Annotated in this window: 216 protein-coding genes, 1 tRNA gene and 1 pseudogene (2 of these 218 cut by a window edge); 108 read left to right on the top strand and 110 right to left on the bottom strand. The window is 71.1% G+C overall.

Going from position 1 to position 223916, the window contains the following annotated elements; all coding sequences use genetic code 11:
• The 6 genes from ABL310_RS12965 to ABL310_RS12940 all read right to left on the bottom strand — a co-directional run.
• A protein-coding gene (locus tag ABL310_RS12965) for a transporter substrate-binding domain-containing protein (protein WP_349367430.1) crosses the window boundary here: on the bottom strand, positions 1–809 show its 5' portion. The gene continues 49 nt to the left of window position 1, outside the view; the window shows 809 of its 858 coding nt (coding positions 1–809); the start codon lies at positions 807–809; its stop codon lies off the left edge, out of view.
• A gap of 216 nt (positions 810–1025) precedes the next feature.
• The gene (locus tag ABL310_RS12960) at positions 1026–1871 is read right to left on the bottom strand and encodes a lysine/arginine/ornithine ABC transporter substrate-binding protein (protein WP_349367429.1); all 846 of its coding nucleotides are present in this window, start codon (positions 1869–1871) and stop codon (positions 1026–1028) included.
• Positions 1872–1969: 98 nt separating this feature from the next.
• Positions 1970–3013 (bottom strand): agmatinase, encoded by a 1044-nt coding sequence (speB, locus tag ABL310_RS12955; RefSeq protein WP_349367428.1) that lies wholly within the window; start codon positions 3011–3013, stop codon positions 1970–1972.
• Positions 3014–3271: 258 nt separating this feature from the next.
• Positions 3272–3970, bottom strand: coding sequence for a fumarylacetoacetate hydrolase family protein (locus ABL310_RS12950; protein WP_349367427.1), 699 nt, complete (start codon positions 3968–3970; stop codon positions 3272–3274).
• Positions 3971–4059: 89 nt separating this feature from the next.
• A complete protein-coding gene (locus ABL310_RS12945; RefSeq protein WP_349367426.1) occupies positions 4060–4497 on the bottom strand; it encodes a YqaA family protein in 438 nt (145 codons plus the stop codon).
• A gap of 78 nt (positions 4498–4575) precedes the next feature.
• Positions 4576–6342, bottom strand: coding sequence for a class I poly(R)-hydroxyalkanoic acid synthase (locus ABL310_RS12940; protein ID WP_349372055.1), 1767 nt, complete (start codon positions 6340–6342; stop codon positions 4576–4578).
• A gap of 199 nt (positions 6343–6541) precedes the next feature.
• Here ABL310_RS12940 and ABL310_RS12935 point away from each other — a divergent pair, with 199 nt between their 5' ends.
• Complete coding sequence (locus ABL310_RS12935; RefSeq protein WP_349367425.1) at positions 6542–6940, top strand: hypothetical protein; 399 nt, start codon at positions 6542–6544, stop codon at positions 6938–6940.
• A 119-nt stretch (positions 6941–7059) separates the two neighbouring features.
• Complete coding sequence (locus tag ABL310_RS12930; protein WP_349367424.1) at positions 7060–8280, top strand: LL-diaminopimelate aminotransferase; 1221 nt, start codon at positions 7060–7062, stop codon at positions 8278–8280.
• 5 nt (positions 8281–8285) lie between these two features.
• On the opposite strand, the gene ABL310_RS12925 is transcribed toward ABL310_RS12930, so the two are convergent.
• Entirely contained in the window at positions 8286–9278 is a 993-nt protein-coding gene (locus ABL310_RS12925) for a lipid kinase (RefSeq protein WP_349367423.1), read from the bottom strand.
• 234 nt (positions 9279–9512) lie between these two features.
• On the opposite strand from ABL310_RS12925, the gene ABL310_RS12920 reads away from it, so the two are divergent.
• Positions 9513–9731 (top strand): hypothetical protein, encoded by a 219-nt coding sequence (locus tag ABL310_RS12920; RefSeq protein WP_349367422.1) that lies wholly within the window; start codon positions 9513–9515, stop codon positions 9729–9731.
• A gap of 4 nt (positions 9732–9735) precedes the next feature.
• On the opposite strand, the gene ABL310_RS12915 is transcribed toward ABL310_RS12920, so the two are convergent.
• Positions 9736–10047, bottom strand: a complete 312-nt coding sequence (locus ABL310_RS12915) for a cytochrome c (protein ID WP_349367421.1) — start codon at positions 10045–10047, stop codon at positions 9736–9738.
• A 132-nt stretch (positions 10048–10179) separates the two neighbouring features.
• Here ABL310_RS12915 and ABL310_RS12910 point away from each other — a divergent pair, with 132 nt between their 5' ends.
• The 3 genes from ABL310_RS12910 (at position 10180) to ABL310_RS12900 (ending at position 12675) form a co-directional block, all read left to right on the top strand.
• A complete protein-coding gene (locus ABL310_RS12910; RefSeq protein WP_349367420.1) occupies positions 10180–10662 on the top strand; it encodes a response regulator in 483 nt (160 codons plus the stop codon).
• Positions 10663–10792: 130 nt separating this feature from the next.
• Positions 10793–11932, top strand: a complete 1140-nt coding sequence (locus ABL310_RS12905; RefSeq protein WP_349367419.1) for a Ppx/GppA phosphatase family protein — start codon at positions 10793–10795, stop codon at positions 11930–11932.
• A gap of 50 nt (positions 11933–11982) precedes the next feature.
• Positions 11983–12675 (top strand): RlmE family RNA methyltransferase, encoded by a 693-nt coding sequence (locus tag ABL310_RS12900; protein WP_349372054.1) that lies wholly within the window; start codon positions 11983–11985, stop codon positions 12673–12675.
• 238 nt (positions 12676–12913) lie between these two features.
• Here the strand turns inward: ABL310_RS12900 and rimO are convergent, their stop codons facing one another.
• Positions 12914–14233 (bottom strand): 30S ribosomal protein S12 methylthiotransferase RimO, encoded by a 1320-nt coding sequence (rimO, locus tag ABL310_RS12895; RefSeq protein WP_349367418.1) that lies wholly within the window; start codon positions 14231–14233, stop codon positions 12914–12916.
• Between the two features lie 173 nt (positions 14234–14406).
• Between rimO and ABL310_RS12890 the strand changes: the two genes are divergently transcribed.
• Positions 14407–15606 carry a hypothetical protein gene (locus ABL310_RS12890; protein ID WP_349367417.1) on the top strand — a complete coding sequence of 400 codons (1200 nt, stop codon included), beginning with the start codon at positions 14407–14409 and terminating at the stop codon, positions 15604–15606.
• 4 nt (positions 15607–15610) lie between these two features.
• Here the strand turns inward: ABL310_RS12890 and ABL310_RS12885 are convergent, their stop codons facing one another.
• Positions 15611–16756, bottom strand: coding sequence for an FUSC family protein (locus ABL310_RS12885; RefSeq protein WP_349367416.1), 1146 nt, complete (start codon positions 16754–16756; stop codon positions 15611–15613).
• 185 nt (positions 16757–16941) lie between these two features.
• Between ABL310_RS12885 and ABL310_RS12880 the strand changes: the two genes are divergently transcribed.
• On the top strand, positions 16942–19527 hold the full coding sequence (locus ABL310_RS12880; RefSeq protein WP_349367415.1) for an HWE histidine kinase domain-containing protein: 2586 nt from the start codon (positions 16942–16944) through the stop codon (positions 19525–19527).
• A 50-nt stretch (positions 19528–19577) separates the two neighbouring features.
• Entirely contained in the window at positions 19578–20141 is a 564-nt protein-coding gene (gene msrB / locus ABL310_RS12875; RefSeq protein ID WP_349367414.1) for a peptide-methionine (R)-S-oxide reductase MsrB, read from the top strand.
• A gap of 26 nt (positions 20142–20167) precedes the next feature.
• Here msrB and ABL310_RS12870 read toward each other — a convergent pair whose 3' ends face one another.
• Both ABL310_RS12870 and meaB read right to left on the bottom strand, forming a co-directional pair.
• Positions 20168–21208 (bottom strand): DUF2336 domain-containing protein, encoded by a 1041-nt coding sequence (locus tag ABL310_RS12870; RefSeq protein WP_349367413.1) that lies wholly within the window; start codon positions 21206–21208, stop codon positions 20168–20170.
• A gap of 94 nt (positions 21209–21302) precedes the next feature.
• Positions 21303–22283, bottom strand: coding sequence for a methylmalonyl Co-A mutase-associated GTPase MeaB (gene meaB, locus ABL310_RS12865; RefSeq protein ID WP_349367412.1), 981 nt, complete (start codon positions 22281–22283; stop codon positions 21303–21305).
• Positions 22284–22503: 220 nt separating this feature from the next.
• Between meaB and ABL310_RS12860 the strand changes: the two genes are divergently transcribed.
• The 4 genes from ABL310_RS12860 to purU (ABL310_RS12845) all read left to right on the top strand — a co-directional run bounded on the left by ABL310_RS12860 (position 22504) and on the right by purU (ABL310_RS12845) (position 25270).
• Positions 22504–22947, top strand: a complete 444-nt coding sequence (locus tag ABL310_RS12860) for a hypothetical protein (RefSeq protein ID WP_349367411.1) — start codon at positions 22504–22506, stop codon at positions 22945–22947.
• Positions 22948–23024: 77 nt separating this feature from the next.
• Entirely contained in the window at positions 23025–24008 is a 984-nt protein-coding gene (locus ABL310_RS12855) for an alpha/beta hydrolase (protein ID WP_349367410.1), read from the top strand.
• A 102-nt stretch (positions 24009–24110) separates the two neighbouring features.
• A complete protein-coding gene (locus tag ABL310_RS12850; protein WP_349367409.1) occupies positions 24111–24311 on the top strand; it encodes a hypothetical protein in 201 nt (66 codons plus the stop codon).
• Between the two features lie 95 nt (positions 24312–24406).
• Positions 24407–25270 carry a formyltetrahydrofolate deformylase gene (purU, locus tag ABL310_RS12845; RefSeq protein WP_349367408.1) on the top strand — a complete coding sequence of 288 codons (864 nt, stop codon included), beginning with the start codon at positions 24407–24409 and terminating at the stop codon, positions 25268–25270.
• Between the two features lie 15 nt (positions 25271–25285).
• Here purU (ABL310_RS12845) and ABL310_RS12840 read toward each other — a convergent pair.
• Positions 25286–25468 (bottom strand): annotated as a pseudogene (locus tag ABL310_RS12840) (sorbitol dehydrogenase); the annotation flags it as partial.
• A 139-nt stretch (positions 25469–25607) separates the two neighbouring features.
• On the opposite strand from ABL310_RS12840, the gene ABL310_RS12835 reads away from it, so the two are divergent.
• The 4 genes from ABL310_RS12835 (at position 25608) to ABL310_RS12820 (ending at position 28924) form a co-directional block, all read left to right on the top strand.
• Complete coding sequence (locus ABL310_RS12835; protein ID WP_349367407.1) at positions 25608–27461, top strand: hypothetical protein; 1854 nt, start codon at positions 25608–25610, stop codon at positions 27459–27461.
• 128 nt (positions 27462–27589) lie between these two features.
• Positions 27590–28393 (top strand): hypothetical protein, encoded by an 804-nt coding sequence (locus ABL310_RS12830; protein WP_349367406.1) that lies wholly within the window; start codon positions 27590–27592, stop codon positions 28391–28393.
• A gap of 149 nt (positions 28394–28542) precedes the next feature.
• Positions 28543–28618: transfer RNA gene (locus ABL310_RS12825), tRNA-Lys, on the top strand.
• 75 nt (positions 28619–28693) lie between these two features.
• Positions 28694–28924 (top strand): hypothetical protein, encoded by a 231-nt coding sequence (locus ABL310_RS12820; protein WP_349367405.1) that lies wholly within the window; start codon positions 28694–28696, stop codon positions 28922–28924.
• 63 nt (positions 28925–28987) lie between these two features.
• Here the strand turns inward: ABL310_RS12820 and ABL310_RS12815 are convergent, their stop codons facing one another.
• From ABL310_RS12815 to ABL310_RS12800, 4 genes are read right to left on the bottom strand one after another with little or no spacing between them, the layout of a single operon-like run.
• Positions 28988–30640, bottom strand: a complete 1653-nt coding sequence (locus ABL310_RS12815; RefSeq protein ID WP_349367404.1) for an acyl-CoA synthetase — start codon at positions 30638–30640, stop codon at positions 28988–28990.
• A gap of 4 nt (positions 30641–30644) precedes the next feature.
• Entirely contained in the window at positions 30645–31445 is an 801-nt protein-coding gene (locus tag ABL310_RS12810) for an enoyl-CoA hydratase (RefSeq protein ID WP_349367403.1), read from the bottom strand.
• The gene (locus ABL310_RS12805; RefSeq protein ID WP_349367402.1) at positions 31417–31917 is read right to left on the bottom strand and encodes an OsmC family protein; all 501 of its coding nucleotides are present in this window, start codon (positions 31915–31917) and stop codon (positions 31417–31419) included. The genes ABL310_RS12810 and ABL310_RS12805 overlap by 29 nt, the downstream gene beginning before the upstream one ends.
• A gap of 31 nt (positions 31918–31948) precedes the next feature.
• A complete protein-coding gene (locus tag ABL310_RS12800; RefSeq protein ID WP_349367401.1) occupies positions 31949–33091 on the bottom strand; it encodes a glycine cleavage T C-terminal barrel domain-containing protein in 1143 nt (380 codons plus the stop codon).
• Positions 33092–33488: 397 nt separating this feature from the next.
• Between ABL310_RS12800 and ABL310_RS12795 the strand changes: the two genes are divergently transcribed.
• Entirely contained in the window at positions 33489–34463 is a 975-nt protein-coding gene (locus tag ABL310_RS12795) for an alpha/beta hydrolase (protein WP_349367400.1), read from the top strand.
• 147 nt (positions 34464–34610) lie between these two features.
• Here ABL310_RS12795 and ABL310_RS12790 read toward each other — a convergent pair whose 3' ends face one another.
• The 6 genes from ABL310_RS12790 to ABL310_RS12765 all read right to left on the bottom strand — a co-directional run bounded on the left by ABL310_RS12790 (position 34611) and on the right by ABL310_RS12765 (position 39584).
• Complete coding sequence (locus ABL310_RS12790; protein ID WP_349367399.1) at positions 34611–34775, bottom strand: hypothetical protein; 165 nt, start codon at positions 34773–34775, stop codon at positions 34611–34613.
• A gap of 300 nt (positions 34776–35075) precedes the next feature.
• Positions 35076–35960, bottom strand: coding sequence for a formyltetrahydrofolate deformylase (gene purU, locus ABL310_RS12785; RefSeq protein WP_349367398.1), 885 nt, complete (start codon positions 35958–35960; stop codon positions 35076–35078).
• Positions 35961–35977: 17 nt separating this feature from the next.
• The gene (folD, locus tag ABL310_RS12780; RefSeq protein WP_349367397.1) at positions 35978–36934 is read right to left on the bottom strand and encodes a bifunctional methylenetetrahydrofolate dehydrogenase/methenyltetrahydrofolate cyclohydrolase FolD; all 957 of its coding nucleotides are present in this window, start codon (positions 36932–36934) and stop codon (positions 35978–35980) included.
• 144 nt (positions 36935–37078) lie between these two features.
• Positions 37079–38122, bottom strand: a complete 1044-nt coding sequence (locus ABL310_RS12775) for a methylenetetrahydrofolate reductase (RefSeq protein ID WP_349367396.1) — start codon at positions 38120–38122, stop codon at positions 37079–37081.
• Positions 38123–38268: 146 nt separating this feature from the next.
• Positions 38269–38775 carry an Lrp/AsnC family transcriptional regulator gene (locus ABL310_RS12770; RefSeq protein WP_349367395.1) on the bottom strand — a complete coding sequence of 169 codons (507 nt, stop codon included), beginning with the start codon at positions 38773–38775 and terminating at the stop codon, positions 38269–38271.
• A 197-nt stretch (positions 38776–38972) separates the two neighbouring features.
• Positions 38973–39584 carry a TetR/AcrR family transcriptional regulator gene (locus ABL310_RS12765; RefSeq protein WP_349367394.1) on the bottom strand — a complete coding sequence of 204 codons (612 nt, stop codon included), beginning with the start codon at positions 39582–39584 and terminating at the stop codon, positions 38973–38975.
• Between the two features lie 171 nt (positions 39585–39755).
• Between ABL310_RS12765 and ABL310_RS12760 the strand changes: the two genes are divergently transcribed.
• From ABL310_RS12760 to ABL310_RS12715, 10 genes are all read left to right on the top strand, one after another.
• Positions 39756–40589 carry a xanthine dehydrogenase family protein subunit M gene (locus tag ABL310_RS12760; protein ID WP_349367393.1) on the top strand — a complete coding sequence of 278 codons (834 nt, stop codon included), beginning with the start codon at positions 39756–39758 and terminating at the stop codon, positions 40587–40589.
• Positions 40586–41086 carry a (2Fe-2S)-binding protein gene (locus ABL310_RS12755; RefSeq protein WP_349367392.1) on the top strand — a complete coding sequence of 167 codons (501 nt, stop codon included), beginning with the start codon at positions 40586–40588 and terminating at the stop codon, positions 41084–41086. Before ABL310_RS12760 ends, ABL310_RS12755 begins: the two co-directional genes overlap by 4 nt.
• Positions 41083–43464: a xanthine dehydrogenase family protein molybdopterin-binding subunit gene (locus ABL310_RS12750; protein WP_349367391.1), complete on the top strand. Its 2382-nt coding sequence runs from the start codon at positions 41083–41085 to the stop codon at positions 43462–43464. Before ABL310_RS12755 ends, ABL310_RS12750 begins: the two co-directional genes overlap by 4 nt.
• A gap of 46 nt (positions 43465–43510) precedes the next feature.
• Entirely contained in the window at positions 43511–44566 is a 1056-nt protein-coding gene (locus ABL310_RS12745; protein WP_349367390.1) for a C4-dicarboxylate TRAP transporter substrate-binding protein, read from the top strand.
• An 86-nt stretch (positions 44567–44652) separates the two neighbouring features.
• A complete protein-coding gene (locus ABL310_RS12740) occupies positions 44653–45222 on the top strand; it encodes a TRAP transporter small permease (RefSeq protein WP_349367389.1) in 570 nt (189 codons plus the stop codon).
• On the top strand, positions 45219–46547 hold the full coding sequence (locus ABL310_RS12735; RefSeq protein ID WP_349367388.1) for a TRAP transporter large permease: 1329 nt from the start codon (positions 45219–45221) through the stop codon (positions 46545–46547). Before ABL310_RS12740 ends, ABL310_RS12735 begins: the two co-directional genes overlap by 4 nt.
• 367 nt (positions 46548–46914) lie before the next feature.
• Positions 46915–47088, top strand: coding sequence for a hypothetical protein (locus ABL310_RS12730; RefSeq protein WP_349367387.1), 174 nt, complete (start codon positions 46915–46917; stop codon positions 47086–47088).
• A 181-nt stretch (positions 47089–47269) separates the two neighbouring features.
• Positions 47270–49351: a hypothetical protein gene (locus tag ABL310_RS12725; protein ID WP_349367386.1), complete on the top strand. Its 2082-nt coding sequence runs from the start codon at positions 47270–47272 to the stop codon at positions 49349–49351.
• A gap of 5 nt (positions 49352–49356) precedes the next feature.
• A complete protein-coding gene (locus ABL310_RS12720; protein ID WP_349367385.1) occupies positions 49357–49944 on the top strand; it encodes an NAD(P)H-dependent oxidoreductase in 588 nt (195 codons plus the stop codon).
• Positions 49941–51170, top strand: coding sequence for an MFS transporter (locus ABL310_RS12715; protein WP_349367384.1), 1230 nt, complete (start codon positions 49941–49943; stop codon positions 51168–51170). The genes ABL310_RS12720 and ABL310_RS12715 overlap by 4 nt, the downstream gene beginning before the upstream one ends.
• Positions 51171–51410: 240 nt before the next feature.
• On the opposite strand, the gene ABL310_RS12710 is transcribed toward ABL310_RS12715, so the two are convergent.
• The 8 genes from ABL310_RS12710 to asnB form a co-directional block, all read right to left on the bottom strand.
• Positions 51411–51905 carry a hypothetical protein gene (locus ABL310_RS12710; protein ID WP_349367383.1) on the bottom strand — a complete coding sequence of 165 codons (495 nt, stop codon included), beginning with the start codon at positions 51903–51905 and terminating at the stop codon, positions 51411–51413.
• Entirely contained in the window at positions 51905–53782 is a 1878-nt protein-coding gene (locus ABL310_RS12705; protein WP_349367382.1) for a glycoside hydrolase family 15 protein, read from the bottom strand. Before ABL310_RS12705 ends, ABL310_RS12710 begins: the two co-directional genes overlap by 1 nt.
• A gap of 64 nt (positions 53783–53846) precedes the next feature.
• Positions 53847–54971 (bottom strand): hypothetical protein, encoded by a 1125-nt coding sequence (locus tag ABL310_RS12700; RefSeq protein ID WP_349367381.1) that lies wholly within the window; start codon positions 54969–54971, stop codon positions 53847–53849.
• Positions 54968–55702: a HemK family protein methyltransferase gene (locus ABL310_RS12695; protein ID WP_349367380.1), complete on the bottom strand. Its 735-nt coding sequence runs from the start codon at positions 55700–55702 to the stop codon at positions 54968–54970. Before ABL310_RS12695 ends, ABL310_RS12700 begins: the two co-directional genes overlap by 4 nt.
• Before the next feature lie 11 nt (positions 55703–55713).
• Positions 55714–56715, bottom strand: a complete 1002-nt coding sequence (nadE, locus tag ABL310_RS12690) for an NAD(+) synthase (protein ID WP_349367379.1) — start codon at positions 56713–56715, stop codon at positions 55714–55716.
• A 28-nt stretch (positions 56716–56743) separates the two neighbouring features.
• Positions 56744–58285, bottom strand: a complete 1542-nt coding sequence (locus tag ABL310_RS12685; RefSeq protein WP_349367378.1) for an AMP-binding protein — start codon at positions 58283–58285, stop codon at positions 56744–56746.
• Positions 58286–58308: 23 nt separating this feature from the next.
• The gene (locus ABL310_RS12680; RefSeq protein ID WP_349367377.1) at positions 58309–58569 is read right to left on the bottom strand and encodes an acyl carrier protein; all 261 of its coding nucleotides are present in this window, start codon (positions 58567–58569) and stop codon (positions 58309–58311) included.
• Between the two features lie 33 nt (positions 58570–58602).
• Positions 58603–60561: an asparagine synthase (glutamine-hydrolyzing) gene (gene asnB / locus ABL310_RS12675; protein WP_349367376.1), complete on the bottom strand. Its 1959-nt coding sequence runs from the start codon at positions 60559–60561 to the stop codon at positions 58603–58605.
• A 340-nt stretch (positions 60562–60901) separates the two neighbouring features.
• Here asnB and ABL310_RS12670 point away from each other — a divergent pair, with 340 nt between their 5' ends.
• Entirely contained in the window at positions 60902–62221 is a 1320-nt protein-coding gene (locus tag ABL310_RS12670; protein WP_349367375.1) for a lipopolysaccharide biosynthesis protein, read from the top strand.
• A 4-nt stretch (positions 62222–62225) separates the two neighbouring features.
• Here ABL310_RS12670 and ABL310_RS12665 read toward each other — a convergent pair whose 3' ends face one another.
• From ABL310_RS12665 to ABL310_RS12615, 11 genes are all read right to left on the bottom strand, one after another.
• On the bottom strand, positions 62226–62426 hold the full coding sequence (locus ABL310_RS12665; RefSeq protein WP_349367374.1) for a DUF2892 domain-containing protein: 201 nt from the start codon (positions 62424–62426) through the stop codon (positions 62226–62228).
• Positions 62427–62630: 204 nt separating this feature from the next.
• Complete coding sequence (locus tag ABL310_RS12660; protein WP_349367373.1) at positions 62631–63065, bottom strand: BLUF domain-containing protein; 435 nt, start codon at positions 63063–63065, stop codon at positions 62631–62633.
• A gap of 22 nt (positions 63066–63087) precedes the next feature.
• On the bottom strand, positions 63088–64767 hold the full coding sequence (locus tag ABL310_RS12655; protein ID WP_349367372.1) for a methyl-accepting chemotaxis protein: 1680 nt from the start codon (positions 64765–64767) through the stop codon (positions 63088–63090).
• A gap of 63 nt (positions 64768–64830) precedes the next feature.
• On the bottom strand, positions 64831–65580 hold the full coding sequence (locus ABL310_RS12650) for a Crp/Fnr family transcriptional regulator (protein ID WP_349367371.1): 750 nt from the start codon (positions 65578–65580) through the stop codon (positions 64831–64833).
• Between the two features lie 307 nt (positions 65581–65887).
• Positions 65888–66700, bottom strand: coding sequence for a hypothetical protein (locus tag ABL310_RS12645; protein ID WP_349367370.1), 813 nt, complete (start codon positions 66698–66700; stop codon positions 65888–65890).
• A 9-nt stretch (positions 66701–66709) separates the two neighbouring features.
• The gene (locus ABL310_RS12640; RefSeq protein WP_349367369.1) at positions 66710–67402 is read right to left on the bottom strand and encodes a DUF2848 domain-containing protein; all 693 of its coding nucleotides are present in this window, start codon (positions 67400–67402) and stop codon (positions 66710–66712) included.
• An 11-nt stretch (positions 67403–67413) separates the two neighbouring features.
• The gene (locus ABL310_RS12635) at positions 67414–68709 is read right to left on the bottom strand and encodes a TRAP transporter large permease (RefSeq protein ID WP_349367368.1); all 1296 of its coding nucleotides are present in this window, start codon (positions 68707–68709) and stop codon (positions 67414–67416) included.
• Positions 68706–69284 carry a TRAP transporter small permease gene (locus tag ABL310_RS12630; RefSeq protein ID WP_349367367.1) on the bottom strand — a complete coding sequence of 193 codons (579 nt, stop codon included), beginning with the start codon at positions 69282–69284 and terminating at the stop codon, positions 68706–68708. Before ABL310_RS12630 ends, ABL310_RS12635 begins: the two co-directional genes overlap by 4 nt.
• Before the next feature lie 160 nt (positions 69285–69444).
• A complete protein-coding gene (locus ABL310_RS12625; protein ID WP_349367366.1) occupies positions 69445–70506 on the bottom strand; it encodes a TRAP transporter substrate-binding protein in 1062 nt (353 codons plus the stop codon).
• 59 nt (positions 70507–70565) lie between these two features.
• A complete protein-coding gene (locus ABL310_RS12620) occupies positions 70566–71354 on the bottom strand; it encodes a putative hydro-lyase (RefSeq protein ID WP_349367365.1) in 789 nt (262 codons plus the stop codon).
• A 113-nt stretch (positions 71355–71467) separates the two neighbouring features.
• Complete coding sequence (locus tag ABL310_RS12615; RefSeq protein WP_349367364.1) at positions 71468–72364, bottom strand: LysR family transcriptional regulator; 897 nt, start codon at positions 72362–72364, stop codon at positions 71468–71470.
• Positions 72365–72521: 157 nt separating this feature from the next.
• Between ABL310_RS12615 and ABL310_RS12610 the strand changes: the two genes are divergently transcribed.
• Complete coding sequence (locus ABL310_RS12610) at positions 72522–73769, top strand: Coenzyme F420 hydrogenase/dehydrogenase, beta subunit C-terminal domain (protein WP_349367363.1); 1248 nt, start codon at positions 72522–72524, stop codon at positions 73767–73769.
• Between the two features lie 91 nt (positions 73770–73860).
• Complete coding sequence (gene ppc, locus ABL310_RS12605) at positions 73861–76656, top strand: phosphoenolpyruvate carboxylase (RefSeq protein WP_349367362.1); 2796 nt, start codon at positions 73861–73863, stop codon at positions 76654–76656.
• Between the two features lie 18 nt (positions 76657–76674).
• Here ppc and xth read toward each other — a convergent pair whose 3' ends face one another.
• Complete coding sequence (gene xth, locus ABL310_RS12600; RefSeq protein WP_349367361.1) at positions 76675–77460, bottom strand: exodeoxyribonuclease III; 786 nt, start codon at positions 77458–77460, stop codon at positions 76675–76677.
• 83 nt (positions 77461–77543) lie between these two features.
• Positions 77544–78674 (bottom strand): MFS transporter, encoded by a 1131-nt coding sequence (locus ABL310_RS12595; RefSeq protein WP_349367360.1) that lies wholly within the window; start codon positions 78672–78674, stop codon positions 77544–77546.
• Positions 78675–78877: 203 nt separating this feature from the next.
• Here ABL310_RS12595 and ABL310_RS12590 point away from each other — a divergent pair, with 203 nt between their 5' ends.
• The gene (locus ABL310_RS12590; RefSeq protein WP_349367359.1) at positions 78878–79663 is read left to right on the top strand and encodes a hypothetical protein; all 786 of its coding nucleotides are present in this window, start codon (positions 78878–78880) and stop codon (positions 79661–79663) included.
• Between the two features lie 21 nt (positions 79664–79684).
• On the opposite strand, the gene ABL310_RS12585 is transcribed toward ABL310_RS12590, so the two are convergent.
• The 4 genes from ABL310_RS12585 to ABL310_RS12570 all read right to left on the bottom strand — a co-directional run bounded on the left by ABL310_RS12585 (position 79685) and on the right by ABL310_RS12570 (position 82739).
• Positions 79685–80179 carry a DUF4411 family protein gene (locus ABL310_RS12585; protein ID WP_349367358.1) on the bottom strand — a complete coding sequence of 165 codons (495 nt, stop codon included), beginning with the start codon at positions 80177–80179 and terminating at the stop codon, positions 79685–79687.
• Positions 80176–81336: an XRE family transcriptional regulator gene (locus ABL310_RS12580; RefSeq protein WP_349367357.1), complete on the bottom strand. Its 1161-nt coding sequence runs from the start codon at positions 81334–81336 to the stop codon at positions 80176–80178. The genes ABL310_RS12585 and ABL310_RS12580 overlap by 4 nt, the downstream gene beginning before the upstream one ends.
• Before the next feature lie 66 nt (positions 81337–81402).
• A complete protein-coding gene (locus tag ABL310_RS12575; RefSeq protein ID WP_349367356.1) occupies positions 81403–81930 on the bottom strand; it encodes a CoA-binding protein in 528 nt (175 codons plus the stop codon).
• Entirely contained in the window at positions 81927–82739 is an 813-nt protein-coding gene (locus tag ABL310_RS12570) for an enoyl-CoA hydratase (protein ID WP_349367355.1), read from the bottom strand. Before ABL310_RS12570 ends, ABL310_RS12575 begins: the two co-directional genes overlap by 4 nt.
• Before the next feature lie 106 nt (positions 82740–82845).
• Here ABL310_RS12570 and ABL310_RS12565 point away from each other — a divergent pair, with 106 nt between their 5' ends.
• Positions 82846–83298: a PaaI family thioesterase gene (locus ABL310_RS12565; RefSeq protein ID WP_374730327.1), complete on the top strand. Its 453-nt coding sequence runs from the start codon at positions 82846–82848 to the stop codon at positions 83296–83298.
• Positions 83299–83370: 72 nt separating this feature from the next.
• Here the strand turns inward: ABL310_RS12565 and rplI are convergent, their stop codons facing one another.
• From rplI to ABL310_RS12535, 6 genes are all read right to left on the bottom strand, one after another.
• A complete protein-coding gene (rplI, locus tag ABL310_RS12560) occupies positions 83371–83976 on the bottom strand; it encodes a 50S ribosomal protein L9 (RefSeq protein WP_349367354.1) in 606 nt (201 codons plus the stop codon).
• A gap of 5 nt (positions 83977–83981) precedes the next feature.
• On the bottom strand, positions 83982–84965 hold the full coding sequence (locus ABL310_RS12555; RefSeq protein ID WP_349367353.1) for a DUF2232 domain-containing protein: 984 nt from the start codon (positions 84963–84965) through the stop codon (positions 83982–83984).
• A 123-nt stretch (positions 84966–85088) separates the two neighbouring features.
• Positions 85089–85334: a 30S ribosomal protein S18 gene (rpsR, locus tag ABL310_RS12550; protein WP_349367352.1), complete on the bottom strand. Its 246-nt coding sequence runs from the start codon at positions 85332–85334 to the stop codon at positions 85089–85091.
• A gap of 2 nt (positions 85335–85336) precedes the next feature.
• On the bottom strand, positions 85337–85798 hold the full coding sequence (gene rpsF / locus ABL310_RS12545) for a 30S ribosomal protein S6 (RefSeq protein WP_349367351.1): 462 nt from the start codon (positions 85796–85798) through the stop codon (positions 85337–85339).
• Positions 85799–86072: 274 nt separating this feature from the next.
• Positions 86073–86603, bottom strand: a complete 531-nt coding sequence (locus ABL310_RS12540) for a hypothetical protein (protein ID WP_349367350.1) — start codon at positions 86601–86603, stop codon at positions 86073–86075.
• Positions 86590–86790 carry a hypothetical protein gene (locus ABL310_RS12535; protein ID WP_349367349.1) on the bottom strand — a complete coding sequence of 67 codons (201 nt, stop codon included), beginning with the start codon at positions 86788–86790 and terminating at the stop codon, positions 86590–86592. The genes ABL310_RS12540 and ABL310_RS12535 overlap by 14 nt, the downstream gene beginning before the upstream one ends.
• Positions 86791–87102: 312 nt before the next feature.
• Between ABL310_RS12535 and acpS the strand changes: the two genes are divergently transcribed.
• The 5 genes from acpS (at position 87103) to recO (ending at position 90846) form a co-directional block, all read left to right on the top strand.
• Positions 87103–87561 carry a holo-ACP synthase gene (gene acpS, locus ABL310_RS12530; RefSeq protein ID WP_349367348.1) on the top strand — a complete coding sequence of 153 codons (459 nt, stop codon included), beginning with the start codon at positions 87103–87105 and terminating at the stop codon, positions 87559–87561.
• A 103-nt stretch (positions 87562–87664) separates the two neighbouring features.
• On the top strand, positions 87665–88429 hold the full coding sequence (gene lepB, locus ABL310_RS12525; RefSeq protein ID WP_349372052.1) for a signal peptidase I: 765 nt from the start codon (positions 87665–87667) through the stop codon (positions 88427–88429).
• A 30-nt stretch (positions 88430–88459) separates the two neighbouring features.
• Positions 88460–89158, top strand: coding sequence for a ribonuclease III (gene rnc, locus ABL310_RS12520; RefSeq protein WP_349367347.1), 699 nt, complete (start codon positions 88460–88462; stop codon positions 89156–89158).
• Entirely contained in the window at positions 89145–90104 is a 960-nt protein-coding gene (era, locus tag ABL310_RS12515; RefSeq protein WP_349367346.1) for a GTPase Era, read from the top strand. Before rnc ends, era begins: the two co-directional genes overlap by 14 nt.
• A 13-nt stretch (positions 90105–90117) precedes the next feature.
• Entirely contained in the window at positions 90118–90846 is a 729-nt protein-coding gene (gene recO, locus ABL310_RS12510; protein WP_349367345.1) for a DNA repair protein RecO, read from the top strand.
• Positions 90847–90855: 9 nt separating this feature from the next.
• On the opposite strand, the gene ABL310_RS12505 is transcribed toward recO, so the two are convergent.
• Positions 90856–91128: a hypothetical protein gene (locus ABL310_RS12505; RefSeq protein ID WP_349367344.1), complete on the bottom strand. Its 273-nt coding sequence runs from the start codon at positions 91126–91128 to the stop codon at positions 90856–90858.
• A gap of 81 nt (positions 91129–91209) precedes the next feature.
• Here ABL310_RS12505 and ABL310_RS12500 point away from each other — a divergent pair, with 81 nt between their 5' ends.
• Positions 91210–91554, top strand: coding sequence for an antibiotic biosynthesis monooxygenase (locus ABL310_RS12500; protein WP_349367343.1), 345 nt, complete (start codon positions 91210–91212; stop codon positions 91552–91554).
• A 12-nt stretch (positions 91555–91566) separates the two neighbouring features.
• Here the strand turns inward: ABL310_RS12500 and ABL310_RS12495 are convergent, their stop codons facing one another.
• Complete coding sequence (locus tag ABL310_RS12495; RefSeq protein ID WP_349367342.1) at positions 91567–92727, bottom strand: acyl-CoA dehydrogenase family protein; 1161 nt, start codon at positions 92725–92727, stop codon at positions 91567–91569.
• A gap of 226 nt (positions 92728–92953) precedes the next feature.
• Between ABL310_RS12495 and ABL310_RS12490 the strand changes: the two genes are divergently transcribed.
• From ABL310_RS12490 to ABL310_RS12450, 9 genes are all read left to right on the top strand, one after another.
• Positions 92954–93211, top strand: a complete 258-nt coding sequence (locus ABL310_RS12490; protein ID WP_349367341.1) for a hypothetical protein — start codon at positions 92954–92956, stop codon at positions 93209–93211.
• A gap of 296 nt (positions 93212–93507) precedes the next feature.
• Positions 93508–93765: a DUF4212 domain-containing protein gene (locus ABL310_RS12485; RefSeq protein ID WP_349372051.1), complete on the top strand. Its 258-nt coding sequence runs from the start codon at positions 93508–93510 to the stop codon at positions 93763–93765.
• Positions 93766–93772: 7 nt separating this feature from the next.
• The gene (locus tag ABL310_RS12480) at positions 93773–95548 is read left to right on the top strand and encodes a sodium:solute symporter family protein (RefSeq protein ID WP_349367340.1); all 1776 of its coding nucleotides are present in this window, start codon (positions 93773–93775) and stop codon (positions 95546–95548) included.
• A gap of 145 nt (positions 95549–95693) precedes the next feature.
• Positions 95694–97580 (top strand): putative nucleotidyltransferase substrate binding domain-containing protein, encoded by a 1887-nt coding sequence (locus ABL310_RS12475; RefSeq protein WP_349367339.1) that lies wholly within the window; start codon positions 95694–95696, stop codon positions 97578–97580.
• A gap of 28 nt (positions 97581–97608) precedes the next feature.
• On the top strand, positions 97609–98139 hold the full coding sequence (locus tag ABL310_RS12470) for a hypothetical protein (RefSeq protein WP_349367338.1): 531 nt from the start codon (positions 97609–97611) through the stop codon (positions 98137–98139).
• 73 nt (positions 98140–98212) lie between these two features.
• Positions 98213–98581, top strand: a complete 369-nt coding sequence (locus ABL310_RS12465) for a response regulator (protein ID WP_349367337.1) — start codon at positions 98213–98215, stop codon at positions 98579–98581.
• 268 nt (positions 98582–98849) lie between these two features.
• On the top strand, positions 98850–100997 hold the full coding sequence (locus ABL310_RS12460; protein ID WP_349367336.1) for an exonuclease domain-containing protein: 2148 nt from the start codon (positions 98850–98852) through the stop codon (positions 100995–100997).
• Positions 100998–101122: 125 nt separating this feature from the next.
• A complete protein-coding gene (locus ABL310_RS12455) occupies positions 101123–101515 on the top strand; it encodes a hypothetical protein (protein ID WP_349367335.1) in 393 nt (130 codons plus the stop codon).
• A 342-nt stretch (positions 101516–101857) separates the two neighbouring features.
• Positions 101858–103066, top strand: coding sequence for an IS256 family transposase (locus tag ABL310_RS12450; protein WP_349367334.1), 1209 nt, complete (start codon positions 101858–101860; stop codon positions 103064–103066).
• Between the two features lie 719 nt (positions 103067–103785).
• Here the strand turns inward: ABL310_RS12450 and ABL310_RS12445 are convergent.
• The 3 genes from ABL310_RS12445 to ABL310_RS12435 all read right to left on the bottom strand — a co-directional run bounded on the left by ABL310_RS12445 (position 103786) and on the right by ABL310_RS12435 (position 109639).
• The gene (locus ABL310_RS12445) at positions 103786–105579 is read right to left on the bottom strand and encodes an ABC transporter ATP-binding protein (protein WP_349367333.1); all 1794 of its coding nucleotides are present in this window, start codon (positions 105577–105579) and stop codon (positions 103786–103788) included.
• A gap of 250 nt (positions 105580–105829) precedes the next feature.
• Complete coding sequence (locus ABL310_RS12440) at positions 105830–108259, bottom strand: penicillin-binding protein 1A (RefSeq protein ID WP_349367332.1); 2430 nt, start codon at positions 108257–108259, stop codon at positions 105830–105832.
• Positions 108260–108394: 135 nt separating this feature from the next.
• Positions 108395–109639, bottom strand: coding sequence for an N-acetylmuramoyl-L-alanine amidase (locus tag ABL310_RS12435; RefSeq protein WP_349367331.1), 1245 nt, complete (start codon positions 109637–109639; stop codon positions 108395–108397).
• Positions 109640–110305: 666 nt separating this feature from the next.
• Between ABL310_RS12435 and ABL310_RS12430 the strand changes: the two genes are divergently transcribed.
• Entirely contained in the window at positions 110306–112996 is a 2691-nt protein-coding gene (locus ABL310_RS12430) for a ribonuclease E/G (RefSeq protein WP_349367330.1), read from the top strand.
• 78 nt (positions 112997–113074) lie between these two features.
• Here ABL310_RS12430 and ABL310_RS12425 read toward each other — a convergent pair whose 3' ends face one another.
• The gene (locus tag ABL310_RS12425) at positions 113075–113515 is read right to left on the bottom strand and encodes a helix-turn-helix domain-containing protein (protein ID WP_349367329.1); all 441 of its coding nucleotides are present in this window, start codon (positions 113513–113515) and stop codon (positions 113075–113077) included.
• Positions 113516–113609: 94 nt separating this feature from the next.
• Here ABL310_RS12425 and ABL310_RS12420 point away from each other — a divergent pair, with 94 nt between their 5' ends.
• On the top strand, positions 113610–115709 hold the full coding sequence (locus ABL310_RS12420; RefSeq protein ID WP_349367328.1) for a heavy metal translocating P-type ATPase: 2100 nt from the start codon (positions 113610–113612) through the stop codon (positions 115707–115709).
• Between the two features lie 15 nt (positions 115710–115724).
• Here the strand turns inward: ABL310_RS12420 and ABL310_RS12415 are convergent, their stop codons facing one another.
• Positions 115725–116549: a LysR family transcriptional regulator gene (locus ABL310_RS12415; RefSeq protein WP_349367327.1), complete on the bottom strand. Its 825-nt coding sequence runs from the start codon at positions 116547–116549 to the stop codon at positions 115725–115727.
• 119 nt (positions 116550–116668) lie between these two features.
• On the opposite strand from ABL310_RS12415, the gene ABL310_RS12410 reads away from it, so the two are divergent.
• Positions 116669–117691, top strand: coding sequence for an aldo/keto reductase (locus ABL310_RS12410; protein WP_374730408.1), 1023 nt, complete (start codon positions 116669–116671; stop codon positions 117689–117691).
• Between the two features lie 10 nt (positions 117692–117701).
• Here ABL310_RS12410 and ABL310_RS12405 read toward each other — a convergent pair whose 3' ends face one another.
• The gene (locus ABL310_RS12405) at positions 117702–118520 is read right to left on the bottom strand and encodes an SDR family oxidoreductase (protein WP_349371981.1); all 819 of its coding nucleotides are present in this window, start codon (positions 118518–118520) and stop codon (positions 117702–117704) included.
• 78 nt (positions 118521–118598) lie between these two features.
• Positions 118599–119882 carry a hypothetical protein gene (locus ABL310_RS12400; RefSeq protein WP_349371980.1) on the bottom strand — a complete coding sequence of 428 codons (1284 nt, stop codon included), beginning with the start codon at positions 119880–119882 and terminating at the stop codon, positions 118599–118601.
• 89 nt (positions 119883–119971) lie between these two features.
• Between ABL310_RS12400 and ABL310_RS12395 the strand changes: the two genes are divergently transcribed.
• Positions 119972–120232 (top strand): hypothetical protein, encoded by a 261-nt coding sequence (locus tag ABL310_RS12395; protein ID WP_349371979.1) that lies wholly within the window; start codon positions 119972–119974, stop codon positions 120230–120232.
• Positions 120233–120239: 7 nt separating this feature from the next.
• On the opposite strand, the gene ABL310_RS12390 is transcribed toward ABL310_RS12395, so the two are convergent.
• Positions 120240–120533: a DUF6455 family protein gene (locus ABL310_RS12390; RefSeq protein WP_349371978.1), complete on the bottom strand. Its 294-nt coding sequence runs from the start codon at positions 120531–120533 to the stop codon at positions 120240–120242.
• Between the two features lie 170 nt (positions 120534–120703).
• Between ABL310_RS12390 and ABL310_RS12385 the strand changes: the two genes are divergently transcribed.
• The 3 genes from ABL310_RS12385 (at position 120704) to prfB (ending at position 124913) form a co-directional block, all read left to right on the top strand.
• The gene (locus ABL310_RS12385; protein WP_349371977.1) at positions 120704–121201 is read left to right on the top strand and encodes a hypothetical protein; all 498 of its coding nucleotides are present in this window, start codon (positions 120704–120706) and stop codon (positions 121199–121201) included.
• Between the two features lie 81 nt (positions 121202–121282).
• Entirely contained in the window at positions 121283–123661 is a 2379-nt protein-coding gene (locus ABL310_RS12380; protein WP_349371976.1) for a UvrD-helicase domain-containing protein, read from the top strand.
• Positions 123662–123784: 123 nt separating this feature from the next.
• A protein-coding gene (gene prfB, locus ABL310_RS12375) for a peptide chain release factor 2 (protein ID WP_349371975.1) occupies positions 123785–124913 on the top strand; the annotation gives its coding sequence in 2 pieces (ribosomal slippage) (positions 123785–123853 and positions 123855–124913; 1128 coding nt in all).
• Positions 124914–124964: 51 nt separating this feature from the next.
• Here prfB and ABL310_RS12370 read toward each other — a convergent pair.
• The 10 genes from ABL310_RS12370 to glpD all read right to left on the bottom strand — a co-directional run bounded on the left by ABL310_RS12370 (position 124965) and on the right by glpD (position 134771).
• Positions 124965–126116: an iron-containing alcohol dehydrogenase gene (locus ABL310_RS12370; RefSeq protein ID WP_349371974.1), complete on the bottom strand. Its 1152-nt coding sequence runs from the start codon at positions 126114–126116 to the stop codon at positions 124965–124967.
• 21 nt (positions 126117–126137) lie between these two features.
• On the bottom strand, positions 126138–126812 hold the full coding sequence (locus ABL310_RS12365) for a nucleotidyl transferase AbiEii/AbiGii toxin family protein (protein ID WP_349371973.1): 675 nt from the start codon (positions 126810–126812) through the stop codon (positions 126138–126140).
• Positions 126787–127089, bottom strand: a complete 303-nt coding sequence (locus ABL310_RS12360; protein ID WP_349371972.1) for a hypothetical protein — start codon at positions 127087–127089, stop codon at positions 126787–126789. The genes ABL310_RS12365 and ABL310_RS12360 overlap by 26 nt, the downstream gene beginning before the upstream one ends.
• Before the next feature lie 127 nt (positions 127090–127216).
• Entirely contained in the window at positions 127217–128929 is a 1713-nt protein-coding gene (locus ABL310_RS12355; protein WP_349371971.1) for an ABC transporter substrate-binding protein, read from the bottom strand.
• 77 nt (positions 128930–129006) lie between these two features.
• Positions 129007–129279, bottom strand: coding sequence for a DUF2160 domain-containing protein (locus tag ABL310_RS12350; RefSeq protein WP_349371970.1), 273 nt, complete (start codon positions 129277–129279; stop codon positions 129007–129009).
• A 12-nt stretch (positions 129280–129291) separates the two neighbouring features.
• Positions 129292–130068, bottom strand: coding sequence for a carbohydrate ABC transporter permease (locus tag ABL310_RS12345; RefSeq protein ID WP_349372050.1), 777 nt, complete (start codon positions 130066–130068; stop codon positions 129292–129294).
• A 92-nt stretch (positions 130069–130160) separates the two neighbouring features.
• Positions 130161–131033 (bottom strand): sugar ABC transporter permease, encoded by an 873-nt coding sequence (locus ABL310_RS12340; RefSeq protein WP_349371969.1) that lies wholly within the window; start codon positions 131031–131033, stop codon positions 130161–130163.
• Positions 131033–132127, bottom strand: coding sequence for an ABC transporter ATP-binding protein (locus ABL310_RS12335; protein ID WP_349371968.1), 1095 nt, complete (start codon positions 132125–132127; stop codon positions 131033–131035). Before ABL310_RS12335 ends, ABL310_RS12340 begins: the two co-directional genes overlap by 1 nt.
• A gap of 11 nt (positions 132128–132138) precedes the next feature.
• Complete coding sequence (locus ABL310_RS12330; protein ID WP_349371967.1) at positions 132139–133227, bottom strand: ABC transporter ATP-binding protein; 1089 nt, start codon at positions 133225–133227, stop codon at positions 132139–132141.
• Positions 133228–133238: 11 nt separating this feature from the next.
• Entirely contained in the window at positions 133239–134771 is a 1533-nt protein-coding gene (glpD, locus tag ABL310_RS12325) for a glycerol-3-phosphate dehydrogenase (RefSeq protein ID WP_349371966.1), read from the bottom strand.
• Between the two features lie 251 nt (positions 134772–135022).
• Here glpD and ABL310_RS12320 point away from each other — a divergent pair, with 251 nt between their 5' ends.
• On the top strand, positions 135023–135805 hold the full coding sequence (locus ABL310_RS12320) for a DeoR/GlpR family DNA-binding transcription regulator (RefSeq protein ID WP_349371965.1): 783 nt from the start codon (positions 135023–135025) through the stop codon (positions 135803–135805).
• 60 nt (positions 135806–135865) lie between these two features.
• Here ABL310_RS12320 and ABL310_RS12315 read toward each other — a convergent pair whose 3' ends face one another.
• Positions 135866–136759 (bottom strand): ABC transporter permease, encoded by an 894-nt coding sequence (locus ABL310_RS12315; protein ID WP_349371964.1) that lies wholly within the window; start codon positions 136757–136759, stop codon positions 135866–135868.
• Between the two features lie 254 nt (positions 136760–137013).
• Here ABL310_RS12315 and ABL310_RS12310 point away from each other — a divergent pair, with 254 nt between their 5' ends.
• Positions 137014–138219, top strand: a complete 1206-nt coding sequence (locus ABL310_RS12310; protein WP_349371963.1) for an IS110 family transposase — start codon at positions 137014–137016, stop codon at positions 138217–138219.
• 26 nt (positions 138220–138245) lie between these two features.
• Here the strand turns inward: ABL310_RS12310 and ABL310_RS12305 are convergent, their stop codons facing one another.
• The 5 genes from ABL310_RS12305 to ABL310_RS12285 all read right to left on the bottom strand — a co-directional run bounded on the left by ABL310_RS12305 (position 138246) and on the right by ABL310_RS12285 (position 143627).
• Positions 138246–139187, bottom strand: coding sequence for an ABC transporter permease (locus ABL310_RS12305; protein WP_349371962.1), 942 nt, complete (start codon positions 139185–139187; stop codon positions 138246–138248).
• A gap of 69 nt (positions 139188–139256) precedes the next feature.
• On the bottom strand, positions 139257–140774 hold the full coding sequence (locus ABL310_RS12300; RefSeq protein ID WP_349371961.1) for an ABC transporter substrate-binding protein: 1518 nt from the start codon (positions 140772–140774) through the stop codon (positions 139257–139259).
• Positions 140771–141916: a dipeptide ABC transporter ATP-binding protein gene (locus tag ABL310_RS12295; RefSeq protein ID WP_349371960.1), complete on the bottom strand. Its 1146-nt coding sequence runs from the start codon at positions 141914–141916 to the stop codon at positions 140771–140773. Before ABL310_RS12295 ends, ABL310_RS12300 begins: the two co-directional genes overlap by 4 nt.
• A complete protein-coding gene (locus ABL310_RS12290; protein ID WP_349371959.1) occupies positions 141913–142902 on the bottom strand; it encodes an ABC transporter ATP-binding protein in 990 nt (329 codons plus the stop codon). Before ABL310_RS12290 ends, ABL310_RS12295 begins: the two co-directional genes overlap by 4 nt.
• Entirely contained in the window at positions 142899–143627 is a 729-nt protein-coding gene (locus ABL310_RS12285) for a DUF1028 domain-containing protein (protein WP_349371958.1), read from the bottom strand. The genes ABL310_RS12290 and ABL310_RS12285 overlap by 4 nt, the downstream gene beginning before the upstream one ends.
• A gap of 266 nt (positions 143628–143893) precedes the next feature.
• Between ABL310_RS12285 and ABL310_RS12280 the strand changes: the two genes are divergently transcribed.
• Together ABL310_RS12280 and ABL310_RS12275 are read left to right on the top strand one after the other, a co-directional pair.
• Positions 143894–144592, top strand: a complete 699-nt coding sequence (locus tag ABL310_RS12280) for an FCD domain-containing protein (RefSeq protein WP_349371957.1) — start codon at positions 143894–143896, stop codon at positions 144590–144592.
• 143 nt (positions 144593–144735) lie between these two features.
• The gene (locus ABL310_RS12275) at positions 144736–145491 is read left to right on the top strand and encodes an N-formylglutamate amidohydrolase (RefSeq protein ID WP_349372049.1); all 756 of its coding nucleotides are present in this window, start codon (positions 144736–144738) and stop codon (positions 145489–145491) included.
• A 7-nt stretch (positions 145492–145498) separates the two neighbouring features.
• Here the strand turns inward: ABL310_RS12275 and ABL310_RS12270 are convergent, their stop codons facing one another.
• Positions 145499–146389 carry a helix-turn-helix transcriptional regulator gene (locus ABL310_RS12270; protein WP_349371956.1) on the bottom strand — a complete coding sequence of 297 codons (891 nt, stop codon included), beginning with the start codon at positions 146387–146389 and terminating at the stop codon, positions 145499–145501.
• A gap of 163 nt (positions 146390–146552) precedes the next feature.
• On the opposite strand from ABL310_RS12270, the gene ABL310_RS12265 reads away from it, so the two are divergent.
• The 7 genes from ABL310_RS12265 to ABL310_RS12235 all read left to right on the top strand — a co-directional run bounded on the left by ABL310_RS12265 (position 146553) and on the right by ABL310_RS12235 (position 154583).
• Positions 146553–147326, top strand: coding sequence for an SDR family oxidoreductase (locus ABL310_RS12265; protein WP_349371955.1), 774 nt, complete (start codon positions 146553–146555; stop codon positions 147324–147326).
• Between the two features lie 45 nt (positions 147327–147371).
• Positions 147372–148421 carry a TRAP transporter substrate-binding protein gene (locus ABL310_RS12260; RefSeq protein WP_349371954.1) on the top strand — a complete coding sequence of 350 codons (1050 nt, stop codon included), beginning with the start codon at positions 147372–147374 and terminating at the stop codon, positions 148419–148421.
• Positions 148422–148605: 184 nt separating this feature from the next.
• Positions 148606–149262, top strand: coding sequence for a TRAP transporter small permease subunit (locus ABL310_RS12255; RefSeq protein WP_349371953.1), 657 nt, complete (start codon positions 148606–148608; stop codon positions 149260–149262).
• On the top strand, positions 149259–150581 hold the full coding sequence (locus ABL310_RS12250; RefSeq protein WP_349371952.1) for a TRAP transporter large permease subunit: 1323 nt from the start codon (positions 149259–149261) through the stop codon (positions 150579–150581). The genes ABL310_RS12255 and ABL310_RS12250 overlap by 4 nt, the downstream gene beginning before the upstream one ends.
• Positions 150582–150610: 29 nt before the next feature.
• Entirely contained in the window at positions 150611–151978 is a 1368-nt protein-coding gene (locus ABL310_RS12245; RefSeq protein ID WP_349371951.1) for a glutamine synthetase family protein, read from the top strand.
• A gap of 8 nt (positions 151979–151986) precedes the next feature.
• A complete protein-coding gene (locus ABL310_RS12240; RefSeq protein ID WP_349371950.1) occupies positions 151987–153378 on the top strand; it encodes an aldehyde dehydrogenase family protein in 1392 nt (463 codons plus the stop codon).
• Between the two features lie 41 nt (positions 153379–153419).
• Positions 153420–154583 (top strand): iron-containing alcohol dehydrogenase, encoded by a 1164-nt coding sequence (locus ABL310_RS12235; protein WP_349371949.1) that lies wholly within the window; start codon positions 153420–153422, stop codon positions 154581–154583.
• 17 nt (positions 154584–154600) lie between these two features.
• Here ABL310_RS12235 and ABL310_RS12230 read toward each other — a convergent pair whose 3' ends face one another.
• Entirely contained in the window at positions 154601–154975 is a 375-nt protein-coding gene (locus tag ABL310_RS12230) for a response regulator (RefSeq protein ID WP_349371948.1), read from the bottom strand.
• 184 nt (positions 154976–155159) lie between these two features.
• Between ABL310_RS12230 and ABL310_RS12225 the strand changes: the two genes are divergently transcribed.
• Both ABL310_RS12225 and ABL310_RS12220 read left to right on the top strand, forming a co-directional pair.
• On the top strand, positions 155160–155408 hold the full coding sequence (locus tag ABL310_RS12225) for a hypothetical protein (protein WP_349371947.1): 249 nt from the start codon (positions 155160–155162) through the stop codon (positions 155406–155408).
• Between the two features lie 72 nt (positions 155409–155480).
• Positions 155481–155639, top strand: a complete 159-nt coding sequence (locus ABL310_RS12220) for a hypothetical protein (RefSeq protein ID WP_349371946.1) — start codon at positions 155481–155483, stop codon at positions 155637–155639.
• Between the two features lie 7 nt (positions 155640–155646).
• Here ABL310_RS12220 and ABL310_RS12215 read toward each other — a convergent pair whose 3' ends face one another.
• Both ABL310_RS12215 and ABL310_RS12210 read right to left on the bottom strand, forming a co-directional pair.
• The gene (locus tag ABL310_RS12215; RefSeq protein WP_349371945.1) at positions 155647–155904 is read right to left on the bottom strand and encodes a hypothetical protein; all 258 of its coding nucleotides are present in this window, start codon (positions 155902–155904) and stop codon (positions 155647–155649) included.
• Positions 155905–156007: 103 nt separating this feature from the next.
• Positions 156008–156943: a nucleoside hydrolase gene (locus tag ABL310_RS12210; protein WP_349371944.1), complete on the bottom strand. Its 936-nt coding sequence runs from the start codon at positions 156941–156943 to the stop codon at positions 156008–156010.
• Between the two features lie 173 nt (positions 156944–157116).
• On the opposite strand from ABL310_RS12210, the gene ABL310_RS12205 reads away from it, so the two are divergent.
• Positions 157117–157494: a response regulator gene (locus ABL310_RS12205; protein WP_349371943.1), complete on the top strand. Its 378-nt coding sequence runs from the start codon at positions 157117–157119 to the stop codon at positions 157492–157494.
• Positions 157495–157500: 6 nt separating this feature from the next.
• Here the strand turns inward: ABL310_RS12205 and ABL310_RS12200 are convergent, their stop codons facing one another.
• A complete protein-coding gene (locus ABL310_RS12200; protein WP_349371942.1) occupies positions 157501–157908 on the bottom strand; it encodes a DUF4112 domain-containing protein in 408 nt (135 codons plus the stop codon).
• A gap of 302 nt (positions 157909–158210) precedes the next feature.
• Here ABL310_RS12200 and ABL310_RS12195 point away from each other — a divergent pair, with 302 nt between their 5' ends.
• A complete protein-coding gene (locus ABL310_RS12195; protein WP_349371941.1) occupies positions 158211–158603 on the top strand; it encodes a hypothetical protein in 393 nt (130 codons plus the stop codon).
• A gap of 100 nt (positions 158604–158703) precedes the next feature.
• A complete protein-coding gene (locus tag ABL310_RS12190) occupies positions 158704–158898 on the top strand; it encodes a hypothetical protein (RefSeq protein WP_349371940.1) in 195 nt (64 codons plus the stop codon).
• 70 nt (positions 158899–158968) lie between these two features.
• Here ABL310_RS12190 and ABL310_RS12185 read toward each other — a convergent pair whose 3' ends face one another.
• From ABL310_RS12185 to ABL310_RS12170, 4 genes are all read right to left on the bottom strand, one after another.
• Positions 158969–159640 (bottom strand): 3-oxoacid CoA-transferase subunit B, encoded by a 672-nt coding sequence (locus ABL310_RS12185; RefSeq protein ID WP_349371939.1) that lies wholly within the window; start codon positions 159638–159640, stop codon positions 158969–158971.
• Between the two features lie 12 nt (positions 159641–159652).
• On the bottom strand, positions 159653–160357 hold the full coding sequence (locus ABL310_RS12180; protein ID WP_349371938.1) for a CoA transferase subunit A: 705 nt from the start codon (positions 160355–160357) through the stop codon (positions 159653–159655).
• A gap of 212 nt (positions 160358–160569) precedes the next feature.
• The gene (locus ABL310_RS12175; RefSeq protein ID WP_349371937.1) at positions 160570–161340 is read right to left on the bottom strand and encodes an ion transporter; all 771 of its coding nucleotides are present in this window, start codon (positions 161338–161340) and stop codon (positions 160570–160572) included.
• A gap of 86 nt (positions 161341–161426) precedes the next feature.
• Complete coding sequence (locus tag ABL310_RS12170; protein ID WP_349371936.1) at positions 161427–161669, bottom strand: DUF1127 domain-containing protein; 243 nt, start codon at positions 161667–161669, stop codon at positions 161427–161429.
• An 81-nt stretch (positions 161670–161750) separates the two neighbouring features.
• Here ABL310_RS12170 and soxR point away from each other — a divergent pair, with 81 nt between their 5' ends.
• The 3 genes from soxR to ABL310_RS12155 all read left to right on the top strand — a co-directional run bounded on the left by soxR (position 161751) and on the right by ABL310_RS12155 (position 165787).
• On the top strand, positions 161751–162218 hold the full coding sequence (gene soxR, locus ABL310_RS12165; protein ID WP_374730391.1) for a redox-sensitive transcriptional activator SoxR: 468 nt from the start codon (positions 161751–161753) through the stop codon (positions 162216–162218).
• Positions 162219–162865: 647 nt separating this feature from the next.
• Entirely contained in the window at positions 162866–165106 is a 2241-nt protein-coding gene (gene parC / locus ABL310_RS12160; RefSeq protein ID WP_349371934.1) for a DNA topoisomerase IV subunit A, read from the top strand.
• A 180-nt stretch (positions 165107–165286) separates the two neighbouring features.
• Positions 165287–165787, top strand: coding sequence for a BLUF domain-containing protein (locus ABL310_RS12155; RefSeq protein WP_349371933.1), 501 nt, complete (start codon positions 165287–165289; stop codon positions 165785–165787).
• Positions 165788–166002: 215 nt separating this feature from the next.
• Here the strand turns inward: ABL310_RS12155 and ABL310_RS12150 are convergent, their stop codons facing one another.
• Positions 166003–166287, bottom strand: a complete 285-nt coding sequence (locus ABL310_RS12150) for a GIY-YIG nuclease family protein (protein ID WP_349371932.1) — start codon at positions 166285–166287, stop codon at positions 166003–166005.
• A 540-nt stretch (positions 166288–166827) separates the two neighbouring features.
• Here ABL310_RS12150 and ABL310_RS12145 point away from each other — a divergent pair.
• Positions 166828–167892: an IS110 family transposase gene (locus ABL310_RS12145; RefSeq protein ID WP_349370788.1), complete on the top strand. Its 1065-nt coding sequence runs from the start codon at positions 166828–166830 to the stop codon at positions 167890–167892.
• Positions 167893–168994: 1102 nt separating this feature from the next.
• Here ABL310_RS12145 and ABL310_RS12140 read toward each other — a convergent pair.
• A complete protein-coding gene (locus ABL310_RS12140; protein ID WP_349371931.1) occupies positions 168995–169708 on the bottom strand; it encodes an SDR family NAD(P)-dependent oxidoreductase in 714 nt (237 codons plus the stop codon).
• A gap of 249 nt (positions 169709–169957) precedes the next feature.
• Here ABL310_RS12140 and ABL310_RS12135 point away from each other — a divergent pair, with 249 nt between their 5' ends.
• Positions 169958–170245, top strand: coding sequence for a hypothetical protein (locus ABL310_RS12135; protein WP_349371930.1), 288 nt, complete (start codon positions 169958–169960; stop codon positions 170243–170245).
• Positions 170246–170258: 13 nt separating this feature from the next.
• Here ABL310_RS12135 and ABL310_RS12130 read toward each other — a convergent pair whose 3' ends face one another.
• From ABL310_RS12130 to pcaD, 6 genes are all read right to left on the bottom strand, one after another.
• The gene (locus ABL310_RS12130; RefSeq protein WP_349371929.1) at positions 170259–171155 is read right to left on the bottom strand and encodes a sugar kinase; all 897 of its coding nucleotides are present in this window, start codon (positions 171153–171155) and stop codon (positions 170259–170261) included.
• 237 nt (positions 171156–171392) lie between these two features.
• Positions 171393–171731 (bottom strand): hypothetical protein, encoded by a 339-nt coding sequence (locus tag ABL310_RS12125; RefSeq protein WP_349371928.1) that lies wholly within the window; start codon positions 171729–171731, stop codon positions 171393–171395.
• 329 nt (positions 171732–172060) lie between these two features.
• Entirely contained in the window at positions 172061–172420 is a 360-nt protein-coding gene (locus ABL310_RS12120; protein ID WP_349371927.1) for an AzlD domain-containing protein, read from the bottom strand.
• Positions 172417–173166, bottom strand: a complete 750-nt coding sequence (locus ABL310_RS12115) for an AzlC family ABC transporter permease (protein WP_349371926.1) — start codon at positions 173164–173166, stop codon at positions 172417–172419. Before ABL310_RS12115 ends, ABL310_RS12120 begins: the two co-directional genes overlap by 4 nt.
• Positions 173159–173953 carry a glycosyltransferase family 2 protein gene (locus tag ABL310_RS12110; RefSeq protein ID WP_349371925.1) on the bottom strand — a complete coding sequence of 265 codons (795 nt, stop codon included), beginning with the start codon at positions 173951–173953 and terminating at the stop codon, positions 173159–173161. Before ABL310_RS12110 ends, ABL310_RS12115 begins: the two co-directional genes overlap by 8 nt.
• 83 nt (positions 173954–174036) lie before the next feature.
• Positions 174037–174819 carry a 3-oxoadipate enol-lactonase gene (gene pcaD, locus ABL310_RS12105; RefSeq protein ID WP_349371924.1) on the bottom strand — a complete coding sequence of 261 codons (783 nt, stop codon included), beginning with the start codon at positions 174817–174819 and terminating at the stop codon, positions 174037–174039.
• A 119-nt stretch (positions 174820–174938) separates the two neighbouring features.
• Here pcaD and ABL310_RS12100 point away from each other — a divergent pair, with 119 nt between their 5' ends.
• The 13 genes from ABL310_RS12100 to glgA all read left to right on the top strand — a co-directional run bounded on the left by ABL310_RS12100 (position 174939) and on the right by glgA (position 190014).
• Positions 174939–175436 (top strand): GNAT family N-acetyltransferase, encoded by a 498-nt coding sequence (locus ABL310_RS12100; protein ID WP_349371923.1) that lies wholly within the window; start codon positions 174939–174941, stop codon positions 175434–175436.
• Between the two features lie 221 nt (positions 175437–175657).
• Entirely contained in the window at positions 175658–176152 is a 495-nt protein-coding gene (locus tag ABL310_RS12095) for a (2Fe-2S)-binding protein (protein WP_349371922.1), read from the top strand.
• A gap of 136 nt (positions 176153–176288) precedes the next feature.
• Positions 176289–178652 carry a xanthine dehydrogenase family protein molybdopterin-binding subunit gene (locus ABL310_RS12090; RefSeq protein ID WP_349371921.1) on the top strand — a complete coding sequence of 788 codons (2364 nt, stop codon included), beginning with the start codon at positions 176289–176291 and terminating at the stop codon, positions 178650–178652.
• Positions 178653–178720: 68 nt separating this feature from the next.
• A complete protein-coding gene (locus ABL310_RS12085) occupies positions 178721–179524 on the top strand; it encodes a xanthine dehydrogenase family protein subunit M (RefSeq protein ID WP_349371920.1) in 804 nt (267 codons plus the stop codon).
• A 278-nt stretch (positions 179525–179802) separates the two neighbouring features.
• A complete protein-coding gene (locus tag ABL310_RS12080; protein WP_349371919.1) occupies positions 179803–180711 on the top strand; it encodes a MoxR family ATPase in 909 nt (302 codons plus the stop codon).
• Positions 180712–181078: 367 nt separating this feature from the next.
• Positions 181079–182296 carry a VWA domain-containing protein gene (locus tag ABL310_RS12075; protein ID WP_349371918.1) on the top strand — a complete coding sequence of 406 codons (1218 nt, stop codon included), beginning with the start codon at positions 181079–181081 and terminating at the stop codon, positions 182294–182296.
• 17 nt (positions 182297–182313) lie between these two features.
• Entirely contained in the window at positions 182314–182655 is a 342-nt protein-coding gene (locus ABL310_RS12070) for an XdhC family protein (RefSeq protein ID WP_349371917.1), read from the top strand.
• A 385-nt stretch (positions 182656–183040) separates the two neighbouring features.
• Positions 183041–183733, top strand: coding sequence for an XdhC family protein (locus ABL310_RS12065; RefSeq protein ID WP_349371916.1), 693 nt, complete (start codon positions 183041–183043; stop codon positions 183731–183733).
• A complete protein-coding gene (locus ABL310_RS12060) occupies positions 183730–184767 on the top strand; it encodes a molybdopterin-binding protein (RefSeq protein ID WP_349371915.1) in 1038 nt (345 codons plus the stop codon). The genes ABL310_RS12065 and ABL310_RS12060 overlap by 4 nt, the downstream gene beginning before the upstream one ends.
• Entirely contained in the window at positions 184764–185378 is a 615-nt protein-coding gene (locus ABL310_RS12055; protein ID WP_349371914.1) for a nucleotidyltransferase family protein, read from the top strand. The genes ABL310_RS12060 and ABL310_RS12055 overlap by 4 nt, the downstream gene beginning before the upstream one ends.
• Positions 185379–185630: 252 nt before the next feature.
• Entirely contained in the window at positions 185631–185969 is a 339-nt protein-coding gene (locus tag ABL310_RS12050) for a DUF3140 domain-containing protein (protein ID WP_349371913.1), read from the top strand.
• A 91-nt stretch (positions 185970–186060) separates the two neighbouring features.
• Positions 186061–188019 (top strand): heavy metal translocating P-type ATPase, encoded by a 1959-nt coding sequence (locus tag ABL310_RS12045; RefSeq protein ID WP_349371912.1) that lies wholly within the window; start codon positions 186061–186063, stop codon positions 188017–188019.
• A gap of 480 nt (positions 188020–188499) precedes the next feature.
• Positions 188500–190014, top strand: a complete 1515-nt coding sequence (gene glgA, locus ABL310_RS12040) for a glycogen synthase GlgA (protein WP_349371911.1) — start codon at positions 188500–188502, stop codon at positions 190012–190014.
• Positions 190015–190021: 7 nt separating this feature from the next.
• On the opposite strand, the gene ABL310_RS12035 is transcribed toward glgA, so the two are convergent.
• Complete coding sequence (locus tag ABL310_RS12035) at positions 190022–190207, bottom strand: helix-turn-helix domain-containing protein (RefSeq protein ID WP_349371910.1); 186 nt, start codon at positions 190205–190207, stop codon at positions 190022–190024.
• A gap of 102 nt (positions 190208–190309) precedes the next feature.
• On the opposite strand from ABL310_RS12035, the gene ABL310_RS12030 reads away from it, so the two are divergent.
• The 5 genes from ABL310_RS12030 (at position 190310) to ABL310_RS12010 (ending at position 195666) form a co-directional block, all read left to right on the top strand.
• Complete coding sequence (locus ABL310_RS12030; RefSeq protein ID WP_349371909.1) at positions 190310–191014, top strand: glutathione binding-like protein; 705 nt, start codon at positions 190310–190312, stop codon at positions 191012–191014.
• Positions 191015–191027: 13 nt separating this feature from the next.
• The gene (locus ABL310_RS12025) at positions 191028–191735 is read left to right on the top strand and encodes a glutathione S-transferase family protein (protein ID WP_374730390.1); all 708 of its coding nucleotides are present in this window, start codon (positions 191028–191030) and stop codon (positions 191733–191735) included.
• A 505-nt stretch (positions 191736–192240) separates the two neighbouring features.
• On the top strand, positions 192241–194682 hold the full coding sequence (locus ABL310_RS12020) for a glycogen/starch/alpha-glucan phosphorylase (RefSeq protein ID WP_349372047.1): 2442 nt from the start codon (positions 192241–192243) through the stop codon (positions 194680–194682).
• A 104-nt stretch (positions 194683–194786) separates the two neighbouring features.
• Positions 194787–195158, top strand: a complete 372-nt coding sequence (locus tag ABL310_RS12015) for a response regulator (protein ID WP_349371908.1) — start codon at positions 194787–194789, stop codon at positions 195156–195158.
• A gap of 25 nt (positions 195159–195183) precedes the next feature.
• The gene (locus tag ABL310_RS12010) at positions 195184–195666 is read left to right on the top strand and encodes an NUDIX domain-containing protein (protein WP_349371907.1); all 483 of its coding nucleotides are present in this window, start codon (positions 195184–195186) and stop codon (positions 195664–195666) included.
• Between the two features lie 18 nt (positions 195667–195684).
• Here ABL310_RS12010 and ABL310_RS12005 read toward each other — a convergent pair whose 3' ends face one another.
• Positions 195685–197910 (bottom strand): PAS domain-containing protein, encoded by a 2226-nt coding sequence (locus tag ABL310_RS12005; protein WP_349371906.1) that lies wholly within the window; start codon positions 197908–197910, stop codon positions 195685–195687.
• A 313-nt stretch (positions 197911–198223) separates the two neighbouring features.
• Between ABL310_RS12005 and ABL310_RS12000 the strand changes: the two genes are divergently transcribed.
• Complete coding sequence (locus ABL310_RS12000; RefSeq protein ID WP_349371905.1) at positions 198224–198739, top strand: N-acetyltransferase; 516 nt, start codon at positions 198224–198226, stop codon at positions 198737–198739.
• A gap of 5 nt (positions 198740–198744) precedes the next feature.
• On the opposite strand, the gene ABL310_RS11995 is transcribed toward ABL310_RS12000, so the two are convergent.
• Complete coding sequence (locus tag ABL310_RS11995; RefSeq protein ID WP_349371904.1) at positions 198745–199716, bottom strand: magnesium transporter CorA family protein; 972 nt, start codon at positions 199714–199716, stop codon at positions 198745–198747.
• A 227-nt stretch (positions 199717–199943) separates the two neighbouring features.
• Here ABL310_RS11995 and ABL310_RS11990 point away from each other — a divergent pair, with 227 nt between their 5' ends.
• Together ABL310_RS11990 and ABL310_RS11985 are read left to right on the top strand one after the other, a co-directional pair.
• Positions 199944–200861 carry a pirin family protein gene (locus ABL310_RS11990; RefSeq protein WP_349371903.1) on the top strand — a complete coding sequence of 306 codons (918 nt, stop codon included), beginning with the start codon at positions 199944–199946 and terminating at the stop codon, positions 200859–200861.
• 509 nt (positions 200862–201370) lie between these two features.
• Positions 201371–202411, top strand: coding sequence for an AI-2E family transporter (locus ABL310_RS11985; protein ID WP_349371902.1), 1041 nt, complete (start codon positions 201371–201373; stop codon positions 202409–202411).
• Between the two features lie 3 nt (positions 202412–202414).
• On the opposite strand, the gene ABL310_RS11980 is transcribed toward ABL310_RS11985, so the two are convergent.
• Together ABL310_RS11980 and bcp are read right to left on the bottom strand one after the other, a co-directional pair.
• Positions 202415–203797 (bottom strand): M23 family metallopeptidase, encoded by a 1383-nt coding sequence (locus ABL310_RS11980; protein WP_349371901.1) that lies wholly within the window; start codon positions 203795–203797, stop codon positions 202415–202417.
• Between the two features lie 76 nt (positions 203798–203873).
• Positions 203874–204338 carry a thioredoxin-dependent thiol peroxidase gene (gene bcp, locus ABL310_RS11975; RefSeq protein ID WP_349371900.1) on the bottom strand — a complete coding sequence of 155 codons (465 nt, stop codon included), beginning with the start codon at positions 204336–204338 and terminating at the stop codon, positions 203874–203876.
• A gap of 249 nt (positions 204339–204587) precedes the next feature.
• Between bcp and ABL310_RS11970 the strand changes: the two genes are divergently transcribed.
• The gene (locus ABL310_RS11970) at positions 204588–207971 is read left to right on the top strand and encodes an AsmA-like C-terminal domain-containing protein (RefSeq protein ID WP_349371899.1); all 3384 of its coding nucleotides are present in this window, start codon (positions 204588–204590) and stop codon (positions 207969–207971) included.
• 31 nt (positions 207972–208002) lie between these two features.
• Here the strand turns inward: ABL310_RS11970 and tyrS are convergent, their stop codons facing one another.
• A complete protein-coding gene (gene tyrS, locus ABL310_RS11965) occupies positions 208003–209274 on the bottom strand; it encodes a tyrosine--tRNA ligase (RefSeq protein ID WP_349371898.1) in 1272 nt (423 codons plus the stop codon).
• 155 nt (positions 209275–209429) lie between these two features.
• Positions 209430–210176, bottom strand: a complete 747-nt coding sequence (locus tag ABL310_RS11960) for an alpha/beta hydrolase (RefSeq protein ID WP_349371897.1) — start codon at positions 210174–210176, stop codon at positions 209430–209432.
• 315 nt (positions 210177–210491) lie between these two features.
• Here ABL310_RS11960 and ABL310_RS11955 point away from each other — a divergent pair, with 315 nt between their 5' ends.
• From ABL310_RS11955 to ABL310_RS11910, 10 genes are all read left to right on the top strand, one after another.
• A complete protein-coding gene (locus ABL310_RS11955; protein WP_349371896.1) occupies positions 210492–211658 on the top strand; it encodes a cysteine desulfurase family protein in 1167 nt (388 codons plus the stop codon).
• A 60-nt stretch (positions 211659–211718) separates the two neighbouring features.
• Positions 211719–213191: a Fe-S cluster assembly protein SufB gene (sufB, locus tag ABL310_RS11950; RefSeq protein ID WP_349371895.1), complete on the top strand. Its 1473-nt coding sequence runs from the start codon at positions 211719–211721 to the stop codon at positions 213189–213191.
• 112 nt (positions 213192–213303) lie between these two features.
• Complete coding sequence (gene sufC, locus ABL310_RS11945; RefSeq protein ID WP_349371894.1) at positions 213304–214056, top strand: Fe-S cluster assembly ATPase SufC; 753 nt, start codon at positions 213304–213306, stop codon at positions 214054–214056.
• Positions 214056–215360, top strand: a complete 1305-nt coding sequence (gene sufD / locus ABL310_RS11940; protein WP_349371893.1) for a Fe-S cluster assembly protein SufD — start codon at positions 214056–214058, stop codon at positions 215358–215360. The genes sufC and sufD overlap by 1 nt, the downstream gene beginning before the upstream one ends.
• 67 nt (positions 215361–215427) lie before the next feature.
• The gene (locus ABL310_RS11935) at positions 215428–216681 is read left to right on the top strand and encodes a cysteine desulfurase (RefSeq protein ID WP_349371892.1); all 1254 of its coding nucleotides are present in this window, start codon (positions 215428–215430) and stop codon (positions 216679–216681) included.
• 21 nt (positions 216682–216702) lie between these two features.
• The gene (locus ABL310_RS11930) at positions 216703–217104 is read left to right on the top strand and encodes an SUF system Fe-S cluster assembly protein (RefSeq protein WP_349371891.1); all 402 of its coding nucleotides are present in this window, start codon (positions 216703–216705) and stop codon (positions 217102–217104) included.
• 105 nt (positions 217105–217209) lie between these two features.
• Positions 217210–217539, top strand: coding sequence for a hypothetical protein (locus tag ABL310_RS11925; protein ID WP_349371890.1), 330 nt, complete (start codon positions 217210–217212; stop codon positions 217537–217539).
• Positions 217540–217548: 9 nt separating this feature from the next.
• Positions 217549–217860: a type II toxin-antitoxin system RelE/ParE family toxin gene (locus tag ABL310_RS11920; protein WP_349371889.1), complete on the top strand. Its 312-nt coding sequence runs from the start codon at positions 217549–217551 to the stop codon at positions 217858–217860.
• Positions 217861–217995: 135 nt separating this feature from the next.
• Positions 217996–218370 (top strand): Fe-S cluster assembly scaffold SufA, encoded by a 375-nt coding sequence (sufA, locus tag ABL310_RS11915; protein WP_349371888.1) that lies wholly within the window; start codon positions 217996–217998, stop codon positions 218368–218370.
• 16 nt (positions 218371–218386) lie between these two features.
• Positions 218387–218746 carry a TfoX/Sxy family protein gene (locus ABL310_RS11910; protein WP_349371887.1) on the top strand — a complete coding sequence of 120 codons (360 nt, stop codon included), beginning with the start codon at positions 218387–218389 and terminating at the stop codon, positions 218744–218746.
• A 15-nt stretch (positions 218747–218761) separates the two neighbouring features.
• Here the strand turns inward: ABL310_RS11910 and ABL310_RS11905 are convergent, their stop codons facing one another.
• From ABL310_RS11905 to ABL310_RS11880, 6 genes are all read right to left on the bottom strand, one after another.
• A complete protein-coding gene (locus ABL310_RS11905) occupies positions 218762–219838 on the bottom strand; it encodes a GGDEF domain-containing protein (protein ID WP_349371886.1) in 1077 nt (358 codons plus the stop codon).
• Positions 219839–219950: 112 nt separating this feature from the next.
• Complete coding sequence (locus ABL310_RS11900; protein WP_349371885.1) at positions 219951–221372, bottom strand: DEAD/DEAH box helicase; 1422 nt, start codon at positions 221370–221372, stop codon at positions 219951–219953.
• 264 nt (positions 221373–221636) lie between these two features.
• Positions 221637–221861, bottom strand: coding sequence for a hypothetical protein (locus ABL310_RS11895; protein WP_349371884.1), 225 nt, complete (start codon positions 221859–221861; stop codon positions 221637–221639).
• Between the two features lie 94 nt (positions 221862–221955).
• A complete protein-coding gene (locus ABL310_RS11890) occupies positions 221956–222315 on the bottom strand; it encodes a hypothetical protein (protein WP_349371883.1) in 360 nt (119 codons plus the stop codon).
• Between the two features lie 156 nt (positions 222316–222471).
• Entirely contained in the window at positions 222472–223743 is a 1272-nt protein-coding gene (locus ABL310_RS11885) for an AMP-binding protein (RefSeq protein ID WP_349371882.1), read from the bottom strand.
• Between the two features lie 44 nt (positions 223744–223787).
• A protein-coding gene (locus ABL310_RS11880) for an extracellular solute-binding protein (RefSeq protein WP_349371881.1) crosses the window boundary here: on the bottom strand, positions 223788–223916 show its final stretch. The gene runs 1695 nt beyond the window's last position; only the last 129 of its 1824 coding nucleotides appear in the window; its start codon lies beyond the right edge, outside the window; the stop codon is at positions 223788–223790.

Below are 223916 nucleotides of genomic sequence, written 5' to 3'. Positions count from 1 at the left end.
GAGACGGTGCCGTCGTCCAGCGCCTCCTGGATCGCCTCGGAGAACATGTCGCGCAGGTCGGTGTTCTCCTTGCGCAAGCCGACCGCGACGCCGCGGCCGAGCACGCCGCCGGAGAGGCCCGTGCCGACGATCTTCATCTCGGTGAATTCGGGCTTCTGCATCGTCGCGGTGAGCGCCGAATGCGCGGCGAAGACGCCGTCGAGCCGGCCCGCCGTGAGGTCGAGATCGTGCTGCTCGGTGGTGCCGTACTCGCGGATCTCGATGACGTCGCCGAGATATTGCTGCAGGAAGTTGGAGTTCGTGGTCGAGCCCTGCACGCCGATGACCTTGCCCTCCAGGATCGGCGTCCAGGCCTCGACGAGGGCCGCGACCTTCTCGGGATCGGTGTCGAGGGAGAGCGGCTCCTCGCTCGTCTCCAGCTCGACGAGCGGCGAATCCGCCATGGCGCCGAAGCCGTGGGGCGTGCCGGCGTAGGAGCGCGAGAAGTCGATCACCTCGAGCCGCTGGTCGGTGATGTTCATGCCGGCCATGATGGCGTCGTACTTTCCGGCCTGGAGCGCCGGGATGATGCCGGCCCAGTCCTGCACCACGATCTCGCACTCGACCTCCATGCGCGCGCACAGCTCGTTGGCGAGATCGATCTCGAAGCCGGCGAGGGTGCCGTCGGGATTCGAGAAGTTCCAGGGCGCGTAGGCGCCCTCGGTCGCGATGCGGACCTTGTCCCACTGCGCCGCCGCGGGGGCGCTCGCGAGACCGAGCGCCAGGGCGGCGCCGACGAGCCCGAGGCTCAGGGCCTTCAACCTCGACATGTGTTCGTTCCCCTCTGGAGGGATCCGCTTCCCGCGGATCGTCGATGCGAACGCTTGGTGCGTCCGTTGCTGCTTAACTAACAGGCAGGCCTCGGAGGCTGGCAAGCATTTCTTTTGCGCGCTTCGCGCAGCGGAATGCCCAAAGACCAGGCTTTAAGACCGAAAGTGGCGGGACCGGCGGCCCCGCCACGCGTTCGCTCGGCGGCTTCCGCCGGCTCACATGGCCGGGGTCAGGTCGACGCCGAACCACTTCTCCGAGAGCTCCTTGATGGTGCCGTCGGCGGCCGCCGCGGCGATCGCCTCGTTGAACTTGGCGCGCAGCTCCTCGTCGTCCTGGCGGATGCCGACGCCGACGCCGCGGCCGAGCAGGCCGCCGGTGAAGCCCGGGCCGACGATCTGGAACTCGCCCTGGAACTCGGGCTTCTGCATCGTCGCCTCGAGCGTCGGCGCGTCGGCCAGCACCGCGTCGATGCGGCCGGCCTGCAGGTCGAGATCGTGCTGCTCGGTGGTGCCGTACTCGCGGATCTCGGCGATGTCGGCGAAGTACTCGCGGGCGAAGTTGGCGTGGGTGGTCGAGCCCTGGACGCCGATCGTCTTGCCCTCGAGGGCCGGCTTGATCTGCTCGAGCGCGTCCATGGCGGCCGCCTCGTTGGTGTTCATGTTGAACTTCTCGCCCGTGAGCGGAATGTCGACGAGGTCGGACGCGTTCGGGACGAGGAGGCCGTTGGCCGAGAGCGTGTAGGCGTCCGAGAAGGAGATCACCTGCTCGCGCTCCTCGGTGATCGACATGCCGGCCATGATGGCGTCGTAGCGCCCGGCGGTGAGGCCGGGAATGATGCCGTTCCAGTCCTGCGCGATGATCTCGCAATCGGCTTCCATGCGCTCGCACAGGTCGCGGGCGAGCTCGATCTCGAAGCCGTCGAGCGTGCCGTCCGGATTCGAGAAGTTCCACGGGGCGTAGGCGCCCTCGGTGGCGATGGTGACCTTCTCCTGGGCCGACGCCGCGCCGAGCGCGAGGAGCGAGGCCGCGACGGCGAGGCCGATCGTCTTCGAAATGGTCATTTGCACATCCTTGGTTTCTTATGCGGGCGCCCCGGGCGGGGCGCCGCGGGCCCCTCGGCCCGCTCAGGGCGCAAATGAAGCCGCTCACGCGCGCCGGGTCAACGGCGCAGGGAGGGCGCGCGGCTCATCAGGGCCAGAATTTCGAGCAGCATCTGCCCGGCGACGTGCGCGGTGTTGGTGGTGGCGTCGTATTGCGGCGCGACCTCGACCACGTCCCCGCCGACGATGTCGAGGCCCGCGCACCCCCGCATCAGCGCGAGCACCTCGCGCGGCGTGAGCCCGCCGACCTCCGGCGTGCCGGTGCCCGGCGCGAAGGCGGGGTCGATCGAATCGATGTCGAAGGAGAGATAGGTCGGCCCCTCGCCGACGATCGCGCGCGCCTTCTCGACGATGGCCGGGATGCCGAGCGCGTCCACCTCCTCGGCGTGGATCATCGTCATGCCGCTCTCGGTGGAGAACTCCCAGAGCCAGTCGGCCGAGCCGCGGATGCCGATCTGGATCGTGCGCTCGGGGTCGAGCACGCCGTCGAGAACCGCCTGCCGGAACGGGCCGCCATGGTGGAACTTCGCGCCCTCGTACTCGCCGGACGTGTCGGCGTGGGCGTCGATGTGGATCATGCCCACCGGCCGCTCGGCGCCGACCGCCTTCAGGATCGGCAGCGAGACGGAATGGTCGCCGCCCACCGACAGCGGGCGCACGCCGGCCGCGACGATGCGGCGGTAGAAGGCCTCGATGTCGGCGTGGCAGCGCTCGAGCGAGAAGCGGCTCTGGAAGGGCACGTCGCCGATGTCCGCGACCCGCAGCTCGTAGGTGGGCAGCGCCTTCAGGACGTGCTCGTAGGGCCCGATCCGCTCGATGGCGCGCACGGCCCGCGGGCCGAAGCGCGTGCCCGTGCGGTTCGTCACGCCGAGATCCATCGGCACGCCGACGAGGGCCACGTCGAGATCGGCGAAGCCGGTCTCGGCGGCGTCGGGCCGGTAGGGCGCGTCGAGCAGGGTCGGCACGCCGGCGAAGGGCCAGCGGCGCGTCTCGCCGTCCCGGAACTGCGTGTCGGCGATGGCCTTGAAGGCGGGGTCGAAGATGTCCCCGCCCTTGGCGGTCGCGTAGCGGGCGCGCAGGGCGGCGAGCTTGTCGGGGTTCATGGGCGGGCTCCGATGCGTTTTCGGCATCGAAGCACGGCGCCGGGGCGGGGGGAAGCGACACCCGTGTCATCCCCGGCCGGAGCCGGCGAAGCCGGCGCAGGGGAAGGGGACCCAGCGCAGGAATGTGCGCCGCAGGCGCTCCTTCGGCCGCCGACGAGGCGGCTGGTCGCCGCTCGATGCCGCGGCTTCGTCGCGAAGAGTCGTGCTGGGTTCCCTTCCCCTCCGGTCGCTACGCGACCTCCGGCCGGGAGTGACGTCTCACACCACCGTCAGCGCGATCGCGCCCAGCCCCGCGATGCGCGCGCGCATGGTCTCGCCGCGCTGCACGGCCCCGACGCCGTCCGGCGTGCCGGTGAAGATCACGTCGCCGGGGAAGAGCTCGTTGTAGCGCGAGAGATGGGAGACCTGCTCGGCCACCGACCAGATCATGTCGGCGAGGTCCGCTTTCTGGCGCACGGCGCCGTCGACCTCCAGCACGATCTCGCCCGACGCGAGATGCCCGACCTGGCTCGCGGGGTGGAGCGGGCCGACGGGGCCTGAGAGGTCCGCGCCCTTGGCGAGCGCCCAGGGCCGGCGCAGGGCCTTCGCCTCGTCCTGGAGGTCGCGCCGGGTCATGTCGATGCCCACCGCGTAGCCGAAGACGAGGTCGAGCGCGTCTTCCACCGCGACGTCCCGCCCGCCGCGGGAGAGGGCGGCGACGAGCTCGATCTCGAAATGGTAGTTCCCCGTCATCGGCGGGTAGGGATGCTCGGCGAGCGCGTCCGCCGGCACCGGCTGGAGCGCGTCCGCCGGCTTCATGAAGAAGAAGGGCGGCTCGCGCGTCGGGTCCCCGCCCATCTCGCGGGCATGGGCCGCGTAGTTGCGCCCGACGCAATAGACCCGGCGCACCGGGAAGAGCGCGCTCGTCCCCGCCACGGGGATCGCGGGGGTCTCGGGGGCGGGGAAGACGAAGGTCATCGGGGCGCCTCTCGCATGCGGATGGTGCCGGGTTTAGCCCAGCCGGCGAGCCCGCGCCATGCGCATCGGCGCGCAAGCGCGCGCCGCCCTCAGAACACCCCCGCCGCGATCCCGCCCACGACGAGGTAGCGCGCGCCCTTGGCGAGCGTGACCAGCGGCAGGAAGACCAGGATCGGCGTGCGCATCGCGCCCGCCACCACGGTGAGCGGGTCGCCGACGATGGGCGTCCACGACAGCAGCAGCGAGAAGACGCCCCAGCGCCGGTAGGCGGCCTCGGTCTTCATCCAGCGCGCGGGCGAGACGGGGAAGCGCGGGTGCTCGCGGAAGCGCTGGAGGAAGCGGCCGACGCCCCAGTTCACCGTCGAGCCCACGACGTTCGCCACGGTGGCGACCGCGATCGCCGACCACAGCACCGCCTCGTCCAGCGCGAGAAGCGCGACGAGCGCGGCCTCCGACGTGCCGGGCAGCAGCGTCGCGGAGGTGAAGGCGGACACGGCGAGGGCGGCGAGCGTGGCGAGGTCGCTCAAGGCGGGCTCCGGGACGGGCGGGACGCGCCTCACATGGCCCGTCGGCTGGCGGATGGCAAGCCGACGCCCGCCCGCCCCTCAGCTCTTCTCCAGCACGTAGGTCCCCGGCGCGTCGCCGAGCGGCTCGAGCTCGCCGTCGCCGGGCGTGCGCGCCGGCACGCGCTCGGGGGCCTGCTTCTCGATCCAGGAGAACCAGTAGGGCCACCAGGTGCCGGGATGCTCCGTCGCCTCCGCGATCCAGTCCTCGAGCTCGCCCTCCGGCTTCGGGCCGGTCCAGTACTGGTATTTCGGCTTCGAGGGCGGGTTGACGACGCCGGCGATGTGGCCGGAGCCCGCCATCACGTAGTCGACCGGCCCGCCGAAGGCGGAGGAGCCGAGGAAGACGGACTTGGCCGGGGCGATGTGGTCCTCGCGGGTGGCGAGATTGAAGATCGGGATCTTCACCTTCTTCAGGTCGATCTTCTTGCCGCCGAGCGTGACCTTGCCCTGGCTGAGATTGTTCTCGAGGTAGCAGTTGCGCAGGTAGAAGGAATGGTTCGCCGCGGGCATGCGCGTCGAATCCGAGTTCCAGTACAGGAGGTCGAAGGGGAAGGGCGCCTGGCCCTTGAGGTAGACGTTGACGATGTAGGGCCAGATCAGGTCGTTGGGGCGCAGCATGTTGAAGGCGGACGCCATGCGCGAGCCCTCGAGGTAGCCGCGCTGCTTCATCGTCTCCTCGATGGCCTTGATGCCCACCTCGTCGGCGAAGACCTTCAGGTCGCCGGCATGGGTGAAGTCGACCTGGGTCGTGAACAGCGTCGCGCTGTCGATCCGGTCGTCCTTCGTGGCGGCCATGTAGCCGAGCGTGGTCGAGAGCAGCGTCCCGCCGACGCAATAGCCCACCGCCGAGACCTTCTTCTCGCCGGTGGCCTGCTCGATGGCCTCGAGCGCGGCGAAGACGCCCTCGCGCATGTAGTGCTCGAAGCTCTTCTCGGCGAGCCGCGCGTCGGGGTTCACCCAGGAGATGCAGAACACCGTCAGGCCCTGGCCGACGGCCCAGCGAATGAAGCTCTTGTTCTCGTTGAGATCGAGAATGTAGTACTTGTTGATCCACGGCGGCACGATCAGCAGCGGGCGCTTCAGCACCGTCTCGGTCGTGGGCGTGTACTGCAACAGCTCGATCAGGTCGTTGCGGAAGATCACCTTGCCCGGCGTGGTCGCGAGGTTCACGCCCACCTTGAAGCGCGCCGGGTCGGACTGGCGGATCTTCAGCTCGCCGCCGCCGGCCTCGATGTCCTCCGCCAGCATCTGCATGCCGCGCACGAGGTTCGCGCCCGATTCGCGCAGCGTCTCGCGGATCAGCTCGGGGTTGGTGGTGAGGAAATTGGAAGGCGCCAGCGCGCTCGACATCTGGCGCACGTAGAAGCGCGCCTTCTGACGGGTGGCGTCGTCGATGCCTTCCGCCTCCTCCACCATGCTCTCCGCCCAGCGCGAGGTGGCGAGATAGGCCTGCTTGAGGAAGTCGAAATAGGCGTTCTCGTTCCACTCCGGGTCGGCGAAGCGGGAATCCTTCGGTTCCGGCGCCGCGGCGGGCGGGACGTTCTCGCCGTGCATCCGGCGCAGCGAGCTCGACCAGACGTCGAAGAACGAGCGGCCGAGCCGCGCCTGCGCCTCGATGGCGCGCTGCGGGTCGATCAGCCAGCGCTCGGTGACGTGGACGAGCGTCTTCACCATGTCCGACATCTCGTCGGCCATGCCGGTCTTCGCCCGCCGCTCCTCGATGGGCTTGAGGTAGGCGGCGGTGGCCTTGCCGTACTCTTCCACGAACCGAGCCATGTTGCGCGACATGGCCTCGAAATCGGGCATGGCGTCGGGCCTGGGCTGGTCGGTCGGCGTGGTGCGCGGTCCCTCGGACCTTCTGTTGTCGCTCACGAACGCTCCCCCTTCCGGACGGCGCCGCAGGCCTGCCGACCATCGCCGTCCTTTCGACACTTTACGCGGCGCGATATGATGTCCGCTAGACCGGAAGACGCCCGATGCGGGGCGCGCGCCACGCGGAGACGACATGACAGCGAACTCGCGCAGTTTTGTGACGGCCATCGCCGCCGCTCTCGCGCTCGTGACGGCGGGCTGCGCCGGGGATCTGAACCCCGTGCGCGACGTCTTCGTCGCGACCGGCGCGGGGGCGACGCCGACGCCGGCGCCGGATTTCGTCGAGCAGAGCAGGGCCGCGGCGCCGACGGGCTACGTCCCGGTCGCGCGCCTGCCCGAGCGCGAGACGCCGGCCAAGACGCCCGAGGAGATCGCCGCTCTCGAGGCCGAGCTCGTCGCGACGCGGGACGACGCCGAGGCGAGGGCCGCGCGCCTGCGCCGCCTCGCCATCGGGCCTGCGCCCGAGCCCGTGACCGTGCCCCCGCCCGTTCCGATCGAGGGCGAGGTCGCGCCGCCGCCGCTGCCGCGCTGAGCGCCCGCGGGCGCGACGCGGCGTCGCCCGCAACTCTTTGCTTAATGCCCCGTGAACTCGCCCGTGCTACACGCACCCAGATCCGTCCCCTCGGACGCCGGCCCCCTTGGACGAACGCCATGACCGACTTCCACCGCATCAAGCGCCTGCCGACCTACGTCTTCGAGCACGTGAACCGGATCAAGGCCGCCGCGCGCGCCGAGGGCACGGACATCATCGATCTCGGCATGGGCAACCCGGACCTGCCGGCCCCGGCGCACATCGTCGCCAAGCTCGCCGAGACCGCGGGCAAGCCGCGCACCGACCGCTATTCCGCCTCCAAGGGCATCGCCGGCCTGCGCCGCGCCCAGGCCGGCTATTACGGCCGCCGCTTCGGCGTCAAGCTCGACCCGGACAAGCAGGTCGTGGTGACGCTCGGCTCCAAGGAAGGCTTCGCCAACATGGCGCAGGCGATCACGGCGCCGGGCGACGTGGTGCTGGTGCCGAACCCGAGCTACCCGCTGCACGCCTTCGGCTTCCTGATGGCCGGCGGAACCATCCGCTCGGTGCCCGCCGAGACCGGCCCGGGCTTCTTCCAGGCGCTGGAGCGTGCGGTGATCCATTCGATCCCCAAGCCCATCGCGCTGGTGGTCTGCTATCCGTCCAATCCGACCGGGTATACCGCCGACCTCGATTTCTACGCCGACGTGATCGCCTTCGCCAAGAAGCACGAGCTGATCGTGCTCTCGGATCTCGCCTATGCCGAGATCTATTTCGACGGCAACCCGCCGCCCTCGATCCTTCAGGTCCCAGGCGCGGTCGACGTCGCGGTCGAGTTCACCTCGGTGTCGAAGACCTTCTCGATGGCGGGCTGGCGCATCGGCTTCGCGGTGGGCAACGAGCGGCTCCTCGCGGCGCTCGCCCGGGTGAAGTCCTATCTCGATTACGGCGCCTTCACCCCCGTTCAGGTCGCCGCGACGGCGGCGCTGAACGGCCCGGAGGACTGCATCGCCGAGACGCGCGCCATCTACCGGCGCCGCCGCGACGCCCTCGTCGAGAGCTTCGGCAAGGCCGGCTGGCCGATCCCGGCGCCGAGCGCCTCGATGTTCGCCTGGGTGCCGATCCCCGAGCGCTATCGCCATCTGGGCTCGCTCGAGTTCTCGAAGCTCCTCGTCGAGAAGGCCGAGGTCGCGGTCGCTCCCGGCGTCGGCTTCGGCGAGCACGGCGACGATTACGTCCGCATCGCCCTCGTCGAGAACGAGCAGCGCATCCGCCAGGCCGCACGCAACATCCGCCGCTTCTTCGAGACCGACGGGACGGGCCACAACGTCGTGCCGTTGGCGCGCGCAGGCGGGCGCTGAGGGGGTCAGCGGGCCGCGTCCGTCGCTCCCTGCAGGCCCGGGCCGCCCGATTCCGGTGCGAACACCGTCACGGCGCCGGGCAGCACGCGGAAGAGCGCCGGCGTCTTGGTGATCAGCTCGCCGTCGGCGTCGACCGAGCGGGGGCGGCGCGTGCGCACGGTGAAGGCCTTGGCCGCGCGGGTGCGCACGTCGTCGAAGACGCCGTGACGTCCCACGCGGAAGGCGCGCGCGAGGAGCAGCAGCTCCCACGGGCGGCGCATCTCGAGCGAGTAGAGCCGCAGCAGCGCGTCGTCGATCACGGCCTCCTCGTCCACCGCGATGCCGCCGCCGTAGAAGCGCCCGTTGCCCACCGCGATCTGGAAGGTCTTGACCCGGGCGCTCTCCCCGGCGCTCTCGATCGTCGCACGGAAGGGCCGCGCCCGGGCCATCACCTGCGCGGCGGCGTAGGCGTAGCCGAGCCGGCCGAAGCGGCGCTTCACCTCGCGCGTGAGCGTTCTGGCGAGCTCGGCCGAAAGCCCGATCGAGGCGACGTTGAAGAAGGGACGCCCGTTCACCTCGCCGCAATCGATCCGGCGCGTGCGCCCGGCCAGGATCAGGTCCGCCGCGGCCTCTAGGTCCTCCGGTATGCCCAGCGTGCGGGCGAGGTCGTTGGCGGTGCCGAGCGGCAGGATTCCGAGCGGCAGCCCGCTCTCGATCAGCCCGCGCGCGGCGGCGTTGAGGGTGCCGTCGCCGCCGCCGATGATGACCATGTCCACCTCGTCCCGATAGGCCGCGATGACGCCGGAGAGAAGCTCCGGGTCGCGGCAATCCTCGAGCACGATCTCCAGATCCTCGTAGGCCTGCAGCCGGCCGACGGCGCTCTCCATCAGGTCCGGCGCGCGGCGGCTGTTGGCGTTGATCATCAGGAGCGCGCGCTTGGCGACCCCGCGCGCGGGCGGGGGAGGGGGCGCCTCGGCCGGGCGCGTCGCCTCGTTCCGTTCTCCGGGCTCGCCGCTCATGCCCGCCTTCGCCCCCCTCGTCCGACCGTGAACCGCAGCCGGAGGCGAACCGACGAAGACGGCGATGGTTCCGCTTCGCGAGATCCGCCGCCGCGCTTCCCCGAGGGTCGGTCAAATACGAATCGGGGAACCGGCGGATGGTCGGTACGTTAACGAAGCGGTAATATTTCGTGATCAGCCCCGCGCAAGCCCGCGCGGATGGACTCTGGTCCCGAGGACAGCGAGGAGCGCCCCGTGCCAGCTTTCGACCCCGCCTCGCACGAGAATTCCGAGGACCTTCGCGTCCTGCGGGACGCGCTCGGCCCGGCGCGCCGGGAGCCCCTCCACGCGGGAGCGATGCGCGCCGCCCTCGGCGAGAGCAAGGCGCGCCGTCTCGCGCTCGAGACCGCGCGCCTGCGCATCGCCGTCGCGCGCCGCGTCGCCCGGCAGCGGGCCCACGCCGCGGGCAGCTGAGCCCTCACTCGGCCAGGCCGTCGATATAGGCCGTGAGATCCGCGATCTCCTCGCGGGTGAGCGCCATGTCCGGCATCACCGGATGGGGATCGGTCAGGAAGGCTTCCAGCGTCTCGCCGGTCAGGTCCCCGCGCGCGGCGATGGCCTGGAAGCTCGGCACGCCGTCCATCGCCCGTTCCTGCTCCGGCGAGACCAGATGGCACGACGCGCACCAGCGCTGGGCGATCGCCTGTCCCTCGGCCGGATCAGCGGCTCGCGCGCCGGCGGCCGCGACGAGCGCCATGGCGAAGGTGATGATGAGGGTCCGGATACGCATGCTCGCCTCCTCGAATCGCGCGACCGCCCGGCAGCTGCAGATCGCACGCACGGCCGGGTTCGGGTTCAACGTTAGCGAAGCGGAAAAGGTTGTCGCCCCAAAATCCGCGCGAACCCGGATGCGCCAGGCAGCATGATCGCGACGCCCACCTTCCCCGACCTCGCCGCCCTCGTCGTCGACGAGAGCCTCTACGTGCGCCGTATCCTGCGCGACATGCTCACCCGCGTGGGCATCAAGCGCGTGCTGGAGGCGCCCGACGGGGCGGAGGCGCTGGGCGTCCTCTCCGAATCGAAGCCGGATCTCGTCATCCTCGACTGGGACCTCGCCATCCTCTCCGGCGAGGAGTTCATCCGCCTCACCCGCACGCCGACGACCTCGCCTGCGCCCACCGTGCCGATCATCGTGATGATGTCGAAGCCGCGCCGTTACGTCGTGGACCGCGCGGTGTCGCTCGGCGTCAACGAGATCATCGCCAAGCCCTTCTCGCCGAAGGTGCTGTGGTCGCGGCTCGACGAGGTGATCAACCGCCCGCGACCCTATCTCCAGGTGAAGAGCCTGCTGCGCCCGGTCGCGCGGACCGCGCCCCAGCAGCTCGTGCAGAAGCCGGCGGCCTGAGCCCTCCGCAGCGTCCACTGGCGGGATCGTGACGAATACGCCCTTGGCACGGCGGGGGGCGGGTGCTTACATTCGAAACAAGTAGCCTGGCGAACCCTTCGGGATGACGCCGCAAACGGAAGATGGACCCTTGCTGGTCAACGTCGGAGATCTGCCCAAGGTCAAGGACGTGGTCGCCGATGACGCGCCGCGTGCCCTGGCCGCCGCCCCGGCGACGGGACACGGCCTTTCGGGACCACCCGCTCACGCCGTTCGCGCGGGGCCTCGTCGCGGCCCGGTCTCGGACGGCGCCGCCTACGCCGCGCTCGATCTCGGCACCAACAATTGCCGCCTGCTCATCGCCGAGCCTTCCCGGCACGGCTTTCGCGTGGTGGACGCCTTCTCGCGAATCGTCCGGCTGGGCGAGGGCCTCGCGGCGAGCGAGCAGCTCAACGCGCTGGCCATCGAGCGCACGATCGAGGCGCTGCGGGTCTGCCGCGACAAGATGCGGGTCAAGGGCGTGCGTCGGGCGCGGCTGATCGCCACGGAGGCCTGCCGCGCGGCGCGCAACGGCACGCATTTCGTCGAGCGGGTGCAGGACGAGATCGGCCTCGACCTCGAGATCGTGGATCGGCGCACCGAAGCCTATCTCGCAGTCACCGGCTGCGCGGCGCTCGCCGACCCGCAGGCCCATTCGGTGGTGATCTTCGACATCGGCGGCGGCTCGACCGAGATCGCCTGGCTCGACGGGCGCGCCAAGAGCCCGATGGCGGATCCGTGCAAGCGCATCCGCGCCTGGGATTCGCTGCCCGTCGGCGTCGTCACCGTGGCCGAGCGCCATGGCGGCGTCACGGTCACCCGCGAGAGCTTCGAGGACATGGTGGAGGAGGTCTCGACCCTGCTCCAGCCCTTCCAGCTCGCCGCCAGCGCCGCCTCGACGGCGCCGGGCTTCCACCTGCTCGGCACGTCCGGCACGGTGACGACGCTGGGCGGCATCTTCCTCGACCTGCCGCGCTACGACCGCCGGCGCGTCGACGGCCTCTGGATGGCGGACACCGAGATCGACCACGTCATCGACCAGCTGATCGAGCTGAACTATTCCGAGCGGGCGACGCATCCCTGCATCGGGCGCGACCGGGCGGACCTCGTGCTCGCCGGCTGCGCCATCCTGGAGGCGATCCGCCGCGCCTTCCCCTCGCCCCGCCTGCGCATCGCCGATCGCGGCCTGCGCGAGGGCATCCTGATGAACCTGATGCGCGAGGACGGCGTCTGGCGCCGCCGCCGGCGCTGAGCCGAGACCGTTTCGTGAGCGACAAGAAGAAGCCCGGCGCCACGCGCGCCATGAAGGTTCGCGTGAAGTCCGCGCGCGGGCGCACGACCTCGTCGCAGCGCTGGCTCGAGCGCCAGCTGAACGACCCCTACGTCGTCCGCGCCAAGGCCGAGGGCATGCGCTCGCGGGCCGCCTACAAGCTCCTCGAGATCGACGAGAAGTACAAGTTCCTGAAGCCCGGCCAGCGTATCGTCGATCTCGGCGCGGCGCCGGGCGGCTGGTCGCAGGTCGCGGCGCGCAAGATCGGGCTCGAGCGCTCGGAGCGCGCCACCATCGTCGGCATCGACATCCTGCCCATCGAGCCGATGCCGGGCGCGAGCTTCATCCAGCTGGACTTCCTCGCCGAGGACGCGCCGGAGCGCCTCAAGGCGCTGCTGGGCGGCGAGGCGGACGTGGTGATGTCCGACATGGCGGCCAACGCCACCGGCCACAAGAAGACCGACCACCTGCGCATCATGGGCCTCGCCGAGGCCGGCGTGGAGTTCGCCCGCGAGGTGCTGGCGCCGGGCGGGACCTTCCTGTGCAAGGTGCTGCGCGGCGGCACCGAGCACACGCTGCTCGCCGACCTGAAGCGCGACTTCGCCCAGGTCCGCCACGTCAAGCCGGGGGCGAGCCGGGCGGATTCGGCGGAGCTGTTCGTGCTGGCGACGGGCTTCCGCGGGCGGAGCGAGGAGGCGGGCGAGGGGGGGCTGATCTCGGATTGAGGTGTCATCCCGGATGCCGAAGGCAGTCCGGGACCCAGAACCGCCGACATTCGTCGAGCGGCACATGCGCCGCGTCCCGCTGCCGGTGGCGTCGGCAAAAGGGCCGCCGTCGCCAAGGGCGCGGGACGCGCGCGCTTCGCGCACGCTGACCATTCGTCGAGGGTCTGGGTCCCGGACTTGCTTCGCAATCCGGGATGACATTCCCTGTCATCACCGAAATGGTCGGACGATCGCGCCCTCACGCCAGCACGCCGTGCAGGTCGTAGGCGTCGGCGCGCCGCACCGCCACCTGCACCACGTCGCCGGGCTCGATCGACTTCGCGCGGGTCTTGACGAAGACGTTGCCGTCGATCTCCGGCGCGTCCCATTGCGAGCGGCCGACGGCGACGGTCGGGCCGATCTCGTCGAGGATGACCGGGATCGTACGGCCCACCTTGCGGGCGAGGATGCGCTCGGAGATCGCGGCCTGGGCCTGCATGAAGCGGTGCCAGCGCTCCTCCTTGACCTCCTCCGGCACGGCGCCCTCGATGGCGTTCGCCGGCGCGCCGGCGACGGGCTCGTACTTGAAGCAGCCGACGCGCTCGAGCTCGGCCTCCTCCATCCAGTCGAGCAGGTGCTGGAAGTCCTCCTCGGTCTCGCCGGGGAAGCCGACGATGAACGTCGAGCGGATGGCGAGGTCCGGGCAGACGCCGCGCCAGGCCTTGATGCGGTCGAGCGTCTTCTCGACGTTGCCGGGCCGCTTCATGGCGCGCAGCACCTTCGGCGAGGCGTGCTGGAAGGGGATGTCGAGATAGGGCAGCACCTTGCCCTCCGCCATCAGCGGGATGACCTCGTCGACATGCGGGTAGGGGTAGACGTAGTGCAGCCTCACCCAGGCGCCGAGCGTGCCGAGCTCGCGGGCGAGGTCGAGAAAGCGGGTGCGCACCTCCCGGTCCTTCCAGGTCGAGGGCGCGTATTTCACGTCGACGCCGTAGGCGGAGGTGTCCTGCGAGATCACGAGCAGCTCGCGCACGCCCGCCTTCACCAGCCGCTCCGCCTCGCGCAGCACGTCGCCGGCCGGGCGGGAAACGAGGTCGCCGCGCAGCTTGGGGATGATGCAGAAGGAGCAACGGTTGTTGCAGCCCTCCGAGATCTTCAGGTAGGCGTAGTGCCGCGGCGTCAGCTTCACGCCCTGCGGCGGCACCAGATCCATGAACGGGTCGTGCGCCGGCGGCGCCGCCGCGTTCACCGCGCCGAGCACGCTCTCGTAGGCCTGCGGCCCGGTGATGGCGAGCACGTCCGGGAACTGCTCGCGGATCTGCTCGGGCTCGGCGCCCATGCAGCCGGTGACGATCACCTTGCCGTTCTCGGCCATGGCCTCGCCGATGGCGTCGAGCGATTCCGCCTTGGCGCTGTCGAGGAAGCCGCAGGTGTTGACGATGACGAGGTCGGCGCCCTGGTGCTCCCGGGAGAGCTGGTAGCCCTGCGCGCGCAGCTGCGTGATGATGCGCTCCGAATCCACCAGCGCCTTCGGGCAGCCGAGGGAGACGAAGGAGATCGTGCGCGCGGTCGAGGTCATCGGGATGCGGGTCCTGGCGAGATGGTCCGCGACCCGCGCGGCGCGGGACGAGGAGGGCGGGGCGTTGTCGGGACCGGGGTCACATAAGCGAGAACGGCCGCACGCGCCAGAGGCGCCGTGACAGCCGCCCCCGCGACATGCTACCCGCCGTGCGGACGTGGAGGCGGCGAGGCGTGAGCGGACCGGTCGAGACCTTGGGCGTGCGCCGCCGCGCCGCCTTCTACCTTCCCGGCTACGACCCGCGTCGACCGGCGGTGTATCACGCCCATCTGACGGGAGAGCTCGCCAAGGCCGCCGGCTTGCGCGGCTTCTCGGCGCAGGCCGGCGCGCTGGAGGAAGAGGACGGCCCGCTTCCCGGCTTCGACGTCGCCGCGGCGGGCGAGGGGTGGGAGGCGCACACCCGCGTCACGCTTCTTCGCTGGGACGACGTCGCGCGGCCCGTCTTCCGGGAAAACGTCCTGCCCCGCGCGCCGCGCCTTCTCGGCGTCGGGCTGGACCTGCTGCGGCGGGGCGTGCTCGCCCGCGTCGCGCGCTTCGACAAGCAGTTCGCCGCCTTCGTCGCCTATCCCTACGTGGCGACGCTCGCCCTCCTCGCCCTCCTCCTCCTCGCGGGGCTCGGAGCGGGTGCGCTCGCGGCGTCTCTCGCAGGCAGCGTCCTCGCGGGGCTGCTCGCCGGGCTCGCGGCGGCCGCCCTCGCCGGATGGCTCGCGCTGCGGCTCGAGCGCCCGCTCTACCTGCGCTACCTGCTGGAGGATTGGCTGTTCTCCTTCGCCCACGAGCGCGGCAAGACCGATCTCCTCGCCGACCGGCTGGACGTCTTCGCGGATGCGCTCGTGGCGGCGGCGCGCGATCCGGAGATCGACGAGATCCTGATCGTCGGCCATTCCTCCGGCGCCTTCCTCGCGCCCGAGACCCTGGCGCGGGCGCTCGCCCGCGATCCCGACCTCGGGCGGCGCGGCCCGGTCGTCTCGCTCCTCACCGTCGGCACCGTGGCGCCCTTGATGCTCGCGGACGAGCAGGCCTTCCGCTATCGCGAGGCCCTCGCGCGCCTCGCCGACGAGCCCGAGATCGTCTGGCACGAGGTCCAGAGCCGGCACGACGCCATGAACGCCTGTCCCGTCGATCCCGCGGCCGTTTCCGGCCTCTTCGCGATGCGCCCTCGCTGGCCGAAGCTGATGCGGCTCGCCATGACCCAGCTCGCGCGGCCGGGTCAGCTCGGCTTCTTCCGCGAGCGGCTGTTCTTCTTCCGCATTCATTTCCGCTTCATCGCCGCCAACGAGCGCGCGCATTGGTACGATTTCTACGGCGCGCTGACCGGCCCGCTCACCCTCGCCGCGCGGCATGCGGCCGTGCCGGACATGCGCGACGGCTGAGGTCTCACTGCGCCGGCTCGCGCTCGGCGGCGGCGGGGCGCTCGCCGTCGTCCCGCATGCGGCTCATGCCGCGGTCCATGCGCCGCTCGAGCTCCTCGCGGCCGGGCCCGATCAGGTCGTCGATCTCGCGGAGGTTCTGGCGCAGCTCGTCGACGCCGAAGCGCAGGGCGGCGACGGCCCGCTCGCGCTCCGGGTCCTGCGTGAGCGTCGTCTCGGGAACCGCCCGCCGCAGGGCGTCCTCGGTCTCGCGCAGGCAGTCCCCGACCGCGTCCATCCGCGGCGGCGCGCCTGCGCGCCCTTCCATGTAGGCGACGAGATCGCGGAGGTACTCGGCCGTGTTCCGCCGCACGCCGTCGAGGAGCGGCTCGGCGCTCGCCATGTCCGCCTCGCTCAGCGCGGAGCGGCGCTCCTCCGCCGCGCGGTCGAGGGCGACGGAACCGTGCCAAAGGCGCTCGATGGCGATCAGCCCGTCCCCGAGAGAGTGGGAGGACGTCAGCTTCTTCTTGAAGCGCGCGTCGCCGACCACCTCGCGGGCGGTCTGGATGTGGCGGCTGAAATCCTGGTCGATGCGCCGCGTGTCCTCCGCGTCCTCGCCGGAGAGCCCGCCCAGCGAGGCCTCGATCAGCCGCCGGCAATCGTCGAGCGCGTAGGCGATGTTGCGCATGCCGCGGGCGCGGGCGGTTTCGGGCCAGACGACGAAGGACGCGACCGCGGCGCCGACGGAGCCGATCAGGATCGCGAGGGCGCGCTCGAGCGCCTTCATCACCTCGGCGTCGGCGTTGAGCGCCACGATGGCGGCCGCGACCGCGATGTAGTTGAGGCTCGGCCATTGGCTGGACATCAAGTTGGCGACGACGCAGGCCGTCACCAGGGCCGCGAGGACCGGCCAGGATCCCGGCAGCCAGGCGAACAGGAGCACGGTCGCGAGGCCCAGAGCCGTGCCGATCAAAGCCGCGACGACCCTGTAGACGGCGACGGAAAGGGTCGAGTCCGAGCTCAGCTGGATCGAGAACAGCGCCGAGATGATCGCCCAGGACAGGTGATCGAGCGCGTACCAGCGCATCACGAAATAGACGAGCGTCACGGCGGCCGCGGTCTGCAGGCCGACGCGGCTGAGGTCGCGAAGCTGCTTCTTGTCGACGTCGAACACGGGAGAACCTCCGGCGCTGACAACGCGCGGGGGCGGAAGTCGTTCGCCGTCGTCCGCGCGGGTGACGCAACGCTCATGGAGTTGCGCCGCAATGGGATTTTCGTTGCGTTGTGTCTTGGGTTAGGGTTCGACGGCGTTCGCCGGAGCGGGCCCGCGGTCCTTCCTGCGGCGCAGCGGAGGTCGATTTGAGTAGCACCACCGAGCAGACGCCGACGTTCGGCGAAGCCGACCTGACGAATTGCGACCGCGAACCGATTCACGTCCCCGGCTCGGTTCAGCCGCACGGGCTCCTTCTGGCGCTCGACCCGCCGACGCTCGCCGTCGCCCAGGCCGGCGGGGACGGGCCCGGGCTCGTGGGGTTCGAGAACGCCGCGCTTCTCGGCAGGAGGCTCGACGAGATCCTCGGCGCCGGCGCCGCCGCCCAGGTCCTCGCTCATCTCGCGGAGGCGGCCGATACGAGCCGTCCGGCTCTCGCCCTCCACGCCGCGGGCGTCGGCGGGGCGCCCCTCGATCTCGCCGTCCATCGCAGCCGCGGCGTCCCGATCGTCGAGATCGAGCCCCGCGGCGAGACGACCGCCGATCCGCTCACGGTGGTTCAGGGCGTCGTCGGGCGCCTGCAGGACACCCCCACGATCGACGCCTTTCTCGGCGCGCTCGCCCGCGAGGTGCGGGCCGTCACCGGCTATGCCCGGGTGATGATCTACCGCTTCGCCCCCGACGACAGCGGCGAGGTGGTGGCTGAGGAGCGCAAGGAGACGCTCGAGCCTTATCTGGGCCTGCACTATCCGGCGACCGACATTCCCAAGCAGGCGCGGGCGCTCTACCTGCGCAGCTGGATCCGCGTCATCGCGGACGCGCGCTACGCCCCGGCGCCGCTCGAGCCCACGCTCCACCCCGGGACGGGCGAGCCCCTCGACATGTCCTTCGCGCTGCTGCGCTCGGTGTCGCCGCTGCACCTCGAATACCTGGCGAACATGGGGGTGGCGGCCTCGATGTCGCTGTCGCTCGTGGTCGATGGGCGGCTCTGGGGCCTCGTCGCCTGTCACCACGACGCGCCCAAGCGTCTTGCGCAGGGGCAGCGCGCGGCCTGCGAGCTCCTCGCGCAGATGATCTCGCTGCAGCTCGGCGAAAAGCTGGCCCGGGCGGAATCGGGCGAGCGGCTGCGCGCCAGCGCGGTGCATGCGCGCCTCGTCGAAGCCTTGTCGCGCGAGAAGGACCTGGCGGCCGCCCTCGTACGCGGCGCGCCGACGCTCCTCGACTACGTCGCCGCCGACGGGGCCGCCCTGTGCGTCGGCGGGCGGGTCTTCACCCTGGGCCGCACGCCGCCGCAGCCGGCGATCGAGGCCCTGTGCCGATGGCTCGGCGAGACGCTGCCGGACGGCGTCTTCTCCACCGACCGTCTGCCCGCGCTCTATCCGCCGGCCGGCGCCTTCGCCGAGACGGCGAGCGGCATCCTCGCTCTGTCCGTGTCGCGGACGCCGCGGGACTACGTGCTCTGGTTCCGCCCCGAGATCGTCCGCACCGTCACCTGGGCCGGCGATCCCTCGAAGCCCGTCCAGGTCTCGTCGGACGGCGAGCGCCGCCTTTCGCCGCGCACGTCGTTCGCCGCGTGGGCCGAGACGGTGCGCGGCTGCGCGCGGCCGTGGTCGTCCGACGAGATCGAGGCGGCGCAGACGCTGCGCGCCTCGATCCTGGAGGTCGTCCTGCGCCGCATCGACGAGATCGCGCGCGAGCGCGAGGCGGCCCGCGCACGCCAGGACGTGCTCATCGCCGAGCTCGATCACCGCGTGAAGAACACGCTCGCGACGATCCAGTCGCTGGTGAAGTATTCCGCGGCGAGCGCGGCGAGTCTCGAGGCGTTCACCCGCACGGTCCAGATGCGCCTGCACGCCATGGCGCGCACGCACGACCTCCTGACGCGGGCGCGCTGGGAGGGCGCCGATCTCGCGCAGATCGTCGAGACCGAGAGCGCGCCCTACGGCGGGCGCAACCGCGTTCGGCTCGACGGGCCGCCCGCCGTGCTCAAGCCGAAGACCGCGTTGTCGCTCTCCCTGGCGATGCACGAGCTGGCGACGAACGCTGCGAAATACGGCGCCCTCTCCGTCTCGGAGGGCTGGGTGGACGTGTCGTGGGGCGTGAAGCCGGACTGCGAGCGGCTCGTCCTCGTCTGGAAGGAGCGCGGCGGCCCGCGGGTCGAGCCCCCGCCCCGGCGCGGCTTCGGGCGCACGCTGCTCGAACGCAGCGTCGCCTACGAGATCGACGGGCGGGTCACCCTCGATTTCGCGCCCGAAGGCCTGACCTGCACGGCCGAGATCCCTGTCGAGCAGCTGGTGCGCGAGCCCGACGACCGCGACGCGCCGGACGCCGCATCGCCGTCCGCGGGCGAGGCGGCCCGCGCGGCGATCGCGGGCCGGCGGGTTCTCGTCGTCGAGGATCAGGCCCTGATCGCCATGGAGGTCCAGGACGAGCTCGAGGCCGCCGGCCTCAGCGTCGTCGGACCCGTCGGACGCCTCGACAAGGCGCTCGCCGCGGCCGAGAACGAGGCGGTCGACGCGGCGCTGATCGACGTCGATCTCGACGGCGAGCGCTCCTGGCCCGTCGCGGATCTCCTGGCGCGTCGGGGCGTGCCGTTCGCGTTCACTACGGGGTTCCAGGCGCAGATCGTGTTCCCGCCGCGCTTCGTGGCGGCGACGGTTCTCGCCAAGCCGTACGGCGACGGCGCGCTCGTGCGGCTCGTCGGCGAGCTGCTGGCGGCGCGCCCGGATGCGTGAGCGCGCCGCAGGACGCTTGCCGCGGGCGTGCGGCTCGCCATATGCGACGGATGACGGAGCCTATCAGCCTGAACCGCCGCCTGTTCCTGGGCGGCGTCGCGGCCGTGGCCCTCGCCGGATGCGGCGAGGGCGTCGGCCAGACCGTGCGTGAAGCGCGCGCCGAGACCGGCGCGCCGGACGAGGGAGACATCACCGTGAGCGTCGCCGAGAAGGAAGCCTGGAAGCTGAGCGAAGCCGAGTGGCGCGAGCGCCTGACGCCCGAGCAGTTCCACGTCCTGCGCAAGGAAGGCACCGAGCGCGCCGGCACGAGCCCGCTCGACAAGACCTACGCGCCCGGCACCTATCACTGCGCCGGCTGCGATCTGCCGCTCTTCACCGCGGACATGAAGTTCGATTCCGGCACCGGCTGGCCGTCCTTCTACGACACGATCGACGGCGCGGTGGAGACGAAGCGCGACTTCAAGCTGATCCTGCCGCGCACGGAATATCATTGCGCCCGCTGCGGCGGCCACCAGGGCCACGTCTTCAACGACGGCCCGCCGCCGACCGGCCTGCGCTACTGCAACAACGGCGTCGCCCTGCGCTTCCAGCCGGCGGAGCGCGCCGAAGGCTGAGCCGCGCGCCTCGGGGCGCGCCGCGGTCAGCCGACCTTGGCGCGCACCTTGAGGAAGCGCATGGCGCGTTCCGACATCTCGGCGGGCAGCGCCTGGTAGTTCGCGACCTCCGCGTCGATCTTTCCCTCGGGCAGGTTCAGGCGCTTGGCGCGCAGATCCAGCACCTTGCGGAAGGCTTCCGGCCCGACCCCGAGGGCCCGGCACGCCACGGCGATGCCCGACGCCTCCGGCTGGAGCAGGGCGCGCAGCGCCTGGGCATTGGGGATCTCCGAGAAGGTGGAGATGATCTGCGCGAGGTCGAAGGCACGATCGTCGCGGGCGAGGATCGCGACGACGTCGTCGATGGTGCGCCGGCCGTCCTTCAGGTCGGCGATGAGGAGCTTGAGCTCGAGCCGGCGCTCGCGCGCCTCGCGCACCACGCGTTTGGGCGCCTCGCCGGAGATGAGCTCCACAGTGTGGCCGTGCTCCGTGCGAGAGGCGGCCTGGGCGGCGATCTGCATGACGCGGCGCGCCTGCGAGACCGGGAGGCTTTCGCGCCGGTCGTCGAGATTGCGCCGCACGGCCGCGTCGTTGCCACCGCGCTGGACGAGCCTGTCGAAGCCCTGATCGGAGAAGGCGGCGCCCTCGTTGCCCGAGACCGTCCGCAGAACCTGCTTGTCGCCGCGATCGACCAGGATGTCGGTGACGTTCTCCGACAGCGTGGCGCGCTCCGCGATGGCGAGGAGGTGCTGCTGGGAATGCGTCACCGCGATCGCCGCGAGGTCCGCGTCGGTGAGGACCGGCGAGAGCTTCAGGACGAGCTTGGCGACCTCGGCGTCGGGATCGCTCGCGAGCGTGGTCGCGACCTTGCGGGGGAGGGCGGGCTCGGCGGCGACGCGATCCGCGTAGTCCTTCCGGTCCGGCGTCTCCATCTTCTCGAGCGAGCGGGTGGCGATGTCGGAGAAGTGGTCCTGCGCCTCGTCGCTCGGCTCCGAATCGTGCAGGAACAGATCGGTGACGGCGTTCAGCAGGCGACGTCGTCCCTCCGACGTCGCATCCGCCGATAGGCGCGCCAGCTCGTCAAGCATGCCACGGTTCTCCCCGTCTCCTCGTGCCCCTCGGTCTAGCCGAGATTGCTGAGGAGGCGGTTAACCGCGCCGTCGAAAGGCGACGCTTCGGCGCTCACAGGCCGAGCGTCGTCGCGACCTCCTCGGCGGCGGCGGTCGGCGAGGTCTCTCCCGCGGCGACGCCGGCCTCCAGCCGCGCGAGGAGCGCGCGCGTCTGCGCGTCCCGGGTGAGGCGGGCGCGCAGGCGCTCCTCGATCATGGCCCACATCCACTTGACGTCCTGCGCGCGTCGGCGCTCCGCCAGGAGGCCCTTCGCCTCGTGCCGCGCCCGATGATCGAGCACCTTCGCCCACAGATCGTCGAGGCCCGCGCCCGTCAGCCCCGAGACCGTGATCACCGGGGGCGTCCAGAGGCTCGACGCGGGGGCGAGGATGGAGAGGGCGGTGCGGTATTCCGAGGCGGCGGCGCGGGCGCGCGCGGCGTTGTCGCCCTCGGCCTTGTTGACGGCGATCATGTCCGCGAGCTCGAGCACGCCCTTCTTGATGCCCTGGAGCTCGTCGCCCGCGCCGGGCAGCATCAGCACGAGGAAGAAGTCGGTGAGATCCGAGACCGCCGTCTCCGACTGGCCGACGCCGACCGTCTCGACGAGCAAAACGTCGAATCCCGCCGCCTCGCAGAGCAGCATGGTCTCGCGCGTCTTCGCGGCGACGCCGCCGAGCGTGCCGGAGGACGGGGAGGGGCGGATGAAGGCGTTCGGGTCGACGGCGAGGCGCGCCATCCGGGTCTTGTCGCCCAGGATCGAGCCGCCGGTGCGCGTCGAGCTCGGGTCGACGGCGAGGACGGCGAGGCGGTGCCCGCGGGCGGTGAGCATGGAGCCGAGCTGGTCGATCAGCGTCGACTTGCCGACCCCCGGCACGCCGGTGACGCCGATGCGCACCGCCCCTCCGGTGCGCGGCAGCACCGAGTCGAGGAGCGTCCGCGCCGCCGCCCGGCGATCCTCCCGCTTCGATTCGACGAGCGTGATGGCGCGGGCGAGCGCGGCGCGGTCGCCGGCGAGAAGCTTTCGCTCGAGCGCTGCGACGTCTGGTGCGGACATGACGGGCGCCTCCCTCGGCCCCCGGAGCGGGGCCGGCCGCGCCTCATAGCGCGTCGCGGCGGCGCGCGCGACCCGTCGCGCCGTGGCGGCGGCGCCGCCGGATGCCGGGTCGACGCCGAAGGCGGACCGGACTAGCCTTCGCCTTCGGGGCGACGCGCGCACGTGCGACGCCTCGTCCATGGTCCGGTCGCGTCTCGATGCGGGAAGAGCATCTTCGGAGATGAAGAACGATCGACTGAGCGTGTTCGGCGTCGTGCCCGAACGACAGGTCGCGCCGGCGCCGTCCGGCGAGCGGCAGGCTCCCGCGCGGGCGGCTCGGCCGACGATCGCCGCCGGCTATGCGCGCCGCGCGCCGGCGACCCTGGCGCTCGTGGATGCCGCGTATCGCAGCGGCTTTCCGGCGCAGGGCGATGCCGTGGCCGTGCGCGCCCCCAATCGCGAGATCTTCGCCCGCCTGCTCCACGTCCGCGAGGTCGGCGCCGAGGACGCGCGCAACGGCGCCGAGGCGCGTCTCGCGCTCCTGCGCGACGCCTTCGACGCGGATCGTCGCTTTCCCAGCGCTCGTCCCGTTCTCGACGCCGTCGAGATCGAAGCCTGGACGTGGTGGCACGAGGTCTCGACCGCGCCGGCGCGGGTCGCATCGCGCCCGCGGCCGCAGCGCTGACCGCCGGGCCGTCGCATCATCGCCACGATCGCGGCGCAGGAGAGGCGCTCCGCCCGCCCTCCCGACGCCTGTGCGCCATGATCCTCTCTCTCGGCCGTCTCGCCCCGCGCTTCGGCGCGCTCGCCCTCGCCGCGAGCCTCGCCGCCTGCAACTTCGCCGGCGCGAGCGCGCCCGCCGATCCGGGCGCGGCGACGCGTCCGCTCCTCGTCGCGACGACCCGCGCGCCCGCCGCCGATCCGGGCGCCGCGCCCTTCTTCGGGAGCGAGCGCGGGGCGGGCCTGGCCTTCGCCCAGGCGACCCTCGCGCCCCCTGAAACGACCCTGTTCGCCAGCCTCTCTCCCTTCGACGCCGATTGGCGGGTGGTCGGGGTCGGGCCGGTGGTCGGGGCCGAGCCGGCCGAGGCCTTCGCCCGCGCGGCGGTCGGGCGCGACGTGATGCTCTACGTTCACGGCTATCGCGAGACGTTCGAGACAGCGGCCTCCGGCGCGGCGGAGCTCGCCGACGGCGTCGGCTTCCGCGGCGCGACCGGGCTGTTCACCTGGCCGTCCGGCGGCGCGACGTTCGATTACGGCTACGATCGCGAGAGCGCGCTCTGGTCCCGCGACGCGCTCGAGGACCTGATCCTCACCCTCGCCCAGAGCGAGAGCGGCGGGCGCGTGCACATCGTCGCGCATTCCATGGGGTCGCTCCTCACGCTCGAGACCCTGCGCTTCGTGCGCGCCAGCGGGGGCGACGCCGCGATGGCGCGCATCGGTGCGGTGGTGCTCGCCTCGCCGGACGTCGACATCGACCTGTTCGCGCAGGGCGTCGAGCGGCTCGGGGTCGATGCACGCAAGATCACCGTGATCACCGCGCAGAACGACCGGGCGCTGGCGCTGTCCCGCCGCCTCGCCGGCGGCGTCGTGCGCGCCGGGGCGGCCGAACGCGAGCGGCTGACCGCGCTCGGCGTGACGGTGGCCGACGCCTCGGAATTCGGCGGCGGCGTGCTCAATCACGACCTCTTCCTGCGCGATCCGGACGTCCGCGCCGTGGTGACGCGCGCCATCGAGCGGGCGCGCTGAACGCGTCACCCGATCCTGGGAAGGACCCGGCCCCCCCAGCGCCGCTTCGGCGAACCGCGGGCGCGCGCCGACGTTGGCCCCTGGACAGCCAGGGAGACCCTCATGACCGACGACAAGCGCACCTCGAAGGGCGATCCGGAGACCACCCGTCCGCTCGCCCCGGGAGACGAGGCGGCACCGGGCACGCCCGGCGTCGGCGAGAACGTCTGCCCGGACTGCAAGGGCACGGGCCGTCTCGAAGGTCGCGCTTGCCCGACCTGCGGCGGAACGGGCAAGGTACAGGAGGGTATCGGCGGCGCATAATCCCGGGTTGCTATCCGGCCGATCCTGCGCTAGAGGACGCGCGCCCTCTTCCAGCGCGCCCTTCGAGCGCTCCCTCGCAGCCGGATGCACACGCGATGACCGAGCCCGCCATCGTCCTCACCCTGTCCTGCCGCAACCGTCCCGGCATCGTCGCCGCGGTCTCGACCCATCTCTTCGAGAACGCGTGCAACATCCTGGACGCGCAGCAATACGACGACACGCAGACGGGCAATTTCTTCATGCGCGTCGTGTTCAACCGGCTCGACGAGGCGGCGCCGCTCGAGGGGCTGCGCGAGGCCTTCGCGCCCCTGGCCGAGCGCTTCGCCATGTCCTGGTCGATGCGCGGAACCGACGCGCGCCCGCGCGTCATGGTTCTCGTCTCGAAGTTCGACCATTGCCTCGCGGATCTGCTCTATCGCTGGCGTACGGGCGAGCTCGCCATGGACCTCGCGGCGATCGTGTCGAACCATCCGCGCGAGACCTTCGCCCATCTGGATTTCGGCGGGGCGCCGTTCCATCACCTGCCGGTGACGAAGGAGACCAAGCTCGAGCAGGAGGGGGCGCTCTGGAAGCTGATCCAGGAGGTCGCACCGGATCTCGTCGTGCTCGCGCGCTACATGCAGGTGCTCTCCGACGGGCTCTCCGCGAAGCTGACCGGGCGGTGCATCAACATCCACCACTCCTTCCTGCCGGGCTTCAAGGGCGCCAAGCCCTATCACCAGGCCCACGCCCGGGGCGTGAAGCTGATCGGCGCCACCGCGCACTACGTGACGTCCGATCTCGACGAGGGCCCGATCATCGAGCAGGACGTCGAGCGCATCTCCCATCGCGACACGCCCGACGACCTGGTGCGCAAGGGCCGCGACATCGAGCGCCGCGTGCTCGCCCGCGCCGTGCGCCTGCACGTCGAGGACCGAGTGATCCTCAACGGCGCGAAGACGGTGGTCTTCACGGATTGACGCCGCGGGGCGCTCTCACTGCTCCAGCCTCTCCGGGAAGGGCGTGATCGTCGACTTGACGGTGCGCATCGCCATGGCGTCGTCGACGGCCCGGCGCACGCCCGCCTCGTCGAACGGATAGATCGTCTGCATCTCCGCCCAGGGATAGCGGTCGCGGGCGACGTCGAGCATCTTCACGCCGAGCGCGAGGTCGCCGCCAAGACGGCATGGGCGCGGAACATCGCGCACGCGTGACATCGGAGCGGCAAATTTTTGCCCGCTCGTCCTGTCAAAACACGGCTCCGACGCTATGATCGCGCCGCGCCGCGGAACGGGCGCGCGCAACAGGGGGAATGAGATGACCGAACGCAAGAGCAGCACCGCCCGTCGGCTCACGCTGATGGCCGGCGTCGCAGCCGCCGTGCTCGCCGTCGGGGACGCCGGCTTCGGGCCGACCCGCATCGCGCTGCCCGCCAACGGCGAGGGCGGCGTCCGCGTCGAGGCGGTGCGGCTGGAGAGCGGCCTGTTCGCGGCGGCCTTCGCGCAGAGCGAGATCACGCTCGAGAACGTCACGATCGATGCGGGGCCGAGCGTCTACCGGCTGCCGAGCCTCACCTTCTCCGGCGCGAACCTGTCTCGCGACGAGCTTCTCGGCGTGCTGCGCGGCAAGGGCGGCGGCGCCTGGCACGAGTCGCTCGCGCGCATCTCCGCGGATTCGATCACCGCGCCCGAGCTCGTGGTCGAGCAGACGATGGACGGGGCCGACGGCACGATCACCTATCTCGACATCGCCGCCGAGGGCGTGGAGAACGGCCGGATCGCCTCTCTCGTCGTCGGCAGCGCCGAGATCGCGGCCGAGGCCGACGACCAGGACGTCGACGGGACGGTCGGGGAGATGCGCGTCACCGATTTCGACCTGCCCTTCGCCGTGCGCTGGTACGTCGACGCCGCGCCCGAGGGCGGGGACAACCCGTTCAGGACCGTCTACGACAGCTTCTCGGTCTCCGACATGGCGTTCGGCGACGCGGAGGCGACGGTGCGCATCGCCTCGATCAGCGGCGACGGCGTCTCCGCGCGTCTCATGCAGACGCCTTTCGCCGAGCTGATGCCGGAGATGCAGGCCATGTCCGAGGGCGACGAGCCGACGGACGCGGAGACGCGCCGCATCATGGGCATGATGGCCGACATGCTCGGCGCCATGGAGCTCGGCTCCATCGCCATGGAGGACATCACCTTCACCATCACCGAGCTCGGCGACGAGCCGGCCTTCGGCATCGCGCGGATCGCGATCGGCGAGGCCGAGGGCGGCCTGCGCATGGACGAGGTCTTCGTGGACACGCCGGAAGCGCAGGTCGCGATCGCCGCGATCACCTCCTCCGGCTTCGACACGACGCCGATGATCGAGGGCTTCCGCAAGATCGCCGAGAACCCCGATCTCGAGATGGACGCCGCGACCGCCCGCGCCCTGATGCCGACGATCGGCACCTGGCGGCTCGAGGGGCTCGACGCAGCTGTCACCCCCGAGGGCGAGAGCGAGCCGATCGCGGTGGCGCTCGGCGCCTTCGAGATGACCGCCGACGAGCCGGTGAACGGAACCCCGAGCAACATCCGCGTCGGCTTCGACAACCTCGCCTTCGCCATTCCGAAGAAGAGCGAGGAGGACGCGGCGGTGCAGCTCCTCGCGCTGGGCTACGGCGATCTCGACCTGTCGGGCGTCTTCGCCGCGCGCTGGAACCAGGAGACCGAGGAGGTCGTGATCGAGGAGGTCTCGATCTCGGGCGTCGAGATGGGCCGCTTCGCCCTCTCGGGCGCCTTCGGCGGTATCGGCCCCGAGGCGTTCGCTGGCGACGAGACCGCGATGATGATGGCCTGGCTCGGCGCCACCGCGAAGAGCATGCAGATCAGCGTCTCCGACGAGGGGTTCGCCGAGCGCGTCCTCGCCTTCCAGGCGGACGAGCAGGGCGTGCCGGCCGAGGATCTGCGGGCGCAGGCCGCGATGATGTCGCGCGCCATGCTCCCCGCCATGCTCGGCGGCACGGCCGAGGCGCGGGCGCTCGGCGATGCGCTCGCCGCCTTCGTCGAGGCGCCCGGCGAGCTCGACGTGAAGGTCACCTCCACCGATCCGGCCGGCATCCCGGTGATGGAGTTCACCGCCGTCGAGAACCCGATGGAGTTCCTGCCGCGGATCTCCATCGAGGCCGAGTCGCGCTGAGGCGCTCTCCCTCCGTGGCATGGAAGGGCGCGCCTTCGGGTGCGCCCTTGTCGTATCCGGCTCCCGATTTCGCGAATCCTCGGGACCGGGCGCGGGCCGTCGAGCGTTGATCCGCGAAGGAGACGCTCATGGACGCGACCGAGAGCACCGATCCCCGCGACCATCTGATCGAGCCCGACGCGCTCGGCCTGACCGAGGAGGCCCGCGCCGCCTTCGCCCGTCGGGCCGGGCGACAGCGCGCGCGCCTCGACGGTCGCGCCTGCATCCCCTTCCTCGCGGGGCTCGATCGCCTCGGGCTGATGGAGCCCGGCGCGCCCGATCTCGCGGCGATCGACGCGCAGCTCGACGCCGCCTGCGGCTGGCGGCTCGCGCCGGTGCGCGGGCCGCTGCCCGAGACGGTTCGGCTCGCGCTCCTCGCCGCCCGCGCGCTGCCCGTCGGCCCGCCGGGGGCGGGCGCGGGCGAGATCGGCTTCTTCCACGCCCTGTTCGGCCACGCGCCGCTGCTGCTCGAGCGCGCCTATGCCGACTTCCTGGAGGAGTACGGCCGCACCGGCCTCGAGGCCGCGCGCCACGGCACCCAGCATCGCCTCGCCCGCGTGTGGACCTATGCCGTCGAGGGCGGGCTCGCCGAGACCGAGCAGGGCCTGCGTCTCGTCGGGGCGCGGCTTCTGTGCTCGCAGGACGAGTGCGTCACCGCCCTGGAGAGCCCGACCGCCCACCGCATCCGCTTCGATCTCGCCCGGCTGATGCGCACGCGCCAGTCGGAAGCCGGCGCCACGCCGCTCTACGTCGTGCTGGACGCGCCCGACGCCTGGCCGCGCCTCGACGCCGGAATGCTCGCGCCGCTCTGGCGCGCCCTCGACCGCGAGCCGGACATCGAGGCGGGGAGCCTCGTGCCGGAGGACCGCGTTCTCTCCCGCGCCGCCGGGTGAGCGCCGCGCCCGCGGCCGTTCCTTCAAGGGTCTCTTCCGTTTCGGAAAACAGCCCCCATTTTTTTCACGTGAGGGCTGGACACGGCACCCGGCATTGGGTATCGAAGCGCCCTCACGACGGGGCGGCCACCGCCGCCTCCGACTGGACCGGGCGCATAGCTCAGTTGGTAGAGCAGCTGACTCTTAATCAGCGGGTCCTAGGTTCGAGCCCTAGTGCGCCCACCACCGGTTTCAAGAAGGCCCGCCGATCCGCAAAGGATCGGCGGGCCTTCGTTTTGGTGCGGCCAGGGAGACGAACGGATGAGTGCCGATACGATCGCGGCGGTGACGGAGGATATCTACACGTCGCTCGAGCACGACAACGAGGACATCGATCACCACATCGCCCGGCTCAAGCAGGCGCTTGCCGCCGCCGGGGCCGAGAAGGCCAGGTTCGATGCGAGCCGGCTTCCTCAGAACAACCGCGCCGGCCGCAAGACGATGCAATCCTACTTCAGGCAGCGCGGCGTGAAGGTCGTGTTCGAGGCGTGAGCGCCCGCGCCGCGCGGGCCGGTCGGCCTCGCGCGCCGGGGGGCGCCCGGACCGGGACGGGGCTCACGAGAGCGGGGCGGGCTCGCGCGCCAGGTCCCGTGCCCGCTCGCGCAGGGCGAGCTTCTGGATCTTGCCCGTCGACGTTCGCGGAACCGGCGTGAAGACGAACCGCGCGGGGACCTTGTAGGGCGCGAGGTGCTGGCGGCACCAGGCGCGCAGCGACTCGGCGTCGGCGTGCCCGCCGGGCGCGAGCTCGACGAAGGCGCAGGGGGTCTCCCCCCATTTCTCGTGGGGCATGGCGACGACGGCGGCGACCGCGACGGCGGGGTGGCGGTAGAGGGCCTCCTCGACCTCGATCGAGGAGATGTTCTCCCCGCCCGAGATGATGATGTCCTTGGCGCGGTCCTTGAGCTGGATGTAGCCGTCGGGGTGCACGACCCCGAGGTCGCCGGAATGGAACCAGCCCCCCGCGAAGGCCTCCCGCGTCGCCTTCGGGTTCCGGAAGTATCCCTTCATCACGACGTTGCCGCGGAACATCACCTCGCCCATGGTCTCGCCGTCGCGCGGCACGGGGCGCATCGTCTCGGGATCGAGGACGTCGAGCTGCTCGAGCGGCAGGTAGCGCACGCCCTGGCGCGCCTTCAGCGTGGCCTGCTCGGCCGGCGGCAGCGCCGACCAGTCTTCGTGCCAGTCGTTGACGACGGCGGGGCCGTAGGTCTCGGTGAGCCCGTAGAGATGGGTGACCTCGAAGCCGGCGGTCTTCATGTCCGCCAGGAGGGATTCCGGCGGGGGCGCGGCGGCGGTGAAGACCTGCACCGTCCGATCGAGATCGCGCTTCACGCCATCGGGCGCCGAGATCATCAGCGACATCACGATGGGCGCGCCGCACAGATGCGTGACGCCTTCCTCCGCGAGCGCGTTCCAGATCGGCTCCGCCCGCACCTGACGCAGGCAGACATGCGTTCCGGCGATGGCGGACATCGTCCAGGGAAAGCACCAGCCATTGCAGTGGAACATCGGCAGGGTCCAGAGATAGACCGCATGCTTGCGCATCGACGTCGTCAGCGCGTTCCCCTGCGCCAGAAGGTAGGCGCCCCGGTGATGGTAGACGACGCCCTTCGGGTCGCCGGTCGTGCCGGACGTGTAGTTGATCGCGATGGCGTCCCATTCGTCGCGCGGCATCAGCCAGGCGAAGTCCGGATCGCCCCCGGCGAGGAACGCCTCGTAGTCCGTCGCCGCGCCCGTCTCGCCCGGGCCGGCGAATTCCGGGTCGTCGGACACGACGAGGAGGGGCGTCACCGTGGCGAGCGCGAGCGCCTGGCGCATCAGCGGCAGGAGCTCGCGGTCGACGATCACGACCCTGGCGAGGGCATGGTCGAGCTGGAAGGCGATGGCGGCCGCGTCCAGCCGGGTGTTGATCGCATGCAGGACCGCGCCGCACATCGGCACGCCGTAATGGCACTCGAGCATCGCGGGCGTATTCGGCAACAGCGCCGAGACGGTGTCGCCTCGGCCGACGCCGTTGCGGGCGAGGGCGGAGGCGAGCCGCCGCGAGCGCGCGTAGAACTCGCCGTAGGTCCGCCGCAGCGCGCCGTGCACGATCGCGACGTGATCGGGGAAGACGCTGGCAGCCCGCTCCAGGAAGGTCAGCGGCGTGAGCGGCTGGAAGTTCGCCGGGTTGCGGTCGAGGTCGGTGTCATAGGGATTGCCGGCCATGGCCTCACCGATCCTGCCACTGGGGCGCGCGCTTCTCGACGAACGCGCCGATACCTTCCTCGGCGTCGCGGGCGAGCATGTTCTCGACCATGATCCCCGCCGCGTAGTCGTAGGCCTCGGCGAGGGGCATCTCGCGCTGCGCGTAGAAGGCGCGCTTGCCCGTGGCGAGCGTCATGCTGGACTTCGACGCGATCTTGCGGGCGAGCTCCAGGGTCGCGTCCCGCAAGGCCTCGGGCGCCACGACCCGGTTGACGAGCCCGATCTCGGCGGCGCGCGCGGCGGCCACCATGTCGCCGGTGAGCAGCATCTCCATCGCGTGTTTGCTGCCGACGTTGCGCGAGAGGGCGACCATCGGCGTCGAGCAGAACAGACCGATATGGACGCCCGGCGTGGAGAACCGCGCCGTCTCGGCGGCGATGGCGAGATCGCAGCTGGCGACCAGCTGGCAGCCCGCGGCGGTCGCGACGCCCGCCACCTCGGCGATCACGGGCTTCGGGCAGGTCACGATCGCCTGCATGACGCCGGAGCAGGCCGTCATCACCTGCGCGAAATAGGCGCGGCCCCGATCCGGGGCCGAGCGGCCCGCGGTCAGCTCCTTCAGGTCGTGCCCGGCGCAGAAGGCCGGACCGGCCGCGGCGAGGACGACGACCCGCACGGCGGGGTCGGCTCCTGCGTCGGCGAGGGCGTCGCCGAGCTGCGCCAGCATCGCCTCGGAGAGGGCGTTGCGCCGTTTCTCGTCGTTGAGGGTCAGGCGCAGGACGCCGTCGCCGTCCAGCTCACGCAGCAGGATGGTGCTCTCGTGCACGGGCGTTCTCCCCGGCGTCCGCCGGCAGGATGTTGATCTCGACGCTGTCGGCGAGCGTGTTGGCGATGAAGCAATAGCGATGCGCGCGATGCTGCATCTCCGCGAGCTTCTGCGCGTCGATCGTGAAGCCCGTGTCGAAGCGCACGATCGGGTGGAGATCGATGCGGGTGACCGACATCTGCCCCTTGGCGTTCTTGCCGAGATGCGCGACGGCGTGGTCGTGATAGCTCGCGATCGGCCACTTCGCCTTCGCGGCCAGCGCGAGGAAGGTCATCATGTGGCAGCTCGACAGCGCCGACGCCAAGGCCTGCTCGGGGTTGGTGCTGGCGGGATCGCCGCCCCAATCGGGGGCGGCGTCCACCTCGAGCTCGTGGCGCGCATTGAACTGGACGACGTGGGCGTTCGAGTACTTGCCCGGCGAAAGCTCGGGCTCCTCGCGCTGCCAATGCAGCCGGATCGACAGATCGGACATGTCCGGAGGTCCTCGTCTGGGAGGGCGAAGGTCAGGCGGCGGCGAGCGTCTTCTTGGGATCGTAGAAGGGGCGCTCGACGATCCGGGCGCGGGTCCTGCCGGTCGGGACGATCACCTCGACCTCGGCGCCGATATGCGCGAAGTCCGTCGAGACCATCGCGAGCGCGATGTTCTGCTCGAGCCGGGGCGAGTACACGGCCGAGGTGACCTTGCCGATGGCGGCGCCGTTCTTCTCGATGGCCCAGAAGCGGGTGTTGGGGCCTTTGAGCCGGGGACCGTCGATGATCAGGCCCACCTGCCGGCGGCGCACGCCCTCTTCCTTGATGCGCCGCAGCGCGGCCTTGCCGATGAAGTCGGCCTCCATATCGAGGTTCACGAGGCGATCGAGCCCCAGCTCGAAGGGGTTCGTGTTGATGTCCGCATCGGCATGGTAGGACAGCATGCCGCCTTCGATGCGGCGGATCGAGGAGGTGTGGCCGGGCTTCAGGCCGAACGGCCGCCCCGCCGCCATGATCGTCTCCCAGAGCTCGTCGCCGCGCGTCTCGTCCTGCAGGTAGAGCTCGTAGCCGAGCTCGCTCGACCAGCCGGTGCGCGAGACGATGAGCGGAATGCCGTTGAGCTCGACCTCGCGGAGCCAGTAATAGCGCAGGTCCATGATCCCGTCGCCGAACAGCGCCCGCATCACCTCGCCGGACTTCGGCCCCTGCAGTTGCAGGGGAGACACGTCGGGCTCGCGGATCGTGACGTCCAGGCCGGAATGCACGGCGACGCCCTGCGCCCAGAACAGGACGTCGCTGTCGGCGAGCGAGATCCAGAAATGGTTCTCCGCCAGGCGCAGCAGGACCGGATCGTTGAGGATGCCGCCCTCCGCATTGGTGATCAGGACGTACTTGCACTGCCCGACCGCCATCTTCGACAGGTCACGCGGGGTCAGCGTCTGCACGAACTTCGCCGCGTCCGGGCCGGTGATCTCGACCTGGCGCTCGACGGCGACGTCGCACAGGATCGCGTCGTTCACGAGATTCCAGAAGTTCTGCTCGGGATCGCCGAAGTCCCGCGGAATGTACATGTGATTGTAGACGGAGAAGCCCTTCGCGCCCCACCTGACGGTCGCGTCGAAGAAGGGGGACTTGCGAATCTGCGTACCGAACCCGAAATCGCCCGACTGATCCATGGCGCTCACCCTCCCGAGCCGTAGCCGGACCGACCCTCGATCCCGTGCTCCGTGACGGCATTTGGCCCGACTCCATGCCGGGCTGCGGACTGAAAACAGCCCCCGCGACAGACCGAACGGTCCGATCTGCGGCCGGTTTCGGACCGTTCGGTCGCAGCCTCGCGCGGGCTCGCAGCCGCCGGGGCGCAGACGCGAAAACGCCCGAAGCCTGGCGCCTACGCATCTCGCACCCGAGCACATGTAAGGGGTCCTCGCCGCGGCGACGTGCGCCTGCCTAGCACGGTCGGCGTCGCCCTCATCGCCGATCCCGGGTCCCGGTTGCGATGTGAGGCGACGCCCACCATCTCGCCTCGGCGAGGCGGGCGCCGGTCCGTCGACGAGGGAGAACGAACCCGACATGTCGACAAGAGGATTTCTTTTGTGGATCGCGGCGGCGATCCCGCTGGTCCTGATCGCTGGCGCGGCCTTCGTGGTCGGCAGCGCCTACCTGGATCACAGGCGGGCGATCGAGCGCGAGAAGGTCGCCTATCCCGCACCGGGCGAGCTCGTCGCGGTGGGGCCGCCGGGCGCGCGCGAGGGTCTGCTGCACGTCTATGCCGAGGGCGTGGGGAACCCGACCCTGGTGTTCCTGTCGGGCCTGGGAACGAGCTCGCCCTATTACGACTTCAGGACGCTCTTCGAGCGGCTCTCCGACCATTACCGGATCGCGGTGGTCGAGCGTGCCGGCTACGGCTGGAGCGAGGTGAGCGCGCGCAGCCGAGACCTCGCCACCGTGCTGGAGGAGACGCGCACGGCCTTGCGGCGCGCTGGGGAGAGCCCGCCCTACGTGCTGTTTCCGCATTCGATGGCGGGCCTCGAGGCCCTGCTCTGGGCCGAGCGGCATTCCGAGGAGGTCGAGGCGATCATCGGGCTCGACCCGCTCGTGCCCGGATACGAGCCGGACGCCGAGGAGGGCCCCGCCCTGTCGCGCCTGGAGACGCTGCTGGCGCGCACCGGACTGATGCGCTCGGGGCCCGACGTCTTCGACCGAAACTTTCCGGCCATGGTCGAGGGGCGGCTCGATCCGTGCGAGGCCGCGGCGGCCGAGACGATCTTCATGCGCCGCACGCACACCCAGGACATGTGGGACGAGGTGCGCGCCCTCGAGGAGAACCTCGCCCTCGTCCGCGCTCTGGGCCCGCCGGACGTCCCCGTTCACGCCTTCGTATCGGGGCAGGGGACCGAGGCCTGGATCGACGGCGTCGTCTCGTTCGCGACCGCGAGCGGGGGCGAGGCCGTCGTGCTCGACGCGGGCCATTACGTCCATCTGGCCGAGCCTGTGCTGATCGCCGAGAAGAGCAGGGAGCTGATCGAGGCGAGCAGCGCGCGCTGAGCCCGGCAGTCGCCGGCTGCTCATGAAGGGAAACAAACGAAAACTCAGTTAGTCACCTTGCTGCTGCAATCCTCGTCACGACCGAACCATCCGGGCGATGCGCGAGACGTCGGTCGGGAACAGCGGGCGTTCGCCGGCGATTCTCGATTACGAGCCCACCTCGCCGACAGCGCGAACGGCGATAAGCGGCGCAGCGAAAACGCATACCGCGCCGTCGGGTTCGAACCGCAGCTCGGCGCGCGCCTGCACCTCGAAAGCGAGCACGCTCTCGGTCAGGCGCGTGCCGAAGCCGCGCGTCGACGGCGCCACCACGTGGGGAACGCCGCGCTCCTCCCGGCACGGGCGCAGGCACTCTTCGTCGTCCTCCGCCGAGACGCTCTAAGCCCCCGAGACGCGCCCGTCCTCGACCGAGAGGGCGCCGTACTTCGCCGCATTGGTCGCCGGCTCGTGCAGCGCCAGCGAGAGCGCGACCGCCGCGCGGGGCTCCGGCGAGACGCCGGAGCCCTTCTGGTGGCTCTGTGTCCTCAGACGTGGAATGCGTGGGCCTGGGGCTTCGGGCGCTGTTCGATAGGCCGTCGCGGCGGGTCGGAAGGCTTGGCTCGGAGCGGCGCTCTACCCCATCCGCTCCGAGGCGTAGGAGCCCGGCGAGGCCGGGAAGACCACCGTCGTGTCGCCGTTGAGGAACACACGGTGATGGATGTGGGCGTGGACCGCGCGGGCCAGCACCTGGCTCTCGACGTCGCGCCCGAGCGACACGTAGTCGTCGGCCGACTGGGCATGCGTGATGCGCACGATGTCCTGCTCGATGATCGGCCCTTCGTCCAGGTCGGCCGTGACGTAGTGCGAGGTGGCCCCGATCAGCTTCACGCCCCGCTCGCGGGCCTGCTTGTAGGGATTCGCGCCCTTGAAGCTCGGCAGGAACGAGTGGTGGATGTTGATGATCCGGCCGGACATCGTCCGGCACATCTCGTCGCTGAGGATCTGCATGTAGCGCGCGAGCACGATCAGCTCCGCCCCGGTCTCCTCCACCACGGCCATGATCGCCGCCTCGGCCTGGGGCTTGTTCTCCTTGGTGACCTTGATGCGGTGGAAGGGGATGTCGTGGTTCACCACGAGCTTCTGGTAGTCGTTGTGGTTGGAGATCACCGCGACGATGTCGATCGGCAGCGCCCCGATCCGCCAGCGGTAGAGCAGGTCGTTGAGGCAATGGCCGAAGCGCGAGACCATGATGATCACCTTCATCTTCTCGGCCTCGTCGTGGAAGTCGAAGAGCATGCCGAAAGGCTCGGCCACCTTCGTGAACCCGTCGCGGAGCGCCGCCAGCCCCACGCCCTCCTCGCTGGTGAAGCTCACGCGCGCGAAGAAGCGGCCGCTCTCCACGTCGTCGAACTGGGCGGCGTCGGTGATGTTGCAGCCGCGCTCGGCGAGATAGGTGGCGATGGCGGCGACGATGCCGCGGGTCGACTCGCATTTCACGGTGAGAACGAACTTGTTCATCTCTCGTGACGTCCTTTTCAATCGAGCTTCAGAGGGGCGTCGGGGATGCCGAGCTGGTGGCGGCATGCGGACAGCGTGTTGGCGAGAAGGCAGGCGATGGTCATCGGCCCGACCCCGCCGGGCACCGGGGTGATCGCGCCGGCGACCCGGCGGACGTTGGCGAAATCGACGTCGCCCACGATCTTGGTCGCGACGCTGCCGTCCTCCCGCAGGCCCTTCTCGGGCGCGGGCACGCGGCTGATGCCGACGTCGATCACCGTCGCGCCGGGCTTGATCCAGTCGGCCTTCACCAGGCCCGGCACGCCGGCGGCGACGACGACGATGTCGGCGAGCCGCGCGAGCTGCGGGATGTTGGTCGAGGACTTGTGCGCGATCATCACCGTGCAATCGGCGTTGAGCAGGAGGCGCGCCATCGGCTTTCCGACGATGTTCGAATGCCCGATGACGAGCGCGGTCTTGCCCGCGAGATCGGGGTGGCGACGGCGGATCATCATCATGCAGCCGAGCGGCGTGCACGGCGCGATCGCGGTCTGCCCGGTGCCGACCATGCCGACGTTCGAGATGTGGAAGCCGTCCACGTCCTTCAGCGGGTCGATGGCGTTGATCACGAGCGTGGCGTCGAGATGCTTCGGCAGCGGCAGCTGCACGAGGATGCCGTGCACCTCCGGATCCGCATTCAGCCTCCGGATCAGGCCGAGCAGCTCCTCCCGCGTGGTCTCCTCGGACAGCCGGAACTCCAGCGAGCGCATGCCCGCCTCGATCGCCTGCTTGCCCTTGGAGCGCACGTAGATCTCCGAGGCCGGATCGCTGCCGACGAGCACCACGGCGAGCCCGGGGGTGACGCCGTACGCGGCCTTCACCTGCGCGACCTCGCCGCGAATCTCGCGACGCAGGTCGTCGGCATGGGCCTTGCCGTCGATGAGACGCGCCAGCGGGAGTTCCTCGACTTCGGTCATGACCGCTTCCTCTGCCATGTCTGAATTCTCCTCCGGAGCGGCCGACCGCGAGAGCCTGACCGAGGACGTTCCTCGACACGCCGGCGAACCGTATCCGCCTGCGCGATCGGGCGAGGGTCCGAAAAGCGGCGTAAGCTGTCGGTGAAGCGCCATCGCGCGCCGCTAGGCGGGCCGCGGCGCGGCGTGCGTGCGCGCGAAGTCCAGCGTCTCGGCGATCCCGCCGAAGGGGAAGAAATGCACCTGCCGGACGAGGCTGCCCGGGTTCTCTCGCTTGTGGACCATAAGGTCGTGCAGCATCTCGGTCGGCTCGTAGGGCAGAAGCAGGTTCGAGATGTCCGCCGCGCGCCGTTGCAGGACGCGGACCGAGGGGCCGACGCCGCAGGAGAGCGCGAACTTGATCATGGTCTGCAGCTTGGCGGGCCCGGCGATGCCGAGATGGATCGGCAGGTCGATGCCCTCGCGCTGCAGGCGCTCCGCCCAGGCGGTCACCGGCGCGACGTCGAAGGCGAACTGGGTGACGATCGCCATCTCCGCGTCGGTGCGCTCGCGGAAGGCCTGCTTCCAGCGCAGCGCCATCATCAGGTTCTCGTCCGACCCGTCCGCGTCGATGTCCCTGTTGCCCTCCGGGTGCCCGGCGACGTGCAGGCGCGTGAAGCCGTGCTTGTCGAAAAGGCCGGTCTCGAGGAGCTGCATGGACGAGTGGAAGGCGCCCCGCGGCTGGTCGAGGCCGCCCGCCAGGACCAGCGCCTGCGTCGCGCCGGCGTCCCGGTAGCGCAGCAGCCAGTCCTCGAGCATCGCCCGGTTCGTCAGCGAGCGCGCCGGAACATGGGGCATGGCGGCGAGGCCGGCGCGGGAGATTCGCGCGGCGGCGGCGACCATGTCCCCGATGTCCGTGCCGTCGATGTGGGCGACGTAGACGCGCGTTCCCGCAGGCACGCGCGCCTCGAAGTCCGTGCAGCGGGCCAGGGTGCGCGGCATCACCTCCATGGAGAACCCGGACAGCATCGAGGCCAGATCCGCCGATGCGGGCATCGCCGTCGCGGCGCTCGACTTCCTGGTGAAGAAGCCGCGGATCCGGTCGATCGCCGACCGCTCACGCGCGGGGATCGTCCGTCCGAACGATCGGGGGGACGTCGTCGCGGCCGCGCCGACGTCGAGAGAGCCGCGGAGCGGCGAGCCGAACCCGAAATCGCGAGGCTGCATCATGACCGTGACCCTCCCGCAGCAACGGCCGCACCAGCCGCGACCCGTTGCGACGAGGAGGGAATTTGGCCGCTAATCGGCCCTTCGCCGGACTGAAAACGCGCGGCGGACGGACCGAACGGACCGTTGTCGGGCCAGGCGCGGACCGTTCAGTCTGCGCCCGCCGACTTGCCCGTCCTGGCGGTCAGCCAGGCGAGATTGGGCTGCGTGGACTTGACCTCGCGCGTGACGATGTAGGTCATGTAGCGCTGGATTCCGAGCTCGGCCGACAGGAGCTGGTCCATCAGCTCCTGGAACGCGGCGAGGCTCGGGGTGAAGACCTTCAGGACGTAATCCATGCCGCCGCCGGTCGCGACGCATTCGACGACCCCGTCCAGCTTGCGGATCTGCGTCTCGAAGCGATCGAAATCGGCCTTGCGATGATGCGTCAGCGCGACGGTGACGATCACCCGCGTGAAGTCACCGACGCGGTCGAGCGCGAGGTCGGCATGGTATCCGCGAATGAAACCGCCCGCCTTTAACCTGTTCAGGCGCGCCAGGCACGGCGTCGGCGACAGGTTGACGATCTCCGCGAGCTTGGTCTTGCTCAGCTGGCCGTGTTTCTGAAGTGCGCCGAGGATCCGGATGTCGGTCGCATCGAGGCCGAACTTGCTCATTTACTCGAGACCCGATCCCGGTTCATTGTCGACATCGACTTGCGGATATCCGACGCCGAGCCGGTTGCCGGCATACGGCTCGCGCCGCCGAGATGATTGTCGCGGCGCAATACGAGCGCAAGGGCTTTTTTGCGCGCGAGACGGCGTCGTCCCTGCCCGGTGCACCATCGATCGCGGCCGCTGGCCGGCGCACGCCGTCAGGGAGAGGCGGCCTCGATCCCGAAGCCGAGCAGGAAGCGGTCGATCGCCCGCGTGATCGCATGCGCCGGGTCGGCGGGGCAGGGCATCCGGTAGATGTGCTGCCGGATGCCGATATAGACGATGCCGCCGTGCAGGTTCCAGAGATCCTCCATGCTCGGCGCCGTGTCGCCGCGCGCCTCGTGCGCGATCTCCGCGAGGAGCGGGCGGAGGATCACCTCGCCGAGGTGCCGGAGATAGCGCCGGTTCAGCTCCGCCCCGGCCAGGCCCGAGAACATGAAGATGCGCATCCACTCGTGCTGGAAGATCAGCTGGCTGTACTCGTTGTAGAACGCCAGCAGGCGCGCGCGCAGCGGCACCGAGCGGTCGGTGAGCCGCCTCGGCCAATCCGGCGAGAGCCGGTCGAGATAGACGGTCTCGTACACCGCCTCGACCAGCTCGTCCTTCGTCGCGAAATAGTTGAACAGCAGCGGCTGCGTGATCCCGAGGCGCTTGGCCAGGTCACGCGTGTTCCCCTCGATCCCGACCTCGGCGAAGAACGCCACCGCGCCGTCGACGATCTGCCGACGCCGCTCTTCCGCGGGCAGCCGGCGCCTGCGGGAACGCTCCATTCGTCCGCCCCCGACGGCGTCGACACGCTGACCAGACGTCATACCCGATTGCCCTCCCTGGAAACATTCTACTTGCAAAGCCGCGAAATCCATACATCATCCGGATAACGGGATTGAGCAAACGCTCAATTAGCCGCCCGCGGAGACGGGGACGCACAGGGAGGAGAGGCGATGAAGGCTGCTGTGGGCGGCTATGCCCGCGCGCGCGACCTGCGGCACGCGCTGGAGCTTCTGTCGAGCGCCGACGGCGCGGGCCGCGTGCTCGCCGGCGGGCAGAGCCTCGTCGCGGCGCTCAACATGCGGCTGACGACGGGCGACGTTCTCGTGGACATCGCGTCCCTCGACGAATGCCGCGGCGTCGTCGACGAGGGCGAGACGCTGCGCATCGGCGCGCTCACCCGGCACGCCGAGATCGGCCGCGATCCGCTGATCCGGACGCACGCGCCGCTCCTCGCCGACGCCGTCGGCCACATCGCGCACGCGGCGATCCGCAATCGCGGCACCATCGGCGGCGCGATCGCGCACGCCGACCCCGCCGCGGAGTTTCCGGCCTGCGCACTGGCGCTCGGGGCGGTGATGCACGTCGAAGGGCTCGGCGGCCGTCGCTCCATCCCTGCCGAGGCGTTCTTCCGCGACACGTTCGAGACGGCCCTCGCGGACGGCGAGATCCTCACGGAGATCTCCGTGCCCAAGGCCGCGGCCGGCGAGGCGCAGGCGATCGAGGAGGTCGCCCGCCGCTCCGGCGACTACGCGCTCGCGGGCCTGTGCCTCGTGCGCCGCGAGGGTCGCCACCGCATCGCGCTGTTCTCCGTAGGCCCGAAGCCGACGCTGGCCGCGGGCGCCATGGCCGCCCTCGACGGCGGCGACGTCGAGGCGGCGGTCGCGGCGCTGACGGACGAGATCGACCCGCCGTCGGACACGCAGGCGAGCGGCGCCTATCGCCGGCATCTGGCGGGCGTGCTGCTGCGCCGCGTCGTCGCGCGCATCGAGGGAGAGGCCCGATGAACGAGATCGTCCGCGACAGGATCGACGTCGCGCTCACGGTGAACGGAGAGCCCGTCGAGGCGCGCGTGCCGGCCGGCCAGCACCTGATCGACTTCCTGCGGCTCGAGCTCGGCCTGACCGGCGCGCATGCGAGCTGCGAGCACGGGGTGTGCGGCGCCTGCACGGTCCGCGTGAACGGCGACGCGGTGCGCGGCTGCCTGATGCTCGCCGCCCAGGCCGACGGCGCGGAGGTCTGGACCGTCGAGGGTCTCACCGACACGGGCGAGATCGCCGACCTGCAGGAGGCCTTCGTCGCCCGCAACGCGCTGCAATGCGGCTTCTGCACGCCCGGCATGCTGGTCGCGGCGCAGGAGCTCCTCGCCCGCGAGGACGCGCCCTCCCGCGCGGAGATCCGCGAGCATCTGTCCGGAAACTACTGCCGCTGCACGGGCTACGAGGCCATCGTCGACGCGGTAGAGACGGTCGCGACGGCGCGCGCCGGAAAGGGGGGAGCATGACCATTCAGTTCGGCAATCCCGACCGGCCGAATTCCTACATCGGCAAGACCGTGCCGCGCCCGAACGCGCCGCGGCTCGCGCAGGGGCGGGGGCGCTTCGTCGACGACGTGGTCCTGCCGCGCATGGCGCACGTGGCCTTCGTGCGCTCGCCCTACGCGCATGCCCGCATCGGCGGGATCGACGCCGCCGCGGCGAAGGCCGCGAAGGGCGTGCTGCGGGTCTTCACCGGCGCCGACATCGCGGAGGTCTGCACGCCCTGGGTCGCGGTGCTCGCGCATCTCAAGGGGCTGAAATCGCCCCCGCAGCACCCGCTCGCGATCGAGCGCGCCACCTGGGTCGGCGAGCCCGTGGCCGCGGTCGTCGCGACGAGCCGGGCCGCGGCGGAGGAGGCGGCCGCGCTCGTCGAGGTCGCCTACGAGGCGCTGCCCGTCGTCACCGACATGATGAGCGCCCTCGACGAGACGACGCCCGTCATCCATCCCGATCTCGGCGACAACCTCGCCTTCCGCCGGCTGCACGAGGAGGGCGACGTCGAGGGCGCCTTCGCCGGCGCCCACAAGGTGGTTTCCGCGCGATTTCGCACGGCGCGCCATACCGGCGTGACGCTGGAGCCGCGCTCGATCCTGGTCGACTGGAATCCGGCCGAGGGCCAGATGGTCGCCTGGCACGCGACGCAGGCGCCGCACATGATGCAGACCGTGTTCGCCAAGCACCTCGACGTGCCCGAGAGCCGCGTGCGCGTGATCTGCGCCGACGTCGGCGGCTCCTACGGCATCAAGGTGCACGTCTACCCGGACGAGGTCGCGACGGCGGCCATCGCCAAGATCATGGGGCGGCCGGTGAAGTTCGTCGCCGACCGGCTGGAGAGCTTCACCACCGACATCCACGCCCGCGACCACGTCATCGACGCCCGTCTCGCCGTGGACGAGACGGGAAAGATCCTCGCCATGGACGTGGACGACTGGACGGCCATCGGGCCCTATTCGGTCTACCCGCGGACCTCGGCGATCGAGGGCAACCAGGTGGTCAACCTCTGCGGCGGCCCCTACGATTTCGCGAGCTACCGGGCGCGGACGACGGTCGTCTTCCAGAACAAGACGCCCACCTGCCAGTACCGCGCCGTCGGCCACCCGATCGCCGTGGCGATCACGGAAGGCCTCGTCGACATGGCCGCCGCCGAGCTCGGGCTCGACCCGATCGAGATCCGCCGGCGCAACCTCTACGCCGACGACGCCTATCCGGTGACCTCGCCGGCGAAGATGCGCTTCGAGGGCCTGTCCCATCACGCCTCGCTGAACAAGCTGCTCGAGCTGATGGACTACGACGCGCTGCGGGCGGATCAGGCGCAGGCCCGCAAGCGCGGCGTCCACCGCGGCATCGGCATCGCGAGCTTCATCGAGCTGACCAATCCCTCGCCGTTCATGTACGGCATCGGCGGCGCGCGCATCTCGGCGCAGGACGGCTGCACCGTGCGCATGGACCCCGACGGCTCCGTCGTCGCCCTCTCCGGGGTCACCGAGCAGGGGCAGGGGACGGAGGCGATGCTCGCCCAGATCGTCGCGGAGGGCGTCGGCGTGAGCGCGGACAAGGTGCGCGTCGTCACCGGCGACACGCAGGTGACGCCTTATGGCGGGGGCACCTGGGCCTCCCGCGGCGCCGGCATCGGCGGCGAGGCGGCGCTGCAGGCGGCGCGGGCCTTGCGCGACGCGATCCTCGAGGTCGCCGCCGCCATGCTGCAGAGCGAGCCGGGCCGCCTCGACATCCGCGCCGGCGCGGTCGTCGATCCCGAGACGGGCGAGGAGCGCCTCTCGCTCGAGGAGCTCGGCCGCATCGTCTACTTCCGTGGCGACACGCTGCCGAAGGGCCTGCCGCGCGAGCTCGTGCAGACCCGCCACTTTATCACCTCGGACTACCCCTTCGCCTTCACCAACGGCGTGCAGGCCTCCTACCTCGAGGTCGACGTCGAGACCGGGGTGGTGACGCTCCTGAAGCATTGGTGCGTCGAGGATTGCGGGCGCATCATCAACCCGCAGCTCGTCGACGAGCAGATCCGCGGCGGCATCGTCCAGGGGCTCGGCGGGGCGCTCTACGAGGAGATCCACTACGACGAGGAGGGCCAGCTGCTGAACGGGTCGATGGCCGACTACCTCGTGCCGATGGCGGCCGAGATGCCGGACATGGTCGTCGGCCACGTGGAGACGCCCACCAAGGAGAGCCTGCTCGGCGCCAAGGGCGCGGGCGAGGCGGGGACCGCGGGCGCGCCCGCGGCCGTGATGAACGCCGTCAACGACGCCCTGCGCCCCCTGGGCGCGCAGATCACCGAAATGCCGTTCACGCCCGAGCGCATCCTGCGCGCGCTCGGGACGATCGAGAGCTGACAGCGAACGAGGTCCCGGCACGAGGACCGCAAACGGGAGGAGAACCATGAAGATCGTCACCATCGCCGGCGCCACGGCCCTGGCCCTGACGGCCGCCGGCGCGGCCTCCGCGCAAGAGCGCATCACCGTGAACATCGGCTCGTCGCACCCGGAGAACAACATCTGGGTCTACGCGATGAAGAACACCTTCCAGCCGGAGGTGAACCGCATCCTCGGCGAGGCGGGCGCGTACGAGATCGTCTGGGTCGAGAGCTACGGCGGCACGCTCTACAAGTTCACCGACACCCGCGAGGCGGTGATGGACGGGATCGTGGACGTCGGCATGGTCGGCACGGTCTGGGAGGGCGCGAACATGCCGCTCCAGAACGTGACCTACTTCACGCCGTTCGCGACCGAGGATCACCGGATGATCATCGAGATCTTCGACGATCTCTCGGAGAACCTGCCCGAGCTGAAGGACGCCTGGGCGCAGAACGGCATGGTGCACCTGTCCTCGCTCATCACCGACAGCTACGACATCTACGCCACCTTCCCCGTCACCGCGCTGGCCGATCTGCAGAACCGCAAGCTGAACGCGCCGGGCACCTCGGCCAACTGGCTGCAGGGCACGGGGGCGACGCCCGTCGACGGGGCGCTGACCACCTACTACACCAACATCCAGACCGGCGTGACCGAGGGCACGCTGTCCTTCGCGTCCGGCATCCTGCCGACCCGGGTCTACGAGGTGGCGCCGGAGCTCACCCGCGTCGGCATCGGCTCGATGTATTTCGGCGGGATCGCGGCCAACAAGGACTTCTTCGACGGCCTCCCCGAGCCGGTGCAGGAGGCCTTCCGCGAGGCGGCGAAGGCGACCTCCGCGGCGCACGGCGACTACGTCGCCGATCTCGCGGCGCGCGCCCTCGACGAGATGCAGGCCGCGGGCCTGACCATCCACGAGCTGCCCGAGGAGGAGAAGGCGGCGTGGGTGAACGGCCTGCCCAACATCATCGAGCCTTGGCTCGAGCAGACGGGCGAGTCCGGCCGCGTGGTGCTGAAGGCCTATTTCGACGCCCTGCGCGAGCGCGGCGCCGAGCCGCTCCGCAACTGGGACGAGGGTCTCTGATCGGCGCGAGGCCGATCGACGTCGAGCGTACGACCAGCCCGCCCGGGTCCGCCCGGGCGGGCGCCGCGCGAAGGGGGATCGAGGGCGTGAGCAGCAGCGACGAGAGCACGACAGAGGCCGAGGACGCGTACGTGCCGCGCCTGTCGGAGGCGCCCGTCGGCGCGGTGCTGGGCACGCTGGCCGCGATCCTGTCCTCCATCGGCACCGCCTGGATCGGCGCGCTCATGCTGCTGATCATGGCCGACGTGATCGGCCGCAACTTTCTCGACGCGCCGATCACCGGCGTGTCGGAGATCGCCGCGCGCTCGGTCGTCGCCATCGTCTTCCTGCAGGTCTCGGCCGCGATCCTGCAGCGGCGCCTCACCCGCGCGGACTTCCTCCTGCGCCGTCTCGAAGGCGCCTCGCCGCGGACGCTCGCCCTGTTCGAGGCGGCGTTCGCGCTCGTCGGGGCCGTGGTCTTCGCCCTGATCGTCTGGGCCTCCTGGCCGAAGCTCGCCTCCGCCTGGGCGACCGCGGAATTCTTCGGCGTGCAGGGCGTGTTCACCGTTCCCACCTGGCCCTTCCGGCTCATCACGGTCGCCGGCTCCGCCCTGGCCTCGCTCGCCGCGCTTTACGTCTTGCAGGACGAGCTGCGCAAGCTCGGAGGCCGGGCATGACCACCCTGACCATCGGCTTCGCCCTGATCGGCCTGCTGATCGTGCTCGTGCTGCTCGGCATGCAGATCGCCTACGCGCTGTTCGCGGTGGCGTTCGCCGGGATCTGGATCATCCGCGACAATCTGGGCCTCGCCTTCCGCATGCTGGAGCTGACGGCCTACAGCGGCATCGCCGACTACCTGTTCGCGACGATCCCGCTGTTCGTGCTGATGGGCCTCCTGGTGAGCGTCTCCAATGTCGGCCGCGACACGTTCGAGGTGGCGGAGGAGCTGCTGCGACGGCTCGTCGGCGGGCTCGGCGTCGCGACGGTGGCCGCGAACACGGTCTTCGCCGCGGTGACCGGCGTGTCGATCGCCTCGGCCGCCGTGTTCACGCGCGTCGCCGTGCCGGAGATGACGCGCCACGGCTACCGCGCCTCGTTCTCGGCGGGCACGGTGGCCGGCTCCTCCGTGCTCGGCATGCTGATCCCGCCGAGCCTGCTCCTGATCATCTACGGGGTTCTGGCGGAGGTCTCGATCGGCGGCATGTTCATCGCCGGGATCATTCCCGGGCTGATGCTGGCGGGCGGCTTCGTGGCGATGCTGATGGTCACCGCCGTCCTGTTTCCGGGCTTCGTCATGACCGATCCCGCGGCGAGCCGCGAGCGGCGCCGCGATACGGGCGCGAAGCCCATGCCGCTCTCGGTGATGCTCGCCAAGCTCGCGCCGATCGTGGTGCTCGTCGTGCTCGTGCTGGGCGGCCTCTATACCGGCTACTTCACCCCCACCGAGGCGGGCGGCGTCGGCGCCTTCGGCGCGCTCGTCGTGGCGCTGGGGCGGCGCTCGCTCGATCGCCACAAGCTCTGGCAGGTGATGAAGCAGACGGGCGTGATCTCCGTCTCGATCCTGCTCCTGCTGATCGCCGCGAGCTTCTACTCGCGCATGCTCTCCATCGCGGGGCTGCCCAACGCGATCGCCGATCTCGTGACGCAGTCGGGCTTCGGGCCGTACGGGTTCCTGTTCTTCTACGCGCTGATCATCCTGCTGATGGGGATGATCCTCGACAGCACGTCGATCCTGCTCATCATGGTCCCCATCGCCGCGCCGATCGCGCTCGGCATGGGCTTCGACCTGAGCCATTTCGGGATCGTCACGGTGATCGCGGTCGAGATCGGGCTCCTGACCCCGCCCTTCGGCATCTCGGTGTTCACCGTCCACAGCACGCTGAACGATCCGAACGTCTCCATCGAGCAGGTCTTCTACGCGACCTTGCCCTTCATCGGCGTGATGCTTCTCGTGCTCGTCCTCGTCGCGCTGTTCCCGATCACGGCGACGCTGTTCCTCTGAGCGCGATCGGCGCGATCGGGTTCGTCGGCGGCGCCGCTCGTCGCGCGCTGCGACGTTCTGCCGCGCAAAGTTGTATGCTCGCCATCTCCGATCAACAGAATCTGAGCCGACGACACACGGACTGATCGTGATCGGCGATTCGGCCCGTTCCTCGGCGCCGATCGGCCCGTGAAACGGCGAGATCGGTCCTCCGCACTCCGATTTCGGCGCCGAACCCGATTTCCCATCGCCAGCGTGTGGGTTGCATTTCCCCGTTCCGTCGACTTGACCATGTGGGTAGTTGCACGTAGCCTTTCATGCGTTGTACCGGGCGGTCCCGTACCGCCCTTGCGTACCAAATCCCGCAACCTCGAAAGGAGATACGCAAATGACCCAGGCTCTGGTGAAGGTCGACAACACCGTCAAGGCCGCCCGTCTGAAGGCGTCGGTCTCGCTCCTCAACATGTTCGCCGAGCGCTACCTCGGCCTCGAGACCCCGACCTCGAGCAAGATGGCGCTCGAGATCTCGGCGGCCTGGAACTGCCGTCCGGTCGTCGAGTGATCGGGGGCCTGCGCCTCGCGGCGCGGGCGTCTCGGCAGGATCTGCGCCGCGGAGCAGATCCTGCTTGAATTACCATAAATTGCATCACAGCGGCCGCCGGCCGGAGCGCGCCTGCTTCCCTGGATTGCGGAAGCCCGCCCTCGGCAGAGCCGGAGCGCCGCCACGACGGGGAGCCCAGATCATGTCCAACATCGTCAGATTCCCCGGGCGGGAGTCGCGCGCCGACAAGCTCAACGCCGTGTTCGAGTCCTACCGCACGGCCGTCGCGAGCCGTATTTACGTCCAGGTCACCGAGACCGGCCGGCTCGATCGCGACGCGCTGCGTGCGCAGGCGGAGCTCGCCGAGACGGCCGCGTTCCGCAGGCTCGCCTGCGGCCCCGAAGCGTTCAGCGTGATGCACGATCTGCGCGCCTTCTATCGCGAGGCGCTCGGGGCGGCGGAGCTGGACCTCGTCCTCGCCGACATCCGTGCGAGCCGCGCCTATTCCGATCACATCGTCTCCAAGGCGGCCGACTTCGTGCGCACGCGGGAGATCTTCTTCGCCCGCGAGGCGCAGTTCCCGCCGAGCACCATCCGGCGGCCGGAGAAGAACATCTATTTCGCCACGACCTTCAACATGGTCATGACGCGCTTCTTCGTGGAGTGCCACAAGCGCCTCCTGGAGAAGACCGGCGCGGCGCCGATCTTCGTCGTGGAGAACCTGCAGGACTGCGATCGCTGCTCGCTGCGCATCCTGCAGAACATGCACCTCTTCCTGAAGCCGTTCGGCTTCGTCTTCGCCTTCGCCTTCAAGAGCGCCGCGGGAGCGATCGCGCCCGATCCGGCGGACGGCTACGCCCGGCGCTTCGTCGCCGCGCGGCGCGGCTGCTTCCGCAAGCTGCTGAACGTGGCGCTCGCCTCCGGCAACATGGCGACCTTCGTCGACACGGACACCCTGCTGGACGACATCGACTTCGCGTCCGGCTACGCGGCGATGCACGCGTCGATGGCCGCCGATCCGGGGCTCTCGCTCGACGACTTCATGAACCTCGTCTACCGCAACCGCTACGAGGAATTCTATGTCCGCAAGGCGCTGCTCGACGCGGCGCCCTCGCTGGACCGCCAGGAGGCGATGGAGGTCGAGAAGCTGCTTCTGCTGGTCGACTCCTACAACTACCTCTTCGACGACGCGCTCGCCGTGGCCGAGGCGGCCGTGGAGGCGGGCGACGGCTTCGCGCAGTGCTACTTCCTGCTGATGAAGGGCCTCGTTCTGCTGAAGAAGCGCAACGACAAGCAGGCGGCGCTCGCCACGCTGGAGCAGGGCCTCGCCGTCGCGGAGGCGCTGCCGCGCTCGCTCGAGGCCGCGACCGAGAAGGCCTTCCTCGGCAACGCCGTCAACTTCGTGCGCCTGATCGAGACCATGGCCACCAAGAAGGGCGACGAGCGCACGGACGCGATCGAGGCGATCCTCGTCGACGAGCACCGGATCCTGCACGAGATCTGCGAGGCCTTCATCTCCGCGCGGGAGGCGGACCTCGCCGACCAGCGGCGGCAGATGAACGTGCTCTTCATCATCACGACCGTGGTGGAGAACATCTCCAAGCTCAACGGCCTGATCGGCGCCTACGAGGACACGATCGAGCTCTACCGCAGCTACGAGCACATCCTCGACACCGTCGGCGAGCGCATGCGCGGCGAGGCGTACAAGCGCTCCTTCACGATCTCCTACAGCCACGCCCTGTTCCACAACCGGATCATGGTGGCGAAGTGCTTCGCGAACCTGAAGCAGCTCGATCAGGCCTACGAGATCACCAAGGACGTCGTGGCGCGCGGCGACGAGTACGACGTCACCGGCGACTATCGCGGCTTCGCGCTCAACGCCCACGCGGTCAACGCCGCGCGGCTCGGCAAGACCGAGGAGGTGGTGGACGCCCTCGTCGACATGGCGCGCATCTACGTCGACTACAACGAGCCCTACCTGATCAAGTCCGCGATCAACGGGCTGCGCGACTTCATCGCGGAGAACGATCGCAAGAGCTTCGACTACCTGAAGTCCATCGGGATCATCGAGGACAGCTTCCGCCGACACGAGGAATCCACCTTCCTCGTCAGCTCGCCGGTGGACCTCGAGAATCCGCTGATCGGCGGCATGGAGCAGTTCGTGTTCGGGCGGCGGTCGGAGGGCGAGCTGCGCTCGTATCTCGACCACCCGAACCGCAACCTGAACGCCGCCTTCAAGTCCTACGGTCTCTGGCGGCAGATCTACGCCAAGCAGGCGACGTGACCGGCATGAACGTGCACGCATCCCGGCACGTGCGGGCGCGCGCGCCCGCCGACGGCGAGACGCAGGCGACGAGCGCGCGAGACCGCGCGCTCGTCGTCTGCGCACATCCGGACCTCGCCGCCTCCGGCTTCAGCCGGCCTTTTCTCGAGGCTCTCGACGAGTCGTGCTTCGCCAAGAAGGCGCTCGCCGAGACCTACCCTGATTGGCGCTTCGACGTCGCGCGCGAGCAGGCGGACCTCGTCGCGGCGGCGGAGATCGTGCTGCTCTTCCCCGTCTTCTGGTATTCGCCGCCGGCTCTCCTGCAGAAATGGCTCGAGGACGTGCTGGTCGATTCCGACGGCTTCGAGCAGCGCGCCTCGCTCGCCGGCAAGCCCGCGCGGATGATCGTCTCCACGGGAGGCTCCGCGGACGAGTACGGCCCCGCGGGCAAGAACGGCCACAGCGTCGAGGACTTCCTGCGGTCGCTGGAGACGACCCTGCGGTACGTCGGCTGCGTTGTGGGCCCGAGCGAGGTGCACCACGCCGCCTGGCGCTATTCCGAGGAGGAGGTGCGCGCGCTCGCCGGGCGCTTCGCGGCGGAGAGGCGCCGATGAGCTATCTGCGCCTCGCCGTCCCGGACATCGCGAGCCCCACCGTCCGCACGAGCGTCTTCCTCGCGTTCCTGTTCCTGTCGCTGATCGGCACGTCCTTCGTCACCAACTCGTTCAAGTTCGCGGCCTTCGAGATCACGCAATCGAAGTCCGTCGTGTCTCTGATCGGGTCGGTATCGGCGGTGGCCTTCATCGTGCTCGGGCTGTTCGCCGGCGTGATCGTCGACGCGATCTCCCGAAAGTTCTTCGTCCAGTTCCAGCTCATCGCGGTCGCGGCGATGTCGTTCGTGTTCTTCGCCTTCTTCGAGGCGGGCTACGTGAGCATCCTGTGGCTGTTCGCCTTCATCATCGCCCACGAGATCATCGCCGCCTTCGCCAACGCGGCGAAGCACAGCGTCTTCTTCGACCTGTGCGGCTCGGACCAGATCGCGCGCTGGGTGAGCCGGCGCGGCATCGTGATGATCGCCGCCTCGATGTCGGCGTCGCTGCTGCTGACCTTCTTCGTCAGCGACGAGGCGTTCCTGTTCGCCATCTACGCCGTGATCCTGCTGATGGCGCTCGCGGTCTTTCGCGTCATCGGCTACCAGGACCAGAACAAGGCGCAGCGCTTCTCCTCGGTGCGGGAGGCCGTGGGCTTCGTGCTGGTGCGGCTGAAGGACTTCGTGCGCGTGTGCCGCGGCAACAGGGCGCTGATGTTCCTGTTCCTGTTCTCCTTCTTGAAGACGGTGTTCATCTTCTGGCCGATGGCGAGCGGCGCGTTGTTCAAGTTCGGCATCGAGGACGACGCGACGCGGCGCGTGTACCTGATCGCGGCCGTGATCATGGACGTCATCAGCATGGCCTCGCTCTACGCGCTCGGCCGCAAGAAGAGCTACACGAACGCCTCGTTCGTCGCCGGCGCGGCGATCAGCGGGCTCGGCATCTTCCTGTTCTCGCTGGCGGACACGACCGTGCTCGCCGTGCTCACGCTGGCGATCATGTATGTCGGGCTCGCCGTCTCGCAGGTCTCGTCGACCTACATCCTGCGCATGGAGCTGCCGGAGGATCATCGCACGCAGGGGCTCGGCTTCGCCGTCGTGCCCTACTACTTCGCCGACATCGTCTCGGGCATCGTGTTCGCCTTCCTGGTGGTCTACGTCAGCGTCGACGATCTCCTGTTCTGGACCGGCGCGCTGCTGACCGTGCTCGCCACCGCGCTCTTCGTGCCGCTCGCCCGTGCGAAGGCCTGAACGCCCCCGGCGCGCGACGAAAGCGCGCCGGGGGCGACGCCCGCCATGCTCGTGCGTTGACCTCGCGACGCGAACGACGCGAGAGGGAGGCGCGCGATGGACGGCTTCTACTTGTGGGCCCTGGCGATCCTGGTCATCCTGGCCGTCGCGGGCGGGGTCACGTTCTTCACCTGGAAGGCGCGCGCCCGCCGCCGCTGACGGCGTTGGGCCGAAACGCGCCCGCGATGGCGAGCGGCGGCGTCACCCGAGGCCGTAGCCGAAGCCGAGGATCGCGCCGTAGACGGCCTGGCCGACCATCGTGATCAGCGGGGTGCGCGTGCCGTAGTTCAGCCCCGCGAGCCCGGGCGGCTCGAGCCGGCGGGTGCGGGTGAGGCCCGTGCGCGCCGTCGCCATGCGCGGATGGATCTCGGCGAGGAGCGGCAGGAAGACGACGAGCAGCCACGCCCCGTGCAGCACGCCGACCGCCGCGCCGAGCCAGATCCCGGCGCGCCCGATCGCCTCGAAGAACCAGGCGTAGAGGAAGGCGAAGACCCAGCCGCCCAGCATGTAGAGCCCGAAGCCGACGAGGCTCGCGAGCCGGCTCGTGTCCGTCACCGCCGTGCCGAACAGGAAGGGCAGGCTCATGCGCGACCAGTGCAGGCGCCGCGATCCCTCCAGGATCGCCGACATCGCCACCGTGGCGACGAGGCCCCAGACGAGGAAGCGTTCGAGATCGATGGCGGTCAGCGCCGGCATCATCGCCCCTCCCGTTCCGCGCCCGTCGCCCGCGCGCGCTCGATCCACAGGGCCGCGTTGACGAGGCCCGCATGCACGAAGGCCTGCGGGAAGTTGCCCCGCGCCTCGCCGGTGGCGGCGTCGGTCTCCTCGGCGAACAGGCCGAGATCGTTGGCGTGGCCCAGCATCGCCTCGAACTGCCGCTCCGCCCGCGCCGCCTCGCCGCGGCGGGCGAGATACTCGATCTCCCAGAAGGCGCAGATGCAGAAGGTCGCCTCGTCCTGCGCCGGGCTGTCGAAGCGCGCGTCGTAGCGGCGCATCAGCGGGCCCGCGCCGAGCTCCCGGCGCAGGCGCTCGTGGGTGCGCGACAGGCGCGGCTCGCGCGGCGCGTGGAAGTGCGTGCGCGCCATGACCAGCAGGCTCGCATCGAGCGCCGGCGCGTCCATCAGGCCGGAATAGGCCTGCATGTCGGGGTCGAAGGCCTGCGTCTCGATGGCGTTACGGATCTCGGCGCGGGTGGCGGCGGCCCGCTCGCGGTCGATGGCGAGGACGCCCCTGTCCGCGAGCGCGATCAGCCGGTCGAGGGCGGTCCAGCACATCAGCGCCGAATGGGTGTGGCGTCGCCGCGGCCCGCGCACCTCCCAGATCCCGTCGTCGGGCTCGCGCCATTGCCGGCAAACGACTTCCGCGAAGCCGGCGAGGTATGAGCAGGCGTCCGTGTCCAGGGTCCCGCCGCGCTCGACGAAGTCGAAGGCCGCCATCACCACGGTGCCGTAGACGTCGAGCTGGACCTGCCCGCGCGCGGCGTTGCCGACGCGCACCGGCCGCGAGCCGCGATAGCCCTCGAGATGGTCGAGCGTGCGCTCGCCGAGGTCGAGGCGGCCGTAGACGTCGTAGACCGGCTTCAGCGCGGGGGCGGAGAGGCGGGTCGTGTGCAGAAGCCAGTCGATGAAGCGCGTCGCCTCCTCCTGGTAGCCGAGATCGCTGAAGGCGCGCAGGACGAGGGCGGCGTCCCGCAGCCAGCAATAGCGGTAGTCCCAGTTCAGGGCGCCGCCGATCGCCTCCGGCAGGCCGGCCGTCGCCGCCGCGAGGAGCGCGCCGGAGGGCGCGAAGGTGAGGAGCTCGAGCGTGATCGCGGCGCGCACCACCGCCTCGCGATGGCGGCCGCGATAGGCGCAGCGCCCGCTCCAGCCGCGCCAATAGGCGCAGGTCCGCGCGAGCGTCGCGTCCGCCTCCTCCACCGGCGCGAGCACGCCCGGGTCGTCGCCCGAGAAGGTCAGCGAGAAGGCCCGCCGCTCGCCGGCCTGGAGGCGCAGGCGCCCCGTGCGCGCGCCCACCTCGCCGGGAGCGAGGGGAAAGTCCGTCACCAGATGCGCGGCGCCCTCGCCGGTGACGCAGGAGAGGGCGACCCCGCTCCGATCGCCGATCGCGGCGGACGCACCGGCGTAGTCCGGTCGAGGGGCGAAGATCGCGGCGACCTCGGGCGCGCCCTCCGTCGCCTCGACGATGCGCACGAGCTCGCGCAGCGGCTCCAGCGCGACGTTCTCGCGGATCGCCATGAAGTCGAGCAGCCGCACGACGCCGTCGTCGGTGGTGAAGACGGTCTCCAGCACGGCCGTCCCGGGCAGGTAGCGCCGCACGATCCGCCGCGCCGGCGCGACCGGGCCGACGCGGAAGCGCCCGCCGCGGCGGCGGTCGAGCAGGGCGGCGAACAGCGAGGGGCTGTGGAAGTCGGGCCAGCAGAGCCAGTCGATCGAGCCGTCGCGCCCGACGAGCGCGCAGCTGCGCCCGTCGCCGACGAGCCCGTAGGCGCCGATCGGCGGGTAGTCCGCGCGCTCCGGGGAGAGGGCGGCGCGCGCGGCCGCCTCCGCCTCCGTCCTGTCGTCGATCGCCGTCATCCGCCCCGCGTCCCCTCGCCCCCGCGGTGGGACAATGCGGAGCCCGGGCGGGCGGTTGCTCCCGTCAGCCGGCGAGGTCGTCGCCGATGAGGCGCGTCCAGCTCTCGCCGGCGAAGCCGTTGACGAAGGCGCGCCCGGCGAGGAACGGCTCGATCAGGGCTTGGTCGCGCGCATGCACCAGCGTAGAGGCCCGGTGCGCGTAGGCGCAGCCGCGGGTGAGCACGGCCTCGAGGATCGCCGGCTGCGAGCGCCCGCGCAGGCCCGCGAGGCCCTCCTCCGCCGCGCTGGCGAAGAGGCGGTCGATGACGTCCTGCATGCGGCCGGGCGCGGCGGCGATCTGGAGCACGTGCCCGATCCCGCCGGGCTCCGCGTGACGGACGTAGAGCCCGATCGGCATGGCGCCACGGCGTACCAGCCGGCGGGTCATCGCCCCGTAGCGCGCCTTGGAGCGCGCGTCCTCGATCATGCGGTCGAGATCCATCTCGGACCAGGCCGGGCGGGCGGCGGCTTGCGCGGTGAAGCGCTCCAGCAGCGCCGCGAAGGCCGCGTCGTCGACGATCTCCTCCTCCGTGCAGGCGCTCGCGGCGAGAGCCGGCATGGCGCGGCGGGCCAGCGCGTCGAGGGGCACGGCGAGGCCGCGAAGCCGGCGCAGGGCGGGCCGTTTCGCCGCCGCGACGGCATGTGCGAAGGCGACCGGCCGGAAGACGCGGATCCATTCCAGGCTGTAGGCGGGCAGCACCGTCCCGCGCAGGCGCCGCCACATCCCCTCCGAGATCGCGTTCGCCGTCTCGCTGAGCGACAGATCCTGCGGGCCGTTGAGGAAGGTGCGCAGCAGCTTCGCGCCGGCGAGCGGGTCGCGCGTGGCGTCGGCGACCATCAGCGCGCCGCAGAAGGCGGCGCGACGCATCGCGCCGTCCACCACGAACGGCATCGCGATCACGCCGACGAAGCCGTCGACCGAGCCGGCCTCGGTGCGGTGGACGAGGGAGGCGATCTCCGGCTCGGCCTCGAGCGGCTCGACGAAGAGCCGCTCGATATAGGCTTCGAGCGCGCCGTCGCCCGACCCGTCCGCGCGGCCGAAGGTCTTGCGGAAGAGCGCCGCGACGGCCGGCACGTCCTCCCGGGCGATCGGGCTTATGTCGCTCGCGCCCGCCGGCGCCTTCGCGTCGTCGTGGACGAGACGGATCATACGGCGTCTCCCTCGCGTCGACGGGCCCGGGCGACGCGCGGCGCGCCGGTCTCGTCGGCGACGAGCCGGATGTCGTCGTAGGCGGCCGCGCGCTCGAGCAGGCGGGTCACCTGGCGCTCCTGGCCGTGGCCGAACTCGAAGGCGAGGACGCCGCCGGGCGCGAGGAACGGGATCGCCTCCCGCGCCAGCCGCTGCAGGATCGAGATGCCGTAGGGGCCGCCGTCGAAGGCCTCGCGCGGCTCGCGCTCCACGAGATGCGCGCGGTCGCCGGCGAGCCGGCCCGTCGAGATGTAGGGCGGGTTGCAGACGACGAGGTCGACCCGGCCCTCCAGCCAGCGCCCGGCGAGGGGCGCGAACAGATCCCCGCGCAGCACCTCGACGCGATCCGCGACGCCGAGCCGCTCGGCATTGGCCCGGGCCGCGGAAACCGCGCCGGCCGTCAGGTCGCAGGCGGCGACCCGGGCCCGCGGCGCGTGGTGGGCGAGCGCGATGGCGACGTTGCCCGAGCCGCAGCACATGTCGACGACGCGCACCGTCCCTGCGCGCGCCTCGATGGCGGCGAGCGCCGTGCGGGCGAGGAGCTCGGTCTCGGCGCGCGGCGCGAGCACGTCGGCCTGGGGCGGGAAGGGCAGGCCCATGAACAGGGCCGTTCCGGGCGCATGCGAGGCGGACGGCGTGCGATCGGCGACGGCGGCATTCATGGCGAGGGCGTTCATGGCGGGCGCGTTCATGGCGGCTCTCCTCAGGTTCGGACGAGAGGCTCGACCGTGATGGGGGGCGCGAGCAGAACGGACGCCACCTTGCGCTTGCCGGCGATGTCCCGCCACACGGCCTCGACCTGCGCGACGGTGATCTGCGCCGCCGCCGCGACCTGCTCCGCCGGCACCCGGGCGTCGAGTGCGTAGAGGCACAGGTCCATCGTCGCCGTGTCGGCGGCGAAGTAGAATTCCTCCTGGCTCTGCGGCATGGACCACGTGTCCGTGGTCGGCGGACGCGAGCGGATCTCGTCCGGCACCCCGAGATAGGCGGCGAGCTGGTAGACCTGGGTCTTGTAGAGATGCGCGATCGGCTTCACGTCGGCGGCGCCGTCGCCGTTCTTGACGAAGAAGCCGAGCTCGTATTCGAGCCGGTTCGGCGTGCCGGCCACCGCGTAGTTCAGCCGGTCGGCGTGGTAGTACTCCAGCTGCTTGCGGGTGCGCTGCTTCATGTTCGCCGCCGCGATGATCGCCTGGTAGGGGGCGAGCGGCAGCCGGTGGCGGCTCTCGACGCCCTCGGGAGACCGCACGACCAGCGAGGACAGGTTGTAGCCCCGCGCCCGGAAGTCCGGGTCGAGCACGACCTTGCAGCCCCAGCCCGGGCCGAACGCCGGCACGATCTCGCGGATCGCGGCGTCGCGCCGCGCGTAGCAGCCGGCGGCGTCGAGCATCGGCGCGATGTCCTCGACCACCGTCTCGATCCCGAAGCGCTCCGCCACCAGGCGCCCGAGGCGCAGGCTCTCGGGATCCGAGTCGCGCTCGGGCATCAGCACGCCGAGCACCCGGTCCGCGCCGAGCGCGGCGACCGCGAGGCCCGCCGTGACGGAGGAGTCGATCCCGCCCGAGAGGCCGAGCACGATGCCGCGCTTCTTCAGCCGCCGGCGCACCTGCCCCGTGAGCGAGCCGGCGATGCGGGCGATCTCGTAGGCGGGATCGAGCGCGAGCGCGTCGCGCGTGAAGGGCGGGACGGCGTAGCTGTCGGGGCGCATGACGGCCTCCTCTCTCTCGGTTTCGGGCTCACTCGGCGGCGATCAGCGTCGCGGCCTCGCGGCGGCTGATCTTGCCGGTGGTGGTCTTGGGCAGCTCGGCGACGAAAGTGACCTCGCTCGGGACCATGAAATCCTCGAGGTGCCTGGCGCAGTGGCGGACGACGGCGCGCGCGTCGAGCGCGACGCCGGGCTCGAGCGCGACGAGCGCCTTCAGCGCCTGGCCGAGCACCGGGTGCGGCACGCCGATCACGGTCGCCTCGCGCACGCCGTCGAGCATGTAGAGGACGCTCTCGACCTCCTTCGGCGCGACCTTCTCGCCGCGGGTCTTGATGATGTCGTCCTTGCGCGCGACGAAGTAGAGGAACCCGTCGGCGTCGGTGCGGAAGAGGTCGCCCGTGTAGAGCACCTTTTCCCAGGGGAAGGGGCCGGGGCGCAGGGCGGCGTTCGTGGCCTCCTCGTTGCGCCAATAGCCCTTCATCACGTGCGGGCCGCGGATGACGAGCTCTCCGACCTCGCCCGGCGCCACGGGCCGCCCCGCGTCGTCGACGACGAACGCCTCCGTGCCCGGGATCGCGACGCCGACGGAGCCGGGGCGCCGCGTCAGCTCCTCGGGCGGCAGCCAGGTGCAGCGCTTGCACTCGGTGAGCCCGTACATCGAGTAGATCCGCGTCGTCGGCAGGAGCGCCTGCAGCCGCTCGATATGCGCAGGCGGCAGCGCGGCCGCCGTGTTCGAGACGTAGCGCAGGCCGGGCAGCGAGCCGGGCTCGAGGTCGCGCATGGCGAGGAGCAGCGCCGCCATGGTCGGCACCAGGGGGAAGCCGGTGACCTTCTCCTCGCGCACGCGGTTCAGCACCGCCTGCGGGAAGGCGAAGCCCTTCTCCAGCACCAGCGTCGCGCCCACCATCACCGACATCAGCACCTGGTAGAGGCCGTAGTCGAAGGAGATCGGCAGCGCGCAGAGGATGACGTCGTCGGGCGTGTTCTCGAGATAGGTCGTGATCGAGGACGCGGCGGCGTGCACCGTCTGGTGCGTCATCATCACGCCCTTGGGCCGTCCCGTGGAGCCCGACGTGTAGACCAGCATTGCGAGGTCGAGGACGATGCCCGGGGAGGGCAGGGGCGCCCGCTCGGCCGCCGAAGCGGCCTCGTAGGCGAGGGCGCCCGGGATCTCCGCCGCGCCGCCGTCGGCGACGATCACGCAGGCCACCGAAGGCGCGCCTTCCAGGGCCGCCCGGGCGGTCGCGGCGAGCTTCCTCTGCGTGACGAGCGCCGTCGGCTCGCAATCGGCGAGGATCAGGGCGAGCTTGTCGGACTTGGTCGAGGCGTTGATCACGCTGAAGCACGCGCCCGCCTTGGCCGCGGCGTAGAGCGCGACCACCGCCTCGCGGCAATTGTCGGCGAAGACGACGACGCGGTCGCCGCGGGAGACGCCGCCCGCGACGAGGGAAGCCGCGAGGCGCGCCGCCTCGTCCTCCAGCGCGGCGTAGCTCGTCCGCACGCCCCCGGCGACCAGCGCCGTCTTGTCCGGGAAGCGCCGGGCGCTCTCCTCGAGATGCCGCTCGATCCGCATCGTCGTCCCTCCGATCCCGGGGTTCACGCCGCCGCGGCGGCCTGCTGCTTGCGCGCCACGAAGGCGACGAGCGCCGCGACGCTGTCGAGGTTCTCCGGCACGATCTCGGCGTCGGCGACGGAGAGCCCGAGGCGGTCCTCGAGGAAGGCGACCAGCTCGAGCACGCCGGTCGAGTCGATCAGGCCCTGCTCGAGCAGCGAGGCCTCGGCATCGAGGCCGCTCGCGTCGTCGGTGAAGAGGAAGTTCTCGGCGATGAAGCCGCGGATCTGCGTCTCGATGGTCATGGTGTCAGCCTCTCGGGGTCGGGTTGGAGAAGTTCAGGCGCCGAGCGCCGCATCGGGGCGGCCGCGCGCGCCGGCGAGGAAGTGCTGGTGGAACAGCTGCGTCGACAGCACGCCGACGAGCGCCATGTTGTCCTTGAAGCCCATCGCCCCGCCCGCCTCGCATTTGGAGACGAGCTTGCCGACGGCTCCCTGATGGAACAGGCCCGTCTCGGCGAGCGCCGCGGGCGAGAGCCGCTCGCGGACGAAAGCGGGTTGCTCCGCGCCGAAGAAGGCGGCGCTGTCGGGCGCGCGGTAGGGCTGCTTCGGGCGGTCGCCGATCGCGGCCGGCACGCGGTGGCCGAGCGCCGCGCGCAGGATGTGCTTCTCGCGCAGCCCCTTGAGCTTCAGCCGCGCCGGGATCCGCGCCGCCGCGTCGACGACGCGCGGGTCGAGGAAGGGGAAGCGCCCCTCCACGGCATGCGCCATCGACACCCGGTCGCCCTGGGCGGAGAGGATGTAGCCGGGCAGCAGATGCGCGGTCTCGAGATACTGCGCCTGCGCGAGCGGGTGCCAGCCGTGGAAGGCCTCGGGCAGGCTCTCGCGCAGGGCCTGCAGCGGGTCGTAATCGCCCACGAGCCGCTTCAGCTCCGGCGAGAAGAAGCCTTGCGTGCGCGCCGTCGTGGTGAAGCGCGGCAGATGCGAGAACAGCGGGTCTCCGGCGCGGTCGAGCGCCATGCCGAAGAAGGCGTTCAGATAGGCCGGGCTCTGCGCCTGCAGCGCCGGAAGGTACGGGTAGAGCCGGCGGAAGAGGAGCGGGCGCAGGCGCGACTCGGGGCGGCGCGCGCAAAAGGAGCGGATCTTCGCTTCCTTGAAGATGTCGTAGCCCCCGAAGAGCTCGTCCGCGCCCTCGCCGGTGAGGACGACCTTGTAGCCGCTCTCGCGCACGTGCCGGGCGAGCTTGTAGAGAGGCGCCGGCGCCGTGCGCAGGATCGGCCGCTCGGCGGCGCGGACCACCTCGGAAAAGTCGGCGGCGATATCCGCGCCCCGGCAGAGGGTCGCGTCGTGCGCCGTGCCGAGCGCCCCGACCATGGCCTCCTGGAAGGCGCTCTCGTCGAACTCGGCGCTCTCGAACGTCACCGAGAAGGTGCGCAGCCGCTCGGCCACCTCGTCGGCCGCGAGGGACGAGACGATGGAGGAATCGAGCCCGCCGGAGAGGTAGGCCCCCACCGGCACGTCGGCGCGCAGGCGCAGCCGGGTCGCGTCGGCGAGGAGGGCGGCGACCTCCTCCGCGATCGCGCCTTCGCTGCGGCGGGCGGCGGCGTCTTCCTCCAGGGTCGGGTAGGACGGCGCCCACCAGCGCGAGACGCGCACGCTGTCCGGCGTCGCAACCAGCATGTGGCCGGGCGGCAATTCGTTCACGTCGGCGAAGAGGGTGCGCGGCGCGAGCGGCAGCCACAGCGTGAACACGTCGGCGAGCCCGAGCGGGTCGAGCCGGCCCGACGCCGCGCCGCAGGCGAGGAGGGCCTTGATCTCGGAGGCGAAGCTCAGGCCGTCGCGGCCGCGAACCCAGTAGAGCGGGCGCACGCCCATGCGATCGCGGGCCATGAGCAGGGTTCGGCTGCGCCCGTCCTGGATGGCGAAGGCGAAATCGCCGTTGAGCTCCGCGAGGCAATCCGCGCCCTTCTCGAGATAGAGGCGCAGGATCACCTCGGTGTCCGAGCGGGTGCGGAAGCGGTGGCCGCGGGCTTCGAGGTCGCGGCGCAGCTCCTCGTGGTTGAAGATCTCGCCGTTGAAGCTGATCGCGACGTCCGCCGCCTCGTCGACCAGCGGCTGGGCGCCACCGGCGATGTCGACGATCGACAGACGGACGTGGCCGAGCGCGCCGTTTCCGGCCACGCGCACGCCGCGCCCGTCCGGGCCGCGATGGGCGATGGCGTCGAGCATGCGCGCGACGGCGTCGCGCGCCGCGTCGGCGTTAACCAGTCTTCCGAAGTATCCGGCGATCCCGCACATGACGTCAGCCTCCCGTCGGCAACGTCGCCCCGAAACGAGACAGGTGCAAGAGCTTGACCGCAAAGGATTTATTAAAGTTTTCGCTTTGGTGAACAACGATCGATACAATTTTACTCAAATCCCTCGCATCGGAGAATTCGCAAGCCGGATCAGGCTCTTGAGCCGCGCCCTCGATCGGCGATCCGCGATCTCGAATTGTCGAGGCGGATTGTTGGCCTGGATTTCCCGCGTCCCATGGCTGAAAGGAACGTCAGGAGCTGCCCGAGAGCTTTACGCGGGCTTTACTCGGCAGGAGGTTCTGTCGAGGCTCCTGCCGCCAGAGAGCGCGCGAGATCCGCCCGTGCCGAGCCGTATCGAACGCCTGTTCGCGTCCTCCGTGACCGTCACCGCCGTCCGCCTCGTGGGGGCCGGTGCGGGCTTCCTCGCGCAGCTCGTGATGGCGAAGAATCTCGGCGCGACGGCGCTCGGCCTGTTCTATGCGGTGACGAGCCTGATCACCGTGCTCGCCATGCTCGCGATCCAGGGCTACCCGGCGGTGACGACCCGCTTCGTCGCCCGCTACCGGGAGCGGCCTTCGCTCACGGCGGCCTTCGTGCGCGCCGCGGCGCGGCATGCCGCCCTCGGCACGGCCGTCGCGGCCGCCGGGCTCGCCGGGGTGGCGCTCGCCTGGCCGTTCGAGAGCGGCGAGATCCGCGCCGGCCTGCTGATCGGCGCCGCCTGCCTGCCGTTCCTGGCCATGCTGGGCCATTCGGCGGCGGTCGCCGCCGCGAACCGACGCTTCGACATCGCCTACGTTCCGGAATCGCTGGCGCGGCCCGTGCTCTTCCTCGCGGGTGTCGTCGCGCTCGCGGCGCTCGGCGCTCCCGCGAGCGGGCCGCTGGTCATCGGGCTGTTCGCGGCGGTGACGGCCGGCGTCGCGCTGGTGCAGACCGCGCTCGCGTCGCGGCTCGTGCCGCGCGTCCCGTCGGCGCCGGTTCGCCCCCGGCTGTCCCGTCGCTGGAGGCGCGAAGCCTGGGGAGCGGCCATCGTGGCGCTCTTCGTGGGCGCCTTCGCCGACGTCGCGATCGTTCTCGCCGCGCCGCTGATGGCGAAGGCGGACACCGCCGTATTCGGCTTGTGCCTGAAGCTGTCCTTCCTGGTCGGCTTCCTCGTGCAGGCCGCCCACCACGTCGCCTCGCCCGATCTCGCCGACGCTCGCCGCGCGGGCGACGCCGCCCGGCTCGGCTCGGCCATGCGCAAGGCGGTGATCCTGCCCGTCGCGGCGACGCTCGCGGCGACGCTCGGCGCGCTCGCGCTGGGAGGGCCGGTGCTCGGGCTGTTCGGGCCGGAATTCGGGGCAGGGGCGGGGGTGCTCGTCCTGCTGCTGGCCGCGCAGGCCGTGCGGGCGATCGCGGGCCCGAGCGTCACGATGCTGACGCTGACGGGGGCGCAGGCGCAGAATGCGGCCTTGTGCGTGATGGCGCTCGCGGTGCTCGCCGCGGCGAGCCTCCTGCTCGTCCCGACCTACGCCGCGCTCGGCGCCGCCGGCGCGGTCTTTCTCGCGACGCTCGCCTGGCAGATCGGGGTCGCAATGGTGCTGCGTCGGCGCGGCGAGCCGGGGACGGATCTCCTCACGCTCGCGCGCGAGGCCGCCCGCCGCCGCGCCGCCGCCGCGGCCTGATCGATCAGAACGCCGTCCCGGGCCTGACGCCGAGCCTGCGGAACAGGGCCGCGGCGGGGCAGAAGCCGGTGATCGAGGACTGGATCAGGTTCACGCCCACAAAGGCGGTGAGCCAGACGAAATGCACCGACACGGTCAGCGTCAGCACGAGCGAGACGAGAACCATGAAGCCGGCGAAACCGAGAACGAGCCTGTCGAGGGTCATGTGAGCCTCCCTTTCCTGTGAACATTAGAATAAGCTAATAGAGAGGAGAGGCAAGAGCCGCCGGGGTCCGTGCGATCACGGAGGAGCGCGGACGAAAAAAGGCGCGGCCCACGAGGGAGCCGCGCCGAGTTCGGGTCTCGACCCTTTGGAGGCCGATGCCGTCGATATGGGAACTGGTCGCGCGCTTTGCGAGCGCGGCCGTCGTCAATCGAGAAGATAGGCCCTGGCGAGGCAGGCGTCCGACACCAGCCGCGTCATGGCGTCGGCGTCGAGAGCGCGCGGATCGAAGGGAGGCCGCAGGTCGTGGCGGGCGAGCAGCTCCTCGACCGCGTCCTCGTCGTCGAGGAGCGAGAGCCAGACCTCGGGCAGGGTTCGCTCGGCGACGGGCGCGAGCTGCACCAGCGTCACCGCCTCGTGGCGGGGATCGTCGAGCAGCCGCAGGAAGAGATCGCCGATCGCGACCGAGTCTCCCTCCAGCGCCTGCATGAACACGCCGCGGTACAGGACCAGGCCGCCGGTGATCCCGGCCGTTCTGTTGCGGTTCCGGCTCGCCTCGACGATCGCCGCCAGCTCCGCGGCATCCACGCCCTCGGCGATGCGGCTGTGATAGACGAGGCGAGTCGGCACGGTGCTCGTCACGAGGCGCACTCTCGGCTGGGGCTCAGGCGGCCTTGATCTCGGTGAGGAAGGTCTGCACCTCGCTCGCGAGCGCGTCCGTGTCGCGCGCCAGCGCGTCCGCCGCGGACAGGACCTGCGCGGCGGCGGCCCCGGTCTGGCTGGCGGCGCCCTGGACGTCGCCGATGTTGCCGGTCACCTCCTCGGTGCCGCGGGCGGCTTCCGACACGTTGCGGGCGATCTCGCGGGTCGCGGATTGCTGCTCCTCCACCGCCGAGGCGATGGCGGTCGCGATGTCGCTGACCTCGGAGATCGTCGTGCCGATGCCCTGGATGGCGGCTACCGCGTCCTTGGTCGAGCCCTGGATCCGGGAGATCTGGGCCGCGATCTCCTCTGTGGCGCGAGAGGTCTGCTCGGCGAGATTCTTCACCTCCGCGGCGACCACCGCGAAGCCCTTGCCGGCCTCGCCCGCACGCGCCGCCTCGATCGTGGCGTTGAGCGCGAGGAGGTTCGTCTGCCCCGCGATCTGCGAGATCAGCTCGACGACGTCGCCGATCCGGCTCGCGCTCTCGTCGAGAGCCTCGACCGTGGCGTTGGTCTCGGAGGCCCGGGCGACGGCGGTCCTGGCGATCTCGGCCGAATGGGTCACCTGCGCGCCGATCTCCTTGGCGGAGGCGGCGAGCTCCTCGGTGGCGACGGCGACGGTCTGGACGTTGGCGGAGGTCTGCTCGGCGGACGCTGCGACGGCGGCGGTCCGGGAGGTCGCCTCCTCGGCCGTCGAGGACATGGCGCGGGCGGTCTTCTCCATCTCGCCGGCCGCGGCTGAGAGGGTCTCGACGAGAGCCTTCGTCTTGCCCTCGAAGCCGCGCATCAGCGCATCGAGCGTCTCGGCACGGCGCTCCTTGGCCGCCTGCTCCGCCTGCTCGGCCGCGGCGAGGCGCTCGCGCTCGAGGGCGCTCTCCTTGAACACGCCGACGGCGCGCGCCATGGCGCCGATCTCGTCGCCGCGCCCGGCGCTCGGCACCTCGACGGAGAGGTCGCCCTCGGCGAGACGCGCCATGGTCCCGGTCATCGCGCGCACGGGACCGGCCACCTGAACGCGCACGAGCACGAACGCGATCACGGCCGCCAGGATCGCGCCGATGGCGACGACGGCGAGCGTCGTCAGCCGGCTCTGCTCGAAGGCCGATTGCGAGCTTTCGGCGGCTGTGCCGAGATTGCGGCGCTGCGTCATGACGACCTCTTCCAGCACCTCGTCGATGCGCTCGAAGAGGGGAACGGCCACCATCTCGAGCGTCGCCTGGGCGGCCTCGGGGCCGCTGGCGAGCGCGATCGAGGCCACCTGCGCTAGGGTCTCCGCGTACATCTGCTGGCTCGAGACGATCTCGCTCGTCTGCGGCCCGGGGCGCAGCGTCGCGAGGCTGGCGAGGCGACGCTGCGCTTCCGCCAGCTCGGCGCCTTGCAGCTCGGTCAGCCGCGTCCGCTCGGCCTCGCTCGAGGCCCACATGATCTCGTACGCGGCGAGCTGCGAACGAGTCATGTTCTCGGAGACGCGCGCCGCGAGATAGAGCGTTTCCGCATCGTCCTCGACCACCTGCTGCGTGGTGGCGTTCAGGGCCCCGAGCTGAAGAACGGCGAAGAGGCCGATCGCGGCCGTGAGAACCACGAACAACGCGATCGGGATCATCAGCTTGATCGAGATCGACAACCGAGCGAAACGCGACATTGCTTATGCTTCCCCTTAGGCAGGATTTGCTAAAAGGGATAGCGAGCAGAGCCTAATTCGCCTTTAACGGCTTGCGACGTTTCCGATTTTCGGCTGGACCGGCGCGGGCGCGTCGAGCGGGAGCAGCGATTCGAGATCCGCGCGAATCACCGCCCGGCACTCGCAGGCTCGTGCCTCCAGCCCCTGCGGATTCTCGATCCACACGCGGCCGTGACGGTAGCCGATCAAACCCTCCGCCCGCAGCGTCCGGGCGGCGGCGGTGACGCTGGTGCGGCGCACGCCGAGGGTCTCGGCCAGGGCTTCCTGCGTCAGCGCGAAGCGACGCGCGTCGGACGCGTCGCAGCAGGCGAGGAGACGCCGCGCGAAACGCTGCTCGAGCCCGTGCTTGGCATTGCAGGCCACGAGCTGCAGGAGCTTGCCGATCGTCGCCGCATTCGCCCGCAGCACCATCTCCCGCAGCATCGGGCTCTCGAGCATCGCGGCCTGCATGTCCGCGAGCGGCAGGGCGAAGCCGTGGCCCTCGACGCTCACGCGCGCCTGACGCAGCGTATGCGGTGCGCCCGTGCCGCCCATCAGGCCGATCGCGCCCTCGGGACCGATCGTCAGGCTCTCGACGGACGATCCGTCCTCCATCACGGTCACGTACGAGACGAGGCCGCTTTCCAGGAAGACGACGCGGGCGATCGGCTGATCGGGCTCGAGCACGACGTCCCCGATCTCGAACGTCACCGGCTGCAGCCTTCGCTCGAGACGTTCGAGATCCGCATCCGGCAGGAAGGCGAGACAACGATTTTTGTAGTGCCGGCGCGTCATGACATCCCCTCTTCCGCTCTGTGACGGGTTTTTCGTATCGTGATAGACCCTCGCCGGCTATGACGCAAATGCTTGAGCGTAAAGCGAAACCTAACTTTACGTAACTTGTGCTTCGCGCATTGCTCGCTTGTACATCCGTCGGACGGATTACCTGGCGACGCCGTCCCCACCGACGCGCGCCTCGCGAGCCGCCGACCTCTGATTCCAGCGAACCGGACGCAAGAATACGCGCTTCTCTTCCGTTCTGCAACCGAAAGCGCGTCATCGGGCTTCGAATGCACGTGGCCGCGGGAGGCGGGCGGGCGCCTCAGCGCCGCGGCCGCTCGTCGGCGGGCGGGGCCCGCGCCCGGCTCGCGCGAAACAGGACGGCCGTCGTCGCCATGGCGCCGGCGAGGCCCGTCGCCGTGGCGATTCCCGCTCCCAGCGGCAGCGCCAGCACGGCGATCGCGAGGCAGAAGGCCGCGAGGCTCCCGGTTCCGATCGCGACGGCGCCGAGCGTCGCGATCGCCGTCGGCGCGCCGTGACGCCGGTGGATGGTCGCGGCGATCACCGTCATGCCGACGGGATAGGCCATGGCGAGACCCGCGAGGGCGGGGCCCAGCCACGAGGAAGCGGCCGTCACCGCGCCGACGAGCGCGCCGGCGAGCGTTCCGCGCATGAGGAGGAGGGCGGGCCCGTCCCGGCCGCGGACCGGGGTCTCGACCAGCGCGAGGCGCCGGTGCGCGGCGTGCGAAAGCGCCGTCGCGGCGAGGAACGCGAGCAGCGCTCCGACGGCGCCGGCCTCGACCTGCGTGAACACGGCGGCGCAGGCGAGCCAGGCGAGCACCGCGCCCGCGAGCGCCGCGGCCACGCCGACGCCCGCTCGCGCGACGCCCGAATAGGCGAGCATGAAGGCCTGCGTCGCGGTCAGCGAGAGCAGCGCATAGGTCGCGGCCTCGGCGACATAGGCGTCCGGCTCCGTCGCCGCGAGCACGACGAACCCCGGGCCGAGCACGATCGGCAGCCCGGCGAGCACGCCGCCGCGGCGCGCGCCGAGCCGGCCGACGGCGAGCGTGATCGCGATCACGATCCCCGCCGTCGCGGCGGCGCGGACGAGAAAGACGCCGAGGTCGAGGCCCACCGGCGGGCCTCAGGCCACGACGGGCAGGGCGCGCGTGGCGTAGCCGTGGGTGAGGCGCCGCTCGCCGTCGGCGATCTCGAGGCGCATGGCGTGGGCCGGGCGCACGCCGCCGGACAGGACGGGCAGCGTGCCGCAGAGCATCGCCGTTCCCGGAGGCAGCCGGCCGTTCTCCGCGAGCGGGCAGCCGGCGATCAGCTCGGCGAGCGGGCGGATCGCGGCGAGCGAGCCCGCCTGATAGGGCGTCCAGTCCCGGCCGTCGCCCTCCTGGACGAAGGAGGTGAGGGTCAGCCCGTCGAGGCGATCCGCCACCGCGTCGAGCGGCCAGGCGGTGCGCCCGATCGGCTTGGCGCAGACCTGCTTGGAGAGCGCCACCGAGGTCGCCTCCAGCGCCCGGTCGGTGTGGTCCGAGCCGACGGTGAGCCACGGCCGCCCCTCGGCGTCGGCGATCACCACGGGCTCGACCTCGCCCGAGGTGGCCTCGCCCACCACCTCGATCGCCTCCTCCTGGGTGAGGAGGGCGGCGGCGACGCGGTAGTAGAGCGGCGCCGTCGAGGGCGGGGGCACGCCGATCTCCGCGAGCTCCGCGATGTGGTGGTCGACGGCGGCGCGGTCGCGCGCGGTCCAGCCGGCCACGACGGCGCGGGTGACGGTGATCTCGACGAGCCCGTTCTCGGGCGTGGCGAAGGCGAGCGTGGCGCTCATTCGGGACACTCTCACAGGTTCGGGAGGAACAGGGCGATCGACGGGAACAGGATCAGCACGCCCACCATGGCGAGCATGGCCAGCACGTAGGGCACGGCGCCGATCATCACGTCGGAGAAGCGCCCGCCGGGGTTGGACCCGTGCACGACGTAGAGGTTGAGCCCCACCGGCGGCGTGATCAGCGCCATCTCGACGAGCACGATCAGAAGGATGCCGAACCAGATCTTGGCGTCCCCCGGCGACATGCCGAAGTCGAGCCCCGCGACGATCGGCACGACGATGGGGATCGTCGCGATCATCAGCGCCATCGTCTCGATGAAGAAGCCGAGCACGATGTAGAGGGCGACGATGACGAAGAGCGTGCCGTAGGGCCCGAGCCCCAGCCCCTCGAGCATCGCCGTGAGCTCCCGCCCCAGCCCGGCGGCGCCGAGCGTGTAGTTGAGGAAGTAGGCGCCGACGATGACGAACATCACCATGGCCGTGATCTTCACGGTGCCCAGCAGCGCCTCGATCAGAACGGCGAGGGTGAGCGTCCGGTTCGCCGCCGCGATGGCGAGCGCCATGGCGACGCCGATGGCGGCGCTCTCGGTGGGCGTCGCCCAGCCACGGTAGATCGAGCCGATGACGACGGCGAAGAGCGCGACGAGCGGCAGGAGATGGCGCAGCCCGCGCACGCGCTCGCCCCAGGAGGCGTGCCGGCTCGGGCCGCCGAGCTCGGGGCGCACTCGGCATAGCACGGCCGTGATCAGCATGAAGACCGCCGCCATGGCGAGGCCGGGGACGAGGCCCGCGAGGAACAGCTTGGGGATCGAGCTCTCGGTGAGGAAGCCGTAGACGATCAGGTTGATCGAGGGCGGGATCATGATGCCGAGCGTGCCGCCCGCGGCGATGGCGCCGGCGAAGAGCCGCTGGTCGTAGCCGAGCGCCCGCGCCTGCGGCATCGCCACGGTCGCGACCGTCGCCGCGGTGGCGACGGAGGAGCCCGACGTCGCCGAGAACATGGTCGCGGTCCCGATATTGGCGTGGATCAGCCCGCCGGGCAGCCAGGAGAACCAGGCGTCGAGCGCCTTGTAGGTGCGCTCCGCGATCCCCGCCCGCACCAGGATCTCGCCGAGCAGCACGAAGAAGGGGATCGCGATCAGGAGAAAGGAATCGGAGGCGGAATAGACCACCTGGCCGAGGCCGCGCATCAGCGGAAAGGCGGAGAAGAACCAGTCCACCCCGAAGCCGAGGAGGAACAGCACCACGCCGACGGGAAGCGAGAGGGCGAGCAGCGCCAGCAGCGCGGAGGCGACCGAGACGATCACGGCGTGTCTCCTCCGGCTTCCGCCGCGACGCCGGCGGCGCGCTCGGCTTCGCGGAAGCGTCCCGTGGCGACGAGGGCGGCGGTGGCGAGCGTCAGGAGCGCCGCGACCAGCGTGAGCCAGGCCCAGCCCGAGAGCCAGATCGATTGCGGGATCCACAGCGGCGTCTCGAGCGGCGTGTTCGCCCGCGAGCCGCGCGACAGCGTGGTCTCCAGCACGCGCCAGCCATAGGCTGTGACGGTCCCCGCCACCGCCGTGAGCCCGGCGAGCGCCACGAGATCGAAGATCGAGCGCCCCGGGAGCGGGAGGCGCCCCGTCAGCACGTCGATGCGCACGTGCGCGCGCTCGACGAGCGCGTAGGAGAAGCCCCAGGCCGCGATCCCGGCCATGACGTAGCCGGAGATCTCGTCCGCCCCGCCGATGCCGTGGCCGGCGGCCTGGCGCATGACGATCTCGGCGAGGATCAGCGCCATCGCGACGAGCAGCACGAGCCCGCAGACGATGGCGATGCCCCGGTTGATCCGCGCCAGCACAGCGACGAGGCGCAGCGGCCAGGGCGGGGGGGAGGCGTCCGGCATGGGGGTGTCCTCGTTATCGGGCGAAGCCGCCACCTCCCCGCAGGGGAGGTCGACGGCCGCAGGCCGGCGGGTGGGGCGCGCAGCACCTGCGGTCCCCTCCGGCCCGCGCTCCGCGCGGTCCACCTCCCCTGCGGGGAGATGCCGGCGCCGATGCTGCCGCTCAGTTCAGCGGGATCTCCACGCCGGTCGCGGCGCCGACGCTCTCGTTCCAGCGCGTGGCCCATTCGTCGCCGGCGCGCTCGGCCCAGTCGGGGAGCACCGTCTCCTGCAGCACCGCGAGCGCGGTCTGCCGGTCCTCCTCGCTCGCCTCGACCAGCGTCATCGCCGCCTCGGTCTCCACCGCGCATTCGCCGCCGGTGAGGCAGGCGACGTCGCGCTCGAGCGCGCCCTGCGCGTCGGCCCAGGCCGGGCCCTCGAAATGCTCCGAGATCTGCGCCGTCAGGAACTCCTGCGTCGCCGGCGAGAGGCTTTCCCAGCGCTCCAGGTTCATGGCGGTGACGACCGGGTCCCAGCCGCCGAGCGGCAGCGTCATCAGGTAGTCGGCGCTCTCCCACCAGCCGGCGGAGAGCCCCGAGCCCGCGCCGGTGATGGCGCAGTCGACGATGCCGCGCTCGAGCGCGCCCGGCACCTCCGAGAAGGCGAGGTTGATGCCCTCGGCGCCCAGCGCCTCGAGGAACTGCGTCGTCATGCGGCCCGAGCCGCGGACCTTGCGGCCCTCGAGATCGGCGAGCGAGGAGAGCTCGTCGTTGCAGAAGACGACCTGCGGCGGATAGGGGGCGATGGCCAGGAGCTTCGCGCCGAAGCGCTCGCGCATGATGTCCTCGACCATCGGCCGCGCGGCGTCCACCGCCTCGCGCGCCGCGGCGGCGTCGGTCGCGATGAGCGGCACGTCCAGGCCCTCGAGCTCCGGCGCGTCGGCGACCGTGTAGTCCGCCACCGTCATGCCGACGTCGAAGACGCCCTCGGAGAGGAGCCGGAACACGTCGCCGCCCGACGAGCCGAGCTGGTTGAAGGTCGTCATCTCGACCGTGATCGCGCCGTCGGAGGCCTCCGGCAGGTGCTCGGTCCAGAACGGCTCCTCGAACTTCTGGTAGAGCGGCAGGCTCGACCAGGAGCCGACGACCGACAGCGTGACCTCGTCGATCTCCTGCGCCTGGACGGCGGAGGCCGCCACGAGAAGGCTCGCGCCGGCGAGCAGGCTGCGCTTCATCATCGCGTGCATGGTTTTCGTCTCCCCTCTTGTTTCGCGCTCTCCCGAGCGCGTCTCGAAAGCGGTCGGCGTCACAGGCCGATGCCGGCCCCCTCCGCCGGACGGTCGGTGACGAGCATGTGTCCCGGCTCGTGGGTGATCGCGAGATCGGGCCGGGCCCCGCGGATCGCGACCTGGGGCGTGACCCCGCAGGCCCAGAACACGGGGACGTCCCCCGGCGCCATGACCGGCGGATCCCCGAACTCGGGATCGGCGAGATCGCGGATGCCGATCGCCGCCGGGTCGCCGAAATGGACCGGCGCGCCGTGGGCCAGCGGCTGACGCTCGGAGAGCACGACGGCGCGGATCGCGTCCGCCGGCGCGAAGGCGCGCATGGACACCACCATCGGTCCGCCGAAGGGGCCGGCGCGGTGCGTCTCGAGATTGGTCACGTACATCGGCACGTTCCGCCCGGCCGCGATGTGCCGCACCGGGATGCGCGCCCGCGCCAGGCTCTCCTCGAACGAGAACGAGCAGCCGAGCACGAAGGTCACGAGGTCCTCGCGCCACAGCGCGCGCAGATCGCCGACCCGCTCCGGCTCGCCGCCGTTGCGGAAGACGCGGTAGCCCGGCACGTCGGTGCGGATGTCGAGGTCCTCGGCGAGCGCGGGCAGGCGCGGGTCGCCGGGCTCGGAGACGCCGAGCAGCGGGCAGGGCTTCGGGTTCTTGGCGCAGAAGGCGAGGAAATCCGCGGCGAAGGCCTGAGGCAGGATGGCGAGGTTGCCCTGCAGGAAGCCGGGCGCGTGGCCGGTCGTGGGTCGCCGGAAGGCGCCGGCGCGGACCTGCCGGCGCAGCTCGTCGGGGCTCTCGATCCGGTCCATCGCGGCTCTCCCCTGATCGGCCCGCGGGCGGGCCTCACGATGGGGAAAGTGTTCCACCGCCTCCAAATCGCGTCAATCGATCAAAAACTGATCATGACGATCTCTTCAGTCGATCACGCGGGCTGCTCCGCGATCGCCTCCCGCGCCGCCTCGACCAAGGCCGCCATGGCCGCGCGGTCCTGCCGGGCCAGATGCGCGACGGCGAAGGCGAGGTCCGACATGTGCGCGGCCTCCGTCGTCTCGACCCGCCGCAGCGCGCCCCGCGCGAGATCCCCCGCCGCCATCGGCGCGGGCAGGAGGCCGATGCCGAACCCGTCCCGGGCGAGGTGCAGCGTCGTCGACAGCGAGGCGCAGGCGTGCAGCAGCGGCGGCGGCAGCCCGTCGAGCGGCAGGCGCCGCTCGAGCTCGGCATAGGGCAGCGTGCCCCGCGAGAAGGTGATGATCGGATGCGCGGCGAGCGCCGCCGGATCGAGCGGTCCCGCCGGCAGGGCGAGCGAGGGCGCCGCGAACCAGTCGAGCCGGCAGGTGTAGAGCGGCGTCGCGATCGCCTCGGCCGGCGTCAGCGCCGCCATCATCACCGCGACGTCGATCTCGTCGTCGAGGAGCTTCGCCGCGAGCACGGGCGAGGTCTCGACCGAGAGCTCGATGCGGCTCCTCGGCAGCACGTCGCGCACGCGCGTCAGCATGCCCGCGAGCCAGGTGTGCACGATGGTCTCGGCGACCCCGATCCGCAGCGTGCCGACGAAGCCCGCCTGCGGGGCGAAGCCCTCGGCGATCGTGTCCCGCAGCACGACGAGCCGCGCCGCCTGCTCGAGGAAGGCGCGCCCCTGCGCCGTGAGCCGCGCGCCCCGGCGCTTGCGGTCGAAGATCGTGATCCCGAGCCGCTCCTCCAGCCCCGACACCCGCGCCGACACGGCCGACTGCGTCAGGTTCAGCCGCCCCGCCGCCGCGCGGAACCCCCCGCAGCGCACCACCTCCCGCACCACCTCGGCGTCGCGGATGTCGAACATGGCCGATCGCCCTCCCGGTCGAGGTCATCTCACGGCGCGGGCGGAGGGGGAAGGGCGCGCCCCACCGTCCATCCGCAATCCTGCGAAGCGGACGCCCGCGCACCGCTCCGCTAGCCTCTCCCCGAACGGATCGCACGGCGCGGCCGGGGAGGGGCGTTTGGACGGAACGGCGAACACCGCCGCGCGGCTTTCGGCGCCGGATCTCGCGCCCGCGCCGCATCGCGACCTGTGCACCGATTGCGGCGTCTCGCGCATGGCGGATCCGAAGCGGTGCGGGCGCGCCTGCCAGTTCATCGCGCCGGACTATCCGCGGCTCGAGCGGCAGGTCCACGGCCGCGCCCGCGATCCCGGGAAGCCCGACGAGCTGCATTTCGGCCCCTTCCGCCGCATGGTCCGCGCCGCCTTGAGGGCGCCGCGGGAGGGCGCGCAATGGACCGGGATCACCACGCGCCTCGCCGAGCGGCTGCTCGAGACGAAGGCGGTGGAGGCCGTGCTCACCATGGCGCCCGACCCCGCCGACCGCTGGCGGCCGGTGCCCGTCCTCGTCACCGACCCCGCGCAGCTCGCCCAGTGCCGGGGCATGCGCATGGGCTACGCGCCGCTGCTGGCGCTGCTCGAGCCCGCCCGCGCGCAGGGGATCACCCGCCTCGCCGTCGTCGGCATTCCCTGCCAGGTCTACGCGCTGCGGGCGCTCGAGGCCGAGCTCGGCTTCGAGCGGCTCTACGTCATCGGCACGCCCTGCTCGGACAACACCACGACCGAGCGCTTCCACGAGTTCCTGGCGCTCCTCGACGCGCGGCCGGAGACCATCTCCTATCTCGAGTTCCGCGCCGACTACCGCGTCGAGATCCGCCACGACGACGGGCGGGTGCGCACCGTGCCGTTCCTGAAGCTGCCGATCTCGAAGCTGCCGAGCGACTTCTTCCCGCTCACCTGCCGCACCTGCGTCGACTACACGAACGTGCTCGCCGACGTGACGGTAGGCTACATGGGCGGGCAGGGGAAGCAATGGCTGATCGTGCGCAACGCCCGCGGCGAGGAGCTGGTGTCGCTGCTCGGCGAGGAGGTCGCGCTCGAGGCCTGCGGCACCGCCGGCAAGCGGCGGGCGGCGGTGGCCGGCTTCGCCGCGAACGTCGCCCGCGCCGCCGGCGGCCTCCCGCTGCGGTCGATGCCGAACTGGGTGCGCCCCCTCGTCGCCTGGCTCCAGCCCCGCATCGGCCCCCGCGGCCTCGAATTCGCCCGCGCCCGCGTCGAGATGAAGGCGGTGGAGACCGTCCTCCACCTGCGCCGCGCGCGCGGCCGGCGCATGCGGGCGATGATTCCCGATCACGTCTGGCGGCTGGTGGCGCCCTACGGGATCACGCCGGGGGAGGGAGAGCGCGACGGCGGCGAGACGCAACCCTGACCCATTATCGCATTCGATCTCACTCCCGTCTTGCGTGCGGCGCAAAAATGGTCACCCTGGGCGCCGAAAGTCGAAGCCGCGGGGAGAGGTCATGGCCGACGACGCGAAGGGAATCGGGACCGGGCTCGCCATCGGCGCGGTCGATCGCGCGGAAGAGAAGGATCGGCCGCTGTGGGAAGACATCCGCCTGCTCGGGCGGGTGCTCGGCGACACCGTGCGCGCCCAGGAAGGCGAGGCGACGTTCGAGCTCGTCGAGCGCATCCGCCAGACGAGCCTGCGCTTCCATCGCGACGAGGATGCCGCCGCGCGCGGGGAGCTGCAGACGACGCTCGACGCGCTCTCGCGCGAGTCGAGCCTGCAGATCATCCGCGCCTTCTCCTATTTCTCCCACCTCGCCAACATCGCCGAGGACCAACATCGCCAGCGGCGCTCGCGGGCGCATGCGCAGGCGCTCTCCGAGCCGCGCGAGGGCACGCTCGCCCGCACCATCGCGCTGTGCAAGGAGGCCGGGATCGGGCGCGGCGACCTCGAGCGCTTCTTCGCCGAGGCCGAGATCTCGCCGGTTCTCACCGCGCATCCGACCGAGGTGCGCCGCAAGTCGACGATCGACCGCGAGATGGAGGTCGCCCGCCTGCTCAAGGAGCGCGACAATCCCGCGCTCACCCCGGACGAGCGCGCCGACCTCGACGAGGACATGCGCCGCGCCGTGCTGACGCTCTGGCAGACCGCCATCCTGCGCAGCACCCGGCTGCGCGTCGTCGACGAGGTGATCAACGCGCTCTCCTATTACGACGACACGTTTCTCGGCGAGCTGCCCCGCCTCTACGCCGGGCTCGAGGACGCGCTGAAGCGGGAGGGGCTCGGCGAGTCCGAGCTGCCGGCCTTCCTGCGCATGGGCTCCTGGATCGGTGGCGACCGTGACGGCAACCCCTTCGTCACCGCGGAGGTGCTGCGCGAGGCCCTCCACCTGCAGAGCCGCAAGGCGCTCTCGCATCACATCGACGCGCTGGAGGCGCTGAGCGCGGAGCTGCCGCTGGACGAACGGCTCGTCGGCGTCTCCGACGAGGTGCGGGCGCTCGCCGACGCGTCGCCCGAGCGCTCGGCCTTTCGCCAGAACGAGCCCTACCGCCGGGCGCTGGCGCATGTCCACGCGCGGCTGTGCGCCACGGCGCGGGCGCTCGGCCACCCGGATCTGTGCCGCACGCCGGCGGCCGAGGCGGCCGAGCCCTATGCATCGGTCGACGCCTTCGGCGCCGATCTCGACGCGATCAAGCGCTCGCTCGAGGCGAACGGCTCGGGCGCGCTCGCCCGGGGGCGGCTGCGCATGCTGCGCCGCGCGGTCTCGGTCTTCGGCTTCCATCTCGCCACGATCGACCTGCGCCAGAACTCGGACGTGCACGAGCGCACCATCGCCGAGCTCTTCGCGGTGGCGCGGCCCGAGATCGATTATCTCGCGCTCTCGGAGGCCGATCGCGTCGCGCTTCTCGTCGAGGAGCTGAAGACGCCGCGCCCGCTCTTCTCGCCGCACGTGACCTATTCGGAGAAGACCGCCGGCGAGCTCGCCATCGTGCGCGAGGCGGCGGCGGCGCGCGCCCGCTACGGCGAGGCGGCCCTGCGCCACTACGTGATCTCGAAGGCGGATTCGGTCTCCGACGTGCTCGAGGTCGCCGTCCTCCTCAAGGAGGCGGGCCTGCTGCGCCCGGTCGAGGGCGTGCTCGACCTCGACATCGTGCCGCTGTTCGAGACGATCGGCGACCTGCAGGCCTCCGCCCGGATCATGGCGGAGCTGTTCTCGGTCTTCGAGTACCGGGCTTTGCTCGAGACCCGCGGGCGCACCCAGGAGGTGATGCTCGGCTATTCGGATTCGAACAAGGACGGCGGCTTCCTCACCTCGAACTGGGAGCTCTACAAGGCCGAGATCGCCCTCGTGCGGGTCTTCCGCGAGACCGGCCTGCGGCTGCGCCTGTTCCACGGCCGCGGCGGCACGGTCGGCCGTGGCGGCGGGCCCTCCTACCAGGCGATCCTCGCCCAGCCCGGCGGCGCCGTGCAGGGCTCGATCCGCATCACCGAGCAGGGCGAGGTGATCGCCGCGAAATACGCGACGCCCGAGCTCGGGCGGCGCAACCTCGAGATCATCGCCTCCGCCACGATGGAGGCGAGCCTGCTCCACGGCGACGACCCGGCCCCGCGCGACGCCTACCTCAAGGTGATGGAGGACCTCTCCGCCCGCGCCTTCGGCGCCTATCGGGCCCTCGTCTACGAGACCCCGGGCTTCCAGGACTATTTCTGGGAATCCACCGTCATCGGCGAGATCGCCAACCTCAACATCGGCTCGCGGCCGGCCTCGCGGACGAACTCGCGGGCGATCGAGGACCTGCGCGCCATCCCCTGGGTGTTCGGCTGGGCCCAGTCGCGCCTGATGCTGCCGGGCTGGTACGGCTTCGGCGCGGCGGTGGAGGGCTTCCTCGCGGAGGACCCGCAGCGGATGGAGACGCTCCAGGCCATGCACCGGGAATGGCCGTTCTTCCAGGCGCTTCTCTCCAACATGGACATGGTGCTCGCCAAGTCGAACATCGCGATCGCCTCGCGCTACGCCTCGCTCGTGTCCGACCAGGAGCTCGCCCGGCGCATCTTCCCCATGCTGCGCGAGGAATGGCGCCGCTCCATCGACCTGCTGCTGGCCATCACCGGCCAGAAGACGCTGCTCGAGACGAACCCGCTGCTGGCGCGCTCGATCCGCAACCGCTTTCCCTATCTCGACCCGCTCAACCACCTGCAGGTCGAGCTCCTGCGCCGCCACCGCGCCGGCGACGAGGAGCGCCGCGTCAGGCAGGGCATCCACATGACGATCAACGGCGTGGCGGCGGGCCTGCGGAACTCGGGGTGAGGGGAGAGGCCGTGCTCCTCAGAGGTCGAGCCGCGCCGTGATCGGCACGTGGTCGGAGGGCTTCTCCTTCGCACGCTCGCTCTTGTGGATGGTCACGCCCGCGAGCCGGTCGGCGGCCTGGGGGGAGAGCAGCAGGTGGTCGATGCGGATGCCCTTGTTCCGCTGCCAGGCGCCCGCCTGATAGTCCCAGAACGTGTAGCGACCATCCACGTCGTCGCAGGCGCGCAGCGCGTCGGTGAGGCCGAGCGCCAGGAGCTGGCGGAACTTCGCGCGGGTCTGCGGCAGGAACAGCGCGTCGCCCTCCCAGGCGGCCGGATCGGCGGCGTCGCGCGGCTCGGGGATGACGTTGTAGTCCCCGGCGAGCACGAGCGGCTCCTCGAGCGCCAGGAGCTCCCTGGCATGGGCGGTCAGCCGGTCCATGAAGGCGAGCTTGTAGGGGTATTTCGGCCCGTCCACGGGATTGCCGTTCGGCAGGTAGATCGAGGCGACGCGCACGACCCCGCCGCCCTCCGTCGAGACCACGCCCTCGATGTAGCGGGCCTGGCTGTCCTCGTCGTCGCCGGGGAGGCCCTTGCGGACGTCCTCGAGCGGGCGCTTCGAGAGGATCGCGACGCCATTGAAGCCCTTCTGCCCGAGCGCCGCGACGTTGTAGCCGGCGCCCTCGATCTCGGCGACCGGCAGGTTCTCCTCCGTCGTCTTCAGCTCCTGCAGGCACAGCACGTCCGGCGCCTCGTCCTTCAGGAAGGCGAGGAGGTGGTCGAGCCGCTGGCGGATCGAGTTGACGTTCCAGCTGGTGACGCGCATCGGGGCCTCGGGAAGCGGAGCTGCGGGCGGGCGTCGTTTCTTCGGCCAGGCGCGCGCCGATGGCAAGAGGGGCGCGTCCCGCGTCAGCGCGCGGCGAGGCGTCCCGACGCCACGGCCGCGACGAGCCCGAAGGCCGCGAAGCCGCCGAAGGCGAGCGTGTAGCCGGCGGCGTCGATGGTCCAGCCCGCGAGCGGCGAGCCCAGCGCCTGCCCGATGGTCGTCGCGGAGAGCGGCAGGACCGGGCCGAGAGCCGGCCGCTCCGACATCGTCCGGACGCCGCGGACCAGGTAGAAGCCGGTAAGGGTCATGTAGGCGGCGCCGAAGCCCGCAGCGGAGACCAGCGCGAGGCCGAAATCGCCGGGCGCCGCGGCGGCGAGGCCGAGCGAGCCGCCCATCAGGGCGAGCGCCAGCGCATGCGTCCGGCCCGGGCCGAACCGGTCGATCAGGTCGCCGGCGCCGCCGCCCGAGAGGCCCGCGAGCCCGATCGCGAGCCACATCCAGGCGCTGTCCCGGTCCGTCAGGCCGCCTTCGTTGACCACGAGGTCCGGGGCGAACACCCAATAGATGCTGCTGACGAGGCCCATGGCGCCGGCCAGCGCGGCGAGCCGCGCGACCCGCCGCCATTGCGCGCCGCTCGGCCAGGGCGGCGCGCCGCGCCCGCCGAGCGCGGCGCCTCCCTCCCGGCCGCGCGGCAGGAAGACCAGCGCCGCGACGGCGCCCAGGACGGCGACGACCGCGAAGGCCAGGTAGGCCGAGCGCCAGGCGCCGAGGAGCCAGATCATCGCCGGCGTGCCGAGCGCGACGCCGAGGCTCGTGCCGGCATTGTGCACGGCGTTCACCCGGCCGCGCAGCTGCGGGCGCACGGCCAGCCGCACGGCCCGGGCCAGGACCGGCGACGACAGGCCGGTGCTGATTCCGCACACGGCGACGCCGATCCCGAGCACGAGCACGCCCGGCGCGGTGGCGATGGCGACGAGGCCGGCCGCCGCGAGGCCGACGGCGAGCCCGCCGGCGAGCCGCGTCCCGAGCCTGCGGGCGACCGCCGGCCCGATCAGCACGGCGCCGAGGAAGCTCACGAAGGGCAAAGCGCCGACGACCCCAGCGGCGGTCGCGCCGAGACCGAGGTCGCTGCGGATCGCCGGCAGGAACAGCCCGAAGACGAACCGCGCGAGGCCGTAGGTGACGGCGAGCAGGAAGGCGCCGAGAACGGCCATTCCGAGAGAGGATCGAGTGCGCAACGCGGGTACGCCTTCGGTGCTCGAGAGGACTGTCGGATCATGACGGCGCGCGCACGTCGAGGCTGCCGCGCGGCTCTGCCTGCACGCCCATTGCGCGGCGCAGCGAGCCTGCTACTTTCGTCGCAGGCGATCGCCCCGAAAGCGACGCCCCGAGAGAACCACGCCCCGGAGAACGCCTCATGGACGAGACCGGCTGGTGCGCCCCGATCGACCTCTATTGCGAGCGCGCCGGTATCGGCTTCTGGGCCGAACCGGTCAACGCGATCTCGAACGGCGCGTTCCTGGTCGCGGCTGCGATCGCCTTCGCGCTGTGGCGGGGGGGCGGCGGCCGCGACGGCTTCGCGCTCTTCCTGATCGGAATCGTCGCGGCGACAGGCGTCGGCTCGTTCCTGTTCCACACCTACGCGAACCGTTGGTCGCTGCTCGCCGACGTCATCCCGATCACGATCTTCATCTATTCCTTCTTCCTGCTGGCCATGCACCGCTTCTTCCGGCTGGGCTGGATCGCGGCCGGGCTCCTCACGCTCGCCTTCTTCGGGGCGAGCGCGGTCTTCCCCGCCGGCTGGACGGGGGTGTTCGGCGAGGGGGCGGACGTCAACGGCTCGGTCGGCTACTTCCCGGCGGCTCTGGCGCTGATTCTCGTCGGCGGGCTGCTCGTCCTGAAGGCGCGCCGCGCCGAGACCGTGCTGATGAACCGCAAGAACCAGGCCTGGGGCGAAGACGACGAGCACGCCCGCGCCCGCGCCTTCCTCGACAAGGTCGTCGCGCCCCACGAGGCCGGCACGGCGCTCCTCGTCGCGGCGGCCGTCTTCGCCACGTCCCTCGTCTTCCGCTCCATCGACGTCGCGATCTGCGGCTGGCTGCCGATGGGCACGCACTTCCTGTGGCACGTACTGAACGCGGTGGTTTTGTTCGTGCTGGTGCGCGCGGCGATCCGGGGGAGGGCGGTTCGCGCCGCCGCATAGCCCCGCGGAATGGGCGTACGGTCAGGCCGCGAGCGCCAGCGAGGCCTTCAGCGCGCGCATGGCGTCGAACGTGTTCAGCGTGGCGACCCCGAAGTGCGCGCAGACGTTCGGGAGCGGAACGCGCTTCTTCGCGCCGGGCGCCGCGACCTCGTGAGTGACGATCGTGCAGCCGGCGATCATCGCCTTGGCGACCAGCCAAGGGTCCGCACCGGACAGGAAACGGGCCTGCGCCTGCGGCGTGTACGGACCGGATGCGACGTGTGCGGCGACCGCCTGGAAGGCGACCTGAGTCGCGGTATCGTCCACGGGGAGAAACCAAGGCTCCGCCGCGCGGTCCTTCACCCATTCCGCGAGCAGGTCCGCGCCGCTCGCTATCTCGTCACGGACGAGAGCGACGCTCGCCGCGTCGGCTCCGGTGACGATGTCCATCCACGCCCAGAAGCCGGGACAGATGTCGAAGGCATAGTACCGATTGCTCGCCTCGATGAAGACGTTGGCGTCGAGGAGGTACTTCATCGAGGCGAAGCCCTCCGGAAATGCTCCACGATGGTCCTGGGCTTCGTGTTGAGGAGCGCGCCCGCGTCCCGCAGCAGCGTGTCGCCGCTCATCGCGCGCCGAACCACCTCTTCGGTGAAACGCCGCCCGAACCGCACGGGCAAGGTCGCGTGAAAATTCCCGCCGCCGACGCCGTTCTTGGGCAGCGCGGCCCAACGTGCCCGCTCTTGCTCGTAGATGCTCTCGAACGCCGCGCGCTCGATCAGGTCGAGATCGAGCGCCTTCTTGGCGGCGACGATCCTGCTCACCTTCCAGGATGTCGCGAGCGCGTCGACGTTGGCCGAGGCGGATCGCCTGTCCGACCATTCGCCGACGACGATCCGCGACGGCAGGAGAAACTCGGCGGCGACCTGGTTGCAGAAGCTCTCGACGTCGCCGCGGGGCCGGGTCAGCCCGGAAACGACGTCGGAGATGCCCGTGCTGCCGAGCCAGATATGGGCGAGCTCGTGCGCGAAGGTGAAGATCTGCGCCGCCGTCGCATCGTTTCCGTTGACGAAGACGAGCGGCGCGATCGGATCGGCGATCGCGAACCCCCGGAATGCAGCGACGGCGAGCGTTCGTCGCGTGCTGTTGCCGACGACGCCGCTCTTCATTACCCAGATGCGCGCGGTCTCCGCTGCGCCGACGGCGTCGCGCAGCCATTCCTGCTGCCCCTTGGTCCGCCTCGCATGGTCCGGCATCAGGCCCAGCACCGAGCGCATGTCGTCAGCGACGGCGGAGGGAGCGTCGGACGTGCCGAAGCGCCCGACGAAGCCGAGCGGTTCGTCTCCCTCCTCGATCAGGATCTGCTTGTACCAGTCGTGCTTGAACAGAACGTCCCGGATGAGGTCGAGCGTATTGGCGTCGAAGCGCGGGGTGTCGCGCTCTCCCGAGAGCCGGCGGAAATCGGGCAGGCGAGGCTCCGCGGGCGGCTCCGTGAGAAACAGGAAACCGAATGGAACGTGCAGAGCCGATGCGAGCGCCTGCGCCTGGCGAAAGGTGGGCTTCGCGTCCCCGCGCTCCCACGCCGCCAGGTCGTCCGGGCTCTTGCTCAGCCGTTCCGCCACCGCTTCGATGCTCACGCCCGCACGCTCCCGAGCCCACCGAAGCATGGTGCCGTTGATCAGCGCTGCTGGCATGGCTCGTTCCGATCGACTCGGGCGTGTATAGCCGAACGTTGGACGACGCACAAGGGTACGATCGCGCTAGCGCCCCGGCCCGATCGTCAGCTTCTGGACGCCTCCCGCGGCGCGGGTGGGCTTCTTGGCGGAGAGGACGCGCGAGTTGACGCCCTGCCACGAGATCTCGCCGGAGAGCCGGCCGAACTCGATCTTCGGGCAGCGGTTCATCACCACCTGCACGCCCGCGGCCTCGGCTCGGGCCGCGGCCTCGTCGTTGCGCACCGAGAGCTGCATCCAGATCGTCTTCGGCTTGGGCTCCAGCGCCAGCGCCTCGTCGACGATCGGGCCGGCGGCCTCCGAATTGCGGAAGATCTCGACCATGTCGACCGGGCGATCGAGGTCCTCGAGCGAGGCGTAGACCTGCTGGCCCAGGATCTCGCCGCCGGCCTGGCCGGGGTTGATCGGGATCACCTCGAAGCCGCGCCCGAGGAGATACTTCATGACGATCCAGCTCGGGCGCGCCGGGTTGTTCGAGGCGCCCACGAGGGCGATGGACTTCGTGCTGGTGAGGATGGCGCGGATCGTCGCGTCGGGATAGCTGTCGTGGCTCATCGGTCTTCCCAGGTGGGCGCGCGCTTCTCGATGAAGGCGCCGATGCCTTCCTCGGCGTCGCGCGCCATCATGTTCTCGGCCATCACGCGGGCCGCGTAGTCGTAGGCCTCGGCGAGGCCCATCTCGGCCTGCGCGTAGAAGGCGCGCTTGCCGGTCTTGATCGTCAGGCTCGAGCGGGCGGCGACGGAGCGGGCGAGCGCGAGCGCCTCGTCCCTGGCGGCGCCCGCCGGGACGACGCGGTTGACGAGGCCCATTCGATGCGCCTCGGCAGCCGGGACCGCCTCGCCCGTGAGCAGCATCTCCATGGCGTGCTTGCGCGACAGGTTGCGCGAGAGCGCCACCATCGGCGTCGAGCAGAACAGCCCGATCTGCACGCCCGGCGTCGCGAAGCGCGCGTTCTCGCCCGCCACCGCGAGGTCGCAGGTGGCGACGAGCTGGCAGCCGGCGGCGGTGGCGACGCCCTCGACGGCGGCGATCACCGGCTGGGGCAGGGCGACGATCGCCTGCATCATCGCCGAGCAGCGCCCCATCAGGTCCTCGAAATAGGCCCGGCCCCGGTCCGCGTCGGCGCGGCGCGCGGTCATCTCCTTGAGGTCGTGCCCGGCGCAGAAGGCGGGTCCCTCCGCCGCGAGCACCACGCAGCGCACCGAGGCGTCGGCGGCGATGGCGTCCAGCGTCTCGTGCAGGAGGGCGATGGTGCGGTCGGACAGCGCGTTGCGGGCGCGCGGATTGTCGAGGGTGAGAACGGCGACCCCGTCCGCGTCGGCGCGGGTCAACGGCGGGGCGTCGATGCCGGTATGGGCGTTCATGAGGTCCTCCCGGCGCGGCGCCGCGCTTGATCTCGGCGTCGGCGCACGTTCAGATGGCTTCGCGCGGGCGCGAGAACCCGCATGCGGCGTGAGGGGAGACTGCCCGATGAGCGAGCGATCGGCAATGCGCGAGGACGCACGGCTGCCCGTGATGACCCGCGAGGAGGTCGAGGCGTTCCTCGAGCGGGAGTTTCCCGAGATCTATCTCGACGGCAGGATCTGGCACGTCGAGGCCGTCGGTCCGATGACGGCGCGCATGCGGCTCGACTTCCACCCGCGCCACATCCGCCCGGGCGGCACCCTGTCGGGGCCCTCGATGATGACGCTCGCCGACCTCGCGCTCTACGTGGCGGTGCTCGCGAATGTCGGCCCGGTCGCGCTGGCGGTGACGACGAGCCTCACCTTCAACTTCCTGCGCAAGCCGCCCCAGTCGGCGCTCGTCGCCGACACGCGGCTCCTCAAGCTCGGGCGCCGGCTCGCCGTGGGCGAGGTGACGATCCACTCCGACACGCGGCCCGAGCCCGTCTGCCACGCCACGGGGACCTACGCGCTGCCGTGAGCCCGTACCGCGGCGGATGCGAAAAGGGCGGCCCGAAGGCCGCCCCCACAGCGCGTCGCGGACGCGGGAGGATCACGCCTCCTCGCCGGTCTGCTGCTCTTCCTCGGCGCCGGCGCCGCGCTCGGGACGCTCGAACTCCTCCAGCGCCGCGCCGACCTCGAGGCCGAGCTCGTCGAGGTCGAGCTCCTCGCGGGTGAAGACGTCCTCGCCGCGCGCCTGGCGCTCCGCCTCGTCGGCCGAGCGGGCGACGTTGACGGTGACGGTCGACTCGACCTCGGGATGGAGGAGGATCGCGACCTTGTGCAGGCCGAGCGTCTTGATCGGCTGCGACAGCTGGATCTGCTGGCGCTCGACCGAGAAGCCGGCCTCCGTCACGATCTCGGCGAGGTCGCGGGTCGAGACCGAGCCGTAGAGCACGCCCGACTCGCCGGCCGAGCGGATCAGCACGAAGGTCTGCCCGTCGAGCTTGGCGTGGACCTCCTCGGCTTCCTTGCGGCGCTCGAGGTTGCGGGCCTCGAGCTGGGCGCGCTGGTTCTCGAAGCGCTCCTTGTTGGCGTTGGTGGCGCGCAGCGCCTTGCCGAGCGGGAGCAGGTAGTTGCGGGCGTAGCCGTCGCGCACGCGCACGGTCTGGCCCATCTGGCCGAGCTTGGGAACGCGCTCGAGCAGGATGACTTCCATCGGTTTCACTCCTCGGGAGGTTTTCTGGTGATCGTCGGAGGACGGTTGGCGAAGAATCGGCCGCGCAGGCCGAAGGCGGTGTCGGCGATGCCGATGATCGACAGGGCGACGAAGACGAGGAACTGGCTGAGCAGCAGCAGCGTGTAGGTGCCGAACAGGAGCAGGAAGCGCCCGGAGCGGCCGCGGCTCACGTCGTGCACGAAGGCGAGGCCCGAGAGGCCGAAGGCCATGAACAGGGCCGCCGAGAGCGCCGTGGCGAAGGCGCCGACGAAACCCGAGGTCAACACCGCGACGACGAGCGCCGCCGCGAGCACCAGCGCGGCCTCGCGCGGCATCGTCGTCGCCGGGATGAACGGCCAGGGCCGCGCCAGCCGGCCGGAGATCGCCACGATGCGCGCGCCGAGCCAGAGATAGACGACGTAGACGAGGACGAAGCCCGCCGCGGCGACCACCGGCAGGAGCACGGTGAACTGCTCGATCGCCTGCTGGGCCGGCACGTCGCCGATGTTCGGGATCGGGGCCGTCGCCGGCGTTCCGGTCTGCGCGCGGATGGCGAGCTCGGCCACCTGCAGCGCCGTCTCGCGATAGGTCGCGTAGTCGAAATGCGGCAGAGCGATCGCGGCGAGGAAGGTGAGGGAGGCGACGCCGGCGATCCAGGCGAGGAGGCGCCCGAGCGGGTACCATTCCATCTTGCCGTCCGGCGTCTGCCGGCCCAGCAGCGACAGGTAGGCGAGCCACCAGGCGGGCAGCGCGCTGGCGAAGGCGAAGCCGAGGCCCGCCACCGGATCGACGGCGACGGCGAGCGCCACGCCGCCGACGAGCGCGCCGACGAGGCCGGCGCGATGGTCCCAGCCGAGGGCTGCGACGAGGATCGGGATCGGGGAGAGCAGGTAGAGGACGAACGCGATCGTGCTCCCCTGCGTGACCACCGCAGTCAGGAGGGCGGAGACGAGGCCCGCGCCGATGCCGATCGCTATGAAGTTCGTCACGTTCGCTGTCCCGTCGCGTGTCGCGAGGTTAGAGGCGGCGCGAGGACCCGCCACCGGGCCCGGCCGCCCCAACGCGCCCGGCGCGTACGCCGGGCGGAGGGTGCTGTCGCCTCGAGGAGGCGCTTACTGGATCACGAAGGGCAGAAGGCCCAGGATGCGCGCGCGCTTGATCGCCTGGGCGAGCTCGCGCTGCTTCTTGGCCGACACCGCCGTAATGCGGGAAGGCACGATCTTGCCGCGCTCGGAAATGTAGCGCGAGAGCAGCTTGACGTCCTTGTAGTCGATCTTCGGCGCATTGGCGCCCGAGAACGGGCACGTCTTGCGACGACGGAAGAAGGGGCGACGGCCCCCGGAAGCACCACCGGCCATGATCAGCCCTCCTCGCTCTGGTCTTCGTCGCGACGACGGCGCTCGCCGCGATCGCCACGATCACCGCGGTCGCCGCGGTCCCCGCGATCGCCACGGTCCCCGCGCTCGCCGCCGCGGCGGTCCTCGCGACGGTCGTCGCGATCGCGCTTCTGCATCATGGCGGAGGGCTCGGGATCGAGCGCCTCGACCTTGATGGTCATGAAGCGCAGGACGTCCTCGGAGAGGCGCATCTGACGCTCCATCTCCGCCAGCGCCGGGTGCGGGGCGTCGATGTTGAGGAGGGTGAAGTGGGCCTTGCGGCTCTTCTTGATGCGGTAGGCGAGCGTCTTGAGCCCCCAGGACTCGACCTTCTCGACCTTGCCGCCATTGCCTTCGATGATCCCCTTGAAGGTCTCGACCATCGATTCGACCTGCTGGCTCGTCACGTCGGGACGCGCCAGGAAGACGTGCTCGTACAACGCCATTCGCTTGTGGCCTTTCTCTCTTCGTCTCGCGCGTCCGATCGGCGCCAAGCCCCTCGAGCCTGCCAAGGCCCAAAGCGTTTGTTCGAAGGCGGAGACACGGGACGACGGGACCGAAGCCCCTGCCGCCGGCGCACCTGGGCGCGAGCGACCGTCCGTTCAGCCCCCGGCCGGAGCGAACGCGAGGCCGCGGACATACGCGATGCCGGGGCGGATGGCAAGGCCCTCCGCGCCACGGAGATGTCGCGGTTCCGGTGTCGAAGGTTCGTCGTCGGGCTCAGGCGGAGATCTTTTGCTGTCGTGCGGTCGCGCGCAGGCGTTCCCGAAGCGAAACGTCGTCCAGATCGAGATGCTCGTTGGCAGATCGAATGATCGCCGCCTCGATGACTTGCTCTTCTCGCAATGTCCCTCGTCGGTGCATCCAAGCAGCCACAGCCTCCCACTCGTAGAGCGGACTCTCCGATGTGACTCGAACCGCCGGGGCCGGGAAGCCCGCGCCCCGCTGCTCCTTCGCGTAAAGGCTTACCGCCGCTCGCGAAAGCTTCGTGCGGTGCGCGATCTCGGAGAGGCTCACCAACGGATCCGGCTCGACCCGGTCGGCGACTGCGCCCGCACGCCGCACGTCGGCTATCGCCGACGCGATCGCCTCGTCCAGAGAAACCGCCTCGCGCGCGAAGTCGATGATGACGTGGCCTCTCTGGAACGAGATCGTCGCGTCGTCGCAGCCGGCGTCGTAGAAGCGGCTCTCGAAATCCTCGGCCTTCGGATCCGGGCCGGATGCGATGATGCTGAACTCAAACGTCTTCATCGTCGGCCTCCTGCCTGTGGGGACAGCGGTTCACCGCCCGGACGATCTGGCGCGCGTGATTGTCGGCGTTTTTGGGGGTTCCATTCACGCCGACTTGGCAGCCGTCGCGATCGGCTTTCGCGCAATAGAGCCGGCCCCAGTGCCCCTGCTTGCGAAAGCTCCAGCCCTGCGATTCCGCATACGCCACGGCGTCTTCGACCTCCTTGTTGGGATGTCGCGGCCTAGCCATTACGCCACCACATTCCGCGGCAGCTGTCAACAGATGTCAACACAGATCGTTCCCCCTCGCTCCGGCGCGGTGAAGCGTCGCCGAACGCTCGCTCCGCAATGTTCCACAAAGGCCCGGGTTTGCAATTGCACCGCTCTACAGGCCTCGGCGCACGCGCCTCGGGACCTGTTCGAGAAGGCGTTCGACAGCCACGCGCACCGGAGCGCGCGCGCCCCGCTCGCCTCGGCAGGCGGGCTCGGATTAGGATGGGCGAAAAGGAAGCACTGCTCCATGATCATCGGCATCGGCTCCGACCTGTGCGACATCCGCCGCATCGAGAAGACCCTCGCGCGCTTCGGCGAGCGCTTCACGCACCGTGTCTACACCGAGGGCGAGCGGCGGCGCTCGGAACGGCGGGCGGCGCGGGCGCCGTCCTATGCGCGGCGCTTCGCGGCGAAGGAGGCCTGCGCCAAGGCGCTCGGTACGGGGCTCCGGCGCGGCGTGTTCTGGCGCGACATGGAGGTGGTGAACCTCCCCTCCGGCCAGCCCACCATGCGGCTGACGAACGGCGCCGCCGCCCGGCTCGCGGCGATCACGCCGCCGGGGCACGAGGCGATCGTGCATGTCAGCCTCACCGACGACCCGCCGCCGGCGCAGGCCTTCGTCACCATCGAGGCGCGCCCCATCGCCGCGCGCTGGGCGTTCTCGGCGCGCTCCGTCACGATTGCGGCGCGTTCGCCTTTCAGATAGACCCGCGATGGGGCATGCGGCATCCCGCGCGCGACACGCGCGGGGCCCCGAGAGGACCAGGGACTTGAGCAACGACGTCAACGACGACGCGCGGGCCGCAGGCATGAAGGGCAGTGCGGTGAAGGCGAAGCAGAAGAGCGAGGGCGGCATCCTCGAGACCGTCAAGGTCATCGTCCAGGCGCTGCTCATCGCGCTCGTGGTGCGCACGCTGCTGTTCCAGCCCTTCAACATTCCCTCGGGCTCGCTCGTGCCGACGCTGCTCGTCGGCGACTACCTGTTCGTCTCGAAATACAGCTACGGCTATTCGCGCTATTCGATCCCCTTCGGCCCGCCGGTGATGGACGGGCGCGTCTGGGGCTCCGAGCCGCAGCGCGGCGACATCGCCGTGTTCAAGCTGCCGGCGGACAACGCCACCGACTACATCAAGCGCGTCGTCGGCCTGCCGGGCGACCGGGTGCAGATGATCGACGGGCGTCTCTACATCAACGGCGAGATGGTCGTGCGCGAGGAGGCCGAGCCCTTCGTCACGACGGACCCGTTCGGCCGCACCGTCTCGGTGCCGCGCTTCCTGGAGACGCTGCCCGACGGCACGCAGCACCACATCATCGAGCGCGACGGCGATCGCGGCTTCTGGGACAACACCGAGGTCTACACGGTGCCCGAGGGCCATTACTTCATGATGGGCGACAACCGCGACAACTCGACCGATTCGCGGGACCTCTCGTCGGTGGGCTACGTGCCCTACGAGAACTTCGTCGGCCGCGCCGAGATCATCTTCTTCTCCATCGACGAGGACGCCTCCGCCTGGCGCCTGTGGGAGTGGCCCTGGACGGTGCGCTGGGAGCGCATCCTCGACCAGATCCGCTGACCGGCCGCGATGGGCGCCGACCGCAAGAGCATGGATCCGCTCGCACCGCTGGAGGCGCGCGTCGGCCACGCCTTCGCGAATCGCGACCTCCTCGTCGAGGCGCTCACGCACATGAGCGCCTCCAAGGAGGGCAAGGGCGCGCACTACCAGCGGCTCGAGTTCCTCGGCGACCGGGCGCTCGGCATCGTCGTCGCCTCGCTCCTGTTCGAGACCTACCCCGAGGCGAACGAGGGCGAGCTCTCGAAGCGCTTCTCCGAGATCGTGCGCAAGGAGACCTGCGCCGAGGTCGCCCAGGGCTGGGACGTCGCGCCGCACATCGTCTTCGGTCACGGCATCGGCCGCACCGCGGCGCGGGCGAACCGCTCGATCCTGGGCGACGTCTGCGAGGCCATCATCGGGGCGGTCTACGTCGACGGCGGCCACGAGGCGGCGCGGCGCGTGGTGGAGGCCGGCTTCGGCGACATGATCCGCGCGACGCGCGCCGTCCCGCGCGACCCCAAGACCGTGCTGCAGGAACATCTCCAGGGCCGCGGGGAGGCGCCGCCGCGCTACGCGCTCCTCGACCGGACGGGGCCCGAGCACGCGCCGCTGTTCAAGGTCGGCGTCGTGATCGCGGGAATGGAGACGATCGCGGGGGAGGGGCCGAGCAAGCGCGCGGCCGAACAGGACGGCGCGCGGGCCGTTCTGGTGCATCTGGGCTTGTGGAAGGACGCCGATGGCGGAGCATGAGGACGAGACCCCCGCAGGTGCGGGCGAGGAGACGGGCGAGGTGGGCGCGGGGCCGACGACGGCGGGCTTCGTCGCGCTGATCGGCGCGCCCAACGCCGGCAAGTCGACGCTGCTCAACCAGCTCGTCGGCACCAAGGTGTCGATCGTCTCGCGCAAGGTGCAGACGACGCGTGCGCTGGTGCGCGGCATCGCCATCCAGGGCCGCGCGCAGATCGTCTTCGTCGACACGCCGGGCATCTTCAAGCCCAAGCGCCGGCTCGACCGGGCGATGGTCACCTCGGCCTGGGGCGGCGCCGCGGACGCGGACGCCGTGTGCCTGCTCGTCGACGCGCGCAAGGGCATCGACGACGAGGTCGAGGCCATCGTCGCGAAGCTCGCCGAGGTGCGCCGGCCGAAGATCCTCGTCCTCAACAAGATCGACGTGATCGAGCGCACGAAGCTGCTCGCCCTCGCCGCCGCGCTCAACGAGAAGGCCTCCTTCGACCACACCTTCATGATCTCGGCGCTCAAGGGCGACGGCGTCGAGCGGCTGATGGAGACGCTGGCCGGCATGATGCCGGAGGGCCCCTGGCTCTACCCGGAGGACCAGATCTCGGACGCGCCGCTGCGCATGCTCGCCGCCGAGATCACCCGCGAGAAGATCTACGAGCGCCTCCACGAGGAGCTGCCCTACGAGAGCCACGTCGAGACCGAGAGCTGGGAGGCGCGCCCGGACGGCTCGGCTCGCGTCGAGCAGACGATCTACGTGGCCCGCGAGAGCCAGCGCAAGATCGTGCTCGGCGAGGGCGGGCGCACCATCAAGGCCATCGGCCAGTCGGCGCGCAAGGACATCGCCGAGGCCGCCGAGCACCCGGTCCACCTCTTCCTGTTCGTGAAGGTGCGCGAGCGCTGGGTCGACGATCCGGAGCGCTACCGGGCGATGGGGCTCGAGTTTCCGAAGGGGTGAGAGGCGCCCGGCCATGGAATGGAGCGACGACGGCATCGTTCTCGGCGCCCGCTCCCATGGCGAGAGCGGCGCGATCCTCGAGCTGCTGACCAAGGCGCACGGCCGCCATCTCGGCTATCTCCACGGCGGGCGCTCGAAGCGGCTCGCGGCCGTGATCCAGCCGGGCAACACCGTCGCGGCGAGCTGGCGCGCGCGGATCGACGAGCAGATGGGGACCTACACGGTCGAGCCGCTGGTCGCGCGCTCCGGCGCGCTGATGGGCTCGCGCCTCGCGCTCTACGGCCTGGGCACGATGGCGGCGCTGCTGCGGGCGCTGCCGGAGCGCGACCCGCATCCGGCGCTCTACGCGGCCGCGGAGGCGCTCGTGTCTCATCTCGACGACCCGGAGATCGCGCCGCGCCTGTTCGTCGCCTTCGAGCTCGCGCTCCTCGCGGAGCTCGGCTTCGGCCTCGATCTCGCCCGCTGCGCGGCGACCGGCGCGCAGGAGGGGCTCGTCTACGTCTCGCCGAAGACCGGGCGCGCCGTCTCGCGCGAGGCGGGGGCGCCCTATGCGGAGCGGCTCCTGCCGCTGCCGGCCTTCCTGTCGAGCCGGGAGACGGACGCGGACCCGCCGCCGCGGGAGCTCGCACAGGGCTTCGCCCTGACCGGCCATTTCCTGGAACGCTACGTCTTCGCGCCGCGCGACCTCGCCCTCCCGCCCGAGCGCGCCCGCTTCGTCGCGCTTCTCGCCCGGGAGGACTGACGCTCCGGCTCAGAAGAAGTAGACGAAGATCAGGATCACCGCGACGACGAACACCACGGTCGAGATCACGCCGAGCTTGCCCATGTAGCGGGCCTGGGCGTTCTCGTCCGGGTTCGGGTCGACGTTCTCGATCTCGCCCGGCGGCAGGCGGCGCGGAGGGCCCCCGGTGCGGCGGCGCTTCCAGGTCTGGTAGGCGCCGAAGGCGATCGCGAGCCCCAGCAGGATGGGCATCACGATGATGGTCAAAGACCAGATGAGACCCTGTGCACCGTCGACTTCCACGCCGTGTCCTCCTATTGACGCTACGCTCGCGAGGTCAACCGGACGCGGGCGGCGACGGTTCCGGCCGGGAACGAGGGCGACATGCAGGTGATCATCTTCGAGGTCTGGCCGAACGAGGGGAAGCGCGCCGACTACATGGCCATGGCCGCCGAGCTGCGGGGCCTGCTCGAGACCATCCCCGGCTTCGTCTCGGTCGAGCGCTTCGAGAGCCTGACCGAGCCCGGCAAGCTGCTCTCGCTCTCGTTCTGGGAGGACGAGGACGCCATCGCGGCCTGGCGCGAGACCCGCGCCCACCGCGTCGCCCAGGCGCTCGGTCGCGCCGAGATGTTCGCCGACTATCGGCTGCGCGTCGCGGCGGTGTCGCGCGATTACGGCATGACCGATCGCGCCCAGGCGCCGCAGGACAGCCGCGCCGCGCACGGGTGAGGCGTGCCGCCCTCAATACGAGCGCGGCAGCCCCAGAACGTGCTCGGCGAGATGGGCGAGGATCAGGTTCGTCGAGATCGGCGCGACCTGGTAGAGCCGCGTCTCGCGGAACTTGCGCTCGACGTCGTATTCCGCCGCGAAGCCGAAGCCGCCATGGGTCTGGACGCAGACGTTGGCGGCCTCGAAGGAGGCGTCGGCGGCGAGCATCTTGGCCATGTTCGCCTCCGCCCCGCAGGCCTCGCCGGCCTCGTAGAGCCGCGCCGCCTCGCGTACCATCAGCTCCGCCGCGCGCATCTGCGCATAGGCCTTGGCGATGGGGAACTGGACGCCCTGGTTCTGGCCGATGGGGCGGCCGAAGACCACGCGCTCCCTGGCGTAGGCGCCCGCCCTGTCGATGAACCACTTGGCGTCGCCGACGCATTCGGCGGCGATGAGGATGCGCTCGGCGTTCATCCCCGAGAGGATGTAGCGGAAGCCACGGCCCTCCTCGCCGATCAGGTTCTCGGCCGGCACCCGCAGGTCGTCGAAGAAGATCTCCGTCGTCGCGTGGTTCATCATCGTGCGGATCGGCCTGAGCGTGAGCCCGTTCCCCAGCGCCGCGCGCATGTCGACGAGGAAGACCGAGAGCCCGTCCGTCCGCTTGGCGCAGGCCTCGCGCGGCGTGGTGCGGGCGAGAAGGATCATCAGGTCGGAATGGGCGGCCCGGCTCGTCCAGATCTTCTGCCCGTTGACGACGTAATGGTCGCCCTCGCGCCGCGCCGTGGTGCGCAGGGCCGTCGTGTCGGTGCCCGACGTCGGCTCGGTGACGCCGAAGGCCTGGAGCCGCAGGCGGCCCGCGGCGATGTCGGGCAGGAAGCGCGCCTTCTGCGCGTCCGAGCCGTGGCGCAGCAGCGTGCCCATGACGTACATCTGCGCGTGGCAGGCGGCGCCGTTGCCGCCGGAGCGCTGGATCTCCTCGAGGATCGCCGCCGCTGCCGAGAGCGGCAGCCCGGCGCCGCCGTACTCCTCGGGGATCAGCGCGGCGAGATAGCCGGCTTCGGTCAGCGCCTCGACGAAGGCGGTGGGATAGGCGCCCTCGCGGTCGAGCGCGCGCCAATAGGCGTCCGGAAACGCCTCGCAGAGCTTCGCCACCGCCTCCCGGATCTCGCGATGGTCCTCGGTCGTCGTCCGCATCCGCGCCTCCGTGTCGAACACACCAGATCTAGCTAACCGGCGCGGCGCCGTCTGGCCAGAAGGCGGTGAGGCCACCTCGGATTCGCATTCGGCGCGTGGGTGACGCGGCCCGGCGCGCACCGGCGGCGGCGCGCAACTCGTTCGTCTGCAAAGGATTGGGGCGACGAACTACGTCTTTTCGCATGATTCGCGCGTGGTACGCTCGCCTCGATCATGGGGGCACGCCATGAATATGCAGTTGCACGATAGTCTGCGCCCCGGCTCTTGGGGACAGGTCTTCAATCTCTTCCGCCGCCGGGGATCGGACCTCGTCTGCGCGGTGCCGCTCGACCGGGCGATTCCTCCTTTCGTCGACGACGAATGGGAATATCTGTGCGAGGCGGACGCCGCTTCGTCGCTGCCCGGATTCGACTACGGCAGCGTCGCCGGCCGAGCGCGCCGGCATGGCTTTTCCTTCTTCCGCACGGGTCCGCGCGCCGCCTGAGCGCCGTGCTCCGCCTTGCCGCGAACCGTCTTCGGGTCTTGCGAAAACAATCCGGGCCCCCGGCGAAATACCTTGGTATTTCCACGCATTAGCCGAATGTCCTGGTTACGGCGCCGTTCGACTCGGTCATAGAGTGTCGCACGCTCGGTTCCGCACAGGCGGAACGGGGCAGCCGCGTCGCGCCGGGGAGGGTGCGAGACGGGACGCCTGGCATGCGCATCATCGCGTAGGCCGTGGCTCCGGTTCCGGAAAGGGGACGCGGCGGGGGAACCGCAAAACTCAGGTGGGCGCACATGATGAGCCAAAACGACCGCGATCAGAAATACTGGAAGGCGAATCTCAGCCTCGTCCGCAACTGCCTCATCGTCTGGGCGGTCGTGGCGTTCGGCTTCGCCATCATCCTGCGGCCGCTCCTGTCCGGCATCCAGTTCGGAGGCACGGACCTGGGCTTCTGGTTCGCGCAGCAGGGGTCGATCATCGTCTTCCTGGCGCTGATCTTCTTCTACGCATGGCGAATGAACAAGCTCGATCGCGACTTCGGCGTCGAGGAGTGAGGCGGCAATGGAAACGCAAACCCTCATCTACATCGTCGTCGGCGCGACCTTCGCGCTCTATATCGGCATCGCCATCTGGGCGCGCGCCGGCTCGACCGGCGAGTTCTACGCCGCCGGCCGCGGCATCCACCCGGTCACCAACGGCATGGCGACCGCCGCCGACTGGATGTCGGCCGCCTCCTTCATCTCGATGGCGGGCCTGATCGCCTTCACCGGATACGGCAACTCGTCCTTCCTCATGGGCTGGACGGGCGGCTACGTGCTCCTCGCCATGCTGCTCGCGCCCTACCTGCGCAAGTTCGGCAAGTTCACTGTGCCCGAGTTCATCGGCGACCGGTTCTATTCGCAGACGGCGCGGCTCGTGGGCGTCATCTGCCTGATCATCATCTCGGTGACCTACGTCATCGGGCAGATGACGGGCGTCGGCGTCACCTTCGCCCGCTTCCTGCAGGTCGACACCTCCACGGGCCTGTTCATCGGCTCGGCCGTGGTGTTCGTCTACGCGGTGCTCGGCGGCATGAAGGGCATCACCTACACGCAGGTGGCGCAGTACGTCGTGCTGATCACGGCCTACACGATCCCGGCGATCTTCATCTCGCTCAACCTCACCGGCAACCCGGTGCCCCCGCTCGGCCTGTTCTCCGAGCACACCGCCTCGGGCATGCCGCTGCTGCAGCGTCTCGACGCGGTGATCACCGACCTCGGCTTCGCCCAGTACACCGCGCTGAACACGTCCATGTTCAACATGGTGCTGTTCACGCTGGCGCTGATGATCGGCACCGCCGGCCTGCCGCACGTCATCATCCGCTTCTTCACCGTGCCGAAGGTGGCCGACGCCCGCTGGTCCGCCGGCTGGGCGCTGGTCTTCATCGCCATCCTCTACTTCACGGCTCCGTCCGTCGGCGCCATGGCCCGCCTCAACATCGTCGACACGATCCAGACCGGCGAGGTCGGCGCGCCCGAGGGCAACCTCGCCTACGAGAACCGTCCGGACTGGTTCCAGACCTGGGAGACCACGGGCCTGATCACCTTCACGGACAAGAACGACGACGGCCGGATCCAGTACTACAACGACCGGAACGAGGCCTTCGCCGCTCAGGCGCAGGAATGGGGCTGGGCCGGTAACGAGCTCCAGGTGAACCCGGACATCTTGGTTCTCGCCAACCCGGAGATCGCCAACCTGCCGCCGTGGGTCATCGCCCTCGTCGCGGCCGGCGGCCTCGCGGCGGCGCTCTCGACGGCGGCGGGCCTCCTGCTCGCGATCTCGTCGGCGATCTCGCACGACGTGCTCAAGAGCGCGGTGATGCCCTCGATCTCGGAGAAGGGCGAGCTTCTGGCGGCCCGCCTCGCCATGGTCGGCGCCATCGCGCTCGCCACCTATCTCGGGCTCAATCCGCCCGGGTTCGCGGCACAGACCGTGGCGCTGGCCTTCGGCCTCGCGGCGTCCTCGATCTTCCCGGTGCTGATGATGGGCATCTTCTCGAAGCGCATCAACAATGTCGGCGCGATCGCGGGCATGCTCACGGGCATCCTCACGACCTGCGTCTACATCTTCGTCTACAAGGGCTGGTTCTTCATTCCGGGGACCAACCAGCTGCCCGACACCGCCGAGTTCTGGCTCCTGGGCATCTCGCCGGCGTCCTTCGGCGTGATCGGCGCGCTCCTCAACTTCGGCGTGGCCTACGCCGTCTCCAAGGCGACGTCCGCGCCGCCGAAGGAGATCCAGGAGCTGGTCGAGAGCGTCCGCATCCCGCGCGGCGCGGGCGGCGCGGTCGCCCACTGAGCGCCACCCGCGTCGACCCCGGCGTCCGCACGGACCCGAAGTCGACGCGGTCGAGCCACGTGCTCGATAATCCAGCGGAGCCCGCCCCGTGGCGGGCTCCGCATCCCGTTTCGCCGGGGGCGAAACCTCGAGACCCGAGATCTCCATGACGCAGCCCGCGTCCCGCCCCGCAGAGGCCTTGCCCGACGCCGCGCTCGAGCGTGCGCGCGCCTTCCTCGCCCGGCACCACCCGTTCGATCTCCTCGACCGCGAGGCGCTCGCCGCCTTCGTCGCCGCGGGCGCGGTGCGCGAGCACGCCGAGGGCGCCGTGCTCCTGCGCCACGGCATGCCGGCCGCGCGCGTCGAGATCGTGCTCTCCGGCGCGATCGACGCCTTTTCCGGCGAGGGCGAGCGCGTCACCCGCTACGCCCCGGGCGAGGCCGTCGGCGCCCGCGCGGTCCTGCGCGACAAGCCCTCTTCCGTGCGCGCCGTCGCCATCGAGCCGACCCGCACGCTGTCCGTTCCCCGCGCCGATTTTTTCGGGCTGCTCGCCGCGAACCCGGCCGTGGACGCCTTCTACGACCGGCTGCGCGCCGCCGCCGCCCGGCGCGCCGCGCCGCGCGAGAGCGGGGTCGAGATCGGCCTCGCCGCGCCCCTCTCCGACGTCATGACGCCGAACCCGATCGCGGTCTCGCCGGACACGCCGGTGCGGGAGGCGGCGGCGCTGATGGCGGAGCGGTCGATCTCCTGCGTCCTGGTGGAGGACGGGGAGGGCCGCCTCGTCGGCCTCCTCACCACCGGCGACCTGACGGGCCGCATCGTCGCCCGCGGCCGCGGCGCGGACACCCCCGTCTCCGACGCGATGACCCCCGCGCCCGAGACGCTCGCGCCCGACGCGCTCGTCTACGACGCCATGGTGCTGATGTCCGAGCGCGGCTTCGGCCACCTGCCGATCGCCCGCGAGGGCAGGGCGGCGGGCGTTCTCACGCGCACCAACCTGGTGCGCCGGCAGACCGTCTCGGCGATGTACCTCCTCGCCGACATCGCCAAGGCGCGCGACGTCGCGGGCCTGACCGGCGTCGTCGCCAAGCTGCCGGAGCTGCTCGTCCAGCTCGTCGGCTCCGGCATGCCGGCGCATCGCGTCGGCCACGCGATCACGGGCGTCGCCGACGCGGTGACCCGCCAGCTCCTGAAGCTCGGCGAGGAGCGGCTCGGGCCCGCGCCCACGCCCTGGCTCTGGCTCGCCTGCGGCAGCCAGGGCCGGCGCGAGCAGACCGGCGTGTCCGACCAGGACAATTGCCTCATCCTCGACGATTCCTACGAGGAGGCGCGCCACGGCGCCTATTTCGCCGATCTCGCCCGCTTCGTCTCGGACGGGCTGGACGCCTGCGGCTATTACTTCTGCCCCGGCGACATGATGGCGACGAACTCGAAATGGCGTCAGCCCGCGCGGGTCTGGCGCTCCTATTTCGCCGGCTGGATCGCCCGCCCGGACCCGATGGCGCAGATGCTGTCCTCCGTCATGTTCGACCTGCGCCCGATCGCGGGCGAGGCGCGGCTCCACGAGGGGCTGCAGGCCGAGACGCTCGCCGCCGCGCGCAAGAACAGCATCTTCCGCGCCCACATGATCGCGAACTCGCTCAAGCACACGCCGCCGCTCTCGATCTTCCGGGGCTTCGCGCTGATCCGCTCGGGCGAGCACAAGGACGCGGTCGATCTCAAGCATTCGGGCGTGGTGCCCATCGTCGATCTCGCGCGCGTCTACGCGCTGGACGGCGCCATTCCCGCCGTGAACACGCGCGAGCGCATCCTCGCCGCCCGCGAGGCCGGCACGCTCTCGGAGAGCGGCGCGGCCGACCTCGTCGACGCCTACGACCTCATCGCCGAGACTCGGCTCGCCCATCAGGCGACGCAGGTGCGCGCGGGGGCGAAGCCGGACAACTTCCTCAAGCCGTCGAGCCTCTCGGCGCTGCAACGCAACCATCTCAAGGACGCCTTCGGCGTCGTGAAGGGCCTCCAGGCCGCGCTCGCCCACGGGCGGGCGGCGGGCTGAGCCGGCTCAGCAACGGGTAGACGCGTCCATGTGGTTCAACCTGATCGCCGTTCTGGTTCTGGGCGTCGCCGTGGCGGGCGTGACGATGCTCGTCTTCCGGGCGTTCGGCCGCAGGCCGCCGCGCTGGCTCCTGCCGATCGCGGCCGGCGTCGCGATGATGAGCTATACGCTCTACAACGACTATTCCTGGTTCGGGCGCACCGCCGGCGCCCTGCCCGACAGCGTGCGCGTGGCGCAGAGCTACGGCCAGCCGAGCCCGCTCCAGCCCTGGACCTATCTCGTCGCGCCGGTGAACCGCTTCGTCGCCGTGGGGCGGGTGGTGCCGAACCCGGACGAGCCGGACTACCGGCTCGCGGAGATCTTCGTGCTGCAGCGCTACATGCCGACCGCGACGGTTACGGCGGTCTTCGACTGCGCCGGCGGTCGGAGGGCGGACGCCGTCGACATCGAGGGCTTCGACGAGGCGGGCGAGCCGATCGGCGGGCCCTGGCAGCCGCTCGGGCCCGACGATCCGCTTCACGCGGTGGTGTGCGACGGCGCGCGGACCGCGACGTCGTGAGAGACGGGGCGGTGCGCGGAGCCAACCGCGCCCGTCCATCACAATGCGCCCTGGGGAGGGCCGAGGAGGTACGGTGGCGGGACGCGTGCTCGTCGCCGACGACGAGGAGCCGTTCCGCGCCGCCCTGGCGCGCCTCCTCGCCGCGGCGGGATACGAGGTCGAGACGGCGCAGGACGGCGAGGCCGCCCTCGCGGCCTTGCGCGCGGGGCGGCCCCGCGCCGCGGTGCTCGACGCCATGCTCGCGGGCCGCGACGGCTACGACCTGTGCCGCGCCGCCCGCTCCGATCCCGCCCTCGCGGGGATGCGCATCGTGCTCACCAGCCCCCGCGGGCGTTCCATCGACAGGGAGAAGGCCCGCGCGCTCGGCGCCGACGCCATGCTGACGAAGCCCTTCGGCTTCGCCGACCTCGAGGCCGCGCTGGCGGGGGAGGGGGGGCGATGAGGGGCGCGACGGGAGTTCTCCTTCCCTGTAGGGGAAGGTGGCGCGCCGCCGCAGGCGGCGTGACGGATGGGGCGCGGCGCGAAGCGACGCGTTCCGCGAAGCGGAAGCCCCGGCAGCGGCCTGTCTCCGCCGTCGACTTCGGCTTCGCCGAACGCGCCTGCGGCGCGCCCCATCCGTCTCGGCTTCGCCGAGCCACCTTCCCCTACAGGGAAGGAAAAGAGACGCGCCGGCGAGCACCATCGCGAACGTCCCTCACGGGGAGGCGCGCATGAATCCCGCCCGCTGGTCCCTGCGCACCCGTATCTTCCTGTTCTTCGCGCTGATCGCCCTCGGCGCCGCGGTCGGCATCGTGGGAGCCTTGGTCTACGTCTTCCGCGCCGCCGATCTCGCCTCGGCCGCGCCGGTGACGCTCGCGGGGCTGATCGCGGTGGGCGTCACCTTCGGGCTCACGGCCTGGGTCTGGCTCAAGTTCGACGAGAACGTCGCCCAGCCCCTCGTCGCCATCGCCGCGGACGTGCGCGCCGCCGTCCACGCCCGCGCCGCGCGCAAGCCGCCCTCCGTCGAGAAGGGCCGCTATCTCGGCCTCCTCGCGCCCGCCATCGCCGAGTTCACGCAGGCGCTGGACGAGGCGCGCGAGGAGGTCGACGCCGCCGTCGCCGCCGCCACGGCCGAGGCCGAGCGCGAGCGGCGCAATCTCGAGATCGTGCTCCGCGACCTGCGCCAGGGCGTCGTCATCTGCACGCTCGCCCACAAGGTGACGCTCTACAACCGCCGCGCCCTCGAGATCCTCGGCGCCTCCGGCGAGATCGGCCTCGACCGGCCGCTGACGGAGGTCCTGTCCGGGCGCGTCCTCGCCCATACGCTGGAGCGGCTCCAGGACCGGTTCCGCACCGGGCGCCACCGCATCCACCGCGACGGTCTCACCACCACGATCGTCGGCGCCACCGCCAAGGAGAACGCGCGCATCGTCGGGCGCATGTCGCTGATGCTCGACGCGGACGGCGCGCACCCCACCGGCTACGTCCTCTCCTTCGAGAACGTGACGAACGAGCTCGCCGCCGGCGTCTGGCGCGACCGGCTGCTGCAGGACGGCATCCGCGACATGCGCGAGCGGGTGGCGGCTCTGGCGCTCGCCGGCGATCTCCTCGCCCGCGGCGGCGACGCGCCGGCGGCGCAGGACGTGGCCCTCGCCCGCGACCTCCTCGCCCGCGAGCCGGCCGAGCTCGGCGATCGCCTCGACCGGCTGGAGGAGGCGGCCTCCGACCTCGTCTCCTCCGCCTGGCCGATGGCGACGACGCATTCGCCGACCCTGTTCCAGCTGATCAAGGTGCGCCGCTCGGAGGGGCGCGACCTCGCCTTCGAGAGCGCGGGCGAGCCCGCCTGGCTGCGCTGCGATTCCGCCTCGATCACCGCGCTCGTCGAGCACCTGGTCAACCGCATCGCGGTCCATGCCGGCACGCGGGCCTTCCGGCTCTCGGCCGTCGCGGAGAACGGCCGCGTGCGCCTCCTCGCCTCCTGGGAGGGGGAGGCGCCGTCTCCGGCGACGGTCGAGGACTGGCTCGACGAGCGGCTCGAGGACGGCGCCGGCGCCGTCACCGGCCACGACGTCCTCGCCCGCCACCGCACGGACCTGTGGTGCGTGCCCGATCCGGAGACGCCCGGCCGCGCCCGCCTCGAGCTGCCGCTCGCCGCGGCGCGCGACGAGGACCTCCCCATCGCCAAGGCGCCGACGCCGGTGCCGGAGCGCGCCGAGTTCTACGATTTCGGCCTTCTGAGCGGCCTCGCGCCGACCCCCCTCGACGAGCGGCCGCTGCGGGGGCTCACCTTCGTCGTGTTCGACACCGAGACGACGGGCCTGGAGCCGGCCCGCGACGCGCTCTGCTCGATCGCGGGCGTGCGGGTCGTCAACAACCGGGTGATCTCCGGGGAGATCTTCGACGTGCTGGTCGATCCCGGCCGCCCGATCCCCGCGGTCGCGAGCCGGGTACACGGCATCACCGACGCCATGGTGGCGGGGGCCGAGCCGCCGAGCGTCGTCGTCGCGCGCTTCCGCGCCTTCCTCGACGACGGCGTGCTCGTCGCCCACAACGCCGCCTTCGACCTGTCCTTCCTGCGTCGCGAGGAGGACGCCGCCGGCATCGCCTTCGACGCGCCCGTGCTCGACACGGTCCTGCTCGGCGCGCATCTCTTCGGCACGAGCGAGAGCCTCACCCTCGACACGCTGGCCGAGCGCTTCGGCGTGACCATCCCCCCGGAGGCGCGCCACACCGCGCTCGGCGACGCGCGCGCCACCGCGCAGGTGCTGCTCGGCATGATCCCGCTGCTCGAGGCCGACGGCGTGCGCACCCTGCGCGACGCGATCGCGGCGTCCGACAAGCAGGCGCGCCTGCGCCGGCGCATGGCCGCGCAGGCCTGATCACGCCGCAGTTCATGCGGCTACGATTCCGACGGATGAACAATCGGATGGTGGTGCTTCCGCACCGCGAATCAGCCTGCTATATCTAGCGTCGAGCACGCTCGATCATTTCCACCGAAGAATGAATGACGCTCATGGCCGCAGACGATGATTTTCAACGCCTCATTTCAATCCTTAGGGAAGAGGGCTACGGCGCAATTGCCGGTGAGGTGCTGCAAGAAATTGAGTCCGGACGTGAAATCAAGATTCAACTGGAAGATGGCACGACATTGGTTAGGCGAGAAAAGATTGCCGACGGAGAAAAATTGCACGAAGCGCTGCATATGCTGCGTGTTCTGTTAGTGGAACCCGTCCTGAAGTTTGCCGCCGCAGAGCGTGTTGCGAGCAATCTTTGTGATGCCACGACGGAGATAGCATTTGTAGATGTCGAAGGAAAGGCATCGCGTTTTGATAAAAAACAAGTGGAGTTAGCCTATAAGCTGAAATTTATTTTGAATGAATTGGCTCGCGGTACATAAGTGGACAAGGATTGCACAATGCCTATTAAACCTTCCGTCGAACAGAGTCTCCGCCAGATCCTGAAGCTTTTCCGAGCTGCTCACTCGTCTGCGGTTTTGCCCTCGGGTTCGGGTAAAGTACTCGAAGCATGGGTTTTGATGAGGCTGGCCCATTCGGTTAATGCGTACCCCGGGTGGTCCGCAAGCCTATGTCGGGGGGATGGTTCGCCTCTACCCGCAGGTGGGACATTTCGCCTTCCAGCGGGTCGCGTACTGTGTCTTCTGCAAAAATCCGATGCTAAGATCGGCGGTCATGGCACGCTGGTGATGTCTGAAGTCACCGACCCCTGGAGGGTGCATGCCATGACCGGAGAGAAGGGTAAGTCCGTCACGTTGGATGTCCAGGCGCTGCTGTCGCGGGACGAGGATTATCTGCCGCGGATGGTTCAAGCGATCGTGGAGGCGACGCTGGAGGCGGAGATGACGGCGGTGCTGAACGCGGAGAAGAGCGAGCGGACGGAGGGGCGCCGGGGCTACCGTGCGGGCTACTACACGCGCTCGCTGGTGACGCGGGTCGGGACGCTGGAGCTGCGGGTGCCGCAGGATCGGCACGGGCTGTTCTCGACGCAGCTGTTCGAGCGCTACCAGCGCTCGGAGAAGGCGCTGGTGGGCGCGCTGGCGCAGATGTACGTGCAGGGGGTCTCGACGCGCAAGGTCAAGGCGATCACCGAGGAGCTGTGCGGACACTCCTTCTCGGCCTCGGCGATCAGCGCGATCAACAAGCGTATGGACGCGGAGCTGGAGGCGTTCGCGCGCCGGCCGCTGACGGAGGCCTATCCCTACCTGATCCTGGACGCGCGCTACGAGAAGGTCCGCGAGATCGGGATCCAGAGCCGGGCCGTGCTGGTCGCGATCGGGATCGACGGGGAGGGGCGGCGCAACGTGCTGGGCGTCGAGCTCGCCAACCGGGAGAGCCGCTCGAGCTGGCGGGACTTCCTGCTCGGGCTGAAGGCGCGGGGGCTGTCGGGCGTGGAGTTCGTGGTCTCGGACGATCACGAGGGGCTCAAGCGCGCGGTGACGGAGACGCTCACCGACGCGGCCTGGCAACGCTGCTACGTGCACTTCCTGCGTAACGCTCTCGACCACGTGCCGCGCAAGCACGACGACGACTGCCTGCAGGAGCTGCGCTGGTTCTACGACCGGCGCGACCTCGCCGAGGTCCGCCAGGATCTCGCCCGCTGGCTGAACAAGTGGCAGGACAAGTACCCGAAGCTGACGCAGTGGGTCGAGGACAACGTCGAGGAGACGCTGACCTTCTACCGGCTGCCGCGCCAGCACCATAAGCATCTGAAGTCCACGAACATGCTCGAGCGCTTCAACCAGGAGATCAAGCGCCGCACGACGGTGGTGCGCATCTTCCCCGACGACGCGGCCTGCCTGCGCCTCGTCCGCGCGCTGGCGGTCGAGATCCACGAAAACTGGCTGGAGGGCACGCGCTACCTCAACATGAGCCACCTGGCCGAGCACAAGAAGGAACAGATGCGGCAGCTGGACCGCGCAGAAGCCGCCTAACGGCGGCTGGGGCGGGGCGAGCGCCCTGCTATTGAGGAGCCAGCGCTCGCCCCGCCCCCGAACCCCACCGGCGCGCCAAACCGCCACGCTTTTGCAGAAAACACTGGACGTAACTTTCCAGCGCAGCCCAGCAAAATACAAGCGAGCAACGCTACGGCGCCTGGTTTCGTGCTATTGCGAAATCGCACTAATCCCGCGCTGAGCCTGGAAATGCATGGCAGTCTACAATGGACGGGAAGAAGCGGTGCCCGACATGAGTTTGATGTGTCAGCCGTGCCGCAGACAGTGGCGGTTGCGCTACGGAATGCTGGAGGTGGATCGCCGCGCGGTCTGCCGGTCCTTGGATTGGAGTGCAAGGACAAAACGGGATCCGGCAATCTCGACGAAACACGTCAAAAACTTGCCCGTTTGTTCGACTTGGGTTTAATCACAAAACCTCCAGGCTTCCCAGACGGATGTCGTATCTACGAAGAAAGCACCTACACGGTATGGGGTCGTCATAGCTCCAAGTACGTATCGGCATTCTCAAAGGGACTTGTCGGAATAGTTCGGATCACCGGTTTCCAGTCCGGTGCCCGTCAACTCGGAGCGCACTACAGCATCCGGCAGTTCGAATGGATCTATAGTGATCGATCCTCTTACAGGCGTCTTAGAAACGAATATCGTGCGGTTCTTGACCGGATTCATACCATCTGAGGCTGGTCGCATAGATTTTTCTTTTACGCCGCGTGCGTGAAGTCCTCCGCCTGCGCCTCGAACAGCCGGCGATAGAGCCCGTCCGGCTGCGCCAGCAGCGCCGCGTGGGCGCCCTCCTCGACAATTCGGCCGCGGTCGAAGACCAGGATGCGGTCGAGGCGGCGCACGGTCGAGAGCCGGTGGGCGATGACGATCGCCGTGCGCCCCACCATCAGCCGCTCCATCGCCTCCTGGATCAGCCGCTCCGATTCCGAATCGAGGCTCGACGTCGCCTCGTCGAGGATCAGGATCGGCGCGTTCGCCAGGAAGGCGCGGGCCAGCGCCACTCGCTGGCGCTCGCCGCCCGACAGCTTGACGCCACGCTCGCCGACATGGGTGGCGTAGCCCTTCGGCAGGCGCGCGATGAAGTCGTGCGCGTTGGCGAGACGGGCCGCGGCCTCGATCTCGTCCGGCCGCGCGTCGGGGCGCGCGTAGGCGATGTTCTCGGCGAGCGTGCGGTGAAACAGGATCGGCTCCTGCGGGACGATGGCGATCTGCGCGCGCAACGACGCCTGCGTCGCCGCGGCGACGTCCTGCCCGTCGATGCTCACCCGCCCGTCCTGGACGTCGTGCAGGCGCTGGATCAGCTTGACGAAGCTCGACTTGCCCGAGCCCGAGCGCCCCACGAGGCCGACCCGCTCGCCCGGCGCGATGCGCACGGTGAAGTCCCGGAAGAGCGGCGCGTCGTGGCCCTTGTAGAGGAAGGTCACGTCCTCGAAGGCGATCTCGCCGCGCGTGATCGCGATCGGCCGCGCATCCGGGCGATCGGCGACCGTCACCGGCTCGTCCATGATCGCGACGAGCTCCTCCATCTCGTTCACGGACTGGCGCAAGTTGTTGAGATGCATGCCGACTTCGCGCAGGTATCCGTTCACGACGAGGAAGGCGGTGAGGACGTAGGCGATGTCGCCCGCGCTCGCGGCGCCGCGCGCCCACAGCCAGATGGCGAGGCCGACGATCGCCGCGCGCATGGCGACGAGCACCGAAAGCTGGACGGTCCAGGTGACGGTGTAGCGCCGCCAGGCGCCCTGCGTGCGCAGCCGCCACTTGCCGAGCGCGTGGGAGAGCCGCTCGTCCTCACGCTCCTCGGCGCCGAAGGCCTTCACGACGGCGTTGCAGCCGATGGCGTCGGCCAGGATGCCGCCCATCTTCGTGTCCTGCGCGTTGGCGAGCCGCGCGCGGGGGGCGATGTAGCGGCTCGACAGGAGGGCGACCGCCGTGATGTAGGCGATCGCTCCGGCGAGGACGACGGCGCCCATGACCGGCCAGCGCGCGCCCATCACCACGATCGTGCCGACGAGCACCACGAAGGACGGCAGCAGGGCGACGAGCACCGTGTCGCTGAACGTGTCGATCGCCCAGACGCCGCGGGTGATCTTGCGCACGGTCGAGCCAGCGAAGGTGCTCGCGTGCCAGTCGGACGAGAAGCGCTGGATGCGCGCGAAGCTCTCTCGCGCCACGTCGTTCATGACGAAGACGGTCAGCTTCTCGAGGCCGCGCCACGCCTTGTGGCGCAGGGCGACGGAGACGATCCCGAGCGCCACCATCGCCAAGAGCGCGACCAGCGCCGCCGAGAGCGCGCCCTCGGCCTCCGGCCCGCGCGCGACGGCGTCGACGAGGCGGCCGGCATAGACCGGCACGGCGATCTCGGCCAGGGTCGACAGCGTGATGCCGACGACGATGACGAGCGTCGCCCGCGGCCGCCGACGCCAATGGGAGAGGACGAAGCGGACGATGTCGCGCAGCGGGTCCGCGCGCTCGTGACGGCGAAGGGACATGGATGCGTTCCGGCCGCGAGGGCCGGCTCCCGACGGACGGGCGCACGCGCTCGGCGCTGCGCCGCGTGAGGGCGTCTTCGGTGGCGGGCGGGCCGCCCGCGGCGGCCCGAAGGCGCTCAGCCGCGCGGCCGCTCGGCCGCGAAGGGCGCCGGGACGATGATGCCGCGTTTATCCATGCGACCCTCCCGGTCCGTCAGGAACAACCCTGTTTTGTTACACGACCCGCGCCGCGACGGCAACACCGCCGCGGTCAGTAGAGCCCGCCGGTCCCGGCTCCGATCGACTGCAGCGCCTCTTGGGGCACGAGCTCGCCGTCCTCGTTCGCGCCGTAGCCGATGATGGCGTAGTTGTCGGGCGGCGCGGTGCCGGGCTTGAAGGCCTCGAGGATGACGCTGCCCTCGCCCGCGCCGGCGCGCAGGCCCGACGTGGCGTTGACCGGGATCAGCTTGATGCCGGGCGGCACGCGGAAGGGCGTGGCCGGCTCGTCGGCGAGCGCCATCTTCATGAAGTCGCCGAAGATCGGGGCCGCGTAGCCGCCGCCGGTGACGCCGCGGCCGAGCGGCTTGGGCTGGTCGAAGCCGATATAGACGCCCACCGTCAGGTCCGGCGCGAAGCCGACGAACCAGACGTCCTTGGCCTCGTTGGTGGTGCCGGTCTTGCCGGCGAGCGGCTTGCCGACCTCGCGCAGGCTCGTCGCCGTGCCGCGCTCCACCACGCCCTCCATCATGGAGGTGATCTGGTAGGCGGTCAGCGGGTCGAGCACCTGCTCGCGGTCGTCGACAAGCTGCGGCTCGTCCTGGCCGCGCCAGTCCTCGGCGTTGCAGCCGAGGCAGTCGCGCGTGTCGTGGCGGAAGATGGTCTCCCCGGTGCGGTCCTGGATGCGGTCGATGAGCGTCGGGCGGATGCGCTTTCCGCCGTTCACGAACATCGAATAGCCCGTGACCATGCGCAGAACCGTGGTCTCGCCGGCGCCGAGCGACATCGACAGCACGGGCAGCATGTCGTCGACGACGCCGAAGCGGCGGGCGTACTCGACGACGAGCGGCATGCCGACGTCCTGGGCGAGCCGCACGGTCATCAGGTTCTTCGAGCGCTCGATGCCGTAGCGCAGCGTGCGCGGGCCCGTCGGGCGGCCGTCGTAGTTCGTCGGCGACCAGGCCTCGCCGCCGGCCTGGATCGTGATCGGCTCGTCGAGCACGATGGAGGAGGGCGTGTAGCCGTTGTCGAGCGCGGTCGCGTAGACGAAGGGCTTGAAGGACGAGCCCGGCTGGCGCAGGGCCTGGGTGGCGCGGTTGAACTCGCTCTGATCGTAGGAGAAGCCGCCGACCATGGCCTTCACGCGGCCGGTATGCGGGTCCATGGCGACGATGGCGCCAGAGACCTCCGGCACCTGCCGCAGGCGGTAGGAGCCGTCGTCGCGCGCCTCCACGTAGACGACGTCGCCGATATCGAGCGCCTCGTCGACCGAATCGCCCGTCCAGCGCAGGCCCTCGGGGCGGATCGTGCCGGTGCGGCGCGTCGCGTCCACCTCGCCGGAAATGGCGACGTCGGGGCGCAGGCCGACGCGCGCGCCCTCGGCCCCGATCTCGAGCACCACGGCGAGCTCCCAGGGCTGCACGTCGGCGAGCGGACGCACGCCGGCCAGCGCCACGCCCCAGTCCTGCGCCGCGGCGAGGTCGAGCGTCTCCACCGGGCCGCGCCAGCCGCCGCGCTCCTCGTCGTAGCGCACGAGGCCGTCGATCAGCGCCTTGCGCGCCATCGCCTGCATCTCGGGGTCGAGCGTCGTGCGGATCGACAGCCCGCCTTCGTAGAGCGTCTCGTCGCCGTAGCGCGATGCGATCTGACGGCGCGCCTCCTCGACGAAGTAGCCGGCGCCGAGCAGGTTCGGCGAGATCCGCCGCGGCGTGATCTCGAGCGGCTCGGCCTTGGCGGCCTCGGCCTCTTCGGCGGTGATGAAGCCGTTGTCGAGCATGCGGTCGAGCACCCAGTTCCGGCGGCCGATCGCGGCCTCGCGCTGGCGGAACGGGTGATAGTTGTTGGGCGCCTTCGGCAGGGCGGCGAGATAGGCCGATTCGGCGAGCGTCAGCTCGTGGACGGACTTGTCGAAATACTCGAGCGCGGCCGCCGCGACGCCGTGGAGATTGCGCCCCGGCACGATGGTGCCGAGGAAGATCTCGTTGAGGTAGAGCTCGAGGATCTGGTCCTTGGTGAAGGCCGATTCCATGCGCAGCGCGATCAGCGCCTCGCGGATCTTGCGCTCGTAGGTCTGCTCGCTGGTCAGCAGGAAGTTCTTCGCCACCTGCTGGGTGATGGTCGATGCGCCCTGGGTCGTCCCGGTCGACAGGTTGGTGACCACGGCGCGGGCGATGCCCTCCGGATCGACGCCCAGATGGCTGTAGAAGTTCTTGTCCTCGGCCGAGAGGAAGGCGGCGATCAGCTGCTTGGGGATCGTCTCGATCGGCAGGTAGAGCCGCCGCTCACGGGCGTATTCGGCGACGAGGGTGCCGTCGGCGGCGTGGACGCGGCTCATCACCGCCGGCTCGTACTCGGCCAGCGCGGCGTGATCCGGCAGATCGCGCGAGAAATGCATGTAGCCCAGCGCCATCACCGCCGACCCGATCAGGAAGGCGACGAATCCCGCGCTGAACAGGAAGCCGAAGAATCGCAAGACGATGCGCATATGGTCCGATCCGTCCTCGCCACGCTCGATCCCGAGGCGACGCCAGCCAATCCCCGAACACTAGCGCAATCGGCCTCCCACGGGAATCGCCCGCGGGCCGGTGCGCGTCGAGACTGCCGCCCGTAGACCAGCGATCTATGGTGAAACTGCGGCGCGATACTCGGCGCGGTCGGCGAGGCGCGGCGCGAAGAACCGCTCCATGGCGTCCGCCATCGCCGCCGTGGCCCGCTCGCGCCAGCCGTCCGAGGTGAGGAGCGCGATGTCGCGGCGGCTCGACAGGTAGCCGAGCTCGACGAGCACGGAGGGCACGTCGTAGGCGCGCAGCACGACGAAGGCCGCCTGCCGGTGGGGGTTCTTGTTGAGCCGCGCCACGCTCTCCATGCCGCCGACCAGCGTCGTGGCGAAGACGTGCGAATAGCCCCGCGTCTCGCGCTCGGTGAGGTCGCGCAGGATGTCGGCGATCTCGCCTCGCGCCTCCTCCGTGACGAGGCCCGCGAGCGCATCGGCCTGGTTCTCGCGCGCGGCGAGCGTGGCGGAGGCGCGGTCGGAGGCCTCGTCCGCGTTGGTGTAGACGGTCAGCCCGCTCACCTGCGGCGCCGAGGAGAGCGAATCGGCGTGGATGGAGACGAACAGATCCGCCCCCGCGCGCCGGGCGAAGGCGACGCGCTCGGTCAGCGCGACGAACACGTCCTCCTCGCGGGTCATCAGCACGCGGAAGCGCCCGCTCTCCTCCAGCCGCCGGCGCAGATGCCGGGCGAACTCGAGCACCACGTCCGCCTCGTGGACGCCGCCGCGGGCGACCGCGCCGGGGTCGATGCCGCCATGGCCGGGGTCGATGACGATCGTCGGCCGGTCGTCGCCGTCGGCGGGCGCGGGCTCGATCGCCGGTCGCAGCGAGGCGGCGCGGAAGCCGGCGGCGTCGGCCGAGACGGCCTGCGCGAAGGCGACGGCCTCGACAGGGGCGAGGGTGAGCGCGAGGAGATGCGCGCCGTCGTCGCGCGGCTCGGTGGCCAGCGCCACGACGCGCGCCGGCCCGGCGAGCTCGATCACGACCCGTGAGCGGTCGGCGGCGAAGAGCCCGTAGCGCATGGACGCGACGAGCCCGCCCGCCGCACGCGCGTCCGCGGGGATCTGGAAGTTGACGGCGGGCAGGTCGAGGACGATGCGGTCGGGACGGTCGATGGAGAAGGCCCGGGCCTCGACCGGAGCGCTGAGCGTGAAGACGAGCCGCGTCTCGACGGCGCTCGCCTCCACCCGCGCGGCGATGGCGATGACGTCGGCGGCGCGCGCACCGGCGCTCGCGACGAGCGCGGCGCAGACGAGCGCCAGCGCGGCGAGACATCGTATCGTCGGACCGGCGAGGACCGGCGCAGGACGCATCGCGACCCCCTTGTGACAGACGCGGCGCCCGCGCGGCGGCGGTGCCCGTCCCGTTCTCCTAACCGATAGGAGCCGGGTGGTTAACGGATCCTTGGCCCGCGCGGTTGCGCCGGGCGTCCGCGTGTTTTTTCTGCAACAGCGGCCTCCGGTCTTGCCAAAGCGGCCTCGCGCTTAGTAATGGAAGTGACCCCGTCCGGCTTTGCCGAATCCGGCGGCGTCGCGCGGAGCGGGCCTTTCGCCCTCCGACGACGCGCCGAGGCCCTCTGAGATCAGAGCGGTACGAAAGAGAGATCCGGGCAGGTCGCAAGGCGCGGCGTCCGCCGCGCCGATGAGCGCGATGACCGGCTGGTCCGGCCCATCGAATTCGAAAGGATCACCGGGTGATGGACGCAGACGCGAGACAGGCTCGTCTTCTCGTCGACGTGACGTCCCCCGCGCGCAGCGCCGCGACCGCGCCGCCCACGGCGGCCGCAAGAGCCGGCTCGGCGCGCGCGACGCCCGGATCCGCGGTCAACCCCACGTGCGCCCGCCCCGGGCGCCCACCGGCGCTTGGCCCGACGCCACTCTTCACCGACCCGATCCGTTCGCCGGCGCGCGTCTGCGCGCGGGGAGCGATGCGATCCGGGGGAGACGACGCTGCGGCCTGCGCCATGTCGAGAGTTTTCCATGGCGAACAAGATGCTGATCGACGCCTCGCACCCGGAAGAGACCCGGGTCGTGGTCGTCCGCGGATCGAAGGTCGAGGAGTTCGACTACGAATCCGCCAATCGCAGGCAGCTGCGCGGTAACATCTATCTGGCGAAGGTCACCCGGGTCGAGCCGTCGCTGCAGGCGGCCTTCGTCGATTACGGCGGCAACCGCCACGGCTTCCTCGCCTTCAGCGAGATCCATCCGGACTACTACCAGATCCCCGTCGCCGACCGTCAGGCGCTGATCGAGGACGAGGCGCAGGCCGAGCGCGAGCGCGAGAACGAGGAGGAGAAGCGCTCCAAGCGTCGCTCCCGCTCGAAGAAGGCCAAGGCCAGCGAAAGCGCGAGCGACGAGAGCGTCTCCGAGAACGCCTCGGACGAGAACGACGAGAACGGCGACGACGAGGACAACGTCGAGCAGCTCGGCGGCGACGCACTCGAGGAGATGCCCGAGCGCCCGCGCGCGCCGCGCAAGCAGTACAAGATCCAGGAGGTGATCAAGCGCCGCCAGATCCTGCTCGTCCAGGTCGTCAAGGAGGAGCGCGGCACCAAGGGCGCGGCGCTCACCACCTATCTGTCGCTCGCCGGCCGCTATTCGGTGCTGATGCCCAACACCGCCCGTGGCGGCGGCATCTCGCGAAAGATCACCTCGGCCGACGATCGCAAGCGCCTCAAGACCATCGCCCAGGATCTCGAGGTGCCGGAAGGCATGGGCGTGATCCTGCGCACGGCCGGCGCCTCGCGCACCAAGGCCGAGATCAAGCGCGACTTCGAGTACCTGATGCGCGCCTGGGAGAGCGTGCGCGAGCAGACGCTGTCCTCCACGGCCCCGGCGCTGACCTACGAGGAGGGCTCGCTCATCAAGCGCGCCATCCGCGACCTCTACAACAAGGATATCGACGAGGTCATCGTCTCGGGCGACGACGGCTATCGCGAGGCCAAGGACTTCATGCGCATGCTCATGCCGAGCCATGCGAAGGCGGTGAAGGCCTACAAGGACCCCACCCCGCTCTTCGCGGCCTTCGGCGTCGAGGCGCAGCTCGACGCGATGTTCTCGAACCAGGTGTCGCTGAAGTCCGGCGGCTACCTGGTGATCAACCCGACCGAGGCGCTCGTCTCCATCGACGTGAACTCGGGCCGCTCGACGCGCGAGCACAACATCGAGGACACGGCGCTCAAGACGAACCTTGAGGCCGCCGACGAGGTGGCCCGCCAGCTCAGGCTGCGCGACCTCGCCGGCCTGATCGTCATCGACTTCATCGACATGGACGAGAAGCGCAACAACCGCGCGGTCGAGAAGCGCCTCAAGGACGCGCTCAAGACCGACCGGGCGCGCATCCAGATCGGCCGGATCTCCTCCTTCGGCCTGCTGGAGATGTCGCGTCAGCGCATGCGCACCGGCGTCCTCGAATCGTCCTCCGTGATCTGCCCGACCTGCGCCGGCTCCGGCTTCGTGCGCGCGACGCCCTCCGTGGCGCTCTCGCTCGTGCGCGGCATCGAGGAGACTCTGCTCAAGGGCGCGACTCACAATCTCAACGTCCGCACCCATTTCGCGGTCGCCTTCTACGTCCTGAACCAGAAGCGCGTGCATCTGCGCGAGCTGGAGGAGCGCTTCGGCGTGACGATCACGATCGTCGTCGACGAGACGCTGGATTCGGCGCACGCCTACGCCATCGACAAGGGCGAGCCCGCCGTCGGCTCGCCCGCCCGCGCGACCGGGGTCAAGGCCGAGGAGGTCAAGACCATCGAGATCGCCGAGCCGGAGGTCGAGGAGGCGGAGGACGCCGAGGAGACCGAGGGGCGCGGCGAGCGCCAGGAATCGCGTGACGAGGCCCGCGAGGGCGCAGGCGACGGCAAGCGCCGCCGCCGTCGTCGTCGCCGTCGCGGTCGCGGCAACGGCGAGGCCCGCGAGGGCTACGAGGCCGGCGAGCGCCGCGAGGAGGACGAAGGCGAGGAGGTCGAGGCCGCCGACGGCGAGGCGGAGGGCGAGGGCGCCGAGGCGCCCCGCGAGGCCGCCCAGGCCGAGGCGCGTCCGGAAGGCCGCCGCCGTCGCGGCCGCCGTGGCGGTCGTCGCGACCGTCGCGACGTGATGCCGGGCGAGGAGGGCGCCGAGGAAGCCGCCGAGGAGGCCGCGGAGGAAGCGGCCGGGGACGGCGCGCTCGTCGCGGCCGAGACGCCCGAGCACGTCGCGGCTCCGGCTCAGCCCGCCGCGGCCGCGTCCGACGAGGCCGTGAGCGAGGCCGCCGCGCCGGTCGAGGCCGCTCTCGAGGCGGCGCCGGCCGAGGAGGCCGCCGCAGGCAAGGCAGCCAAGGAAGCCAAGCCGAAGAAGCCGCGCGCCCCGCGCAAGCGCAAGCCGCGCAAGGGCGAGGAGGAGGAGGCCGCCGCCGAGGCGGCCGTGGCGGCGACGCCGGCCGAGGCGATCGCCGAGACCCCGGCCGAAGCCGCTGCCGAGACCGAATCCGGTCCCGTCGCCGAGACGCCGGCCACCGTGGAGGAGCCTGCGCACGAGGAGGCCGCCTCCGCGGAGACCGCGACCGAGGAAGCCACGACCGAGGAGGCTCCGCAGGAGCCCGTCACCGTCGTGCTCACCCCGCCCGACCCGAACCGGCCCAAGCGCGCCGGCTGGTGGTCGAAGGCGAAGTCGGTTCTCTCCGGCGGAGGCGAGTGAGCCCGAGCGGCTCGCCGTGTCGACCATGAGAAAGGGCCCCGTCGGCGTCGCCGGCGGGGCCCTTTCCCCTTCCGCGGGTCAGTGCCGCTCGTGCAGGCACTCGTCGTGATCGGCCAGCACCTCGATGATCCGGCACTCCGCCATCGTGCCGTTGGCGCAGGCGAGCATCGTGCGCAGCTCGTCGCGCAGGGCCTCGAGCCGGGCGATGCGGTCCTCCACGGCGGAGAGGTGCGCGCGGGTGATGGCGTGCGCCTCCCCGCAGCCGCGCTGCGGGTCCGCCGCCATGGCCAGGAGCTCGCGAATCGCCTCGATCTCGAAGCCGAGATCGCGGGCGTGGCGCACGAAGGCGAGGCGGCGCAGGTGGTCCGCCCCGTAGCGCCGCTGTCCGCCCTCCGTGCGAGCCGGCGCGGGCAGGAGCCCGATGCTCTCGTAATAGCGGATGGTCGGGACCTTCACGCCGGTGCGGCGCGAGAGGTCGCCGATGGCGAGATCGTCCCGGGTCGTTTCTCCGGCCGGCATGCGCGTTTTCCCTCTTGAACCTCTAGCTGCTAGAGGTCGTAGCGTGCCCGAGACATCGGATCAACGACGACGACGGCAGGCGACGACGAAGACCATGGGCGAGACCCTGAGATATCGCGTGGACGGGATGGATTGCGCCTCCTGCGCCCGCAAGATCGAGACGGCGGTGACGCGGATCGAGGGCGTCGGCGAGGTCGCGGTGAACGCCACCGCGCAGACGCTGCGGCTGAGCGCGCCCGACGCCGCGCGAGCGGACGTCGAGGCCGCCGTGCGCGGGCTCGGCTACGGCATCGCGCCCCTCGCCGCCGGCGCGCCCTCCGCGGAGGAGCCCGCCTGGTGGCGCGCGCCGAAGGCGCAGCTCGCCTTGGCCTGCGCGCTCGGCCTCGCGGCGGCCTTCGCCCTCGGCCACGTCCTGCCCGCCTACGAGGCCGCCGCCTACACGGCCGCGATGCTGATCGGCCTCGTCCCGATCGCCCGGCGCGCGCTCTCCGCCGCGCGGGCGGGCGCCCCCTTCACGATCGAGACCCTGATGTCGATCGCCGCCATCGGCGCGGTGATCATCGGCGAGACCGAGGAGGCGGCGATCGTCGTGCTCCTCTTCCTCGTCGGCGAGCTCTTGGAGGGCGTCGCCGCCGGCCGCGCCCGCGCCGGCATCCGCGCCCTCACCGCCCTCGTGCCGAAGACCGCGCTCCTCGAGCGCGAGGGCGGGCTCGCCGTCGTGGAAGCCGCCTCCCTCGTCCCGGGCGACGTCATCGTGGTGCGCCCCGGCGATCGCATCCCGGCGGACGGCGCGGTCCTCTCCGGCGAGAGCGCCGTCGACGAGGCGCCCGTCACCGGCGAGAGCGTGCCACGGCCGAAGGCGCCGGGCGACGGCGTCTTCGCGGGCACGATCAACACGGACGCGTCCCTGCGCGTGCGCGTGACGGCGGAGGCGCAGGACAACACGATCGCCCGCGTCGTGCGCCTGGTCGAGGAGGCGCAGGAGGCGAAGGCCCCCACCGAGCGCTTCATCGACCGCTTCGCGCGGATCTACACGCCGGCGGTGCTGGCGCTCGGCTTGCTGGTCGCGACCCTGCCGCCCCTCGTCGCCGGCGAGCCGTGGATCGAGTGGGTCTACAAGGGCCTCGCCATCCTCCTCATCGGCTGCCCCTGCGCCCTCGTGATCTCGACGCCGGCCGCCATCGCCGCCGGCCTCGCCGCCGGCGCCCGGCGCGGGCTCCTGATCAAGGGCGGCGCGGTGCTCGAGATCCTCGGGCGCGTCGACGCGGTCGCCCTCGACAAGACCGGGACGCTCACCGAGAGCCGCCCCGTCGTCACCGACGTGGTCGGGTTCGGCTGCGGCGAGGCCGAGGTGCTGGAGGACGCCGCCGCGCTCGACGCGACGTCCTCCCACCCGATCGCCAAGGCCGTAATCGCCCGCGCCGAGGCCGAGGGCGTGCCGGTCACGCCCGCCATCGGCGTCATGGCGCTCGGCGGCAAGGGCGTGAAGGGCCGCGCACGGCGCCGCGCGCTCTTTCTCGGCGCGCCCCCCGCCGCCGCCGCGATCGCGCCGTTCGGCGCGGAGGTCGAGGCGCGGATCGCGGCGCTTCAAGGCGAGGGCAAGACGGTCTCCGTCCTGATGGTCGCCGAGCGCCCCGCGGGCCTGATCGCCGTGCGCGACGAGCCGCGGGAGGACGCGGCCGAGGGTTTGCGCGCGCTGGAGCGGCTCGGGATCGCCCCCGTCATGCTCACCGGCGACAACGCGACCACCGCGGCGGCCATCGCCGAGCGCCTCGGCATCGCGGCGCATGCCGAGCTCCTGCCGCAGGACAAGATGCGCCTCGTCGACAAGCTCAAGGCGGAAGGCCGCATCGTCGCCAAGGTGGGAGACGGCATCAACGACGCGCCGGCGCTCGCCGCCGCGCATGTCGGCATCGCCATGGGCGGCGGGACCGACGTCGCGCTCGAGACGGGAGACGCGGCGGCGCTGAACGGCCGCGTGTCGGACGTCGCGCGCATGGTGCGCCTCTCCCGCGACACGATGGCGAACATCCGCCAGAACATCGCGGTCGCGCTGGGGCTGAAGGCCGTCTTCCTGGTGACGACCGTGCTCGGGATCACCGGCCTGTGGCCGGCGATCCTGGCCGATACCGGCGCGACGGTGCTGGTGACCCTCAATGCGATGCGGCTCCTCGGGGCGGGGCGCAGCGCGTGAGGGCGCCCGACCGTCTCAGCGCGCCGTCCGGTCGTAGATCGCGCACAGCCGGTCGATGGTGCGCCGGACCTCCGGCAGGTGCCGGTCGTGCTGGTGCGTGACGAGCCATTGCTCGTGGGCGAGCTCCGGGATCGTCTCGCCGACCCTCTCCAGGCCCGCCTGCCGGTCGCCGACGAAGGTCGGCAGCAGGGCGACGCCCGCGGCCGCCAGCGCGAGGTCGAGGCTGTTGCGCGGCGTGCTGACCTCGCAGAACGCGTCGGCGCCGATCTCGCGGTCGAGCCAGCGGGCGGACGGCGTGTCGGCGACGACCTTGATCCAGCGCGCCGGCGCGCCCGGAGCGGCGTAGGGCGCGAAATTCACCGCCCCGAGCCGGCGCCCGGCGAGGCCGGTCTCGGTCGGGCGTCGGTTGCGCAGGCCGATGAGGGCTTCGCGGTGCGGGATGTCGAGCACGCTCTCCGCCGCGATGAAGCGCAGCCGGATGTCGGGCGGCGCGCCGACGATCTCGTCGAGCCGCTCCAGCAGGAAGAGCGTCGTCCAGGTGCCGGCAGACAGCTTGACGAGCGGGCGCGCGCCCCCGGCGGGCGCGGCCGTCAGCCGGAGGATGCGCGCCTCGATCTCGGCGAGCTCGTCCATCAGCGCGCGGCCCTCGGGCGTCGGCTCGTAGCCGCGATCGCGCCGCACGAACAGCTCGCGTCCGAGCGCCCGTTCCAGTGCGCTCATGCGCCGCCCGAGCGTCGCGGGGCTGCTCCCGGTCGCCCGCGCCGCCGGCGACAGGCCGCCGGCGCGGGCGACGGCGAGGAAGAGCCGGAGGTTCTCCCAGCCGATGCTCGTTTCATGCATGAAAAGACCTGTTCGAACCGTTTCGTTTCGAGCACGAAGGAAGCCCGCTAGCCTCGTCCCGGTCAAGAGCCGCGACGAGGAGAGCCGGGATGACGGAAGAGCGAGATCATGCGACGCCCATGCCGACGCGCAGCCTTGCAGGGGGAGGGCCGATCGTCTCGACGCTGGGCCTCGGCACGATGACCTTCGGCGTCGAGACGCCCGAGGAGGAGGCCCACCGACAGCTCGACCTGTTCGTCGCCCGCGGCGGGACCTTCGTCGACACGGCCGACGTCTACGGCGGCGGCGCGTCCGAGGAGATCATCGGCCGCTGGGGCCGGCGGCGAGGCGGCCTCGGCGATCTCGTCGTGGCGACCAAGGGCCGGTTCCGGCCGCCGCCGGGCAGCCACGGCGCCTCGCGCCGCGGTCTCGTGCGCGCCGTCGAGGCGAGCCTGCGTCGCCTGCAGGTCGAGGCGATCGACCTCTATTTCGTCCACGGCTGGGACCGGCACACCGACGTCGCCGAGACCCTCGCGACGCTCCAGGACCTCGTGCGTGCGGGCAGGATCCACCATGTCGGCTGGTCGAACCTCGCCGCCTGGCAGCTGGAGCGGATCGTCTCGACCGCGCGCGCCGGGGGGCTCCCCGCGCCCGTCGCGCTGCAGCCGCAATACAATCTGCTGGAGCGCGGCATCGAGCTCGAGGTGCTGCCCTGCTGCCTGGAGGCCGGGATCGCGCTCACGCCGTGGTCGCCGCTGGGCGGCGGCTGGCTCACCGGCAAGTACCGCGCCGACGTTCGCCCGAGCGGAGCGACACGCCTGGGCGAGAACCCGGCGCGCGGGGTCGAGGCCTACGATTTGCGCAACACGGAGCGCACGCACGTCGTCCTCGACGTCCTTCGGGCGATCGCCGAGCGCCACGACCGGCCGATGGCGCAGGTCGCGCTCGCCTGGCTCTTGGCGCGGCCCGGCGTCGCCTCCGTCCTCGTCGGAGCGCGCGATGCGCAGCAGCTCGACGCCAACCTCGGAGCGGCGGACCTCGTCCTCGCGGACGAGGAGGTCGCGGCTCTCGCGGAGGTCTCGGCGCCCGGCCTGCCGGCCTATCCGTACGCGTTCCTGGAGACCTGGTCGCAGCTCGACGTCTGGCGGCGCCTCGGGACGTGAGCGCCCGCGCTCACCCGCCCTCGCGGAAGGCGGGGTAGAGCGCCATGCCGCCGTCGACCACGATGGTCTCGCCGGTGACGTAGTCGCTGGCGTCGGAGGCGAGCCAGAGCGCGGCCTTCGCGATGTCGTCGGGCTCGCCGACGCGGCCGTAGGGGATGAGGCCGAGGAGGTCCTTCTCGGCCTTCGGGTCCTCCCAGCTCTCCTTGTTGATCGCGGTCTTGATCGCGCCCGGCGCGATGCCGTTCACCCGGATCTTCTCGTGGGCGTATTCCTGCGCGAGCGACTGCATCATCAGCATGATCCCGCCCTTCGAGGCCGCGTAGTTCACCCGGCCCGCCCAGGGAATGAACTGGTGCACGGAGGAGATCGAGACGATCTTGCCGAGCGCCGGGCAGGTCTCCGGGACCATCCCGCGGCGCCTGAACTCGCGGATCGCCTCGCGACAGCAGAGGAACTGGCCCGTCAGGTTCACGTCGAGCACCTTGCGCCACTGATCGAGGCTCATCTCGTGGGCCGGCGCGTCCTGCTGCACGCCGGCATTCGCGATCAGGACATGGATCGTGCCGAAGGCCGCGCGCGTCTCCTCGAACAGGCGCACGACGTCCTCCTCCTTCGAGACGTCGGCCTGGATCGCCGTCGCCGTGCAGCCGCGCTCCGAGAGCTCTGACACGACGGCGTCCGCCCCCTCCTTGCTCTTGCGATAGTTGACGACGACGTTCGCGCCCGCGCGCCCGAGGAGGAGCGCGATCCCCGCGCCGATCCCGGACGAGGCGCCGGTGACGAGGGCGGTCTGGCCGCCGAGGTCGAGGAAGTTCTCCGAGACGGGCATGACCGTTCCCTCCGCTTCAGGCTCGCGCTTCGGAAGGGAAACGATCGGCGGGCGCGGGCGTTCGGCGCGCCCGCGCGCTCACTGGAAGGACGGAACGACGCGGATGATTCGCGCACCGTCCGGGCGCGTCTCGACCGCGGGCTGCTCGGCCCGGCGCGAGGTGGCGGCCGGGGCCTGCGGTGTGCGTAGCGCCGCTTCGCGCTCGGCGAGCCGCGCCTCGGCGGAGGCGATGGCGGCCTCGATGTCGGCGAGCCGGTCGTTCGCATCGTCGAGGGCGCCGGCGCGATCGTCCATGCGGCCGCGGACGACGGCGATCTCCTCGCGCAGGGCCGCGAGCCGCTCCTCCTCCGCCACGGCCTCGTCGCGCAAGGCGGCGAGGCGCGCTTCGGCGGCCTGCGCCTGCGCCGGATCGTCCGCCTGCGCCGCCGCGGCCTGCGCCTCGGCCTCCCGCGCCGTCGCGCGCGCCTGGGCGGCGCGCGCCTCGAGAGCGGCGACCTCGCCCTCCAGCGCACCGATGCGCTGCTCGAGCGCGCCGACGTCCTCGCGCGCCGCATCGCGGGCGCCGCGTGCCTGAGCGAGCGCGGTCTCGGCCATCTCGGTCTCGTCCTGGAGGGTCGCGATCTCGGCGACGAGCGCATCGCGGCGCGCGGCGAGATCGGCGAGCATGGCGCGGGTCGTGCGCGCCTCCTCGTCGAGGGCGGCGACTTCCGCCGCGAGCTGGTCGCGGGCGGCGGTCCCCGTCGCGATCTCGGCCGCCAGGGCGTCGCGGGCCTCGCGCGCCCCCACGAGCTCGCGTTCGGCCTCGGCCACCTGACGCTCGAGCCGCACGATGTCGTCGCGCAGGGCGAGGACGCGATTCTCGAGCGCGCGGGCCGCCTGCTCGCGGACGATTCGCTGCTGCTCGGCCGCCTGGGCTTCGGCGTCGATCTCGACAAGTCGCCGGGCGGCGAGCTCTCGATCCTGGTCGAGCCGGGCGATCTCCGCGACGAGGCCGTCGCGCTCGGCGCGGGCGACGGCGACCTCGCCGGCCTCGGCCAGGCGAATCACGCCGCCGGTCTCGGCCGGCTCCAGGGAGACATGGGCCTCGGGCGCCCGCGCGGGCGGAGCGGCGAGGTCGTCGACCGGCGCCAGAGCCTGGCGCAGCATGGCGTTCTCGGCCTGGAGCCGCGCGATCTGCGCGGAGGCGGCCGCACGATTCCCGGCGTCGAGCCACAGGGCGTAGAAGGCCGCGACCCATCCGACGGCGGCGAGCGCGGCGAGAATCAGAACCGGCGCGCGTCCGGCCCCGCCCCGCGCCGCTGTCGTGCTCGTCGTGTCGCTGCGTCGGCTCATCCGCTCGCCCCGCGCCTTCGTCCCCGCCATGATGCGCGCCACCCCCCTGTTCGGCAACGCGAATGAGGCGCATTTATGGGGGCGGCGACGGCGACGGCGTTCGACGAGGAGGTGTCACCATGGCCCGGGTCGCGAGGAAGCGCATGAGCCAGACCTGGCGCGAGGCGCTCGCCGAGCAGGCCGGCGCCGGCGCAGCCGACGTCCTCGCCGATTTCGACGAGGCGGTGGCCGGCGGCGCGCCCGAGCACGAGGCCGCCTACGCCGCGCTCGCCGCCCACGGCCTCCTCGCCGTCGTCGACCTCCCCGGCGATCCGAGCGGCAGCCTCGCCGAGGCCGACGAGGCGCAGATCGCGCCGGACGACGGACGTCCGGCTTCGTGAGCGCGCGTCAGTGCGCGCGCCGGCCGGCCAGGTGGGCACGCACGTAGTCCGCGTTTCCGCAGAAGGCCGGTGGCGCGTCGAGCGCGGCCTCCGCGGCCTGCAGCGCCGCGCAGGCGGCCTGTTCCGGACAGGCGGCGCACAACGCCTCCGCATCGGTCTGCGCCGCGCGCTCCGCCTCGTCCCACGCCGCGCCGCGGCTGACGCCGAGGCGGCGCATCATCTCCATCAGATAGAGCGTCTGCGTCTCGACCCGCGCGTCGAGCGCGCTCTTCCCTCTCGCGACCGTCTCGTCCTGCGCCATTCCGAACCTCCGTGCCGCCCCGAGCCTCTGGTTATGCCGCTCCAGGAGCGGCCGCCTTGATCCAGGGCAAGGTGGCCGCTCGGGCGCGATGTGCGGGCGGATCCGGCAACGCATTGACATCGACGGGCGACGCCCGGACCATGTCCACACTTGCGGGAGCGCTGTTTCCGATGCCCGGCTTCGCCGTCCGTCCCCTGCTCGCGGCCGCCGCCGTCGCCGTCGCCTGCGCGCCCCCGGCGACGGCGCAGACCGTTCTCGACCTCGTCTTCGACGGCGACGAGCGCGCGTTCACGCCGGTGATGGAGGGCGCGCGCACCGGCTTCACCCGCTTCGCCTCCGTCGACGCCGTCAGCATCGAGGGCGCGGACGGTCGGGCTCGGCTGGTGCTGGAGCTCTCGCTGCCGCCGGGCGCGCGGGCCGGCGATGCGGTGCACGACGCGCGCATCCTGTACCGGCCGGACGGGTTTCGCGACTACTGGGCGTCCCCGCCGGTCTTCCCCGAAGGCGCCATCGTGATCGACGACCTCGATCTCTCCGGGCGGGCGCCGCGCATCGCGGGGCGCTTCGCGGCGCCGTTGTGCTTCACCGCCTCGCCGATGACGACGCCGGACCCCTCGCGCTGCCGGCCCGCGTCGGGACGCTTCAGCACCGACCTCGTACGCGACTGAGCATCACCAGACTCGTCCCTGCGACCATCCACCCCCGATCGCGACTCGACGCCGTTCCCCTTTTGCTCCATGGTCGCGCGCATGACTCGCAGCGAGGATTTCCGGCCCGAGCCGCCCGGCGGCGCGGGCTCGCTCTCGGCCCGGGCGCGCGCCGCCGCCGCGCCGCAGACGCCTTATCTCGAAGGGCTCAACCCCGAGCAGCGCCAGGCGGTGACGACGACCGAGGGTCCCGTCCTCGTGCTCGCCGGCGCGGGCACGGGCAAGACCCGCGTGCTCACGACGCGCATCGCCCACCTGATCGCCACCGGCAAGGCGCGGCCGTCGGGCATCCTCGCCGTGACCTTCACCAACAAGGCCGCGCGCGAGATGAAGGAGCGCGTCGGCGCGCTCGTGGGCGGGGTGGGGGAGGGCATGCCCTGGCTCGGCACCTTCCACTCGATCTCCGCCAAGATCCTGCGCCGCCACGCCGAGCTCGTGGATCTCACGAGCGACTTCACCATTCTCGGCATGGACGACCAGCTGCGGCTCCTCAAGCAGGTGATCCAGGCCGACGGCGACATCGACGAGAAGCGCTGGCCCGCCCGCCAGCTCGCCGGCGTCATCGACGACTGGAAGAATCGCGGGCTGGAGCCGCACCGCGTGCCCAAGGGCGAGGCCGCCGCCTTCGCCTTCGGCAAGGGCATCAAGCTCTACGAGGCCTACCAGGAGCGGCTGAAGACGCTCAACGCCGCCGATTTCGGCGACCTGCTGCTGGAGGCCCTGCGCCTCTTCCGCGATCACCCGGACGTGCTCGAGAGCTACCAGGACCGCTTCCGCTACATGCTGGTGGACGAGTACCAGGACACCAACGTCGCGCAGTATCTCTGGCTGCGGCTGCTCGCCCAGAAGCGCGCCAACCTCGCCTGCGTCGGCGACGACGACCAGTCGATCTACGGCTGGCGCGGGGCCGAGGTCGACAACATCCTGCGCTTCGAGCACGACTTTCCGGGCGCGACCGTGGTGCGGCTCGAGCGCAATTACCGCTCGACGGGCCACATCCTGGCCGCGGCCTCCCACCTCATCGCCTACAACGAGGGCCGGCTCGGCAAGACGCTGCGCACCGACGACGAGCCCGGCGAGCGCGTGATCCTCACCGGCGCCTGGGATTCGGAGGAGGAGGCCCGGCTCATCGGCGAGGAGATCGAGAGCCTCCACGGCAAGGGTCACGCCCTCTCGCAGATGGCGGTGCTGGTACGGATCTCCGCCCAGATGCGCGAGATCGAGGACCGGTTCGTGCAGCTCGGCCTGCCCTACCGCGTCATCGGCGGCCCGCGCTTCTACGAGCGCGCGGAGATCCGCGACGCGCTCGCCTATCTGCGCCTCGTCGCCCAGCCGGCGGACGACCTCGCCTTCGAGCGGATCATCAACACGCCCAAGCGCGGGCTCGGCGACGCGACGGTGCAGATCCTGCACAACCACGCCCGCGCCGCCCGCATCCCGCTGCTCCAGGCCGCGCGCTTCCTGGTGGAGACCGACGAGCTCAAGCCCAAGCCCCGGGGCGCCATCCGCGAGTTCGTCCGCCAGATCGACGACTGGGCCCGCGCCATCGACGCGACGCCGCACGCCGACCTCGCCCGCCGGGTGCTCGACGAGAGCGGCTATACCGAGATGTGGCAGCGCGACAAATCGGCGGACGCGCAAGGGCGGCTCGAGAACCTCAAGGAGCTGGTGCGCTCCATGGAGGACTTCCCCGATCTCGCCGCCTTCCTCGAGCACGTCTCGCTCGTCATGGACGCCAACGAGGGCGATACCGACGACAAGGTCTCGCTGATGACCTTGCACGCGGCGAAGGGGCTCGAGTTCGACACGGTGTTCCTGCCGGGCTGGGAGGAGGGGCTGTTCCCCTCCTCGCGCGCCCTCGACGAGAGCGGCCAGGCCGGGCTCGAGGAGGAGCGCCGGCTCGCCCATGTCGGCCTCACCCGGGCGCGGCGGCGCGCCATGATCTGGTTCGCGGCCAACCGGCGCATCCACGGCATGTGGAACGCCACCGCGCCCTCGCGCTTCATCGACGAACTGCCGGAGGCCTCCGTCGACGTCCGCGAGGCGCCGGCGCAGTTCTCGGGCGGCGGCTACGGCGCCTCGCGCTTCGACCAGATCGCGCCCTTCGGCTCGACCTATTCCACCCCCGGCTGGCAGCGGGCGCAGGCGAACACCCGCGCGCAGGCCGAGTTCGGCTCGGGCTCGGCGGGGCGCGGCCGCGGCGGCTTCTCCGAGCCCCGCCGCCAGGGCCCGCTCGTCATCGAGGGCGAGCTCGTCGCGAAGTCGACGGGCGCGGCCTCGGCCTACGCGGTGGGCGCCCGCGTCTTCCACATCAAGTTCGGCCCGGGCTCGGTGGCGGCGGTCGACGGCAACAAGCTCACCGTCGATTTCGACAAGGCCGGGCGCAAGATGGTGCTCGACAGTTTCGTCGAGCCGGCCTGACGCGCCGCGGCCCGGGTTTACACGCCCACCCCGATCCTTATATCTCGGGCAGCGCGGCCGTCCGGCCGTGTTGCCGTTTCCACCCGCCCCGTCCACGCCACCACGTACGAGTTTCGAGAGCCCATGCGCGCCGAGATCGAACAGCTGGTCGAGACCGCCAAGCAGTCCATAGGGCTGCTGAGGAGGCATCTTTGACTGGGATACCGCACAACGCCGCCTCGCGGAGCTGAACGCGCTCTCCGAGAACCCCGACCTCTGGAACGACCCCGACGCCGCGCAGAAGGTGATGCGCGAGCGCTTGTCGCTCGAGGACCAGATCTCCTCCATCAAGCGCCTCGAGCAGGAGCTCGACGACGCGATCACGCTCATCGAGCTCGGCGACGCCGAGGACGACGAGGCGACGATCCAGGAGGGCGAGGCCGCGATCCGCGGCATCGAGGCGGAGGCGCAGCGCCGTCAGGTCGAGAGCCTCCTTTCCGGCGAGGCGGACGCGAACGACACCTATCTCGAGGTCCATTCCGGGGCCGGCGGCACCGAGAGCCAGGACTGGGCGCAGATGCTCCAGCGCATGTACGTGCGCTGGGCCGACAAGCACGGCTTCAAGGTCGACGTGATGGAGCTCTCCGAGGGCGAGGAGGCCGGCATCAAGGGCGCGACCGTGATGATCAAGGGCCACAACGCCTACGGCTGGCTCAAGACGGAATCGGGCGTGCACCGGCTGGTGCGAATCTCGCCCTACGATTCGGCCGCGCGCCGGCACACCTCCTTCGCCTCGGTCTGGGTCTACCCGGTCGTCGACGACAAGATCGACATCCAGGTGAACGAGAGCGAGTGCCGCATCGACACGTATCGCGCCTCCGGCGCCGGCGGCCAGCACGTCAACACCACCGACTCGGCCGTGCGCATCACGCACCTGCCGACCGGGATCGTGGTGGCCTGCCAGCAGGAGCGCTCGCAGCACAAGAACCGGGCCAAGGCCTGGGACATGCTGCGCGCGCGCCTCTACGAGGCCGAGCTGAAGAAACGCGAGGAAAAGGCCAACGCCGAGACGGCCTCGAAGTCCGACATCGGCTGGGGCCACCAGATCCGCTCCTACGTGCTCCAGCCCTATCAGCTGGTGAAGGACCTGCGCACCGGCGTGCAGTCGACCAGCCCCGGCGAGGTGCTCGACGGCGACCTCGACCCGTTCATGGAGGCCGCGCTGGCGCAGCGGGTCTACGGCACCACCGCGGACGTCGAGGACGTGGACTGAGGCGGACGACGCCGGCTCCCCTCTCCTCGCGGAGAGGGGACGCAGACCGCCTCACCCCGCCGCGCGCAGGATCTCCACCAGTTCCCCCGTCGTGAACGTCACCGGGCTCGCCTTCATCGAGGACGAGGCGCGGGCGTCCTCGGCCAGCGGCTCGTGATGCTCGGGCCGCACGCCGAGCGCGGAGAGGCGCGGCAGGCCGGCGGCGTGCGCGGCGTGGGCGAGAGCATCGAAGGCCTCCGCAGGGGCGACGTCGAGGGCGGCGGCGAGCCAGCCCGAGACCTCGTCGAGCCGGCGCGCCAGCTCCGAGCCCGCCTCGGCCTTGCCCGACAGCGCCTCCAGCACGGGCGCGAGCAGCGCGCCGCAGATCGCGCCGTGCGCGGCCTCCGTGCGACCGCCGATCGGTCCGGCGAAGCCGTGGACCGCGCCGAGTCCGGCATGGGCGAGGGCCAGCCCTCCGGAGAGGCTGACGAGGGCCATCGCGTCGCGCGCGTCCGCGTCCTCGCGCTCCGTCAGCGCGAGCAGCGCCGGCAGGGCGCGCGGGATCGCCGCGCGGCAGAGCGCGTCCGTGAAGGGGTTGGCGCGGTGCGAGAGATAGGGCTCCACCACCTGGGTCAGCGCGTCGAGCCCGGATGCCAGCGTCACCGCTCGCGGCAGCCCGTCCGTCAGCGCCGGATCGACGATCGCGACCCGCGGCACCATGCGCGCATCGCGCAGGCTCACCTTGCGGCGATGCTCGGGCACGCCGACGACCGCGTTCTTCGTCACCTCCGCGCCGGTGCCCGACGTCGTGGGAAGCGCGAGGCAGGGCAGGGGATCGCGGGCGAGCGGCAGGCCGCGGCCGACCACCTCGAGATGGTCGAGCGGCGCGGTCTCCTGCGGAATCAGCGCCGCGAGCGCCTTGCCGAAGTCGATCGCCGCCCCGCCGCCCAGCGCCACGACGGCCTCCGGCGCCGCTTCCCGCGCCGTCGCGAGCGCGCGCTCGAGGAGCGGCAGCGTCGGCTCCCCCGGGCAGGCGAGGGCGGTCACGCCTAAGCCCGCCTCGGTGAGGGCCTCGATCAGCCAGCCGGCGCGGCCGGGGTCGCGCCCGTGCACCAGCACGACCCGCCGCGCCATCCCCGCGACGAGCGCCGGCGCCTCGGCGGCCCGGCCGCGGCCGAACAGGATCTGGCCGGAGGGGCCGAAGGTGAAGGGGGGGAGGGGCATTCTCACGTCCTCTGGAGGATGTCAGCGTGAGGCTTCCGGAATGTCGGACACGATCTCGAGAAATCGGTCGTGTGTTCGGGCAGCGACATCCTCCCAGCCTGGCAGAACATCGAGCTCCTCGAGAGACATGCGGATGAAGTCCGGCACCAGCCGCCCTGCGGCAGTCTCGATTTCTGTCTTCCGCTCGCTTACGAAGCGAAGATTTGAGCGGAGCAATTCCGGCTGCAACCTGTCGACGACACAGATGTCGAACGCGTCGCGGACAAGGATTGATCGGCCGCGGTAGAACAGCTTCTTGAGCGCAATCTCGACAGGATGCTCGACGCGGATCTTCGTCGACGGCGTTGTCGCGTCGGCGTCGTACCCGATCTCCACCGTCTCGGCGGCCAGACGGGTGATGTCGCCGGCCGCGATGAAGTCGATCTCGCCTTCAGGAAAGCGCAACTTCAGGAAGTTGTGGCCCTCCTGGTAAGCTGAACAGTTCCAGACGGACTCGCCTCCCAGCCGAGGCGACAGGTAGGTGAGGAAGTCGGGCGAATCGATGAAGGCGTCGATATCGCGGCTCAGCCTGTGCTTTGCAACGAGCATCAGAGCGGTTCCGCCACCCATCGTCCATCGTGGCACCGGAGTTCCGTTACGCTCGAGCTCCTCCAGGCCTGTGGCGAGGCGCTCAAGAAGGGTTCGCCAGCCGGCCAAGACGCACCTCCAGCTGCTCGTGCAGGATGCCGGTTCTCGTCTTGGTGGCGAAGTAGGTCCTCGCCAGGCTCCGACGATCGACGCCGTGCCCGTCCGCGAACGAGACGATCAAGTCCGGCGACACCTCTGTGAAGAACGCCGCGATGTGCACGAGCCATGGATCGGGATCTTCGGACGCGAGGCATTGCACGAGGTCGGTCGACGCCATCTGACGCTTGAGCGGCGCATTGACGGTGCCGAGCACGAGAAGATCGGTACGTTCAAGCGGCGAGCTCAAGGTCATTGCTCCGGAAGCGACGCACCTGGAACGTAACGCTCCAAGCCATGTCGAGCAAGACGACGACTCGGAAGCGCACCGGAAGGCGGAACAGCGCGGTCCCGCCTCCCGGCCGGAGCCTATGGGCTCAGTCGTTCTGCCAGCTCTTGATCAGCTCGTCGTAGCTGATCGTGATCGGCTGCGGGTCCTCGTCGTCGAGCTTCGGCTTGGGGGCGCCTTCCTGGCCGAGCCAGTAGGACGGATCCTGCTCCTCGTTCAGCTTCGGGCCGATGTCGCCGAGGACGCCGGCGCGCTCGAGGCGGGAGAGCACCTGCTCCTGCTGGGCGCAGAGGTTGTCCATCGCCTCCTGGGCGCTCGCCGCGCCCGAGGACGCGTCGCCGATCGCCTGCCACCAGAGCTGCGCGAGACGCGGGTAGTCCGGCACGTTGGTGCCCGTCGGGGTCCACTGCACGCGCGCCGGCGAGCGGTAGAACTCGATCAGGCCGCCGAGCATCGGGGCGCGCTCGGTGAAGCTGTCGTGCTGGATGGTCGACTCACGCACGAAGGTGAGGCCGACATGGGACTTCTTCACGTCCACCGTCTTCGAGGCGATGAACTGCGCGTAGAGCCAGGCGGCCTTGGCGCGGTCCTCGGGGGTCGACTTCATCAGCGTCACGGAGCCGGCGTCCTGGTAGCCGAGCTTCATGCCGTCTTCCCAATAGGCGCCGCGCGGCGAGGGGGCCATGCGCCACTTCGGCGTGCCGTCCTGGTTCACGACGGGCAGGCCTTCCGCGACCATGTCCGCGGTGAAGGCGGTGTACCAGAAGATCTGCTGCGCGATCTCGCCCTGGGCCGGGACGGGGCCCGCCTCGGAGAAGGTCATGCCGGCGGCGGCCGGCGGGGCGAAGTTCTGCAGCCAGTCGACGTAGCGCTCGACCGAGTAGACCGCGGCCGGGCCGTTGGTGGCGCCGCCGCGGGCGACGCAGGAGCCGACCGGACGGGAGTTGTCGTCGACGCGGATGCCCCACTCGTCGACGGGCAGGCCGTTGGGGATGCCCTTGTCGCCGGCGCCGGCCATGGAGAGCCAGGCGTCGGTGAAGCGCCAGCCGAGCGAGGGGTCCTTGCGACCGTAATCCATGTGGCCGAAGACCTGGCGCCCGTCGATCTCGCGGCCGGTGAAGAACTCGGCGATGTCCTCGTAGGCCGACCAGTTCACCGGCACGCCCAGCGGATAGCCGTACTCCTCCTCGAAGGCGGCCATGATCTCCGGATCGGTGAACCAGTCGTAACGGAACCAGTAGAGGTTCGCGAACTGCTGGATCGGCAGCTGGTAGACCTTGCCGTCCGGGCCGGTGGTGAAGCTGATGCCGACGAAGTCCTCGATGTCGAGGTCCGGGTTGGTGACGTCCGCGGCCTCGTTCGCCATCCAGTCGGTGAGGTTGCGGACCTGCTGATAGCGCCAATGCGTCCCGATCAGGTCGGAATCGTTGACGTACATGTCGTAGATGTTCTCGCCGGTCTGCATCTGCGTCTGCAGACGCTCGATCACGTCGCCCTCGCCGATCAGGTCGTGGGTGACGTTGATCCCGGTGATGGCCGAGAAGGCCGGCGCGAGCACCTGGGACTCGTACTCGTGCGTGGTGATGGTCTCCGACACGACGCGGATGTCCATGCCGCGGAAGGGCTCGGCCGCGTCGATGAACCACTGCATCTCCGCTTCCTGCTCCTCGCGGGAGAGGCTCGACAGATCGCCGATCTCCTCGTCGAGGAACTCGCGGGCCTCCTCCATGTCGGCGGCAGCGGGCATCGCCAGCGCCATCAGGGCCGCCGCGGCGACCGTTGTCGTCAGGTACCTGCGCATTCTCGGTCCTCCCGAAAAAGGTTGTCGTTGAGGCCGTCCGCGCATTGGCGTCGCGCGAACGGATTTCGAGCGCCCGATCAGACGAAGCGGAAGACCGCTGCGGCGTAGATCAGGCAGGCGATCAGCGCGCCCCACAGGGGCGGGCCGAACAGGCCGAGCCAGGCCAACGAGATGAAGGCCGACCCGAGAAGGCTGATGAAGAGACGGTCGCCGCGCGTCGTCTCGATGCGCAGGATGCCGACGCGCGGCGTCTCCGGGCGGAGCGCGGCGATGATCGTCATGGTCACCAGCAGCGCCGCGATGACCATGAAGAAGATCGCGGTGGGCCAGGTCCAGGCCATCCAGTCCATGGGAGATCCTCCTCAGACGCGGCCGAGCGCGAAGCCCTTGGCGATGTAGTTGCGGACGAACCAGATCACGAGCGCGCCCGGCACGATTGTGAGGATGCCCGCCGCCGCGAGCACGCCCCAGTCGAGGCCGGACGCCGAGACCGTGCGGGTCATCGTGGCGGCGATGGGCTTGGCGTCCACCGAGGTGAGCGTGCGCGACAGGAGCAGCTCGACCCAGGAGAACATGAAGCAGAAGAACGCCGCGACCCCGATGCCGCTCGCGATCAGCGGCATGAAGATCTTCACGAAGAAGCGCGGGAACGAGTAGCCGTCGATATAGGCCGTCTCGTCGATCTCCTTGGGCACGCCGCGCATGAAGCCCTCGAGGATCCACACCGCCAGCGGCACGTTGAACAGGCAATGCGCCAGCGCGACCGCGATGTGCGTGTCGAACAGCCCGACCGCCGAGTAGAGCTGGAAGAAGGGCAGGGCGAACACCGCCGGCGGCGCCATGCGGTTGGTCAAGAGCCAGAAGAACAGGTGCTTGTCGCCCATGAACCGGTAGCGGCTGAAGGCGTAGGCCGCCGGCAGCGCCACCGTGACCGAGATCACCGTGTTGAGCACGACGTAGATCATCGAGTTGACGTAGCCCATGTACCAGGACGCGTCGGTGAGGATCGTCCGGTAATTGTCCAGCGTCGGGTTCTGCGGCCACAGCGAGAAGGAGGAGAGGATCTCGCTGTTGTCCTTCAGGCTCATGTTGAGGAGCCAGTAGATCGGCAGGAGCAGGAAGAGCAGGTAGAGCGTCATGATCGCGGCCGAGGTCTTCACCCGCGGCCCGGCGACGGCCTTGGCGCGCGTCGGCGTCGCGCCCGAGGCCTGGACGACGGCGGTCTGCGCCATCACACGCCCTCCTTCTTGTCGAGGTTCACCATCACCGTATAGAACACCCACGAGATCAGCAGGATCACGAGGAAGTAGATCAGCGAGAACGCCGCCGCGGGACCGAGGTCGAACTGGCCGATGGCGGTCTTGACCAGGTCGATCGACAGGAAGGTCGTCGCGTTGCCCGGGCCGCCGCCGGTGAGCACGAAGGGCTCGGTGTAGATCATGAAGCTGTCCATGAAGCGCAGCAGAATGGCGATGAGCAGCACGCCCTGCATCTTCGGCAGCTCGATGTAGCGGAACACCTTCCAGCGGCTCGCCTGGTCGATCTTGGCGGCCTGGTAGTAGGCGGACGGGATCGAGACGAGCCCGGCATAGGCGAGGAGCGCGACGAGCGAGGTCCAGTGCCACACGTCCATGACGATGATGGTGATCCAGGCGTCGAGCGCGTCCTGCGTATAGTTGTAGTCCACCCCGAGCTCGGAGAGCGTGCGGCCCAGCAATCCGATGTCGACGCGCGCGAAGACCTGCCAGATCGTGCCGACGACGTTCCACGGGATCAGCAGCGGCAGCGCCATCAGCACGAGGCACACGGAGACCCAGATCCCCTTCCTCGGCATGCACAGCGCGATCAGGATTCCGAGCGGCACCTCGATGGCGAGGATGATGGCCGAGAACAGGATCTGGCGCCCCAGCGCGTCGCGGATGCGCTCGGAGGCGAGGACCTGCTCGTACCACTCGAAGCCGGCCCAGAAGAAGACGTTGTTGCCGAACGTGTCCTGGAACGAGTAGTTCACCACCGTCATCAGCGGGATCACCGCCGAGAAGGCGACGAGCACCAGGACGGGGAGGACGAGGAACCAGGCCCTCTGATTGACGGTCTTGTCCATTACGCGGCCCGCCCTTGCAGCATCCGGCCCTCCACGAGGCGATCGTTCACGTAGACCCCGATGCGTGCGGGATCGAGCACGACGCGGTTCATGTCCTGCGACACGGGCTTGCCTTCCGGCACGACGACGTTGATCTCGCGCCCGAAGAAGGCGAGGCGCACGATGCGGTGGCGCCCGACGTCCTCGATGCGCTTGACCCGCGCCGGGATGCCGGGCCCGTCCTTGGACAGGGTGAGGAATTCCGGCCGGATGCCGATCTCGACCTTGCCGGAGAGCGCCGGATAGGAGGCGCCCAGCGGGATCTCGACGCCCTCGATCAGCGCCGACGTCCCCTCCACCCGCGCCGGGATCACGTTCATGCCGGGCGAGCCGATGAAATAGCCGACGAAGGTGTGCGCCGGGCGCTCGAACAGCTCCGCCGGCGTGCCCGTCTGCACCACCTGGCCGTCGTACATCACCACGACCTTGTCGGCGAAGGTGAGCGCCTCGGTCTGGTCGTGCGTCACGTAGATCATCGTGTGCCCGAACTCGCGGTGAAGCGCCTTGAGCTGCGTGCGCAGCTCCCACTTCATGTGCGGGTCGATGACGGTCAGCGGCTCGTCGAACAGGATGGCGTTGACGTCCTCGCGCACCATGCCGCGGCCGAGCGAGATCTTCTGCTTGGCGTCGGCGGTGAGGCGCCGGGCCGGGCGGTCGAGCACGTCGGCCATGCCGATCATCTCGGCGATCTGCTCGACCCGGCGGCGGACGTAGTCCGCGTCGGCGCCGCGGTTGACGAGCGGGAAGGCGAGGTTCTCGCGCACCGTCATCGTGTCGTAGACGACGGGGAACTGGAACACCTGGGCGATGTTGCGCGCCGCCGTCGGCTGCTGCGTGACGTCTTCGTCACCGAACAGGATCTTGCCCTCGGAGGGGATGATCAGACCGGAGATGATGTTGAGCAGCGTCGTCTTCCCGCAGCCCGAGGGGCCGAGCAGCGCGTAGGCCGAGCCGTCGTCCCAGACGAGGTCGAGCTGCTTGAGCGCGTAGTCGGCTTCGGATTTCGGCGCCGGCGCGTAGGAATGCGCGAGCTTCGAGAGGTGGATGCGAGCCATCTTGCGCCTCCTCAGGCCGCTAGCGCGTAGGAGGCGGGCGCGGCGAGCGCGCCGTTCTCCTCGAAGACGTAGACGTGGGCGGGGTCGACGTAGACCGTGAGCGCGCGTCCGTGATCGAGGGCCCGCACGCCGTGGACGAGCCCCACCCAGCGATCCCCGCCGTGATCGATGTGGACGAAGGTCTCCGAGCCGGTGATCTCGGTCTCGGACAGGATGGCCGGGAAGGAGAGGCAGCCGGAATGCGGCGGCTCGAGCTCGAGATGGTTCGGCCGAAAGCCGGCGAGATAGCGCCCGTCGCGCAGACCGGAGAGGGCGCCCAGCGCCGGGACGCTCTGGCCCTCGCCGAAGAGCAGCTTGTCGCCGGCCTTGGCGATCTTGAGGAAGTTCATCGGCGGATCCGAGAAGACCCGCGCCGTCACCGCGTCCGCCGGCCGGCGATAGACCTCCGGCGTCTTGCCGAACTGGGTGACGCGGCCCTCCCAGAGCGTCGCCGTATTGCCGCCGAGCAGCAGCGCCTCCTCGGGCTCCGTCGTCGCGTAGACGAAGATCGCGCCCGATTCCTCGAAGATGCGCGGGATCTCCGCGCGCAGTTCCTCGCGCAGCTTGTAGTCGAGGTTGGCGAGCGGCTCGTCGAGCAGCACGAGCCCCGCGCCCTTCACCAGCGCCCGCGCGAGCGCGCAGCGCTGCTGCTGGCCGCCGGAGAGCTCGAGCGGCTTGCGGTCGAGGAGCCCGTCGAGCTTCATCAACGCCGCCGTCTTCTTCACGGCGACGTCGATCTCCGCCCGCGGGCGGCCGGCGACCTTCAGCGGCGAGGCGATGTTCTCCCACACCGACAGGGTGGGGTAGTTCACGAACTGCTGGTAGACCATGGCGACGTTGCGATCCTGCACGCGCCGTTCGGTCACGTCCGCGCCGTCCCAGAGCACGCGGCCCGTGGCCGGCTTGTCGAGGCCCGCCATCAGGCGCATCAGCGAGGTCTTGCCCGCGAGCGTCGGCCCGAGCAGCACGTTCATCGTGCCCTTCTCGAGGGTCAGCGTGGTCGGGTAGATGTGGGTGCGTCCGTCGACGACCTTGGACACGTTTTCCAGAACGAGCGCCATCGCCGCCTCCGTCACTCAGCCGCCACGCTGCGCGCCGCCGCGCCGCGCTCGCGCATGAAGGCGTCGAGCGCGTCCGCCTCCTCGCGAGACAGGCGCAGGCCGAGCTTCGAGCGCCGCCAGATCACGTCCTCGGCGCGGGTCGCGTACTCGTTGTCCATCAGCCAGACGATCTCGCGCTCGGTCAGCGTCGCGCCGAAGGCGCGGCCGAGATCCTCCGCCCGCTTCGCGTCGCCCAGCACGTCGCGCGCCTGCGTGCCGTAGGCCCGCACCAGCCGCCGCGCCCAGAACGGCGTCAGGAACGGGTAGTCGCGCGCGAGATCCGCGACGAGCCGATCCACGGCGTCCACCGGGAAGTCGCCGCCGGGCAGCGGCACGCCGGCGGTCCAGGGCCCGGCCGCGCTCGGGAAGAAGCGCTCGAGCTTGCGCATCGCGGATTCGGCGAGGCGCCGATAGGTCGTGATCTTGCCGCCGAAGACGTTGAGCAGCGGCGGGCCGCTCTCGTCGAGGGAGAGCACGTAGTCGCGCGTGGCGGCGGTCGCGGACTTCGCGCCGTCGTCGTAGAGCGGGCGCACGCCGGAATAGGTCCAGACGACGTCGTCTCGCGTGATCGGCGACTTCAGGTATTCCGAGACGAAGGAGCAGAGATAGTCGATCTCGGCCTCTGTGGCGTGCGCCTGCTCCGGCCCGCCCTCGTGGTCCCGGTCCGTCGTGCCGATGAGGGTGAAGTCGGTCTCGTAGGGAATGGCGAAGACGATGCGCCCGTCGCCGCCCTGGAAGATGTAGCAGCGGTCGTGCTCGAACAGCCGCTTCGTGACGATGTGGCTGCCGCGCACGAGGCGCACCTTCTCGGACGAGTTGATGCGCAGCACGCCCGAGATCACGTCCGCGACCCAGGGGCCGCCGGCATTGACGAGGGCGCGGGCGCGCGCCGTCTCGCGGCGCCCGTCCGCGTGGGCGAGATCCACCGCCCAGAGATCGCCCTCGCGGCGGGCCGAGACGACCTTGGCGCGGGGCAGGATGCGCGCCCCGCGCGCCTCCGCATCGCGGGCGTTGAGCACGACGAGGCGCGAATCCTCGACCCAGCAATCCGAATACTCGAATCCCTTCGCGAACGCGTCCTTCAGCGGCGCGCCGGCGGGGTCGCGCTTCAGGTCGAGCGTGCGGGTGGCGGGCAGGATCTTGCGCCCGCCGAGATGGTCGTAGATGAACAAGCCGAGCCGCAGCAGCCAGGCGGGGCGCAGGCCGCGGTGATGCGGCAGCACGAAGCGCATCGGCCAGGAGATGTGCGGCATCGCGGTGAGCAGCGTCTCGCGCTCGACCAGCGATTCCCGCACGAGGCGGAACTCGTAGTACTCGAGGTAGCGCAGCCCGCCATGGAACAGCTTGGTCGAGGCCGACGACGTCGCCGACCCGAGATCGCTCATCTCGGCGAGCGCGACGGAGAGGCCGCGGCCGGCCGCATCGCGGGCGATGCCGCAGCCGTTCACGCCTCCACCGATGATGAAGAGATCGAAGACCTCGCGGCCTTCGGCAGCCTCCGACACGACGTTCCATCCCTGTTGCTGGTTTTCACGAAGGGTCGCGCTTCCCCTTCGTTGAGTCAAGGATGATTTTCGTTTTTTTTCGTAGGGAGCCTGTTCGCGCGCGTTTGTGCGCGAAACGAGAGGCGGTGCGCGGATCCGCCGGCGCGTGCCCGGCCACCCGGTTTTCGCATCCGTTCGCGGCGTGCGCGTTGCCTTTCGCGGCGCGTGCTGCCAGGGTCCGCGCGGACCGGCAGCGTGACGGAGCGCGTGGGATGGCTCAGAACTTCCGCCAGCGAGAGATCCTGGACCTCGCCAAGCAGCACGGCAAGGTCGTGGTGGAGGATCTCGCGGCGCATTTCGACGTCACCGTTCAGACCATCCGCCGCGACCTCACGGAGCTGTGCGAAGCCGGCAAGCTGACGCGCGTCTACGGCGGCGCCATCCTGCGCTCGGGGGTGGCGAACATCGGCTACGAGGACCGCCGCGGCCTGATGGCGGAGGAGAAGGACGCGATCGCCCGCGCCTGCGCCCGCGCCATCCCGGACGATGCGTCCTTGTTCCTCAACATCGGCACCACGACGGAGGCGGTGGCGCGCGCGCTGATGAACCACCGCAATCTCATGGTGGTCACCAACAACATCAACGTCGCCAACATCCTCTCCGCCAACGAGAGCTGCGAGGTGGTGGTCGCCGGGGGCGTGATGCGCCGCCCCGACGGCGGGCTCGTCGGCGACGTGACGCTCGAGATCGTCAAGCATTTCAAGGTGGACTTCGCCGTGATCGGCGCCTCCGCCCTCGATCTCGACGGAGACCTGCTCGACTTCGACTTCCGGGAGGTGCGGGTCTCGCAGGCGATCCTGCGCCAGGCGCGGCGCGCCTATCTCGTGGCCGACCATTCGAAGTTCGAGCGCAGCGCCCCCGTGCGCATCGCCTCGCTCGAGGACGTCGACGTGTTCTACACCGACCGGCCGCCCCCCGAGGCGGTGCGCAAGCTCTGCCGCGAATGGGGCACCCAGATCGTCATGCCCGAGGAGGCGGTGCGCAAGGCGGGCTGAGCCCGAGCGCCGACTCGGCCCGAGCGCCTACTCGACCCGAGCGCCTACTCGACCCGAGCGCTACTTGGCCCGCGGGTCGAGCGCGTCGCGCAGGCCGTCGCCGAGCACGTTGAAGGCGAGCACCGTGACGAAGATCGCTACGCCCGGGAACACCGCCATCCACGGCGCCTGCGAGAGGAAGCGCTGGGCGGAATTCAGCATCGAGCCCCAGGACGGCATCGGCGGCTGCTGGCCGAGCCCCAGGAACGAGAGGCTCGCCTCGGCGATGACGGCGGTGGCGATGGTGAGCGTGGCCTGGACCAGGATCGGCGGCATCACGTTGGGCAGCACGTGCCGCAGCGCGATGCGCCAATGCGGGTTCCCCACCGCGCGCGCCGCCTCGACGTAGTCCTCCGCCCGCGCCGCGAGCACCTGGCCGCGGGTGAGGCGGATGAAGATCGGCGTCGCGGTGACGCCGATGGCGATCATGGCGTTCGTCAGGTTCGGGCCGAGGAAGGCCGCGAGCGCGATGGCGAGGATCAGGAACGGGATCGCCAGCATCGCGTCGGTGACGCGCCCGAGCACGGCGTCGGTCCAGCCGCCGACATAGCCGGCGAGCAGCCCGAGCGGCACGCCCGCCGCCATGGCGATCAGCACGGAGATCACGCCGGCGGCGAGCGAGGCGCGCGCGCCCCAGATCACGCGGGAGAGGATGTCGCGGCCCACCTCGTCGGTGCCGAACCAATGCGCGGCGGAAGGCGCCTCGCGCACGGCGGTCCAGCTCTGCGCCGTGGGGTCGTAGGGCGCGATCCAGGGGGCGAGGAGCGCGGCCGCGACGATGACGACGATGATCGCGAGCGCCGCCATCGCCGCCGGCCGGCGGCGCAGGCGCCCCCAGGCGCGCCGGCCGGGGCTCTCGATCGCGAAGGCCTCCTCGGGGGCGGCGGCGGGGAGGGGGGCGGTCCCGTCGCTCATTGGTGCACCTTCGGGCTGGCGGATGCGGAGCCGCGGAGCGGCGTAGTATTCGCCAGCCCGAGCGCCTGCCGCGACGGCCGGCGTCGCTTGCCCTTCGAGGGCCCGTATGAGACCCGCCGCGCGGCAGGTGCCGGGAGGACCGGACGGACCACGGGGTGTAGCGCCTGAGCCTGCCAGCCGGAGCGCCTTCCAATGAGCGATCCGCACGACCTCCCGGCTCGGGTGAGGGTACACCGAACCGGGAGACGTCGCCTATGCCTTTCACTGTTGGTTTCGACTGGGGCGGCGCGGGCCATGCGGCCTGCGTCCTCGACGAGACGGGTGCGGTCCGCGCACGCCTCGACGTCCCGCACACCGCCGCCGGCCTCGCCAAGCTCGTGGCCGCGCTCGCGCGCATCGCGCCCGTCGGCGAGATGCCGGTGGCGATCGAGCGCCCGTCCGGCCTCGTCGTCGACACGCTCGTCGCCGCCGGCCATCCGGTCGTGCCGATCCACCCGAACGTCGTGAAGGCCTGCCGTCCGCGCTATCGCGCCGCCGGCGGCAAGTCCGATACGGGTGACGCCTACATGCTCGCCGACATCCTGCGCACCGACGGGCATCGCTTCGCCCCGCTGCGCCAGGCCTCCGACGCGGTCAAGGCGCTGCGCGCCCTCGTGCGCGGGCGCGACGACCTCGTCGCCACGCGCGTCGGCCTCGCAAACCAGCTGCGCAGCCTGCTCGAAAGCTTCTGGCCGGGCGCCGCCGCGATCTTCGCCGACGTCGACAGCCCCGTCGCCCTCGCCTTCCTCGCCCGCTACCCCACGCCCGAGAGCGCCGCACGACTCGGCGAGAAGCGCATGGCCGCCTTCATGGCCCAGGCCCGCTACAGCGGCCGCCGCAGCGCCGCCGAGCTCCTCGCCCGCCTGCGCGCCGCGCCGATCGGCCTCGCCGGCCGGGACGAGAGCGAGGCCAAGGGCGAGATCGTGCGCGCCCTCGTCGTCGCCCTCGAGCGCATCGTCGCCGCGATCCGCGACCTCACCGCCCGCATCGAGCACGACGTCGCCGAGCTGCCCGACGGCCGCATCGTCATGTCCTTCCCGCGCGCCGGCCGCATCAACGCCGCCCAGATCCTCGCCGAGATCGGCGACGACCGCGCGCGCTTCCAGACCGCAGACCAGCTCGCCGCGGAGGCCGGCGTCTGCCCCGTCACCCACGCCTCCGGAAAAAGCAGGGGCGTCGTCTTCCGATGGGCCTGCAATCACCGTCTGCGCGCCGCCCTCACCTGCTTCGCCGACAACTCCCGCCATGCCTCCCCCTGGGCCGCCGACGTCTACATGCGGGCCAGGCAGCGCGGATGCAGTCACCCCCACGCCGTCCGTATCCTGGCACGCGCCTGGATCCGCATCTTCTGGCATGCCTGGCGAGATCGAGCCGAATACGAACCCGCACGCCATCTCGCCGCGCAAAAATGCGCCGCGTAGAAAAACAGAGGTGGACACGGGGTGTCTCATGCGCGCAGCCTCGGATTGGCGAGAATGTAGCCGAGATCGGCGAGCAGGTTCAGCACGATGTAGGTCGTCGCCGTGACGAGCACGACGCCCTGCACCACCGCGTAGTCGCGGTTGAACACGGCGTCGACGATCAGCTTGCCGAAGCCGGGGATCGAGAAGATCTGCTCGGTGAGCACCGCGCCGGAGAGGAGCGTGCCGAACTCGAGCGCGCCGAGCGTGATCACCGGGGTGAGCGCGTTGCGCATGGCGTGCTTCCAGACGACGACGCGCTCGGAGAGCCCCTTGGCGCGGGCGGTGCGGACGTAGTCGGAGGCGAGCGCCTGGAGCATCGCCGAGCGCGTATGGCGCATGATCACGCCCGCAATGGCGGTGCCGAGCACGAAGGCCGGCATGATCGTGGTGGCGAGCGATTGCCGCCAGTCCTCGAACGGGCTGACGTAGCCCGACGCCGGGAGCCAGCCGAGATGCACGGCGAAGAACAGGATCAGCATGATGCCGAGCCAGAAGTTCGGCGTCGAGATGCCGGCGAGGCCGACGACGTTGATGACGTAGTCCCAGGCGGAATCCTTCTTGACCGCCGACAGCACGCCGGTGGTCACGCCCAGAACGAGCGCGATCAGCATCGCCATGATCGCGAGCTGCAGCGTCACCGGCAGCTTCTGCACGATCAGGTCGGAGACGGGCACCTTGAGCCGCATCGATTCCCCGAGATCGCCCGTGAAGACGTTGCCGATCCACATCGCGTACTGGACCGGAATCGGCTGATCGAGGCCGTATTGCTTGCGGATCTGCTCGATCACGACGGGATCGCGCTCCTCGCCCGCCATCACCAGCGCCGGGTCGCCGGGCAGGAGATGCTGCAGCGAGAAGATCAGCACCGACACGAAGAACAGGGTCGGGACGAGCTGCGCCAGCCGTTTGCCGATGAGGGTGAGCACGGGCGTTCTCTCGAGGAGGAGGGAGCGCCCGCCCGCGCGGGCCGCACGGGCGGGCGTGAGCGCGGCCGATCAGTTCAGCTTCACGCCGACGACGCGAACCAGGCCGTCGGGGAGCTGCACGTAGCCTTCGAGATCGTCCGTGTGGGCGATCAGCATGGCGCGGTGGTAGAGGTAGAGCACCGAGCCCTCCGTGAGCCACAGGTCCGCCACCGTCTCGTAGGCCGCCTTGCGAGCGTCGAAGGTGGTGGCCGTGCGGGCCTCCGTCAGCGCGGCGTCGACGGTCTCGCTGGCGTACTTGCCGTAGTTCAGCGGGCCCGTGGAATGGGCGAAGGAGTAGATGTTGCCGTCCGGATCCGGCCGGCCGGACCAGGCCAGCATGAAGGCGCCGAAGCGGCCGGCCTCGGCCTCCTGCAGGCCGGTCGCGAACTCGACGACGCGGATCTGCATGTCGAACCCGGCCTCCGCCGCCATGGCCTGGATCACCTCCGCGACCTGGCGGACCTCCGGGTTGTTCGGCACCATGTAGTCGACGACGATCGGCGTCGCGACGCCCGCCTCGGCGATGAGCGCCTTGGCCTTCTCCACGTCGCGGGCCGGCGCCGGGTAGGCGTCCTGGTACCACTGGTTCTGCGGGTTGACCCACTGGTTGCCCGGGAAGAACTCGCCGTTGAACACCACCTGGTTCAGGGCCTCGCGGTCGATGGCGAGGTCGAGCGCCTGGCGCACGAGCGCGCTCTCGGCGAGCGGACCCTTGGCGCCCTCGCCGTTGGCGACGTTGATCGTCATGCCCTGGTAGCCGAGCTCGGTGACGACCTCGAGCTCGAGGTCCTCGTCGGCGCGGATGGTCGGGATGTCGGTGGCGAGCGCGCGCTCGATCAGGTCGAGCTGGCCGGACTGGAGGTTGGCGAGGCGCACCGTCGAATCCGGGATCGGGCGGTACTCGATCCGGTCGATGAAGACTTCGTCCGCGTTCCAGTAATCCGCGAACTTCTCCGCGACGATGCGATCCTGCTGCACGCGCTCGACGAACTGGAAAGGCCCGGCGCAGACGGGGTTGTTGCCGAACTGGTCGCCCGCAGCCTCGGCCGCCGTCGGCGAGACGATCATGCCCGAGCGGTCGGTGAGCGTGGCGAGCAGCGGCGCGAAGGGGCTCTTCAGGTTGAGCCGCACGGTGAGCGGGTCGACGACGTCGACGCTCTCGACGATCGAGAGCTCGCCGCGGCGGAAGGAGCCGTCCATCGTGCGATGACGGTCGAGCGAGTACTTCACCGCCGCGGCGTCCATCGGCGTGCCGTCGTGGAAGAGGACGCCGTCGCGCAGCGTGATCGTCAGCGCCTTGCCGTCCTCCGAGACCTCGTGCGAGAGCGCGAGCTGCGGCACGATGTTGAGGTCGGCGTCGACGTCGAAGAGCTTGTCGCAGAGCGAGGCGAAGACGATGCGCCCGACATAGGTGCGCCCCAGCGAGGGGTCGAGCACGTCGGGATCTTCGGCGAGGCCGATGCGAAGCGTGGTCTGGGCGCTGGCTCCGCCTGCGGCGAGGCCGAGCGTCGCCGCGGCGAGCGCGCCGGCGATGAGGATGCGTTTCATCTGGTGACGGTCTCCCTGATGGCGCCGGCTCGAGCCGGCGTGTCCCCTCCGGCCGCGCCGACGAGGGTCGCGGCGGGTTCGGCTTCGCCCGTGAAGGCGGCGAAGAGCGTCTCGAGCCTCGGGTCGACCGGAGCCTCGCGGGGCGTCAGGTCGCGCGTGTCGGGGAGGCTCTCGGCGAAGAGGCAGGCGGCCGCGTGCGTCGCCGACAGGCCGGCGAGCGGCGGGCGCTCGGCGGCGCAGGCGGGCGCGGCGTGCGGGCAGCGGGTGCGCAGATGGCAGCCGGAGGGCGGCGCGATCGGGCTCGGCACGTCGCCCTCGAGCAGGCGGCGCGGACGGCGCGCGGCGGGGGAGGGCGCCGGGATCGCGGAGAGGAGCGCGCGCGTATAGGGGTGGCGCGGGTTCTCGAACACCTCGTCCGTGCGGCCGATCTCGACGAGGCGCCCGAGATACATCACCGCGACGCGGTCGGCGATGTGGCGCACGACGCCGAGATCGTGGGAGATGAACACGTAGGCGAGGCCGAGCCGCGCACGCAGCTCCTCCAGCAGGTTGAGGATCTGCGCGCGGATCGAGACGTCGAGCGCCGAAACCGGCTCGTCGCAGACGATCAGCTTCGGCTCGACCGCGAGCGCCCGGGCGATGACGATGCGCTGGCGCTGGCCGCCGGAGAATTCGTGCGGGAAGCGCGCCGCCTGGCGCGGGTCGAGACCCACCTGCCGGAGCAGTTCCGCCACCCGCGCCGCGCGCGCGCCCGCCGGCACGATGCCGTGCAGCATCAGCGGCTCGGCCAGGGTCTCGCCGACCGTCATGCGCGGGTTGAGCGAGGCGAACGGGTCCTGGAACACGATCTGCGCCGTGCGGCGCAAGCTGCGCAGCTCGCGTTCCGGCAGATGCGTGACGTCGCGTCCGGCGACGCGGATGCGCCCGTCCGTCGGCTCGACGAGGCGCAGGATCATGCGGCCGAGGGTGGACTTGCCGCAGCCCGATTCCCCCACGAGCGCGAGCGTCTCCCCGGGCGCGACCGAGAGCGACACGCCGTCGACCGCCTTCACCGTCGCGAGCGGGCGGCCCATCAGAGAACGCTTGGTGACGAAGTGCTTGACGAGGCCCTCGACCTCCAGCACGGGCGCCGGCGCATTCATGCCGCGAGCCCCTCGAGCGGCGCGCGCCAGCAGCGCGCGGCGCGATCCGGTCCGACCGCGACGAGATCCGGCATCGTCGCGCAGGCCTCGATGCGGAAGGGGCAGCGCGCGGCGAAACGGCAGCCGGCCGGCGGGCGCGACATGTCCGGCACCGCGCCCTCGATGGCGGCGAGCCGCTCGCGCCGGGCGCCGAAGCGCGGCAGCGAGCCGAGCAGCCCCACCGTGTAGGGATGCTGCGGGAAGCGGAAAAGCTCCTCCACCGGCGCGCGCTCCACCACCTGGCCCGCATACATCACCGCGACCTCGTCGCAGACCTCCGCGACGACGCCGAGATCGTGGGTGATCAAGACGATCGCCGTGCCGGTCTCCTCGCGCAGCATGCGCATCAGCTCGAGGATCTGCGCCTGGATGGTCACGTCGAGCGCCGTCGTCGGCTCGTCGGCGATGAGGAGGCGCGGCGCGCAGGCGAGCGCCATGGCGATCATCACGCGCTGGCGCATGCCCCCCGACAGCTTGTGCGGATAGTCGTGGAAGCGGGCCTTCGGCTCGGGAATGCGCACGCGGTCGAGCATCTCGAGCGCGCGCTCCGCCGCCTCCCGCTTCGAGACGCGGCGGTGGCGCAGGATCGCCTCCACGATCTGGTCGCCCACCGTGTAGGACGGGTTGAGAGAGGTCATCGGCTCCTGGAAGATCATCGCCAGCCGGTCGCCGCGCAGGTCGCGCAGCGTGCGCGCGCTCTCGGCGAGGAGATCGCGGCCCTCGAACAGGACGCGCCCGGAGATCGCCGTGCCGGCCTTCGGCAGGAGCCCCATCACGGCGAGCGAGGTGACGCTCTTGCCGCAGCCCGATTCGCCGACGATGCCGAGCGTGCGCCCGGGCGCGACGGAAAATCCGACGCCGTCGACGGCGCGCGTCTCGCGCCCGTCGGGCCCCGAGAAGGTGACGGCGAGATCCTCGACCGCGAGGATGGGCTCGGCGGTCGTCATGCGCGTTCGGCCTCCGCCGCCTGGGCCGCGAGGGCGGCGGCGATCTCGCTGTCGATGCGCGCCCGATCGACGATCCCGACGGGATCGTCGCGCGTCGCCAGGAAGCGCTTGAAGTGCATCCAGCGCTCGCGGGAGACGCGCTCCAGCCGGGCGAGCTCGACGATCGGCTCGGGATGATCGTCGACGCGGATGTCGAGGTCGGCCCAGTCCTCGCGCGTGTGGATCACGAGGCCGGCCGACTGCTTGCCGCGCTTGTCGCCGCCGGCGTCCTCGCCGGCCTTCAGCGCCGCGATCAGCCGCCGCGCGAAGGGGAGGTCGGCGCGCGCGGCGTAGGTCCGCGCGGTCGCCTCCAGCACCTGCGGCCCCTCCAGCATGTTGCCGGCGACGCCGCAGAGGTCCGTCGCGAGGGCGCCGCACCAGGGGACGCACTCCGCGCCGGTATGGGCGGCGATGCGGCCCTGCGCGTCGATCACCTGCAGCTGCCGGCTCTCGCGCCCGGCATCCTCCGCGACGAGGGCGGCGACGGTCTCCGCCGCGCTCGCGCCGGACGCGAGCAGGGCGAGGCCGTCGGGGCCGTAGAGCGGGTTGATCAGCGCCTGGGTCGCCACCGCGCCGACGCCCGGCGCGACGAACGGCACGCGCGCGCCGACCGCGAAGAAACGGCTCGCCACGGCGATGCCGAACGCGCCCGTCTGCGGATCCTTGGCGACGATCGACCAGGTCATGCGTGCCTCCGGAGCGAACCAATGTCGATTGATCCGGATTTGGTGCGGAGCGCCGCGCTTTTCCGGACGACGGCGGAGGTTAGGGCCATCGCGCGGCGCTCACAAGTGGATCAGTGCCCAACGAGCATGCGCTCCCGGCCCGTATTGCAGGCGCCGCGGCCGCCTCGATAGGCTCGACAGCAGCGCCCGTGTGTCGTACCAATCTCCATATTGGTACGCCCGCGCGGCCTGCCCACCGAACTGGCCCGGAACCGACGAGCGGAACCGTGACGAGAGCAGAGACGCCATCCGTCGACACCGACGCCGCGGCGACCCTGTCGCGCCTGCGCGCCGCGCTCGCCGACGGCAGCTTCGTGCGCGACGGGCGCGTCCTGCCGGAGCGGGAGATCGCCGAGGCGCTGGGCGTCGGCCGACGGGCCGTGCGCCGGGCGCTCGGCGCGCTGGAAGCCGAGGGCGCGCTCTGGCGGCGGCAGGGGCAGGGGACCTTCCTGTCCGCGCCGCCGACGCCCATGGCGCGGCGCTTCGCCGGCCTCGCGAGCCTCACCAGCCCCGCCGAGATCATGGAGGTGCGCCTCGAGATCGAGCCCGTCCTCGCGCGCCATGCGGCCCTGCGCGCCGCGCCGGTCGACGTCGCGGCCATCCGCAAGCTCGCGGAGCGCTCCCGCGCGGCGGAGAGCGACGGCGATTACGAGCGCTGGGACGCGGCCTTCCACCGGCGCATCGCGGAGGCGATGCGCAACGGCCTCTTCCTCGCGGTGTTCGAGGCGATCGAGGCCGTGCGCGACGATCCGGCCTGGCGTCGCCTGCGCGAGGGCACGCGCTCGCCGGCGCGGCGCGAGGCGCTCGGGGCGGAGCACCTCGACATCGTCGAGGCGATCGCCGCGCGGGATCCGGACCGGGCCGAGCGCGCCATGCGCGCCCATCTCGGGGCGGTGGCGCAGTCGCTCGGCCTGCCGGCGGCGTGAGCCGCCGCTTGCGAAGGCGGGGAGGTTGCGCCCACCATGGGCGCGCGCGGCGCGGGGAGAGCGCCGCAGGAGCGAGGACGAGCATGAACGACGAGCGGATCGCCGACGGCGCCATCGCCGACGAGACCGACGCCTTCGACCCGATGGCCGTGATCGAGCGACCGGAGGGGATCGGCCCCGTCGTCCTCGCCTGCGAGCACGCCTCGAACGCCATGCCCGCCGCGTACGACTGGCTCGGCCTGCCGCCGGAGGCGCGCACGGCTCACATCGCCTGGGACCCCGGCGCGCTCGGCGTGTCGCGCCGCCTCTCCGAGCGGCTCGACGCGCCCCTCGTCCATCAGCGCGCCTCGCGGCTGCTGTACGATTGCAACCGCCCGCCGGAGGCCGAGAGCGCCATGCCGGCGACGAGCGAGGTCTACGCGATCCCCGGCAACGCGGAACTGGACGAGGCCGAGCGGGCGCGGCGCGTCGCGCGTTTCTACGAGCCCTGGCGGCGCACGCTGGCGGGCGTGCTCGGCGAGCGTCGGGCCCGGCTCGCGCCGACGGCGCTCGTGACGATCCACAGCTTCACGCCGGTCTATCGCGGCGTCCCGCGCAGCGTCGAGATCGGCATCCTGCACGATGCGGATGCGCGGCTCGCGGACGCGCTCCTCGCCGCCTGCGCCGCGGCGGGCGGCTACGACACGCGCCGCAACGAGCCCTACGGCCCGCAGGACGGCGTCACCCACACGCTGCTCGAGCACGCCCTGCCGCTCGGCCTGCCCAACGTCATGATCGAGGTTCGCAACGACCTCGTCGGCGACGAGGCCGGCGAGGCGCGCGTCGCGGCCTGGCTCGGGGAGCGGCTGGTGGAGGCGCTCGCGTCTCTCGGGATGGCGGCGCGCGGGGCGTCGACGTGAGGCGGGCTCAGGCGACGGTCTCGTCCCGCGCCGCGCAGGCCGGCGAAGCCGCGCCGTAGGCCAGGCTGTCGAGGAACGCGGCGAAGAGCTCGCTCTGCGAGCCGACGCCGAGCTTGGCATAGAGATGCCGACGATGGATCTTGACCGTGGCGACCGAGATCCCGAGCGCCTGCGCGATGGCGCCCGACGGCCTGCCCCTGAGGATGCAGCGCGCGACCTCCGCCTCGCGGGCGGTCAGCGCGCTGGAGCCGAAGCCGTCGATGGCGGCGTCGATGTGCGCGGCGAGGCGCCCGCGCGTCTCCTGCGCCCCGATCTCGACCGCATGCGCCTCGCCGGCGCCCAGCCGCGCCCATTGCCGCGAGAGCAGGTAGCGCACCAGCGGCTCGACCTCGCGCAGCATCTCCAGCTCGGTCTCGCTGAAGGGAGGCCGCTCCGGACCGCGCATCAGCGAGAGGACGACGTAGGCGCCGGCCTCCGTGCGGGCGAAGAAGCCGATTTCCTCGGACAGGGCGCCCGGCTCGTGCGAGACGCAGGGCGAGACGTAGCCCGGATGGGCGCCCGCAGCCGGCTGAGCGTCCTCGGTCACGAGCTCCTCCAGCCGGTACAATCCGGGCGCGACGCCGCGCAGGCAGGCGTCGTAGAAGGGGTCCTCGCGGTAGGCGCCGCGAAGATAGCCGGACAGCGCGGAGCGCTGATCGTCGGACGAGAAGCCGTCGTAGAGGAAGACCGGCCGCCGGTCCGGCGGGTATCCGAAGATCACGGAATGATCGAAGGCCACGAGCGGCCGGAACGCGGCGACGAGGAAGGCGGGGAGTTCGGGCTGCCCCTGGCGCGCGACCACCGCTCCGACGCCGATATTCCAGCGCCGACGCCAATCGCAATCCAGTGGGTGCATCATGACATGGCTCCCAACTCCTGGCAACACAACGCTAGCACCGAGGGGTGAAGGTGTATAGTCCGATGGTGTTAGAGCGTTCTGACACTCTCGGTGTATTGCCAAGGTGACGGTCGGGGCTACGATCGAGGTCCTTCATGCCGCAGCGAGAGCGGGGAGGGGCCCGATGGCGCGACGTCTCGAAGGTTGGAACGCGATCGTCTCCGGCGGCGCCACGGGCGCCGGCGGCGCGGCGTCCGAGATCTTCGCCGCCGAGGGCGCGCACGTCGCCGTCGTCGACGTCAACGCCTCCGAGGCCGAGAGCACGGCCGAGCGCATCCGCGCCGCAGGCCATCGCGCCTTCGCGGTGGAGGCGGACGTCTCCCGCTCCGACCAGGTCGCGCGCGCCGCGGACGCGGTGCTCGCGCGCTTCGGCGGGCGCGTCGACACGCTCTACAATCACGCCGGCACGGTGCTGGTGAAGGACTTTCTCGATACGACCGAGGAGGAGTGGGACTGGATGATGGCGGTGAACGTCAAGTCCATGTTCCTGATGACGCGCGCCTTCGTCCCGGCGATGCTCGCCGCGGGCAAGGGCTCGATCGTGAACACGTCCTCGATCTCGGCGGTGGCGGGCACGGAGAAGGAGGTGCTCTACTGCACCTCGAAGGGCGCCTGCCACATGTTCACGCGCGCGATCGCCATCGAGTATCGGGCCCGGGGGCTGCGTTGCAACGCGGTCTGCCCCGGCTTCATCCGCACGCCGCACGGCCTGCGCGAGCTCCGCGAGCTGCGCGCGCTCGGCGTCGAGGTGAGCGAGGACGACGTCGCGCGCCTGCAGGGCCGGATCTGCGAGCCGCACGAGGTGGCGCGCGCGGCTCTGTTCCTGGCGAGCGACGAGGCGAGCTTCGTCAACGGCGAGACGCTGTTCGTCGACAACGCGTTGCTGGTCGGGACCTGATCCCGACGGCGACGAGCTTCGAAACCAAGAAGAGGGGAAGAGATCATGACGACGACGAGACGCGGTTTCCTGAAGAACGCCGGCGTGGGCGGGGCGGCGGTCGCGGCGAGCAGCCTCGCGGCCCCGGCCGTCCTCGCGCAGCAGCCGATCCGCTGGCGATTCCAGACCTATGCCGGCGCGGCGCTCGGCGAGCACGTGACGAAGCCGATCATCGACCAGATCAACGCCGCCTCGAACGGCGAGCTCGAGATCGAGCTGTTCTACGCCGACCAGCTGGTGCCCACCGGCGAGCTGTTCCAGGCGCTCCAGCGCGGCACGATCGACGCCGTGCATTCCGACGACGACAGCATGGCCTCCCCGACGCCGGTGCGCCAGTTCGGCGGCTACTTCCCCTTCGCGACGCGCCACGCCCTCGACGTGCCGGTGCTGTTCCGCCAGTACGGCCTCGCCGAGATCTGGGACCGGGAATACGAGAAGGTCGGCGTGAAGTGGCTCTCCGCCGCCGGCCAGGACCCGTGCAACTTCAACACCAAGAACCCGATCCGCTCGGTGGCGGACCTCGAGGGCCTGCGGCTCTACACCTTCCCCACCGCCGGGCGCTTCCTGAGCCGCTTCGGCGTCGTGCCGGTGAACATCCCCTACGAGGACGCCGAGGTCGCCGTGCAGACGGGCGAGCTCGACGGCATGGCCTGGTCCGGCATCACCGAGGACTACACCGTCGGCTGGGCGGACGTGACCGACTATTTCTGCACGAACAACATCTCCGGCGCCTGGATCGGCTCCTTCTTCGTCAACCAGCAGCGCTGGGCGGACCTGCCCGATCACCTCAAGGCGCTCGTCCTCGCCGCGGTCGAGAGCGGGCACTTCTACCGGAACCAGTGGTACTGGGGCGGCGAGGCGCGGCTGCGCGCCGAGGGCGACAAGCTCGCGCTCACCTCCATCCCGCAGGAGGAATGGCAGCAGGTCGAGGACGCCGCGGCCGAGTTCTGGGACGAGGTCGCGCAGGAAGGCGAGGTCGAGGCGGAGCTCGTGAACATCTTCCGCGCCTATCGCGAGATCATCAACAGCGCCGGCTATCCCTACAGCCGGACCTGAGACAGACTGACGGGACGCGAGCCGGCCCCGCAGCATCATCCCACCCAGTGGAATCCGGTTGGTGGGCGAGATGATGCTCCGACAGGGAAACGCTGAAGCGCCCGGCCTGATCTCATCAGGTCGGGCGCTCCAGCGCCGGCTCGCGCGCGAGGAGACGGCGGCGGGGAACGCGATGCGCACATTCATGGCCGGGTACGTCCGCGTGGTCGAGCGGCTGAACTACGTCGTCGGCCGCGGGGCCATGTACCTGATCTTCGTCATGATCGCGGTCCTGCTCTGGTCGTCCTTCACCAAGGTCGCGCCCTTCATGCGGCCCTCGCTGTGGACGCTGGAGGTCGCCCAGTACCTGATGGTGGCCTACTTCATCCTGGGCGGGCCCTACTCGATCCAGCTCGGCACCAACGTGCGCATGGACCTGATCTACGGCGCGCTCTCGCCCCGCAGGAAGGCGGCGCTCGACGCGGTCACCGTGTTCTGCCTGATCACCTTCCTGGTCTTCCTGCTCTACGGCGGGCTCAACTCGCTCGCCTATTCGCTGGGCCATTTCTCGGGCCAGGCGGTCCTCTTCCTGAGCGGGCTCGTCACGGCCTTCCTCACCGGCGGCCCGGACGCCGCCGCGACCGAGCTCGGCGTGATGGAGCGCTCGCGCTCGGTCTGGCGCCCGGTCCTGTGGCCGATCAAGCTCGTCATGGTGACCGGAATCGTGCTGATGCTGCTGCAGGCGGTGGCCGAGCTGTTCAAGGACATCGACCACGCGCTCACGGGCCGGCCCCCGAGCGGCCCGCATGCGCCACCGGCGCTCGACCCCCGCGCGCCCGCCCCGGGGGAGGCGACCCGATGAGCTACGAGCTGATCGCCCTGCTGATGTTCTCCTCGATGATGCTGCTGCTCTTCACCGGACAGCGCGTCTTCGCCGCGATCGGCTTCGTCGCCGCCCTCTCCGCCTTCTTCCTCTGGGGCACGGGCGGCTCGGACATCCCCTTCTCGGCGGGCATCAAGCTGATGCGCTGGTACCCGCTGCTCACGCTGCCGATGTTCATCTTCATGGGCTACGTGATGAGCGAGAGCCGCATCGCCGACGACCTCTACAAGATGTTCCACGTCTGGATGGGGCCGGTGAACGGCGGGCTCGCCATCGGCACGATCGGGCTGATGGTGCTGATCTCGGCCATGAACGGCCTCTCGGTGGCCGGCATGGCCATCGGCGCGACGATCGCGCTGCCGGAACTGCTGCGGCGGGGCTACGACAAGATCATGGTCACGGGCGTCATCCAGGCCGGGTCCTCCCTCGGCATCCTGGTGCCGCCCTCCGTCGTGCTCGTGCTCTACGCCATGATCGCGCGCCAGCCCGTGGGCCAGCTCTGGCTCGCGGGGGTGATCCCCGGCCTGATCATGGCGACGCTGTTCGTCGTCTACATCTGGGCGCGCTGCAGGCTGCAGCCGCATCTCGGCCCGGCCCTGCCGAAGGCGGAGCGCAACGTGCCGCTCGCCGAGAAGCTGCGCCTCCTGCGCGCGGGCCTTTTGCCGCTCGTGATCTTCTTCGCGATGATGGTGCCGTTCATCAACGGCTGGACGAGCCTCGTCGAGAGCTCCGCCATCGGCGCCATGACGGCCTTCGCGGCCGCCCTGATCAAGGGCCGCATGACCTGGGCCGTGTTCGAGACCTCGGTGCGCCAGACCCTCGCGATCACCTGCATGTTCATGTGGATCATCCTCGCGGCGCTCGCCTTCGGCGCGGTCTTCGACGGGCTCGGCGCGGTGCGGGCGATCGAGGGCGTGTTCGTCGACCAGCTGCATCTGAGCCCGTGGGTGATCCTCATCCTGATGCAGGCGAGCTTCATCCTGATGGGCACGTTCCTCGACGACACGGCGATGCTCGTCATCGTCGCGCCGCTCTACGTGCCGCTGGTCGGCGCGCTCGGCTTCGATCTCGTCTGGTACGGCATCCTCTACACGATCACCTGCCAGATCGCCTACATGACGCCGCCCTTCGGCTACAATCTCTTCCTGATGCGCGCGATGGCGCCCCCCGAGATCGGCATCCTCGACATCTACCGGTCGATCGTGCCCTTCGTGCTGGTGATGGTGGTGGCCTTGGCGATCGTGATGATCTTCCCGCAGACCGCCCTGTGGCTGCCGGAAGTCGTCTACGGCAAGTGAGAACTGCGACAACGAGAAAGGGGTGCGGGATGGGCGGGATGATGACCTTCGACGAGCTGAAGGCGGCGGTCGCCGCGGACGAGATCGACACCGTGCTCGTCTGCTTCGTCGACATGCAGGGCCGCCTCGTCGGCAAGCGCTTCCACGCGCCCTTCTTCATCGAGGGCGGCGACGAGACCCACGCCTGCGACTACCTGCTGGCCAACGACCTCGAGATGGAGCCGGTGCCGGGCTACGACGTCGCCAACTGGCAGCGCGGCTACGGCGACTTCACCATGAAGCCGGACCTCGCGACCCTGCGGCGGGTACCCTGGCTCGAGGGCACGGCGCTCGTGCTCTGCGACGTCGTCGACCACCACCACCACGACCCGCTGCCGCACTCGCCCCGCGCCATCCTGAAGGCGCAGGTCGCGCGCCTCGCCGAGCGCGGCTGGACCGCGCAATGCGCCACCGAGCTCGAGTTCTATCTGTTCGACGAGAGCTTCCGCGCCATCCACGAGAAGGGCTTCCGCGGCCTCGAGACGGCGGGCGCCTACATCGAGGACTACCACATCCTCCAGACCACCAAGGAAGAGCCGGTGATGCGCGCCATCCGCCGGGGCCTCGCCGGCGCCGGCGTCCCGGTGGAGAACTCGAAGGGCGAATGGGGCCCGGGCCAGGAGGAGATCAACGTCCGCTACACGGACGCGCTGACCATGGCCGACCGCCACGCCATCCTCAAGAACGGCATCAAGGAGATCGCGCACCTCCACGGCAAGGCCGTCACCTTCATGGCGAAGTGGGACTACGACCTCGCCGGCTCGTCGAGCCACGTCCATCTCTCGCTCGCGGACGCGGACAGGCGCCCGCTCTTCCACGACGCGGAAGCCCCGCAGGGCATGTCCCCGCTGATGAAGAGCTTCCTCGCCGGCCAGCTGAAATACGCGCGCGACATCACCCTGCTGCTGGCGCCCTACGTCAATTCCTACAAGCGCTTCCAGGTCGGCACCTTCGCGCCGACGAAGGCCGTGTGGTCGCGCGACAACCGCACCGCCGGCTTCCGGCTCTGCGGCGAGGACACCAGGGCCGTGCGCATCGAGTGCCGGATCGGCGGCGCCGACCTCAACCCGTACCTGGCGCTGGCGGGCCTGATCGCAGCGGGGCTCGCCGGCGTCGAGGAGAACCTCGCACTGGAGCCCGCCTTCGAGGGCGACGCCTATGCCGGGGGCGCCGAGGTGCCCGAGATCCCCAAGACCCTGCGCGAGGCGACGGCGGCGTTCCGCGCGTCGGCGATGCTGAAATCCGCGCTTGGCGAGGGCGTCGTCGCCCATTACGCCCACGGGGCCGACTGGGAGCAGGCGGAATACGACCGCCGCGTCACCGACTGGGAGCTGAAGCGCGGCTTCGAACGCGCCTGAGGACCGCCATGACCCGCAATGTTCGCATCGTCTCGCCCGTCGACGGCTCGATCGTCGCCGAGCGCCCGCTCGCCGACGACGCCGCGCTGGACGCGGCGCTCGCTGCCGCCCGCGAAGCCCAGCGCGCCTGGCGCGCGACGCCGATCCCCGCCCGCGCCGAGATCCTCACCCGCGCCGTCGACGCCATGCTCGCCATGGCCGACGAGATCGTCCCCGAGCTCGCCTGGCAGATGGGCCGGCCGGTCCGCTACGGCATGGGCGAGTTGCGCGGCTTCGAGGAGCGTGCGCGCCACATGATCGCCATCGCCGAGGAGGCGCTCGCCCCGATCCGCCCGGAGGCGATGGAGGGCTTCACCCGCTTCATCGCTCGCGGGCCGCTGGGCACCGTGCTCGTCATCGCGCCGTGGAACTACCCGTTCCTCACGGCGGTGAACTCCATCGTCCCCGCGCTGATGGCCGGCAACGCGGTCGTCCTCAAGCACGCGACGCAGACGCTGCTCGTCGGCGAGCGTTTCGCGCAGGCCTTCGCGAAGGCGGGCCTGCCGGAGGGGCTCTTCGCCAACCTCGTGCTGAGCCATACCCAAGCCGCCCGCGCCATCGGCTCGGGGCTCGTGCATCAGGTGAACTTCACCGGCTCCGTCGAAGGCGGGCGGGCGATGGAGGCGGCGGCGTCCGGCCGCTTCATCGGGGTCGGTCTCGAGCTCGGCGGCAAGGATCCCGCCTACGTTCGCGCCGACGCCGATCTCGAGCATGCGATCGAGACGCTCGTCGACGGCGCCATGTTCAATTCCGGCCAGTCCTGCTGCGGCATCGAGCGGATCTACGTCGAGGAGGCGGTCTACGACCGCTTCGTCGAGGGCGCGGTGGCGCTGACGCGCGGCTACGTGCTCGACACGCCGCTCGACGAGGCCACCACCCTCGGGCCCATGGTCACCGCCGCCGGCGCCGATTTCGTGCGCGGGCAGGTGGCGGAGGCCGTGCGCGCCGGCGCGAGCGCGCTGATCGACCCCGCCGCCTTCCCCCGCGACGCCGCCGGCTCGACCTGGATGGCCCCGCAGATCGTCGTCGACGTCGACCACTCCATGTCGCTGATGTGCGAGGAGAGCTTCGGCCCGGTCGTCGGCATCATGAAGGTGCGCGGCGAGGACGAGGCGATCCGGCTGATGAACGACAGCGATTACGGCCTCTCGGCGGCGATCTTCACCCGCGACCTCGAGGCCGCGGCCCGGATCGGCGCGGCGCTCGAGACCGGCACCGTCTTCGCCAATCGCTGCGACTATCTCGACCCGGCGCTCGCCTGGACCGGCGTGAAGAACACCGGTCGCGGGGCGACGCTCTCGCGCCTCGGCTACGAGACGCTGACGCGCCCGAAATCCTTCCACCTGCGCCATCCCGGCTGATCCCGCACAAGCCGGCCTCTCGAGCGAGAACGAGCCCTCTCATGTCCGTCAGAGCCAACTGGAGCTACCCCACCGCCGTGCGCTTCGGCGCCGGCCGCCTGTCCGAGCTGGGCGAGGCCTGCCGCGCCGCCGGCATGAGCCGTCCCCTCGTCGTCACCGATCCCGTCGTCGCGGGCCTGCCCATCGCCGAACGGGCCATGGCCGTCCTGCGCGAGGCGGGCCTCGCGGCCGAGATGTTCTCGGACGTCGCGCCGAACCCGGTGGGCGCCAACGTCGAGGCCGGCGTCGCGGCCTACCGCGCCGGCGGGCACGACGGCGTCGTCGCCTTCGGCGGCGGCTCGGCGCTCGACGTGGGCAAGCTGATCGCCTTCATGCAGGCGCAGACGCGCCCGATCTGGGATTTCGAGGACATCGGCGACTGGTGGACGCGCGCGACGCCCGACGGCATCGCGCCCATCGTCGCCGTGCCGACCACGGCGGGCACGGGCTCCGAGGTCGGCCGCGCCGGCGTCGTCACCAACGAGGCGATCCGCACCAAGAAGGTGATCTTCCACCCGAAGATGCTGCCCGCCGTCGTGATCTGCGATCCCGAGCTCACGGTGGGCATGCCGCGCGTCGTCACGGTGGGCACCGGCATGGACGCGCTCGCCCATTGTCTCGAGGCCTATTGCGCGCCCTCCTACCACCCGATGTCGGAGGGCATCGCGCTGGAGGGCATGCGCCTCGTCAAGGAGGCCCTGCCGAAGGTCGCGGCGGACGGGTCCGACATCGCCGCGCGGGGCGACATGATGAGCGCCGCCGCCATGGGCGCCGTCGCCTTCCAGAAGGGGCTCGGCGCGATCCACTCGCTCTCGCACCCGGTGGGCGCGCTCCATCACACGCATCACGGCATGACGAACGCCGTGTTCATGCCCTACGTGCTCGTCCACAACCGCCCGGCGATCGAGGCGAAGTGCCGCCGGCTCGCGGCCTTCCTCGGCCTGCAGGGCGGCTTCGACGGCCTTCTCGCCTGGGTCTTGAAGCTGCGCGAGGAGCTCGGCGTGCCGCACGGCCTGCGCGGCCTCTCGGAGGCGATCGACCCGGCGGCCGCGGACGAAGTCGCGGCGATGGCGGTAGTCGACCCGACGGCGGGCGGTAATCCGGTCCCGCTCGACGAAGCGGGCGCGAAGGCGATCTTCCTGGCGGCCTGGGACGAGCGGCTCTGAGGCGGCCGTGCCCGGGCTCAGTTCCGGGCCTCCCGCATCAGCGCCCGAGCGACGTCGTCGGGGTCCACGGGCTTCTCGCAGCGCACCCGCCCGGAATAGCGGCTCGGCAGCACCTCGCTGCCGTAGCCGGTCGCAAAGACGAAGGGCACGCCGCGCGCCGACAGCGCATCGGCGACGGGAAAGACCATCTCGCCCTTCAGGTTGATGTCGAGCACGGCGGCGTCGAGGGCGGGCGTCGCCTCCGTCAGCCGCAGCGCCTGCGCGACGCTCGTCGCCGGCCCGACCACGCGCGCGCCGCGCCGTTCCAGGGCGTGGACGAGGTCGTCCGCCACGAAGAACTCGTCCTCCGCGACGAGAACGATGCGGCCGGCGAGGCTGGAGAGGTCGGTCATCGCTGCCTCCCGCGTTGCGCGCGACCGGACTGCGCTGCTGTCGCCCCGGGGACAACGTGGCTGTCCGCCGGACGGTTCATCCGCGCGGCCGCGGCTTAACCCGGCCGAAACCGCGGCGTGCGAAGAGAGCGGCAACCCTCGCAGGATCAACGGTGCGCGCCGTGCGGGCGCGCCGGGAGACGCCATGGCCTTCGTCGAGCTCACCGAGAACAACGTCGTCAAGTCCAAGGTGCTGATCAACGTCGCCCACATCGTCAAGGTGGAGACCCGCCGCGACGGGCCGGGCAGCGTCGTCTACACCACGCCCAAGGCCGACGGGAACAACGCCGTCTACGTCACCGAGACCTACGAGACGATCCGCGCGAGGCTCACCGGCGAGCCCGCGCCCGGTCGCCGCGACCGCCCCGCCACGGGCGAGCTGCGCCTCGCCTGAGCGCACCCGATCGAACCGTTCACGGCCACGCTCCGTCGAAGGCGAGAGATCGTTTCCCGCCGGAGACCCGCCGTGACCCGCCGCACCCGCACCGCTCCGCTCGCCACGCTGCTCGCCGCCCTCGCGCTCGGCGCGGGGCTCGTCCTCGTCGCCCCGCTGATCGCGAGCCCCGCGCAGGCGGCGGACGCCACCTGCTCGCCCCGCAAGAGCGCGCCGACGGCCTGCGCCTGAGACAGCGTCACGACGGCGGGCAGGGCTCGCCGGTGACGCGCCAGCTCATCACGTTGACCTCGATCGTGCACTCCGCGATGCGCGCGCCCGGCCCCCGGCCGAGGCAGACGCGCTCCCCCACCTCGTAGGCCTCGCCGAAGGCCCGGCACATGCAGGCGTGCTCTCCGGGGAAAGGGTTCGCGGCCGGCGCCACGCGCGGCGCCTCCTGCGCCGCGGCCGAGGCGGCGAGGAGCAGAGCCGGCGCGAGAACGGCGAAACGGCGCATGGCGACCTCCGGTGGGGCTTGCCCGCCCATGCTCTCGCCGCGCCGCCGCCGCGTCAACGGGCGACGCGCGACCCGTCGCCCCGGGCGCCACGATCGCGCGCCCTCACAGCCGCGCCAGCCGCTCCGTCAAGAGCGCGAAGAAGCCGTCGGCGTCGACGTCGCGCAGCATGGTCGCGTTGGGGGCCTCCTCGGTGACGCCCCACCAGTCGGTCACGGTCATGCCCCGCGTCAGCTCCGAGCCGGTCTCCACCGCCACCGCGACGCGCTTGCCCCGGAACAGGTCCGGCCGCAGCAGGTAGGCGATCACGCAGGGGTCGTGCAGCGGCCCGCCGTCGGTGCCGTATTTCTGCTCGTCGAAGCGCTCGAAGAAGTCGAGCCAGCCGGCCACCGCCTGGGCCACCGGCGACCCGAGCGCACGGATCGCGGCCGTCCGCTTCGCGGTCGTGAGCGCCTGGTGCGTGCAGTCGAGCGGGATGAAGGTCACGTCCGCGCCCGACTGGAACACCCGCTGCGCCGCCTCCGGGTCGACGTAGATGTTGAATTCCGCCGCCGGCGTGCGGTTGCCGCCCTCGAACACGCCTCCGCCCATCAGGACGATGCCTTGAAGGCGCTCGGCGATGCGCGGCTCCTTGGCCAGCGCCAGCGCGATGTTGGTGAGCGGCGCGAGCGGGCAGAGCGTGACGCTCTTCTCCGGTCGGCTCATCACCGTCTCGACGATGAAGTCCGCCGCGTGGCGCGCATCGAGCGGCATGGTCGGCTCGGGGAGATCGGCGCCGTCGAGCCCGGTCTTGCCGTGCACGTATTCCGCGGTCACGAGCGGGCGCAGCAGCGGCCGGTCCGCCCCCGCGAAGGCGGGCACGTCCGTGCGCCCGGCGAGCTCGAGCACCTTGCGCACGTTCACCGCGGTGCGCGCCAGGGGCACGTTTCCGGCCACCGCGCACACGCCCAGGACCTCGATCTCCGGCGAGGCCAGCGCGAGCAGGATGGCGATCGCGTCGTCCTGTCCCGGATCGGTGTCGATGATGATCGCGCGCGCCATGAAATCGCCTCCGACGGCCCGCAAAGCGGGGCAACACGGAATCTAGGGCTAAGCGCGCCGGAGCGTGGGCGCAACCCCGTGGACGGGTTCGGGCTTGGCAGGCGCGCGTGGTATTGGTACGGTCCTCCTGTCGGGCGGTTGGCGTAAGCTGCCGACAACTCAAGGATATTTACATGTCTTACCCAGCGCAAGGCTCCGAGCGTCCGCGCGTCCTCGTGGTGGAGGACGAGTACTTCATCGCCGACGACTTGGCGCAGGCCCTGGTTCAGGAGGGCGTCGACGTCCTCGGGCCTGTCGGCGACCCGGCGGAGGCGCTGGCGCTCGTCGGGCGCGAGCGGATCGATCGCGCGGTGCTCGACATCAACTTGCACGGTGATCTCGTCTTCGACGTCGCGCGGGCCTTGAAGGCGCGGGGCGTGCCCTTCGTCTTCGCCACCGGCTACGCCGCCAACGTCGTCCCCGCCGGCCTCGCCGACGCGCCGCGCTGGGAGAAGCCCTTCGACGCGGCCGATCTCGCGCGCTGGATCGTCAGCGATCTCGCCGCCGCCTGAGGGCGGTCACAGGCGTCCGGCGCGGGCGAGATGGCGCCGCAGGATGGCGACGTTCCGATTGTTGGCCTTGTAGAGCGCGTCGAACACGAAGCCGATCACCGGGATCGAGCCGAGCACGGTGTCGAGCCCGATATTGGCGAGCATCGCGGCGAGCGTCGCGCGCGGCGCGCCGAGCCGGTAGGCCTCGATGACCAGGTAGGCCGAGACGCCCGCGCCGACGAACGAGCCCACCACCGGCACCAGCGACAGGATCGAATCGAGGCCGAAGGTGAAGCGCGTGCCCGGCACGCGGATCGAGGAATCGAGCAGCCGCGCGAGGCTCTCCAGCCGCTCGCTCGCGCGCCGCACCCCGTCGCGCTCGTATCCGTCGCGGGCATAGGCCCCCGAGGCGGTTCCATAGCCGGTATCGTTCACGGGCGCTCTCCTTCGCTGTTCCGGTGAGATGGCGTCGAGGAGCGCAACGCGCCAGCGAGGCCGAGGGTCCCTGCACGCCGGCATGCGGCCGTCGACCTCTCCGCGGGGGCGCCCTCGGGGAGGTGTCGTGGCGCCCGGCGTGAGGCCGGGACGCGAGGCGGCGCCCATCGCATCTGCCCGATCCGGCCACGCCGCGCGAGACCTCTTGACGCCGCCCTCGCGCGGGCGCAGCGTCGCGGTGCCCGGACCGTCGCCCGCACGGCCCGGACCGCCGTCGGCGGCTCGCGGGTGCTGCGTCCTCCATGCGCGACACGATGCGCGACGGCATTCCGGCTTCGGCGACGGCCCGGCTGTTCCTGATCTGCGCGCTCGCGCTGATCGGCGCCTTCGTGCGCCCCGGCGCGTCCGCCCCCGACGCCGCCGCGACCATCGTCGCCGCCTGCGCGGCGCCCGATCGCGACGCCGCCTGGATCGCCCAGAGCACGCGCGACGGCGTCCTGCGCGGCGAGCGCGCCCGCGGCGTCTGCGCCGCCGCGCCGCCGGTCCGGGGCGGCACTCGACCCGCGACCGCCGCCGCCGCGCCCGGCCCGGCCGGATCACGCGCCTTCATGCGCCCGCGGCACGACGGGGCGGCGCCACCCACGCCTCGCAAACGGGCGCATACGGCCCGCGGCCCTCCGCGCGCGGCCGGCTGACACGTAGCTTTCCACCCATTTCCGACACGAGCGGCGCGATTGCGCGCGACGCGCGGCCGCCGCCTGCGACGCCTTCCTCCGCGAAGGCGGGAGACCGCCCATGCCCGTCGTCTACGGCCCGATCCTGCTCGCGATCGGCATCCTCCTCGTGCGCTTCGGCATGCCGAACGCCGCCGGTATCTCGCCGCGCTTCATGCGCGGCTTCTTCGGCGAGACCATCTATCCGCTGGTCTGCACGACCTTCGTCGTGCTCGGCGCCTCGGCGCTGATCGCCGGCGCGCTCGAGCGCTTCTGAGCGCATGAAAAAGGCCCGCGGGACGCATCGGCGTCCCGCGGGCCTCCGAGTTCCGGTCGCCGGCGAGGCCTCAGGCGGCGCTCAGCCCCTCGGCCACCCGATAGGTCGCCTGCGTCTTCGCTGCGATGTCGTCGAGGCTGACGCCGTCGGCGAGCTCGACCAGCACCATCCCGCCGTCGCCGTGCTTGTCAATGGTGAAGACGCCGAGATCGGTGATCACCATGTCGACCACGTGCGTGCCCGTCAGCGGCAGGTCGCAGGAATGGAGCAGCTTCGGGCTCTCCGTCCCGTCCTTCGCCTTGGCGACGTGCTCCATCACCACGACCACCTTCTTCACCCCGGCGACGAGGTCCATGGCGCCGCCCATGCCCTTCACCATCTTGCCGGGAATCATCCAGTTCGCGAGGTCGCCGTTCTGCGCCACCTGCATGGCGCCGAGGATCGACAGGTCGATGTGCCCGCCGCGGATCATCGCGAAGCTGTCCGCCGAGGAGAAGTACGAGGTCGTCGGCAGCTCGGTGATGGTCTGCTTGCCGGCGTTGATCAGGTCGGCGTCCTCCTCGCCCTCGAAGGGAAAGGGGCCCATGCCGAGCATGCCGTTCTCGCTCTGCAGCTGAACGGTCATGCCTTCGGGAATGTAGTTCGACACCAGCGTCGGGATGCCGATACCGAGATTGACGTAGAAGCCGTCGCGCAGCTCACGCGCGGCGCGGGCGGCCATCTGCTCACGGGTCCAGGGCATGGTCTCGCCTCCTCAAGCCGCCCGCGGGCGGGTGGTGCGCTGCTCGATGTGCTTCTTGGCGTGCGGCACGTGGATCAGGCGCTGCACGAAGATGCCGGGGGTGTGGACGTGGTCCGGGTCGAGCTGGCTCGGCTCGACCAGGTGCTCGACCTCGGCCACCGTCACCTCGGCGGCGGTCGCCATCATCGGGTTGAAGTTGCGCGCCGTCTTCCGGTAGATCAGGTTGCCTTCGGTGTCGCCGGTATGGGCGTGCACGATGGCGAGGTCGGCGAAGAGCCCGCGCTCCATCACGTAGGTCTCGCCGTCGAACTCGCGCACCTCCTTGCCCTCGGCGATCAGCGTGCCGACGCCGGTCTTGGTGAAGAAGGCGGGGATGCCCGCGCCGCCGGCGCGGATCCGCTCGGCGAGCGTGCCCTGCGGGTTGAACTCGAGCTCGAGCTCGCCGGCGAGGAACTGCTGCGCGAACGTCTTGTTCTCGCCGACATAGGACGAGATCATCTTCCGGATCTGGCGCGTCTCCAGCAGGATGCCGAGCCCGACGCCGTCGACGCCGGCATTGTTCGAGATCACGGTGAGCCCCTTCACGCCCGAGAGCTTGATCGCCTCGATCAGGCTCTCCGGGATGCCGCACAGGCCGAAGCCGCCGGCCATGATCGTCATGTCGTTCTCGAGCAGCCCCGCGAGCGCCGCCGTCGCGTCGGGATAGACCTTCTTCATGGCCGTTCGACCTCCAGGTTCCGTACGCGTCTCCTCTACAGGAAGGCCGCGGGGGGAGGCAACGCGCTGCGGTGCGGAAAAAGGGCGAGCCCCTCTCCCGAACGGGTCCCGAACGGGAGAGGGGTGACGACGTTCGGGTCGCGCGATCGTCCGGCGCAAGGCGCCGACGGTCTCCCCTCGCCCTTGTGGCGAGGGGTTTCCGGCGGCGCCCCTCACGCGTCCCCCGCCGGCTCCTTCGCCTCTCGCGCCCGCTGGAGCGCGTCGCTGAACGCGGCGGCGAGGATGCCGGTGGGGAGCGCGATCAGCCCGATGCCGGCGATCGCCGTCGCGCCCGCGAGCAGCTTTCCGAGCGGCGTCACGGGGAAGACGTCGCCGTAGCCCACCGTGGTCAGCGTCGCCACCGACCACCACATGGCCCGCGGGATGCTGCCGAACGCCTCCGGCTGCGCGCCGCCCTCGACCACGTAGAGCAGGCTCGACGAGGCGAGCAGCAGCAGGCCCGCGATCACGAGGCTCGCGACCAGCTCGTGGCCGCGCAGGCGCACGGCCTCGGACAGCGCCCGGAACGCGCGGCTGAACCGCCCGAGCTTCGCCAGCCGCAGGATGCGCGCGAGCCTCAAGAGCCGCAGCAGTGCGCCGTTCCCGTCGGCCAGAGGTGCGGCGAGCGAGGCGAGCGCCAGGAGGTCGATCAGCGCCGTCGGCGTCAGCGCGTAGGCGACGCGCCCGCGCAGGCCGCGATAGCGCGGATCCTCGCCGGCCGCCCAGAGCCGCGCCAGGTATTCCAGGGCGAAGACGGCGGCGAAGCCCATCTCCACGGCTCGGAACGCGGCCTCGCGCCCGACGTGAAGCGCAGGCTCCGTCTCCAGGATCGCGACCACCACCGACGCGGCGATCAGCACGACGATCGCGGCGTTGAGCGGCGAGAGGCCGCCCGGACGGGCGTCCGGGGCGAGCTGAGCGTGGAGCGAGGCGCGCGACAGCAAGGATTCGAGCCCTATGGTGCAGACGCGCAATTCAGAGTGTAGCGGGCACGTCTAGTCAACTCCTGCCGCCCGTTTCGCTGCGCCCCTCACAGCCGCCGATACCGGTCGCCGCCCGGCCCCTGCTCGCGCCTGAGCCCGACGTCCCGCAGCAGCCGGTCGTCGAGATGGGCGAGGGAGCGGGCCGTCGTGGCGCCCGTCCCGCGGCCGATGCCGAGCCCCACGAGAAGCCGCGCCAGCGCGCGCTTCCAGAGGAACCGCCGCAGCGGCCAGGCGGCGCGCGCGACGTGGCGGGCGGGGGGCGGGACGGGGAAGGCGGGGTCGGGACGCATGGTGGCCTCTCGGTTTGACCGGGGAGGCTCACAGGCATAAAACCTCAACCAATATCGAGGTCAAGAGAGGACGCGCACGTGGTGGCGACGCGCATCGACAGGTCGATCCTGCTCACGGTGGGAGAGGTCGCCCGGCGCTCGGGCGTCAAGGTCTCGACCGTGCATTTCTACGAGGCGCAGGGGCTCATCGAGTCCGTCCGCACCTCCGGCAACCAGCGCCGCTACGCCCGCGACGTCCTGCGCCGCATCGCGATCGTGCGGGTGGGCCAGCGCGTCGGCATTCCGCTCGCTGCCATCCGCGCCGCCTTCGACGCCCTGCCGAAGGAGCGCCCCATCGGCGCCGCCGACTGGGCGGCGCTCTCCGCCTCCTGGCGCGACGAGATCGAGGCCCGCATCCGCCTGCTCGAGAAGCTGCGCGACGACCTCTCCGGCTGCATCGGCTGCGGCTGCCTCTCGCTCGACGATTGCGCTCTCCGCAACCAGGGCGACCGCGTCGCCCGAAAGGGCCCGGGCCCGCGGCATCTGATCGGGGGCGGGGAGGGGGCGTGATCGCGCCTGGCGAAATCTCCCCTCTCCCTCGTGGAGAGGGGCAGGGGGTGAGGGGCGTGCAGAACTGTCGCGACGGCGATGCAGCGCCGCCTAAGGGAGAAGGCGGAAACGCGGCCCGCCGACGAAAAGCCCGTGGCGAGCCTGGCCGGAGCCGCCGGCATCGAGGTCGAGATAGTTGTGAGAAGCGACTAGCTCGTCCGGCGTGGACGAGCGACGTCGCGGAGCTGCTCGACGGGCGCCGAGCCTTTCTCCTTCCCTGTAGGGGAAGGTGGCTCGGCGAAGCCGAGACGGATGGGGCGCGCGGCACGCGCGTTCGGCGAAGCCGAAACGGACGGTCGAGCCGGACGCCGCCGTCGGCTTCCGCTTCGCGGAACGCGTCGCTCGCGCGCCGCGCCCCATCCGTCACGCCGCCTGCGGCGGCGCGCCACCTTCCCCTACAGGGAAGGAAAGACGAGCGCCGCTCGTCCGCTCCCCGAGCACGCGGTCGCCGACGCTCGACTGAAGGAGATGCGTGCACCGAGGAGCCACGAGGGAGAGGGGAGTGCGTCCGCGCCACACCACGGACGTGGACAACTCCATCCCCGCCCTTGCCATCCGTACCCCCTCCGTTCTAGTCCTGTGATTCGAACCAGAATGCGAGGAGCCCCATGGGCAAGCCCGTCGAGCCGCCGTCCGGCGGCGACGCCGACAGCATCAACCTCAAGGAGGCCTTGGAGGAGCGCTATCTCGCCTACGCGCTCTCCACGATCATGCACCGCGCGCTGCCCGACGCGCGCGACGGGCTCAAGCCCGTGCATCGGCGCATCCTCTACGGCATGCGCCTCCTGCGGCTCGACCCCGGCTCGCCGTTCAAGAAGTCCGCCAAGGTCGTCGGCGACGTCATGGGCTCGTTCCACCCCCACGGCGACCAGGCGATCTACGATGCGCTGGTGCGCCTCGCCCAGGATTTCGCCTCGCGCTACCCGCTCGTCGACGGCCAGGGCAATTTCGGCAACATCGACGGCGATTCCGCCGCCGCCTACCGCTACACGGAGGCGCGCCTCACCGAGGTCGCGCGCCTCCTCCTCGACGGCATCGACGAGGACACGGTCGACTTCCGCCCGAACTACGACGGCTCCACCGACGAGCCGGCGGTGCTCCCCGCCGCCTTCCCGAACCTCCTCGCCAACGGCTCGCAGGGCATCGCGGTCGGCATGGCGACCTCGATCCCGCCGCACAACGCCGCCGAATTGTGCGACGCCGCGCTCTACCTGATCGACCATCCGCAGACCACGTCCGAGCAGCTCCTCGCCTTCGTGCCGGGGCCGGATTTCCCCACCGGCGGCATCATCGTCGAGCGCCGGGAGCAGATCGTCGAGGCCTACAATACCGGCCGCGGCGGCTTCCGGGTGCGCGCCCGCTGGACCCGCGAGGATCTCGGCCGCGGCCAATGGGCCGCCGTCGTCACCGAGATCCCCTACGGCGTCGGCAAGTCGCGGATGATCGAGAAGATCGCCGAGCTCCTCGCCGAGCGGAAGCTGCCCCTCGTCGGCGACATCCGCGACGAATCGGCCGAGGACGTGCGCATCGTCGTCGAGCCGCGCGCGCGCACGGTCGAGCCCGAGCTGATGATGGAATCGCTCTTCCGGCTCACCGATCTCGAGGCGCGCGTCCCGCTCAACATGAACGTGCTGGTCGGCGGCACGGTGCCCCGCGTCATCGGCCTCGCCGAGGCGCTCCGGGCCTGGCTCGACCACCGCCGCGACGTGCTCCAGCGCCGCTCGCGCCACCGGCTCTCGGTCATCGACCGCCGCCTCGAGATCCTGCGCGGCCTTCTGATCATCTATCTCGACCTCGACAAGGTCATCCGCATCATCCGCGAGGAGGACGAGCCCAAGCAGGAGCTGATGCGGGAATTCGACCTCACCGAGATCCAGGCCAACGCCATCCTCGACACGCGCCTGCGGAGCTTGCGCAAGCTCGAGGAGATGGAGCTCAAGCGCGAGCTCGACACCCTCACCGAGGAGCGCGCGGGGCTCGACGCCCTCCTCGCCAGCGAGCCCAAGCAGTGGAAGGCGGTGGGCAAGCAGATCCGCGAGGTCCGCAAGAGCTTCTCCGGCGAGACCGCGCTGGGGCGCCGCCGCACCACCTTCGAGGACATGCCCGCCGCCTCCGCCGTGGACATCGCCGAGGCCATGGTCGAGCGCGAGCCGATCACCGTCATCGTCTCGAAGAAGGGCTGGATCCGCGCCCTCAAGGGCCACGTCCAGGACGTCTCGTCGGTCGCCTTCAAGGGCGACGACGCGCTCGCCTTCTCGTTCCACACCGAGACGACGGCGAAGATCCTCGCGCTCGCGACCAACGGCAAGGCCTTCACGCTCGACGCCGCGAAGCTGCCCGGCGGGCGCGGCTTCGGGGACCCGATCCGGCTCATGGTCGATTTCGACGACGACGCCGAGATCGCCGCGATCTTCCCCCACAGGCCGGGCGCCAAGCGCCTCCTCGTCTCCGCCGACGGCCGCGGCTTCCTCGCCCCCGAGGACGCGCTCGTCGCCAACACCCGCAAGGGCAAGCTCGCGCTCAACGTCGACGCGGGCGCGAAGGCGATGCTCGCCGTCCCGGCCGAGGGCGACCACGTCGCCATCGTCGGCGAGAACCGCAAGCTCCTCGTCTTCCCGCTCTCCCAGGTGCCGGAGATGAGCCGCGGCAAGGGCGTGCGCCTGCAGCGCTATCGCGACGGCGGCGTCTCGGACGTGAAGGTGTTTCCGCTCGAGGAGGGTCTCACCTGGGTCGACACGTCGGGCCGCACCTGGACGGTCAAGGGCGAGGACCTGCGCGACTGGATCGCCAATCGCGCCGACGCGGGCCGCCTGCCGCCGAAGGGATTCCCCAAGAGCAACCGGTTCTAGCCGAGCGACCGGTCCCGCTCGGCCGCCGTGTCGCCTAACGGGCTTTCATAATTGCGCATTCCCGCCTTGCTAAAAATTCAATCGGCGGTGAAGACGCGTTAACCGGCCCGCTGCATGCTCCCGTAAAACTACTCACGCCCCGCGTGAATCGCGCGGGCCCTCATCGGGAGCGACACGGCCATGCCCTTGACGCGTCTGATCTACGTCAGCCGCCCGCATGCGGAGCGCATCGGCTCCGATTTCCTCGCCGCCTGGGACGACATCCTGCTCGCATCGCGGCGCAACAACGAGCGCGACGCGATCACCGGCGCGCTGGTCGCGGCGCCGCGACTGTTCGCCCAGGTGCTGGAGGGCCGTCGCGCCGCCGTATCCGAGACCTTCGCCCGCATCTGCCGCGATGCCCGCCACGAGCGCATCGAGATCCTGGAGGTCCGCGAGATCGAGGAGCGCCGCTTCGGCTCCTGGACCATGGCCTTCTGCGATCTCGCGGGCATCCCGGACGATCTGGCGCGCCGCTTCCGCCACGGGCGCGACCTCGACCTCGCCGCGCTCAGCCCCGCGGCGCTTCTGCGCTTCCTCGAGGAGGCGGCCCGCGTCCAGGCCGCCGACAACGCCATCCTCGGCGCGCCGCGCCCGCGCATCGACATGGCCGACGAGATCGTCTTCCGCACGGCGAGCTGAGCGAGGGCGAAGGTCTGTCATCCCGGGCGCCGAACGGCGACCCGGGACCCATACCCGCCGTCGTCTCCGGAGCGGCGTTCACGCCGCGTCCCTCCGCCCTCGATGTCGCGTTTGGGCCGGCTTCGCACGGGGCTCGCGATGCGACCTGAAGGTCGCAAGACGGGCGTCGGCGGATATGGGTCCCGGATCGCCTTCGGCGTCCGGGATGACAGCGTTTATCGGTTCAGGATATTGTAGAGGTCGCTCCAGAGCGGGTTCTCCGCCTCGATCAGCTCGATTTTCCAGTCGCGCCGCCAGCGCTTGAGCCGCTTTTCCCGCGCGATCGCGTCGTGGATGCTCTCGTAGCTCTCGTACCAGACCAGGCGCGTGACGCCGTATTTCTTGGTGAAACCGGGAAAGTGCCCTTCCTTGTGGCTCCACACTCGCCGGGCGAGATCGTTGGTCACCCCGACGTAGAGAGTCCCGTAGCGGCGACTTGCCAGCACGTACACATAGTACATCGTGAGCAACCCTGAAATACATTAGCGTCAATACTACACTCATTGAAAGCCCCTGTCATCCCGGGCGCCGAACGGCGACCCGGGACCCATACCCGCCGACGCTCGTCTTGCGACCTTCAGGTCGCATCGCACGCCGGGTGCGAAGCCGGCCCACACGCGACATCGAGGCCGGAGGGACGCGGCGTGAACGCCGCTCGGGAGACGACGGCGGGTATGGGTCCCGGATCGGCTTCGCCGTCCGGGATGACAGGGGGAGGGCGCCCCTACCAGGGCAGCCTCTCCCCCAGGGCGAAGGTCTGTCATCCCGGGCGCCGAACGGCGACCCGGGACCCATACCCGCCGACGCTCGTCTTGCGACCTTCAGGTCGCATCGCACGCCGGGTGCGACGCCGGCCCACACGCGACATCGAGGCCGGAGGGACGCGGCGTGAACGCCGCTCGGGAGACGACGGCGCGTATGTTGGTGTGGACGGCCCCACCCGGCGGCATCTGTGTGCCAAGATGGAGTATCTGCAGCTCGATCTGAGGGAGGGACCGTCCATGAAGGAGTTTAGCGCGATCGGCATCGACACGTCCAAGGCTCATTTCGCGGTGTCCGGCGCGGACGCGTCGGGCCGGGAGGTCTGGCGCGAGAGCGGGACGCCGGCGCGGATGAAGAAGAAGCTTTCGGCGCTTGCGCCGACGCTGATCGGGATCGAGGCGTGCCGGGGCGCGCACCTTCTCGCGCGCGAGCTCGTCGCCATGGGCCACGACGCGCGCATCGTGCCGCCCCAGCTCGCCAAGCCCTTCGTCGGGCGCAACAAGAACGACGCCGCCGACGCCCGGGCGATCTGCCGGGCCGTGCGGGAGCCGGACACGACCTTCGTGCCGATCAAGAGCGAGGCGCAGCAGGCGGCCGCCATGCTCGTCGACCACCGGCGGGCGCTCCAGGCGCGCCGAACCGAGATCGGCAACCGCGTTCGCGGCTACGCCGCCGAGCTCGGGATCGTGGCTCCGCAGGGCGCCCGATACATCCCCACGATCCTCGGCGAGATCCTCGCCCGCACGGACCTGCCGACGCACGCGCGGCTCGTCTTCGAGGATCTCGCCGACGAATGGGAGCGCCTCGGCCCGCGGGTCGCGGCCGCGGAGGCCGCGCTCGTGAAGGCGGCGCGGGCGAGCGAGGCCTGCCGCCGGCTGATGGAGGTGCCCTGCGTCGGCCCGGTCGTGGCCTGGCGCACGATGGTGGCGGTGGGCGATCCGCGGCGCTTCCGCTCGGGACGCGCCTTCGCCGGCTGGCTCGGGCTCACTCCGCGCGACCACACCACCGCCAACAGGCAGCGCCTCGGCGCCATCACCCGCGCGGGCGACATGGCGCTCAGGGCCGATCTCGTCTGCGCGGCGACGGCGCTGCTCCAGCAGGTGAAGCGCCGCGGCGAGGAGGCCTGCGGCGGCGGGCGGCTCGTCGCCTGGGCGGCGCGGCTCCTGCCCAAGAAGAAGTTCAAGGAGGTCGCGGTCGCGCTGGCCAACCGGGTGGCGCGGATCCTGTGGAAGCTCCTCGCCTCCGGCGCGCGCTTCGACCGCGATCACGGCCCGGCCCTCGAGCCGCTGGAGGCCGCGGCGTGAGCGCCGCCGCACCCCGTTTCGCGCCGGCCGGCCGCACCTGCGGCCGCCCCGGCGCGCCCGAGACGCCCGCCGCCCGCCGTGCCCTCCGGGGCCGACAAGCGAGGGCGTGACCTGCAGGAACGAGAGGTGGACCATCGACACGTCGATGATCGGGCCAAGCCGCGGGACCCAATGGCGCGATGAAATCGCGGGTATGTTCGGCGCCCGATCAAGCGTAACCCATCTTGGCCAGCGGCCCTCGGGCCGCGCGAACAGGTCGGACATATGGGTGCAGGCGATCTCGATGAGCCGGCTCGACCCTCTTGCAGACCAGGGGCCGTCCACATATGGGTCCCGGATCGGCTTCGCCGTCCGGGATGACAGGGGGAGGGCCCCCTACCAGGGCAGCCGCTCCCCCAGGGCGAAGGTCTGTCATCCCAGGCGCCGAACGGCGACCCGGGACCCATACCCGCCGACGCTCGTCTTGCGACCTTCAGGTCGCATCGCACGCCGGGTGCGACGCCGGCCCACACGCGACATCGAGGCCGGAGGGACGCGGCGTGAACGCCGCTCGGGAGACGACGGCGGGTATGTCCCGGATCGGCTTCGCCGTCCGGGATGACAGGGGGAGGGCCCCCTACCAGGGCAGCCGCTCCCCCAGGGCGAAGGTCTGTCATCCCGGGCGCCGAACGGCGACCCGGGACCCATACCCGCCGACGCTCGTCTTGCGACCTTCAGGTCGCATCGCACGCCGGGTGCGACGCCGGCCCACACGCGACATCGAGGCCGGAGGGACGCGGCGTGAACGCCGCTCGGGAGACGACGGCGGGTATGGGTCCCGGATTGGCTTCGCCGTCCGGGATGACAGGGGGAGGGCCCCCTACCAGGGCAGCCGCTCCCCCAGGGCGAAGGTCTGTCATCCCGGGCGCCGAACGGCGACCCGGGACCCATACCCGCCGACGCTCGTCTTGCGACCTTCAGGTCGCATCGCACGCCGGGTGCGACGCCGGCCGACACGCGACATCGAGGCCGGAGGGACGCGGCGTGAACGCCGCTCGGGAGACGACGGCGGGTATGGGTCCCGGATCGGCTTCGCCGTCCGGGATGACAGGGGGAGGGCCCCCTACCAGGGCAGCCTCTCCCCGCGATAATCGAAGAACCCGCCGCTCTGCGCCGGCGCGAGAGAGTCGAGGACGGCGATCAGCCGCTCGGCGGCGATCGCCGGCGTCGCGACCGAAAGCCCGGCCTTGGCGAAGGGGGCGGTGAGGCGCGTGTCCACCGTGCCCGGATGCAGCGCCACGCACAGGGCCTGCGGGCGCCGCCGGCCGAGCTCGACCGCGGCGGTCTTCACGATCTGGTTCAGCGCGGCCTTGGAGGCCCGGTAGGCGTACCAGCCGCCGATCCTGTTGTCGCCGATCGAGCCGACCTTGGCCGAGAGCGTCGCGAAGGTCGCCTTGCCCTCCCGGGCGAGGCGCGGGGCGAGATGCTTGATCAGGAGCGCAGGCCCGGTGGCGTTCACCGCGAAGGCCCGCGCCATCGCCTCCGGCGTGATCTCCCGCCAGGAGCGCTCCGGCCCGAGCGTCTCGTCGTGCAGGAGCCCGGTCGCGTCGATCACGAGGCTGAGCGGCGCGCCGGCGAGACGGGCGTCGAGCCCCGCCGCGAAGGCCGCGATCGTCGCCTCGTCGGCGACGTCGAGCGGGGGATCGGAGGCGCGCGAGACGCCGATCACCGGGCGGAAGCGGCCGTCGGCCTCGAGCGCGGCGAGGAGGGCGGCGCCGATCCCGCCGGACGCGCCGACCACGATCGCCGCGCCGGGGGAAAGCGGGGGAGCGTTCATGCGAACGAAAAGAGGGCGCGCGGACGAGTCGGCAAGGGGCTTCGTCGGGGGCCGGTTCGGAAGCCTCGCCGGTGTCCCCTTGCGCCCGCTCTCTCTCCTCCGCATGGCCGCGCTGCCTTCACTCGTCCACAATCGCGGCGTTTCCTTGCATGGCCCGCTTCCGCAGCGACCGGCGCAGGAGAATGCCGGCGGCGGCGGGCCTCAGGAAAAGGCGCGGATCGGGGGCTCGCAGCGAAGGACGCCACCCTCATGTCGAAGCCTCTTTCCGCCCGCTCGGCGCGCGCGGACGCGCAGCTCTATCCCGACGACCTCACCCCCGCCGTTCAGGAGACGCTCGCCATCCTGGCCGACCTCGCCTTCGCCTACGAGGCGGCGCGCCAGCGCCTGGCGCTGTGGGACGGTCCGGACCCGGTCAAGACGGAGATCGCCGCCGACCTCGCGGCGCGCCACGAGGCGGCCAAGGCGCCCTACGAGCGCCGGCTCGAGGCCCTGCGCCAGCGCATCCGCGACGTCGCTGCGGTGGCGCCGCTGCACTGAGGGGCCGCGCGCCTCAGGCCGCGCGCTCGGGGAACGACGTCATCGCCGCCTCGACGTCGGCGCGGCTCGGAAGGCTCGCCTCGTTGCCGAGCCGCTGGATCGCATGCGTGGAGGCCCCGCGCGCGAAGGCGAAGTGGTCGCTCCACGAGCCCTCCGGGCGGGCGAGGTAGGAATGGACGTAGGCCCCGTGGAAGATGTCGCCGGCGCCGTTGGTGTCGACGACGCGCTCCGCGGGGAGCGCCAGCGCGGGCATGTGGCGCGGCTCGCCGGTCTCGTCGTACCAGACCATGCCGCGCTCGCCCATCGTTACCCCGCCCACGCGTACGCCGCGGCTCTTGAGATAGTCCAGCATCTCGCCGGGCGCGAGGTTCATCTGCTCGCACAGCCGTTCGGCGACGACCGCGACGTCGACGAACGGCATCAGCTCGTGCGTGTTGGCGCGCAGACCCCCGCCGTCGAGGGAGGTGAGGATGCCCGCCTCGCGGCAGGTCTTGGCGTAGTGCAGCGCGGCGTCCGGCTGGTGGCCGTCGAGATGCAGCGCGCGGCAGCCGCGCAGATTCAAGGGCGGGAAGGGGTGCAGGAAGTCGTCGTCGCGGCAGCGCACGATGGCGCGCTTGCCGCCCTTGGGCATGATGAAGGAGAGCGAGCTCTCGCGCACCTTGCGATGATGCACGCTGATCCCGTACCGCGCCGCCATGTCGATGAACATGCGCCCGAGCCAGTCGTCGGCGACCGTCGCCAGGAGGTCGGGCGCGATGCCGAGCTTGGCGCAGCAGAAGGCGGCGGATACGGCGTTGCCGCCGAAGGAGATGGCGTAGTCCTGCGCGACGGTCTTCTCGTCCCCGGTCGGCAGGTGGTCGGTCACGAAGGTGACGTCGATATAGGCTTGCCCGATGAAGAGAGCTTCCAACGGCCGCGCTCCTGGCTTTTCGTCAGCAGGGATCGATGCGGCGGGAAGGGATCACGGGCGGCGCGATCGCGCAAGAGGGACGAACGCGAAATCGCGCCTCGATGGCGCTCGGCCGCCGCGCACATCGCCGCGCCCGGTTCCGGCCGCGGGCGGGCGCGACAGCGGGACGTCGACGGCGGCGCGTCGACGTCCCGAGTTCCGGGGGACCTGGTCGGCGGGACGAAAGGCCGTCCTCTCTCAGCCGACGAGGAGCGCCATGGCCGGCACGGCCAGCACGAGGCCGGTCGTGATCCCGAGCGCCAGCATTTTCTGGCCGCGCTGGTTCACCGAGGCGCGCACGCGGCGAGCCGCGGTCGAGGCCTCCATCGTGCGCCCGTTCAGGCACGAGCACAGGATGCGATGCGCATCGCCCTCCGACAGGCCGAAGAAGGCCACGCCGTCGCCGAGCCGGTCGCTCTCGAGACCCTGGCCGCGCAGGACGGGGTCGTTGTAGGCGACGGTGAGCGGGCTGTCGTCGGCGCGCATCAGGTGGCGCGTCTCGCGGGGCTGGAACTCGATATCGCCCAGCGAATACAAGCGGCGGCGGGGATCCGCCTCCAAGAGCTCGACCCACCGCTCGAGACGCTCGCGGCGGGTCAGGGCCTCCTTCGGAGGCTGGTACGCAACATCGGCAACGCTACGGAGTTGATCAACACGCTTGTGTTCCATCGAACTCTCCTTTGGCGACGGTACGGTCCTGTTCTGGACGCCGACCTCCGTTGCGGGCCATGAAGTCGACCTGAGCCGTTTGGCGAAAGTTCGGCGCTCGATCCTCAACGGCGGTATTCCGTGAAAGATCCTGCGCGACCCCCCTGGCTCGTGGGGCGATTTCGTGGCGCGACGTGCTTGCGGTCCGCTTCGCGCGTCTAGCCCAGAGCGAGGGTGGCGGCCGCGACGAGGAACACCTCGCCGGCGACGACGCCCGCGATCAGGGACCGACGCGAAAGGAAGAACGCGCCAAGCCCGAAAAAGATCGCTCCGAGACGCGCCCAGATCGGAACGAGCGCCAGCGCACCGCTCGGGAACACGACGAGCTTCGCGACGACCGCCGCCAGAAGGGTCGTGGCGACGGCGCGAACGAAGACGAGGACCTCGGAATCCTCGTCGAGCCCCCGCGACAGGACGACGCCGAGCACGCGCCAGACCTCGCTCGGCAGGAAGCCGACGAGGATCAGCGCGAGATACGGCGCGAGCCCCGCGCCGACGATCGCCTCGAGCCCGCTCACGCGCGCCTCCCGCGGCGGCGACGGCCGACGAGATAGGCGATCGTGCCGCCGACGAGGCCGGTCAGCAGGAGATCGAAATCGCGCCCGACCAGGACGCCGAACAGAGGCGCGAGCGTGAAGCCGAGACCGATCGCCGCGACGTCGACGGTGGTCCGCGCCCCCGCCGCGAGGGCGAGCGTGAAGTAGATCGGCGTGATGAACAGGAGCCCCGAGGCCAGCGGCCCCGGCAGCGTCCCCGACAGGAACCAGCCGACCCCGGTCAGCGCCGTCGTCGTGACGATGCAGGCGTTGGCGAAGCCGAGATAATAGGGGACGCGGTGCTCCGCCGGCATCTGCGGCAGGCGCCGGAGGCTTTCCACCCAGACGGTGACGGCGACGTAATGGGCGAGCGCGATCTGCGCGAGCAGGCCCTGGCCCGGCCGGCGCAGCAGCGGCATCAGCGAGATCGTCATCGGCAGGAAGCGGATCGACGAGAGGCAGATCGCCACCGCGATCAGCGGCAGCGCCACGCCGGCCGCGATCGCGCCGTAGAAGATCACCTGCGCCGGCCCCGCCCAGATCAGCAGCGTCGACAGCATCGCCGCCCCGAGCGGATGCCCGACGTCCTGCGCGAGGCCGCCGACGCCGACGAGGGCGAAGCCGACGACCCAGGCGGGCAGGGCGAGCGCGTCGCGCGCGCCGCGCAGCGCGAGCGTCCGGGCGCTCGGCGCGCGCTTGCCGGTTTCGGCGTCTGCGGGATCACGCATCCCGCCGGTCCTTCCCCCACGCGGCGAGCCGGCGGCGCTCGATATGCTTGGCGATGCGCAGGTGGCGGCTGATGGCGTAGTTCATCGCGGTCAGGAAGCCGTAGACGCCGCGCACCGCGTGGCGGCGCCCGAAATAGGCCTTCACGAAGGCCGCCGGGAACTCGAAGAACACGCGCCAGGTCGCGACCGTCGCCCCGCGCGCCTCGAGATCGTCCGCCTGGCGGTCGGAATAGGCGTTGAGCTTGGCGATCTGGTCGCCGAGCGAGCGCACCGAGCGATGCCGGATCGTGCCCTTCAGGGCGCCCACCCGCGCGCCGGGGGCGAGCGCGACCCGGTCGTGGACGATGGAGGCCGAGTAGCGGCCCTTGTCGCGGCGATAGAGGCGCACGGGGGTCAGCGCGTAGGCGAGGGGGTGCACGTCCTCCTCGCCGGGGAAGACCTCGGCGATGCGGGTCGTATAGGCGTCCTTCTCGGGCGCGCCCGCGGCGAAGAGCGCGCGAATGTGCGTGACCATCTCCGGCGGGACCACCTCGTCCGCGTCGAGGTTGAGGAGCCAGGCGTGCCGGCACTGGTCCTCGGCGAAGCGCTTCTGCGGGCCGTAGCCTTCGAAGTCGTGGTGGATCACCCGCGCGCCCTTGGCCTCGGCGATCGCCTGCGTGCCGTCGGTCGAGCCGGAATCGACCACGACGACGTCGTCCGCGAGCCCCGCGACCGCATCGAGCGTCGCGCCGATGCGGTCGGCCTCGTTCTTGACGATGAGGAAGATCGAGAGGGGAAGCGTCGCCACCGGCCGGATGTCCACGGATGAGAGCCGCGCCCCGGCGGCGGCCCCTTGCTAGACGCTGTGGCGGCGACGCTCAAGCCGCGCGCTCACGGCATCGCGGCGAGGAAATCCGTCACGGCCTGCGAGAACGCCTCCGCCTGCTCGAAATTCGTCAGGTGCGCGCCGTCCAGCGTCACCGCCTTGGCGCCCGGGATCGCCGCCTCCACGATGGCGCCGGCCTGCGGCGTCGTCGCGGGATCCTGCGCGCCGATGATCACGAGGACCGGGTTCTCGATCGACCGGATCGATTCGCGCTGGTCCATGTCGCGGATCGCGGCGCAGCACATGGCGTAGCCCTCCGGCGGCGTGCCGAGGATCATGCCGCGAATGGCGGCCACCGATTCGGGCGAGCGGCTCCGGAAGCCCGCCGTGAGCCAGCGCTCGACGGTCGCGTCGACGACGGCCTCCAGGCCGCCCGCGCGCACGGCCCGGATGCGCTGGTTCCACAGGTCGGGCGGGCCCATCTGCGCGGCCGTGTTGGCGAGCACGGCGCGATCGATGCGCTTGGCGTGCCGGCGCACGAGGCTCATCCCGGTCATGCCGCCCATCGAGACGCCGCAGAAATGCGCCTTGGCGATCCCGAGCGCATCGAGGATCGCCACCGCATCGTCGGCGAGCCGATCGATCGTGAAGGGCTTCGTCGAGATCTGCGTGCCGCCGTGGCCGCGCTGGTCGTAGCGCAGGACCCGGTATCGCCGCGTGAAGGCCGCCATCTGCGGCTCCCACATCGAGAGGTTCGAGGAGAGAGAGTTGGACAGCATCAGGACGGGAGCGGTTTCCGGCCCGTCGAGGCGCACGTTGAAGCGAAATCCGTCGATCGTCAGGTCCATGGCGCTCCTCCGGCTGGCCGCCGATCTTGCGCGGCGCGGACGGGCACAATAGGGCAGGGCGACGATCGCGGTAAGGCGGCAGGCGGCCAAAGCGGCCTTGGCCCGACGAGAGGCGAGAGATGGCGCAGGAAACCGGCTGGCGGCCGCTGAGAGAGGCGGATCTGCCCGCACTCGAGGCGCTGGCGACGGCGACCTACCCGGACTATCCGGAGCGGCCGGCCGTTCTCGCGGAGCGCCTCGCGCTCGCGCCGGATTGGTGCTTCGCCCTCGAGCCTGCCGGTTCCTTCGCCGGCTATTGTCTCGCGCATCCCTGGACCGAGACCGGCCCACCGGCCCTCGACACGCTGCTCGGACGCCTCCCGGACGCGCCCTCGACCCTGCATCTTCACGATCTCGTGATCGCCCCCGAGGCTCGCGGGAGCGGGCTCTCGACCGTGCTCGTGGACACGCTCGCGGCGAAGGCCCGCGGGCGCTTCCGCGCCGTCACTCTCGTGGCGATCACGGGCAAGGCGGCGTTCTGGACCCGCCGCGGCTTCCGGGACGCCACTCGCCCGCAGATGGGTCCGGCGCTCGCCAGCTACGATCCGAACGCCGCCTTCCTTTCCCGCCCTCTCTGAGACGGTAGCCGTCGAACTGGCCAAATCGGCATCGGGACCGCGCGAAAATCGTCCTTTCGTCTTGCCGCACCCCGCTTGACCGGCGTTTTGGCGCGGTTCACACTCGAATTCGACGCATTCGAAGGTGGCGCTTCGCCGCGCTCGTCGTCCAAGCACAGCCGGCGGCGCCCGCCGCACGGACCAACCGGCCAACGCGCCGGACGACAGGAGGAACAAGACCCATGGCCATCGTCTCCATGACGGTGAACGGCAAGCCCGTGACCGCCGACATCGACCCGCGCACGCTGCTCGTGGAATTCCTGCGCGAGCACCTGCGCCTCACCGGCACGCACGTGGGGTGCGACACGAGCCAGTGCGGCGCCTGCGTGGTGCACATGAACGGCGCCGCGGTGAAGGCCTGCACGACCCTCGCGATGCAGGCGGACGGCACCACCGTCACGACCATCGAGGGTCTCGCGAGCGGCGCCGATCTGCACCCGATGCAGGCCGCCTTCCGCGAGCATCACGGGCTCCAGTGCGGCTATTGCACGCCCGGCATGATCATGACCGCGGTCGATATGGTGAACCGCCTCGGCGGCGACCTCTCGGAGGAGACCATCCGCACCGAGCTCGAGGGCAACATCTGCCGCTGCACCGGCTACCACAACATCGTCCGCGCGGTGGAGACCGGCGCCAAGGCGATGGTGGGCGCGCCCGTGCGCCAGGCGGCCGAGTGAGGCGCGCGCGCCCGCGGCTCCCTTCAGCCTTTTCCGGAGCGTCTTCGTCTCGCGCCGACACTGCGCGGCTCCGCAAACGGTTCATCCATGACTTGAGAAATCGCCCGCAAAGAGGCGTCTTTCGGAGGACACCGCCATGACGGGTACCGGTATCGGCGCGCCCGTGCGCCGCAAGGAGGACCAGCGTTTCATCACCGGCCAGGGCCGCTACACCGACGACCTCGCGCGTCCCGGCCAGGCCCACGCCGTGTTCGTGCGCTCGCCGCACGCGCATGCCCGCATCAAGGCGATCGACACGGCGGAAGCCGCCGCCATGCCCGGCGTGGTCGCGATCCTCACCGGCGACGACCTCGCCGCCGACCAGATCGGCGGGTTGATCTGCGGCTGGATGATCCACAACAAGGACGGCTCGCCGATGCGCGCGGGCCCGCATCCCGCGCTCGCCCAGGGCAAGGTGCGCTACGTCGGCGACCACGTCGCGGTCGTCGTCGCCGAGACGCTGGCCCAGGCCCGCGACGCCGCCGAGGCGGTGAGCGTCGATTACGAGCCGCTCCCCGCCATCGTCGAGACCGGCAAGGCCAAGGGCGCCGGCGTCGTGGTGCACGACGAGGCCCCGGACAACGTGGTCTACGAGTGGCACCTCGGCGACAAGGACGCGACGGAGGCCGCCTTCGCCCGCGCCTCCCACGTCACCCGGCTCGACCTCACCAACAACCGCCTCGTCCCGAACCCGATCGAGACCCGCGCGGCGATCGGCGAGTACGATGCCGGCACCGGCGGCTACACGCTCTACACGACGAGCCAGAACCCCCACGTCGCCCGTCTCGTGCTCTCGGCCTTCATCGGCATCGCGCCCGAGCACCAGCTGCGGGTCATCGCGCCGGACGTCGGCGGGGGCTTCGGATCGAAGATCTTCATCTACGCCGAGGAGACGGTCTGCGTCTGGGCGGCGAAGAAGGTCGGCCGTCCGGTGAAGTGGACCTCGGACCGCACCGAGGCCTTCCTGTCGGACGCCCACGGCCGCGACCACGTCACCCATGCGGAGATGGCGGTCGACGAGAACGGCAAGATCATCGGGCTGCGCGTCCACACCACGGCCAATCTCGGCGCCTATCTCTCGACGTTCTCCTCCTCGGTGCCGACCTACCTCTATGCGCCGCTGCTGTCGGGCCAGTACGACATCCCGGCGATCTACGCCGAGGTCGACGGCGTCTACACCAACACGACGCCGGTCGACGCCTATCGCGGCGCCGGGCGCCCGGAGGCGACCTTCGTGGTCGAGCGCCTCGTCGAGGTGACGGCCCGCCAGCTGGGGATGGACCCGGCCAAGTTCCGCAAGAAGAACTACATCAAGCGCTTCCCGCACCAGACGCCGGTGATCATGAACTACGACGTCGGCGACTACGCGGCCTCGCTCGAGAAGGCGATGGAGATCGCCGACTACAAGGGCTTCGGCAAGCGCAAGCGCGAGAGCGCCAAGCGCGGCAAGCTGCGCGGGATCGGCTTCTCGTCCTACATCGAGGCCTGCGGCATCGCGCCCTCCCAGGCGGTGGGCTCGCTCGGCGCGGGCGTGGGCCTTTGGGAATCGGCCGAGGTGCGGGTGAACCCGACGGGCTCCATCGAGGTGCTCACCGGCTCGCATTCGCACGGCCAGGGCCACGAGACCACCTTCGCCCAGCTCGTCTCGGATCGCCTCGGCGTGCCGATCGACACCGTCAACATCGTCCACGGCGACACCGACAAGGTGCAGTTCGGCATGGGCACCTACGGCTCGCGCTCGGGCGCGGTCGGCATGTCGGCGATCACCAAGGCGATCGACAAGGTGATCGCCAAGGCCAAGAAGGTCGCCGCGTACGCGCTCGAGGCGTCGGAGGGCGACATCGAGTTCGAGGACGGCCGCTTCAAGGTCGCCGGCACCGACAAGTCGCTCGCCTTCGGCGAAGTGGCGCTGCAGGCCTACATCGCCCACAAGTTCTCGGGCCAGGACCTGGAGCCGGGGCTGAAGGAGGGGGCGTTCTACGATCCCACCAACTTCACCTTCCCGGCGGGCGTCCACATCTGCGAGGTCGAGATCGACCCCGACACGGGCGTGACGACGATCGCGCGCTTCACCGCGGTCGACGATTTCGGCGTGGTCATCAACCCGATGATCGTCGAGGGCCAGGTCCACGGCGGCATCGCCCAGGGCGTCGGCCAGGCGCTGATGGAGGCCGCGATCTACAACGAGAGCGGCCAGCTCGTCACCGCGAGCTACCAGGACTACCAGATGCCGCGCGCGGGCGACCTGCCGTCCTTCCAGGTCGGCATGACGGTGACGCCGTGCCCCTCGAACCCGCTCGGGATCAAGGGCTGCGGCGAGGCCGGCGCCATCGCGGCCCCGCCGGCGGTGATCAACGCGGTCACCGACGCGATCGGCCACGAGGACATCGCGATGCCAGCAACCCCGCAGGCCGTCTGGCGCGCCGTCCACAAGACGCGCGTCCCGATGGCGGCCGAGTGACCGCTCCAGGCTTCCTCGCGGCGCGCGCCCGACGCGCGCCGCTCGTCTGAACTTTCGAGGACAAGTCCATGTACGCCTTCGACTATCACAAGCCGACAAGCGTCCGGCAGGCGGTCACGATGCTCGGCAAGACCGAGGACGCCAAGATCCTGGCGGGCGGCCACACCCTGCTGCCGACGATGAAGCAGCGCCTCGCCGCGCCGGCGAGCCTGATCGATCTCGGCGCCATCGACGATCTCAAGGGCATCGAGCGCAAGGGCCGCTCGGTGGTCATCGGCGCGATGACGACGCATGCGGCCGTCGCCACCTCGGAGGTCGTCCGCGAGGCGATCCCCGGCCTTTCCGAGATGGCCGAGATCATCGGCGATCCCGCGGTGCGCGCCCGCGGCACGATCGGCGGCTCCGTCGCCAACAACGACCCGGCCGCGGACTATCCCGCCGCCTGCGTGGCGCTCGGCGCGACGATCACCACCAACAAGCGCAAGATCGAGGCCGACGACTTCTTCACCGGCATGTTCGACACCGCACTGGAGGAGGGCGAGATCATCACCAAGATCGCGTTCCCGGTGCCGGCCAAGGCGGCCTACGCGAAGTTCCGCAACCCCGCCTCCCGCTACGCGCTGGCCGGCGTGTTCGTGGCCAAGCGCGGATCGGAGGTGCGCGTCGCGGTCACCGGCGCGGGCTCCGATGGCGTCTTCCGCTGGAGCGAGGCCGAGGCGGCGCTCAAGGAGCGCTTCAAGGCGAAGTCGCTGGAGGGGATGAAGGCCGACGCCTCCATGATGAACTCCGACATCCACGCGGACGCGGAATACCGCGCCCATCTCGTCGGCGTCATGGCGCGCCGCGCCGTGGAGGCCGCGACGGCGCGCTGACGGGGGTAACTCTGTCATCCCGGATTGCGAAGCAAGTCCGGGACCCATATCCGCCGACGCGAGTCTTGCGGCGCATGCGCCGCATCGCGCAACGTCGGTGAGGTCGAGAAACGCGGCGCATGCGCCGCGAAGCCGACGTTGGAGGATCCGGGTCCCGGATCGCCTTCGGCGTCCGGGATGACATCGGATGGCGCGACGCCATCTACTCTCGCGAGTCCCCCCGGGCGGGCGTGTCCCACGCCTGCCCGGATCGCGTTCATGAAGGAGCCCGCGCGCCCGTGACCGACATCCCCGCCAGCATCGACGCCACCGAGAGCCTGCTCGCGAGCGCGGGCTACGTCGCGGACCGCCCGCTCGCCACCGTGCTCTTCCTCGCGCTCAAGCTCGGGCGCCCGCTCTTCCTCGAGGGCGAGGCCGGCGTCGGCAAGACCGAGATCGCCAAGGTCCTGGCCCAGGCGCTCGGCCGCAAGCTGATCCGGCTGCAGTGCTACGAGGGGCTCGACGTCGCCGCCGCCGTCTACGAGTGGAACTATGCCGGGCAGATGATGGAGATCCGCCTCTCCGAGGCCGCGGGCGAGACCGACAAGGGGCGGCTCACCTCCGACGTGTTCTCCGAGCGCCACCTGGTGAAGCGTCCGCTGGTCCAGGCGCTGGAGCCCGATCCCGCCGGCCCGCCGGTGCTGCTGATCGACGAGCTCGACCGCACCGACGAGGCGTTCGAGGCCTTCCTGCTCGAGATCCTCTCCGACTTCCAGGTGACGATCCCCGAATTCGGGACGATCAAGGCCGAGCGCCCGCCGGTCGTGATCCTCACCTCGAACCGCACGCGCGAGATCCACGACGCCTTGAAGCGCCGCTGCCTCTACCATTGGGTGGACTACCCGGACGCCGAGCGCGAGCTCGCCATCCTGCGCGCCAAGGCGCCCCGCGCCCCGGGCAAGCTCTCCGCCGAGATCGTCGCCTTCGTCCAGGCCATCCGCAAGGAGGAGTTGTTCAAGGTCCCCGGCGTCGCCGAGACGCTGGACTGGGCCTCCGCCCTCGTCGAGCTGGACACGGTGGCGCTCGACCCCCATCTCGTGTCCGACACGCTGGGGGTTCTGCTGAAGTACCAGGACGACATCCAGAAGATGCAGGGGTCGAAGGCCAAGGAGGTGCTCGACCGCGTCCGCGCGGAGGCGCGGGGGTGATGGGCGTCGGGCACGCCGTGCATCGGGATGCCGCGGGCGCCAGCGTTCCTGGACGCGCGCGCTGCCGCGCACGCTCATTGAACACCTCCGGATCTGGACTCCGGGCCCGCTTCGCGACCCGGGGTGACAGAGGTGTCATCCCGGATGCCGAAGGCAGTCCGGGATCCATACGCTCCGGAGCGTCGAAGAGCGGCGTGCCCACGCCGCGGCGCTCGACGCCTCCGGCAGCGTTCGTGGACGCGCCCGCTAGCGCGCACGCTCGTCGACCACCTGTGGATCTGGGCCCCGGGCCTGCTTCGCGACCCGGGGTGACAGCCGGTGCGCGGCTGTGCACCGGCCGCCAGGGGGAAGCGGGGAGGCGCTCGTGATGGACACTCCCGAACCCACCCCCGGCAAGCTCGCCGACAACATCGCCTATTTCGCCCGCGCGTTGCGCGCCGCCGGCATCCCCGTCGGCCCGGGCGCGGTGCTCGACGCGATCGCCGCGGTCGAGGCGGCGCGGATCGGTAGCCGCGAGGATTTCTACTGGACGCTCCACGCCGTCTTCGTGAAGCGCCACGAGCACACGCTCCTGTTCGACCAGGCCTTCCGCCTGTTCTGGCGCCGTCGCGCGCTGATCGAGAAGCTGATCGCGCAGATGTCGCCCATGTCGCCGGGCGCGAAGAAGCCCGAGGACAAGCCGAAGGCCGGCGCCGCGCGCGTGCAGGAGGGGCTCAATCCGCCCAAGCAGGAGCGCCCCCCGCCGAAGGAGGAGGAGCGCTTCTCCGCCCGGCTCACGGTGTCTGACCGCGAGGTCCTGCGAGAGAAGGACTTCTCCCAGATGTCCGCCGCCGAGATCGCCAAGGCCAAGCGCGTCATCGCCGCCCTCGAGCTCCCCGACGACGCCCGGCCGACCCGGCGCTTCGCCTCCGACCCGAAGGGCGCCGTCGTCGACATGCGCCGGACGCTGCGCCGCTCCATGCGCGCCGGCGGCGCGACCATCGACATCGCCTGGCGCGCGCCGATCATCAAGCCGCCCCCGCTCGTCGCGCTCCTCGACATTTCGGGCTCGATGGCGGAGTATTCGCGCCTGTTCCTGCATTTCCTCCACGCCATGGCGGAGAAGCGCCGGCGCGTGCACAGCTTCGTCTTCGCCACGCGGCTGACCAACATCACCCGCGAGATGGCGAACCGCGACCCCGACGAGGCGCTCGCCCGCGCCGCGGGGCGCGTGAAGGACTGGGAGGGCGGCACGCGCATCGCCACGTGCCTGCACGCCTTCAACCGCGACTGGTCGCGCCGCGTTCTGGGCCAGGGGGCGACGGTGCTGCTCTTCACCGACGGCCTGGAGCGCGACGTCGACACGACGCTGGAATTCGAGATGGACCGGCTCAAGCGCTCCTGCCGCCGGCTGATCTGGCTCAACCCGCTGCTGCGCTACGACCGCTTCGAGGCGCGGGCGTCGGGCATCAAGGCGATGCTGCCGCACGTGCACGAGTTCCGGCCGATCCACAATATCGGCTCCATGGAGACGCTCTGCGAGGCGCTTTCCGCCCGGCGCTCCCGCGACGCCGATCCCCGCGCCTGGCTGCGCGCCGTCGCCTGACCGAGGAGGACATGCCCATGACCGACACGGCCATCCCCGTCGCCACCGACGAGGACATCCTCGCGGCGGCCCAGGCCTGGCGCGAGGCCGGCCGCGGCGTCGCCGTCGCCACCGTCGTCGAGACCTGGGGCTCGGCCCCGCGCCCCGTCGGCTCGCATCTCGTCATCGACGAGGCGGGCGATTTCCTCGGCTCGGTCTCCGGCGGCTGCGTCGAGGGCGCGGTGATCGCGGACGCGATCGACGTGATCGAGACCGGCGCGCCGAAGATGCTCGAGTTCGGCGTCGCCGACGAGACCGCCTGGCGCGTGGGGCTCTCCTGCGGTGGGCGCATCCGGGTGTACGTGGAGCGGGTGGAATGAACGCGAGCGATCGGCGAGAGGCGCGACCGTCCTTCCCTGTAGGGGGAGGTGGAACGCCGCGCAGCGGCGAGACGGATGGGGCGCGGCGCGAAAGCGACGCGTTTCGCGGAGCGGAAGACCGGGCGGCCGCCGGCCTCACCCGTCTGTTTCGGCTTCGCCGAACGCGCGTCCCGCGCGCCCCATCCGTCACCGCGCTTCGCGCGGCGCCACCTTCCCCTACAGGGAAGGAAAAGGGTCGGCGCGCCTGCCATGCACACGCCATGAAGGCGACGGACGAGCGGCGCTCTGCACGATGCGCGAAGCCAGCCGCCACGAGGGAGAGGGGAGGGCCTGCATCGGCGGCGCGCTCGTCCTGCCGGGGCCCCGCCGCCTCGAGGATCGCCCCATGAAGCTCCCCCTCCTCGCCGCCCTCAACCAGGAGCGCGCCGCGCGCCGTGCGGCGATCCTCGTCACGCATCTCGCGACCGGCGAGCAGCGGCTCGTGCGCGAGGGCGAGATCGACGCCGACCCGCTGGCGGACGCCCTCCACGACGCGCTCCGCAAGGGCAAGTCCGGCATCGTCGAGACGCCCGAGGGCGAGGTCTTCCTCGGCGTCCAGGTCCCGCCGACGCGCATCCTGGTGGTGGGCGCCGTCCACATCTCCCAGGCGCTGGCGCCCATGGCGAAGATCGCCGGCTTCGACGTCACCATCGTCGATCCGCGCACCGCCTTCGCGACGCCGGAGCGCTTCCCCAACGTCGAGCTCCTCGACGTCTGGCCGGACGAGGCGCTGGCCGCCCGCCCGCTCGACCGCTACACCGCGCTCGTCGCGCTCACCCACGACCCGAAGATCGACGACCCGGCGCTGACCGCCGGGCTGAATGCGGAGTGCTTCTACATCGGCGCGCTCGGCTCGAAGAAGACCCATGCGCGCCGGGTCGAGCGCCTGCGCGAGGCGGGCTTCGAGGAGGCCGCCATCGCGCGCATCCACGCGCCGATCGGCCTCGACATCGGCGCCGTCTCCCCGGCCGAGATCGCCGTCTCGGTCCTCGGCGAGATCGTCGGGCAGCTGCGCCGGGATCGCAGGCGCGCGCCATGATCTTCGCCACGCTCCCCGTCCGCGAGGCGATCGGCGCGCTCTCCGTCCATTCCGTCAAGGCGCCGGGGATCGTGCTCAAGAAGGGCGCGCCGATCGGCGAGGCCGAGGCGGCGGCGCTCGCCGAGGCGGGCATCGCGGAGATCGTCGCCGTGCGGCTCGAGCCCGGCGACGTCGGCGAGGACGCCGCGGCCGCCCGGCTCGCGACCGCGGCGGCGGGGGAGGGGCTGCGCGCGGAGGCGCCGTTCACCGGGCGCGTCAACCTCTTCGCCACCCGCCCGGGCGTGCTCCTCGCCGACGCCGCCGCCGTCGACCGGGTCAACGCCGTCGACGAGGCGATCACGGTCGCGACGCTGGCGTCCTTCAAGCCCGTGGTCGAGGGCGAGATGGTCGCGACCGTGAAGATCATTCCCTACGCCGTGCCCGAGGATCGCCTCGCCCGCGCCGTCGTCGCGGCGGGGGAGGGGACGCTGAGCGTCGCGCCCTATCTGCGCACGCGGGTGGGCGTCGTCTCGACGCTGCTGCCGGCGCTCAAGCCGACCGTCGTCGACAAGACCCTGCGCGTGCTGGAGACCCGCCTCGGGCCCGCGGGCGCCCGCATCGTCGGCGAGACCCGCACGCCCCACGCCGCCCCGGACCTCGCGGAGGCGCTGCGGGCGCTCGCGGCGAGCGAGGCGGAGCTGATCGTCGTCTTCGGCGCCTCCGCCATCGCCGACCGGCGCGACGTCATCCCAGCCGCCATCGAGGCGGCGGGCGGGCGCGTCGACCATTTCGGCATGCCGGTCGACCCCGGCAACCTGCTCCTCGTCGGAGAGATCGCCGGGCGCCCCGTCGTCGGCGCGCCGGGCTGCGCGCGCTCGCCCAAGGAGAACGGCTTCGACTGGGTGCTCCACCGCCTCCTCGCCGGGCTCCCGGTGACGCGCGCCGACATCATGGGCATGGGCGTCGGCGGCCTCCTGATGGAGATCGTCTCCCGGCCCCAGCCCCGCGGCGGCGAGCCCAGCGCCGGCCCGGAGGCTGCGGGAGACGAGACGTGAGCGTCGCCGCGATCGTGCTCGCCGCGGGCCTCGGCTCCCGCTTCGGCGAGACGCCGAAGCTGCTGGCGGAGCTCGACGGCGAGCCGCTGGTGCGGCGGGTGGCGCAAGCGGCCGTCGCCTCCCGCGCCGACCCGGTGATGGTGGTTCTCGGCCGGGCGGCCGCGGCGGTCCGCGCCGCGCTCGACGGGCTGCCGATCACCTTCGTCGACAATCCGGACTACGCGCAGGGCCTCTCCACCTCGCTGAAGGCGGGTTTCGCCGCGCTGCCGGGCGACGCTGCGGGCGCGGTCGTGTGCCTCGGCGACATGCCCCTCCTCGGCGCGGACGTCCTCGACGCGCTGATCGCCGCCTTCGCCGAGACCCCCGACGCCGCCGCGATCGTTCCCGTCCATGCCGGCCGGCGCGGCAATCCGGTCCTGCTGGCCCGCCGCCTCGCCCCGGAGATCGCCGGGCTCTCGGGGGATCGGGGGGCGGGGCCGCTCCTGAAGGGGCGCGCCGACGTGCGCGAGCTGCCCTGGGGCGACGACCGGGTGCTGGTCGACGTGGATACGCCCGAGGCGCTGGCGGCGCTCGGCTCTCCCCTCTCCCTCGTGGAGAGGGGCCGGGGGTGAGGGGCGTGCAGGACTGTCTCCGTTCTGGATGCAGCACTGCCTTGCGTGCGCGCTCGCTCCGCGAGCTTGGAGACCTGCGCGACGCGCCTCACCCCTGGCCCCTCTCCACCAGGGAGAGGGGAACTTCGTCGCGCCCGTCATCGGGCGCCCCCGGCCATGGTGCACGTCGCCGCTGCGGCCGCGACGGCGCGTCGCTCGACCTCGGCCGTCCCGCGCGCGTTGACCCGCCTCATGTCACACGGGAGACGCGCCATGGACGACCGGGAGAAGCAAGAGATCTACGCCGAGTTCAACGACGCGGTGAACATGACGCCGAAGGAGCTCGAGGAATGGCTCGAGACCGAGGCGTCGCAGAACGTCGGCTGGACGCACGAGGGCGAGGACGAGGCGGTGGGCCACAAGTCCGGCCGGCGCATCGTCGAGATCAAGCACAAGAAGAAGGCCGAGCTCGACGACGACGACTACGCCCACATGAAGAAGGTCGTCGGCTACGTCCACCGCCACCTGAAGCAGGGCGGGCCGAGCGACGGCAAGGAGCATTCCCGCTGGCGCTACTCGCTGATGAACTGGGGCCACGACCCGCTGAAATGATGCGGGGCAGGCCCGGCGTTTGACGTCGCGCAAGGCGGGGGCGGCGCGGCCACCTTAGAACGGTTCCGATCCACAGCGCCCGGACCCGTCGATGCCCGCCACCGCAGCCCGCTCCGCCGACCCGCTCGGCGCCGCGCCGGACACCGTCTCGCCCCTGCGCGACGTCCTCGCCGGGCGCGCCGGACGGCTGCGGCTCGCCCTCCTGCTGATCGCCCTCGCCGGCCTCGTGGGCGGCCTCGCGGCGCCCGTCCTCGGCTTCGATCCGAGCCTCGCCCGGGCGATCCTCGTCGCCGGAATCGTCCCCGTCCTCGCGGCGCTCCTCGTCGAGATCGCCACCAGCCTGCGCCGCGGCGAGGTCGGGCTCGACATCGTCGCGGCCCTGTCGATGTCGGGCGCGCTCCTCCTCGGCGAGGCCCTCGCGGGCGCGGTCGTCGCCGTGATGTATGCCGGCGGGCAGTTCTTGGAAGCCTATGCCGAGGGCCGGGCCGGCCGGCGCATGACGGCGCTCCTCGCCCGCGCGCCGCGCGCCGCCCAGCGCCACGAGCCGGACGGCCGGCTCGCGGAGGTCCCCCTCGCCGCGGTCCGCCCCGGCGACCGGCTGCTCGTGCGCAAGGGCGACGTCGTGCCGGTCGACGGCCGCCTCGCGCCGGGCGCCGCGGCGCTGCTCGACACGTCCGCGCTCACCGGCGAGCCGCTGCCGGCCTCGCTCCGCGGCGGCGGCGCGGTCCTCTCCGGCGCGACCAATCTCGGCGACGCCTTCGATCTCGTGGCCGAGCGCGAGGCGGCCGAGAGCACCTATGCCGGCATCGTGCGCCTCGTGGAGCGCGCCCGCGCCGAGCGCGCGCCGATGGCGCGGCTCGCCGATCGCTGGGCGCTCCTGTTCCTCGCCGTCACGGTGACGATCGCCGGCGCGGCCTGGCTCGCGAGCGGCGATCCGGTGCGAGCCCTCGCGGTCCTCGTCGTGGCGACGCCCTGCCCGCTGATCCTCGCGGTGCCGGTGGCCATCGTCGCCGGCCTTTCGCGTGCGGCCGAGACCGGCGTTCTGGTCAAGGGCGGCGGCGCGCTGGAGCGCATGGCGGCGGTGCGCGTCCTCGTCCTCGACAAGACCGGCACGCTCACCGACGGCGCGCCCGCCCTCGTCGCCGTGGAGACCGCCGACGGCGCCGATCCCGACGCGATCCTGCGCCTCGCGGCCTCCCTGGAGCAGGCCTCGAGCCACGTCGCGGCGCAGGCGCTCGTCGCGGCCGCGCGGGCGAAGGATCTCGCGCTGGCGACTCCCACCGAGGTGGCGGAGCGCGCGGGGGAGGGGCTGTCTGGCCGCGTGGAAGGCCTCGCCGTCGACGTCGCCGGCGCGCCCGCCCGCGCCGGCGATCCGCCCGGCGCGATCCGCGCCCGGGTGACGATCGCCGGCCGCCCGGCGGCCGAGATCGTCCTCGCCGACCGGGTGCGCGGCGGCGCGGCCGCGCTCCTCGCCCGGCTGCGGCGCGAGGGCCTCGTCCGTCTCGTCCTCGCCACCGGCGACCGCGCCGCCGTGGCGGAGGCCATCGCGGCGGATCTGCCGCTCGATCGCGTGGCCGCGGATCTCGCCCCGGCGGACAAGGTCGCCGTCGTCGCCGCCGAGAAGACGCGCGGGCCCGTGATGATGCTCGGCGACGGGGTCAACGACGCGCCCGCCCTCGCCGCGGCGGACGTCGGCGTCGCCATGGGCGCGCGGGGCGCGGCCGCCTCCGCCGAGGCGGCGGACGCCGTGCTGCTGGTCGACCGGCTCGAGCCCGTGGCGGACGCCCTCGCGGTCGCCCGGCGCGCCCGCACCATCGCGCTCCAGAGCGTCGGGCTCGGAATCGGGCTCTCGGTCGCCGGCATGATCGCGGCGGCGTTCGGCTTCCTGACCCCGGTCGAAGGCGCGCTCCTGCAGGAGGCGATCGACGTCGCGGCGATCCTCAACGCGCTGCGGGCGCTCGCCCCCGCCCCGGGCCGCGCCGCGCGCCGCGGCGCGGCCGCGTCTCGAACGATCAGCGCCCCCGCGGGCTCGGCGCCGGCCGCTCCATGAACCGCAGGGCCGGCAGGGTGATCCGCATCCCGTGCACGACGACCTCGCGGCGGCCGAAGCCGTCGTCGTCGGACCGGGCGGAGCGTCGGCAAGGTCTGGAAGCCTCGCTGGCCGCTCCCCGCGAGGGCCCGACGCGCTTGGCGCGCGGGCGGGCCGCCGTCATCTCACTGTCAAGCATGACCGTCATCCTCTGCAAGCATCGGCGCGCACGGCTCAACACCCGCGCGAACGCCCCCGACCGACCAAGACGATGATGAACGCGACTGCTGGGGAGGATCGTAGCGGGCCAGCGGCCCAAGCTCGGCTGTTTGCCGGCTTCTCTCCCCTTTATGCCCGTTATCCACACTTGCGATTTGTACGTATCGGGAATCGCGAAAATCGCACGCCGACGCCGTGTTGCGCTGCAAAAAATCCTGGCGTTGCGAGGCGACTTAGACTAAGGTCGCAGACATCATTTCCCAGAGCTTCGGGGGGACGCCCATGAGCACCGCGCCGGCACGCATGGCGGCGGAGAGGTCGGACGAGCGCGCCTTCGCGACCGCCGTGTCCCCGGTTCTTCCGGCCGTGCCGCGGGCCGCGCCGAAGGTGCTGTTCGTCACGCCCGAGATGAGCGATTTCGTCAAGGCCGGCGGGCTGGGCGAGGTCTCCTCGGCGTTGCCGCGGGCCATGCGCGGCGCCGTCGACGCCCGTGTTCTGATCCCCGGCTATCGCGCGATCCTGGCGCAGCACCCGGACATGCCGATCGTCGCGCGCCTGCCGGCGCATCGCGGCGTGCCGGCCTGCGGGCTCGGCCGCATCGACCTCGCCGACGGGCTGGTCGTCTACGTCGTGGTCTCGGAGGCGCTGTTCGACCGCGAGGGCACGCCCTACGGCGACGCGAACGGCGTCGACTGGCGCGACAACGACGTGCGCTTCGCCCGCCTCGGCCTCGCCGCGGCCGAGATCGCCCGCGGGGCGGGGGAGCTCGACTGGCGCCCGGACCTCCTCCACCTCAACGACTGGCCGACCGGCTTCGCCGCCGCCTACGCCGCCTGGGAGGGGATCCGCGTCCCCTCGGTGATCACGGTCCACAACCTCGCCTACCAGGGCCTGTTCTCGCCGGCCCGGATGGAGCGCCTCGGCGTGCCGCGGGACGCCTTCGGCCTCGACGGCGTCGAGTTCCACGGCAAGCTCTCCTTCCTCAAGGCGGGCCTGTCCTACGCCGACCACGTCACCACCGTCTCGCAGACCTACGCGCACGAGATCACCACGCCCGAGCACGGCTGCGGGCTCGACGGGCTCCTGCGCCTGCGCGCGGCGCAGGGCCGGCTGTCGGGCATCGTCAACGGCATCGACGCGAGCTGGGACCCGCGCCTCGACCCGCATCTCGCCGCGCCCTTCGACCTCAACGCCTGGGAGGGCAAGGCCGCCAACGCCGCCGCCGTGCGCCGCGCCTTCGGGCTCTGCGCCTCCGTCGGCCCGCTCTTCGCCGTCGTCTCCCGCCTCGTCCACCAGAAGGGCGTCGACCTCGCCATCGACGCCGCCGAGGCCATCGTCGCCGCCGGCGGGCAGATCGTGGTCACCGGCCGCGGGGAAGGCCGGTTCGAGAGCGAGCTGCGCGCGCTCGCGCGGCGCCACCCCGGCATGGTCGGCGTCGAGATCGGCTTCGACGAGGCCAACGCCCGGCGCATGTACGCCGGCTCCGACTTCCTCCTGATGCCGTCCCGCTTCGAGCCCTGCGGCCTCTCGCAGATGTACGCCCAGCGGTTCGCCTCGCTCCCCATCGCCCACAGGACCGGCGGCCTCGCCGACACGATCGACGACGGCCTCACCGGCTTCCTGTTCGAGCGCCCGAGCCTCCCCGCCTTCCTCGACGCAATCCGCCGCGCCCTCGACGCCTTCGGCGCCCGCTCGCGGCTCGAGGCGATGCGCCGGGCGGCCATGACCCGGCCGATGGGGTGGGACGGGTCGGTGCGGGGCTATGCGGGGGTTTATCGGCAGGTGGGGGTGGGGTGAGGGCGGCTCAGACGAGCTCGATCGTGAGCCGCCGCCCGACCGCCGCCGCGGCGCGCTGGAGCGTGTCGAGCTGAACCTCGTCGTTCTGCGGGTCGAGCAGCCGGTCGAGCTGCGCCCGGCTCGTCCTCATTCGCCGGGCCATGGCGCTCTTGGACAGCCCCTCTGCCTTCATCGCCTCCTCGAGCTCGTTCACCGCATCGCGACTTGCCCCGCCCCCCATCCTCCCCCAATTTCCCGGCATCACCCGCGCCGCCACTCGACCCACCGCGGCGTTCCACGCTTTCGAGGATCCCCCATGATCGACCTGTACTATTGGCCGACCCCGAACGGCCACAAGATCACGATGTTTCTCGAGGAGACCGGCCTCGCCTACGTCATCCGGCCGATCGATATCGGCAAGGGCGACCAGTTCGCGCCGGACTTCCTGAGGATCGCGCCGAACAACCGCATGCCGGCGATCGTCGATCACGCGCCGCCGGGCGGCGGGGAGCCGGTCTCGGTGTTCGAATCGGGAGCGATCCTGGTCTATCTTGCGGAGAAGGAGGGCAGGTTCCTGCCGGCCGACCTGCGCGGGCGGGTCGAGACGCTGCAATGGCTGTTCTGGCAGATGGGCGGGCTCGGGCCGATGGCCGGGCAGAACCACCATTTCAGCGTCTACGCGCCCGAGAAGATCCCCTACGCCATCAAGCGCTACGTCGACGAGACCAACCGGCTCTACGGCGTGCTCGACAAGCGCCTCGCCGACCGCGCCTTCGTGGCGGGCGACGCCTATACCATCGCCGACATGGCGTCCTATCCCTGGATCGTGTCGCACGAGCGCCAGGGCCAGAACCTCGACGACTTCCCCAACCTGAAGCGCTGGTTCCACGCCATCGAGGAGCGGCCGGCGACGATCCGCGCCTACGCCAAGGGCGAGGAGATCCGGCCGTCGAACCAGAAGATGTCGGAGGAGGACAAGAAGGTCCTCTTCGGGCAGACCGCGGCCTCCCTGAAGCGCTGAGGAGGCGAGAGCGATGGTGCAGCGTATCCTCTACGACCTCGCGGCGGCCGACCCGGCCGTGCGCTTCAGTCCCTATTGCTGGCGCGCCAAGATGGCGCTGGCGCACAAGGGGCTCGCCGTCGAGACGCGGCCCTGGCGCTTCACCGAGCGCGAGGCCCTGGCCTTCTCGGGGCAGGGCAGGGTGCCGGTGCTCGTCGACGGGGACGAGGTCGTGCACGACTCGTTCGCCATCGCCCTCTACCTCGAGGACGCCTATCCCGACGCGCCCTCGCTGTTCGGCGGCGAGGGCGGGCAGGCCCTCGCCCGCTTCGTCGCGGCCTTCGCCGACACGGTGCTCAATCCCGGCCTCTCGCGTCTGGTCGTCGCCGACATCTGGGCGGCGCTCGCGCCGGAGGACCAGGCCTATTTCCGCGAGAGCCGCGAGGCGCGCTACGGCGGCATGCGGCTCGAGGACGTGCAGGCGGACCGCGAGACACGCGTCGAGGCCTTCCGCGCGAGCCTCGCGCCGCTGCGGCTCGTCCTGAAGACGCAGCCGTATCTCGCCGGCGAGGCGCCGGCCTATGCGGATTACGCGGTCTTCGGCGGCTTCCAGTGGGTGCGCGCGATCAGCGCCTTCGATCCGCTGGCGACGGACGACCCGGTCCATGCCTGGCGCGAGCGTCTGCTCGACCGCTTCGGCGGGCTCGCCCGCGCGGCGCCGCGGGCAGCGTCGGCCAGCTGAAAAAAACGATTCAAACGGTGGCGAGACGAAACCGGGAACGGGACCTGAACATACAGACACCGGCCGGCTTTCTCATTTGACATCCCTCCGGACCGCTGGTCCACTCCGCGCCGCGTCGAGGACGGCGCGGGGCGCCGCGCCATGCCTGCGGCGATCCGCGCGCGTCGCGCGCCCCGATTCCGCCATCCGGGCGGTCGCATCGGGTGATCCGGGACCGATCGGCTCCCCGCCAAGAGCGGGCCGGGCGACCCAGATAGAGGACGAATACGTGGTCGATCAGAACGTGAAGCGTGCACGCACGCGCAAGGACGACGCGGCGGACCGCGCCGAGGTCGAAGGCACGGCGCCGGCGCCTGCCGCGCTGCCGAAGACGGCGAAAGCGGCCGCGACCCGCAAGGCGGTCGCCGCCGGCGAGGCCGAAGCGAAGGCCGCGAAGAAGAAGGCCGCCAAAGGCGCATCCGAGGACGCCGCGGCCGATCTCCCCACCCGCGCGCCCGGCCAGGCGGTGGCCCCGATCGGCCCGCTCGCCGGCGACGTCGACCCCGCCGTGTTTCGCGAGGCGATCCTGCGCAAGCTCGTCTATTCCGTCGGCAAGGACGCCGACCGGGCGAGCGAGCACGATTGGCTGGTGGCCACCATCCTGGCCCTGCGCGACGGCATCGTCGACCGTTGGATCGATTCAACGCGACGCACCTACGCCGCCGGCAAGAAGCGGGTCTACTATCTCTCGCTCGAGTTCCTGATCGGGCGGCTCCTGTTCGACGCGCTCGGCAATCTCGGCATGATCGAGACCGCGCGCGAGGCGCTTTCGCCGCTGGGCGTCGACCTCGACCGCCTGCGTCAGGCGGAGCCCGACGCCGCGCTCGGCAACGGCGGCCTGGGGCGCCTCGCCGCCTGCTTCATCGAGAGCCTGTCGAGCCTCAGGATCCCCGCTTACGGCTACGGCATCCGCTACGATTACGGCCTGTTCAAGCAGGCGATCGCCGACGGCTGGCAGCGCGAGATCCCCGAGGACTGGCTGTCCTTCGGCAATCCGTGGGAGTTCGAGCGTCCCGAGGTGGTCTACGAGATCGGCTTCGGCGGCGCCGTCACCGACGTGCCGAGCGAGCACGGCGGCGTGCGTCGGGTCTGGACGCCCGGCGAGAAGATCCTCGCCGCCGCCTACGACACGCCGGTCGTCGGCTGGCGCGGCAAGCATGTGAACACGCTGCGGCTTTGGGCCGCGAAGGCGCCGCAGCCCGTGGCGCTCGAGGCCTTCAACGCCGGCGACTACGTGGGCTCCATGGCCCAGCGCGCCCGCGTCGAGGCGATCTCGCGCGTGCTCTACCCGTCCGACGCGACGCCGGCGGGCTACGAGCTGCGGCTGCGGCAGGAGTACTTCTTCACCTCCGCCTCTCTCCAGGACCTGGTGCGCCGCCATCTCGCGACCTTCGGGAGCCTGGCCAACCTCGGCGAGAAGGCCGCGATCCAGCTCAACGACACCCACCCCGCCATCGCGGTGGCCGAGCTGATGCGCATCCTCGTCGACGGCCACGGCCTGCCCTACGACGAGGCCTGGCGGCTGACGCGCCAGACCCTGAACTACACCAACCACACGCTCCTGCCGGAGGCGCTCGAGACCTGGTCGGTGCAGCTGATGGAGCGGCTCCTGCCGCGGCACATGGAGATCATCTACCGCATCAACTGGCACCATCTCGAGGACGTCGCCCGCGAGCACGGCCAGGACCAGGACCTGATCCGCTCCGTCTCGCTCATCGACGAGACGAACGGCCGGCGCGTGCGCATGGGGCACCTCGCCTTCCTCGGCTCGAACAGGGTCAACGGGGTCTCGGCGCTGCACACCGAGCTGATGCGCGAGACCGTCTTCGCCGACCTGCACCGGCTCTTCCCGGACCGCATCGTCTCCAAGACGAACGGCGTCACCTTCCGACGCTGGCTGCAGCAATGCAATCCGGCCCTGACGACGCTTCTCGTCGAGACGCTCGGCGAGCGCGTGCTCGACGACCCCTCCGCCCTGCGCGGGCTCGAGACGGTGGCCGGCGACCCCGCCTTCCAGCAGCGCTACGCGGCGGTGAAGCACGCCAACAAGGAGACGCTCGCGGCCATCATCGCCGAGCGGACCGGCTGGCGGGTCGATCCGGCGGCGATGTTCGACGTGCAGATCAAGCGCATCCACGAGTACAAGCGCCAGCTCCTCAACGTGCTCGAGACGGTGGCGCTCTACCACGCCATGAAAGCGCATCCCGACCGCGACTGGCCGAGCCGGGTGAAGGTCTTCGCCGGCAAGGCGGCGGCGAGCTACGCGCAGGCGAAGCTCATCATCAAGCTCGCCCACGACGTGGCGAAGGTGGTCAACACCGATCCCGATCTGCGCGGGCGGCTCAAGCTCGTCTTCCTGCCGAACTACAACGTCTCGCTCGCCGAGGCGATCATTCCCGCGGCCGATCTCTCGGAGCAGATCTCGACGGCGGGCATGGAGGCGTCGGGCACGGGCAACATGAAGCTCGCGCTCAACGGCGCGCTCACCATCGGCACCCTCGACGGGGCCAACGTCGAGATCCGCGAGCAGGTCGGCGAGGAGAACATCTTCATCTTCGGCCTCACCGCCGAGGAGGCGGCCGAGAAGCGTCGGCTGGGGACCTCGCGCGAGGAGCATTCGGCGCGCCTCGCCCGGGTGCTCTACGAGATCGAGACCGGATTGTTCTCGCCCGAGGAGCCGCACCGGTATGCGCCGATCGTCCAGGCCCTGTCCTACAACGACCACTTCCTGGTCGGGCCGGATTTCGACGCCTATTACGACGCGCAGCGCGTCGTCGACGGGGCGTGGGCGCACCAGCCGACCTGGCGACAGATGGCCATCCTCAACACGGCGCGGATCGACTGGTTCTCGTCGGACCGGACGATCTCGGAATACGCGGCCGAGATCTGGGGCGCCGAGGCGCTGTGATCCGCGCGGCAGCCGTGCTCGCGGGTCTTGGCGAACGCGCCGGGGCGGCTACACTGTCGCGCGTCAACGCGCGCGCGGGGTGCGCGCCGATCCCGGGGCGTGGAATGACGAGCGCGGTCGAGGGCAAGCGGGTCCTCCTTCTGGAGGACGAGTTCATCGTCGCGCTCGCGGCGGAGGACATGCTCGTCGAGCTCGGCGCCGTCGTGATCGGCCCGGCCGCGACCGTGGCCGAAGGCCTCGCCCTCGCGGACGCGCCGCTCGATGCGGCGGTGCTCGACGTCAACATGAACGGCGAGCGCAGCTTCGCCGTCGCCCGGGCGCTGCGCGCCCGCGGCGTGCCGTTCGTCTTCGCCACGGGCTACGCGGAGGTCGACGGCGGCGAGGTCGTGGACGCGCCCATCGTCCCGAAACCGTACACCGCGGACGATCTGGCCGCGGCCCTGTGCCGAGTCCTGGCGGGCTGTCCGCGTCCCTGACCCGAGAGCTGCCGAAAGCGTCACGATGGCCGAGCGCGACCCCGATCTGATGCTGCCGCGTCTGCCGCGGGCGCTGCTTCACCTCGTCTGGCGATTCACGCGCGGGATGACGCTCGGCGTGCGCGCCATCGTGCGCGACCCGGACGATAGGGTGCTGCTCGTCCGCCACACCTATACGCCCGGCTGGCACCTGCCGGGAGGCGGCGTCGAGCCCGGCGAGACGGCGCTCGACGCCGTGCGTCGCGAGCTCTCCGAGGAGGCGGGCGTCACGCTCGCCGCCGAGCCGCGGCTCCACGGCGCCTTTTTCAATCGCGCGGTCTCGAACCGGGATCACGTGCTCGTCTATCTCGTCGAGGACTTCACCCTCGACGACAGGCTGCGCCGCGCCCGGGAGATCGCGGAAGCCCGATTCTTCGATCCGCGCGCGCTTCCCGACGACGCCACCCCGGGCACGCGGCGTCGCCTCGCCGAGCTCGTCGACGGCGCCGCCATCGCGCCGACCTGGTGAGCGCGCGTCGGCGCTCCCTCACGAGGGCGCGAACCACGCCTCCAGCCGAACGCCCTCGGGCCGATAGGCCAGCTCGGCGTCGCCCCGGAGCTCGTGCGCGAAGACGCGCTCGATCATGCGGGTGCCGAAGCTCGCACTCTCCGGCGCGGTCACCGGCGGCCCGCCGCTCTCCGCCCAGGTCAGGCGGACGCGTGGCGCTCCGTCCTCGCTCGTCTCGCGCCGCCAGCCGAGGGAGAGGCGCCCGCCCGGCGTGGAGAAGGCGCCGTATTTCATGGCGTTGGTCGCGAGCTCGTGCAGGACGAGGCCGATCGTCATGGTCGCGCGCGGCGAGAGCGCCACCGGCGGCCCCGCGATCGTCACCGCCTCCGCCCGGTCCCCGCGCCGGTAGGGTTCCAGCGTGCGCCGCGCGAGGTCGGCGAGATCGACCCCGCGCCATTCGCCGGCGAGGGCGAGGCTGTGAGCGCGCGCCAGCGCGTCGACGCGCCCGAGGAGCGCGCGGCGGTACTCCTCGGCGCTGCGCCCGGCCACGCCCTGATTGGCGAGCGAGCGGATGACGCCCAGCAGGTTCTTGACGCGGTGGTTCAGCTCCGCGAGCAGCAGCTCGCGCTCGTCCTCGCCCCGGCGTCGGTCGTCGACGTCGACATTCATCCCGACCCATTTCACGACGCGGCCATCGGCGTCCCGCAGCGGCGCGGCGCGCAGGTTCGTCCAGCGGAAGCTCCCGTCCGGCGCGCGCAGGCGGAACTCCGCATCGAAGGTCTGCTCGGCGGCGATCGCCGCGCGCCAGACTTCATCGGCGTGGGCGCGATCGTCCGGGTGGAGCGCGGCGAGCCATCCCTCCTCGCCCGGCGCGCCGGCGCGAAACCGCCCGGCCGCGTCGGCTTCCCACACGTCCTGCGCCGCCGCCTCGACGAGGGCGCGGAAGCGCTTCTCGCTCAGCGTCAGCGCCGCCTGCGCGCGGGCGCGGGCGACGGCGTCCCAGAGCCGCTCCGCCGTCTCGCCGGCGAGCCGCACCGCCGACGGCGACCACGCCCGCGCCTCGCGCGCATGGACGGCGAGCACCGCGTCGAGCCGGCCATCCCTGACGATCGGGATGTTGAGAAAGGCGCCGATATCCACCCCGGCGAACGTCTCCGCCGCACTCGCCGTACGGGGGTCACGTGCGACGTCTTCGACCACGATCGCCCGTCCGCGTTTCAGCTCGGTGATGAACGGCCGCCCGAAGTCTTCGAGACGGTGGCGCCCGGCATTGCTCCGCATCGTTCCGTCGGTCCAGTCCCGATCGATGACCGCGTACGCTCCCGATCGGTCGATATCCGCGTAGGCGACCTGGTTCGCGCCGATCTCGCGGCCCAGCGCCTCGGCGGCGATGTCGCGCATTTCCGGCTCGTCGGCCGCCGCCCGCAGCCGGTCCGCGAGGCCGAGCAGGAAGGACGCGCGCCGCTCGCTCTCCTCCAGCGCGGCCCGGCTCGCGCGGCGCTCGGTCACGTCCTCGATGGCGAGCAGGATCAGCTGCAGATGGTCGACCCGCCGGGCGTTCAGGATCATCGCCTTGCGGCCGATCCGCTCGAACTCGTGCGTCACCTCGTAGTCGTCGAAGGAGGCGTTCTGCGGCAGGATCGTCTCCAGGAGCCGGCGCAGCTCGGGGATGTCCCATTGCCCGTTGCCGAGGTCGAAAATCGCCCGGCCGATCGTCTCCCCGGGCGTGACGGCGAAGCTCTCGTAGAAGGTCTCGTTGGCGGCGTGCACGTTGAGGCCGAAATCGAGCACGACGAGGGACTCGCGCGAGGCGTCGACCACCTTCTCGAGATAGTCCTTGTGCGCCTTCAGCTCGTGGCGCGCCTTCTCGGCCTCCGTCACGTCGTCGATCGAGACGAGGATGCGGTCGGTGCGCCCCTCGCGCACCATACGGCGGGCCGAGAGGAGCATCACCCTGAAGCCCAGCGTCTCGAAGCCGTGCTCGACCCGGTAGTCGGCGATCTCATCGTCGCGGGGCAGCACCTCCTCGAGCAGCCGGCGCAGCTCCGGGATGTCCCATTGGCCATTGCCGAGCTCGTAGACGAGGGCGCCCAACGTGTCGTCGCGCGCGACCTGGAAGGCCCGGAAAAAGGCGGGGTTCGCCGTCTCCACCCGCAGGTCCCCCGTGAGCACCAGCAAGGGCTGGCGCACCGTATTCACGATCGCCTGCGCGTCGATGCGGCCCTCGCAGGCGTCGTCGTTCGGCTCGTTTCCCTGCATCGGCATGCGCGGGGTCGACTCCTGCCCACCGAAACCGTCTTGACGTACTCAATCAGGCTTTCGCCTTCGGGTCGAGACCCTGACGCATCGACGATACGATCGGGGCCCGCGATGCGGCGAACTCGCTGGACGTTCGGCGCCGGTCCTGATACACGCCACCTCGTTCAGCGAGGACGCGCGGCCATGCCCGGCAGGGAGATGCGACGACGAGCGCCGTGAGGGAGCGCGCCGGAAGGCGCGCCGTCCGCCGCCGCGCGCACGCGCGAACCCTGCTGATCCCCCGGCGTTCGGGTCCGGGACCCACTCGCGATCCTCCATCATGACCGAGCTTTCCCTCACCATCCGGCCCGAGGCGCCGAGCGACGCCGACGCCATCGAGCGCCTGCACGAGCGCGCCTTCGGCCCCGGCCGCTTCGCGCGCACCGCCTATCGGCTGCGCGAGGGGGCGCCGCACGATCCGGCGCTCTCCTTCGCGGCGCATGTCGGCACGCTGCTGGTCGGCTCCGTGCGCGTCTCGCCGGTCTGGGCCGGGCGCCGGCCGGCGCTGATCCTCGGTCCGCTCACGGTCGAGCCCGCCTTCGAGAACCGCGGCATCGGCGCCGCGCTGATGAGGCGCGCGCTCGCCGCGGCGCGCGAGCGGGGGCACGCCCTCGTCCTGCTCGTCGGCGACGAGCCCTATTACCGCCGCTTCGGCTTCACGCCTGTGCCGCGCGGGCAGCTCCTGATGCCGGGCCCCGTCGATCCCGGCCGGTTCCTCGCCTGCGCGCTCGAGGAGGGCGTCCTCGCGCAGGCGCGCGGGCCGGTGAAGGCGCGACAGGTCGCGGCGCCGGCCTGAGGGGCTCAGAGCCAGCCCTTGCGCTTGAACCACCAATAGGACCCTGCCGCCGAGGCCCCCATCACGGCCAGCGCCAGCGGGTAGGCCCAGGGCACATCGAGCTCGGGCATGTAGGCGAAGTTCATGCCGTAGATCGTGCCGACCAGGGTCGGCGGCAGGAAGATCACGGCGGCGACGGAGAGCACCTTGATGACCCGGTTCTGGGCGAGGTTGATCAACCCGAGCGTCGCCTCCTGCAGGTAGACGATCTCCGCCGTGAGCTGGCCCTCGTAGGCCGAGAGCGAGCGCAGGTCGCGCTCGAGCTGCTTGAGCCGCCCGGGCGCCTCGTGGGCGAGCCAGTGCTCGGCGCCCTGGCGCACGAAGGGCACGAGCCGGGTGAGCGAGAGCAGGCTCTCGCGCAGGACGGCGATCATCATGTTGCGGCGTCCGAGCCGCATCAGGATCTCCTGGAGGTCGCTCTCGGCCTCCTTGGCCTTGCGCGGGCCGCTGTCGACGAAGAGATGCGTCGAGACCGCGTTCAGGTCTGCGGCGACGTATTCGAGCACGTCCGCCGCGCGCTCGACGATGGAATCGATCAGCGCCACGAAGACGAGGTCGGTCGTCGGCCGCGCCTCGGGCTGGCGCTGCCACTTGGCCTCGAAGCTGCGGAAGGGCAGGGGATCGGCGTAGCGCACGGTGACGAGGTGGCGCGGGGTGACGACGAAGGTCACCGGCTGGCGTCGCGGGCGCCCCTCGGTCGCGCCCTCGATCACGGTCGCGGTGACGATCAGGGTCCCGTCCTCGCGATAGAGACGGGAGGATTCCTCGATCTCCGCCATCTCCTGCAGGGTCGGCACCTCGACGTCGAGCATGCTCTCGACGGCGTCCTCCTCCGCCTGCGTCGGGTCGCACAGGTCGATCCACAGGGCGTCGGGCCCGAGCGCGGCGTCCTCCAACCGCACGAGCGCGCCGTCCTTCACGCCGAAGATCCGTATCATCGCAAGCTCCCGATCCGCCGCGCGGCGGCGCCGCGCGAAGGCATAGGACGGCCTGGGATCGCGGGGAAGGGGAGGCGAGCGAGATTGCTTGTATGCAGATTGATAGCGGACAATACGAACCATTCCTTTCCGATTTGCACGAAGCCCCTTGCGTCGCCCCCTCTCGCGGAGCGCGGCCGTTCGCGCCATTCTGCTCACCGACGCAGACGACATCCCGGAGAGCGGCCATGAGCTGGCGAGACGCGGACGACCCCATTCCCGGCGACGCGCATTCCTGCAACGCGATCGAGACCGTGATCGTGCCCCGTGCGCGCGACATCGGCTCGTTCGAGGTGCGCCGGGCGCTGCCGTCGGCGAGGAAGCAGATGGTCGGGCCCTTCATCTTCTTCGACCAGATGGGCCCGGCCGAGTTCCTGCTCGGCGCCGGCATGGACGTGCGCCCGCATCCGCATATCGGGCTCGCCACCGTCACCTACCTGTTCGACGGCGAGATCATGCACCGCGACAGCCTCGGCACCGAGCTGCCGATCCGCCCCGGCGCGCTCAACCTGATGACCGCGGGGCGCGGCATCGCCCATTCCGAGCGCACCTCGGCCGACCTGCGCACGACCGGCTCGAAGCTCTTCGGCATCCAGAGCTGGGTCGCCCTCGCGGAGAGGGACGAGGAGGGCGATCCCGGCTTCGTCCACTATTCGGCCGACGATCTTCCCGTGATCGAGGGCGAGGGCAAGAGCCTGCGCCTCGTCGCCGGGGCCGCGCTCGGCGCCGCGTCTCCCGTGAAGACCTCGACCGCGACGCTCTACGCCGACGCGGCGCTCGCCGCCGGCGCCGTCTTCCCCCTCGACGCGGACTACGAGGAGCGGGCGATCTACACCGTCGCCGGCGAGGTCGAGATCGCGGGCGACCGGTTCGGGCCGGGCCGCCTTCTCGTCTTCCGCCCGGGCGACCGGATCGCCATCCGCGCCGTGTCGGACGCGCGCTTCGTGGTGCTCGGCGGCGAGCCGATGGACGGCCCGCGCTATATCTGGTGGAACTTCGTCTCCTCCCGCCGCGAGCGCATCGAGGAGGCCAAGAACGACTGGCGCGAGGGCCGCTTCGCCCCCGTGCCCGGCGAGACCGAGTTCATCCCCCTGCCGGAGCGGTGAGGAGGGCGCGCGACTCCCCTCTCCCTCGTGGCTCCTCGGTGCACGCATCTCCTTCAGTCGAGCGTCGGCGACCGCGTGCTCGTGGAGCGGACGAGCGGCGCTCGTCTTTCCTTCCTGTAGGGGAAGGTGGCGCGCCGCCGCAGGCGGCGTGACGGATGGGGCGCGGCGCGTCAGCGACGCGTTCCGCGAAGCGGAAGCCGACGGCGGCGTCCGGCTCGACCGTCCGTTTCGGCTTCGCCGAACGCGCGTGCCGCGCGCCCCATCCGTCTCGGCTTCGCCGAGCCACCTTCCCCTACAGGGAAGGAGAAAGGCTCGGCGCCCGTCGAGCAGCTCCGCGACGTCGCTCGTCCTCGGCTACCAGCGGCGCGGAACGATGTGTGAAGAGACGAGCCACGAGGGGAGAGGGGAGCGCGATGGCGCTCCACCCGTCCCAACCGCCGCCCCGCGCGTTGACGCCGCGGGCGCGCCGCCGCATCGTCGGGGCGCGCCGTCAGCGGGGATCGCGTCGGATGAGCCTCAGGGACCTGTTCTACCTCCTCGCGCTCGGCGCCCTCGTCGGCGCGATCCTGCATGTCGGGCGCGCGGTGCTGGTCCCCGTCGTCGCGGCGATCATGCTCACCTACGTCATCGTCGGCGCGGTGGACGCGCTCGGGCGCGCGCCCCTCGTCGGGCACGCGCCGGGCTGGCTGCGCTATCTCATCGTCGTGGCGGCCTTCGTCGCCGCACTCGCGCTCCTCGCGCTGCTGACCGCCGCCAACCTGCGCGGCCTCACCCAGGTCCTGCCCGCCTACGAGCAGAACCTGCGCGAGATCCTCGACCGCGTGGCCGCGCCCTTCGGCGCCACGGGCACGGCGGCCTGGGAGGGCCTGCGCGCGCTGACCATCGACCGGATCGATACCGGCCGCGCGGCGCTGTGGATCCTCAACACCCTCGCCAATGCCGGCGCCTACGTGGTGCTGATCGTCACCTACATCGTCTTCCTGCTGCCGGAGCGCACGCTGATGCCGAAGAAGCTGCGCGCCATCACCGGCGAGCGCGGCCCGAGCGGGCGTCAGCAGGCGCTCATCGCCGGAATCAACGCCCAGATCACCTCGTATCTCTTCGCCAAGACGGCGATCAACGTGGTGCTGGGGCTGATCTCCTTCGCCATCCTGATCGCGCTCGGCGTCGAGTTCGCGGTGTTCTGGTCGCTGTTCATCGCGCTCGCGAACTACGTGCCCTATATCGGCTCGCTCGCGGCGGTGGCGCTCGTCGTCCTGCAGATCCTCGCCCAGACCGGGTCGATCGAGACGACCCTGTTCGCGCTGGCGTTCCTCGTCGCCGCGCAGGTCTACGTGGGCAACTGGCTCGAGCCGCGCTGGCTCAGCCGTTCCTCGAACCTCGGGCCCTTCGTGGTGCTGCTCTCGCTCGTCGTCTGGGGCGCGCTCTGGGGCATGCCCGGCGCGATCCTCGCCGTGCCGCTGACCTCGATCCTGATGATCGTCCTCGCCGCCGCCCCGCAGACGCGCCCCATCGCGATCCTGATGTCCCGCGACGGGCGGATCTCCTGAGGCTCAGTCCCGCAGCGAGAGCTCGCTGAGCACCGTCGCCGCCTGCATGAAGCGCCACGGGTCGACGGCGCGACCGTCGAGCCTCGTCTCGTAGTGAAGATGCGGGCCTGTGGAGCGCCCGGTCGAGCCGGCGCGACCGAGCATGGTGCCGGCGGCGACCTCGTCGCCTTCCGAGACCGCGATCGCGGAGAGATGCGCGAAGCGGGTCGTCAACCCGTTGCCGTGGTCGATCTCGACGAGCTTGCCGTAGCCGCCGGCGCGCCCCGCGGAGATCACCCGGCCGGCGGCGGTGGCGTAGACCGGCTCGCCGGTGCGGGCGCGGAAGTCGATGCCGGAGTGGAAGGCCGGGCGCCGGGTGAAGGGATCGGAGCGCACGCCGAAACGCGAGGTGATGGCGACGTCGCCGTCGACCGGGCGCTCGAAGGGGATGGTGATGGTCACCCGGCGCAGCCGGTCGCGCAGGAGCAGGCTCTCCTGCAGGTTCGCGACGCGCGCCTCGAAGCCGCCGGCCTCGGCGTCGATCCCGATCGGGATGAACGGGCCGCCGATGCCTTCCGCCTGGAGCACCTCCTCGGCCGGGGGCTCGAGCGCCAGCGGATCGAGCCCCGCGGTCTCGATGGCCGCGCGCATGACGCCCGCCTCGGCCTCGACCTGGAGCCGGATCCGCTCCAGGGCGCGGATCTGGCCGTCCTCAACCCCGGCGAGCGAACGCTCCGCCGCATCGAGGCCGGTCGCGACCGGCGCCTGCGGATCGAGGCGGTCGGCGCGGGTCTCGGCCCGGATCTCGGCGGGGGCGGGCGCGTCGCCGCGCAGGCGCAGCTGGAACGGGCTCGGCGCCGGCCGCGGCTTGTCGTCGCCGAACAGGTCCTGCGGCCGCTGCGGGGGAGGGGAGACCGGCGCGAAGGCGGACGCCGACGCGGGGGCCGCGGCCGCGGGCTCGCCGAGACCGGTCGCAACCGCCGGTATCGCGCCCGTCGCGGCCACCGGGGCGATGCGTCGGGCGAGATCGGCGAGGACGGCCTGGCGGGTTTCGACCTCGGCCTGGCGGCTGACGAGGGCGGCGACGCGCTGCTCCAGCGTGTCCTGGTCGATCAGCTTCTGGCTCGCGACGCGGTCGAGGCGCGCGCGCAGCGCGCCGACATGGTCCTCGTAGCGCGCCTCCGCCTGCGCCTGACGGCGGAGCATCTCCGCCATCAGGTCCTCCTTCGAGACGATGTACCAGGTCGCTCCCGCGGCCCAGGCGCTGATCAGCGTCACCACGAGACCGATCGCCGCCGCCGCGAGCGGGCTCACCGCGAACAGGGTGCGCGGCGGCGCCGCCGACCGTGGCGCGAGATCCCGCTCGCGCGTCTGGGAGGTCGAAAGGCGGCCTCGTCCGTCGTGCATGCGTCGCATCCCCTTACGGAAAGTACGACGCCATTCAACGCCTGTTAGGGTTAAGATCGCGTAGACGCCGGCGCGATCAAAGCGCCTTCACCGCCTCGAGCACCTCCTCGGCGTGGCCCGGCACCTTCACCTTCGGCCAGACCTTGGCGACGTTCCCGTCCTCGTCGACGAGCACGGTCGTGCGCTCCACGCCCATGTACTTCTTGCCGTACATGCTCTTCTCGACCCACACGCCGTAGGCCTCGAGCATGCCCTTCTCCTCGTCGGAGAGGAGGTCGAAGCCGAGCTCGTACTTGGCCTTGAACTTGTCGTGGCTCTTCACCGGGTCTGGCGAGACGCCGACGATCACGGCGCCCTCGGCCTCGAAGGCGTCGCGCATCCCGTTGAAGGCCTGCGCCTCCTTGGTGCAGCCTGAGGTGTCGTCCTTGGGGTAGAAGTAGAGGACGACCGTCTTGCCCTTCAGGTCCGAGAGGGAGACGGAGCGGCCGCCATCGGCCGGGAGCGTGAACGACGGGGCGGGTTCGCCGATGACGAGCGCCATGTGCCTTCCTTTCGTCGGTTTTCCGGTATGTTCGTCGCGTGGAATCGCACGCCGTGTACGGCGGGCATTGAAGCCGGGATCACTCGAAGAGGCCAGAGCCGCGCGCGCCCGTCCGGGAACGGGGGAATGCGCGCCGGCGGGACGGATGGACGTGTGGACGACGAGGTGACCCATCTGCGCGCCAGCGCTCTCCGGGGAGGGCGCTTCGGGCCGAGCGCGGGCCTGCGGGCCCGCGGCGGTCGGCGAGGCGTGGCGCGCCGGGTCCTCGTCGCCAAGGCCTGGATCGCCGCGGCGCTCCTCGTGGCCGCGAGCCTGCTGTACATTCGGCTCGATCACGCGCCCATCGCCGTCGCGGGGCTGTCGGAGGAGGTCGTCACCGCCCTCGAATCGCGGCTGGGTCCGGGCTGGCGCGTGCGCCTCGCCGAATCGGAGCTGACCCTGCACGAGGGGGCGATCGCGCTCGCCGTCGACGGGTTCGATCTCTCCGACGCCTCGGGCGCGCGCGTCGCGCACGCGCCGCGCGCGGTCGTCGCGGTCGGTGCGCTGTCCCTCGCGCGCGGCGCGCCTTCGCCGAAGTCCATCGCGCTCCAGGGCGTCGAGCTGCGCGCACGGATCGCCGAGGACGGGACGCTCTCGCTGCTTCCCGCGCAGCCGGCGGACGCCGCGCCGGGCGCATCAGCCATGGTCGAGCCCGGTCCGCCGATCGATCTCGCCGATCCCGTCGGCCTCGCGGCAGGCCTTCTCGCCGCAGCGCTCGACGGCTCGACGCCCCTCGGCGCGCTCGCGCAGGCGCGGCTCGAGGACGCACGCCTGACTCTCGTCGATGCGCGTGGGCGCGAACGCGTCGCCTTTTCCGACGTCGACGCCCGCATCTGGCGGGACGGCCGCGCGCGGCGATTCACGGCCCAGGTTCGCGGCCCCGGCGGCGTCTGGTCGATGGCGGGCGCGGTCTCGCGTGATCGCCAGGGCGGGCAGACGGCCGAGGTCATGGTGGACCGCCTGCCCGTCCACGACGTCGCGCTGCTGTCGGGCCTGTCCGGCGCCTTCGGCTCCGACGATCTCGCGCTGACCGGCACGGCCGAGATCGCCATCGGGGCCGACGGCGCGCTGCGCGCCTTCTCGGCCGGCCTCGCCAGCAATGCCGGCTGGCTGCTGACGCGCGACCCGTACATGCCGCTCGTTCCCGTGGAGCGCCTCGCCGTCGAGACCTCGTGGGACGCCGAGCAGCGGCTCCTCGCCGTGCATCGGCTGGAGCTCGCCGGCGGGCGCACCCGCGTCGCGCTCGCGGGCGCGCTGCGGCCGGAGGGGGAGGGCGGCCGCTGGCGCCTCGCTCTCGACGGACGCGACGCCGTGGTGCGTGGCCCGACGGCGGAGGAGCCCGTGGTGCCGCTGTCGCGCGTCTCGGTCCGTGCGCGCGGCGGGCCGCAGGGCGTGATCGTCGAGGAGGTCGCCCTCGACGGCCCCGGGGTCGATCTCGCCATGATGCTCTCCTTCGGCGGCGTCGAGGATCGCGGCGGCCTCCGCGTCGCCCTCGACGCGGCCGATATGCCCGTGCGAACGGCGCTCGCCCTGTGGCCGGATTTCGTCGCGCCCGTTCCGCGCCTCTTCCTGCGCGATGCGGTCGGCCGCGGCGTCGTGCGCGAGCTCGAGGTCGCGGTCGTGCTGACGGGCGAGGACATCGCGGGGCTCTTCCGCAAGGAAGACCTGCCGGAGGAGGCGATCGCCGTCGGCTTCGCCATCGACGAGGCCCGGCTCGCCCTCGGCGACGCGCTGCCGCCCCTTCGCGACGTCTCGGTGAGCGGCTTCGTGTCGGGTCGGGACGCGCGGGTCGACGCCTCGCGCGCGCATCTGCTGCTGCCCGACGGCCGTCGGCTCGACGCCGCCGGCGGGCGGTTCCGGCTGGAGGAGTTCTGGGATCGCGACGCGCAGGCCGAGATCGCGTTCTCCGCCTCCAGCGGGCTCGACGACCTCGCCGCCTTCCTGAGCCTGCCCGCGCTCGCGGGTGCGGCGGATATCGTGCTCGATCCGGACGACGTCTCGGGAGAGGTCGCTCTCGACGTGTCCTTCGCCTTTCCCGTGAGCCGGCCGGTGGAGATCGCCGCCTTGCCGATCGCGGCCGAGGGCGTGCTGGAGGAGGTGTCGGCTCCGGTCTTCGAAGGCGCCGAGCGGCTGGAGCAGGGCTCCCTCGCCCTCGCCTTCGCCGCCGACGGCACCCTGACGCTCGAGGGGGAGGGGCTCCTCGCCGGCGAGCCGGTGGAGGTCGCGCTGACCCAGCCGCGCGGCGGGCCGACGCGCGCGCGGCTCTCGGGAACGCTGGAGGCGAGCAGGCTCGCCGCGCGCGGGCTCGTGCCGGAGGGGCGTCTCGCCGGGCCGCTCGGGCTCACCGTCGACGCGACTCTCGGGCCGGACGAGGCCGTCGAGGCCGCGATCGAGGCCGATCTCGGGCAGGCGCGGGTCTCGGGCCTCCTGCCCGGCTGGAGCAAGGAGCCCGGCGCGCCCGGCCGGTTCGCCGTGCGGGTCGAGACGGGGAACGACGGTCTCGTCTTCGACGGCCTCGCGCTCGAATCCGGCTCCGTCGCCATCGCCGGCGCCGGGCGGCTGAGCGCGGAGGGCGCGCTCCAGGAGATCGCGCTGTCGCGGCTGCGCCTCTCGCCGGGCGACGACGCCTCCGCGCGGGCCGTCCGCCAGGCCGACGGCGCGCTCGCCGTCGCCATCGAGGGCAACGTCCTCGACCTGCGCCCCGTGCTCTCGGCTCTGCGCGAACGCGGCGCCGGGGACGGTGCGGCGGACGACGTCGATCTGGAGGCGCGGGTCGACATCCTGGGCGGCTTCGGCGGCGAGGTGCTCACCGGGGTGACCGCGCGCGCCTCGCTCCGCGGCGGGGCCGTCCGCTCCGCCCGCCTGGAAGGCCGCTTCCCGAACGCGCCGGTGATCGTGACGGTCGCGCCGGGCGGCGCCGGTCCGCGCCTCACCGCCGAGAGCGCGGACGCGGGGGCGACGCTGCGCTTCCTGGACGTGTACGACAAGATGGTCCGAGGGCGACTCTATCTCGACGTGGGCCTGTCCGAGGCGCGCGGGCCGGGAACGCTCATCGTCTGGGAATTCCTGATCCGGGACGAGCCTGCTCTCAGGCGGCTCGTCAATCGCGAGAACCCGGCCGGCGGCGCGCCGGCGGCGCGCTTCGGGCTCAGCGGCCCGGACAACGTCAACGAGGCGCTGTTCACCAAGGCGCAGGTCGATTTCATCCGCGACGGCTCGGTGGTCACCCTCGCCGACGCGCGGATCTGGGGCCCGCAGGTCGGCTTCACGGCGGACGGCTGGATCGATCTCGAGCGCCGTACGCTCGACGTCGCCGGCGCGTTCGTGCCCGCCTACGGGCTCAACAACGCCTTCGCGCAGGTGCCCGTCGTCGGCATGATCCTCGGCGGAAACCAGTACGAGGGGCTGTTCGCCGTCAATTTCCGGCTGGAGGGCGAGATGGCGAGCCCGGCCTTGAGCGTGAACCCGCTCTCGGCCATCGCCCCCGGCGTCCTGCGCCGGCTGTTCGGCGCCGGCGCGCCGACGCGCCGCCCCGCCGATCTCGGCGAAGCGCCGGTCGCCCCGCCGCTGGACATCGGCCCGCCGCAGCGCTGAGCCGCCGGGCGGCCCCGGCGGCGGCGCGCGCTCAGACGGGCTTGAGGAGCACGTGCCGCTTGCGGCCGAAGGAGAGCTTGACCACTCCGTCGCGCAGGTCCGCGGACGTCAGCTTCGCCGTCGGATCGACCACCGGCTCGTCGTTGACCCGCAGCCCGCCGCCCTTCACCTGCCGCCGGCCCTCGCCCATGGAGGAGACGAGGCCGGCATGCTCCGGCCCGAAGGCGACGAGCACGCCGAGCCCGTCGGCGAGCGCCGCCGCCGGGATCTCGACCGTCGGCAGGGTCTGGGCGAGGGCGCCTTCCTCGAAGGTGCGCCGCGCGGTCTCGGCGGCCTCCTCGGCGGCGGCGCGGCCGTGGAGCAGCGCGGTCGCCTCCGTGGCGAGCACCTTCTTCGCCTCGTTGATCTCCGCGCCCTCGAGCGCCGCGAGGCGGGCGATCTCGTCGAGCGGCAGCGTGGTGAACAGCTTGAGGAAGCGCGCGACGTCGGCGTCCTCGGTGTTGCGCCAGAACTGCCAGTAATCGTAGGGCGAGAGCATCGCTTCGTCGAGCCACACGGCGCCGGAGGCGGTCTTGCCCATCTTGACGCCCGAGGCCGTCGTCATCAGCGGGCAGGTCAGCGCGTAGAGCTGGTGCGTGCCCATGCGCCGGCCGAGATCGATGCCGTTGACGATGTTGCCCCACTGGTCGGAGCCGCCCATCTGCAGGTTGACGCCGTAGCGCCGGGCCAGCTCCGTGTAGTCGTAGGCCTGCAGGAGCATGTAGTTGAACTCGAGGAAGGAGAGCTCGTGCTCGCGCTCCAGGCGCAGCTTGACCGAATCGAAGGACAGCATCCGGTTCACCGAGAAATGCCGCCCGACGTCGCGCAGGAAGGCGATGTAGTTCAGCTCGAGCAGCCAATCGGCGTTGTCGACCATGAGCGCGTCGCGCTCGCCCTCGCCGAAGGTGAGGAACTTCGCGAAGACGCGCTTGATGCCGGCCTTGTTGGCCTCGATCTGCTCGTCGGTCAGGAGCTTGCGGCTCTCGTCGCGGCCGGACGGATCGCCCACGCGCGTGGTTCCGCCGCCCATCAGCACGATCGGCTTGCCGCCGGTCTGCTGGAGCCAGTGGAGCATCATGATCGAGACGAGGCTGCCCACGTGCAGCGACGGCGCCGTGCAATCGTAGCCCACATAGGCCCGCACCGCGCGCTCCATCGCCTTCTCGTCGAGCCCCGCATAGTCGGAGCACTGATGGATGTAGCCGCGGGCCTGAAGCGTCGCGAGGAAGTCGGACTTCAGGGGGACGGGGGCGGGCGCGCTCATGGCGGTCTCTTTCTCTTCGCCTCGTTCGATGGCGTCCCGGCCCATCCGGGACGCCGTGGGCTTTAGCAGGGGATCGCGCGGAATTCACGCGCGAAACGAGAAGGGCCGCCCGCAGGCGGCCCCGATCGCGGCGGGCGGGGGCGTGAGCGCCGGGCTCAGGTCTCGGCTTCGCGGGGGCCCTCGATCGCCGCCGCGGCGGCCTCGGCTTCCGCCGTCTCGTCGGGCGCGGCCGGCGCGGGCTGCTGGGCCGCCTCCTCTGTCTTGGGGCCGACGCGCTTGTCGAGATAGACGCCGACCGCCTCCATCAGCTCGTCGATCTTGCCGTCGAAGAAGTGGTTGGCGCCCTCGATCACCGCGTGCTCGATCTGGATGCCCTTCTGTGTCTTCACCTTCTCGATGACGGCCATGACCTCCTTCACCGGCGCGACGCGGTCCTCCGAGCCGTGCACGAACAGGCCGGAGGACGGGCAGGGGGCAAGGAAGGAGAAGTCGTAGCGGTTCGCCATCGCGCCGATGGAGATGAAGCCCTCGATCTCCGGGCGGCGCATCAGGAGCTGCATGCCGATCCAGGCGCCGAAGGACACGCCCGCGATCCAGCAGGAGCGCGCGTCCGGGTTCACCGACTGCGCCCAGTCGAGCGCCGCCGCGGCGTCGGAGAGCTCCCCCGCTCCGTGGTCGAAGGCGCCCTGCGAGCGGCCCACGCCGCGGAAATTGAAGCGCAGGACCGAGAAGCCGCGCTGCACGAAATCGTAGTAGAGGTTGTAGACGATCTGATTGTTCATCGTCCCGCCGAATTGCGGGTGGGGATGCAGCACGATCGCGATCGGCGCGCCCTTCTTCTTGGAGGGCTGATAACGGCCCTCGAGCCGGCCGGCGGGGCCGGCGAAAATCACCTCAGGCATGCGTCGTCCTCTCGACCCGGGTCACACGTCCGCGACCGCCGGACGAAGAGCGCATCCACGCGACGGCCCGGCCTGCGGCGACGCTGGAAAACGCGTCACCGAGCCTTGACTTGTCCCGGGATGCCTCCCTAAATCACGCTTAGAATAATTCTAACCGCTTAGAACCGTTCTAAGGTGCGTCTCGCCGGCGGTCCGGTCGGACCGCTTCATGTGGTGCCGAGGCTGTAGCACGGCAAGCGGGGTGAAGAGCAAGGCTTTCGTCGGCGATACGCCGATGGGCGGGATTCGGGGCGAGAGGACGGACACGACGCGACTATGGATACGGCCGAGCGCGCCTATCTGGACTACAACGCGACCGCACCCCTGCGGGAGGAGGCGGCGCGCGCGCTCGTCCATGCTCTCGAGCGCGTCGGCAACGCCTCCTCCGTCCACGCCGAGGGCCGGGCGGCGCGCGCGGCGCTCGAGGCGGCCCGGGCCGAGGTCGCGGCGCTCGTCGAGGCCGATCCCGCCGCGGTGATCTTCACGAGCGGCGGCTCGGAGGCCAACGCGCTGGCGCTCGCGCCGGGCTTCGCCCGTCCCGGCGAGGCGGGGGCGGAGGTCCTGCTCGTCGGCGCCGGCGAGCACCCCTGCGTCCTCGACGGGCACCGTTTCCCCGCGGACGCCGTGGAGCGCATCCCGCTCGATGCGCACGGCGTGGCGGATCTCGCCTGGCTCGAGGCGCGGCTCTCGGCGCTGACCGGACGTCGGGCGCTGGTCTCGCTGCAGCTCGCCAACAACGAGACCGGCGTCGTCCAGCCGGTCGCCGAGGCGGCGCGGATCGCGCATGCGCACGGCGCGTCGATCCACACCGACGCGGTCCAGGCGCCGGGGAAGATTCCGGTCTCGATCCGGGCGCTCGGCGTCGATGCGATGACGCTGTCGGCCCACAAGATCGGCGGCCCGCAGGGTGCGGGCGCGCTGGTTCTCGCCTCGGAGGGCTACGGGCTCGACCGGCTCGTCCGGGGCGGCGGGCAGGAGCGCGGCTTTCGCGCGGGGACGGAGAACGTCCCGGCGATCGTCGGTTTCGGCGCGGCCGCGCGCCTCGTGCGCGAGCACCTCGACGGGGAGCGCGAGCGGCTCGCGCGGCTCGGCGCGGCCTTCGCGGCCGCGGTCCGGGAGAAGGCTCCGGAGGCCGTCGTCTTCGGGGACGGCGCCCCGCGGCTGCCGAACACGATTCTCTTCGCCGTCCCCGGCCTCAGGGCCGAGACGGCGCTGATCGCCTTCGATCTCGGCGGCGTCGCGCTCTCCTCGGGCTCGGCCTGCTCGTCGGGGAAGGTGAAGCGTTCGCACGTGCTCGACGCGATGGGCGTCGACCCGTCGCTCGCCGAGGGCGCGCTGCGCCTCTCGTGCGGCTACGCGACGCGCGATGCGGAAGTGATCCGTTTCGCGTCCGTTCTCGAAAACATCGAGGCGAGGCGCGTGCGCCGCTCCCGGGCGGCGTGAGTGAGTTGGGTAGAGAGGAAAACCGTTCCGCGGTCCTTGAAACCGTGAGAGGAGGTTGACATGCCGGCAGTTCAGGAGACGATCGATCGCGTCAAGGCCATCGATGTCGATCAGTACAAGTATGGCTTCGAGACGGTTCTCGAGGTCGACAAGGCGCCCAAGGGCCTGTCCGAGGACATCATCCGCTTCATCTCGGCGAAGAAGGACGAGCCGTCCTGGATGCTCGACTGGCGGCTCGACGCCTACAAGCGCTGGCAGACGATGAAGGAGCCCAACTGGGCCCGCGTCTCCTACGACGTGATCGACTACAACGACATCTACTACTACGCCGCGCCGAAGCTGAACGCCGCGCCGAAGTCGCTCGACGAGGTCGATCCCGAGATCCTCAAGACCTACGAGAAGCTCGGCATCCCGCTGCGCGAGCAGGAGATCCTCGCCGGCGTCGAGCCCACCAACCGCGTGGCGGTGGACGCCGTGTTCGACTCGGTCTCGGTGGCGACGACCTTCAAGAAGGAGCTCGCCGAGGCGGGCGTGATCTTCTGCTCGATCTCGGAAGCGATCCGCGAGCATCCGGACCTGGTGAAGAAGTACCTCGGCACGGTCGTGCCCGTGACGGACAACTTCTTCGCCACGCTGAATGCGGCCGTGTTCACGGACGGGACGTTCGTCTACGTACCCAAGGGCGTGCGCTGCCCGATGGAGCTGTCGACCTACTTCCGCATCAACGAGAAGAATACCGGCCAGTTCGAGCGCACGCTGATCATCGCCGACGAGGGCTCCTACGTCAGCTACCTCGAGGGCTGCACCGCGCCCCAGCGCGACGAGAACCAGCTCCACGCCGCCGTGGTCGAGCTGATCGCGCTCGACGACGCCGAGATCAAGTACTCGACGGTGCAGAACTGGTACCCAGGCGACGCCGAGGGCCGGGGCGGCATCTACAACTTCGTGACGAAGCGCGGCGATTGCCGGGGCAAGAACTCGGTCATCACCTGGACCCAGGTCGAGACCGGCTCGGCCATCACCTGGAAGTACCCGTCCTGCATCCTGCGCGGCGACGGCTCGCGCGGCGAGTTCTACTCGATCGCGGTGTCGAACGGCATGCAGCAGGTCGATTCCGGCACGAAGATGATCCATCTGGGCAAGAACACGACCAGCCGGATCATCTCCAAGGGCATCTCGGCCGGCCGCTCGGAGAACACCTATCGCGGCCTCGTCTCGGCCCACCGCAAGGCGTCGGGCGCGCGCAACTTCACGAATTGCGATTCGCTGCTGATCGGCGACCAGTGCGGCGCGCACACGGTGCCCTACATCGAGTCGAAGAACGCCTCCGCGGTCTTCGAGCACGAGGCGACGACCTCCAAGATCTCCGAGGACCAGCTGTTCTACTGCATGCAGCGCGGACTCGACGAGGAGGAGGCCACCGCGCTCATCGTCAACGGCTTCGTCAAGGACGTCATTCAGAAGCTGCCGATGGAGTTCGCGGTCGAGGCGCAGAAGCTGATCGCGATCTCGCTCGAGGGCTCGGTGGGCTGATCGCCTGATCGATTCCGCCGATCCGTGACAGCGTGAGCGCGCGAGGCCTTCGGGCCACGCGCGCCCCTGCCGGACGGCTCATCACGACATATGAACGAACGGACGTAACTCCATGCTCGAAATCAAGAACCTCACCGCCGAGATCGAGGGCAAGCGCATCCTCGACGGGCTGAACCTGACCATCAACGACGGCGAGGTCGCGGCCATCATGGGCCCGAACGGGTCCGGCAAGTCGACCTTGTCCTACATCATCGCCGGCAAGGAGGACTACGAGATCCTCGACGGCGAGATCCTGCTCGACGGCGAGAACATCCTCGAGATGGAGCCCGCCGAGCGCGCCGCCGCCGGCGTGTTCCTGGCCTTCCAGTATCCGCTCGAGATTCCCGGCGTCGCCACGATGACCTTCCTCAAGGCCGCGCTCAACGCCCAGCGCCGCGCCCGCGAGGAGACCGAGCTGACGACGCCCGAGTTCATGAAGGCCGTCCAGGAGGCCGCGGCCAAGCTCGAGATCCCCCGCGACATGCTCAAGCGCGCCCTCAACGTCGGCTTCTCCGGCGGCGAGAAGAAGCGCATGGAGATCCTTCAGATGGCGCTGCTCGAGCCGCGCATGTGCATCCTCGACGAGACCGATTCCGGCCTCGACATCGACGCGCTGCGCATCGTCTCCGAGGGCGTGAACAGCCTGCGTGCGGCGAACCGCTCGTTCCTGGTGATCACCCACTACCAGCGGCTCCTCAACTACATCGTGCCGGACACGGTGCACGTGATGGCCAACGGCAAGATCATGCGCTCGGGCGGCAAGGACCTCGCCGAGGAGCTCGAGGCCAGCGGCTACGCCGACTACAAGGCCCAGGAGGCCGCGTGATGGCGGACGTCGCGATGATGAAGACTCCCGCGGAGACGGCGCTCGCCGATCTCTTCGCGCGTTCGAAGAGCCTCCTTCCCGGGGACGCGCGCTCGCGCGAGGACGCCTTCCACCGCCTCGCGGAGAAGGGCCTCCCGCACCGCCGGGTCGAGGAGTGGAAGTACACCGACCTGCGGGCGCTGATGCGCGAGATCGCGCCGCTGGCGCAGAAGCCGTCCGAGGCCGAGGTCGCGCAGGCGCTCTCGGTCGAGAGCGTCTTCGCGGCGGCGAAGCCGGCGACGCTGGCCTTCGTAGACGGCCATCTCGCGAAGGCCGACGCGATGCCGGACGGCGTCGCGGCCGTGCCGCTGGCGCAGGCGCTGGCCGAGGGCCATCCGCTGCTCGCGAAGCTCGGCGCCGTTGCGGACGCCGAGGGCAACGCGGCCTACGCGCTCAACGCCGCCTTCATGACGGACGGCGTCGTGCTGCACGTCACGAAGCCGGTCGCCGATCGCGTGGCTCTGCGCTTCGTCACGACGGGCGCGGAGGCGGTCGCGACCGCGACGCGCGTGCTGGTCGTCGTCGAGGAGGATGCTTCGTTCCACCTGCTGGAGACGCACGAATCGCCGAACGGCGTCGCCCACCAGCCGAACGGCGTCGTCGAGTTCGTGGTCGGCGACCGGGGGAGGGTCGCGCACGTGCGCCTCAACGCCAACGGCGACAAGACGCTGGCGCTCTCCACGGTCACCGCGCATCTCGGCGCGGAGGTCGAGTTCGGCACCCGCAACGTCGTCGCCGCCTCGGCCGTGTCGCGCCACCAGGTCTGGATGACCTTCGCCGGCGCCGATGCGAAGGGCTCCGTGCGCGGCGCGACCATGCTCTCGGGCGATCAGCACGCCGACACCACGCTCGTGGTCAACCACAAGGCGACGGGCTGCGAGAGCCGCGAGCTGTTCAAGCACGCCATCGACGGGCGCGGCACGGGCGTGTTCCAGGGCCGCATCAATGTCGCCCCGGGCGCGCAGAAGACCGACGGGCAGATGATGTCCGCCGCCGTCCTCCTCTCGGAGGAGGGCACGATGAACAACAAGCCGGAGCTCGAGATCTTCGCCGACGACGTCCAGTGCGCCCACGGCGCCACCTGCGGCGAGCTCGACGACGACCTCCTGTTCTACCTCATGGCCCGCGGCCTGCCGCGGCCGGAGGCGGAGGCGCTGCTCATCGAGAGCTTCCTCGGCGAAGCCGTCGAGGAGGGCCTCGATGACGAGATCGTCGGCGAGGCGCTGATGGGCGTGATCGAGGCCTGGCTGAAGGCCCGGGGCTGAACGCCCCGGACCTAACACCCTCACCCCAGCCCCTCTCCCGTCCGGGAGAGGGGTCTCGGAGGCGACCATGGACACGAAGACGACCGCTCTTCCCTACGACGTCGAGGCCGTGCGCCGCGACTTCCCGATCCTGTCGCAGCAGGTCTACGGCAAGCCGCTCGTCTACCTCGACAGCGCCGCCTCGGCCCAGAAGCCGAAGGCGGTGATCGACGCCATGTCGACCGCGATGGAGACGGGCTACGCCAACGTCCATCGCGGCCTGCACTACATGGCCAACGTCGCCACCGAGGGCTTCGAGGCCGCGCGCGAGACCGTGCGCGACTTCCTCGGCGCCGGCTCCGTCGACGAGATCGTCTTCACCCGCAACGCCACCGAGGCCTACAACATCGTCGCCGACTGCTTCGGCCGGATGGGCGGCGAGCACGGGATCGGGGAGGGCGACGAGATCGTGCTCTCGATCATGGAGCACCATTCCAACATCGTGCCCTGGCACTTCCTGCGCGAGCGCAAGGGCGCGGTGATCAAGTGGGTCCCGGTCTCGGACGAGGGCGAGTTCCTGTTCGAGGAATACGAGAAGCTGCTCGGCCCGCGCACGAAGATGGTCGCCATCACCCAGATGTCGAACGCGCTCGGCACGGTGACGCCCATGAAGGCGATCATCGAGGCGGCGCACGCCCGCGGCATCCCGGTGCTGGTCGACGGCGCCCAGTCGGCCGTGCACATGCCCATCGACGTCCAGGCCCTCGACGCCGACTTCTTCGTCATGACCGGCCACAAGCTCTACGGCCCGACCGGCATCGGCGTCCTCTACGGCAAGAAGGACTGGCTGGAGCGCATGCCGCCCTTCGAGGGCGGCGGCGAGATGATCGATCTCGTGACCACGGAGACGGTCACCTACAATCATCCGCCGCATCGTTTCGAGGCCGGCACGCCGGCGATCCTCGAGGCGATCGGCCTCGACGCGGCCCTGCGCTACATGATGGCGCTGGGTCGCGAGGGCATCGCCGCGCACGAGGCCGATCTGCGCGACTACGCGCAGGGGCGGCTCGGCGAGATGAACTCCATCCGCCTGATCGGCCAGGCGAAGGAGAAGGGCGCGATCTTCTCCTTCGAGATGAAGGGGGCGCACGCCCACGACGTGGCTACCGTCATCGATCGGCAGGGCGTCGCCGTGCGCGCCGGCACCCATTGCGCCATGCCGCTCTTGCAGCGGTTCGGCGTCACCTCCACATGCCGTGCGTCCTTCGGGCTCTACAATACCCGCGAGGAAGTCGATAAGCTGGTGGACGCGCTGCGCAAGGCGGAGACGCTGTTCGCCTGACGCGACGAGGATCATTCCCCGATGAGCGAGAGCACCGTGACCGATACGCCCACCCCCAACGAGCCTCAGGTCGCCACCTCCGGCGAGGCGGGCGGCTCCGGCCTGCCGCCGGAGGAGATCGATCGCCTCACCGACGATATCGTCGCGGCGCTCAAGACCGTCTACGATCCGGAGATCCCGGCCGACATCTACGAGCTCGGCCTGATCTACCGCGTCGAGATCTCCGACGAGCGCAAGGTCTCGATCGACATGACGCTGACCTCGCCCGGCTGCCCCGTCGCCGGCGAGATGCCGGGCTGGGTCGAGAACGCCGTCGCCGCCGTGCAGGGCGTACAGGAGGTCGACGTCCAGATCGTCTTCGACCCGCCCTGGGACCAGAGCCGCATGTCCGACGAGGCCCGCGTCGCGCTCGACATGTGGTGAGCCGGTTTTCGCGCACTGGGTGTATCTCTCGGCGTGATGCGACTCGGGTTGCGTTCGCGTTCGTTCTCGTGCATGCTCTCCCCGGATACGATGGAGGGGCTGCAGATGACGACGCGCACGCCGGATGGCGGCTTCGGGGAGAGCCCGCAGTCCCGCTTCGACGTGAATGACTTCGATCTCGCGGACCCGGACCTGCTGGAGGCGCTGGATTGCGTCGCGCAGGAGCCCGGCGCCTCCGGGGGGCACCCGCCGGACTCGATCGAGGGCCGGCGCGCCCAGCTGGCATACATGAATGCCCGCATCGAGGAGGGGCTGCGCGACATCGAGGCGGGCAGGGTCGTTCGCGGGGCGGAGGCCGAGGCGATCTTGCAAGCGCTCTCGGAGGGGCGGGCGCCGCCGATGCCTGCTTGGCTGGAGGACGCGCCGGAGCGCTGAGCCGCGCCGATGCGTCTGGGTTCTCTCGCTTTCGCGCGCGAGGCGATCGCCGATATCGGCCGCGCGGTCCTTTGGCTGTCGCAGCCGGGTGCTGGGCGCGGTTCTGCCGCGCGTCTCGACGCTCTGCTCCGCGCCATGCATGACATCGCCCGCGCGCCGTATCGCTGGCCGCCGCATGCCACCCTGCCGGGAATGCGTCGGCGTTCGGTTCGCGGTGGATACATCATCGTCTATCGGGTGCTGGAGAGGGCGAGTGACGAGCTCGGAGAGGAAACCGAGGTCGAGATCGTGCGCGTGCTGGCGCCCGGTCAGCAGACGTGAACTGTCACTCGAAGCGAAGGGCCCGGTATGCCCCTCGGCATTTCCCCGCCCCTCGACCTCGGCGCTCCGAGTGATTATCTTCACCTCGAACCCTCGCGAAGCCCGGACCTTGAACCCGGGCGGGAGAGAGCGCGCATGTTCGGAAACTTCAAGGTGGTCTCGCTGACCGATGCGGCGGCGGACCGGATCAGGACGATCGTCGCCAACGCCGACAAGCCCGACGGCGGCTTGCGCGTGGGCGTGAAGAACGGCGGTTGCGCCGGCATGTCCTATACGATGGAGACGGCCGACAGCCCGCAGCCGGGCGACGAGGTCGTCGAGGACAAGGGCGCGAAGGTCTTCGTCGATCCGAAGGCGGTGCTGTTCCTGCTCGGCACGGAGATGGACTTCAAGGTCGACAAGCTCTCGGCCCAGTTCGTCTTCAACAATCCCAACCAGACCTCGGCCTGCGGCTGCGGCGAGTCGGTGGCCCTGTCCCCGGCGAAGCTCGACGGCGCCGAGGCGCGTTGACCCGCGGAGGCGCGGCATGGACGACGCGGCGATCCAGGAGCTGTTCGCCGCCGCGCCGGAGCTCGCGCCCATCCGCACGAAGCGCATGTTCGGCGGTCTCGGGGTCTATTCCGGCGACCTGATGGTCGGCCTCGTCGCCTATGGCGAACTCTACCTCAAAGTGGACGAGACGACGAAGCCCGCCTTCGAGGCCGCCGGCGCGCGGCCTTTCGTCTACGAGAGCAAGGGCAAGCGTTCGGTGATGAGCTACTGGACGCTCCCCGACCCTGCGCAGGACGATCCGGACCAGGCCGCCCGCTGGGGGCGTCTGGCCCTTCAGGCGGCGCGACGCACGGCGGCCGCAAAGCCCCCGTCTCGGCGTCGCCGCGCCTCTTGAGACGAGCGTGAGGGATCAAGCGACGGCGGCGGCCTCGCCCTCGTCCGCTTCCTCGAAGGCCGAATCGGTGTCGACCACGGTGCGATTGCGGCCGGCGCGTTTGGCGGCGAACATGCACTGATCCGCCCGCTCCAGCAGCGAGACCGCCGTATCGCCCTTGCGCATGCCGGCGCAGCCCACCGAGATGGTGACCTTTCCGAGCGATTCGCCGGTCGAGCGCTTGACCAGCTCGCGGCTCATCACGCTCGTGCGCACGCGCTCGGCGATGGTGCGGGCGGTGTCGACGGTCGTATCGGGCAGGATGATGCCGAACTCCTCGCCGCCGAAGCGCGCGAGGGTCGCCTTCGTCTTCACCTGCTCGCGCATGGTCATGCCGACGAGGCGCAGCACCTGGTCGCCGGTGAGGTGACCGTAGGTGTCGTTGAAGCGCTTGAAATGGTCGATGTCGATGACGACGAGGGCCAGCGGGCTGCGCTCGACGATCGCCTGATCGATCGTCTTCACCAGCATTTCCTCGAAATGCTTGCGGTTGGCGATGCCGGTGAGCGGATCGGTGAGCGATTCGATCCGCACCGCCTCCAGCGTCTCGCGCAGCACCTCGATCTCGCCGCGGGTCTCGCGCAGGCGCGCCTCGAGCGTCTTGTTGTTGGAGGCGACGTCCTTCGTGGCGGTGACGAGAGCGGCGACCAGCTCGCGGATTCGGCGCTTGTCGATGGTGATGGCCAGGTCGTTCGAGAACGCTTCGAGCGATTCGCCGTACTTGGCGGTGGAGCCGAGCGCCATCTCGAGCATCTCCATCACCTCGTCGATCTCGGCGATGACGGTGGCGCCGGTCTTTTCGGCTTCCTGCGCGAATTTCTGCGGAGAGAGATGCTCGGAATGAAGCGATTCGACATCCTCGTCGCGCACCGAGCCCCGGTCCGCGGCAATCCGCTTGATCGCCTCGTTGATGACCGGTTTCGCGCCGGTGACGTAGGTGTACCACACCTCGTACGCGCGAGGACTCGCGGACGAGCCGTAGGTCTTCATCAGCTCGAGCGCGCGTTGCCCGACCTGAAAGCTGCGCTCGAGATCCTCGCCCTTCGCCGTCATCAGCACCCATCCCGCGATAGCGCACAACCCGAGGATGGGCCGTGACCGTCTCTCGGATAGGGAGAGTGCACGCAAAGACCGAAAACTCGGTTAATAACGCCGAGCACGGATGCTATTTTTTGGTTTTGATCACGGCCGGGCGCAACAGGAAGGCAGGAATGTGGTCGCCGAAGCTCGGCGTCTCGAAGCTGTCGTCCCGCTCCCGATCCCGCTCGCGGCGACGTCCCTCGCCCTTGCCGGCGCCGCGTGGCGCCGCCGGCTCTCGGCGCGGCGTCTCGCGCCCTTCGGGGCGCTCCTCGCGGCGGCGCGACGTCGTTTCGGCGCGCTCCGGTTGCGGCTCCGCCGGACGTCCACCGGTCCGACGGCCACGGCCGCGCGCCGGCCGCTCCGGCTCGAACCCCGCCTCTCGCACCGTCTGGCCCTGCCAGGGGACATCGACGCCGATCAGCTTCTCGATCGCCGACAGGGACTTCTCGTCTCCCGGCGCGACCAGCGTGAAGGCGGCGCCGGAACGCCCCGCGCGGCCGGTGCGGCCGATTCGGTGGACGTAGTCCTCCGCATGGTGGGGGACGTCGTAGTTGAACACGTGCGACACGGCGGGGATGTCGAGACCGCGCGCGGCGACGTCGGAGGCGACCAGGATCTTCGATTCGCCCGTTCGGAAGGCGTCGAGAGCGATCATGCGCGCGCGCTGGTCCATATCGCCGTGGAGCGCGACGGCATTGAACTTGTGGCGCAGCAGCGAGCGATGCAGCACCGCCACGTCGCGCTTCCTGTTGCAGAAGATGATCGCGTTCTGGAGGTCGACCGCCTCGCGGATCAGCTCGCGCAGCGTTTCGCGCTTGGCGGCGGGCTCATGGCCCGTGGCGACGAGGCGCTGAGTGATCGTCTGCGCGGCGGAAGCCGGGCGCGCGACCTCGACCTTCACCGGGTTGGACAGGAACTTGTCCGACAAGCGCTGGATCTCCGGCGGCATCGTGGCGGAGAAGAACAGCGTCTGGCGCGTGAAGGGGGTGAGCTTCACGATCCGCTCGATGTCGGGAATGAAGCCCATGTCGAGCATGCGGTCGGCTTCGTCGATGACGAGAAGCTCGACGCCGGTGAGCAGCAGCTTGCCGCGCTCGAAATGGTCGAGAAGACGCCCGGGCGTCGCGATCAGCACGTCGACGCCGCGGGTGATCTTCATGTCCTGATCGGCGAAGGAGACGCCGCCGATGAGCAGCGCGACCGAGAGCTTGTGGTTGACCCCGTACTTGACGAAGTTCTCCTCGACCTGGGCGGCGAGCTCCCGCGTCGGCTCGAGGATCAGCGTGCGCGGCATGCGCGCACGAGCGCGCCCCGTCTCCAGCAGGGTCAGCATCGGCAGCGTGAACGCCGCCGTCTTGCCGGTCCCGGTCTGGGCGATGCCGAGGACGTCGCGCCGTGACAGCACGTGCGGGATCGCTTGCGCCTGGATGGGCGTCGGCTGCGTGTAGCCCGAGGCCGTGACGGCCTGCAGGACCTTGTCGCTCAGTCCGAGTTCGTCGAAGGACATGTAGGTTGAGAACTCTCGCGGCCCGGCCGCTGCTTGACGCGCTCGCCCCGCACGGCGACGAAGGGCGGGCATGAGGGCTCTCGCCCCGCCGGCGGGGCTGCCGTGCGAGGGGACCATAGGTGTTGAAGCACCCTTGTCAATCGTCAGGGGGCCTCGAAAGCCGTCGCTTCGGCCACTTTCGTCGCGAAATGCGCATCCGATACCCGGATGCGGCCGTGGACACCGGCGCGCCGGGCGTCGACAGGCGCGTCTCCGCCGGCGACCTCAGCGCGCGTCCTCGCCGCACGGGTCGAGCCGCCCTCCGCGCAGGGCGTCCCCGAGCGAGCCGGTGACGAGCGGCTCGGGCTGGCTCTGCGCCGCGATCCGGGCGAGACCGTCGCGATCGAAGCCGTTCGACAGCCAGTCGGCTGCCACGTAGCTCAAGGCGCCGACCACGATCGCGGCCTTGAGCGTGGACAGGATGATCGAGGGACGGCCGGAGCCGAGCATGAGCGCCTCCCGTGTGCCCGGACCCATGGGCCGAGGAACGGCGCGATCTTCACCGGACGTGGTTAAGCTTTGCTTTCCGAAGAACGCGAATCTTTCAGCGGTCCGGGCCCGCGAGGGCGCCGGCGCCGACATGCGCCTCGATCAGGCGCGCGAAGCTCCCGGGGGCGGCGAGCGTGGCGGCGTCGGCGACGATCACGGGCGCACTCGTCTCCTCCCGGTTCGCGCGCAGGCGCTCGGCGAGGCGCTCGAACCGCGCGCGCTCCGCTGCGTCGGCGCCGCGCGGCACCTGCAGCACGATCGCCTTCGGCGTCGGTATCACGGCGAGGACCTCGTCGGTCGCCTCGAGGGAGGCGGTGACGGAGGCGTAGCCGAGCTCCGCGAGCTCGGCGGAGAGAGCCGCGTCGGTCTCGCGGGCGCCGTCGTCGACGATCAGGATGCGTTGCAGCGGGGTCATCGCAGGCCGGATTCAGCGGCTCTGGTTCAGAGCCGCCTCATCAACGCACATTTTCGCGCGCCGTTCCATAGGGAAATCGCTGTCCGAGCGCTCCAATTGTGCGCCGCAAGGTGCCGCCTCGCCAGGCAGCCGCCGCGTGCTCCGGCGCGTGCCGAGCTAGGCGACGCCGATGACGATACCGGCGAAAACGTCGGCTCTGTAACCCGTTGGGCGCCAGTCGTCATCTTCTGCTCGAACGTAGCCACGGGTGTAGAGCCGTGCCGCGGCGGCGGCGCCGGACACCGCGAGCAACCCCGTCTCGTCGCGGCGCACAAGCAGGCCGGCGCCCGCGTCCGAACCCTCGTCGAGGCGGATCGCGACCTGCCCGCTACGCCCGCGCGGGCGGCTCACCAGCGCCCACGGCTCGAGCGCGAGGACGTCGACGACCGGCCGCGCCAGGCCGGTTCGCGCACGAAAGCGGGTCGGCGCCGCATGCGTCAGGACCAGGCCCGTGACGCAGGCGGGCAGGGCGGCGGCCGCGAGGGCCGGCTCCATCCAGCCGGGAGCGACGAGGCGGGTCTCGTGCTCCTGCGCCAAGGCGGCGGCCAGGGCCGGGCCGTCGAACAGCCCGTGGCTCTCGAGCGGCGCGCCGACGAGCAGGCTTCCGACGAATCCGGTCACGAGCCCCACCAGGTCGTCGGGCGCCACGAGCGAGAGGATCCGTTCCTCGGGTCGGTAGCGGGCGATCGCGAGGAAGTCGCTCGCGGCGGCGATCCACGAGGACGCCGGCCGCCAGGCCGCGACGATCCCGTCCTCGCGCCGCGCCAGGGTGACGAGTCCCGGCTCCGGCGGCGCCTCCGCGGGCGGTGGCGTCGGCTCGCCGCGCCCGGCGAGAATCGGCCGCTCGTCGATCATCACCCGGTCGAGGTCGAGCACGCCGTCCGGCGTCTGCGGCCCGAAGCCGAGAACGAAGCGCAGGCCGTAATAGGCCATCGCGATGTCCCGGAAGGTCTCCGCCGGCTTCAGCGAACCGATCCAGCTCTGGGTCACGACCGCGACGGCCCCGGTGGCCTCGACGGCCCGCGCGAGGTCGTCCCGGGGCCAGGCGAGCGGGAGCAGGCAGGGCGTCAGGCCGGCGCGCTCGAGCGCCAGCAGCGTGAGCAGCGCCTCCGAACCGGCCGGCAGGCAGACCGCCACCGGCGCCGCCGGGGGCAGGCCGAGACTGTCGAAGAAGGCCGACAGCCGCGCGACGATGGGCTCGGCCGCCCCGTAGCTCCAGGCGATGCGCGGACGCCCGCACCAGCTCTCCCGCGCCGGCTGATCGACGAAGGCGATGGCCTGCGGACCATGCGCCGCGCGCTCGGCGAACAAGGCGTCGAGGCCGCGGGCAGCGGGAGCCGCCGGCCCCTCCACCGTCTCACGCTCCTTCTCCGCCGCCGGCCTCGTCATGCCCCCTCCCGCCGTCCGTTCGTCGCCCCCCGGCGAATCCGCGCTCACTCTCCGGTGCGCCACCACACGTCCGCCGGAAGCCCGCGCAACGGCGCGGGATCGGGCCGCGCCAGGCCCGCGTCGTAGGCGACCCAGATGTTCTGCTGGTTGTAGAGGGGCACGACGTAGTGGCC

Source organism: Salinarimonas sp. (assembly GCF_040111675.1).
Classification (GTDB): Bacteria; Pseudomonadota; Alphaproteobacteria; order Rhizobiales; family Beijerinckiaceae; genus Salinarimonas.
Note: the sequence above shows the minus strand (reverse complement) of the source record. Positions and strands in the feature narration are given on the sequence as shown.

Bases quoted from the DNA above. Each gene is read 5' to 3' on its own strand.
- ABL310_RS12075 (WP_349371918.1), top strand. From the start codon at position 181,079: ATGGACACTCCCGAACCCACCCCCGGCAAGCTCGCCGACAACATCGCC.
- ABL310_RS12710 (WP_349367383.1), bottom strand. From the start codon at position 51,905: ATGCCGGCGCTGACCGCCATCGATCTCGAACGCTTCCTCGTCTGGGGC.
- ABL310_RS12270 (WP_349371956.1), bottom strand. From the start codon at position 146,389: ATGATGCACCCACTGGATTGCGATTGGCGTCGGCGCTGGAATATCGGC.
- ABL310_RS12680 (WP_349367377.1), bottom strand. From the start codon at position 58,569: ATGACCATCGAGACGCAGATCCGCGGCTTCATCGCCGAGAACTTCCTC.
- ABL310_RS12450 (WP_349367334.1), top strand. From the start codon at position 101,858: ATGACCGGAGAGAAGGGTAAGTCCGTCACGTTGGATGTCCAGGCGCTG.
- ABL310_RS12760 (WP_349367393.1), top strand. From the start codon at position 39,756: ATGAAGGCTGCTGTGGGCGGCTATGCCCGCGCGCGCGACCTGCGGCAC.
- glgA (WP_349371911.1), top strand. From the start codon at position 188,500: ATGAGCACCGCGCCGGCACGCATGGCGGCGGAGAGGTCGGACGAGCGC.
- ABL310_RS12715 (WP_349367384.1), top strand. From the start codon at position 49,941: ATGAGCTATCTGCGCCTCGCCGTCCCGGACATCGCGAGCCCCACCGTC.
- ABL310_RS11905 (WP_349371886.1), bottom strand. From the start codon at position 219,838: ATGACGGCGAAGGGCGAGGATCTCGAGCGCAGCTTTCAGGTCGGGCAA.
- ABL310_RS12315 (WP_349371964.1), bottom strand. From the start codon at position 136,759: ATGAGCGACGGGACCGCCCCCCTCCCCGCCGCCGCCCCCGAGGAGGCC.
- ABL310_RS11900 (WP_349371885.1), bottom strand. From the start codon at position 221,372: ATGTCCTTCGACGAACTCGGACTGAGCGACAAGGTCCTGCAGGCCGTC.
- ABL310_RS12630 (WP_349367367.1), bottom strand. From the start codon at position 69,284: ATGCCGGACGCCTCCCCCCCGCCCTGGCCGCTGCGCCTCGTCGCTGTG.
- ABL310_RS12385 (WP_349371977.1), top strand. From the start codon at position 120,704: ATGCCCGGCTTCGCCGTCCGTCCCCTGCTCGCGGCCGCCGCCGTCGCC.
- ABL310_RS12235 (WP_349371949.1), top strand. From the start codon at position 153,420: ATGTCCGTCAGAGCCAACTGGAGCTACCCCACCGCCGTGCGCTTCGGC.
- sufB (WP_349371895.1), top strand. From the start codon at position 211,719: ATGCCGGCAGTTCAGGAGACGATCGATCGCGTCAAGGCCATCGATGTC.
- sufA (WP_349371888.1), top strand. From the start codon at position 217,996: ATGTTCGGAAACTTCAAGGTGGTCTCGCTGACCGATGCGGCGGCGGAC.
- sufC (WP_349371894.1), top strand. From the start codon at position 213,304: ATGCTCGAAATCAAGAACCTCACCGCCGAGATCGAGGGCAAGCGCATC.
- ABL310_RS12765 (WP_349367394.1), bottom strand. From the start codon at position 39,584: ATGGAGCGTTCCCGCAGGCGCCGGCTGCCCGCGGAAGAGCGGCGTCGG.
- speB (WP_349367428.1), bottom strand. From the start codon at position 3,013: ATGAACCCCGACAAGCTCGCCGCCCTGCGCGCCCGCTACGCGACCGCC.
- ABL310_RS12445 (WP_349367333.1), bottom strand. From the start codon at position 105,579: ATGTCCCTTCGCCGTCACGAGCGCGCGGACCCGCTGCGCGACATCGTC.
- ABL310_RS12140 (WP_349371931.1), bottom strand. From the start codon at position 169,708: ATGAACGCTCCCCCGCTTTCCCCCGGCGCGGCGATCGTGGTCGGCGCG.
- era (WP_349367346.1), top strand. From the start codon at position 89,145: ATGGCGGAGCATGAGGACGAGACCCCCGCAGGTGCGGGCGAGGAGACG.
- ABL310_RS12345 (WP_349372050.1), bottom strand. From the start codon at position 130,068: ATGACGCTCTACCTGCTCTTCCTGCTCCTGCCGATCTACTGGCTCCTC.
- ABL310_RS12420 (WP_349367328.1), top strand. From the start codon at position 113,610: ATGGGCGAGACCCTGAGATATCGCGTGGACGGGATGGATTGCGCCTCC.
- ABL310_RS12255 (WP_349371953.1), top strand. From the start codon at position 148,606: ATGGCCGGGTACGTCCGCGTGGTCGAGCGGCTGAACTACGTCGTCGGC.
- ABL310_RS12390 (WP_349371978.1), bottom strand. From the start codon at position 120,533: ATGGCGCAGGACGAGACGGTCGCGAGAGGGAAGAGCGCGCTCGACGCG.
- asnB (WP_349367376.1), bottom strand. From the start codon at position 60,561: ATGTGCGGGATCGCCGGATACTTCGGAAGACTGGTTAACGCCGACGCG.
- ABL310_RS12795 (WP_349367400.1), top strand. From the start codon at position 33,489: ATGTCGACAAGAGGATTTCTTTTGTGGATCGCGGCGGCGATCCCGCTG.
- ABL310_RS11985 (WP_349371902.1), top strand. From the start codon at position 201,371: ATGAGCCTCAGGGACCTGTTCTACCTCCTCGCGCTCGGCGCCCTCGTC.
- ABL310_RS12700 (WP_349367381.1), bottom strand. From the start codon at position 54,971: ATGATCCGTCTCGTCCACGACGACGCGAAGGCGCCGGCGGGCGCGAGC.
- ABL310_RS12440 (WP_349367332.1), bottom strand. From the start codon at position 108,259: ATGCGCATCGTCTTGCGATTCTTCGGCTTCCTGTTCAGCGCGGGATTC.
- ABL310_RS12950 (WP_349367427.1), bottom strand. From the start codon at position 3,970: ATGACCTTCGTCTTCCCCGCCCCCGAGACCCCCGCGATCCCCGTGGCG.
- ABL310_RS11935 (WP_349371892.1), top strand. From the start codon at position 215,428: ATGGACACGAAGACGACCGCTCTTCCCTACGACGTCGAGGCCGTGCGC.
- ABL310_RS12540 (WP_349367350.1), bottom strand. From the start codon at position 86,603: ATGAAGACGTTTGAGTTCAGCATCATCGCATCCGGCCCGGATCCGAAG.
- ABL310_RS12285 (WP_349371958.1), bottom strand. From the start codon at position 143,627: ATGACCTGGTCGATCGTCGCCAAGGATCCGCAGACGGGCGCGTTCGGC.
- ABL310_RS12415 (WP_349367327.1), bottom strand. From the start codon at position 116,549: ATGCATGAAACGAGCATCGGCTGGGAGAACCTCCGGCTCTTCCTCGCC.
- ABL310_RS12230 (WP_349371948.1), bottom strand. From the start codon at position 154,975: ATGACCGACCTCTCCAGCCTCGCCGGCCGCATCGTTCTCGTCGCGGAG.
- ABL310_RS12640 (WP_349367369.1), bottom strand. From the start codon at position 67,402: ATGAGCGCCACGCTCGCCTTCGCCACGCCCGAGAACGGGCTCGTCGAG.
- ABL310_RS12650 (WP_349367371.1), bottom strand. From the start codon at position 65,580: ATGACGCGCCGGCACTACAAAAATCGTTGTCTCGCCTTCCTGCCGGAT.
- ABL310_RS12705 (WP_349367382.1), bottom strand. From the start codon at position 53,782: ATGACGGCGATCGACGACAGGACGGAGGCGGAGGCGGCCGCGCGCGCC.
- ABL310_RS12830 (WP_349367406.1), top strand. From the start codon at position 27,590: ATGGACGCGACCGAGAGCACCGATCCCCGCGACCATCTGATCGAGCCC.
- ABL310_RS11930 (WP_349371891.1), top strand. From the start codon at position 216,703: ATGAGCGAGAGCACCGTGACCGATACGCCCACCCCCAACGAGCCTCAG.
- ABL310_RS12850 (WP_349367409.1), top strand. From the start codon at position 24,111: ATGACCGACGACAAGCGCACCTCGAAGGGCGATCCGGAGACCACCCGT.
- ABL310_RS12940 (WP_349372055.1), bottom strand. From the start codon at position 6,342: ATGCCCGATTTCGAGGCCATGTCGCGCAACATGGCTCGGTTCGTGGAA.
- ABL310_RS12750 (WP_349367391.1), top strand. From the start codon at position 41,083: ATGACCATTCAGTTCGGCAATCCCGACCGGCCGAATTCCTACATCGGC.
- ABL310_RS12265 (WP_349371955.1), top strand. From the start codon at position 146,553: ATGGCGCGACGTCTCGAAGGTTGGAACGCGATCGTCTCCGGCGGCGCC.
- ABL310_RS12170 (WP_349371936.1), bottom strand. From the start codon at position 161,669: ATGCGTCCCGACCCCGCCTTCCCCGTCCCGCCCCCCGCCCGCCACGTC.
- ABL310_RS12355 (WP_349371971.1), bottom strand. From the start codon at position 128,929: ATGCGCAGGTACCTGACGACAACGGTCGCCGCGGCGGCCCTGATGGCG.
- ABL310_RS12310 (WP_349371963.1), top strand. From the start codon at position 137,014: ATGCCTTTCACTGTTGGTTTCGACTGGGGCGGCGCGGGCCATGCGGCC.
- ABL310_RS12870 (WP_349367413.1), bottom strand. From the start codon at position 21,208: ATGCTTGACGAGCTGGCGCGCCTATCGGCGGATGCGACGTCGGAGGGA.
- ABL310_RS12655 (WP_349367372.1), bottom strand. From the start codon at position 64,767: ATGTCGCGTTTCGCTCGGTTGTCGATCTCGATCAAGCTGATGATCCCG.
- ABL310_RS12720 (WP_349367385.1), top strand. From the start codon at position 49,357: ATGAACGTGCACGCATCCCGGCACGTGCGGGCGCGCGCGCCCGCCGAC.
- ABL310_RS12030 (WP_349371909.1), top strand. From the start codon at position 190,310: ATGATCGACCTGTACTATTGGCCGACCCCGAACGGCCACAAGATCACG.
- ABL310_RS11960 (WP_349371897.1), bottom strand. From the start codon at position 210,176: ATGCCTGAGGTGATTTTCGCCGGCCCCGCCGGCCGGCTCGAGGGCCGT.
- ABL310_RS12115 (WP_349371926.1), bottom strand. From the start codon at position 173,166: ATGCGTGATCCCGCAGACGCCGAAACCGGCAAGCGCGCGCCGAGCGCC.
- ABL310_RS12350 (WP_349371970.1), bottom strand. From the start codon at position 129,279: ATGGACTGGATGGCCTGGACCTGGCCCACCGCGATCTTCTTCATGGTC.
- ABL310_RS12135 (WP_349371930.1), top strand. From the start codon at position 169,958: ATGTCGAAGCCTCTTTCCGCCCGCTCGGCGCGCGCGGACGCGCAGCTC.
- ABL310_RS11980 (WP_349371901.1), bottom strand. From the start codon at position 203,797: ATGCACGACGGACGAGGCCGCCTTTCGACCTCCCAGACGCGCGAGCGG.
- ABL310_RS12290 (WP_349371959.1), bottom strand. From the start codon at position 142,902: ATGACGACCGCCGAGCCCATCCTCGCGGTCGAGGATCTCGCCGTCACC.
- ABL310_RS12770 (WP_349367395.1), bottom strand. From the start codon at position 38,775: ATGAGCAAGTTCGGCCTCGATGCGACCGACATCCGGATCCTCGGCGCA.
- ABL310_RS12695 (WP_349367380.1), bottom strand. From the start codon at position 55,702: ATGAACGCGCCCGCCATGAACGCCCTCGCCATGAATGCCGCCGTCGCC.
- ABL310_RS12045 (WP_349371912.1), top strand. From the start codon at position 186,061: ATGCCCGCCACCGCAGCCCGCTCCGCCGACCCGCTCGGCGCCGCGCCG.
- ABL310_RS12455 (WP_349367335.1), top strand. From the start codon at position 101,123: ATGACGCTCATGGCCGCAGACGATGATTTTCAACGCCTCATTTCAATC.
- ABL310_RS12145 (WP_349370788.1), top strand. From the start codon at position 166,828: ATGAAGGAGTTTAGCGCGATCGGCATCGACACGTCCAAGGCTCATTTC.
- ABL310_RS12295 (WP_349371960.1), bottom strand. From the start codon at position 141,916: ATGAATGCGCCGGCGCCCGTGCTGGAGGTCGAGGGCCTCGTCAAGCAC.
- ABL310_RS12025 (WP_374730390.1), top strand. From the start codon at position 191,028: ATGGTGCAGCGTATCCTCTACGACCTCGCGGCGGCCGACCCGGCCGTG.
- ABL310_RS12000 (WP_349371905.1), top strand. From the start codon at position 198,224: ATGACCGAGCTTTCCCTCACCATCCGGCCCGAGGCGCCGAGCGACGCC.
- parC (WP_349371934.1), top strand. From the start codon at position 162,866: ATGGGCAAGCCCGTCGAGCCGCCGTCCGGCGGCGACGCCGACAGCATC.
- ABL310_RS12225 (WP_349371947.1), top strand. From the start codon at position 155,160: ATGGCCTTCGTCGAGCTCACCGAGAACAACGTCGTCAAGTCCAAGGTG.
- ABL310_RS12190 (WP_349371940.1), top strand. From the start codon at position 158,704: ATGCCCGTCGTCTACGGCCCGATCCTGCTCGCGATCGGCATCCTCCTC.
- ABL310_RS12180 (WP_349371938.1), bottom strand. From the start codon at position 160,357: ATGAAGAAGGTCTATCCCGACGCGACGGCGGCGCTCGCGGGGCTGCTC.
- ABL310_RS12400 (WP_349371980.1), bottom strand. From the start codon at position 119,882: ATGGCGGGGACGAAGGCGCGGGGCGAGCGGATGAGCCGACGCAGCGAC.
- rplI (WP_349367354.1), bottom strand. From the start codon at position 83,976: ATGGAAGTCATCCTGCTCGAGCGCGTTCCCAAGCTCGGCCAGATGGGC.
- purU (WP_349367398.1), bottom strand. From the start codon at position 35,960: ATGAACAAGTTCGTTCTCACCGTGAAATGCGAGTCGACCCGCGGCATC.
- msrB (WP_349367414.1), top strand. From the start codon at position 19,578: ATGACGGAGCCTATCAGCCTGAACCGCCGCCTGTTCCTGGGCGGCGTC.
- ABL310_RS12495 (WP_349367342.1), bottom strand. From the start codon at position 92,727: ATGCGGACGACGACCGAGGACCATCGCGAGATCCGGGAGGCGGTGGCG.
- ABL310_RS12340 (WP_349371969.1), bottom strand. From the start codon at position 131,033: ATGGACAAGACCGTCAATCAGAGGGCCTGGTTCCTCGTCCTCCCCGTC.
- ABL310_RS12430 (WP_349367330.1), top strand. From the start codon at position 110,306: ATGGCGAACAAGATGCTGATCGACGCCTCGCACCCGGAAGAGACCCGG.
- ABL310_RS11890 (WP_349371883.1), bottom strand. From the start codon at position 222,315: ATGACCCCGCTGCAACGCATCCTGATCGTCGACGACGGCGCCCGCGAG.
- acpS (WP_349367348.1), top strand. From the start codon at position 87,103: ATGATCATCGGCATCGGCTCCGACCTGTGCGACATCCGCCGCATCGAG.
- ABL310_RS12410 (WP_374730408.1), top strand. From the start codon at position 116,669: ATGCCGACGCGCAGCCTTGCAGGGGGAGGGCCGATCGTCTCGACGCTG.
- ABL310_RS12370 (WP_349371974.1), bottom strand. From the start codon at position 126,116: ATGCCCCTCCCCCCCTTCACCTTCGGCCCCTCCGGCCAGATCCTGTTC.
- ABL310_RS12725 (WP_349367386.1), top strand. From the start codon at position 47,270: ATGTCCAACATCGTCAGATTCCCCGGGCGGGAGTCGCGCGCCGACAAG.
- ABL310_RS12335 (WP_349371968.1), bottom strand. From the start codon at position 132,127: ATGGCTCGCATCCACCTCTCGAAGCTCGCGCATTCCTACGCGCCGGCG.
- ABL310_RS12015 (WP_349371908.1), top strand. From the start codon at position 194,787: ATGACGAGCGCGGTCGAGGGCAAGCGGGTCCTCCTTCTGGAGGACGAG.
- ABL310_RS12935 (WP_349367425.1), top strand. From the start codon at position 6,542: ATGACAGCGAACTCGCGCAGTTTTGTGACGGCCATCGCCGCCGCTCTC.
- ABL310_RS12805 (WP_349367402.1), bottom strand. From the start codon at position 31,917: ATGTCCGATCTGTCGATCCGGCTGCATTGGCAGCGCGAGGAGCCCGAG.
- ABL310_RS11910 (WP_349371887.1), top strand. From the start codon at position 218,387: ATGGACGACGCGGCGATCCAGGAGCTGTTCGCCGCCGCGCCGGAGCTC.
- ABL310_RS12860 (WP_349367411.1), top strand. From the start codon at position 22,504: ATGAAGAACGATCGACTGAGCGTGTTCGGCGTCGTGCCCGAACGACAG.
- ABL310_RS12185 (WP_349371939.1), bottom strand. From the start codon at position 159,640: ATGCCCTGGACCCGTGAGCAGATGGCCGCCCGCGCCGCGCGTGAGCTG.
- ABL310_RS12685 (WP_349367378.1), bottom strand. From the start codon at position 58,285: ATGCGGATCGAGCGGCATCTCGAGGAGAGCGCCCGGCGCTTCCCGGAC.
- ABL310_RS12595 (WP_349367360.1), bottom strand. From the start codon at position 78,674: ATGGCCGTTCTCGGCGCCTTCCTGCTCGCCGTCACCTACGGCCTCGCG.
- ABL310_RS12380 (WP_349371976.1), top strand. From the start codon at position 121,283: ATGACTCGCAGCGAGGATTTCCGGCCCGAGCCGCCCGGCGGCGCGGGC.
- folD (WP_349367397.1), bottom strand. From the start codon at position 36,934: ATGGCAGAGGAAGCGGTCATGACCGAAGTCGAGGAACTCCCGCTGGCG.
- ABL310_RS12625 (WP_349367366.1), bottom strand. From the start codon at position 70,506: ATGCACGCGATGATGAAGCGCAGCCTGCTCGCCGGCGCGAGCCTTCTC.
- ABL310_RS12665 (WP_349367374.1), bottom strand. From the start codon at position 62,426: ATGACCCTCGACAGGCTCGTTCTCGGTTTCGCCGGCTTCATGGTTCTC.
- ABL310_RS12405 (WP_349371981.1), bottom strand. From the start codon at position 118,520: ATGCCCGTCTCGGAGAACTTCCTCGACCTCGGCGGCCAGACCGCCCTC.
- ABL310_RS12100 (WP_349371923.1), top strand. From the start codon at position 174,939: ATGGCGCAGGAAACCGGCTGGCGGCCGCTGAGAGAGGCGGATCTGCCC.
- ABL310_RS12575 (WP_349367356.1), bottom strand. From the start codon at position 81,930: ATGAGCCACGACAGCTATCCCGACGCGACGATCCGCGCCATCCTCACC.
- ABL310_RS12050 (WP_349371913.1), top strand. From the start codon at position 185,631: ATGGACGACCGGGAGAAGCAAGAGATCTACGCCGAGTTCAACGACGCG.
- ABL310_RS12915 (WP_349367421.1), bottom strand. From the start codon at position 10,047: ATGCGTATCCGGACCCTCATCATCACCTTCGCCATGGCGCTCGTCGCG.
- ABL310_RS12070 (WP_349371917.1), top strand. From the start codon at position 182,314: ATGACCGACACGGCCATCCCCGTCGCCACCGACGAGGACATCCTCGCG.
- ABL310_RS12485 (WP_349372051.1), top strand. From the start codon at position 93,508: ATGAGCCAAAACGACCGCGATCAGAAATACTGGAAGGCGAATCTCAGC.
- ABL310_RS12240 (WP_349371950.1), top strand. From the start codon at position 151,987: ATGACCCGCAATGTTCGCATCGTCTCGCCCGTCGACGGCTCGATCGTC.
- ABL310_RS12260 (WP_349371954.1), top strand. From the start codon at position 147,372: ATGACGACGACGAGACGCGGTTTCCTGAAGAACGCCGGCGTGGGCGGG.
- ABL310_RS12585 (WP_349367358.1), bottom strand. From the start codon at position 80,179: ATGAAGTACCTCCTCGACGCCAACGTCTTCATCGAGGCGAGCAATCGG.
- pcaD (WP_349371924.1), bottom strand. From the start codon at position 174,819: ATGGACCTGACGATCGACGGATTTCGCTTCAACGTGCGCCTCGACGGG.
- ABL310_RS12300 (WP_349371961.1), bottom strand. From the start codon at position 140,774: ATGAAACGCATCCTCATCGCCGGCGCGCTCGCCGCGGCGACGCTCGGC.
- ABL310_RS12565 (WP_374730327.1), top strand. From the start codon at position 82,846: ATGAGCGAGCGATCGGCAATGCGCGAGGACGCACGGCTGCCCGTGATG.
- xth (WP_349367361.1), bottom strand. From the start codon at position 77,460: ATGCGCGTCACCAGCTGGAACGTCAACTCGATCCGCCAGCGGCTCGAC.
- ABL310_RS12590 (WP_349367359.1), top strand. From the start codon at position 78,878: ATGGACGAGACCGGCTGGTGCGCCCCGATCGACCTCTATTGCGAGCGC.
- ppc (WP_349367362.1), top strand. From the start codon at position 73,861: ATGGCCGACGACGCGAAGGGAATCGGGACCGGGCTCGCCATCGGCGCG.
- ABL310_RS11895 (WP_349371884.1), bottom strand. From the start codon at position 221,861: ATGCTCGGCTCCGGCCGTCCCTCGATCATCCTGTCCACGCTCAAGGCC.
- ABL310_RS12930 (WP_349367424.1), top strand. From the start codon at position 7,060: ATGACCGACTTCCACCGCATCAAGCGCCTGCCGACCTACGTCTTCGAG.
- ABL310_RS12155 (WP_349371933.1), top strand. From the start codon at position 165,287: ATGCCCTTGACGCGTCTGATCTACGTCAGCCGCCCGCATGCGGAGCGC.
- sufD (WP_349371893.1), top strand. From the start codon at position 214,056: ATGGCGGACGTCGCGATGATGAAGACTCCCGCGGAGACGGCGCTCGCC.
- ABL310_RS12195 (WP_349371941.1), top strand. From the start codon at position 158,211: ATGCGCGACACGATGCGCGACGGCATTCCGGCTTCGGCGACGGCCCGG.
- ABL310_RS12815 (WP_349367404.1), bottom strand. From the start codon at position 30,640: ATGGCCGGCAATCCCTATGACACCGACCTCGACCGCAACCCGGCGAAC.
- ABL310_RS12925 (WP_349367423.1), bottom strand. From the start codon at position 9,278: ATGAGCGGCGAGCCCGGAGAACGGAACGAGGCGACGCGCCCGGCCGAG.
- ABL310_RS12435 (WP_349367331.1), bottom strand. From the start codon at position 109,639: ATGCGTCCTGCGCCGGTCCTCGCCGGTCCGACGATACGATGTCTCGCC.
- ABL310_RS11990 (WP_349371903.1), top strand. From the start codon at position 199,944: ATGAGCTGGCGAGACGCGGACGACCCCATTCCCGGCGACGCGCATTCC.
- ABL310_RS12060 (WP_349371915.1), top strand. From the start codon at position 183,730: ATGATCTTCGCCACGCTCCCCGTCCGCGAGGCGATCGGCGCGCTCTCC.
- ABL310_RS12570 (WP_349367355.1), bottom strand. From the start codon at position 82,739: ATGAACGCCCATACCGGCATCGACGCCCCGCCGTTGACCCGCGCCGAC.
- ABL310_RS12150 (WP_349371932.1), bottom strand. From the start codon at position 166,287: ATGTACTATGTGTACGTGCTGGCAAGTCGCCGCTACGGGACTCTCTAC.
- ABL310_RS12580 (WP_349367357.1), bottom strand. From the start codon at position 81,336: ATGCCAGCAGCGCTGATCAACGGCACCATGCTTCGGTGGGCTCGGGAG.
- ABL310_RS12320 (WP_349371965.1), top strand. From the start codon at position 135,023: ATGGCTCAGAACTTCCGCCAGCGAGAGATCCTGGACCTCGCCAAGCAG.
- ABL310_RS11885 (WP_349371882.1), bottom strand. From the start codon at position 223,743: ATGACGAGGCCGGCGGCGGAGAAGGAGCGTGAGACGGTGGAGGGGCCG.
- nadE (WP_349367379.1), bottom strand. From the start codon at position 56,715: ATGCGCCCCGACAGCTACGCCGTCCCGCCCTTCACGCGCGACGCGCTC.
- ABL310_RS12085 (WP_349371920.1), top strand. From the start codon at position 178,721: ATGTACGCCTTCGACTATCACAAGCCGACAAGCGTCCGGCAGGCGGTC.
- ABL310_RS12010 (WP_349371907.1), top strand. From the start codon at position 195,184: ATGGCCGAGCGCGACCCCGATCTGATGCTGCCGCGTCTGCCGCGGGCG.
- ABL310_RS12960 (WP_349367429.1), bottom strand. From the start codon at position 1,871: ATGACCATTTCGAAGACGATCGGCCTCGCCGTCGCGGCCTCGCTCCTC.
- ABL310_RS12820 (WP_349367405.1), top strand. From the start codon at position 28,694: ATGAGTGCCGATACGATCGCGGCGGTGACGGAGGATATCTACACGTCG.
- ABL310_RS12900 (WP_349372054.1), top strand. From the start codon at position 11,983: ATGAAGGTTCGCGTGAAGTCCGCGCGCGGGCGCACGACCTCGTCGCAG.
- ABL310_RS12425 (WP_349367329.1), bottom strand. From the start codon at position 113,515: ATGCCGGCCGGAGAAACGACCCGGGACGATCTCGCCATCGGCGACCTC.
- ABL310_RS12205 (WP_349371943.1), top strand. From the start codon at position 157,117: ATGTCTTACCCAGCGCAAGGCTCCGAGCGTCCGCGCGTCCTCGTGGTG.
- ABL310_RS12480 (WP_349367340.1), top strand. From the start codon at position 93,773: ATGGAAACGCAAACCCTCATCTACATCGTCGTCGGCGCGACCTTCGCG.
- tyrS (WP_349371898.1), bottom strand. From the start codon at position 209,274: ATGAGCGCGCCCGCCCCCGTCCCCCTGAAGTCCGACTTCCTCGCGACG.
- ABL310_RS12800 (WP_349367401.1), bottom strand. From the start codon at position 33,091: ATGGATCAGTCGGGCGATTTCGGGTTCGGTACGCAGATTCGCAAGTCC.
- ABL310_RS12500 (WP_349367343.1), top strand. From the start codon at position 91,210: ATGCAGGTGATCATCTTCGAGGTCTGGCCGAACGAGGGGAAGCGCGCC.
- ABL310_RS12215 (WP_349371945.1), bottom strand. From the start codon at position 155,904: ATGCGCCGTTTCGCCGTTCTCGCGCCGGCTCTGCTCCTCGCCGCCTCG.
- ABL310_RS12855 (WP_349367410.1), top strand. From the start codon at position 23,025: ATGATCCTCTCTCTCGGCCGTCTCGCCCCGCGCTTCGGCGCGCTCGCC.
- ABL310_RS12475 (WP_349367339.1), top strand. From the start codon at position 95,694: ATGACGCAGCCCGCGTCCCGCCCCGCAGAGGCCTTGCCCGACGCCGCG.
- ABL310_RS12835 (WP_349367407.1), top strand. From the start codon at position 25,608: ATGACCGAACGCAAGAGCAGCACCGCCCGTCGGCTCACGCTGATGGCC.
- ABL310_RS12460 (WP_349367336.1), top strand. From the start codon at position 98,850: ATGAATCCCGCCCGCTGGTCCCTGCGCACCCGTATCTTCCTGTTCTTC.
- bcp (WP_349371900.1), bottom strand. From the start codon at position 204,338: ATGGCGCTCGTCATCGGCGAACCCGCCCCGTCGTTCACGCTCCCGGCC.
- ABL310_RS12245 (WP_349371951.1), top strand. From the start codon at position 150,611: ATGGGCGGGATGATGACCTTCGACGAGCTGAAGGCGGCGGTCGCCGCG.
- ABL310_RS12615 (WP_349367364.1), bottom strand. From the start codon at position 72,364: ATGTTCGACATCCGCGACGCCGAGGTGGTGCGGGAGGTGGTGCGCTGC.
- ABL310_RS12005 (WP_349371906.1), bottom strand. From the start codon at position 197,910: ATGCCGATGCAGGGAAACGAGCCGAACGACGACGCCTGCGAGGGCCGC.
- rimO (WP_349367418.1), bottom strand. From the start codon at position 14,233: ATGACCTCGACCGCGCGCACGATCTCCTTCGTCTCCCTCGGCTGCCCG.
- ABL310_RS12330 (WP_349371967.1), bottom strand. From the start codon at position 133,227: ATGGCGCTCGTTCTGGAAAACGTGTCCAAGGTCGTCGACGGACGCACC.
- ABL310_RS12910 (WP_349367420.1), top strand. From the start codon at position 10,180: ATGATCGCGACGCCCACCTTCCCCGACCTCGCCGCCCTCGTCGTCGAC.
- ABL310_RS12730 (WP_349367387.1), top strand. From the start codon at position 46,915: ATGACCCAGGCTCTGGTGAAGGTCGACAACACCGTCAAGGCCGCCCGT.
- ABL310_RS12250 (WP_349371952.1), top strand. From the start codon at position 149,259: ATGAGCTACGAGCTGATCGCCCTGCTGATGTTCTCCTCGATGATGCTG.
- ABL310_RS12755 (WP_349367392.1), top strand. From the start codon at position 40,586: ATGAACGAGATCGTCCGCGACAGGATCGACGTCGCGCTCACGGTGAAC.
- rnc (WP_349367347.1), top strand. From the start codon at position 88,460: ATGGATCCGCTCGCACCGCTGGAGGCGCGCGTCGGCCACGCCTTCGCG.
- ABL310_RS11955 (WP_349371896.1), top strand. From the start codon at position 210,492: ATGGATACGGCCGAGCGCGCCTATCTGGACTACAACGCGACCGCACCC.
- ABL310_RS11920 (WP_349371889.1), top strand. From the start codon at position 217,549: ATGCGTCTGGGTTCTCTCGCTTTCGCGCGCGAGGCGATCGCCGATATC.
- ABL310_RS12470 (WP_349367338.1), top strand. From the start codon at position 97,609: ATGTGGTTCAACCTGATCGCCGTTCTGGTTCTGGGCGTCGCCGTGGCG.
- purU (WP_349367408.1), top strand. From the start codon at position 24,407: ATGACCGAGCCCGCCATCGTCCTCACCCTGTCCTGCCGCAACCGTCCC.
- ABL310_RS12745 (WP_349367390.1), top strand. From the start codon at position 43,511: ATGAAGATCGTCACCATCGCCGGCGCCACGGCCCTGGCCCTGACGGCC.
- rpsR (WP_349367352.1), bottom strand. From the start codon at position 85,334: ATGGCCGGTGGTGCTTCCGGGGGCCGTCGCCCCTTCTTCCGTCGTCGC.
- ABL310_RS12620 (WP_349367365.1), bottom strand. From the start codon at position 71,354: ATGGACCGGATCGAGAGCCCCGACGAGCTGCGCCGGCAGGTCCGCGCC.
- ABL310_RS12210 (WP_349371944.1), bottom strand. From the start codon at position 156,943: ATGGCGCGCGCGATCATCATCGACACCGATCCGGGACAGGACGACGCG.
- ABL310_RS12090 (WP_349371921.1), top strand. From the start codon at position 176,289: ATGACGGGTACCGGTATCGGCGCGCCCGTGCGCCGCAAGGAGGACCAG.
- ABL310_RS12065 (WP_349371916.1), top strand. From the start codon at position 183,041: ATGAAGCTCCCCCTCCTCGCCGCCCTCAACCAGGAGCGCGCCGCGCGC.
- ABL310_RS12095 (WP_349371922.1), top strand. From the start codon at position 175,658: ATGGCCATCGTCTCCATGACGGTGAACGGCAAGCCCGTGACCGCCGAC.
- rpsF (WP_349367351.1), bottom strand. From the start codon at position 85,798: ATGGCGTTGTACGAGCACGTCTTCCTGGCGCGTCCCGACGTGACGAGC.
- ABL310_RS11925 (WP_349371890.1), top strand. From the start codon at position 217,210: ATGACGACGCGCACGCCGGATGGCGGCTTCGGGGAGAGCCCGCAGTCC.
- ABL310_RS12395 (WP_349371979.1), top strand. From the start codon at position 119,972: ATGGCCCGGGTCGCGAGGAAGCGCATGAGCCAGACCTGGCGCGAGGCG.
- ABL310_RS12275 (WP_349372049.1), top strand. From the start codon at position 144,736: ATGGCCGTGATCGAGCGACCGGAGGGGATCGGCCCCGTCGTCCTCGCC.
- recO (WP_349367345.1), top strand. From the start codon at position 90,118: ATGGAATGGAGCGACGACGGCATCGTTCTCGGCGCCCGCTCCCATGGC.
- ABL310_RS12490 (WP_349367341.1), top strand. From the start codon at position 92,954: ATGAATATGCAGTTGCACGATAGTCTGCGCCCCGGCTCTTGGGGACAG.
- meaB (WP_349367412.1), bottom strand. From the start codon at position 22,283: ATGTCCGCACCAGACGTCGCAGCGCTCGAGCGAAAGCTTCTCGCCGGC.
- ABL310_RS12735 (WP_349367388.1), top strand. From the start codon at position 45,219: ATGACCACCCTGACCATCGGCTTCGCCCTGATCGGCCTGCTGATCGTG.
- ABL310_RS11995 (WP_349371904.1), bottom strand. From the start codon at position 199,716: ATGATACGGATCTTCGGCGTGAAGGACGGCGCGCTCGTGCGGTTGGAG.
- ABL310_RS12775 (WP_349367396.1), bottom strand. From the start codon at position 38,122: ATGATGCAGCCTCGCGATTTCGGGTTCGGCTCGCCGCTCCGCGGCTCT.
- lepB (WP_349372052.1), top strand. From the start codon at position 87,665: ATGAAGGGCAGTGCGGTGAAGGCGAAGCAGAAGAGCGAGGGCGGCATC.